Raw genomic sequence first — 230,686 nt, forward strand, 5'->3', positions numbered from 1 at the left:
AAGGCGACATAGATGGGCCGGTTGGCGACCGCGCCGTCGCGGATCTTGACGTGAATGGCGTCGATGAAGACGACCGGATAGACGGTGTCGAGCGGACGGCTCTGCCATTCGGCCATGCCCTCCAAGACCTTGTCGGTGATGGTGGAGATGGTCTGGCGGGAGACCTCGGCTCCATAGACCTCGGCCAGGTGGGCCTGAACCTCGCCGGTGGTCAGGCCCTTCGCGGCGAGTGAGATGACCATCTCGTCGACGCCGCTCAGGCGCTTCTGCCGCTTCTTGACGATCTTCGGTTCGAAGGAGCCGTCGCGGTCGCGGGGCACGGTTATCTCCACCGGGCCCACGTCGGTCAGCACGGTCTTGGAGCGTTTGCCGTTACGGGAGTTGCCGCTGTTCTTGCCGACCGCATCGTGCTTGTCATAGCCGGGGTGGTCGGTGATCTCGCCCTCCAGGGCGGACTCCAGCAGCCGCTTGGTCAGCTGCTGCAGCAGCCCGCCCTCGCCTGTCAGCTGCAGGCCCTCGGCCTGAGCCCGGTGCACCAGCTCGTCGATCAACTGGTTGTCCACTGCCTTCGCCGACACCGTCTCTGCCGACTCGACAGACTTGGGATCGATCACGTTCTCACTGGTCATCGATGCATCTTCCATGATCGGGAGTTACACCGAACGTCTTACAGTCCCGACCTTCTGGAGGCGGCGCGGACGGCGGCCGATCCGCTCTACCCGGCCTACGTACTGATCCTCGTACTCGGCTTCCGTCGGGGCGAAGTACTGGGCCTCACATGGAAGAACGTGGATCTCGACGCGGGTGAGATCACGGTGGAGCACCAGCTACAGCGGACAATCGCCAGTTGGTGCACGCCGAGACCAAGACCGATGCCTCGTCGGCCACTCTTCCCCTCCCCCAGATATGCGTGACCGCGCTGCGGCTCCGCCGAAAGGCTCAGGAGATCGCCCGTAAAGCTGCGGGTGAGCTGTGGACCGGATCTGATTTCGTCTTCACGACGCGGTACGGGACTCCGATCGAGCCCAGGAACTTCAACCGGGAGTTCGCCGCCCGGTCGGCCAGGGCCGGTGTCCGCAGGATCCGGCTGCATGACACCCGGCACACCTGCGGGTCGCTGCTCGCCGCCCTGGACGTGCATCCGCGCGTCGCGATGCAGATTCTCCGGCACAGCAAGATCGCCGTGACGATGGAGGTGTACACCCACATCCCGTCCGAAGGCACCCGCAAGGCGCTGCGAAAGCTCGGCAAGCACCTCGACGCTCAAGATCAGATGTAGTTGCTGTATTTCGCTGCTGTACGGCACCAAAAAGCCCCTACCGGGTTTCCCCGGTAGGGGCTTTGAGCTGCGGTGGACCTGAGGGGATTTGAACCCCTGACCCCCTCGATGCGAACGAGGTGCGCTACCAGTCTGCGCCACAGGCCCTTGCAACGAGTGAAACTTTAGCACCCCCCCGGCCGTGCTCGGAAATCCGTCAGTGGCTGGTCACGGGCGGGCGGGGCCAGCGGCGGGTGTGGGTCACTCGTTGGCGGCGCGGGGGCGGTCGTCCTCTTCGTCGTACTGGTCGAAGAGCGGGGTCCGGCCATGGTCACGGCTCCGGCGCGGGGCGGGGGTGCGCGGGGGTGGTGGCGGGGTGTCGGTGGCCGGCTCGGCGGTGGAGGAGCGGGCCGCGCTCCAGGTCTCCGGGTCTCCGACCTCGACACCGCTGGGCGCGCGAGGGGCGACCGGGGCGGTGACGTAGGTCGGCAGCGGGACCGGGACGGGATCCCAGCTGTCCCCCTGGGCCGGGCCGCGTTCCCGCTGCTGGTCCACCCACTCCGCGTGGTCGGTCTGCTCGACCAGGGCGCGGCGGCCCGCCTCCTGGGGGGAGACGGTGGGGGCCGGCTCCGGTTCGGGGCAGGGTTCGGGCTCCTCGTCGCCCTCGCCGACCGCGGCCGTCGGGGGCTGGTGGCGGCGAGACCGGTTCTCGCGGAGCCACTGCGCCGCCGCCTCCGCCCTGCGCCGGTCCATGGTGAAGGCGAAGCGCCGTCGCTCCTGGCCGCGCAGATGCACGATGTACGTACTGAGGAGGACAGCCGGGACGGCCGGTGCCCAGAGGAAGCCGAGACCGCCGACCGCCGCGACGACCGCGCCGAACGTGAAGGCCAGGAAGAGGATCACGGTGGTGCGCCGTCGGCGCGCGAGGACCTGGTTGCGCTGTGCGCGCCGGGCCCGTTCGGCCGCGGCGCCCGGGGGCGGCGTGGCGCGTTCGGGCGCGGGAGGTTCGGGCGCGGGGCGCGCGGGGGCCGGCCGGGGCGTGGAACGGGACGACAGGGGTCTGGCCGGTGCCGGCACGTCCGCCCGGATCTCCATCCGGGCTTCGGTAAGGGCCGGAGGCGCGGCGAAGGCCCGGACGTCGACGGAGCTCATCGACTCCGTGCGGCTGTCCGGTTCCACGTCGGGCCCCGCCTCCTCCGCGGCGCGTTCCTGAAGCTCCTTGGCGTAACGGCGCTCCATGGCCGCCCTTCCGGACAGCAGCCGGATGGCGGTGCTGAAGCGTTCCGTCGGACGTGCCTCATTGAGCTCGTCCTGCCTGCGGAGCCACATCGGCACCAAGTAGGCGGCCCAGGCCCCGACGATGACTGCGTAGATGAGGCCGCTGCTGCTCACGGTTCACACCGTAGAGGGGTTCGCACGGGGGCATCCGCCAATTGAGCCGGTGTGTCGCACGATCTGGCTGATATCACGGACTTTTTTTGTGATTGTTCAGATCAGGTGATGCTCATACCGCGATCAATATCGAACACTTATTTTATTTTTTTGTCGTTCCGGGTCGCGCCCGGCGCCAGCGGTTGAGCAGTCCCTCCGGCACCTCCTCCGCGGTGAGCACGAACACGAGATGGTCCCGCCAGGCTCCGTCGATGTGGAGATAGCGCGGACGCAGCCCCTCCTCACGGAATCCGAGTTTCTCGACGACCCGGCGGCTGGGCCCGTTCTCCGGGCGGATACAGATCTCGACACGGTGCAGTCCGACCATCCGGAAGCAGTGGTCGACGGCGAGGGCGACCGCGGTCGGCATGACACCGCGGCCCGCGACCGCGCGGTCCACCCAGTAGCCGACATGTCCCGAGCACATCGAGCCCCAGGTGATCCCGGCGACCGTCAACTGGCCCACGAGCTGCCCCTGGTACTCGATGACGAAGGGCAGCATCCGGCCGGAGTTGGCCTCGGCGCGCAGATGGCGGACCATCTGGCGGTAGGTGGGGCGCTGGGCCCCCGGGCCGCCCGGGGGCGGCGGGGGGATCGTCGCCTCCCACGGACGCAGCCAGTCACGGTTACGGCGGTTCACCTCACGCCAGGCGCGCTGGTCCCGCAGCCTTATGGGGCGCAGGACGACATCGCCGTCCACCAGCGTCACCGGCCAGGCGGGGTTCATCCGTGGGTACGGGGGGACGTGCGGGCGTGGTCGCCGCCGCGGATCTGGTCCACCGCGTGGACGAGCAGCCGGTCGAGGACGGCGAGACCATCGCGTACACCGCCGGTCGAGCCCGGCAGGTTCACGATCAGGGTCCGTCCGGCCACCCCCGCCAGGCCCCGGGAGAGCGCGGCGGTGGGCACCTTGCCGGCGCTCTCGGCGCGGATCGCCTCCGGGATGCCCGGGATCTCGTGGTCGAGAAGGCGCCGGGTGGCCTCCGGGGTGCGGTCCGTGGGCGAGATGCCGGTGCCGCCGGTGGTCAGGATGACGTCGTACGCGGCGGCGACGCCCTCGCGCAGGGCCTGTTCGACCGGATCACCGTCGGGGACGACCCTCGGTCCGTCGACGAGGAAGCCGAGCGAGGTCAGGCCCCCGGCGAGGATCGGGCCGCCTCGGTCGGCATAGACACCGGCGGCGGCGCGGTTGGACGCGGTGATCACCAGGGCGCGGTACGGGTACGGGCCGGACTCGCCGTCCCCGGGACCGCGGTCCGTGGAACCGCCCTCCCCGGAACCGCTCGTGGCAGGACGGCCGGCAGCAGGATCGTCGGCGGCGGGACCCGGAGCGCCGGTCCCCGGAGCGCCGTTGCCGGGCCCGGCTCCGTTGCCTCCGGGGTCGTCGGCGTCGGGGCCGCTTCTCGCGGACGGGGTCATGCCGCGCCCCCGTCCGCCTCAGCGGCCCGCGCCTCGGGGGACGACGAGGTGGAAGCGGCGGGCCGTGTCCAGTCGCCCGACTTCCCGCCCGTCTTCTCCTCGACCCGTACGTCCGTGATCACGGCGCCCTTGTCGACCGCCTTCACCATGTCCACGACGGTCAGCGCGGCCACCGAGACGGCGGTCAGAGCCTCCATCTCGACGCCCGTACGGTCCGTGGTTTTCACCGTCGCGAGGATCTCCACGGCGTCGTCCGCCACCGACAGGTCGAGGGTGACGCCCGAGACGGCGAGCGGATGGCAGAGCGGAATCAGCTCGGGGGTCCGCTTGGCGCCCATGATGCCCGCGATACGGGCGGTGGCGAGGGCGTCGCCCTTGGGCACTCCCCCGCCCCTGAGCAGCTCGACGACGCGCGGCGAGACCAGCACCCGGCCACTGGCGCGGGCGACGCGCGCGGTGACCTCCTTCGCCGAGACGTCGACCATGCGGGCCGCACCCGACTCGTCGATATGCGTCAGGCTGCCCTGTTGAGGGGTTCCGGGGGTCTCCCCCCGGGAAAACACGGTCATTGCTGCGGCGCTCCCGGTCCGGGCCCGACAGGGCCTGTGTGGGCAGACACGGTACCGCCACCGCGCGGTGATCAGCCGATCAGGACCACGTCGACCTCCGTGCCGGGCCGGACGGATACGGAGTCCTCCGGGATGACGATCAGCGCGTCGGCGTGGGCGAGAGCGGCGACGAGATGGGAGCCGGCGCCGCCGACCGGGGTGATCGCGGCCGCCTCGGCGTCGTACGTGGCGCGCAGGTACTGGCGGCGTCCCGCCGGGGAGGACAGCGGCTTGTCGGTGGCCAGCGTGGCGCGGACCATCGGGCGGTGCACGTCCTTCAGGCCCATCAGGGCGCGGATCGCGGGTCTGACGAACAGTTCGAAGGAGACGTACGACGACACCGGGTTGCCGGGGAGTGCGAGCAGGGGGGTGTGGTCCCGGCCGATCGAGCCGAAGCCCTGCGGCTTGCCGGGCTGCATCGCGAGCGTACGGAAGTCGATTCCGCTGCCCGCTTCGTCCTCGTCGCCGACGGAGGAGAGCGCCTCCTTGACGACGTCGTACGCCCCGACGCTGACGCCGCCCGTGGTGACGACCATGTCGGCGCGGATCAGCTGGTCCTCGATGGTGGCGCGCAGTGTCTCCGCGTCGTCGGTGACGGCGCCGACCCGGTAGGCGATGGCGCCCGCGTCCCGGGCCGCGGCGGTGAGCGCGAAGCTGTTGGAGTCGTAGATCTGGCCCGCGCCCAGCTGCTCGCCGGGCTGGACGAGCTCGCTGCCGGTGGACAGCACGACCACGCGCGGACGGGGGCGCACCCGGACCCTGTCGCGGCCAATGGCGGCCAGCAGGCCGATCTGCGGCGGGCCGAGGACCGTACCGGCCTCCAGGGCGAGGTCACCGGCCCGCACATCGCTGCCCCGGGAGCGGACATGGGCGCGGGCCTCGGCCGAGCGGTACACCCGCACCTCACCGCTCGCGCCGGACGGACCGTCGCCGGCCGCCGGGCGCATGGAGGTGACCGCGCCGCCGCCCGCGCCGCCGTCGGTCCACTCCACGGGGACGACGGCCTCGGCGCCGGGCGGCAGCGGGGCGCCGGTCATGATCCGGGCGGTCTGCCCGGGGCCGACCCGGGGCAACGAGCCGCTGCCCGCCGCTACATCGCCGATGACGGTCAGCACGGCCGGGAACTCCTCGGTGGCGCCCGAGACATCGGCCGTGCGGACCGCGTATCCGTCCATGGAACTGTTGTCGAACGGCGGCAGCGCCACCGGCACCGTGACGTCCTCCACGAGGACGCAGCCCTGGGCGTCGGGCAGTTGCAGCTCGATGGGGTCGAGCGGGCGGACGGCCGCGAGGATGTCCGCGAGATGGTCGTCCACCGACCAGAGCTGCTTGTGGTGGCCGGGGGCCGGTGCCGGTGCCGCCGTGTCGCTCAAGTGCTACATCTCCTCGCTGACGTAACTGCGCAGCCAGGCACGGAAGTCCGGGCCCAGGTCCTCACGTTCGCACGCGAGTCTGACAATGGCACGCAGGAAGTCGGCGCGGTCGCCGGTGTCATAGCGGCGGCCCTTGAAGACGACGCCGTGGACCGGTCCGCCGACGTCCTCGTTCACCGACAACTGCTGGAGGGCGTCGGTGAGCTGGATCTCACCTCCGCGGCCGGGTGCGGTCTGGCGCAGTATCCCGAAGACGGCGGGGTCGAGGACGTAGCGGCCGATGATCGCGTAGCTGCTGGGGGCGTCGGCGGCATCGGGCTTCTCGACGAGGTCGTGCACCTTGACCACGTCGGCGTCACGGGTGGGCTCCACGGCGGCGCAGCCGTAGAGATGGATCTGCTCCGGGTCGACCTCCATCAGCGCGATGACACTGCCGCCCTCGCGCTCCTGGACCTCGATCATGCGGGCCAGCAGGGGGTCGCGCGGGTCGATCAGGTCGTCGCCCAGCAGGACGGCGAAGGGCTGGTCGCCGACGTGCGGGGCGGCACACAGCACGGCGTGGCCGAGGCCCCTGGGGTCGCCCTGGCGCACGTAGTGCATGGTGGCGAGGTCACTGGATTCCTGGACCTTCGCGAGGCGCTTGGTGTCTCCCTTGCGGGTGAGCGCCTCTTCCAGCTCGTAGTTCCGGTCGAAGTGGTCCTCAAGAGGGCGCTTGTTGCGGCCGGTCACCATGAGGACGTCGGAGAGTCCGGCGGCGACCGCTTCCTCGACCACGTACTGGATCGCGGGCTTGTCGACGACCGGCAGCATTTCCTTGGGAGTGGCCTTGGTGGCGGGCAGGAACCGGGTCCCGAGGCCCGCGGCTGGGATGACAGCCTTGCTGATCCTGGAGGGCGAGTGAGTCATGCGAAGGAGCCTATCCGGTGCTTACAGGCGGAAGATGATGCTTCGGTTAACTTTCGCCTCATACAAATGCTTACGAGAGATTTGCGGTGTCCTGGTGAGTGACGACATGTCCGGAAAGCCCGCCGTACGGCGTGAACTCCTCGCGGCGAGAAAGCTGCTGTCCGGTGAAGACGCGCGCGAAGCCGCGGTGATTCTGGCGCGGCGGGCGCTGGACCTGCCGGAGCTGGCACGTGCCCGTACCGTCGCCGCCTACGTCTCGGTGGGCCGCGAGCCGGGCACGCGCGTGTTGCTCGACACACTGCGCGCGCGGGGGGTACGGGTCCTGCTCCCGGTGCTGATGGCGGACAACGACCTCGACTGGGCGGTGTACGGGGGCGCCGGGCATCTGGTGCGCGCGGGGCGGGGTCTGCTGGAGCCGGACGGCATACGACAGGGGCCGGACGCCGTCCTGGAGGCGGACGTCGTACTGCTGCCCGGACTCGCGGTGGACGGCCGCGGGATGCGGCTGGGGCGGGGCGGCGGCTCGTACGACCGGGTCCTCGCCCGGCTGGCACAGGCGGGCACCGAGCCCGCGCTGGCCGTGCTGCTGTACGACAACGAGGTGGTCGCGCGGGTCCCGGAGGAGCCCCACGACCACCCCGTACAGGCAGTGGTGACGCCGGGGGGCATCAGGCGCTTCGGCGGGGAGGCGCCCGGGGGCCGAGGACACCGGGGCGGACAGCACGGCTCCGGAAGGCGTCAGCACGAGGGCTGACGCCTTTCCGGAGCCGGGGCCTATGGCACGCATGTCCGCGCCCCGCCTACGGCGTCAGCTTCAGCGTGTCGCCCGTACCGCGCTCCACCGCGTCGGCGGAGTACGGCCAGTCGTTCAGCTCTCCCTTGGCCCACTTGTCCGTCTGATCGGTGTAGTGCGCGCTGTACGCGTGCCCCGAGGCGCCCGTCAGGTTGATCCAGCGGGACTTGTCCCAGTCACCGACGTTGACGACCATCCGCATGGACGGGACCCAGGTGACGTCGTAACCGCCCGCCGCGTTCCAGCTCGTCGCGTTGACCGCGGCCTGACCGCCGCCGAGGTTCCACGGGCCGCGGTTGAGCACCTCTTTAAGGAGGCCGGGGCCACTGGTCCCGAGGGTCTGGTTCTTCAGCGTCAGCTGGTGCAGCCGTCCCCAGCTCCAGGAGGAGACGTCCTTGCCGAGCTTGGCGGTCAGCTCCCAGCGGGCGTCCTTCATGGCACGGTCGAGCAACTCGTCACGGGTGTCGGCGGCCTCGTCCTTGCGCTTGGCCGGAGTGCTCCACCAGGCGTTGTCCTCGTCCTTGATGATGCTGCGCACCACCTCGTACCAGCGGTCCCCGCCGTCCGGCTGGGCCGACTCCGGAGCGCGCTGGCCGCACTCCCGTACCAGCTGGTCGAGATCGTCCAACGGTCCCGAGCCCTCGGCGGGACGAACGTTGATGCAGTCGCCCTTGGCACGCACTTCCTTAGGAAGCTTGTTGCCGAAAGCGAGCTTGAGGACATTGCGCCAGACCGCGTTGAAGTAGGCGGCCGCTCCGGAGTCGGGCTCCTGGGTGTAGTCCCATCCTTCGAGGAGCTTCTGCGCCTCACGGACGGACGGGTCCGAGACATCGATCTTGAGCAGGTAGGGCATCAGCACCTTGGCGATCTCGCTGCTGTTGTCCCTCTGCATACTCTGCATGTCTTCGGTCGAGATCTTCCCGCCGTCCTTGATCTTCGACTCGATCAGGTCGTTGATCCGCTGGCTGCGGGCGCCGTAGCCCCAGTCCTCGGTGAGCGCGTACGGGTACTTCTCGGAGTCGACGACGGCCTGGTTGGCGGTGACGATGTAGCCGCGCTCCGGGTTGTACTCGTACGGCAGCTCGTCGTAGGGGATGTACCCCTTCCACCGGTACTTCGGATCCCAGCCGGGGGCCGGCATCCTGCCGTCGAAGCCGTCGGAGCGGAGCGGGATCTTCCCCGGCGCCTGGTAACCGATGTTGCCCTTGGTGTCGGCGTAGATCAGGTTCTGCGAGGGGACCTCGAAGTCCTGGGCGGCCTTGCGGAACTGGCTGAAGTCCTTGGCCTTGTCGAGCGCGAAGACCGCGTCCATGGACTTGCCCGGCTGGAGCGCGGTCCACTGCAGCGAGACCGCGTAGCCGTCGCCGCGGTCGGGGGCGACATCGCCGACCGGGGCCTCCTCGCCGACCTTCGCCAGCTCACTGTTGCGGTCGGAGACCACCGGACCGTGCTCGGTCGAGCGGACGGTGATCTTCCGGCTCGCGCCACCCGCGACCTTGATCGTCTCCTCGCGGGTCCGGAAGGCCTTCTTCTCGTCGCCGTACTGGTACGTGTCGCCGTCGACCTTCTCCAGATAGAGGTCGGTCACATCGGCGCCCAGGTTGGTGAAGCCCCAGGCGACGTTCTGGTTATGGCCGATTATCACTCCGGGCATACCGGCGAAGGTGTACCCGGCGACGTCGTACTGACAGCTCGCGGAAACGGTCCGGCAGTGCAGGCCCATCTGGTACCAGAGCGAGGGCAGCTGAGGTGCGAGGTGCGGGTCGTTGGCGAGCAGGGGCTTGTCGGTGGTCGTGTACCGGCCGGACACGACCCAGGAGTTGGAGCCGATACCGCTGCCGCTCGGGCCGAGCAGCGCGGGGATCTCGTCGAGGGTGCCGGAGAGGGCGCCCAGCTGGGAGCTGAAGCCGTCGGTGGCGTCGGAGGCGCTGTTCACGACGGTGCCCGTTCCCGTGCCCGTTCCCGTGCCTGTACCGGTACCCGTACCGGAGCCTGTTCCCGTGCCGACGCCGGTTCCGGCACCAGTGCCGGTTCCGGTGCCCGTGTTCAGATCCGAGCCCGTGCCGTCCGCTGTGCCGGTTCCCGTACCGCTTCCCGTACCGGTGCTGGGCTCGGCCTCGGGGTCGTACTTCCCGGTGACCGGGTCGATGCCGCCCTCGCTGACGATGGGCTTGTTCCGGTCGGCCGGATACGACGGATACAGCTCGTCGATCTGCTTCTCACTCAGCCGGCTCGTCAGCAGCGAGCGGTCGATCTCGTCCTTCATGTTGCCGCGCAGGTCCCAGGCCATCGCCTTGAGCCAGGCCACCGAGTCGACGGGGGTCCACTTCGCGGGCTTGTAGTCGTTGGTGAGGTTCAACGCGGCGTACTCGACCGAGAGCTCCTTGCCGCCACGGCCCTTGAGATAGGCGTTGACACCGTCCGCGTACGACTGGAGGTTCTTCTTGGTCTCCGCCGACAGCTTGGTGTCGTACTCCCGCTGCGCCACCCCGTGCCAGTCGAGGGTGCGCAGGAAGGTGTCGGTCTTGACCTGCTTCTGACCGAACATCTCGGAGAGCCGTCCGGAGGTCATGTGACGCCGGACGTCCATCTCCCAGAAGCGGTCCTGTGCCTGGACGTATCCCTGGGCACGGAAGAGGTCCTGATCGCTGTCCGCGTAGATCTGCGGGATGCCGTAGCTGTCACGCCTGACGTCCACGGAACCCGAGAGGCCGTCGAGCTTGACCGTCCCCGTGGTCTGGGGAAGGGAGGCGCGGACCGTACTCACGCCCCAGTACGCGCCGTAGCCGACACCCGCGACAAGCGCCAGCACCAGGACGATCACGATCAGACGGGCGCGTCGCCCCTTCTTTTTGACGGAAGGGGGGGCTGTGTTGGCGGGCATCGCTGTCCTTCGAGGGGCAGGGTGGTCCTGGAATGCTGGAGCAACCATAGGCGCAGCGCGTCGCTGTCCCCGACGCGGTGTCATTTAGTGCGACTCATCGGACGGTCACACCGGGACGCACCGAGGGACACACGTCGGTGTCCGCCGCGATTCGCATGGAGTTTCGTACGGGATGTGCACGGGATTTACGCGGGATATACGCCGCGATCGCGACAGACGTCACATCAGCGCTACATCAGCGCTCGCACTGACGATCGAAAGCGTCAAGAAAACGTTAAAGATTAGGTAAGGTAACGAAGTACCGGCAGCCGGAGGAACGATCCGGCATGCGCGAGGGGAAGGATCGGCCGCTGACTGTCCACCAGCTCAATCAACTCCTGCTCATCAGCTCGCTTGTGCTGCTGATCGCGGTCGCGGCCGTCCGGATCTCGTCCCGCAGCGGCCTCCCCAGCCTGCTGCTGTACCTCGGCATCGGTGTCGTCATAGGGCAGGACGGTCTCTTCCACGTCAAGTTCGACAGCGCCGCACTGACACAGGTGATCGGCTATGCCGCGCTCGTGGTGATCCTGGCCGAGGGCGGCCTGGGCACGAAGTGGAAAGAAGTCAAACCGGCGCTGCCCATCGCCGCCGCGCTCTCGACCGTGGGAGTCGCGGTGAGCGTGGGTGTGACGGCGGCCGCCGCGCACTATCTGGTCGGCCTGGAGTGGCGGCAGGCGTTGATCATCGGAGCGGTCGTCTCCTCGACGGACGCCGCGGCGGTCTTCTCCGTACTGCGCAGAGTGCCGCTGCCGTCCCGGGTGACCGGGGCTCTGGAGGCCGAATCGGGCTTCAACGACGCCCCTGTGGTGATCATCGTGGTCGCTCTCTCTGCCACGGGCCCGGTGGAGCACTGGTATCTGCTGGTCGGCGAGATCACGCTGGAACTGGCGATCGGCGCGTGCGTCGGACTCGCGGTGGGCTGGGCCGGCGCCTTCGGGCTGCGGCATGTGGCACTGCCCGCCTCCGGGCTCTATCCGATCGCCGTGATGGCCATCGCGGTCTCGGCGTACGCGATCGGCGCCACGGCGCACGGCAGCGGCTTCCTCGCCGTGTATCTCGCCTCGATGGTCCTCGGGAACTCGAAGCTGCCGCACGCCCCGGCCAACCGCGGCTTCGCGGAAGGACTCGGCTGGATCGCGCAGATCGGCATGTTCGTCCTGCTCGGACTGCTGGTGACACCGCACGAACTGGGCGACGACGTCCTGCCCGCGCTGGTCGTCGGACTGGTGCTGACCGCGGTGGCACGGCCGCTGTCCGTCCTGATCAGCCTGTTGCCGTTCCGTATCCCGTGGCAGGAACAGGCGCTGATGTCCTGGGCGGGGCTGCGCGGCGCGGTGCCCATCATCCTCGCGACCATCCCGATGGTGACGGATATCGAGGGCAGCCTGCGGATCTTCAACATCGTCTTCATCCTGGTCGTCGTCTACACGCTGGTACAGGGGCCGACGCTGCCCTGGCTGGCGAGGGCGCTACGGCTCGACGACTCCTCCGAGGCCGCCGACCTGGGCATCGAATCGGCACCGCTGGAGCGGCTGCGCGGCCATCTCCTCTCGGTGGCGATCCCCGAGCACTCGAAGATGCACGGCGTGGAGGTCGCGGAACTGCGGCTGCCCGCGGGGTCCGCGGTGACGCTGGTCGTACGGGACGACAAGAGCTTCGTACCGCAGCCGGCGACGGTGCTGCGCCGTGGCGACGAGCTGCTGGTGGTGGCGACGGACCCGGTGCGGGACGCGGCTGAACGGCGGCTGCGGGCCGTCGGACAGGGCGGAAAGCTGGCCGGATGGCTGGGCACGGGCAATGGCGCGAGCACGCGCGACGGGGCCGGATCCCGGTCGGAGGGCGGTGTTCGTAAGGGGGCCGGCGGCCGGAAGGGCACGAACCTCGGTAAGACCACGGGCTCGGGAAAGACCACGGGCTCGGGTGCCGGTGGGGGCGCTGGTGCCGGAAAGGGTGCTGGTGCCGGCAGGGGTACGGGTGCCGCCGGAAAGGACGCGGGCGCGAAGGCGGGCCCGAGGTCCGGCTGAACGACTGAACGGGCTGAACGGGCTGAACGGCTTACGACGGGTCCCGTACAGGGCTGCGGGCCGGGCGACCGCCCACGGCTGCGCACTCCTCTCACAATCGCAGGCGTACGGGCGCGGAGCTCGGCCGTTCCCAGGCGGCTGGCGGTTCGTACCTGTACGATGCAGGCACATCTGATCGACCAACTCTGCCTGACGCAGTGCTGGCGCGACCGTATGGCGGCCGTGGCGTTTCCCGTAGTGGGGCCTGGTATCTACCGCAGTTCCGCGCAATGAGGACAGCTCTCGGCCGCGCCCGTACATCCGGGGGCGCGCTACCAGGCGGCGGAAAGGCAAGGGCCGTGTCCGACAACACGGTCGATCCCGTCGAAGGCGCCGCAGGCATCGAACACGTCGCGGGCGTTCCGGGCGTCGAAGGCGTCGGCACCGTCGTCGACACCGTCAAAGGCGCCGAAAGCACTCACGGAATCTCGGGGACCTCGGGGACCTCGGGCGACGAGCGGGGTGCGGCGCCGCCCCGGCCCGGGTACGGGCAACTGCTGCGCACGCCCCGCGCCTGGACGTTCCTGCTCCCCGGCTTCGCGGCACGGCAGCCCTTCGCGATGCTGACGATCGGCATCGTCCTGCTCGTCCAGCACACCACCGGCTCGTACGGGAACGCGGGCGCCGTCGCCGCGGTGACCGGCGTCTCCATGGCGCTCTTCGCGCCACAGGGCGGCAAGCTCGCGGACCGCTTCGGACAGCGTGCGGTGCTGGTACCGGGCGTGCTGGTGCACGCGGCGTCCGTGGCGGTGCTGATCGCGCTCGCTCTGGCTGACGCTCCCCTCTGGGCGCTGTTCGTCGCGGCCGTCCCCACTGGCGCTTCCATTCCACAGATCGGCCCCATGGTGCGCTCGCGCTGGGCCGCCGTGCTGGGAAGCCACGATTCAGGCAAGAGCGCGGGACCCGGCTCCGGCTACGGGTCCGGTGGGGCTTCGTCGCTGCTGCCGACGGCGGCGGCCTTCGAATCCGTGACGGACGAGTTCACCTTCGTCATCGGTCCGGTGCTGGCGACCGCGCTCTGCACGGGTATCCACCCGGCGGCCGGACTGATCGCCGAAGCCGCGCTGACGCTGGCCGGCGGGCTGCTCTTCGCCGCCCAGCGAGCGACACAGCCACGGACCGGCCGGTTCGGTGCGGGTGCCTCGGACGAGCCCCGTACGTCCGCGTTGTCCGTGCCCGGGGTGCGGGTCCTGGCCGTGGCCCTCCTCGGGATCGGTTCGGTCTTCGGTGGAATGCAGGTATCGCTCACCGCGTTCTCCGAGGAGATCGGCGCCCCCGGCGTGAACGGTCTGCTGTACGGGATCTTCGCGGCCGGCAACATGCTCGCCGGGATCGTGTGCGGTGCCGTGGCCTGGAAGATCGGGCCGCGCCGCAGGCTTCTGTTCGGATACGCGGGGCTGACGCTGGGCGCCTCCCTGCTCTGGGCGGTGCACTCCGTGACGCTGCTCGCCGGGCTCGGACTGCTGATCGGCCTCTGCATCGCACCCGCCTTGATCACGGGCTACACCCTGGTCGAGTCGCTGGTGCCCGCTTCGGCCCGTACCGAGGCGTTCACCTGGCTGACCGGTGCGGTCGCGCTCGGGCAGGCCGCCGCGGTCACCGTCGCCGGACAGCTGGCGGACGCGTACGGCGCGAGCGCCGGATTTGTCGTACCGCTCGTGGGTACGGCGCTGGCTCTGGTCACCCTGGTGGCGCTGCGATCGCGGCTGGTCCCGAAGACCTCGGGACACGTCGCCGCGCGTGGGATGAGTCACCGCGTGCCGGTGACAGTGGACTGATCGCGCGGAATACGTCACTATGGAGCGTCGTTAGCACTCATTGAGTGAGAGTGCCAGGAGGAGCAAGTGCCGACCTATCAGTACCAGTGCACCGCGTGCGGCGAGGGCCTTGAGGCGGTGCAGAAATTCACCGATGATGCCCTCACTGAGTGCCCCGATTGCCAGGGACGCCTGAAGAAGGTGTTCTCAGCGGTCGGCATTGTCTTCAAGGGTTCCGGGTTCTACCGCAATGACAGCCGCGGCTCGTCCTCGAGCAGCGCGTCGGCCGCGGCGGGATCTTCGGGCTCCAAGTCGTCGTCGGAGTCCAAGTCGGATTCCAAGACCACGTCGTCGGCTTCGGCCTCTTCGTCGAACTCGGGTTCGGGCTCGGGTTCCAGCTCCGGCTCCGGATCCGGGTCGTCCTCGGGCTCCGGCTCCGGCTCGTCGAGCAGCTCCAGCAGCTCCTCGGCCGCCTGACCACGGCCTGACGCTCCTTCTCCGGTCTTCCCAGGACCCCGCCATTTCGTACGGCGGGGTCCTTCGCATGGGCCCCTACTGTCCGGGCCCATGCGCCCCGCTACTGTGATGAAATGGCGAACGTAGAGATCGGCGTGATCGGTGGCTCGGGCTTCTACTCCTTCCTGGAGGACGTGACCGAGGTTCAGGTGGAGACTCCCTACGGACCACCCAGTGACTCACTCTTCCTCGGCGAAATCGGCGGACGGCAGGTCGCGTTCCTGCCCCGGCACGGACGCTCGCACGACGTCGCGCCGCATCGCATCAACTACCGTGCCAATCTCTGGGCGTTGCGCTCCGTCGGGGTGAAGCAGGTCCTGGGCCCGTGCGCGGTGGGCGGGCTGCGGCCGGAGTACGGGCCCGGCACGCTGCTCGTACCCGATCAGCTGGTGGACCGTACGAAGGCGCGCACGCAGACCTATTACGACGGGGTGCGGCTGCCGGACGGAAGCAAGTCGAAGGTCGTGCACATCTCGCTGGCCGACCCGTACTGCCCCGAGGGCCGCGCGGCGGCGCTCGCGGCGGCACGCGGACACGACTGGGAGCCGGTTGACGGCGGGACGCTCGTCGTCGTCGAAGGGCCTCGCTTCTCGACGCGGGCGGAATCGAAGTGGCATGCGGCGCAGGGCTGGTCGGTGGTCGGGATGACCGGGCACCCCGAGGCCATACTCGCCCGTGAACTGGGGCTCTGCTACACGTCGATGACGCTCGTGACGGACCTGGACGCGGGTGCCGAGACGGGCGAGGGGGTCTCTCACGACGAAGTCCTCAAGGTGTTCTCCTCCAATGTCGACCGGCTGCGCACGGTGCTGTTCGACGCGGTGGCGGGATTGCAGGCGAGCGAGACACGGGACTGCCTGTGCTCACACGCGTTGGACGGGATAGACACCGGACTCGAACTGCCCTGACCACGGGCGGTTGTTCACCGGCAATCGGATACCGGTGGTTGGAACCTGCGATTGGATGCCGGTGGTTGGTCACCGGCGATTGGCCACCGGCGCCCGATCGTCGGTTGCCCCGGTCACGAGCTGCCCACGTCCCCCGTGAACCATGCGCGGGGGCGGCGGGATTGGCCCGGCAGGTGCCGGAACCACTCGTGCGGGTGAGGGAGTTGTCCACAATCGCTCGCTGATCCACAGGCCTCAGCGGGATTTTGACGGACCGTGGATCGTGAGGAGCGATCGCAGAACTCCTCACGTCAGGCGGTGCTCGCCATGTCCGGTTCCTTCACGCATGACCCGTCCCCTTTCTCTCGTCCCCGTCCCCGTCCCCGTCCTTCTCCTTCCCCTCCCTGCACCCGCTTTCCCACGCCGCCACCGGGTTCGCAGACGCCGTCGCTGCGTGGTGTGCCACCGTTCGATCCTCTGCGGGTGCGTGGCTCCCGGCAGCGGCTGCGACGGGCTCTGCTCCGGCACCGACGTGCGACGGCGGCCGGTCTGGCCGTGACGGCGGCCGCGCTGGCCGCCACGGGAGCGGGTGGCGCGCTCGGTGCCGCCGGAGCCGGGACCGTTGCCGACTCCTCTGCCGAGGCTCCGACCGGCGCCAAGGCCGCGCTGTCGTCATCGGGGCGGGACCCCGCTCACCGGCCCGCACGGATGGTGTCCGCGCCGGTGCGTATCGCCGATGCGGCGACGGTCGGACTGCTGCGCCGGGGAGACCGGGTCGATGTGATCGCGGCGGCCCCGTCCCCGCTGGGATCGGCCGGGGTGCCGGAGCGGGAGTCCGAGGCCCGAGTGGTGGCCAGGGGAGCCCGGGTGACGGAGATCCCCGGGGAGCGGGAGACCATGTCGGACGGCGGAGCGCTGGTCGTGCTGTCCGTGCCGCGCGCCACGGCGGCGGCGCTGGCGGGAGCGAGTGCCACGTCACAGTTGGCGGTGACGCTGTGCTGAGACGCGGAGCACTGGGACGCGCAGTGCTGGGACGCGCAGCGCCAGGCCGCGGGATGCCCGACCGTGGGGTACCGAGCCTTGTGCTGCTGGGCCTGACCGGTCCGTGCCGTGTGGCGCGGAGTCGCACGGGCACGCTGTGGGGTCGCCTGATCGCGTGGACGGATTGGACAGTGCGGGCACGCGCTGCCGTAGGTTGCGGAGCAGTTTGTCATCCGTACGGTCCATGTGAAGAAAGGCTCACTCGTGAGCGAGGAGAAGGAGAGCGTGCTGGCGGGCTTCAAGGCCTTCCTGATGCGCGGCAATGTGATCGACCTGGCGGTCGCGGTCGTCATCGGGGCCGCGTTCACCAATGTGGTGAACTCGGTCGTCAAGGGGCTCATCAACCCGGTGGTCGGAGCGTTCGGCACACAGGATCTGAACCAGTACAGCTCGTGCCTCAAGTCTCCGTGCGAGACCAACGCCGCGGGCGAGATCACCTCAGGCATCCCCATCATGTGGGGAACGGTGCTCAGCGCGGTTCTGACCTTCTTGATCACGGCGGCCGTCGTGTACTTCCTGATGGTCCTGCCGATGTCCAAGTACCTCGCCAGGCGGGCCAAGCAGCAGGCCGCCAAGGAAGAGGTCCAGGAGGTCATGGAGGTCAGCGAGCTGGAGGTGCTCAAGGAGATCAGGGACGCCCTGCTGGCGCAGCGCGGCCAGGGTTACAGCCCCGGCTCCGGCTCCGGTCCCGGCCTCGACAAGCCGTAGCGGCGGAGCCGGCCACCGCCGTCGAGGCGCCCCGGACACACCGGAGGGTGCCTCAGATGTGGTGGGGCGGCTTCTCGTCCAGGAAGCGTGCGAGGTCGGCGGCGCTGTCGCCGCTTCCCGCGGGCCGGTCTCCCCAGCCCCGGTCCGTGTCGTCGGAGGACTGCTGGTCCAGCGGGTCGTCGAAGATCAACGCCGGATTCGGGCGCGGTGACCGAGGCGGCCCGGAAGGCCCGGACGGTGCTGTCGGCCCGGACTGCTCCTCGGCACGCGGCTCGGGAGTGGGGGCGGTGCTCATACGTCCAGAGTACGGGGGTGTCCGGGCCGCCCGGGGCCCCTGCGGCACGAGGACGGCCGAGGGGCAGGAGGTCGTCCCTCGTGCGGACACGGTCCCGTGGTCCGTACGGTCCACAGGTCCGCGCGAACGCAGCGCGCGCCTCACCGGCCCGGCACCGGCTCCTCTGCTGTGCTGGCCCCATGACGTCGAGCAGCGCGGCAGGGACCGCGGGGCCCCTGCGCCGCATGACCGCTCGCAGGCGGGACGAGGCACACCGCACCGCGACGCCTCTGGAGCTCTTCTTCGACCTGTGCTTCGTCGTGGCGGTCGCCCAGGCCGGGGCGCAGCTCGTGCATGCGCTGGCCGAGGGGCGTACGGGCGCCGGGATCGTCGGGTACCTGTTCATTTTCTGGGGGGTGTGGTGGGCGTGGATGAATTTCACCTGGTTCGCCTCGGCCTACGACTGCGACGACGTGCCGTACCGGATCGCGACCCTGGTGCAGATCTGCGGGGTGCTGATCTACGCGGCGGGTGTGCCGCGCGCCTTCGCCGACAACGACTGGACCATCGCTGTCACCGGCTATCTCGTGATGCGGGTGGCGCTGACCGCGCAGTGGCTGCGGGCGGGCCTGTCCGAGTCGCGGGGGCCGGCCCGGCGCACCGATCTGCGATATGCCGTCGGTCTGGTGCTCTGCCAGGCCGCGTGGGTGGCGCTGCTGGCCGCGCCGGACCCTGTGAAGCGCCCGCTGTTCCTGGTGGTCGTGGTGGCCGAGTTGCTGGTGCCGCCGGTGGCGGAGCGGGATCACCAGACGGCCTGGCATCCGCATCACATCGTGGAGCGCTACGGGCTGTTCACGCTGATCGTGCTCGGCGAGACGATGTCGGCCGCGACCGTCGCCGTGCAGTCGGCGCTGGACGAACACGAGGCGGTCGGGGAGCTGCTGCCCATCGCGGCCGGCGGCATCCTCCTCGTCTTCGCCGCCTGGTGGATCTATTTCGCGGTCCCCGCGCACCAGCGGCTGGCCGGCAACAGGCAGGCCATCCCGTGGGGTTACGGCCATTTCGTCATCTTCGGGTCGGCCGCCGCGATCGGCTCGGGGCTGGAGGTGGCGGTGGAGCACGCCGTGGGCAAGGCGCATGTCTCGGCGGTCGCCGCCTCCGCCGCCGTCACGGTCCCGGCGGCGCTCTTCTCGCTCACGGTCTGGCTGCTGCACGCGCGCCACTTCAAGACCGGTACGGCACAGCAGCTCGTCCTGCCGGTCTCGGCGGCGGCGGTGGCGGCCTGTACGTTCGCGGGGGCCTGGGCGGTGCTCGCCGCGGGGCTGGTGGCGGCGGTGACCGTGGCGGTCGGAGTGACTCTCTCCGAACGGCCAACCTCCCTCTCCTCTCGTGCGCGTGGTACGGATGGGGGTCATGGCAACCAATGACGCGCTGACCGATGTGGCCGGGCTGCGGGTGGGACATGCGCGGGTCGCCGGGAACCGGGCGCTCACCGGCACCACGGTCGTCCTCGCCCCGGAGGGCGGGGTGGTCGCCGCCGTCGACGTACGGGGCGGCGGGCCGGCCACCCGGGAGACGGACGCCCTGGACCCGCGCAATATCGTCCAGCGCATCGATGCCGTCGTGCTGACGGGCGGCAGTGCGTACGGGCTCGATTCGGCCTCCGGCGTGGTGGCGTGGCTGGAGGAGCACGGTCGCGGCGTCCGCGTCGGCCCCGACCCCGCGCAGGTGGTGCCGGTCGTCCCGGCCGCGGGCATATTCGACCTGGGGCGGGGCGGCGACTGGGGGATCCGGCCGGACGCGGCGACGGGCCGTGCGGCGGTGGAGGCGGCGGCCGGGACGGAGAGCGGGGCACCGGTCGAGGAAGGCGGGGTGGGCGCCGGGACGGGCGCGCTCGTCGGGCAGCTCAAGGGCGGGGTCGGTACGGCGAGCACGGTCCTGGACTCCGGGGTCACCGTGGCCGCCCTGGTCGTGGCCAACGCGGCGGGCTCGGTGGTGGATCCGCTGACGGGCGTGCTGTACGGGCGCTACATCAACGGACGTACGGAATACCCGGCGCCCGAGGTCCATGAGGCGGCGCTGCGACGGCTGGCCGAACTGCGTGAGCAGAACGGTCCGGCGCCGCTCAACACCACACTCGCCGTGGTCGCCACCGATGCCGAACTCTCCCGCGCGCAGGCGCAGAAGCTCGCGGGGACGGCGCACGACGGCATCGCGCGCGCCGTCCGCCCTGTTCATCTGCTCAATGACGGGGATACTGTTTTCGCGCTCGCTTCGGGTGGCCTGGCCCTCCCGGGAGAGGATCCGCTCGCGCTGAACGAGGTACTGGCGGCCGGCGCGGATGTCGTGACCAGGGCAGTCGTGCGGGCCGTAGGCGCGGCGGAGAGTGTGGAGGGACCCGGTGGGACGTTCCCGTCGTACCGGGAGCTGTACGGGCCCGACGGAGGGGCGTGGACAACGAGTTGACGGGGGGCGCGCAGGAACTTCACGTACGCCCCCTGCGTTTTCCCAAACGTGGGACGCGATGTCAGCCCTAGGCGCTACGTTATGCAATCACCAAGTGACATGTGGCAACGGCCTGGAGACCCATCTTGAACGATCCCTACGAGACAACCGAGACGCACCTCGAGCGACTCCTGGGTCGGGCACTCAACTCCTTCGACCTGCCCGACGCATTGGTCGAGCGGCTCGACCGTGCGCTGGCGCACGCCAGTTCGCTGTGCTCCGCGCACCACAGTGCGGGGCTGCACCGCGAGACGTACCGGCACACCTATCTGCTGCCCGACGGCAGCGCGCTCACCCTCTGGGAGCTGGTGCACAACACCGGCCGGGACGGCGCGCGGCTGCACGAGCTGTACGGGGACGAATCCGAGGTGCGGCTCGCCGCCGCCCGGCTGTGCCGGCCCGGCAGTCCCGAGGCGCCTCGGCTCTCCAGCACGGAGCCGGGCGCACCGCCCTCCGCCGACGAGCCGCCCATGGACGATGTCGCGGCCGGACTGCTCGCGGAGCTGGAGTCCGAGCGTACGGCCGAGATCGACGCCCACCTCGCTCTGCTCCGGGGGCTGCGGGCCCTGCCACCGACCCCGCGGCACCGGATGTACTCCTCGGACAACTCCCCCGACCACGCCCGCAGAGTGCTGCGGCGGGCGGAGAACGCCGACCGGCCGGGAGAGGAGACCGCTCAGCTGTTGCGTACGGCGTTCGCGCACCACATCACCCAGGTCTTCGGCCGGCAGTACGAGGTCGAGGGCAAGGACGCGGGCTTCACGCTCTACGAGCACGCGTTCCTGCTGATGGACGGGAGCGAGACGAGCCTCTGGGAGGTGGAGCACACGGCGACACCGGACGGCCGCCACATGTGCGAGGTGTATCCGACGGAACGCACCGCGCGCGAAGCCATGGAGCTTCGCGCACAGGTTAGATGAGCCCAGGTGCGGTGACCTGCGGTGCGGTGGCCTGAGGTGCGATGACCCGAGGTGCGGTGATCGGACGTGAGGTGATCGGACGGCCGGTCAGGGGTGGCCGGGTGTACGGCCGCCCCTGACCGGGGGCACGAGTTCACGCCCGGAGCCGGTGCGGGGTCAGGCGGCGACCGGCACCTTGGCTTCCGTGCCCGCTCCCCCGGCCTCGGCCGGTCCGGCGGTTCCGCCCTGTTCCGCCGCGGGCGTCTTGCGGGCGCTCTTGAGGAGGATGACCAGTCCGGCGCTGACCCCTGTGCCCGCCACGATGGCGAGCAGGTAGAGGAACGGATTGCCGATCAGCGGGATCACGAAGATGCCGCCGTGAGGCGCCCGCAGGGTGCACTCGAAGAGCATGGACAGCGCGCCGGTGACCGCGCCACCCGCCATCGCCGAAGGGATCACCCGCAGCGGGTCGGCGGCGGCGAAGGGGATCGCGCCCTCGGTGATGAAGGAGGCGCCGAGTACCCACGCGGCCTTGCCGTTCTCCCGTTCGGTACGGGTGAACAGCTTGCCCCGTACGGTCGTGGCCAGCGCCATCGCGAGCGGCGGGACCATGCCCGCGGCCATCACGGCGGCCATGACCTTGAGGCTGCCCTCGTTGGGGTTGGCGAGGCCGCCGACCGCGAAGCCGTAGGCGACCTTGTTCAGCGGACCGCCCAGGTCGAAGCACATCATCAGGCCGAGAATGACGCCGAGGATGATCGCGTTGGCGCCGGAGAGGCCGGACAGCCAGTCGGTCAGCGCCTTCTGGAGTTCGGCGATGGGCTTGCCGACCACCAGGAACATCAGGAAGCCGACGATCGCCGAGGAGATCAGCGGGATCACGACGACCGGCATGATGCCGCGCAGTGTGGCGGGCACGTTCACCCGCTGGATGGCCATCACCGTGCCACCGGCGATCAGACCGGCGGCCAGGCCGCCGAGGAAGCCCGCGTTGATGGTGAGGGCGATGGAACCGCCGACGAAGCCGGGCACCAGGCCAGGACGGTCGGCCATTCCGTACGCGATGAAGCCCGCCAGGACGGGCACCAGGAAGCTGAACGCCACGCCGCCGATCTGGAACAGCAGCGCCGCCCAGCTGGTCTGGTCGGTCCAGACGAAGTGCTCGGCGACGGAGGGCGCCTTGTCGACGGTGTAGCCGCCGATGGCGAAGCCGAGGGCGATGAGGAGACCGCCGGCCGCCACGAAGGGGACCATGTAACTCACGCCGGACATCAGCCACTTGCGCAGCTTGGTGCCGTAGCCCTCGCCGGGCTCGCCGGCGGCGTCCACGGGGGTGGCGTGCGCGGCGGCGGTGGCCTCGCCGCGTTCGGCCTTGCCTCGTACCTCGGCGATCAGTTCGGCGGGCCGGTTGATGCCGGCCTTGACGCCGACGTCGACGGTGGGCTTCCCGGCGAACCGTTCCTTCTCCCGTACGGGCACGTCGTGCGCGAAGATCACGCCGTCGGCGGCGGCGATGACGGCGGGGTCGACCCGGTGGAATCCGGAGGAACCCTGCGGCTCGACGACGAGTTCGATGCCCGCGTCCTGCCCGGCCTGTTCCAGGGCTTCGGCGGCCATGTAGGTGTGCGCGATGCCGGTGGGACAGGAGGTGACGGCGACGATCCGGAAGACATGGCCGTCGTCGGCGGAGGAGTCGGGGGAAGAGCTCGTGGGAGCAGGGGTGGTGGGAGCGGGGGTGGTGGGGCTGCTGGTGGCAGCAGCGGCCGGTGCGGAGGCAGCCTCGGGAGTGGCCTCAGAGGCGGCCTCAGGAGTGGCCGGCGTGCTGGGAGCCCCAGCCACAGCCGCGGTCCCGGTCTCCGCCTCGGCTGCCGCCGACTCCTCGCCGCGGATCAGGGACGCGGCGGCGGTCGCGTCCGTCGCCGAGCGCAGGGCCGTCGTGAACTCCTCGTTCATCAGGCGGCGGGCCAGGGCCGAGAGGATCGTCAGGTGGGCGTCGTCCGCACCGGCCGGAGCCGCGATCAGGAAGATCAGGTCCGCCGGCCCGTCCGGGGCTCCGAAGTCGATGCCCTGCGGAGAGCGGCCGAAGGCCAGGGTCGGTTCGCTGACATGCGCGCTGCGGCAGTGCGGGATGCCGATACCGCCGTCGAGGCCGGTCGGCATCTGGGCCTCGCGCGCGGCCACGTCGGCCAGGAAGCCGTCCAGGTCGGTGACCCGGCCCAGGCTCACCATCCGTTCGGCCAGCGAGCGGGCCGCGGCTTCCTTCGTCTCGGCGGCCAGGTCGAGGTCGACCAGGTCCGCGGTGATCATGTCTGTCATCGCGGGCTCCTTTGCTCGCATATCGCGCGGGTCAGGTACGTGGACTGAGGGACGTGCGGGGAATCAGGGGATCCGGCGGGATCGCGGGAGGGAAGACTCATGGGGCGGGCTCCGTAAGGGGACGGTCCAGCGGAATGTCCTCGGTCACCGTGACCGCCGACGGGTCCAGATCCGCCGGTGACGGCATCACGCTGCCCGGCAGCTGAACGGCGGCCGCGCCGTGCGCGACGGCGGAGGCCAGCGCCTCAGGGCCCTCACCGCCCGCCGCGAGGAAGCCGGCCAGCGATGAATCGCCCGCACCGACGTTACTGCGTACGGTGGCGACCGCGGCGAATCCGAAGTACGTTCCGGCTTCCGAGACCAGCAGCTGGCCGTCGGCGCCGAGGCTGGCGAGGACGGCACCGGCGCCGTACGTCCGCAGCTCCTCCGCCGCCTTGACCGCGTCGCCCACCGTGGTGAGGGGGCGGCCGACGGCCTGGGCGAGCTCTTCGGCGTTCGGCTTGACGACGTCCGGCCGCTCCCGGAGGGCGGCCAGGAGCGAGGGCCCCGAGGTGTCCAGCGCGATCCTGGCCCCGGCGTGGTGGGCGCGGGCGACCAGCTCGGCGTACCAGGCGGCGTCGAGCCCGCGCGGGAGACTGCCGCAGCAGGCGATCCAGGAAGCGGAACCGGCGTGTGCGCGGATCGTGGAGAGAAGCGCCTCCGACTCGGCGGCGGTCAGCTCGGGCCCCGGTGCGTTGATCTTCGTCAGGGTGCCGTCGGGTTCGGCGAGCGCGATGTTGGAACGGGTCGCTCCCGCCACCGGCACCGGTGCCACCTCGATGCCCTGGCCCGCGAGCAGCTCGGCGACGAGCGCCCCGGGCGCCCCGCCCAGCGGCAGCACGGCGACCGTACTCCGGCCGTCCGCGGCGACGGCCCGCGAGACGTTGACGCCCTTGCCCCCGGGGTCCATGCGCTCGGCGGTGGCCCGCAGCACTTCGCCTCGGTCGAGGGCCGGGATCTCGTACGTACGGTCCAGACTCGGGTTCGGGGTGACGGTGAGGATCATGCGGAGCTCTCCTAAACACACAGCACTTCGGTGCCCGCGGCCTCGACCGCCGCGACATCCGAAGGGCTGAGCCCGCGGTCGGTGATGAGCAGATCGACATCGGCGAGAGAGCCGAAGCAGGCGAAATGCTCCTGGTCGTGCTTGGCCGAATCGGCGAGCAGCACCACGCGCCGGGCCGCGGCGATGACCGCGCGCTTCACGGCGGCCTCGGCGAGGTCCGGGGTGGTGAGACCGGCGTCCGGCGCGAAACCGTTGGTGCCGAGGAAGACGACATCGGCGCGGATCTCCCCGTACGCGCGCAGCGCCCAGGCATCGACGGCCGCGCGGGTACGGTGCCGTACCCGTCCGCCGACCAGATGGAGGTCGATGCCCGGGTGGTCGGCGAGGCGGGCCGCGACGGGCAGCGCGTGGGTGACGACGGTCAGCTCGCACTCCGGCGGAAGCGACGCCGCGAGCCGGCCGACGGTCGAGCCGGCGTCGAGGATCACGCTGCCGTCCTGCGGCAGCTCGGCGAGGGCCGCGTGCGCGATGCGGTCCTTCTCGTCGGCGGCGGTCGATTCACGCTCGGCGAGGTCGGGCTCGAAGTCGAGCCGCCCGGCCGGTATGGCCCCGCCATGCACACGCCGTACGAGCCCGGCCCTGTCCAGGGCCTTGAGGTCACGCCGTACGGTCTCGGCGGTGACCTGGAACTCCTCGGCCAGCGAGAGCACATCCACACGACCGCCCTCACGGGCGAGGCGCAGAATCTCCTGCTGCCGCTCTGGTGCGTACATGGGGATTTACGTCCGTTCCGTGCCCGAACCTGTGGTTTCGGCGACACGCTACGCCCAGATTTCCGGAAAGTAAACAGATTCGGGCGCGGAACAGACACAGTCGGGCATGCGTCGGCCCGGAAGGGCGCAAGCAGGCGCCGGCGAAGTGAACGGGCGGGTGAGTTTCCGCATCCTTGTTCCCTTCGAGGTCGTTGCGCAGGCCGACGCTTCGGCCCGTCAGGCCGGGCTCGACGAGGGAGTACGGATGCGACGACAGCGGGAACGGGAAGAGATTCGACGGGGCCGGCGGCTCGCTCTCGCGGTACTGGCAGCCGCGGTCGCCTCGGCGGCAGCGGCTCCCGCCATGACAGCGGACGCGAACGCGATCCCGGTGGGCCCCCTGGTGGCGAACGGGCCGAAGGGCAAGAACACCGGCTGGCACTCGTGGCGGCCGGCCGGGCCGGAGCACAACGAGGAGCTGCGGAGCGTCGCGGCCCGGGGGCCGGCCGACGCGTGGGCCGTCGGGTACCGCCAGTCCGCCGAAGCGCCCGGCGTCCGGGCCCCCGTCGCCGAGCACTTCGACGGGAAGGCATGGCGAGCGACGTCCGTGCCCGGTCACGCCGGGTCGGGGCAGCTCGACGCGGTGCTGCCGCTGTCCGCACGGGACGTCTGGGCCGTCGGGTCCTGGAACGATGCCCCGGCCTACAACGACCGTTCGCTCGCCGAGCACTTCGACGGAAAGGCATGGCGGGAAGTCCCGTTGCCGGAGGAGCCGGCGAACAGGTCGGCGTATCCGACCGGGCTCGCCGCCGTACGGCCCCACGACGTGTGGGCCGTCGGTTTCACCGCCGAGGAGCGCGTCGCCTCCCCGCGCCCGCTGGCCTACCGCTGGAACGGCCGCGTGTGGTCGTCCGTAGCCACTCCCGATACGGGAGGCGACGCCCTGTTGCAGAGCGCGGCCGCCGACGGCGCGGGAGGCGTGTGGGCCGTCGGTGTCGCGTACGACGCGGAGGGCGCGGGGCATCCGCTGACCGAACACTGGGACGGCAATGCCTGGAAGATCGTCGACGCGCCGCACACCGCCGGCCGGGGCGAGGAGCTCGAAAGTGTCGCCGTGATCGCCCCGGACGACATCTGGGCGGTCGGGGGCTCCGGCACACCCGACGGTGCCTCGGTCCCACTGGCCTTGCACTGGAACGGGCGTACGTGGACCTCCGTACCCGTACCCGTACCGCGAGTCGCCGCGGTGCTGCATTCGGTGAGCGCGGACAAGGAAGCGGGAACGGGCACTGACAAGGGAGCGGCAGCCGGAGCCGGAGCGAGAGCGGCAGCCGCAGTGGGAGCGGGCAGCGGAGTCTGGGCCGTAGGTGAGCAACAGGGCGTCGGCACACCGGCGTTCACGATGCGCTGGGACGGCAAGGTGTGGCGTACGGTGCCCGCCGCCACCGATCCGGCGGTGCGGGGCGGCTCGCTCTTCGACGTGGCCACGGTCCCGAACGCACGGCCCGGGGGCCCGAAGGCCTGGGCGGTCGGTTCGACACTGCCTCAGCTGAAGCCCTCGTGGCGCCCGGTCATCGAGGGGTACGGCCCGGCGCCCACAGCCTGAGCCGAGGAGCAGTGGGGAACAACGGGGAACAACGGGGAACAACGGGGAACGGCAAAGACCTCCGGCGGGCGGAGTCCGAAACTCCACCCGCCGGAGGTCTTTGCCGTGATCAACGCAATCCAGTGATCAGTGTGATCGCAGTCCGCGTGATCCCGGTCCGTAAGTGCTGACACACCTCACGAGCGACGCACTCAGGACCTGGCGTCAGCGGTTCTCGACGATGCCGCTGCCGTTGCCGTTGCCGTTGTCATTGGCACTGCCGTTGCCGTTGGCGTTGCCGTTCCCGGCAGCGCCTTGGCCGTTGCCGGCGGCTCCGCCGTCAGCTTCTCCGGCGGCTCCGCCGTCGGCACCCGCATCAGCGCCACCGTCGACACCGGCGTCAGCGCCACCATCGGCACCCGCGTCGGCTCCACCGTCAACACCGCCGTCGACACCCGCGTCGGCGCCACCATCGGCACCGGCGTCAGCGCCACCGTCCGCACCCGCGTCAGCCCCGCCGTCGGCGCCCGCGTCAGCGCCACCGTCCGCGCCCGCGTCGGCTCCGCCGTCGGCCGCGCCGCCGCCGGCACCACCGTCACCGATGGTGGCTCCGACCGCCTCCAGCGCGGTTGTCACCGGCTGGAAGAAGGTCTCGCCACCGGCGGTGCAGTCACCGCTGCCACCGGAGGTGAGGCCGATCGCGCTGCCGTCCGCGGTGAAGAGGGGGCCACCGCTGTCGCCCGGCTCCGCGCAGACGTCGGTCTGGATGAGCCCGGTGACCGTGCCTTCCGCGTAGTTGACCGTGGCGTCCAGGCCGGTGACCGCACCGTCGTTCAGTCCGGTGGTGCTGCCCATACGGATGACGTCCTGGCCCACCGTGGCCTCGGCCGCCGCCGTGATCTCCACGACCTGTCCGTCACCGGTGTTGACCGTGCTCGTGGCCTCGGTGGCCGCGTCGTCGTAGGTGGCGAGCGCGAAGTCACCGTCCCCCGGGAACGTCGCGTCCTGCACCGTGGCGATCGGCGCACCGTCCTGGGCGTCCGACCATGCCTCGGCGGCGACACCGCAGTGGCCGGCCGTGAGGAAGCCGGGAGCACCGTCCGCCGTGGTCACGTTGAAGCCGAGTGAACAGCGCGCACCGCCACCGAAGATGGCGTCACCGCCTTCGACGAACGGCTTGAACTCACCGGCGGACTTCTTGATACGGGCCACGTCCGTGCCGAGCGACTTGACGGTGGACTGGATCTGGTCCCAGTTCTCGCCGGTCACCGTGCTGTCCGCCGTGACCTGGATCTGGTTGGTCTTGGGGTCGACGGCCCAGGCGGTACCCGGGATGGTGGCCTGCTGCTTCAACGTCTGCGAAGCCGACTTCAGTTGAGCCGTGCTGTTCTTGACGTTTCTTACGACGGCCCCGGCCTTTTTGACCTCGAGGTTCACATCGCCGCTGTTACCGACAACATTGATAACGAGCTGTTGGTTGCCCTTGTCGTAGTACGAGCCGGCGAATGCCTCGCCCAATTGAGAGGCGAGTTGCGAGGCGAGATCCCCCGCGGATGCCGCGTTCAGCGTTTTGGGCTGTGGATCGGGTGTGTCCTGCGATGCGTTCGCGTTCGGCAGCAGAATCGCTGCCGCCGCGACGGCGGCGGCGCCGCCCCCGGCGAATATGATCTTTCGCTTGGGTATGCGCTTGTGGCTCAACTCAATACCTCCTGTGGGGGACGGAGTCCGCTCGCCGGCAGCAGACGAAAACGCTTCGGCCCTTCATACGCAGGGGGCGTGAGTTGTGTTCAGCATGACTTTCCATCAAAACGCTTTGTGGCGATTCGACTTGTCACGCCGAACCCATGACGGCGGCCTCCACCTCGGCCTCCGGCCCGGCCGCCGCCTCGGTCTCCGCCGCCTGCGGCCTCGGCCGGGCCGGCAGCGCGAACATCACCGCGAAGATCACGACGAGCACCGCGACCACCCACCACAGCGCGTTCTGGAATCCGTCGGCGAAGGCCTCTCCCGCCGCGCCCGCCGCCCCCGGCCCGGCCCCGGCCATCCGGTCGTCGACCACCCCGAAGAACACCACCGACACCAGCCCGAGCCCCAGCGCCGTACCCATCTGCTGCGTGGTGCTGATGAGGCCGGACGCCGAGCCCGAGTGCTCACGCGGGACATCCGACAGCACCGCGTCCGTCAGCGGCGCCACGATCAGGCCCATCCCGAGGCCCATGACCACCAGCGGCAGCGCCATCTGCCACGGCTGGATCTCCAGCCCGTACCGTCCGGCCTCCCAGATGTAGAGCAGCAGCCCCGCGGCCATCGTGAGCGCGCCCGTCTGGAGCACCTTCCGGCCGAAGCGCGGCACCAGCTTCTGTACGGACAGTCCGGCCGCCAGCGACACCGCGATCGAGAACGGCACTCCCGTCAGCCCCGCCCGCAGCGGTTCCCAGCCGAGACCGAGCTGCATGTACAGCGTCCAGACCAGGAAGAAGACGCCCATCGCGACACCGAAGACCAGGTGTACGGCGATGCCCGCCGCGAAGCTCCGTACCTTGAACAGCGACAGCTCGACCAGCGGCGACCCGTCCTTGCGCGTCTTCCTCTTCTCGTACGCCACGAAGCCCGCCAGCACGCCCACGCTGCCGGCCATACACACGCTGCCCCAGACCGGCCAGCCCAGTTCACGGCCGCGCGTGAGCGGATAGATCAGCATCAGCAGCGCCGCCGTCACCAGCACCACGCCCACCAGATCGAGGCGGAGCGCCTTCGGGGCCCTGGACTCGGTGATGAACTTCCGGCCGAGCAGCACACCCGCGAGCCCGACCGGGAGGTTGATCAGGAAGATCGGCCGCCATTCGAGGCCCGCGATGTTCCACTGCGTGAGCAGCGCGCCGAGCAGCGGCCCGGTGACGGCGCCGAGACCGATGATCGCGCCGAACATCCCGAAGACCTTGCCGCGTTCGTGCGCCGGGAAGGTGACATGGATGATCGCCAGCACCTGGGGCACCATCATCGCGGCCATCGCGCCCTGGAGCAGCCGGGATCCGACCAGCATCTCCGGGCTCGCGGCGAAGCCGCAGAGCGCGGAGGCGACCGTAAAACCGGTGATCCCGATCAGGAAGAGCCGCTTGCGGCCGTATATGTCACCGAGCCGGCCACCCGTGATCAGCCCGGCGGCGAAGGCGAGAGCGTATCCGGCGGTGATCCACTGGATCGCTCCGAAGGAGGCCCCCAGGTCCCGCTCGATGCTCGGGATGGCGATGTTGACGATGGTGACGTCGACCAGGTCCATGAACGCGGCGGTCATGACGACGGCCAGCGCCAGCCAGCGCCGACGGTCACCGGAGGCGACGTCGGCGGCCGCCGAGGCCTCGGATGAAGCCTCGGAAGCGGACGGCTCCGGTACGGACCCGGAAGGCGCGGAAGGCAGGGAGGATCCGGCGGAAGACCCGGACGGTACGGCAGCCGAAGTAGCCGTACCCGGTACGGCGGGGGAAGTGCTCATGGGGAACAAGCTAGGAGCCGTCTAGGACAGGACATGTCCTAGTGGGCGCGCACCATGGTCCCCATGACCGATACCCCGGGACGGCTCCTCAGTCTGCTCTCCCTCCTCCAGACCCCGCGCGAGTGGCCGGGCCGCGAGCTGGCCGAGCGGCTCGACGTCAGTCCGCGCACCATCCGCCGCGACATCGACCGGCTACGCGACCTCGGTTACCCCGTGGAGGCCACCATGGGCGCGGTCGGCGGCTACCGTCTGGTCGCCGGAACCGCCATGCCTCCGCTGCTCCTGGACGACGAGGAGGCCGTCGCCATCGCGGTCGGGCTGCGGGCCGGGGCGGGCCATGTCATCGAGGGCGTCGAGGAGGCCTCCGTACGCGCGCTGACCAAGCTGGAGCAGGTGCTGCCGTCCCGGCTGCGGCACCGGGTCGCCACCCTCCAGGCCGCGACCATTCCGCTCACGCGCGGCGACGGCGCGACGGTCGATCCGCGCACCCTGACGGTGATGGCCGCCGCCGTCACGGGCACCGAGCGGCTGCGCTTCGACTACCGCTCCGGCGACGGTACGGAGACGAAGCGGCAGGCCGAGCCGTACCGCCTGGTCTCCACCGGCTGGCGCTGGTACCTGGTGGCGTACGACCTGGGGCGCGAGGACTGGCGTACGTTCCGCGTCGACCGGGTCAGCGAGCCGTTCGCCACCGGCGCCCGGTTCACCCCGCGCGCCCTGCCGACCGGGGACGCGGCGGAGTTCCTGAGCCGGTCCATGTCCCGGATGCAGCCCCGGACGGAGGTGGAGGTGAGCTTCGCGGCCCCCGCCGAGTTCGTGGCGGCGCGGCTGCCCGCCGCGCTCGGAGCGCCGGTCCCGGCCGGGACCCACTCGTGTCGCCTGCGCGCCACGGTGAGTGATTCGCTGGAGTGGGTGGCGCTCCGACTGGCGCTGGTGGACTGCGAGTTCACCGTCCACCAGCCGGTCCAGCTGACGGAGTACCTGCACGACCTGGGGGCCAGACTCACCCGCGCGGCCACCGCCACCGGCCCGGCGCCGACCGACGACGGGCCGACCGACGACGGGCCGACCGACGACGGAGAGAGCGGAACCGGTGCCGGACAGGGGTGAGCCCCGGCACCTGGGGGGGGTTGGTGCCGGGGCTCGTCTTGGGGGCCGACGAATCGGCCGGTTCGCACGAAGAGACAGTACGAGTAAGGGGGACACTACGGCTACCGGACGGCGACGTCACGCCGCCGCGTCGAGAAACGTCACGCGGCCGCGTCGAACCCTGTATCGCGCGCCATCTTCTTCAGCTCCAGGAGAGCGTGCTTCTCGATCTGCCGGATGCGCTCACGCGTGAGGCCGTGCTGCTTGCCGACCTCGGTCAGCGTCCGCTCACGGCCGTCGTCGATGCCGTACCGCATCTTGATGATCGAGGCCGTGCGCTGGTCGAGCTTGCCGATCAGATCCTCCAGCTCCTCGCTGCGCAGCAGCGTGAGGACGGACTGCTCGGGCGACACGGCCGAGGTGTCCTCCAGCAGGTCACCGAACTGCGTGTCTCCGTCATCGTCCACCGACATGTTCAGACTGACCGGGTCACGGGCCCAGTCGAGCACGTCGTTGATCCGCGCCGGATTCGACCCCAGCTCGGCGGCGACCTCGGCGGGCTCGGGGTCACGGCCGTGCTCACGGTTGAACTCGCGCTGCACACGGCGGATCCTGCCCAGCTCCTCCACCAGGTGGACGGGCAGCCGGATCGTACGGGACTGGTCCGCTATGGAGCGCGTGATGGCCTGCCGGATCCACCACGTCGCGTACGTGGAGAACTTGAAGCCCTTGGCGTAGTCGAACTTCTCGACCGCGCGCACCAGGCCGGCGTTGCCCTCCTGTATCAGGTCCAGCAGCGGCAGGCCGCTGCGCGGGTAGCGCCGCGCCACCGCCACCACCAGGCGGAGGTTCGAGCGGATGAAGACGTCCTTCGCGCGCTCGGCCTCGGCGAAGAGCGCTTCGAGCTCCTCCGTCGAAGCCCCGGCGCCCTTGCTCTCCACCCCTCCGTCGAGGATCTGCCGGGCGTACACACCGGCCTCGATGGTCTGGGACAGCTCGACTTCCTTGGCGGCGTCGAGCAGCGGTGTACGCGCGATCTCGTCGAGGTACATGCCGACCAGGTCGCGGTCGGCGATCTCCCCGCCTACGGCGCGAACACTGCTTGCCGCTTTCGTCCCGCCGGAAGCGCCGGGGGCGGTACGACGGGCGACGGCACGGGTTGCCATGCGAGCTCCCTTACTGAACTGAGTAGGTCGCGACACCCTCCCGGGTGCCCTGCATCCGTTGGAAACAACGACTGGAATCCGGACAGAATTCCCATGCCGTACATGGATTTTCTGATCATGCAGTACCCTGTGCCGCCAAACCGGGGAGGACAGATGCCGCAGCAGCAGACAGAAGTGCAGGTCAGGGCGGGGCAGGAGGCCGATCTCGACCGACTCACGGACATCTACAACCACTACATCCATGAGACGGCCATCACGTTCGACACCATCGCCTTCACCCCCGAGGAACGCCTGCCCTGGCTGCGTTCTCATCCTGTAGACGGCCCGCACAGACTTTTGGTTGCTGAGGATGTCCCGTCTGCCCGGATTCTCGGGTACGTAACCAGCAGCCCCTTCCGGCCGAAGCCCGCGTACTCGACGTCGGTCGAGGTGACCGTCTACTGCGCGCCGGACGCCGTGGGGCGCGGCATCGGCACCCTGCTCTACGAGGCACTCTTCGAGGCGCTGAAGAGCGAGGACCTGCACCGCGCGTACGCGGGCATCGCCCAGCCGAACGAGGCCTCGACCCGGCTGCACACCCGTCTGGGCTTCCGCCACATCGGGACGTACGAGGAGGTCGGCCGGAAATTCGGGCGCTACTGGGACGTGGCCTGGTACGAGAGGGAACTGGGCTAGAGGGAGCTGGGCCAGGGGCAGCCGGGCGCGAGAGCCCTTGAGCCGGGAGGGGCCGGGGGAACCGGGAGGAGCCGGCTCAAGAGGCGCTCAGCCGAACTGCACCGACCTCTTCGCCAGCCCCAGCCAGAAGCCGTCGATGACGCTCCGGGCGCTGCCCAGCTCCCCCTCCGAGGCGCCCAGCGTCACGAACAGCGGGGCGAAGTGCTCGGTACGGGGGTGGGCCAGGCGGCCGACCGGGGACTTCTCCTCGAAGTCGAGCAGCGCGTCGATGTCCTGCGCCAGCAGCGCCCGCGCACCCCAGTCGTCGAACTCGGCCGACCAGCCGGGCACGCCACCGCCCGGGTGCCGCAGCGCGGCCAGGTTGTGGGTGAAGAAGCCACTGCCGACGATCAGTACGCCCTCGTCCCGCAGCGGCGCCAGCCTGCGGCCGACCTCCAGCAGCCTCTGCGGTTCGAGCGTGGGCAGGGAGACCTGGAGTACCGGGACATCGGCGTCCGGGAACATCTCCACCAGCGGCACATACGCCCCGTGGTCGAGGCCACGGTCCGGGACGTCCTGCACGGGCATGCCGGGGACCCGCAGCAACTTCCGTACGGATGCGGCGAGTTCCGGCGCGCCCGGGGCGGCGTACCGTACGTCGTAGTAGTGCTCGGGAAAGCCCCAGAAGTCGTACACAAGCGGTACGGTGCGGGTCGCCCCGAGCGCGAGCGGAGCCTCTTCCCAATGCGCGGAGACCACCAGGATCGCCGTGGGGCGCGGCAGCGTCGCCGACCAGGCGGCCAGCTCGCCGGGCCAGACCGGATCGTCGGCCAGCGGCGGGGCACCGTGGGAGAGGTAGAGGGCGGGCATGCGCTCCGCGACGGCATTCATGGCGACTCCCGGTCTGTGCGTACTCGGACGCCCACTCGGCATCCACCCGAGCCTGAACTTGAACCCTCAAGCATTCAGTTGTTACAAGAGTAACCACACCTAGTTTAACTTTCAAGAATGGGTACAGTGGAATACATGAATACGGCATCCACCGGCAGCGACGCCGGTACGGGCGGGGAGCCGCGCTGGCTCAGCAGCGGCGAGCAGGACGTGTGGCAGGCCTATCTTCAGGCCACCACCCTCCTGGAAGACCATCTCGACCGGCAGTTGCAGCGCGACGCCGGGATGCCGCACATCTACTACGCCCTCCTCGTCCACCTCGCACAGGCTCCCCGGCGCCGCCTGCGGATGACTCAGCTGGCCAAGGACGCCAAGATCACCAGATCGAGGCTCTCCCACGCGATCGCCCGGCTCGAACAGCACGGCTGGGTACAGCGCGAGGACTGCCCCTCCGACAAGCGCGGCCAGAACGCGTTCCTGACGGACCTCGGCAACGATGTGCTGAAGCGGTCAGCGCCGGGGCATGTCGCCGCGGTACGTCAGGCGATCTTCGACCGGCTCAGCCCGGAGCAGGTGGACCAGCTCGGGGAGATCATGCGGGTGATGGCCGAGGGGCTCCAGCCGGAGGGTACGGGCGCGGACCTGCCGTGGCGGCGCTGAGGCGTTGTCCGGTCAGGCATCTCCGGCGGTCAGGCGTCCAGTGCCTCCGTCCGGTGTCCAGGGGGCCGGCATCCAGCGGTCCGGCGTCCATCGTCAGGCACCCAGCTGTCCGGCATCCAGCGGGGACAGGGGCCCCAACCCCCCACGGGTTGAAGCCCCCAAGTCCCTGCCACATGGTCAGCCGATCAGCGTGAGCCCATGAGCGTGAGCCGGTGCACGTGAGCCGATGAGCTGAGCGGCGCCCCGTCACCCGGCCACCCGCTCACATGGCCCCCCGGCCACCCGGTCGCCCTCAGTGCATCGCGACCGGCATCCTGACCTCGTTCTCGGCGTCCCCCGCGCCCTCCGTACCGGCACCCGACGAGGCACCGGGACGGCCCGTGTTGATGAAGGTCACCGCGATCGTGGCGGCGACGGCCAGGATGCCGACCGCCCACCAGATGGCGCTGGAGAAACCCGCCACCATCGCCCGCAGCTCCAGCAGCCGGCTGTCGCCGGTGGTCGCCGTGTGCGCCGTGACGTACGCCGTCGTGGCAGAGGCCGCGATGGTGTTCAGCAGCGCCGTACCGATCGCGCCGCCGACCTGCTGCGAGGTGTTCACCATCGCCGAGGCGACGCCCGCGTCCCTCGGTTCGATGCCGTGCGTGGCGAGCGACATGGCCGGCATGAACGCCGTACCCATCCCGAGGCCCAGCAGCAGCTGCCCCGGCAGGATCACGCCCGTGTACGAGGAACCGATCTCCAGCTGCGTCAGCAGCAGCATGCCGACAGCGGCGACCAGGAAGCCGGGGCCCATCAGCAGCCTCGGCGGCACCCGCGTCATCAGCCGGGCGCCGATCTGGGTCGAGCCCGTGATCATGCCCGCGATCATCGGGAGGAAGGCGAAGCCGGTCTTGACCGGCGAGTAGCCCTTCACGACCTGGAGGTAGTACGTCAGGAAGAGGAAGAGACCGAACATCGCGATGATGGCGAGACCCAGGGAGAGGTAGACACCACCGCGGTTCCGGTCGGCCACCACACGCAGCGGCAGCAGCGGGTGCGCGACCCGCGACTCGACGACGACGAACGAGAACAGCAGGAGCGCGGCGCCGACGAAGAGCGAGATCGTCATCGCGTCGGACCAGCCGTCGGTCTCGGCGCGAGTGAAGCCGTACACCAGCGACACCAGACCCAGCGTGGACAGCACGACACCGGGGATGTCCAGCGGGGACCGGTTACGGCCGTCCGCCGGCTCGCTGATCACGGAGTACGCGCCCAGCGCGGCGACGATCGCGAAGGGGATGTTGACGAAGAACGTCCAGCGCCAGTCCAGGTACTCGGTGAGGAACCCGCCGAGGATCAGGCCCACGGCGCCACCGCCACCGGCGATCGCCCCGTAGATGCCGAAGGCCTTGGCCCGCTCCTTGGCGTCGGTGAACATCACCGCGAGCAGCGACAGCGCGGCCGGCGCGAGCAGCGCGCCGAAGGCGCCCTGGAGCGCCCGGGAGCCGAGCAGCATCGCCTCACTGGTGGCGGCGCCACCGACGGCGGAGGCGGCGGCGAAGCCGAGCAGACCGACGACGAAGGTGCGCTTGCGCCCCCAGAGGTCGGCGATACGTCCGCCGAACAGCAGCAGTCCACCGAACGCGAGGGCGTAGGCGGTGATGACCCACTGCTTGTTGCCGTCCGATATGCCCAGGTCGTGCTGGGCGGAGGGCAACGCGATATTCACGATGGTCGCGTCGAGTACGACCATCAGCTGCGCCAGGGCGATGAACACCAGCGCTTTCCAGCGGCTGGGGTCGGCGAGCGCGGCGCCCGCCGGGTCGGGGAGCCGCTTTTCGGCTGTTTTTGACATGGAGGTATCCACCTAGGGGTGCGGAAAGGCTGAAACGGACGTGTATGACGCCCGAAGGGACACGCGACACTGCGCGTCCTGCGAGGTCATGGAGTCGCCGGGGTCACCTGATGACCGAACGGCGAAATGAAAGGAAGTGAAGTAAGCGAAGGAAGCGAGGGAGACGAGGGCGGGGTCGACGGGTTATCGGGGCCGCCCCGGTGGTTCATGGTTCAGGGCGCGTCACGGAGCGGGGCGGCGCAGATCCTCCAGGGTCGCGGCCGAGCCGGTCAGTTCGGACCGGGCCGGAGCCTCCAGGCCGTCCAGGAACAGCTGGAGGTGCCGGTGGATGAACCGGTCCATGTTCACGCAGCCGGTGCCGGGCAGCGGGCGGGTGAGCTGGGACAGCGCGACCATCAGATCGCCGACGGCGACGTCCGTACGCAACCGTCCCGCCTGCCGCGCCCGCTCCATCAGCCTCTCGACGGCCTCTTCGAGGCGGCCTCGTTCGGCGTCCAGGTCGGGGCGGTCCTTGTCGAACGTGCCGGAAAGCAGCGGACAGAGCGCCCCGATCCGCTCGTCCGCCGCCGTGTGGACGAAGCGGCGCAGCGCGTCGAACGCGTCGGACTCCTCGCCCCTTTCGGCTTTTCCGGCTTCCTCGGCGGCGATGCTCTCCGCCGCGTCGGCCGCGCGGACCATGACGGAGAGCACGACGGCGTGGGCGAGGGCGTGCCGGTCGGGGAAGTGCCGGTAGAGCGTGGCGTTGCCGATGCCCGCCCGGCGGGCGATCTCGTCGAGCGGGGCCTCGACCCCGTACTCCACGAACATCTCGCGGGCCGCCGTCACGATCCGCTCCCGGTTGCGCAGAGCGTCCGCGCGCGGGCGGGGCACACGGCGCGCCACGGACGCCACCGATACGGCGGCGGTAGCGGCAATGGCGGCGGTGGCAGCGGCGGTCACGTCAGGCCCTTCCCTCTGTTCGTTCTGCTGGTCCTGCTGATCCTGCTCATCCTGTGTACAAACCGTTCAACCTGTTCGGCCTGTCCGGCCTGTTCAGCGTGTTCAGCGTGTTCGCTCAAGCGGGGATCATCTCCCCGTTTTTCAGCGACACACGTGCAAACGGGGAAGCTGTCCCCGGTTATTTCGCGCGCCTACGTGACCTGGGACACATACACACCGCCGGAGCAGAAACCCACGATCGGCGCACCCAGCGAGCGCCGACACGCCGACCGACGGAGGGTGATCGAACGGAGAGCAGTCCGGACGGCGACTGCCGGTGGACCCTAAGGCGACCGCATGCAGCAGAGGCGTCAGATACGCATATCCGGCGGTGGTGCCGGTGGTGCGGGAAGCAACGAAAGCGACGGAAGCAGCGGAAACGCTGGAAACGCCGAGGTCGGCAAGGGCAGAGGGGAAGCAAGGAGTGGCAAGGTCCGCGGCGACCCCGACCGCCACACCGGTTCCCTGCGGCTCGGCGCGCTCGCCGGTCTCGCGGCGCTCACCCTCGCCGCACTGACCACCGCGAGTTCGACCCTCTCCGCCCCCACCCGTGCCTCCGCCGGGTCGGTGGCCGCCACCGGGGAGTCCTCCCTCGTGCCGTGCCGCATCGCCACCACCTCGGTGGTGCAGATGTCGGAGGGACTGCCCACCCCGTCCGGCTACTCCCGCTCCACGGGCAGGGTCCGCGCCCTCAACCTCATGATCGACTTTCCCGACGCGCCGGGCCCCGGCAAGGCGCTCGACCGGCTCGCGGAGTTCTTCCCGAAGACGTCGGAGTGGTTCAGGACCAGTTCGTACGGACGGCTCGACTACCACCCCGAGGCCCCGCTGACGAACTGGCTGCGGATGCCGCTGCCGTTCAAGGAGTACGGGATAGACCGCGGGGCACCGTACGAACCGGGCTACCGGCAGCTGGTCGAGGACATCGTGACCGCCGCCGACCCGAAGGTGGACTTCAGCGCGTACGACCTGGTCAACATCCTGGTCACGCCGAACGCCGGCCCCTCGGCGCTGGACACCGTTCTGTCCGTCACCTTCTCCGGCAACCCGGACGCCCCGCAGGCGGACGGCGTCCCGCTCGCCAACACGTCCTTCGTCTACAGCCGCCAGGACGACGGCTCGGGATCGTACGCCGACACCGGTTACCGCGTGCTGCCGCACGAGAACGGCCATGTCTTCGGCCTCCCCGACCTCTACACGCCGGAGGGCGGCGGCACGGTCGGACACTGGGACATCATGTCCGAGGACTGGGGCGCCAACAACGATCTGCTGGGCTGGCACAAGTGGAAGCTCGGCTGGCTGGACGACGAGCAGATCAGCTGCGCGTCAGCGCCGGGGGTCAGCGAGTACCTGCTGGGTCCGCTGGCGACGTCGGGCGGGCCGAAGCTGACCTTCGTACCGGTCTCCAAGGAGTCCGGTTACGCGGTGGAGGTCCGGACGCGGGCCGGCAACGACGAGGCGGTGTGCGAGCCGGGCGTCCTCATCTACCGCGTGGACTCCGGCATCGACACCGGGCGCGGCCCGGTCACCGTCTCGGACAGCACGAAGAACAGCGGTGGCTGCTCGCGGCGGGCCAATGTGCACGCGGAGCTGTCGGACGCGCCGTACCTGCCGGGGCAGTCCTTCGTCGACGAGGACAACGACATCCGGATCTCGGTGGTGTCGCGGGAGCCGGACGGGAATTTCAAGGTACGGGTGACGCGGTCCTGAGGGGCTTGTGCTGGAGGGCTCGCACTGGAGGGCTTGCGCTGGCTTGGCTGGAGGGCCTGCGCTGGAGGGCTTGTGCCTCAGGCGTTCTCGTCATGGTCCGCGTGGACGAACTCCCGTACCGGGTCACGCAGTTCACGCTTGAGGATCTTGCCGACCCGGTTACGGGGCAGAGGCTCCTCCCGTACGAGCACATGGGCCGGCACCTTGAACGCGGCCAGACGGCCGGCGACATGCGCGCGCAGTTCCTCGGTGTCCGTCCGGGCCCCCGGCCCGAGCCGCACCACCGCCACGACCTCCTCGCCCAGCACGGGGTGCGGGACACCGAGCACGGCGGCGTCGGTGACGTCGGGATGGTCGTGGAGTACGGCTTCGACCTCCACGCAGTACACGTTCTCGCCGCCGCGGACGATCATGTCCTTGATCCGGTCCACGATGCTGACGCGCCCGTCCTGGACGGTCGCGAGGTCGCCCGTCCTGAACCAGCCGTCGGGTGAGAAGGCCTCGGCGGTGGCCGCTTCGTCCTGCCAGTAGCCGCGTACGAGGGACTGGCCGCGCAGCCACAGTTCGCCGACCCCGTCCTTCTCGCCCGCAACGCCCAACTCACCCGCGACGATCCGTACTTCGGTGGTGGGAGTCGGCCGTCCCACACTGCCGGGGAACCGCCGGTACTCGGCACCGAAGGTGGCGAGCACGCCGCCGGACGTCTCCGTCAGGCCGTAGCCGTTGCGGGGCTCGACGCGGTCGCCGTAGCGGGCGGTGAGCCGGCCGACGAGGTCGGGCGGGGCGGCGGCTCCGCCGGTGTTGAGCTTGGTGAGGGTACGCAGCGGGTCGGCGCCGGGCGTCGCGGCCTCCTCCTCCGCCGCCGCGTCGAGGAACTGGAGCGCGGTGGCCGGGACGCCCGCGTAGTGCGTCACCCGGTGGAGCCGGACCAGTTCCAGGGCCTGTCGCGCGTCCCACTTGTGCATCAGGACGAGGGTGCCGCCGACGGCCATCGTCGCGTAGAGGCTGGTGAAGGCCGCCACATGGAAGAAGGGGAAGGTCATCAGCGTGACGGGCGTGGGCCCCTGGCCGGGGATCTGCCCGAGCCCGAGGGCGGAGGCGGCGGCCTGGAACCGGGGGTTCATCGCCGCCCCGGCCTGGGCGAGGTGCGTGGCGACGGCGCCCTTGGGCCGCCCGGTCGTCCCGGACGTGTAGAAGATGGTGGCGTCGTCCTCGGCCCGTACCTCGACGTCGGGCGGTGCGACGGCCGGGCCGGGCGCGGGCAGGTCCTCGTACCGCTCGGTCCGCTCACCGACCTCGCCGTCGTGATGGAAGACGACGGTCCGCGCCCGCTCGCGCCCGGCCCAGCGCGCGACGCACGGCAGCCGCTCACCGTCCACGAGCAGCACACGCGGGGCGCAATTGTCGAGCGCGTACGTGAACTCGTCCTCGGTCCACCAGGCATTGAGCGGTACGGCGATCAGCCCGGCCAACTGGGCCGCCCAGAAGGCGATCTGCCACTCGGGATGGTTGCGCATGGCGATGACGGCGCGGTCGCCGGGGCGCAGTCCGTACGTGTCGGCGAAGCGGTTGGCGAGGGCGGAGGCGGCGGCGAAGAACTCCCCGTACGTCATGGTCCGCTCCCCGGCGATCAGGAACGGCCGGTCGCCGTACGCCCAGGTGACCTCGACGAACTCGCGCAGGGTGCGTGGGCCGTCGGCGTACATGAGCGAACCGTTCTCGGCCCGTACGACGGCGAAGGGCGCCCCGGGCGCGGTCAGGACCGCCTCGGCGGGATCGGTGTACGACACGGACACGGGCACCTCTCCACGCGCTGGCTCAGTACGCTGCGACGCTACTCCGCCGATGCGGTCCGGTCGACCTCCCCCTCGCCCCGGACCGTGCCCGCGGCCGGGTCGTACCTGAGGAGTACGGCCTGGATCCCGCGCGGGTATGGCCGTACCCCCTCCCGTGTACGGCCGTGACTGGTCCGGCGGGGCCCCGTCACCGTCAGGTTGCCTTCCGGGGCACCGTCAGGTTGCCTTTCCGGGACACCGTCAGGTTGCCTTCCGGCCGTCGAGCGTCTCGCGCAGGATGTCCGCGTGCCCGGCGTGCTGTGCGGTCTCGGCGATGACGTGCATCAGCACCCGGCGCACGCTGTACACCGCTCCCGGCTCGTTCCAGGGCGCCTCCGGCAGCGGGTGTGTCGCCGACAGGTCGGGCACGGCGGCGACGATCTCCTCGCTCCGGGCGGCCACCTCCTCGTAGCGGGCGATGATCCCGGCCGTCGTCTCGCCGGGCTGCATCCGGAAGTTGTTCTGGTGGTCGATCGCCCACTGCGGGAACTCGCGTGCCGTACCGGCCACGACTTCGTCCCAGGTCACACCGTCCGGCAGGGCGAAGCTCATCGCCGAGGGGCCGTCGACCGCGAAGCGCAGCCATCCTTCCTCGACAGCCGTGACGTGCTTGATCAGCCCGCCCAGGCACAGCGCGCTGACCGTCGGAGTCTCACCGACCTGCTCGTCGCTGAGCCCGCGGACCGTGTTGATCAGGGTGGATCGCGTGGTCGCGAGCTGGGCGAGCAGGTCGGCCCGCTCGGCGTCGAGAGGCGAGTGTTGCGTGGTCGAGGGGGGCGTGGTCGAGGAAGGCGTGGTCGAGGGGGTCATGGCGATCGGGCCCTTTCGGTCGTTCTTGCTGTGGTCCGGCAGACGTTGGTGTCCGGCTCGCTGCTGTCCGGCTTGCTGCTGTCCGGCGCAAGTCGACCTTCCCAGAGGAAGCGGTCAGGATGTGGCCGCTTCTCCGGGGCACCATGGAGCCATGCCAAAAACCTCAGCGCGGCTGCTGTCGCTGCTCTCGCTGCTCCAGGCGCGCCGGGACTGGCCCGGGGCACTCCTGGCCGAGCGGCTGGAGATCAGCCCGCGCACCGTGCGCCGTGATGTCGACCGCCTGCGCGAACTCGGCTATCCCATCGTGGCCGTCAAGGGGCCCGACGGTGGGTACCGGCTCGACGCCGGCGCGGAGCTGCCCCCGTTGCTCTTCGACGACGAGCAGGCCGTCGCCCTCGCCGTCGCACTCCAGATCGCCACGACCACGGGCGCCGGCATCGGCATCGAGGAGGCCGCGGCCCGCGCGCTGAACACCATCCGGCAGGTCATGCCCGCACGGCTGCGCCACCGTATCGACACCCTCCAGGTCACCGCCGTCCAGTTGCCCGCGACCCGGCCGAACCCACAGGTCGACAGCAGCGTGCTCATGGCACTCAGCGCCGCCGTCCACGCCCGCGAGGTGCTGCGCTTCGACTACACCCGCGCGTTCCCACCGGCCGCCGCCGACGACGACCGCGCCGAACCCCCTCCCCCTCCCCTTCCGCGCCGGGTGCAGCCGCACCACCTCGTCACCTGGGGTGGGCGCTGGTACCTCGTCGCCTGGGACCTCGACCGCGAGGACTGGCGTATCTTCCGGGCGGACCGGATCACCCCGCGTACGCCCACGGGTCCCCGCTTCACCCCGCGCGACCTGCCCGGAGGTGACGTGGCCACCTTCGTGGCCGCCAAGTTCCGGGGCTCCGACGGCTCCGACAGCTCCGGCGACTGGCCCTGCCGTGGCGAGGTGATCCTCGATCTGCCCGCCGCCGTCGTGTCCCACTACTCCCGCGACGGAGTCGTCGAGGAACTCGGCCCGAATCGCTGCCGGCTCAGCCTGGGCTCCTGGTCATGGCCCGGCCTGGCCGCCGCCCTCGGCAAGTTCGACGCCGACATCGAGGTCGTCGGCCCAGCCGAGCTCAAGGACGCCTTCGCGCACTTGGCCCGCCGCTACGCCAACGCCGCGACCGACGCACCCGACCCATCCGACGCACCCGCTACGGGGGGCACCACGCTCTCCCCCGACGGCCGTTGACAAAGCGGAACACTGTTCCGTACGTTAAACGGAACAAGGATCCGCTTCCGTCTCGGCCGAGACGGACACTCCTGACCGCCTCACCCGCCGCCGACCGAATGAGACCGGCGACAGGGGCCATGGAACGTAAAATCGAACGGACATACGCATCATGAGTGAATCGACATACGCGGCCGACACCTTCGGCTCGCCCACTCCAGTCCTCTCGGTCAGTCCGGTAGTGCTGCCGGCTCCCGGCCGAGCCGTGGACCTGGAGGTACGGGTCTCCGTACCCGTGACCGGGAGCGACCTGCCGGTCATCCTGCTCTCGCACGGCCAGGGCCACTCGAACAACCTCTCCTCGCTGAACGGCTACGCCCCCCTCGCCAACTTCTGGGCCGCGCACGGCTTTGCCGTGATCCAGCCCACCCATCTGAGCTCGACGACGCTGAGCCTGGCCGCCGACACCCCCGGGGCGCCTCTGTTCTGGCGATCGCGGGTCGAGGACATGACCCGCGTCCTCGACCAGCTCGACGTGATCGAGGCCGCCGTACCGCAGCTCCTCGGACGCCTGGACCACAGCAAGGTCGCCGTAGCGGGGCACTCGATGGGCGGGCACACCGCGAGCCTGCTGCTGGGAGCCCGGCTCACCGACCCGGACGACGGGACGGAAGTGAACCTGGCCGAGCCCCGCATCAAGGCGGGTGTACTGCTTGCCGCACCTGGCAGAGGTGGCGATGCCGTCACCGAGTCCGTGGCCGAGAATTGGCCCTTCCTCGCGACCCCGGACTTCTCCGAGATGGCGACGCCGACACTCGTGGTCGCCGGCGACAAGGACGCCTCCGCCCACCTGACGGTTTCGGGCCCGGACTGGCACGCCGATCCGTACGTCCTCTCCCCGGGCCCCAAGTCCCTGCTCACCCTGTTCGACGCGGAACACGGGCTCGGCGGGATCTCCGGCTACGACGTCGCCGAGACCACGGACGAGAGCCCCGCGCGGGTGTCCGTGGTCCAGCGGCTCACCTGGGCCTACCTCCGTACCGCGCTCCACCCCGGGGATTCCGCCTGGCAGGTGGCGCGGGACGCGCTGACGGCCGACCCGGACGCGCTCGGACGAGTCGAGTCCAAGTAAGAGGCCCCGTAGACCAAAGGGCACGGAGGAAGAGCAGCAACTAAGCAGGCAGCGGACGGTCGTCGACGACGTGCTTCATGACGATGGTGGACGTCAGGCGCTGGACGCCCGGCAGGGTGGCCAACCGCTGGTCGTAGAGCTGCTGGAAGGTCGCCAGATCTGCGGCCACGACGCGCAACAGGTAGTCGGGCTCGCCGAACAGGCGCTGGGCCTGCACCACGTCCGGGACCGTGGCCACGGCCTCCTCGAAGGCGGCGACGGTGTCGCGCCCCTCCCAGCGCAGGGTGGCGAACACCAGGGCCTCGAAGTCCAGGCCGACAGCACCCGGGTCCACGACGGCGCGGTAGCCGCGGATCGCACCCGAGCGTTCGAGGTCGCGCACACGCCGGTGACACGGCGACACGCTCAGCTTCACCCGCGCGGCCAGCTCGGTCACCGTCAGACGGCCGTCCCGCTGCAGCTCGGCAAGAATCTTCCGATCCAGGTCATCCATGGAGAAGATTATCCCCCGAAGCTCCAAGATATGGAGAAAACCTGGAAACACTTTCGCCCTCAAAGCGCCTAGCCTTCTTCCTGTAAAGGATGCACGGAAGAGGGATCGATTCAGGATGGACATGCAGCATGAGCGCCCCGTCGCGGTCATCGGTGCGGGCGCGATCGGCCTCTCACTGGCCTCCGCGCTGGCCCGGGCCGGCCGGTCCGTCACGATCTGCGGCGGGCGCGAGCCCGTCGACCGCATTGAGATCACCGAGGACGGCGTACGGGAGACATGGCCCGTCCGTCATGTGACCGACCCCGCCGGCATCGCGGGGCACACCACCGCGATCGTCGCCGTGAAAGCGCATCACACCGCGGCGGTCGCGGACTGGCTGCGCGCGCTCGCCCGCCCCGACGCGACGGTGCTCGTCGCGCAGAACGGCGTCGAGCAGTACGAACGCGTCGCGCCCTACGCCGGACCGGCCCACATCGTGCCGGGCGTCGTCTACCTCAACGTCGAACGCACCGCGCCCGGACACGCGAGTCTCCGGCGGGTCGCCGCACTCGACATCGCGCTGCCCGACGACGCGTCCGGTGCCGCCCTCGCCACCGAGCTGGAGGCCGGCGGGATGCGCGTCTCCACCGAGGCCGACCTGAAAACCGTCGCGTGGACGAAGCTGCTCAGCAACATCACCGCGAATCCCCTGACCGCTCTGACCGGTCGGCGTGCGGACGTCATGCGCGATCCCGGCATCGAACGCATCGCCCGGCGCATCATGGCCGAAGCCGTCGAGGCCGGCCGGGCCGACGGCACGGCGCTGACCGACGAACACGTCGAACGCGCCATGCACTGGCTCCAGCACGTCCCCGAGGGCAGCACCACCTCGATGCGGGAAGACCGCCTCGCCGGCCGCCCTCTCGAATACGACGCCCTCACCGGAGCCGTGGTCCGGGCCGCCGAACGCCACAGCATCGATGTCCCGGTCAACCGGTCCGTCCTCGCACTCCTGGCAGCCATCGAACCGGAGGTCATGGCATGAGGATCTCGCAACGTGCCCAGTCCGTCGCCCCGTTCTACGCGATGGAGTTCGGCAAGCAGGCCGCGGCGCTGGAGGCCCAGGGGCACCACGTCGTCAAACTCAGCATCGGCGAACCGGACTTCGGCGCGCCCCCGGCCGTCCTGAACGCGATGCGCGAGGTCATGGACGGCAGGCCCATGACCTACACGGCGTCGCTCGGACTCCCCGCGTTGAGGCAGGCGATCGCGCGGTTCTACGGGGACCGGCACGGCGTCGAGGTCTCCCCGTCCCGGGTCGTCGTGACGGCGGGAGCCTCGGCCGCTCTGGTGCTGGCCGCCGCGGCACTCGTCGACCCCGGTGACGAGGTCGTCATCGGAGACCCGTCGTATCCCTGCAACCGGCAGATCGTCGAGAGCTTCGGCGCCCGCGTCACTCTCGTACCCACCACTGCCGAGACCCGCTTTCAGCTGGACACGGCGTCGGTACGGTCGAGTTGGACGGACAGCACCCGCGGGATCATGATCGCCACCCCGTCGAACCCGACGGGCACCTCCGTTCCGGCCGACGAGCTGGCAGCGATCTGCCGCCTCGCACGCGAGCGCGGGGCGTGGCGCATCGTCGATGAGATCTACCTCGACCTGAGCGACCATGACGACAGCGACCCCGCCGACAGCGACCGCGACGACTGCGACCATGACAACAGCGACCACCACGGCCAAGGCCGGCCGCCGCGCAGCGCGCTGTCGTTCGACCCCGACGCCATCGTCATCAACAGCTTCTCGAAGTACTTCGGCATGACCGGCTGGCGACTCGGCTGGTGCGTCGTTCCGGAGACCCTCGTGCCGGCGATGGAGCGCCTGGCCCAGAACTACTTCCTCTGCGCCTCCGCTCCCGCGCAGCACGCGGCTCTGTCCTGCTTCACCCCCGAGTCCCTCGCGGTCTGCGAGGACCGCCGCATCGAGTTCGCCCAGCGGCGCGCGCTCGTCCTCGACGGCCTGGACCGGATCGGGCTGCCGGTCCCGGTCCCGCCCGACGGCGCGTTCTACGTCTACTTCGACGTGAGCCGCACCGGCCTCACGTCCTGGGAGTTCTGCGAGCGAGCGCTCCAAGAGGCACACGTAGCCCTCACCCCGGGCAAGGACTTCGGCGACCACACGGCACAGACGCATGTCCGGCTCTCGTACGCCGCGTCGGCGGACGACCTGCGTGAAGGGCTCACGCGGCTCGGCACGTTCGTGGCCACGCTCGGGTGAAGGTGGCCCCGGTACTCCCGAGCTCCTCCCCCGGAGGACAGCCGAGGTTGTATCGCCGCCGTATCGTCCGGGGGACGGCGGCTGCGTCGGGGGTCAGCGATCAGCGATCGATGCTGGCCATGTTCGCCTCGTCGTGACGTTCGCCGGCCGCCGGGGTGAGGTTGTTCAAACGGTCGAGCTGAGCGGCGCTGAGCTCGATGCCGTCGGCGGCGGTGTTCTCCTCGACACGCGAGACCCGCCTGGTCCCGGGGATGGGGGCGATGTCGTTGCCGCGGGTCAGCAGCCATGCCAGCGCGGTCTGGGCCGGGGTCGCTCCGTTCTCCGCGCCGATGGCCCGCACTTCGTCGACGATGCGCAGGTTGCGCTGGAAGTTCTCGCCGGTGAAACGCGGGTTGGTCTTGCGCCAGTCGTCGTCGGCGAAGTCGTCGACGGTACGGATCTGCCCGGTCAGCAGCCCGTGCCCCAGGGGTGAGTACGGTACGAAACCGATACCGAGCTCGCGCAGCAGCGGAAGGATCTCGGCCTCGACGTCGCGGGTCCACAGGGAGTATTCCGTCTGGAGCGCGGCGACCGGGTGCACGGCGTGTGCGCGGCGGATCGTCTCGGGGCCGGCCTCGGACAGGCCGATGTGCCGGACCTTGCCCTCGGCGACCAGCTCGGCCAGCGCCCCGACGGTCTCCTCGATGGGAGTGTTCCGGTCCACGCGGTGCTGGTAGTAGAGGTCGATGTGATCGGTGCCGAGCCGCTTGAGGGAGCCTTCGACCGCGGTCTTCACGTTGTCGGCACCGCTGTCCATGACGCCGGGGCCGCCACCGGAGTGGGAGACCATGCCGAACTTCGTCGCCACGACGACATCGTCGCGCCGGCCCTTGATGGCCTTGCCCACGACCTCCTCGCTGTGGAAGGGGCCGTAGATCTCTGCGGTGTCGATGTGGGTGACCCCGAGGTCCAGCGCCCGGTGAATCGTACGGACCGACTCGTCGTCATCCAGCTCACCGCCCGTCGTGTAGGTGCCGGCCATGGTCATGGCTCCGAGGCCGATGCGCGAGACATCGAGCCCGCCCAGTGATGCGTGCTTCATGGCACTCTCCTTGTCGTGGTGGCCGTCGGGCCTGGACTGGTCGTGGTGGCCGTCAGGCCTGGTCGGTGGGTTGGGCCCGCGATTTCCACCATCGGTGCTGGGTGGCGAACCCGCTGTCCAGGCAACCACCCGACGACCGCCGCCGGGCCCTCGTACGGGGTACCGCTCTTCCGGGGGTCTGCCAGTGCCCCTTTCGCGAACGCGGGCGGGCCGGGGCCAGTCGTACGGTGGACCCATGGACCGCAGTACCGAGATCCGTGAGTTCCTGCGCACCCGCCGGGCCCGGATCACCCCCGAGCAGGCGGGCCTCGCCCCGCACCCGGGCGCCCGCCGGGTACCGGGACTGCGCCGCGAGGAAGTCGCCCAGCTCGCCGGGGTCAGCGTCGACTACTACATCCGCCTGGAGCGGGGTCGTACGCAAGGCGTCTCCGAAACCGTCCTTCAGGCCGTCGCCCGCGCCCTGCGACTGGACGACACCGAACGCGCCCACCTCTTCGATCTCGCCCAGCCCACCGCCGCTCGCGCCCGCGGCAACCGGCCACTCGCCCCGCAGAGGGTCCGCCCGGCCCTGTACCGGGCCCTGGACTCGCTCGGCTCCCCCGCGATCATCCAGGGACGACGCATGGACGTGCTGGCCGCCAACCGGCTCGGCCACGCCCTGTTCGCCGACTTCCAGGCCCGGCCGCACCGCGACCGCAACTTCGCCCGCTTCGTCTTCCTCGACGAAGCCGCTCCCCGCCTCTACGCCGACTGGGAGAAGGCCGCCGCCGAGACCGTGGCCACACTGCGTCTGTACGCCGGACGCCACCCCGACGACCCGCAACTCACCGAGCTGATCGGCGAGTTGTCCCTGCGCAGCGACACCTTCCGCCGCATGTGGGCCGACCACGACGTCCACGCCCACACCACCGGCACCAAACGCCTCCGGCACCCACTCGTCGGCGACCTCACCCTCGACTACATCGCCCTGGCAGCCGAGGACGACCCCGACCAGACCCTCGTCATCCTGACTGCCGAACCCGCTTCCCCCTCCGCCGACGCCCTCGGCATCCTCGCCAGCTGGTCCAGCGCGTCCACCACCGCGCCACAGGCCCCCGGGCAGAACCGCGACCCGACCGTCTGACCTGCGGCAGCAACCCGTACCACCGTGAACTCCGTTGCGGCAAAGCGTCGTTGAGGTACCACCGGCGCGCACGCGCTGGTAGTTTGCGCGCGGCCGGGAGCGGCACCAGGCGGAAGAGGCGGCAGAGGAGATGTCCGTAGGCATGTCGGAGAACATCACGCAGCACCTGGCCGAGCACGCCCGTGACCAGGGGTGGAGCGACCGCGTCGCCTTCCTGGCCGACGACCGCACCTGGACGTTCAACCAGGTGTTCGAGGGTGCGGCGCGGGTCGCGAGCGGGTACCGGGCCGCGGGGTTACGCCATGGTGACCGGGTCCTGCTCGCCCTGCCCGACAGTGTGGAGATGGTCTGGTGCCTGCTCGGGGCCTGGCAGGCAGGTCTTGTCGCCGTGCCGGTCAACGTCCAGATGAGCCGGGAGGACCTGACGCGGGACGTGGCGACGGCGGAGCCCGCGCTGATCGTGGTCGACCCGGACACCGCCGGATGGCTCGACACCGCGGGGCCGGCCCCGACCCCGATCACCGGGATCGAACCCCTGGTCGCGGGAGAGCCGGACACCCGATTCGCCGGCCACGGGGAGGAGCCGGCGCTCGCCTTCTTCACCTCCGGCACCACGGGCGCGCCGAAGCTGTGCTTTTTCCTCCACAACAACTTCGTCGGCGTGCGCGCCCCGTACCGGGTCGCCGAACCCGGGGCTGTCGGGCTGTCGGTGTCCCGGATGTATTTCCTGGGCGGGCTGAGCGCCACGCTGTTCACCACACTCGAAACCGGGCAGATCGCCGTACTCTCGCGTCCGCGTGCGACCCCGGCCACCGCGGTCGAGCTCATGCGCCGTCACCAGGTCACGGCCCTGTTCGCGCAGCCGAGCTTCCTGGCGCGGCTGCTGCTCGAACCCGGTCACGCCGAGGTGCTCGGCCGGCTTCGGCTGGCGACGTGCGCCGGGGAGGTGCTTTCGGCCCGGCTGCGCGAGCAGTTGGTGCCGATCCTCGGGGATCGGCTGGTCAACGGTTACGGCGCGACCGAGATCGGCGGCATAGCCAGCGGCCGGCCGGCCGCGTACAGCCTGCCCTCGGCGGTCGGACCGGCCCTCGCGGACAGGCCGGTGCGCGTTGTCGACGCCGACGGTCACGTACTCCCCGCGGGACGGCGAGGCGAGTTGCACGTACGCGTGCCCTTCGCCGCGCGCGGCGTTGCCCGCGGGAGCAGTGTGGTTCCCCATCAGCTGACCGACACCTGGTGGCCGACCGGGGATCTGGCGTCGGTCGACGAGGACGCCGTCGTGCACGTGCACGGCCGGCTCGACGACGTCGAGGTGATCGGCGGGCAGAACGTGGTGCCGGGCGAGGTCGAGCGGCTCCTCGAAAGTCACCCGCGCGTACTTGAAGCGGCGGTCAGCGCCGTGCGGCGGCCGACCGGGGACACGAGTCTGCGCGCGTATGTGGTGGCTGTGCCCGACACCGGGTCCGGTGAGAACACGGACACCGATGCCCTGGCCGCCGAACTGACCGACCTCGCCCGATCCCGCCTGTCCTGGTACAAGGTCCCGCACGACGTCGTATGGCTGGACGCGTTGCCCCGAAACGGGAACGGCAAGGTCCTGCGCAGGCGACTCCGCGCGGACGGCGACCAGTTCGCCTGAGAGTCGCGAACCAGGACCCAGCCGATCCGGCCCGGACCGCCAGCACACTCCTGGAGCGTCACTTGGCACGGCGGGGCATCCGGAGGGTGACGCAGGCTCCCCCGCCGCGTGTGGAACCAACGCTGAGGTGCCCGTTCAACAGGTGGCCACGCTCACGCATGGCCGGCAGCCCGGTGCCTGTGGAGACCACCGTACGGAGCGCGGTTCGGCCGGCCGGTGCGGAAGGTCGCTGGTCCATCCCGCGGCCGTTGTCCCTGACCGCCACGCTGATCTCGTGGTCGTCGCCGTCGAGTTCCACGAGAAGGTGGCTCGCCTCGGCGTGCTTGACCACGTTGTTCACCGCTTCTTGCACGATGCGGTAGATGTGGGCCTGGGCCTCCGGGGACAGTTCGTCCCCGAGTTTGCTCCACTCCGCTCCACCGCGCAGTTCCACGTCCAGTCCGAAGGTTTCCTCGGTGCGCCGGCACAGCGTCTCAAGAGCGGGGACGAGTCCGAACTGGTCGAGGGCGTAAGGTCGCATTTCCACGATCAGGTACCGCAAGGATGTGATCTGGTTCGCGATCAAGCTCCGCGCCTGGTCGATGGCCTCGTTCACGGTGGCGGACCGGCCGGTGCCGACGGCTGTGGACAGAATGATCTGAACAGCGACCAGTTCTTGAAGGGTCTCGTCGTGCAACTCACGGGCCCACCGCCGACGTTCGCGTTCCTCGCCGTCACTGCGGGCCTGAGCCCGTTCCCGCACGAGACCACGGCGCCGCAATACCGCACTGCGGCCCAGCATGGCGGCGCAGCCGATCAGCAGGAGAGGCACGAAGTTCAGGCCGTTGAGAACCGGCTCCTTGGTCATACGAACCAGTTGTGACACGGCGAGTATGAGTGCGAGCCCGCCCAGGGCCGCCAGCCATGCCCGCCGGACAGCGGTGCTCAAGGCCGCCGCGGTGATGAGGACGACGGCCGCGCCGAGGGAGAACCTCATCCCCCAGCGAGGCTGCTGCTGGAGGACCTCGATCGCGAAGGCGATGACGAGCAGCGCGGCGCCGGTGGCCTCCATGGTCGGGCCGGCCTTGGCTCGCAGCCCGCTGTTCATCCCAGCAGCCCGCGCTCACGAGCCGCGGCGATGAGTTCCGCGCGGGTCTCGGTCCCGAGCTTGTCCCGAACCCTGGCGCGGTGGGTCTCCACTGTCCGAACGGAAACGTGGAGACGTCGTGCGATCTCCTGGTTGGTGTGGCCCGAGGCGAGCAGTGAGAGAACCTGAAGCTCGCGCGCTGTCAGAGAGGCATCCCCACCGGTGCCCGGAGCGCCGGCGTCCGCGATGGCCAGTCGAGCGCCCATGGCGGGCTGGAGGTAGGTGGCTCCCTTCGCGACCTGGCGAGCAGCACCGACCAGCTCTTCCGCCGCCGCTTCCTTGAGCAGATATCCGGCCGCCCCGATCCGCAGGGACGCGCGGGCGAACGCGGGATCCTCCTGCATCGTGAGGATCAGAATCCGGGTACCGGGTGACGCCGCGAGCAGGTCGGGGATCGAGGGCAGGCTGGATTGGCCGGCCATGGTGAGGTCCAGGACCAAAACGGACGGTTGGTGCTCTGCCACGGTTCGCACGGTCTCCGGGACCGTGGAACTCTCGGCGACGATCTCGAAGGACTCGTCCTGGGACAACAGCACTCGCATACCCGCACGGACCACAGGGTGATCGTCAGCGATCACCACGCTGAGGCGTGACACGGCCCCACCCCCTGTTCAGCGCGGTCGGCATCCCTGGGAGCAAAGCGTCCATGCGAGCAAAGGTACTGCGTGAGGCCGGTCGGTCCGGCGCTCAGGGGACCGGCGGAGCGATCGGGCGAGCTCCGAAGCGTCGGACCCCGAAGCGGAGGATCCTGAAGCAGCGGCCCCCGAAGCGACGGCCCTCGAAGCGACGAAGCAGCGAGCACGGAAGGCGGCGAGCGCGGAAGCAGCGAGCGCGGAAGCGGCGAGTCCTGAAGCCGGGTGCGGGAAACCCGAAGAATGCCTGCGGGCGGACACCGAGGCCCCGAAGGCGTCAGAGCACCACTATGGCTGGTCAGAGCCCTCGGCCGGGTGTGAAGCGCCCGGCCGGCCGACACGGACAGAATGGTTCACAGATGATCGACAGGCGCACCTTCGGCAAGGTCACCGGCGCGGGCGCGGCAGGGGCGTCCCTGGCCTCACTGATCGGCCTGAGCCGTCCCTCGGCGGCAGCGGCTTCGCCCTCCGGTCCCAGTGCCGGAAAGGCGGCGACGGCGCCGGCCAAGGCCGACCGGTCCTTCCCGGCACTGAAGCAGGTCAAAGCCGGCGAGCTCACCATCGGCTACGCCGAAGCCGGCCCGGCTCACGGACCGGTCGTCATCCTCCTGCACGGGTGGCCGTACGACATCCACAGCTACGTCGATGTCGCGCCCCTGCTGGCCGCCCGGGGCCACCGAGTGATCGTTCCCTACCTGCGTGGACACGGCACCACGAGCTTTCTCTCCCCCAACACCTTCCGCAACGCGCAGCAGTCGGTGATCGCCCTCGACATCATCGCCCTGATGGACGCCCTGAGGATCGAGAAGGCCGTGCTCGGAGGCTTCGACTGGGGATCGCGGACCGCCGACATCATCGCCGCGCTCTGGCCGGAGCGCTGCAAGGCTCTGGTCTCCGTGTCCGGCTACCTCATCACCAACCGGGACAAGAACAAGCTGCCACTGCCCCCGGCGGCCGAGTGGGCGTGGTGGTACCAGTACTACTTCGCCACCGAAAGGGGGGAGTTGGGCCTCCGGGAATACCGGCACGACTTCGCGAAGCTCATCTGGCACAACGTCTCCCCGACGTGGGCCTTCGACGACGCCACCTTCGACCGCACCGCCGCGGCCTTCGACAACCCGGACTACGTCAGCATCGTGATCCACAACTACCGCTGGCGGCTGGGCCTGGCCGAAGGCGACCCCCGCTACGACAACATCGAAGCCCGGCTCGCCGCCGGGCCCGACATCGCGGTGCCCACCATCACCCTCGACGGGGAGCTGGACCCTTTCACCCCGGCCGGCGACGGCGCGGCCTACCGGGCCAAATTCACCGGCCCCTACGACCACCGGACGTTGCGGGGCATCGGTCACAACGTGCCGCAGGAAGCACCCAAGGCATTCGCCCGAGCCGTCCTCGACGTCGACCGGTTCTGACCGGCGGCGCTCTGCCGCCGTACAGGTCGTCCGGCAACGGAGGGCGAGACCGAGGAGGATGAAATGACACCTGAAAAGACCGGGTCCTCGGATGCCGCAGAGACCGGGCGACGTGCGCGGTTCGGTACGTTGCCGGAGCGCGTTCGCCAGGAGCACATGGTCGAGGAGAAGCCGGCCACGGTGCCGGACCCAGCGAGGGACACGTACAGCTCCGACGAATGGCTCACTCGCACCTGTCTGTGAAGGGGCTCGCTCGGCGGGTGTCGGCACCGGCCTCAACGATGTCGCCCGCCAGGCGCAGTTCGGGGCGAGGGCTCGCTCGCCTGCTCGCCCCGCTGGACGATGACGACGGTGACCGACCTGGACAGGTGCGCCGCCTGTCAGTCCGTGAGTGCCCGCGCCATGCGGTCGAGGTCTTCGAGGAGTCCGGCCAGTCGGCCCTCGGGAATCGTGTGGATCATGCGGGCCTCAATGGCGTAGACGGCCGCCTGCGCCGCGTCCAGGCGGCGCCGGCCCTCATCGGTGAGGGTGGCGGGCCGGGCGCGGCCATGGTCGACGGTAGTGGGACGGGTGAGCAGTCCTTCGTCCTGGAGTCCGCGCAGGACGACGTTCATGGACTGGCGGGTCACGAAGGTGGCGCGGGCGAGTTCGGCGTTGGACAGGCCCGGCCGGGCGGCGAGGACTTCCAGGCAGGCGTACTGCGGAACGGTCAGGTCGTACTCACGTAGCGCCTGGTCCATGGCGCCGCGCAGGGCGGCGTGCGCGCCCTTGAGCCGGTATCCCACGTGATCGAGTACGTCCTCGGCCGGGTGGGGCGGTTCCTCCCGCGAACTATCTTGCATGTCCATATTTTGACACCTCCGAGGAGCGGGACTAACGTCGAGTATGTCAAAGTCCTGACATTGATTCAAGGAGGACACTCATGTCCGTCAGCATCGACGGCCCCGACTTCATCGCTCTCCAGGTGCGCGACCTGGAGGCGGCCGCAACGTTCTGCGAGAAGAACCTGGGCCTGCGCCGAATCCCCACCTCACCCCCCGGCGCGATCGTCTTCGACACCAAGCCGGTCCCCCTGGCCGTGCGCGAGCCGCTGCCCGGCACCGACCTGGACTCCGGACACCCCGGCCTCGGCGTCGCCCTGTGGTTCGCCACCCCCGACACCCAGGCCCTGCACGACCAGCTCACCGCGAACGGCGTCAAGATCCTCACGCCGGTCACGCAGAGCCCGTTCGGCGCGATGTTCTCCTTCGTCGGCCCCGAGGGCTACGTCCTGACTGTGCACCAGCAGGGCCGACCGTGACCACCGCCTCCCTCACCCCCGCCGGCCCGTTCTCGCTGGCCTCCAGGCCGAGTTCCCGGGCCCGCGGCCCGTCCTGTCGAACGCCACCAGCCACGAACGCCACACCGAAAACCCCACCTGCACCGACACCGAATCCGGCGAGGACAACGGCCAAACCCTGGCGAGCTGAGGCAGCCACCGCCGCCCCGCCCACATCCGCTACGCTGTCCTGGGTTGCCCTCACGGGCGACCCGGGCCCTTGTCCCGATACGCACGAATCCTCACTCAGAGCATTCATCCACGTTTCACGCAAGGCCCGCCTTCGTAGCTCAGGGGATAGAGCACCGCTCTCCTAAAGCGGGTGTCGCAGGTTCGAATCCTGCCGGGGGCACCAGCCAAAAGGGCACCTACGGATTTCCGTAGGTGCCCTTTGACATCCACATCTGACATCAACGGCGACGGTCACGCACGGCCCGGCCGCCTCTTGAGTAGCCGGTCCATGTGGCTGATCGCCTCGCGCTGGGTGTCCTGGACGACGTGCGTGTACACGTCCATGGTGATGCTGATCTGGCTGTGACCGAGGATCTCCATCACGGCACGAGGGGCCACCCCGGCAGCGGTCAGGATCGTGGCGCAGCCGTGCCGGGCGTCATGCAGCCGGATGACCCGGAGGCCGGCCGACTCGGCGACGCGGGTGAAGGAGCGGTAGAGGTTGCGCGGCTCGACGGCGTGGCCGGTCCGGGTGGCAAAGACGTAGCCGCCCTCCTGCCGCCTCTCCCTCGCTCGTTTCTTGGCAGCTATCTGCCGCATCCGGTGCCACCGCAGCGGAGCGACACACATCGCGGGCAGAGGGACCGCCCGGCGACGGCGCCCCTTGGAACCCCAGCTATTGAAGATCTCTAGTTGGGAGTTTCTTATTGTATAACGCTGCTCGAGAACTTCGCTAAGCATGTAGCTCCTGCCCTCAGGGGGGAGCCGAACTGGGAAGGACCGGTCGAGGGAATCCGTCCTGACTGATCACATCGAGGCTCGTCGGTGGAGGAAGCTCGACCGAGGCTGCCGAAGGGTAAGTCAGGTTTCCTGACCATTTACTCACGTCGACGGCAACCCAGACGCTACGCTCACTGACAAACACACCGTGATGACGATCAGCGCTCGCGCTGGCTAGGGGGATGAAGTGCACACGCTCACGGGAAAGCGAGTGGCCAAGTTTGCACGAGACTTTGGCTTCGAGGGGGGCGAGGCGAAGCAGTTCGAGCTGTACGTCGCAGCCAACTACCTCTTCCCTTATGTACGGGACGATGTCGAGCAGATTGAGCGCGCTGTTCTCGGCGGTGGGACCGACGAGGGCATAGACATCGCTGTCGTCGTAGTCAACGGACAGATCGTCTTCGAACCCTCAGAAATCGACGACCTTATCTCAGACCAGGCGTCCAATTCAGCGAGGGTACTCTTCATCCAGGCTAAGACAAGCGAGTCCTACGACTCTAAGCTCATCGCGAAGTTCCTCCACGGCGTCGAGGCCGTGACAAAGTACGCGATTAAGGCGAAGAGCGTCAAGCTTCCTCCCGCCCTGGTCGACCTGGCTGCTTTGATCGATCGGATCGCAGAGAGCGGCGACAAGTTTCAAGACACGCGAATCCCGTGCGAACTCTTCTACGTCACCACCAGCGGCAATGATGGGAAGAGCGCACAGCAAGAACTTCAGGTCACAGAAGCGATCGATCGTATTCGATCTCTCGGTATTTATTCAGAACCTTTGCACCTCAACACTCATGGCCATGATGCACTAGCTGCAAAGCTGAAAGAGCGTCACGGACCACAGAACATTCGGTTCAACTTTGAGAAGCGGCAGACCATCCCTGCGACTGAGCGGGTGAGTGAGGCTTACATCGGGCTCTTGTCCGGCACGGAGGTGATGAAGTTGCTGACGGATGAAACTGGCTCCGTACGACCAGGGATCTTCGACGACAACGTGCGTCTCGATCTCGGTAGCCACAACCCAGTGAATACCCGGATCACGAGAACCCTTCAGAGCGACGACCGCGAGCACTTTCCCTTCCTCAACAACGGACTCACGATCATTGCGACATCTCTCCGAGGTTCGGGGGACAGATTCTTCATCTCCGGGTATCAGATCGTAAACGGCGGGCAGACGAGCCACCAGCTCGTTAGGTGGGCGGCAAGCGAAGCAGTTAAGGCCAAGCCGGCCCTCCTCTCTGACCTTTGGATCCCGGTGAAGATCGTCAGCTCAGGCGATGCTGGAGTGCGAACGAGCGTGGCGATCGCTACTAACCTGCAAACTCCCATCGGCTCAACTGACATACAGGCGAGTTCCCAGATGGCGAAAGACGTGGAAGAGTATTTCAACCAGTCAGGCGTAAACGGCCTACGTTATCTGCGGCAGAACCAGCATGCGTCTCTTGATTTCCCGCGGACTCGCGTTGTCACGACTCCCGAACTCAACCGAGCGGTCGCTGCAACACTGTTCGGTGATTCTTTCCGAGCGATCGGTGCTCCGAAGGAGCTAGAGGCTGAGGGTTCGTTCGTTTGGGGTGAATACTCCGTTGAGGCTTACTACTACGCGGCCTGGATCTTGTATCGGGTAGACAGATTCTTCGCCCGAACACCCGACTCGACCACCCTCAAGGCCGCGAAGTATCACATCGCGATGATGGTGTCCGCTCTGATCACGCCGGAACTTGTTCCTATATTCGAAACCTCTGAGATAGAGACAGCAAGACGGCGGCTGAGGGACGCTAAGAAGCTGAAGCTCAAGATTTCGGACTCGGAGAGGATTGAAGTAGCGATCACTACTGCAGTCGAGCTTGCCACCGAGCAGTTTCAGTCTGTCTTGAACGAGGGCAGGAGTTTGCGCAAGGACGATGTGCGCAGCCGTCGCAACCAGGAGGCTCTGCTGCAAAAGGCCAAGGAGTCGAGCGCCGACGTCTGATGCTCGGCCTTCGATACATCAGCCGAAAGTAGTCAGACGAAGAAGGCCGGGGATCGACCCTCATTGAAAATCCCCGGCCTTCTGGTCTCTGTTCTAGAGATCTTCAACGGCTGAGGTTACGGCGGTTGGAGGTCGAGTCCGGTTTTGGCTAGGAGGCGGTTAATGAGGCCGGGGCGGTATTGCATCCGTTTGAGCGGGGTCTTCACCAGGGCCGTGAGTTCGTCGAGGCTGACGCTGAGAGACGAGCGCTGAGTCCCGCTGACATCAACAGCAACAGACGCTGACACCACTGCGCGCCCCGGCACGACCGACGCGGCCAGTCAGATCCGCAACTGAGCCGAGCAATGATCGAACTCCTAAAGCGGGTGTCGCAGGTTCGAATCCTGCCGGGGGCACAAAGAAACACCAGGTCAGAGGCCCTGCCGTCCGAATGAGCGGCAGGGCTTCGATCGTGCGGCACACCTGATGGCTCGCCGTCGGCGGTGGTGGCCGCCTGCCGGTCGACGCCTTAGCCAGGCGTCGCTCCGAATGCCGAGAGGGTCTCGAAGTCCTCCAGGAGGGCAGTGTCGTACACGTACGTGCGCAGACGTACGGGAGTCGCTCATGGTCATGCCCCTTCGGAGTGTGCGGGTGCGGGTGCCGAGGTGACCGATGGGCCTCAGGAGCGGTGGTCGGGGGCGATGCGGTCGGCGAGCCTGCGCAGTGCGGCCCAGGCCAGGGCCCAGTTGTCACTGTTGTCGTGGTCGTCGGCGCCGGACGGATGCTCGTTGTTGAGCTGGCGGGCCGTGTGCTCCGCGATGTCGTGCGACGGAAAGATCAGGTCCTGTCCGGCGGACTGGGCCGCGATCTGGATCTCGCAGGCGCGCTCCAGGTAGAACATCCGCAGGAAGGCACGGCTCGCGCTCTCTCCCACCGTGAGCAGGCCGTGGTTGCGCAGGATCATCGCGTTCTTGTCGCCGAGGTCGGCGACGAGGCGGGCCTTTTCGTCGTCGTTGAGGGCGACGCCCTCGTAGTCGTGGTAGGCGGTCCTGCCGTAGAACTCCATCGACATCTGGTTGACGGGGAGCAGGCCGCCCTTCTGCGCCGCCACCGCGCAGCCGAACCGCGAGTGCGTGTGCAACACGCTGTGTGCGTCCGGCCGGGCCTCGTGGATGGCGCTGTGGATCACGAAGCCCGCGGGGTTGACCCGGTGCTCACCCGGCGAGACCAGTTCGCCGTCGAGGCCGACGACGACCAGATTGGACGCGGTGATCTCCTCGAAGAGGAGGCCGTACGGGTTGATGAGGAATCGCGGTTCGTCTCCGGGGAGCCGCAGGGAGATGTGGCTGAAGATGAGGTCCGTCATCTTGAAGTGAGCGACGAGGCGGTACACCGCCGCGAGTTCGACGCGCAGGTTCCACTCGGTCTCGTCGGGCGAGGCGGCCGGACTCGGCGCGCTGCGCCTGGCGGGGGTGGCCGTGGTCATGACTGACTCCTTCGAGTAGCGGGTGGGCGGATGCGTGCCCTTCAGTGCTTGAGTCCGGCCTCGGGGACGCTGTACCGCGGAGCCAGCAGGCCACCGGCGAGAGCGATGAATCCGATCAGCGTGAGGATGACCGCGCTGGGCCACAGGGTGTCGCCGGTCTTGGTCAGGATCGCCGTCGCGACCAGCGGGACACAGCCGCTGAGGAGGCCGGCGAAGTTGGAGGAGATGGCGACACCGCTGTACCGCACCTGTGCCGGGAAGAGGCTGGTGAGGACCGCTCCGGCGACGGCGTAGGGGTAGGACACGGCGGCGACGCCGATGGTGATGGCTACGACGACGACGACCGGGTTCGCCGTCCCGATCGCCCAGAAGACGGGGAAGGCGAGGACAATGGTGGCCAGCGCACCGCCGATCACGACGCGGCTGGAGCCGTACCGCTGTCCGAGGCGCCCGCCCGAGACGATGACCGGGATCTCGACGACAGCAGCGATGACGGTGGCGAGCAGGAGCAGTGAGGAGCTCAGGCCCAGAACCCGCTGGCCGTAACTGATGACGAAGGTGGTGACGAGGTAGAAGCCGCCGGCTCCGACGAACATCACCGCGGCGCCGATGAGCAGCTGACGCCAGTCACGGCGAAAGACCTGTCGCAGGGGCGCCTCCGCGACCGTCTCCTCCTTCTGGAGGGCCTTGAAGACGGGGGACTCCTCCAGCTGTCGGCGGATCACGACCGAGACGGCGAGCATGGGCAGGGCCAGCAGGAAGGGGACGCGCCATCCCCACGCGTCGAAGTTGTCCTTGGTGAGCAGGACCGAGCAGAGGAAGAAAGCGCCCGAGGAGAGGATCGTGCCGACGGGCGAGCCGAGCTGGGGGACGCTGGCGTAGACGGCACGGGAGGAGGCGGGGGCGTTCTCCGCGGCGATGGTGACCGCCCCGCCCCACTCACCGCCGACGCAGAGCCCTTGCAGGACGCGCAGGACGGCGAGTATGACGGGGGCGGCAAGGCCGATGGAGGCGTAGTTCGGCAGCAGGCCGATGAGCACGGTGGCCACCCCGATGCCGATGATCGTCGTCATCAGCACCGTCTTGCGGCCGACGCGGTCACCGAGCCAGCCGAAGAGCAGCGCGCCCAGCGGGCGGGCCACGAAACCGACGGCGAGGGTGGCGAACGACGCCATGGTCGCGGTGAGGGCGTTGTCCGAGACGAAGTACTGCACGTTGAACACGACCGCCGCGGCCGTCGTGAACAGGAAGAAGTCGTACCACTCCATGGCGGTGCCGACGAATGCCGCAACGGCCACGCGACGCGCGACAGCGCGGTCCGTGGCCGTGATATCTGTCGGCTCGGAGGCGGAAACGGCGGCTGTTGCTGAGTCGCTCACAGTGAACTCCGGGGGAAGGCGGACCGAACGTCGGGGAGATATCCATTCGACCCGAGGGCCGGACCCTCCGAACAGGGCAGTCTGCCTCCGATATCAGCAAGATGCTTGTGCGCATGCACAACCGTCAGGGCATTGCCATGGGAGCTTCCTATGAAGGATCTGGCCGACCGCAAGAGGGAGTCCCTGCCGCGCTGGCGAGAGCTGGTCTCCGCCATGACCCATGAGGTCGACGCCCTGGTGGAGACTTTTCTGGGAAGGGTGGAGGGCATCACCGGGTACCGGGCGGGCCCGGTGAGCGAAGAGCAGCTGCGGGAGTCGGCGCACAGCTCGCTGGCGCTGATTCTCAGCGCGGTCGCGACCGACTCCACGACGACCCAGCTGAGCTCGCTCCCCGGCGAGCTGGGGCGGCTGAGGGCACGCCAGGGGGTGCCCGGGGAGGATCTCGTCGCCGCGGTGCAGCTCGACTTCGGGGTGATCTGGTCGGCGATGCTGGCCCGTGCCCGGGACAGCGACATGGCCGTACTGGCCTTGCACGTCGAGAACCTGTGGTCAGTGGTCGACGACTACGCCCGCGCCGTCCAGCAGAGCTACCTGGAAGAGCGGGCTCTGATGGCCGCCGCTACGCGGGACGAGCAGCTCACCTACCTCGCGGAGCTCCTCGGCCCGGCCGGCCAGTCGCCCCGGAACGTGCGGAACATCGCGCGCGCCCTGGGCGTCGATGCCGATGCCACCTTTCGCGTGGTCGTCGCCGACGCGGCGGCCTCGCATCAGGCTCACCGCGCCGCCGCTCGGATCTCCGCGCTCGGAGAGCAGCTCTTCGTTCTGAACCAGCCCGGACGAGTGGTCGTCATGTGGCCGGCTCCCCGGTCGGGTGAACAGCATGACCGGCAGCTGCGGCAGCTGCAGGGGATGGCCGGTGGCCTGGTGCCGGATGTCGCGGGGCTCGGTGCCGTGCCGGGAGCCGCGGCGACGGCCTTCGAGATCTGCCGGACCCTACGGCCCGGCAAGAACAGTCTGGTCACCCTGGCACAGGCATGGACCCGCGTGACGAAGAGCCGGCTCGACGAACGGCACGGCTTCTCGGACGCGCTGCTGGCCGGCCTCAGCACGGTGCCTCAGCCGGAACGGGAGGTGATCGTGGAGACAGTCCACGCCTACCTGGCGACGGGCAGCCTGTCGGCGAGCGCCGAGCGGCTGTACTGCCACCGCAACACCGTGCTCAACCGGCTCGGACGCTTCCAGAAACTGACCGGCCTCGACGTCACCGTCCCCGATCAGGCCGCTGTGGCGCTGGTGGCATTGGCCTAGGCACCGGGCGTACCGCAACCGGGTGTACCGCAACCTCGGCTCCGAGCCGCTGTATCCCCGACGGATCCATCGGGGGGGCAGGCTACCTGTCGGAGGCCCACGGTCCGGGGCGTCCCGGTGCCCCTTCTCCGACGGGCTACGGACCGCCGCGTCACGTCGGCGGGGGGCGAGGCGGGGCGGGGATGTTCATCGTTCTCGCGGGTGAGGGCCCCGCCCCGTGCGGGTGAGGGCCCCGCCCCGTGCAGGTGAAGCCCTGTCCCACCCGAGCGGGTAGGACCCGCCCGGTCCACCCGGGCGGGCCGGCGGTGCTACGGGGCGAAGTCGCCGGTCACTTCGCTCATGTTGTAGCTGTGCAACTCACGCTTGCAGGCGGAGCACTTACTGCTCGGTGCGTGCTCGCTCAGCGACCACAACTGCGGTGCGAAACCGTCGCCGCGGCCGTGCGCCAGATACAGGTCTTCGGCACCGAAGGAGCTCTGCAGCGCCTTCGCGTTACCGACGAGCTGCGTGGTGCCGTCGACGGCGGTCGGCGTGGCCTGGAGCAGGCGGCCGTTGTCGTAGCCGTTTCTGCGGCTGTGTGATGATGCTCGGATCATGACCGGCCCTGGGGAGGGACCGGGTGCGTGGGATGGGGCGGGAGCGCGTCGTGGGCAAGAGTGGGGCGTCCATACCGGACGAGGAGTGGGAGCGCTTCCTTCGGGAGGCCGAGGCCGGGAGTCAAGGGGCGCCCGAGGAGCCGTCGGCGCGGGCCCGGATGGTGACGCGGCGGTTGCGGGAGGAGACCGGCCCGCCGGAGGGGTGGCGGACTCACCAGCCGGCCCGGCGGCGACGGGGTAAGGGCTGGTACGCGGTCGGTCTGCTGGTCGCGGCCGGCCTGCTGGTCGTGGCACTGGATCCGGGGCGGGTGGCTGGATGGCTCGGAAGCGGCGAGAGTGCGCCCCTCGCCGCGGAGTCGGAACGTCCGGATCAGCCACCGGCAACTGGGGCGGCAGTCCAACTGCCCACAGTGGAGCAGCCGTTCAGGGGGTCGCCCGCGGTGCGGTGGGGTGACGGGACGGCGGGGATCGGTCTGCCTGCGGCACGGGCGACCGGCTGGATGAGCAAGGAACAGGTCGTGCGGGCGCTTGGTCGGACCCGGGACTTCCTTGCCGCGTCCAGCCTGGATCCTGGTGTGCTGCGCGGGGAACGGCCGGAGAAGGCGATCGCGTTGATCAATCCGCATCAGCAGGATGTCCAGGACTACCTGGCGACCGCGTTTCGCGCGCCCAGTCGGGAGAACGATCCTCTGCTGCTGTTCAGCCGGTTCGCCAACACGAAGGTGCGGCCTGTCGGGGACGTGGTCAAGACACGAGGACGGATCACGTACCGGGAGGGCAAGCGTGGTGCGGTCGAGGTGACCGCCGATGTCACGTACGTCTATCCGGTCGTACGCACCGCAGCGGGAAGCGACGAAGTCGCGCGTACCATCGTGCGCCGCGAGACCGTGATGAGCTGGGACGACCCGGCGAAGGTGGTCGTCAAGCCGGGGACGTTCTCCCTTGTCTCCTACAAGGCGGACACCACCAACGGCGGCTGCGACACCTTCACCGGCTACCTCACCCCCGAGTTCAGCGCCGAGCGCGCGGCCGCGGGACCGGGAGACGGCCCCGATGTCGACCCGTACGACCGGAGTACGTCGGTGGACGCGGGCACCGGGGAAGCCGGGGATGCGGGGTGCAGGACCGCCACACGGTCGTGAGCGGCAGCGGCAGCGACGGCGACAGCGACCCAGCCTCGATCCACCGGGGATCGGGGGACTCGCGTCCTGTGGACGAGTCATCAAGGACAGGTACTTGCTGACCCTGCGGTAATGGTGAGGGGGGCTGACGCTTCCCGTACGCGCAAATCGGCACGGCCGCGGGCGCGGACAGTATCGAGGACCCTGGCAGCTTGCGGTGTGCGGCCCGCGGTACCTCTACCGCACACCGCACACCGCACCGCTCAATCCAATCGGAAGATCCTTCGAAACTTTCGATAAGTACGTCCTGAATTTCTGATCTTGCGTTCGGGACTCCTATGGTCAACTCTGATTCTCTCAGCCAGGCATGGCGATTGAACTGGCCTAATCCCTCCCCGAAGGATCCCTCACCGAGGGAATGTTTCGCGGCGATTGCCGAAACTGTTGACAGTGAACGAGGCCAGATCAACACTGTTCGCCGTTGGCAGAGCTCGCGTTGTGCGACGCCCGTATGCGACGCCAATGCACGACGCGCACGCACGACGCCCACGCGCGACGCCGAAGCCGAAGCCGAAGCGCGATCGCGTCTTCGCCTGTTCAGCGACAACCGCGCGGGCTCGTATCTCACTTCCTGCCCCCCACCGGCCTCATGAGGACGAGGAGGAACACAATGACCGACGCACCCGCACACCCGACGAGTCACAGACGCAACCACTTAGGGCTGCTCAGCCGCTTCAGGCTGCTCATCAGCAGCGCCTGCACCATGCTGCTGGTCGCCCTGGCGGCGATGATCCTGCCCGGCACCGCCCACGCCGACACGGTCATCACCACGAACCAGACCGGCACCAACAACGGCTACTACTACTCGTTCTGGACCGACAGGCCCGGCACGGTCTCCATGAACCTGGGCTCCGGCGGCAGTTACGGCACCTCGTGGAGCAACACCGGGAATTTCGTGGCCGGAAAAGGCTGGAGCAACGGGGGACGCAGGAGTGTGACCTACTCCGGCACCTTCAACCCGTCCGGCAACGCCTACCTGGCTCTGTACGGGTGGACGTCGAACCCGCTCGTGGAGTACTACGTCGTCGACAACTGGGGCACCTACCGGCCCACGGGTACGTACAAGGGCACCGTCACCAGCGACGGCGGTACGTACGACATCTACAAGACGACGCGCTACAACGCACCGTCCGTCGAAGGCACTCGCACCTTCGACCAGTACTGGAGCGTCCGGCAGTCGAAGAGGACGGGCGGAACCATCACCACCGGCAACCACTTCGACGCATGGGCCCGCGCCGGAATGCCCCTGGGCAGCTTCAGCTACTACATGATCCTCGCGACCGAGGGATACCAGAGCAGCGGCAACTCCAACATCACGGTGAACGGGGCCGGTTCGGGTGGTGGCGGAGGCGGCGGGAACAGCGGTTGCACCGCGGCCCTGTCCGCCGGAGAGCAGTGGAGCGACCGGTACAACCTCAACGTCGCGGTCTCCGGCTCCAACAACTGGACCGTCACCATGAACGTGCCCTCCCCGGCGAAGATCCTCTCCACCTGGAACACCGCCGCCAGTTATCCCAGTACACAAGTACTGACCGCCAAACCCAACGGCAGCGGCAACACCTGGGGCGCCACCATCCAGCACAACGGCAACTGGACCTGGCCAACGGTCTCCTGCAGTGCGACCTGAACCCTCGATCCCCCAGGCTGGAGGACCACTCTCATGCACGCCAGAGCACCTCTCTCCCTGCGCTCCCTGGTCACGAGAGTCACGAAACTGGCTGTCGTCGCGATGGCCACGATGACCGCGGCGAGCGCCCTCACCCTCAACACCACCGCCCCGGCGCAGGCCGCCGCCTGCAACGGGTATGTCGGGCTCACCTTCGACGACGGCCCGTCCACCAACACGTCGAGCCTGCTCAACGCGCTCAAGCAGAACGGGCTGCGGGCCACGATGTTCAACCAGGGGCAGTACGCCGCCGCCTCCCCGTCCCAGGTCCGGGCCCAGGTCGACGCCGGGATGTGGGTCGCCAACCACAGCTACACCCACCCGCACCTGACCCAGCAGAGCCAGTCGACGATCGACTCGGAGATCTCCCGGACCCAGCAGGCCATCGCCAACGCGGGCGGCGGCACGCCGAAGCTGTTCCGCCCGCCGTACGGGGAGACCAACTCGACGGTGAGGTCGGTCGCGAGTAAGTACGGTCTGACCGAGATCATCTGGGACGTCGACTCGCAGGACTGGAACAGCGCGAGCGTCGACGCGATCGTGCAGGCCAACGCCCGGCTCACCAACGGTCAGATCATTCTCATGCACGACTGGCCCGCCAACACGCTCGCCGCGATCCCGCGCATCGCTCAGGGGCTGGCCAGTCGCGGCCTGTGTGCCGGCATGATCTCCCCGCAGACCGGCCGCGCCGTGGCCCCCGACGGCGGCGGAGGCGGTGGGCCGGGCGGCAGTTGCACCGCGACCCTGTCCGCCGGACAGCAGTGGAGCGACCGCTACAACCTCAACGTCGCGGTCTCCGGCTCCAACAACTGGACCGTCACCATGAACGTGCCGTCCCCCGCGAAGATCCTCTCCACCTGGAACATCACCGCCGGCTACCCCAACGCCCAGACACTCACCGCCAAACCCAACGGCAACGGCAACAACTTCGGCGTCACCATCCAGACCAACGGCAACTGGACCTGGCCAACCGTCTCCTGCAGCCCGAGCTGACCCCTGCAGCCCGAGCTGACCCCTGCGGAAGGGCTTCGCCCGCACGGACTCCATGCCCTGTGGCGATACTCCCGGTCCGCGCAGGACACCTACGGCGGGGCGTGAAGACCCCTGGGTGTCTCTGGCTCCGCCGAGCAACTCAGGGGGCGCCGGAGAACACCCAGGACCGTCCCCGCCCCCGTCCCCAGGACCGTCCCCGCCCCTCACCCCGGTCCCCGCCCCCTCACCTGCAATCGACCTTCATCTGCGCCGCCGCGTGGTGCGCCCCCACCAGGTCCTCGCTCCCCCAGTCCTGGCCCCGGTCGAACATCCGCACCGAGAACGACGTGCCCTTCACCTGGTAGCTGCCCACCTTCACCAGGCTGCCCCGGTGCACGGTCTGCCGTACGCCGAAGGTCGCGTACGCGGTGTCGCCGTCCTTCGGGTCCGCCAGCACACGGTAGACGGAGGGGTTGCCGGCCACGTCGCGGTCCCGGTCGCTGTCCGGTACGAAGATGGCGAGGGCGCACTTCGCGTACCTCTTGCCGAGCTCCCAGGACCAGGTCGCGGTGGAGCCCGTGTCCTTGTCCGGGATGCCCGACATCGGGACCGCGGAGAACCGGCCGTCGCACGAATCGCCCTTGTGGCCACCGGATGTGACGGTGTACCAGGCGGCGTCACCGTTCTCGACGCGGCCCTTCTCGGTGTAGCGGCCGGTCGCACAGCCGGGGCCCGCCCACGCGGAGAATCCGGGACCGGGGTCCAGGTCCCCGTCCCTGCCGCCGCCCGGCGTGCGGCCCGGGTCCGGGTCCGGGTCCGGCGATGCCCCGGGGTTCTTGCCCGACGGGCCCGTCGAAGCACTCGGGCCGTTACTCGGGCCGTCGCTCGCGCCGTTACTCGCGCCGCCGTTCCCGCTCGGTGAGCTTCCCCCGCCGAAGCCCGGCAACTGCGGCGGTCCGACCCCCACCCCGCTCGGCACGGGTCGGGACTCGGCGCCGGTACCGGCCCCGGCGCCTCCGCCACCGGACCCGGCGACCGCGGCCACGGTCGCTCCCACGCAGCCGAGTGCGAGCAGCGCCGCTGTGGCCACCCACCGCTTCCGTGGCCGTAAAACGCCGTCGTTCCGGCCTGAACCACCGTCGTTCTGGCCGGAGGCCGGGCCGGAGCGGTCCCTGGGGCGAACCCAGGTCTGTCCAGCGGCGGCGTCGCACCCAGGACAGTCCATGCCCGGCCGCCAAACGCGCCGGTCACTACCGCACCGTTCGCACCTCATGCCGCCTCACTATGGGGGATCACGCCATCGCCCGGCAGCAGAAGCACTCGATTGGTATGCGACCGCTTCATCAAGTCCCCTCATAGCGCCTGACCTTGACTTACGGTCAGCTCGCGTGACCCGTCCCCGGCCTGAGAGGTCCCTCGCGAACAACCCTCGCGAACAGCCCCGAAAGGCCCTCACGTACAGCTTCGGAAACGGCCTGAGCGCAGCTCCTGGCACAGCTCATGGCACAGCTCCTGGCGGAACTCCTAGCGCAGTTCCTCCGGACACCCCGTCCCACGCGGCAGCTGGTACGGCGCGGCCAGCCGGTACACCCCGGGGCGGGGCGCCAGCAGTTCCGTCCACTCGTCGCCCTCCGCGTTCTCCTCGGCCTTCAGCAGACAGCCGTTGGGGTTCGTGTAGTCCTTGGGGCCGTCCCCGTCGGCCCGGGACTCCACCGTCTCCTGCGGCGGTACGACGCTCCTGCCCTCCTCGTCCACCAGCCCGAGCCATGGTGAGTACGGGATCCGGATCAGCACCCGCCCCGCCCTCTTCACGTGGATCGTCAGCTCGCCCGCGCCCGCCCGGTCCACGGTCGCCGGCGGATCGGCCAGCGGCCGCGGGTCCTTGACCGCGAACAGCTGCCAGTTGGCGTCGCTCCAGAGGCGCTTCAGGTAGGGCTGGCCCTTCTGGACGAGCTCGGTCTCCAGCCCGGCGCCCTGGTCGGGCTGCCCCTTGGGGAGTACGACGTAGTGGACGGCCCAGCGGTCCAGCCAGCCCCGGTAGCTCTCGGACGTCAGGGTGTCGTCGTAGAAGAGGGGGTTGCGCTCCATGTCCGCCTGCCGGTTCCAGCCCCGGGCGAGATTGACGTACGGAGCGAGCGCGGACGCCTCGCGGTGGCTGCTGGCCGGGACCACCTCGACCCGTCCCTTCTCCGCGCCCGCCCGCTGCAACTGGTGCACCAGCGGCGCCAGCTCACGGGCCCAGGACGCGGTGGGTGCCGTACGCACCATGTCGTCCACGCCCTTGAAGCCGATCCAGAAGTTGAGCCCGGCGAAGGCGACCACGAGGGCGTACCAGCGGCGGGTGCGCGGTGCGGTGTACGGCAGGGCGGCGAGCAGCACCACACCCGCGATGATCATGGCGAACCGGGAGACGTTGGACCCGATCTGCGAATCGATCACGTACGTCAGCAGCACCCCGACGCCATAGACGGCCGCGGCGACCCGGACCGTACGCCAGTCCTTGGGTACGAGGACGAACACGAACAGCGCGTACAGGAAAGGCAGCGAGGCCCCGCCCACCGACAGCGGCTGCGTGCCGGAGAAGGGGAACAGCCAGGAGGAGAGCGCCACGACGGCGGCGGGCGCCAGACCGAGCGCATACGCGCCGGGGCGCCGCTTGTTGAGGAAGAGCGCGGCGGCGACGACCCCGAGGAAAAGGCCGGCCACGGGGCTCGCGGCGGTCGCGAGCGCGGCGAGCGGCGCCGCGGCGACGGCCTTGGCCCAGCGTTTCGTACGCCACCGGTACGGCCAGCAGAACACCGCGGCGACGGCGCCGAGCGCGAACATCATGCCGAGGCCGAACGTCACGCGCCCCGACAACGCGTTGCACAGGAACGCGAACACCCCGGCGAGCGAACACGCCACCGGGTTACGGACGGTCCGGACCCGGACCAGGATCAGCGCGGTCAGGGCGGCGGACGCGGTCCCGACGAGCATCATCGTCGTACGGACGCCGAGGACGGACATCAGATACGGCGAGACGACGCTGTACGAGACGGGGTGCATGCCGCCGTACCAGGCGAGGTTGTACGCGGAGTCGGGATGCCGCCCGACGAACTCGGCCCAGGCGTCCTGCGCCGCGATGTCCCCGCCGCTGTTCGCGAAGAGGACGAACCACACGACGTGCACCACGGCGGCGACGGCGGTGGTGAACAGGACGGGGTGACTCCCCACCCAGCTCCGGAAGCGCGACCGGGAGCCGGGACCGGCCTCCGGCCCCTCGCCACGTCGCTGCCCGGGCAGGTCTATTCGCGGCCCGGTGGGGCCCCGCGTCCCGGTGAGGCCCTTCGCGGGGGCCGCGGTGTTCTCGTCCGCGCGTGTCGGCTCAGCGGTGGTCACTACGGCTCTCCACGTCTTCCGTCTCACCGTCCGTCTGCCCGGTGTGCCGACTCCCCCGACATGTTCCAGGACGCCGTCCCCGCGTCCCGCAGTTGCTCCGGACGTCCGCCGGGCGGTTGGGCGAGCTCGGCGGATGTGCGGGCTCGGCAGCCGGCAGGCCCGTCGGATGTCCGTTTCGGGACGCTAGCACGCGACCGCGGCCGGGGAGGGCACCATTGTTCGGTGCCCTCCCCGGCCGCGGTATCGGACGGTCCCGGCTCAGCGGTCAGCCGACGCTGGTCGGCGGTCGGTTGACACTGGTCGGCCGAGGCCCGGTCGGCCGACGCGGGCGGCGGCCGGTCAGCCGACGCGGGTCAGCTTCGCGCCGAAGCCGGGCTCGACCAGGTCCTTTTGGAGGGTGACCGGGGCGGAGACCTTGCCGGTGCCGGTGCCGACGGTCACTTCACCGACCTCACTGCCCGCCGCGGCGGCGTGCGGGATCTGCTCCTTGCCCTCGCCGATGTTGAGCTTCACCTCAAGGCCGCCCCAGCCGATGGCCTTGAGGTCCTCGGTGGAGACCACGGGCGTCTGCCCGCCGAGCCCGTCGTCCACGTAGCCGACGACATCGCCCTTCTTGACGACGGTGGCGGAGCCGACGTCCGCCTGGGCCTTCTGGATCAGCTTGAGGCTGTTCTGGATCGAGCGCTGCAGCTTGCCGTCCAGAGTGCCGTCCACCTGGGCACCCATCACGATGCCGACGATCCGGCGGTCCTTGCCGTCGATGATGGTGTTCGCGGCCCAGAGGAGATTGCCGCCGGCCGGAGTCGAGGAGCCGGTCTTGATCCCGCTCACCCCGGGCTCCAGCAGAATGTTGTTGTTGTTGTAGATCGTCTTGCCGAGGCCCGGGACATCGGCCTGCGGCATGTTCACAACCTCGCGGAAGACGTCGTTCTGCATGACCGCCTTCGCCAACTTGAGCTGGTCGGCCGGAGTGGACACGGTCGAGGGCTCAAGTCCGCTCGGGTCCGTGTACGTCGAGTTCGTCATGCCGAGATCCTTGGCGGCGGCGTTCATCTTCTCGACGAACGCCTTCTCGGTCGTGGCGTCCCAGCGGGCAAGCAGACGAGCCGCGTTGTTCCCGGACGGAATCATCAGCAGCTGAAGCATCTGCTTCTCGGTGTACTGCTGCCCCTCCTCGATGGGCGCTGTCGACTCGTCAGGACGGTCGGCCTCCTCGCCCGCCTTTTTGTCGACCTTGATCTTCGGGCCCACCTGATTCCCGGTGATCGGGTGTTCCTTGAGGATCACGTACGCGGTCATGACCTTCGCGACGCTCGCGAGCGGCGCGGACTTCTGCGCGCCGTACGCGCCGATCGTGCCGACACCCTCGACCTCGACCGCGCCCTGGCCCTCGGCGGGCCACGGCATGTCGATCTTGCCCCCCTCAAAGGTGTACGTGGGGTCGGCGGACAGCGCCAACGTGGGCGCCGGGAGCGGGCGTACGGCCTGGGCGATCGCGAAGATGACCAGCAGGAGCAGGGCGAGCGGCGTCCAGATCTTGACGCGCCGGACGGCTGTACGGACCGGAGTCTCGGGCGGCGCCGGCTTGTTCGTCAGCTCGGCGAGAAGGTCCAGCGGCGGCCGGGGCGGCATCGGCTGCTGCCGGGTCCGCTCGGCCTCGGGGATCGCGGAGGTCTCGGCGACGGCGGGGGTGGCGGCCGGGGGCTGCGGGGTCGACTTCGAGGTGGACGGGGACGCTTCGGGCTGGGGGGACGCCGTCTTGAGAGACATTGTCCTGGGCGACGTCGGCTTGGAGGCCGTGGACGGTACGTCGTCCCTGCGCAGCGGTACGAACGTACTGGTGCGCTCGGCCGGAGCCTCGTCCGTCTTGGCTTTCGCGTCCGACCGGGGCTTGTCTTCCGAGCCGGCCTTCGCGTCCGACCCGGGCTTCTCGTTCGACCCGGCCTTCACACCCTTCTCGGGCGTCTCGCTCTTCGCGCTCTTCTCACCCTCGGACGGTCGGGGCATCTTGAGCGCGGTGGTGGGCGAATCGACGGCGGGCCGGGGCAAGGCCTTGAAGACGGCGGTCGCTCGATCGACGCGCGGCTCCGCGTCATCGTCACTCTCGTCGTCGCCCTTGGCGTCGCTCTTGACGTCGCTCTTGACGTCGCTCTTGACGTCGTCGTCCTTGACGCCGTCCTTCTTGTCCTCGGCCTTGTCCTTGCTCTTGTCCGAGGGAGCGTCCTTGGCGTCCTTGCCGTCCTTCGAAGCGGCGCTGTCGCCGGACCTGGCCCAGGAGGGGGTCGTGCCGCCCTTCCCCGCCTTGCCTTCCTTCCCGTCCTCCCCTGACGTCTCGGCCTTCTCAGCCGCCGGGGGCTCCTCGCTCTCGCGCGTCCTGCCGGAATCAGCGTCGGATGTGGATTCGGAGTCGGCGTCCGTGTTCGTGTTCGTGTCGGAATCCGAGCTCAAGTCGGAACCAGAGTCAGAGTCTGCGTCTGCCTCCGCCTCTGTCTCTGCGGCCAACTCGGAATCCGAGTCGCCCTTCGGGGTGCTCTCGCTCTTCGAGCTCTCCGCACCCGCCGCTATCGGCGGCCCGTCGCCCGACCCCGCGGACTTCTCCGACTTCTCGGCTTTCCCTGAGTCCCCGGCTTCCTCCGAATCCTTCTGCGAGCCCTCCGCACCATCGATGCGATTTGCAGTTGCGACCTTCGTCGCCACCGCCGAGCGGGACTCCGAACCAGACTCAGAACCAGACCCGGAACCGGACCGAGAACCGGATTCCGAACCCGATTCCGGCTCTGCCTCCTCGGCCGCCGATTCACGGAACACCGCGAGCCGCGGGTCCCTTTCGCCCGGAGTCGTCTCCCCCGACGACTTCTGCTGCTCCGACTTGCCGGGGGACTCGCCCGCCACCGTGTCTCCTTCATGTCTCATCCGACGTACCGCACTGTCCGAACCATCTATCAGTGTCCTGCTCTGGGACCTTCACCGGGGTACTAGACGAGAACGACATACATAACGGTTCCCGCACAAAGCACCCAGGCGCTCTCGACAGACCAATGTGAGAGGGGTCACCCTGTCATTCATCCACGCGGGGAGGCATGGATGGGCAGGAGCCGCAGAACAATTCCGGAGGAGCTTCTGTTGCTCGCTCTGGACCCGACCACGGGTACCACAGCGCAGCCGCAGTCGCTCGACCTCGGCCTGGCCGGAGCACAGCTAGTAGAGCTGGCTCTGGCAGGACGGATAGCCCCTGACGGGGATCGTATCGCCGTGGTGATGCCACGGCCGACCGGAGATCCGACTCTGGACTCCGCACTGGAGCTGCTGCGCAGACGCGGCAGCCCGGTTCGGGCCGTCCACTGGATCGGCGGGCCCCGACTGGGGCTGCGCCAGACGTATCTCTCGCATCTGGAGCGATGCGGCATGGTTCATGCCGTCGAGGGCCAGATGTGCGGGGTGCTGCCGACAACGCGCTACCAGGCGACGGAGTCGGCGATCAGCCGGGAAATCAGGTCCCGGCTGGACAGTGCGATCCGCACCGGCGTACCGCCGGACCCGCGGACCGCGGCGCTCGCCGCGCTGGCCCACGCGGTCGGACTCGGCAAGCACCTCTACCCCGGTAACGAGGGGCGTTCATCACGCTCCCGGCTCCGGGACCTGATCAGGCACGACCCGATGGGCGGTCTCGTGGCGCACGCCGTCATGGACGTCCAGAACGGCGTGGGCGCACAACCGCGCCGTAACGCCGCCCAGAGCGCCCCCGGCGCTCCCGCGGGCGGTGGCAGGGCGCCGGGCGTGCCCATGCAGCCGCAGCGCGGCGGCATGGCGCGTGTCGCGGCGCACTGAACAGCCTCATTGGCAGCCTGATTGATCGATCTGAAGGACCTGATGGACCCGCACGGTCCGAACGACTCGGCTCGTGCGGTCCGAGGGAGGCGTGCGGGCCGGAGGCTCACCCGGCCCGAGGAACCCGCGCCACCCGAGGGACTCGCACGACCGGCACGGCCAGCACCGCCCGAGGGACTCGCAACCACCCGAGGAACTCGCACAACCAGCGCGACCTGCACGACCAGTGCCACCAGCACCACCACAGAGATCCGCCGCACCGACGTCCCCAGAGCCGGTCCGGGAGCCGCACAAAGACGCGCGGGGCAGCCAGGGCTTCATCGGCTGCCCCGCGCGCCGTGTGGGCGCCCGGCATCCCGCAAGCCCCGGATCCGTAACGGGAAGGCGCCCGGAAGGCCGCCACGGGTGCCCAGAGCCATGCCACGCCGTCCCCGGGCACCCCGGACGCCCGAACCCCCCGGGCACACCCCGGCGCCCGGCCCGGCGCCCGATCCGGCGCACAGCGCGCGCACCGGCGCGCAGAAGTCCGCGCAGGAGCTGCGGAGGGGCTTACGTACCAGCGCATTCGCTTCTGTCTCCATTTCCCAGCGCAGCCGGGACTTTTGGTGGCAGTCTGCTGAGCAGTAGATACGTACAGCTACGCAGCCGGAGGTGCAGTTTCCGTGGCGTCCAACGTCAACCCCACCGTCAGGCGACGCAGATTGGGCCAGGAGTTGCGCCGGCTTCGCGAACTCAAAGGCATGACGGCGGAGGAGGTGGCCGAACGGCTGCTGGTCTCGCAGTCGAAGATCAGCCGCCTGGAGAACGGCCGCCGCTCCATCAGCCAGCGCGACGTCCGCGACCTCTGCGGGGTGTACGAAGTCGAGGACCAGCGCATCGTCGACTCGCTGATGCAAATGGCCAAGGACTCCCGCCAGCAGGGCTGGTGGCACGCCTTCGGCGACATCCCGTACAGCGTCTACATCGGGCTGGAGACGGACGCGGCCTCACTGCGCGTGTACGAGCCTCAGGTCGTTCCCGGCCTGCTCCAGACCAAGCCGTACGCCGAGGCACTGATCAACGGGGCGCTGCCCGAGTCCTCGGTGCTCGAGGTCGAGAAGCGGGTCGGGGTACGGATGCGCCGCCAGGACCGCATCAACGCCCCCGAGGACCCGCTCCGGCTGTGGGCCGTGGTGGACGAGGCGGCGCTGCGCAGGGTGGTCGGCGACCGGCAGTTGATGCGGGAGCAGCTGGAACACCTCGTCGAACAGTCCCAGCTCCCGCATGTGACCGTGCAGGTGCTGCCCTTCGACATGGGCGCGCATCCCGGGATCACCGGGCACTACGCGGTTCTCGAATTCCCGGACGCCGCGGACTCCAGCGTGGTCTACATCGAGGGCGTGACGAGCGACCTCTATCTGGAGAAGTCCAATGACGTGCAGCGCTACAGCGTGATGTACGAACACCTGCGCGCACAGGCCCTGAACGCCGACCAGACACGGCAGTACATCTCGGACATCGCCAAGGACTACGCCCGTTGAGACTCGCGTCCTGACCGAGGCTGCCCATCGGATCGCGTTGTCGCACGACCCGGTGGGCGGCCCGCATGAATCAACCGTGAACCAGGTCCTGTCCGGCCGGACAGGACCTAACCACAAGGCGCCATGAGCCCCTTGAGGATTTCGCAGACGATCGACTTGAGCGTGTCGTAGTCCGGCGGATCCCCCGGATCCCCCTTGTCTCCCTTCTCGCCTCTCGCCCCCTGCGGTCCCCGTGCGCCGGGCGGGCCCGGCGGGCCCTGCCGGCCGGGCAGCCCGTCCTGGCCGTCTCTGCCGTCCCGGCCGTCCTGGCCGTTCCTGCCGTCCTTGCCCGGAAGGCCGTCCACGCCGTCCTCGCCCGGTTCTCCCTGCGGACCCTCCGCGCCCTCCTGGCCCTGCGCACCCTCCTGGCCCTGGAGTCCCTGGGTGCCCTGGAGGCCTCGCGGGCCGGGCGGGCCTTCCGGCCCCTGTGGTCCCTGCGGAGCCGGCGGCCCCTGCGGGCCTTGCTCGCCAGGGTCGCCCGGCGGGCCCTGGGGGCCGGTTTCGCCGGTAAGGGGCTCCCTGACCGTGATCGGCACGTTCTCGATCACGGCGCTGGGGCCGACGTACTTCGTGACGGTCAGCATGCTCACATCGAGGGGCGCGTCCTCGCTCACCTCGAAATCACCCACCCAGTAGGTGTCGCCGACCTGAGTGAGGGGGTACGTCCGCTCCGCCCCACCGGGGCAGACGACGGAGCTGTATTCCGCGCTCCACGCACACCCGGGGATGGGCCAGTAAACAATCACGGTGGTTTTCATTCCGGGGCCGAGCGGGTGCGCGAAGAAAACGACGAGCGAGCAATTCGATTCAATCGATGTGGCCATAGCGCCTCCCTGGACAAGTTGCTCGGAGGTATGGCAATGGGGCGCCTGTCACACCGTCCGATCTCACGACGGAAAACGGGGAGCAGACACCCGCGACAGCAGCGACAATCGTGAGCCGGCCATCCATCCAGCCCGGCACCAACGAAACCAATCCATTCCGCCGAGAAATACCTAGCATTGAATGAAACGCTGGAGCTCGCGTCGGGCCGGCAAACCAGCGTCGCCTTGCGTTCCGTTCATACCCGAATATTCGTCAGGTACATGACGAGTGGCAGCCTTTACCCGATGGAGTGAATGGTGAGCTGGTGCGATAATCGCTGCACGCCAGACAGTTCCGGACACCGGACAGACGTCACCGCGATACCGCCGCAGGGGCCGAGCTCCCCGCCACAGCCTCGTCTCCCTTGACCGTAAATGTCAGGAATAACTCTGTTCGCCCCTGGAGTGGGGGTGCATTATGCACCCCAAGTGCCTGAACAGAGAAGGGCCTCACGGAATATCTCATCCGAATGAGTGAATGCCCACCCCGCCCATCGAGTGAGGCTAGTAGCGTCGATCATGCCAGCAAAAGAGTTGGCGTGATTTTATCCCTCACTTGCTGAACCGGAGCGAACATGGCAATTCTTCAGGGCGCTACGGACACGTGGACCAAGTCCTCGTACTCCGGCGGAAACGGCGCATGCGTAGAGGTCAAGTCCCCCGTCGTCCAGTCCATTGCCGTTCGGGACTCGAAGGCTCCCGAAGGTCCTTCGATCTCCTTCATTCCCACCTCATGGAATGCCTTCGTGCAGGAAATGAACAAGGGCGCCTTCGACCTCGGCTGAGGTCGACCGACACCCTGCACCCGCACCACACAGAGCCCTCTCGACCGGTTCGCCGCCCTGGCCGAGGGGGCTCGGTCATGCCGGGACACGACCCCACCCACCTCTCGGCCGCCCGGGACCCGCATCCCGCACGACCCGACCGGACCGGACCTGAGCTTGACGAAGCGCTGACTCATCGTGTGGCCGCCGTTACGCGCACGACAACGCTCCGACAGGTCAAGAGCAGGCAAAATGGTTCTGCTTTCTGACCTGGGTTCATACCTATGACCAACGGCCCCCTTGACCCACCTCCACGCCAGGCGGTTCAATCCCCGAAGTCCCCGCTCCCGCACGGGGTACCGCTACCCGGACGTACCGACGAAGAGCCTGACGGAGCACTTCGACGTTCACAAGGCGGACCCCTGGAGGGGGCACATGAACAGCCTCGACTGGATCGTGCTCATCGCGTACTTCGGTGTGATGGTCGGGATCGGCCTCTGGTCGCACAAACGCGTGGACGATGTCAGCGACTTCTTCACCGCCGGCGGCAAGATGCCCTGGTGGCTCTCGGGCATCTCGCACCACATGTCCGGCTACAGCGCGGTGATGTTCACGGGGTACGCGGGCATCGCCTATACGTACGGTGTCACCTCGTTCGTGACCTGGTCCCTCCCGATCGCCATCGGGATCGGGATCGGCTCCAAGCTGTTCGCGCCCCGGCTCAACCGGCTGCGTTCGCGGTTACACGTCGCGTCCCCGCTCGAATACCTCAAGAACCGCTACGACTTGAGGACGCAGCAGGCTCTCGCCTGGTCGGGCCTGCTGCTGAAGATCGTGGACGTGGGCGCCAAGTGGGCCGCCATCGCCACCCTGCTCTCCGTCTTCACCGGTATGTCCCTCAACCAGGGAATCCTCATCACCGGTGTCATCACGGGTATTTACTGCACGGTCGGCGGCCTGTGGGCCGATGCCCTCACAGAGCTGGGGCAGTTCATCATCCAGCTCTTCGCCGGAATCGCGATGCTCGTCGCCGTCATGGGCGAGCTCGGCGGCTTCAGCGCGCTGTGGACGGTCTGGGACAAGCTCCCCAGCGGCCACGCCGACGCGACGGCCGGCCCGTACACGGTGACGTTCCTGCTGGCCTTCCTCTTCATCAAGATGTTCGAGTACAACGGCGGCATGTGGAACCAGGCCCAGCGCTACATGGCGACCGCCAACGCCCGCGAGGCCACCCGCTCGGCCCGGCTCTCCGCCGTCCTCTGGCTCGTCTGGCCGCTGGTCCTGTTCTTCCCGATGTGGTGCGCGCCGCTGCTGGTGAAGGCGCAGAAGCCCGATGCCTCCGACTCGTACGCCCTGATGACCGAACAGCTGCTGCCGCACGGGCTGCTGGGCCTGGTCATCGTCGGCTTCTTCTCGCACACCATGGCGATGTGCTCCTCCGACGCCAACGCCATCGCGGCGGTCTTCACCCGGGACATCGCGCCCACGCTGTCCAAGGCGGCGCGCGGCTGGTCCGAGCGTGCCGGGCTGCTGGCGGCCCGGCTGTCGACGATCTCCTTCCTGGCGCTGTCGATGGCGATCGCCACCCAGGTCAACTCGCCGACGTTCAAGGACATCATCACGGTCGTCATCAAGTGGGTGGCGGGCCTGATGGGACCGATCGCGATCCCGTTCATGCTCGGCCTGCTCAAGCCGTTCCGCAGGTCGGGCCCGACCGCCGCGCTCACCAGCTGGGCGCTGGGGCTGCTGGCCTTCTGGCTGGTCAACTACCCGATCAACTGGAACACCGACGGCGGTGTGCCGCTCCAGTACCAGGTCTCGGTCCCGCTCGCGGTGTCGCTGGTGCTGTACATCGTGATCGGCTTCCTGAAGCCGGAGGACAGCCCGGGGCGCGACGTGCTGCTGGCCCGTATCAACGGGGAGGGTGGCGGGGACGGTTCCGGGCTGACGGCGGAGTCCCTGAAGGTGCCCGCGCAGGCGAAGCCGGGCGGCGACGGAAGGCAGCCGGGCGACCGGGAGGACACGGGGTCCGGCTCGGGACCGGTGTCGGGGTAGGGATAGGGGCGGGGTCGGGTGCACCGTACGGCTCGGGTCACCGTCGTGCCCGTACGGCCGGACCGTGCCGTACCGCGCGGACCGCGCCGTACCCCCTCCGGGCCGTGCGGCCGTACGCCGTACACAGCCGTATGCCGTACACAGCCGTACGCCGTACGCATCGGTCAGCCGCGCGGATAGCGGTCCAGCCAGCCCGATGTGGTGACCGCCGGGCTGTGCAGGGCCGGGCCCTGGGTCATCTCCATCGCGAAGTCGTCTGCGATCTCCAACAGGGTGGGCCGGCCTTCCAGTTCGGCCAGCCAGGCGGGCGGCAGCGCCGTCTCGCCGTACAGCGCGCCGAGCAGTGCCCCGCAGAGCGTTCCCGTGGCCCCCGACGGGCCGTCGTGGTTGACGGCGAGGCTCAGGCCCTGGCGTATGTCCTCGGCGACCAGCGCGCAGTAGACGGCGACGGCGAGCGCGTCCTCCGCCGCGCGTCCGTCGCCCAGCGCCGCGATTCTGTCCGGGCCCGGAATCCCCTGGCGTACGGCGCCGAGCGCCTGTTGGAGGGCGTCCGTCACGGGCTGGTGGCCGGGGCGCGGGGCGAGCAGCGCGAGGGCGCGCTGCACGCCGGCGTCCAGGGGCTCGCCGCGCGCCAGCGCGTGCACGATCACCGCGAACGCGCCCGCCGAGAGATACGCGGTCGGGTGGCCGTGCGTCTGGGTGGCGCACTCCACGGCGAGCTGGCAGACCAACTGCGGCTCCCACCCGACGAGCAGCCCGAACGGCGCGGACCGCACGAGGGCGCCCGCGTCGCGCGCGGTGGGGTTCTTGGGCCTGTCGAGCGTGCCCATGGTCGCGTCGCCGAAGCCGGTGAGCGAGGAGATGGTCGGATCGCGCCGGACGTACAGCCACTCCTCCTGGGCGAGCCAGCCGTTGTCCTTGCGGCGCAGGTCGGGCCCCCAGTCGCGCTGGGTCATGGCCCAGCGCAGATGGGCGCGGTGCACATCGGTGGGCGGATGCCAGGCGCCGGTGTCCCGGCGGACCTGGGCACGGATCAGCCCGTCAACGGTGAACAGGGTCAGCTGGGTTGACGCGGTGACGGCGCCCCGGCGGCCGTACGCGGGTACGTAGTCGTTGACGCCGTCCGCGCCGTGCGCGGCCCGGATGTCGTCGAGCGTGAGCGTGGAGACCCCCGCGCCGAGCGCGTCACCGACGGCACCACCGAGCAGACAGCCCCGCACCCTGCTGCGGAAATCCTGCTGCTCGCTACGGCCCCAGACGGTCCCCGACGGTGTGCTCACGCGTCCCTTCCTCCCCCTGAGCCTCGCAGCTGAACCGCGGCGAAATCGCAGCTGCGCAGCACTGTAATCGAACGGGAACAGGGGGTTGGGAGCGCACTTAGGCAGGCCTAAGAAGCGCGGGGCCGGTATGGGGTCGGCGGGGAGGTCGGTATGGGTGGCCGTCGCCCGGCAGATCGGATTTGAGCGCACGCCGGGCGCATCGCTCCCGGCGCACCACGGGTGTGGCAGCGCGGAGTTGCGGCGCACTACACACAGGGCGGGGTGCCACGTCCCGGCGCACGACGGGCATGGCGGCGCGGAGTTCCGGCGCGGGGTTCCGGCGCACAGCGGGCGCGCCGGGCGCCCGTCTCCCCCGCCGCCACGCCCCCGGCGTACGCCGCCACCCGTACGCAGCCACGCCCCCGGCGTACGCCGCCGCCCCCGTACGCCGGGGGAGAAGCGCGCCGTTACGCCCAGTGCGCGGCGATCTCGTCCCGCGCGGCCACGAGGCGCGCGAGCCGGGGGCGTAGGCGGCCCGTGTCGATTCCCGGCGCCGACAGCAACTCCTCCAGACAGCAGACCAGTTCCGCGATCTCGTCCCAGCGGTACTCCGTCATCAGCACCGCGTCGAGCGCGTCGTCCAGCCGGGACCAGTCGGCCAGGGCGGCGGCGCTCACCACGGTCCGGTAGGTACGTTCGTCGTCCGGCAGCTCCGCGTCCTGTGCCCATCCGCGCTCCAGCCGCCGCCACACCGGCCACCCCGCGTCGGCGCCTTCCGTCAGGGTCACCGTCATCGCCCGCGCGTGGGCGCCTTTCAGCGGATCGGCGGCGCTCAGCCGGTCGGCCGCCGCGCGCGCCGCGTCCCACCGCCCCGTACGGCGCAGCGCGTGGCACCGCATCACGAGGTCGTCGCCCTCGGTGGACGGCAGCGCGTCGAGCGACCGCAGGGCCTCTTCGGGGCGGCCCTGGAGCAGGCGCACCGCCGCGACCGTACGGCGGGCGTGATCCACGTCCCCGCCGTAGGCGAGGCACCGGTCGAGGTCGGCGTGCGCGCGGTCGAGGCGTCCCATGGCAAGCACCGTCAGGGCCCGACAGTAGTGGGCCCAGGCGTACCGCGGTTCAAGCTCCACGGCCCGGTCCAGGTCCGCGAGCGCGTCCCGGAAGCGGTGCAGTCCGTGCGCGGCCATGCCGCGCTGGGCGAGGGCCCAGGCGTCGTCGGGCGTCCCGTCCAGCACGGCGGTGAAGTCGGCGATCGCGTCCTCGTGCCGCCCCGCGAGCAGCCGGGCGGCACCCCGTTCGTCCCTGACCCACGCGTTGTCGGGCAGCAGTTCCACGGCACGGTCCAGATCGGCCATCGCCCCGGGCCCGTCGAACGCCGCCCGCCGCACCGAGGCGCGGTGCACCATCGCCCAGGCGTAGTCGGGCACCAGCTCGATGGCACGGTCGAGGTCGGCCAGCGCCTCGGTGTGCCGCCCCAGTTCGTGGCGGGCCACCCCGCGGCCGGCGAGGGCCGAGGCGTGGTCGGGCTTGAGCGCCAGGGCGCGGCCGAGTTCGCGGTCCGCGTCCTCGTACCGCTCGGCGAGACGGTAGGCGTCGCCCCGCACGGAGGCGATCCAGGCGCTGTCGGGCCCGATCTCCGCGGCCCGGTCCAGATCGGCGAAGGACCGGTCCAGTTCGCCCGTCCCCCGCAGCAGCTCGGACCTGCGGACCAGCGCCCACAGGTACTCTCCGTCCAGCTCCAGGGCCCGGTCGAAGTCGGCGAGTGCCTCCTCGTACCGCCCCAGCCTGTGCCGGGCGACGCCCCGGCTCGCCAGGAAACGCGCCACGGTCGGGTCGAGCGCGACCGCCCGGTCCAGGACGGCGACGGACTCCTCCAGCCGGCCGGTCTGCCGCAGCGCGTCCCCGTACTCGCGCAGCACCCACGGGGTGTCCGGGGCGAGTTCGTCGGCTCGGCTCAGGTCGGCGAGCGCGGCCGTGAGGTCTCCGCTCATCCGGTACGCGATGCCACGCCCGAAGTACGCCCGGTACTGGTCCGGATCGAGCGCGAGGGAGCGGCCGTACTCGGCGAGCGCCCGCTCGTACTCGCCCAGGTTGCGCAACTGCCGCCCCCGCACCTCGTGCGCCAGCGCACGCCCCGGCGTGTCCAGTCCGGTCCGGTCCAGGAGCAGCCCCAGGGCGGTGCGTACACCTCCGTCGTCGTCACCGAGCGCGGCCCCGAGCCGCCGGCCCCAGTCCCTCAACTCCCCCTCGTCGGTGTCCTCTCCCGCCTCGGCCAGCACCAGTGCCGCCCGCCGGGCCGCCGCCGGGCTCTCCTGGCAGCCCTCGGCGACATCCCGGAGCGCCCCGGCGAGCGCGGCGCGCGGACCGGCGCACAGCGCGTGGTACGTCTCCTCGAACCGCAGCGCGCGCCAGTCGGCGCTCGCCCACATCTCGTCGGCGCGCAGGTCGGCCTCCACCTCCGCGCGCCAGTCCGCGAAGCACCGCGCCAGCGCCGCGTGCCGCTCGCTCCAGCCGCGCGGCGAGCGGGTGCGCTGGAGGCGCAGCATCGGGTCGCGCACCACATCGTGATAGCGGACCCCGGCGTCCTTCCGGGTGGCGAAGGGCAGGGCGCACAGCCAGTCGTACAGGCCCCCGGCGCGCGCCGAATCCGCCGGACCGTCCAAACCCGCCGGCGCGCAATCCGGCGCGTCCTCCGGGACGACGGCCGGTACGACTGCGGACACGACGGCCCGGAACACGTCCTCGTCCAGCCGGCGCGGCAGGGCGCAGGCGAGGGCCGTGGCCCGGCGCAGCGGGTCCTGCTCCCACTTGAGGAATCGTTCGACGGCGGTTGCGCTGGGATCGCCGACGTCGTCGGGGTCGGTCGGCTGGTTCTCGGCGAGGGTGGAGACGAGGACGGGCAGCCCGCCGGAGAGCCGCAGCACCTCCTCCACGACGGATTCGTCCATGACGTCCTTCGCCGCGAGCAGCTGCCGCGCCTCCGGTTCCGTGAACGGCTCCAGCCGTACGTCGGCCATGAAGTCCGCGAAGCCGCCCCAGCGCGCCGTGTCGAACGGCCGCTGCCCGGCGAGGGTCACCACGGCCTGAGCGGGCAGCGCTCCGTACCGCTCCGTGGTCATCACGTCGCGCAGCCACGCGTCGAGGAAGGGCCCGGTCCGCTCGTACGTGTCGAAGAAGAGGACGATCCAGGGGACGTCGCGTGCGGCCTCGGCCAGCTCGGTGACGAATACGGGGGTGAGCACCCGGTCCGGCGCCAGGACCAGCTGTACGTCCTCCTGGTTGCGGAACCGCGCGCTCAGCGTGGCCCGCAGCCTGTCGCCGCCCGCCGCGAGCCGCTGCGTGTCGAGCGCTCCGGCGAACGCCCCGACGACGGGGATCATGCCGAGACCGATCACTCCGGCGGTGGCCAGAGCGGTGCTCCCGGCCGACGGCTGCACGGCCAAAGGTTGTTGCCCGGCCGACGGGTGTCCGTACGCGGGTTGCCCGGCAGGCGGGGATCCGTACGACGGTTGTCCGTACGGCAGTTGCTGCCCGGACCCCGGCAGCTGCGCCGACACCAGCTGACCGGAACCCGGATGACCGAACCCCGGAGGCAGGGACCCCGGAGGCAGGGACCCCGGAGGCAGGGACCCCGGAGGCAGGGACCCCGGGGGCCAGGGCCCCTCGATCCCCGGCATCCCTCCGCCCTCCGCCGGATCGGCGAGCGATGCCGACACCGACGCCGACGCGGATTCCGCTTCGTGCCGGCGCTGCCGGTACGTGGCGAGCAGCCGGTCCAGCTGCTTCAGCGGCCGCCCCTGCCGGGCGAACTGCTCACCGATCGCCGCCAGCACCTCGGGGACGCTGCTCACCGACTCGTCGACGTACGCCGTCAGAGCGCCCCGCTCCCGCGCCGCCTGCTCCAGCTCCCGGACGAGGAACGTCTTGCCCACGCCCGCGTTGCCGTGGACATGGAACAGGAAGCGGTGCCGCTCGTCGTCCGGCGGAAAGTCGAAGTTGGCCCGGAACGCGCCGAGTTCATCGCGTCGTCCGATGAATCCCGTCCTCCGGCGCCGCTGGATCAGTTCGGCCATCGACAGTCGTGCGCGCGCCATGAACCCCTCCCCCACGGCGGGACCCGTCCCCTCGTTGGCCCCTTCGCCCGCCTGTTCCCCAGTCTGGCACCTCACCGAACTCGGCGCGAGAGACAGGCCGTTCACCGGCCACGGCAGATGAATGGCCCCACGGCATCAGCGGAATCAGAGATCGACGCCGGTACCCAGGAAGGCGATGTCCCGGTCCGCGACCGCTCCGGCGAACGTCTGCACCTCGTCCACGGCTCCGTGCAGATATTCACCCCAGCCCGCAGCGGTGTGCCCACGTCCCACCTGGAGGTACTTCCGGTACTTCCGCATGGCCATCTGTTCCCTCCCCTGGGCGGCCCGCCGAACGTGGCGGGCCGCAGGAGACTAACAACGGCCACTGACACAACCGACTGATTTTCGGGGACGGTTGACGGAAGGCCCGTCAGCCCTCGCTGCCCAGCACCGGCAGCAGCTCCGGCAGATGCCCGTCGGACGCGGCAGCCGCCCGTACCCGCTCCTCCGGGACGTCCCCGTACAGCGTCGTCCGCGGCTTCGCCGGGCGGCCGGCCGCGTCGGCGATGGCGATGAGGTCCTTGACCGAGCGGTACGAGCCGTAACTCGACCCGGCCATACGGGAGATGGTCTCCTCCATCAGCGTGCCGCCCAGGTCGTTCGCCCCGGAGCGGAGCATCTCCGCCGCGCCCTCCGTGCCCAGCTTCACCCAGCTCGTCTGGATGTTGGGGATGTGGGGGTGCAGGAGCAGCCTGGCCATCGCGATCACCGCGCGGTTGTCGCGGTCCGTCGGGCCGGGGCGGGCGATGCCGGCCAGGTAGACGGGGGCGTTGGTGTGGATGAAGGGGAGCGTGACGAACTCGGTGAAGCCGCCCGTCTCCTGCTGGATCCGGGCCAGCGTACGGAAGTGGCCCAGCCAGTGGCGCGGCTGGTCGACATGGCCGTACATCATCGTGGAGCTGGACCGGATGCCCAGTTCGTGGGCGGTCCTGACGACCTCGATCCAGGTCGCCGTCGGCAGCTTTCCCTTGGTGAGGATCCAGCGCACCTCGTCGTCCAGGATCTCGGCCGCCGTGCCCGGGATCGAGTCGAGTCCGGCCTCCTTGGCCGCCGTCAGCCACTCGCGGATCGACAGGCCGGTGCGCGAGGCGCCGTTGACGACCTCCATCGGGGAGAAGGCGTGGACGTGCATGCCGGGGACGCGTTCCTTCACGGCGCGCGCGATGTCGAAGTACGCGGTGCCGGGCAGGTCCGGGTGGATGCCGCCCTGCATGCAGACCTCGGTGGCCCCGACCTCCCACGCCTGCGCGGCCCGGTCCGCGACCTGGTCCAGGGAGAGGGTGTAGGCGTCGGCGTCCGTACGGCGCTGGGCGAAGGCGCAGAAACGGCAGCCGGTGTAACAGACGTTGGTGAAGTTGATGTTGCGCGTGACGATGTACGTCACGTCGTCGCCGACCACGTCGCGGCGCAGCTCGTCGGCGATCCGGGTCAGCGCGTCCAGCGCGGGCCCGTCGGCGTGGAGGAGGGCGAGGGCCTGGTCGTCGCTGAGCTTCGTCGGGTCGTCGGCGGCCTGCTTGAGGGCCTGCCGTACGTCGGTGTCGATCCGCTCCGCGACCATGCCGGGGGCGGCCGCCTCGCGCAGCGCCTCCCAGTCGCCGTACACCGCGTCGAAGTCGTCGCGCCGGTCCGCCGTGCGCCCCTCGGTGTCGATCGTGCGGTGCAGGTCCGTACGCCCACTGGCGGTGAAGCCCTCGTCCGGTTCCTGCCACGCCAGCCCCACGGGCTTCACGTCCTGGCGCGCGAGGCCCGTCTCCGGGTCGGCCAGCGCCCGTACGTGCGGCAGCAGGCGCGGGTCCAGCCAGGGCTCGCCGCGCTCGATGAACTCCGGGTAGATGGTGAGCCGTTCGCGCAGCTCGAAGCCGGACTCGGCCGTCTTCGCGGCCAGTTCGTCGATGTGCGGCCAGGGCCGCTCGGGGTTCACGTGGTCGGGGGTGAGCGGCGAGACTCCGCCCCAGTCGTCGATGCCCGCGCCGATGAGCAGCGCGTACTCGGCGTCCACGAGGTTGGGCGGGGCCTGGATACGAGCCGACGGGCCGAGGATGTGCCGGGCCACGGCGATGGCCGCCGCCAGCTCCTCCAGCTCGGCGTCCGGCATGCCGCGCATCGCGGTGTCCGGTTTGGCGCGGAAGTTCTGGACGATGACTTCCTGGATGCCGTGGTACGCCCGCTGGATGCGCCGGAGCTCGAAGAGGGCGTCGGCGCGCTCCTCGTACGACTCCCCGATCCCGATCAGTACGCCGGTGGTGAACGGGACGTTGGAGCGCCCCGCGTCCTCCAGCACCCGCAGCCGTACGGCGGGTTCCTTGTCCGGCGAACCGTGGTGCGGGCCGCCGGGCTCGGACCACAGCCGGGTCGCGGTGGTCTCCAGCATCATGCCCATGCTCGGCGCGACCGGCTTGAGCCGCTGGAGGTCGGTCCACGCCATCACCCCGGGGTTGAGATGCGGCAGCAGCCCGGTCTCCTCCAACACCCGGATGGCCATGGCCCGGACGTACGCGAGGGTGTCGTCGTACCCCTCGGCCTCCAGCCACTCCCGGGCCTCGGGCCACCGGTCCTCGGGCCGGTCGCCGAGCGTGAACAGGGCTTCCTTGCAGCCCATCGCCGCGCCCTGCCGCGCGATCTCCAGCACCTCGTCGGGCGACAGGAACATCCCGTGCCCGGCCCGGCGCAGCTTGCCGGGCACGGTCACGAAGGTGCAGTAGTGGCACTTGTCCCGGCACAGCCGCGTCAGCGGGATGAAGACCTTGCGGGAGTACGTGATGACCCCGGGCCGCCCGGCAGCCGCGAGCCCCGCGTCCCGCACCCGGGCGGCGGACGCGGCGAGGTCGGTGAGCTCGTCGCCCCGAGCCTGGAGCAACACGGCGGCCTCGGCGCCGTCGAGGGCGACGCCGTCCCGGGCGCGCTTGAGGGCACGGCGCATGGAATTGGCGGTGGGCCGTCCGGTGCTCGGACCTTGCGGTGCGCTCGTCGTCATGCCTTCGAGCATACGAGCGCCTACCAGCGGGGACGCCCGAACTCAGCCCGGCCATGCACAGATCTCGGCGCACAGATCTCAGCGCCCGCCGCCGGGTCCGTACACGGGCAGCTCGTCCGTGGCCAGATCCAGGGCGAACGGGGCGGGCAGCGGGACCTCCTCGCCGTTCTTTCCGCGTTTCGTGTCCTGGTACCTGCCGTCCCTCGGCGCGGTATGCAGCGCCCAGGTGCCGTGGCGAGGGTCGACGACCAGCAGCACCCCGACTCCCGCAACGGCATACCAGTCGTTCTTCTGCGAGATGTCCCGGGCCTTCTCGGACTGAGAGATGACTTCGACCACGAGCCCGGCGTCCGCGGGGTCCGCGAGCCAGTTGTCGTCGTCGTCCCACGCGTCGGGCAGAACGATCAGATCGGGGGTCGCATAGTCGTCGGCGTCATCGGGCATGGCCACGGAAGAAACCTCGTAGACCGCGAGCCCACTCGGGATAGCGGGCTCCAACTGCGCCCGCAGGCGCCTGATGACGCCGGCGTGCTTCCCGCGCGGAGTCGGGGACATCACGAGACTTCCGCCCAGGATCTGCACCCGCAGACCGGTCGCATCTTCGATCTTCTCGGCGACCTCGCGCAGATTCCCCGGGCGCGGGCGCAGACGCAGCAACGGCACGACGGACATGGCTGACGGCCTCCATCCCTGCGACTCCGGCTCAGCACCCGCACGCACGGGCACGGGGGGAGGCCCCGCTTCCCGTTCTGCGGTGCCTCCACCGTACTGCCACGCATATTCCTGAGCCTCGGACATCAGAGCCCTCCTCACCGATTCCGTCACCACTGATCACCGTATGTCACACCACTGACACGCGGGCCACGGTCGCGCACACTTCACCCACAGCGGCTTCCCGCCGGCATCTCCGCCCCGTCGGCCGGCCAGAACCAGCGCTCTCGCAGCGGTCGAGGCGACAAGCCCCGGTGCTGGTCGGCCGTGCGAGGATGTCGCACCCGTCGTTGCCCACGGCGCCTCGGGTTCGCAGGGGGTTCACGGGGTTCGCAGGGGGTTCACGGGGTTCACGGGGTTCACGGGGTTCACGGGGTTCACGGGGTTCACGGGGTTCAGCGGAGAGGGAAAACGGATGGGTAGCCACAGCTCGGACACTTTGGACACTCTTGGCCGTGGTTACGTGCGTGACGCTCCCGGCTCGCTCGGGAAAGGGTGGCTCGCCGCGCGGTATGTGAATCCTCGGCTGGCGAAGCGTCCGCGACGGCGCGTCGTACAAACCCGGTCCGGCGCGCGGTTCGCCGTCGACACGCAGGACGTCATCCAGCGGTACCTGTACATCTTCGGAATCTGGGAGCCGCACATCACCCGGTGGCTGCGGAACCGGCTCCGGCCCGGGGACACGTTCGTAGACATCGGCGCGAACATCGGCTACTACAGCGTTCTCGCGTCGGGCCTCGTCGGGGGCGAGGGCCGGGTCGTGGCCATCGAGGCGTCGCCGACCTTCCATGAGCGGGTGGCGCAGCATGTACGGCTCAACGGCTGCCGCAACGTACGAGCGGTCAACGCCGCCGTCTCCGACAGCCGGAAGAAGCTGACCTTCGTGCTGGCCAGCTCGGCGAACATGGGGGCGAACAGCATCGTGCCGTACGACGGGCCGGCTGAGTCGTCCTTCGAGATCGAGGCAGTTCCGCTGACAGAACTGCTCGATCCCGACGAGATCGCCGGCGCGCGGGTCATCAAGATCGATGTCGAGGGCGCCGAGGGGTCCGTCGTACGGGGCATGGTGCCGCTGTTCGACAAGCTGCGGCCGGACGTGGAGATCGCGGTCGAGGTGGCCCCCGACCGTATGGCGCAACTCGGCGACTCCATCGAGGAGTTGATGACGACGATGCGCGAGCACGGTTTCCACGCCTACCGGATCGACAACGACTACCGCCCCGACAGCTACCCCCTGGCGATCCGCAGCACGTCGGTCGTTCCCGAACGCTGGCGTGGTTCGGTCTTCGAGCAGTGCGACCTGATCTTTTCTCGGGTCGACGCCGAGACGCTGAGCTGACGCGGTACGGCGGCCCGGGGGCCCGAAGGCCCCCCGTCGTGGTTCTCGTACCGAAACTCCCGTGTCGCGGGAGTTTCGGTACGAGAAGCACGACGGCCTGGAGGCCCGGCGGCGCGGAAGCCCGGTGGCCCCAAGTGGTCATGCCGCGCCGGCCCCGGGAGGCTCCGGCTCTTGCCGCACGCACTCCACCCACAGCAACTTCCCGCCGCCACCGAGGCGATACGCACCCCAGTCGTCCGCGCACAGCCGTACGAGCTGTAACCCGCGCCCACTCTCGGACAGGCCTCCGGTCAGGCCCCCGCTCTCGGCCGGGACGGGCGGCGCGGCGCCGTTGAACGGCGGCGGGATCTCGGGGTTGCCGTCCCAGACCCCGACCCGGAGCCGGTACGGTCCGAACGCGCGGATACGCAGGGTGTACGGCCCGTCGGAGTGCTGATACGCGTTGGTGACCAGCTCGCTCGCCAACAGCTCGGCCGTGTCGGCGAGTTCCTTTATGCGGTGGGCGTCGAGCACATGACGAAGGGTGCTGCGGGCGACTCCGGGGGCGCGGGGATCGCGCGGGAGTTGAAGCGTATAGGCCCAGGGCGGGGATACGGTTGCCACGGAAGTCTCCGATCACGGAGGGGATTTGACCAGACGTGTGTGGTGAGGTGAGCGCCGTGACGGCGCTGTGCCCGGTGACCAGGTCGCTCCGTCGAGCGGGGTGCTTCCAGGCGGTGGCCTGAGTCAGAGATTAGACTGCCCACAAGTATTCCTTGAGAGATTTCCAAGCAATACTCCTAGATCTCACTCGTGTGAGTGACGGCCCGGATCCCCTGTCCCGAAAGGCCAGTTGAGCGATGGTCTCCAAGTCCGCCCCTTCAGCGAGGCGCGTCCGCCTGGGCGCCGAGCTACGGAAACTCCGTGAAGGCTCGCGACTGACCTCAACTGCGGCAGCCCAGATCCTCGGAACGAGGCCCGGTCAGATCAGCAATATCGAGACGGCCCGGTTCGGTGTCAGCGGCGAACGAGTTCGTGCGATGGCGATCGCCTACGGATGCCAGGACGAACCCTTCATCTCGGCCCTGGTGGACATCGCCCAGGACCGCAAACGCGGTTGGTGGGAGGAGTACCTGGAGATTCTGCCCGCCGGGCTTCTCGACCTCGCGGAGTTCGAGCACCACGCGACCGGGTTTCGGACGGTACATACGGCGCACATCCCGGGCCTGCTCCAGACGGCCGAGCACGCACGCGAGATCTACCGCCAGGCCGTACCCACGTTCAGCCCGCCGGACGTGGAGCATCGCGTCTCTCACCGGATCAAACGCCAGGCGATCCTGTACCGGGAGACCTCAGTCCCCTACCGGGCGATCATCCACGAGGCCGCCCTCCGTATGAGGTTCGGCGGCGCCTCCGTGGCACGGACTCAGCTGCGTCACCTGCTGGAGCTGAGCGAGCTGCGGCACGTCACCATCCGAGTGATCCCCTTCCTCATCGGCTCTTTCCCGGGGTCGGGGCAGACCGCCTGTTTCGGATATGGCGCCGTTCCTCGGCTGGACACCGTGCAGCTCGACCAGGCACACGGCGTGACATTCATCGACGCCGAGACCCAGCTCAATCAGTACCGCTTGCTCTTCGAGCGGCTGGAAGCCGTGGCGTTGGAGGAGTCGGCGTCACGCGACTTCATTCACCAGATCACCGAGAGCCTGTGAAAGGACAACAGTGGCCGAGTCCAACTGGCAGAAGTCCTCGTACTGCGCACAAGGCGAGGCATGCCTGCACGTCACCACGACCAGCGAGCGCACGGTCATACTCACCGAAAGCAGCGACCCCACCGGCTCCATACTCTCGACCACACCCGCCACCTGGGCCGCCTTCGTCCGCTCCGTCAAGGAGTCCACGGACCATGGCTGACGTACCGCCTGACGCTTCCACCGGCCTCAACTGGATCCGCGCCGCAGGCGAAGGCGACACCGGCCCCGGGCCCTGGATCGAGGTCGCGGCCGGGACCGGCGACCTCATCCACCTCCGCGAGACCAGCGACCCCGGCACCGTCGTCACGACCACCCAGGTGAAGTGGGACGCGTTCGTGAAGGGCGTCGTGGCAGGCGAGTTCGACCACTTCGCCGAACTCGGCATCAACCGGGGCCCTGCCACCCCCTGACTGTGTACGGGCTGTGGCTGACTCTCGCCACTCACCCTCACCGAGGCCTGGATCGGGGCAGAGTACTGGTGTGCAATGTCACGCAATCGGCTCGACAGGGGAGGACACCATGCAACTGCGGTTCGTCGGTATCGACCCAGAGACAGGCACTTCCAACTCGCCGACCGTGTGGGTGCGGGAGATGGCCCAGGAGTTGGTCTTTCAGGGATGGAAGGCTGACACCGAGTTGGAAGAGGAATGCGCAACATTCCATCTACCTGGCCATGCCTTAGGCATCCCCTCGGATGAGACCGTGGTCCGGATTCCGTTCCGGATGATTCCGATCCTGAGGGAGGCATGTAATGCGGCAGAGCGAGCAGCCCAGCTTCGAGGAGCTGATGACGGCAGCGACGCACACGGCTGTGCACCTGGAGATGCGTGACACCTACGGAGTGAGCGACGAGGCGGACGACTTCCGGCGCTGGAACCGGACTGGCGAGCGTGACACTGACCCGACTTCGCCGTACTGGGGGCCATGGGTAGCTCTGGTTCAGGACGCGGTCGGCCGCGGTGTCAAGGTGCGCCGGGTACGGATCGTCTCCGAGCCCGTTTCCGAGTACATCAAATACGAGCACGCCGGGACCGTGGTCAATGTCGGGGCCGGGGAGAACGTGAGGTGGCTGCCGCGTCGGCAGGCGTCGGGCCTGGCCCTGCCAGGCAACGACTTCTGGCTCTTCGATGAGAAGACAGTCCTCTTCAATCACTTCGCCGGCGACGGAGAAGTCTCCCCGGAAGGACGGGAACTCCGCACGGAACCTGAGGTGGCAGAGCTGGCGGCGCAAGCCTTCGCCGCTGCCTGGAACCTCGCCACTCCCCACGACCAGTACAAGATCTGAGCACAATCGCCGGACAGCCGACTGATGCCTAATCCCGTATCCCTGAACACTGTCGAAGAAGCACGCAAGGCTGTAGCCAGCCGCCTGGGAATCATCCGGAAGGACGCGGGACTCACAGGACTCCAGTTGGCTGTCCTATGCGGCTGGAACCCCTCGAAACGGTCTCGCATCGAGAACGCTCGCACCCGCCCGTCAGAGGCAGACATACGTGCCTGGTGCCGGGCGTGCGGCGCGGAGGACCAGATCCTTGACCTCATCGCGTCCTCTCGTGACGTCGACTCCATGTACCGGGAGTGGAAACGGGTCCACAGCGGTGGTCTCAAGAGGGCACAGGAATCTGTCGTTCCGCTGTATCAGCGCACCCGGCACATGCGCGTGTACTGCTCGAACGTCATCCCCGGCTTGGTGCAGACGGCCGGATACGCCACCGCTCTCCTGAACTCCATCGCCGAGTTCGAGAACGTCATGAACGACGCGGAGGAAGCCGCGATCGCCAGGGTCGCGCGCTCAGAGATCATCTACGACGCGGGCCGACGCTTCGCGATCCTCATTGAGGAAGACGTTCTGTATTACCGTTTCGGAGACGCCGAGGTCATGTCCAGACAGCTCGCTTACCTGCTGTCGATCCTGGCGTTGCCCAACGTCTCCTTCGGGATCATCCCCCGGACCGCAGTTCGGGCGATGTGGACTCTCGAAGGCTTCGTGATCTATGACGAGGCGCAAGTACAGGTCGAGACGCTGTCAGCGGACATGAACATCACGCGCCCCGGTGAGGTCACCGTGTACCTGCGCGCCTTCCGCAAGCTGTCGGAGATGGCCGTCTACGGCAAGGCCGCGAAGACCCTGATCCAAGAGGCGCGGAACACTCTGGACTGAATATTTGCAATCTCGTGCAATCTCATTGCTTGGACAGTGCGCGGCTTCCTACTGTCAAGCAACGCCCCCGGAGAGGACAGGTTCGACCGGGGGGCGGAGTGTCGCGGAGTGTCAAGGTGCACTTCCGTTCAAAGCCCCTGGAGGCATGCATGAGTACAGCAGTCCGGTTGAGGACCCGTGAACCCCGGGCCATTCTCAACGCGTTACGAGAGCACGTTCCGCATCTCGTCACGGATGTCGGAGTGGAGGACCTCTGGGAGCGCGAGGTCCGGCTTCTGCTCCGGGACAGCGTGGCCGTCCGTAGCCTGGCCGAACGCATCCTCGGCCAGGGAGTCGCGTATCTCCTGACCGCCATGGAGAACCCCGGCGTGGACATGGGTGTTGGATACACCGTGGATCTCGGCGTCCATCAGCTCATCCTCGACACGCCCCTCTACTTCGCACTGTGCGAGGAGTACAACCAAGGGCGGTACAAGCACCATGCTCCCCTCATCGAACGGCGCCGCGACGGCACCGTGATGCGAACCGCCGAACTTCTGCGCGCGAACGGATTCGAAGTCGACGAGGAACTGTGGTCGGTCGATGCGTCCGACTGCTCCCCGTGCAACAACAAAGTTCCCGACAGTCACTGACGCGGCGCCACTGGGCTGATCCCCTATCCCTTGGAACGGGTCGGGGATCAGTCGTCGCCATTGCCTGCCTATTCAGAGGAAACACGTTGCCCGTACAGCACAACATCGACCACGAACGCGAGCTCTGGGACACCTACGCCCAAAGCGTCAAGGACAAGGTGTCCGACTCCGAACCCGTCTTCTGCTGGACGCAGTACGCCGGCCACGGACCGGGTCCCGAACTCCTGGGTGCTCCTGGGACCGCGCTGGAGATCGGATGTGGCACCGGTCGTGCGCTCGCCCACCTCGCCCAGCGGGGCGTCAAGACGACCGGCGTCGACCTGTCGCCCGTCATGGTCGAGCAGACCACACGACGATGGGGTCCGGCAGGCGCCCGGTTCGTCTGTGCCGAGGTGATCCAGCACCTGCGGGACAGCCCGGAGACGTACGACGCCATCTACTCCATCTTCGGCGCCGTCTGGTTCACGGACCCGGAGAAGCTGCTTCCGCTGCTCGCTCAACGGCTCAACCCCGGTGGTGTCCTGGCCTTTTCCCACCCCCCGGCCATCCCCGGCGCGTACGGCGCCCAGGGCATGTACAAGGGAGGCTTCGCGGGCAGGGCCATGTACACCTACCGCTACAGCTACCTGCCCTCCGGGTGGGAAGAGCGCTTGCTCGACGCGGGGTTCGCCGAGGCCGAGGCGCGGGTTCTCGGCGCGCCGACACCCGGCCACATCGGCACGCTGATCGTCCGCGCCGTGGTTGCCTGAGCTGACTCTCGTGAGAGCCCTGCCGAAAGATCAGGGCTCCCGTCAGAAGTCACAGATATGGCGCGTACTCGTCCAGCGCCCGCAGCACCTCCGCCTCGCCCGCCGGCGGCAGCGTGACCACGACCTCCTCGATGCCCAGCTCCGCGTAGTACGCCAGCTTGCCGGGGCTCGGCTGGACGGCGTACGGCACGATCTGGAGGGTGTCCGGCTCCCGGCCCGCCGCCTCCCATGCCGTACGGAGCACCGGCAGCGTCTCCGTGAGCCCTCGGCCGCCGATCGGCAGCCAGCCGTCCGCGTATGCGGCGATCTGCGCGAAGAGCTTCGGGCCGGCCGCGCCGCCTACCAGGATGCGCGGCTTGCCCCGTACCGGCTTCGGGTACGCGTGACTGGCCCGTACCGACCCGAACTCGCCCTTGTACGCGGTCGGTTCGTCCGACCACAGCGCCCACATCAGCGCGACCCGGTCCTGGGTCAGCTCGCGCCGTGAGGTCCACTCGACCCCGTGGTCGGCGGCCTCCTCCTTGTTCCAGCCGAAGCCGACGCCGAGCGTGAAACGGCCGCCCGATAGGTGGTCCAGGGTCGCGATCTGCTTGGCGAGATCGATCGGGTCGTGCTGCGCGACGAGGGTGATGCCGGTGCCGAGCGCGAGCCGCTCGGTCACCGCCGCGGCCTGGCCGAGGGCGACGAAGGGGTCGAGCGTACGGCCGTACTCGCGCGGCAGTTCGCCCCCGGCCGGATACGGTGTCGTCCGCTCGGCGGGGACATGGGTGTGTTCGGGCAGGTACAGACCGGCGAAGCCCCGCTGTTCCAGCTCCCGTGCGATGCGTACGGGAGTGACCGTCTCGTCGGTGAGGAAGATCGTGGTCGCGATCCGCATGCGTATGGCCTCCGGGACGGTGGGATGACGGGATGGGTGGGATGACGGGATGACGGACGGTGGGACGGTGGGATGCGGGGCAGCGGCGCGGTAGTGGCGGGGCAGCGGGCCCAAGGTATGCCGTGCGGGACGCGATGTCTTGGACTCTTCTCAGCCACCCGCCACCCCCCTTCCCTTACACCCAGGTTCACGGCTCAATACGAGAGTTCGGATGCACGACGCGTATGACCACTTGTGTCCCCCTCGCCCCCTGGGAGCCGCCGGCATGTGCAAGCAGCACTCGAATCACGCAAACGATCACGCGAACCACGCGGGCCACGGCAACGAAACCGTCCGCGGCGAAGACACCGGGCTCGGCAGGCGGGGCCTACTGATGACGGGAGCCGCCGCCGCCCTTACGTTGACTACCGTGAGCTTCAACAACGCCACACCCGCCGACGCCGCCGACGGCAACAAGGGCCGCACCAGAACCGTCCGCGGCACGCTGCCGCCCGGCTCCCCCGACTTCGTCTATCTGCCCGTCGAGATACCGCGCGGCGTCAACGAGATCCATGTCGCCTACTCGTACGAGCGACCCACCGTCCCGAGCGGCACCCAGGGCAACGCCCTCGACATCGGCATCTTCGACGAACGCGGTACGGAACTGGGCGGCCACGGCTTCCGCGGCTGGTCCGGCGGCGCCCGCACCGAGTTCTTCCTGCGCGCCGACGCGGCCACCCCCGGCTACATCCCGGGCCCCATCCGTCCCGGCACCTGGAACATCGCGCTCGGCCCGTACACCGTCGCCCCGCAGGGCCTGGCGTACGAGGTCACCATCACGCTGCGGTCCGGCGCCCCGGGCACGACCCCCGCGCCCGTATATCCGCCCGAGCGCGCCAAGGGGCGCGGCCGGGCCTGGTACCGGGGCGACTGCCACATCCACTCCGTGCACTCCGACGGCGGGCGCACCCCCGCCGAGATCGCCGCCCTCGCCCGCGCGGCCGGCCTCGACTTCATCAACTCCAGTGACCACAACACGTACTCCGCGCACAGCGCCTGGGACGGGCTGTGGGGTGACGACCTGCTGATCCTCACGGGCGAGGAGGTCACCACCCGTAACGGCCATGTGGTGGCCCTCGGTATGGACGGCGGTACGTTCGTCGACTGGCGCTACCGCGCCCGCGACAACCGCTTCGGCCGCTACGCCCGCGAGGTGAAGCGCGCCGGCGGCCTGGTCGTCCCGGCCCACCCGCACGGCACCTGCATCGGCTGCAACTGGAAGTTCGGCTTCGCGGACGCCGACGCGGTGGAGGTGTGGAACGGCGCGTACACACCGGACGACGAGGTCTCCCTCGCCGAATGGGACAACATCCTGATCTCGTCGACCCGTTCGGACCGGGCGTGGACCCCGGCGATGGGCAACAGCGACTCCCACCGCGCGCCCGACCCCATCGGCACCCCGCAGACGGTGGTCCTGGCGGACGACCTCACCCGCGACGCGATCCTGGCGGGCATCCGCGCGGGCCGCAGTTACGTCGCCGAGTCGGCGAAGGTCTCGCTGACGTTCGGCGCCGCGAGCGGCCGGGGCAGGCACGCGGGCATCGGCGACCGCCTGTCCGCCGCCGCGGACGACCCGGTGACGGTACGCCTGGAAGTCACCGGCGCACCGGGCTGCACGGCCCACTTCGTCACCGACCAGGGCACGCTCCACACCGCCGCGCTCCCGGAGTCGGGCGCGGGCGCGGTGGAATGGCGCACGACGCCCTCGTACGCCGCCTACGTACGCGCGGAGGTACGGCACGCACCGAAGACGACGGGGCTGCCGGGGGCGCTGGCGGCGTTCACGAACCCGGTGTTCCTCGGAGACACGAAGGGGTAGGGCGGTCGCGTCCGGCGATTCCATCGGCCATCCCCCGAACATGTTTCCGCCATAGACAGACAACAGACCGGCGCGAACAAGCCGCGGACAGACCTCAGACAGGCCGCAGACAGACCGTTGTCCCGGTCCCGTTGCCCCCGCCCGTGATTCTCACGCTCCGGCGTGCCGCCCGCACAAGGGGGTACGAGACGGTCCGGGTCCGGTCGGGGCCGCCGGGCGCCCGGCCGGTGGGCGGGTGGCCCCGATCCTGTCGAGGGCTTGTGCAGACCCATACTCACTGCTGACGCACCAGCCCCCGACAAGGCAGACTGTCGACGGCGATACCGGCAGCAGCGGGGGCAGGGGGAGCTATGGACCCAGACGGCGGGCCGCGCGTACCGGAACAGAGGGTTTCGGCCAAGGCGGGCACCGTGCCGGGCACCATGCTGCCCGGCACGCATGACAGCAGAACGGATGGCAGCAGGCCGCACGACAGCATGACCGACGGTGGCACGCACGGCAGCAGGCCGCACAACAGCAGCCCGGACGGCAGCACTCACGACAGCATGGCCGGCATGGCGGACGGCAACATCCCAGGTGCCACCGACGAGTTGCGCTTCAGCGTGCTCGGCCCCGTACGCGCCTGGCGCGGCGGCAAGGCGCTGCCGCCCGGGTCGCCGCAGCAACGCGCCCTGCTGGCCGCCCTGCTGCTGCGCGAGGGCCGTACCGCCACCGCCGGCGAACTCATCGACGCCCTCTGGGGCGACGACCCGCCGTCCCAGGCGCTCGCCGCCGTCCGGACGTACGCCTCCCGCCTGCGCAAGGTGCTCACCGCCGGCGTTCTGGTCAGCGAGTCGGGCGGTTACGCGCTGCGGACCAGGCCGGACGCCCTCGATCTGAGCGTGGCGCAGGAACTGGCCTCCGACGCCGAGAAGTCACGCGCCGCCGGGAACCGCTCACAGGCCCGCTCCCTGATCAACAAGTCGCTGGGCCTGTGGGACGGCGAGGCGCTGGCCTCCGTACCCGGACCGTACGCCGACACCCAGCGCACCCGCCTCGACGAGTGGCGCCTCCAACTCACCGAGACCCGGCTGGATCTGGACCTGGAGCTGGGCTGCCACGCCGAGTCCGTCTCCGAGCTCACCGCCCTGACCGCCGCGCATCCGCTGCGTGAGCGGCTGCGCGAACTGCTGATGCTGGCCCTGTACCGCAGCGGGCGCCAGGCGGAGGCCCTCGCCGTGTACGCCGACACGCGCCGGCTGCTCGCCGAGGAACTGGGCGTCGACCCGCGCCCCGAACTGGCGCAGCTCCAGCAGCGCATCCTCCAGGCGGACGCGGAACTGGCGCGCCCCGTGGAGGATTCGGCCCCCGCCTCCTCCATCAGGCGTCCCGCGCAACTCCCGGCGACCGTTCCGGACTTCACCGGCCGCCTCTCCTTCGTACGGGAACTGGGCTGGCGGCTGGCGGGCGCCAAGGACTCCGTCATGGTGGTCTCCGCGCTCGCCGGGATCGGCGGCGTCGGCAAGACGACGCTCGCGGTGCATGTCGCGCACGAGGCGCGACCGCACTTCCCCGACGGCCAGTTGTACGTGGACCTCCAGGGCACGGGCGGCCGGGCGGCAGAGCCGGAGACGGTGCTGGGCTCGTTCCTGCGGGCGCTCGGCATACCGGACTCCGCGATACCCGACTCGCTGGACGACCGCTCCGCGCTCTACCGCTCGACGCTCGACGGCCGCCGCATCCTCGTACTGCTGGACAACGCGCGTGACGCCGCGCAGATCAGGCCGCTGCTGCCCGGTATGGAGGGGTGCGCGGCGCTGGTCACCAGCCGGGTGCGGATGGTCGATCTGGCGGGCGCGCATCTGATCGACCTCGACGTGATGTCGCCGGAGGAGGCGCTGCGGCTCTTCACCCGTATCGTCGGCGAGGAGCGTGTCACCTCGGAGCGCGAGGCGGCGCTGGACGTCGTCGCGGCGTGCGGTTTCCTGCCGCTGGCGATCCGTATCGCCGCCTCGCGCCTCGCGGCCCGCCCCACCTGGACGGTCTCGGTCCTGGCGGCGAAGCTCGCGGACGAGTGGCGCAGGCTGGACGAACTCCAGGCGGGCGACCTCGCGGTGAAGGCGACCTTCGAACTGGGCTACGGCGCGCTGGAACCGGCCCAGGCCCGCGCGTTCCGCCTGCTGGGCCTGGCCGACGGACCCGACCTGTCCCTGGCGGCAGCCGCCGCGATCCTCGATCTGCCGCTCCACGACACGGAGGACGTGCTGGAGTCGCTGGTCGACACGTCCCTGGTGGAATCGGCGGCACCGGGCCGCTACCGCTACCACGACCTGGTGCGCCTCTACGCGCGTGCGTGCGCGGAACGCGACGAGCCGTTCCCGTCGGAGCGGGCGTCGGCGCTGTCGCGGCTGCTGGACTTCTATCTGGCGACGACGGCCCGGGTGTACGCGATCGAGCGGCCGTGCGACAGCCTGGTGGACCACCTGGAGCCGACGTCGTACGAGGGCCTGTCGTTCACCGACCGGCAGTCGGCCCTGGACTGGCTCTACACCGAGGCGAACTGCCTGCTGGCCTGCGCACAGCAGGCATCGGGCTCCGGGCAGCTCCGCCGCGCCGTGGACCTGCTGTGGGCCGCGAAGGACCTCGCGGAGTCGGGCGCCAACTCCAAGCAGTACGAATCGGCGGCGCTGTCTGCGCTGGAGGCCGCCCGCGCGACAGGTGACCAGCGTGCCGAGGGGCGCGCCCGGACGACGCTCACCAACGTCTATCTGGTGGCGGGCCGTTACGGGGAAGCCGACGAGGAGGCCCGGCAGGCCACGCTGCTGGCACGCGCCGCCGGGGATCCGTCCCCGGTCCCCTGGGCCGACAACGACCGCGGGATCATCGCGTTCATCCAAGGACGGTACGAGGAAGGGGAGTCGTACCTGCTGCGGGCCATCGAGGCCTCGCGCGCGGACGGGAACCGCCCGCGTGAGGCGAGCGCCCTGTGCAACCTCTCGCGTCTCCAGCTCTCCCTCGGCCGTACGGCCGAGGCCATCGCCCTCGCGCAGCAGGGCATCGACATATACGACAACATCGGGCTCACCCTGCGTCTGGCGAACGCCCGGTACGCCCTGGGAGTGGCGCTCACTCAGGCCGGACGGCACGGAGAGGCTCTGGATCAGCTCAGCGAGGCGCTGAGCAGCTTCGGCAAGAACCGGCAGCGCCTCTGGGAGGGGTCGGCCCTCTTCCGGATGGCCGAGGCCCATCTGGCCGCCTGGCGGCCGGCCCACGCCGCTCAGCACGCCGAACAAGCCCTCGTGTACGGATGCATCGGCGGCGACCGTATCCGCGCCAGCGTTCTGACGGTGCTGGGCAGGGCGCTGGAGGCGCTCGGCCAGAGCGACCGTGCCCGCGTCTGCTGGTACGAAGCGCTGGGCCTGTACGAGGAGTGCGGTGCCCCCGAGGCGGCTGACGTGAGGGCGCTCCTCACTCTCAAAGCGGCATGAGAGCCCGCACCGGGGCGTTCATCGATTGTTTATGCCCATCAGACATGCTTAACGCACGATCCGCCGCGTCGGGGGGCAGGCGGATCGACGGGGGATACCTCAGGTGAAGTGAGCCTCCCGATCCCTGCCCGGCGACACCCGGGGGAGCCGCCGGGCGGGGATCCCAGAGCCAGATCGCACGACCAACGGGAGACGAATCATGACCACCGAGCAGAACGAAAAGATCAGCACGATGGACAACCACGCTCCCGCCCCGCCGGCGGAAGGTGCCGTGACCACCATGGACAACCACGCTCCCGCGCCGCCGGTGGACGGAGACGTGAAGACCATGGACAACCACGCCCCGGCCCCGCCCGTGGACGGAGACGTGAAGAGCATGGACAACCACGCCCCGGCCCCGCCGGCGGGCGAGATCCTGACCACCATGGACAACCACGCTCCGGTACCGGCGAAGCCCTGACCTTTCCGGACGGGGGGTACGGCTGCGGTGGCGCGGAGGGGGAGCCGCCGCAGCCGTACGGCTCACGGGGGAGCACGGGGGCACGGGGGAACACCTGGGGACACGGGGAACCCGGGGGAACGCAGTGGGGCCGAGCGATCACCGCTCGGCCCCACTGTGTTGCGTGCTCCCGGCGCGGACCGGGGCCCGGACCGGCCTCGGGCGGACCGGGTCCGGACCGGCCTCGGGCGGACCGGTCCGGGAGGAAAGGTCAGCTCTCGACCGTCGCGCTCGCCACGCACTTGCGCACGCGCGCCACCTGACGCGGGCTGTCCATCGCCACCCGCAGCGTCTTGGTCTCCCCGTCCGTCAGCGAGACCGTCGTGTCACCGGTGTCGACGACCGAGCCCGAGGCGTCCTTGAAGGTCACGTCGACGTCGTAGTAATCGGTCGCCCCGATGCCCGGAGGCACCTCCACCCGTACCGTCGCGTACGTCACGGCCTTGCGCTTGCCCTTCGCCTTGCGGACACAGGTGACGATCTGCGCCTGGACACCGCCGGTGGAGGTCGCCGTGGGAGCCGGGTCCTCGGTGTACGAGTCGCCGGACGAGCTGTAGTCGTCGTCATCGTCATCGTCGTAGCGCGAATGCGAGCCCGAGTACGAGCCGTTGCTCTTGTCCGAACTGGAGCAGCCACCACCGCTGTCGCTCCCGCTCGACCCGCTCCTGCCGCTGCTCCCGCTGCCGCTCCTGCCCTTGCCCTTTGACGACGAGAACCCCGTCAGGGCCATCACCACCACAATCAGTACGGCCGCGAATTTCATACGTCGACGTATCAAGGCCGAGCCTCCCCCGTTTTTCTGTCCGGACCTGCCCTTTTGGACCTGTCCCTGTCAACTGCGGCGATACCCTAACAGCGCCCGCCACCGGGCCCGTCATGGTCCCGACCGCGTGGCGGGGACGGGGCGCCGGGCGTAGCCTCGGCACGGGAGCGGGAGTCCGTGCAGCGGAGGAGGCCGGCGATGATCCGTAACTTCCTCGGTTCGCTCCTCGCCCTCCTCGGAGGGGCCGCAGCCGTCTACAGCCCGTTCCGTGTCTGGTACGACGGCCGTCTCGGCCGCGACTACCGCGTCGCCGATCTGTTCGACGGCATCACCGGCACCGGTGCGGGCGTCTTCACCTCGCTCCTGCTTCCCTTCCTCTTCGCCGGTCTGGTCACCCTCGTCGGGGTGGCCCTGCGCTCACGGCTGCTGGTCGCGCTGGCCGGTGTGGTCGTCCTGGGCCTCACGATCCTGTGGATGGTGCGTCAGGGCCAGGCGGCGGGCGGTCTCAGCATCAGCGGTGACGGTACGGGCCTGAGCGTCGGCGTCGTGTACGCCTTCGGCGGCGGGGCCGTGCTGCTCCTGGCCGCGCTGGTGATGAGGGGCCGTCGTCGGCGTGACCGGCCCGCGCGGCGCGGCTCACAGGACGACTGGCGGGGCGACTGGCGTGACGACACGCAGGGCATGGCCCCCGCCGGGCAGCAGTACGGATACGAGCCGCAGCCGTACCAGCCTCAGCAAGGCCAATACCAGCACCAGAATCAGTATCAGTACGACCCGTACCAGCAAGGCCCCTACCAACAGGGCCCGTACCAGCAGGACCCTTACCGGGCAGACCCGTACCAGCAGGGCCCCTACCAACAGGATCCGTACCAACAAGGCCCGTACCAACAAGACCCGTACCAGCCGCAGCACTACGACGAGCCTGGACCGTACGAGCAGCCCCAGCGCCCCCCGGCCGGGCGGCAGCCGTACCCGCAGACCCCACACGACCCGCAAGCCCCTCAGGACCCCTCGTTCCACGACGGCGACACCCAGTCCTTGAACACCGAGGAACTCTGGGGCGACAACAACCGCCCGCCTGACGGCCGCCCTCGCCGGTGACCGACCGGCTACCGCGAACCGCGCCCCGTCGCCGTCCCCTTCACCGCGTCCAGCGCGTACACGCACCGGTCCTTGCTGCACGCGTACACGACGCCCCGCCGCACCACCGGGGAGCCGGTGATCTCGCCGCCCGTCGCCAGCTTCCAGCGCAGTTGCCCGCCGCTCGCGTCCAGCGTGTACAGCACATGGTCGGCCGAGCCGAAGTGCAGCCGGCCGTCGGCGACCACCGGGGTGCCGATGACCTCACCGCCCGCCGCGAAGCGCCACTTGGGCGTGCCCGTCACCGCGTCCAGCGTGTAGAGCGCGCTGCCGCTGCCGACATGGACGTTGCCGTCGGCGACCAGCACCGGCTCGATCGACTGGCGGGACTCCGTCGCGATGCGCCAGCGGTCCTTGCCGGTCGTCGCGTCCAGGGCGTACACCGTGCCGAGGTAGTCGGCGAGGTAGACACCGCCGCCCGTCACGGCCGGGCCCGGCGCGAAGGCCGGCGGGGAGAGGAAGACCGCGGGCGCCTCGAAATGCCAGCGCACATGGCCGCCGGCGATGTCGATGGACAGCACGCGCGCGCCCGCCGAGACGTACAGCTGGCCGTCGGAGGCGGGCCTCACCCGTACGGGCACGCTCCCGCAGGCCGCGGCGTCACCGATGGGGTACGACCAGAGCTCGATGCCCGTACGCGCGTCCAGCGCCTGGAGCCGCGCGTCCTTCCACACGTACACCGTGCCGTCGAAGATCGCGGGCCCGGCCTCCGGCGTCTCGAAATCCGTCTGGGCGCCGGAGGTCTCCCACAGCCGTTCGCCGTTCGACGCCTCCCACGCCTGGACTCCGCCGCCGCGCGTCCCCGTGACGACCGTGCCCCGGTCGACCTTGAGGGAGTACACCCAGGCGTCGGTCTGGAGGCGCCAGCGCTCGGTGCCGTCAGCGGCGTCCAGGGCGTACAGCGTCGGGCCGTCCGAGGCGTGGATACGGCCCCCGGCGAGGGCCATCGCCCAGGCCACGTCCCGGGTCTTGAACTGGCGGCGTCCGCTGCCCACGTCCAGCGCGTGCACCTCGAAGGAGGTGACGTACAGCAGATCCCCGTCGACGACCGGGGTCCCCCAGACGTCGTTGGACATCCGGAACCGCCAGGGCCGCCAGCGGCTCTGCGCGCCGGCGGCACCGGCCGCGTCGGGCGGGCGCGCGGGCGGCGGCATCGGTGGGACGACGGGGGACGTCACGGCGCTGGTGGGCGCGTCCGCGCCGGTCAGCCCGGCCGGCGGGCGGATCCAGCCGGTCGCCGGGCCGGCGTCGAGCCCGGCCATGGCGCGCGTGTCCGCGGCACGCGGGCCGGGGCCGATCGGCACCGGCGAGCCGGGCAGCCGGACCGAGCCGCCCGGAGTCATCACCGGCGGGGCCGGCGAGGCCAGTGACGAGGCCGGTGACTGGGCGGGCGACGGCGCCTGCGCGGGGGACGGGGACGCCATGTCGGACGGAGCCGACGCAGGGGCCGGTACGGGGGCCGGCTGGTGCGGGGGCGGTGGCGGTACGGCGGGGGACGCGGGCTTCGCCGGACGCGCGGCGGCCGGAGCGGTGCGGCCACCGGCCCGGCGGCGCTCGATCATCGCGGTGGCGGAGTCCGGCAGCCAGGCCGATGCCGTACCGCTGTCGTCGCCGCCCGAGGCGAAGAGATGCGGGGCCAGCTGCGACTGGAGGTCGGCGGGCGTGGGACGCAGTCCGGCGTCCATCTGCATACAGGACTCGATGAGCGGTCGCAGCTCGTCCGGCAGCCCCTCCAGGTCCGGGCCCTCGCGCAGCAGCATGAAGACCGTCTCGACCGGGTTCGCCCCGCGGTAGGGGGCATGGCCGGTGGCGGCGAAGACGAGTGTCGAACCGAGCGAGAAGATGTCGCTGGCCCCCGTCACACTGCGCGAGTCGCGCGCCTGCTCGGGCGACATGTACGCGGGCGTGCCCACCGCGACATTGGTCATGGTCAGCCGGGTGTTGGAGGCGCCGGAGGCGATGCCGAAGTCGATGACCCGCGGCCCGTCCTCCACCACCAGGACGTTCGACGGCTTCATGTCGCGGTGGACGAGACTGGCCCCGTGGATCGACTGGAGCGCCTCGGCGATCCCCGCCGCCAGCCAGCGCACCGCCTGGGCCGGCATCGGACCGCACTCACTCACTATTTCCTCCAGTGAGGGAGCGGGCACATAGGCCGTCGCCAGCCAGGGCACGGCGGCCCGCGGGTCGGCGTCCACCACCGCGGCGGTGTAGAAACCGCTGACGGCGCGCGCCGCCTCCACCTCACGCGTGAACCGGACCCGGAACAGCTGGTCCTCGGCAAGCTCGGTACGCACGGTCTTGATCGCCACCCGCCGGCCCGACGCCGAGCGCGCGAGATAGACCAGCCCCATACCGCCGGCTCCGAGCCGCCCCAGCACCTCGAAAGGGCCGATACGCCTCGGGTCGTGCTGCGTCAGCTGCTCCACTTGCCTGCCACCTCCCCGTACGGGCCACAAGGTACGGCCCCGTGCCCCCTGATTCTTCCTGTCTGAGGCGGCGGTTGCGAACCCGGGGGCGGATCGGGGTGTCTCATCCCGATCCGGACACCTTTCCCTCCTGTGTCCGCTCGCGTGCCGGATGCGCCCGCTTTCCTTACCGGGCCCGGCCCGGTCCCGGCGACGGTTCCGCCTCCGCCCCGCCTTTCCCCCACTCCGCTCTTCACCTTCCCCTACGCCACCTCTTCGCCCTCCCCCTTCACTACCGCATCCCCCTTCGCTTCCGCTTCCCCCGTCACCGCCGCTTCCGCCAGTACCGCGAAGGAAGCGCCCTGGTTGTCCACCAGCACCGCCGTCCGTCCGTAGTCGATACCGAAGGGTGGTGCGGTGACCCGGCCGCCGAGCCGGACGGCCGTGGCCACGGTCGCGTCGCAGTCGGCGACCAGGAAGTAGCTGAGGAAGTGGCTGGGCATCTCCGGCGGAAAGGCGTCCGTGATCACGCTGCGGCCGCCGATCGCGGTGTCCGCGCCCCGTTCCGCTCCGGCTGGGGACCACGTACGGAAGTCGACGGCCCCGCCCACAGAACCACCCTCGGCCCTGCCGGAGCGAGCCGCGCCGGAAAGATCCGTGTCGGACTGGTCCGTATCGGAATGGCCCGTATCGGAATGGCCCGTATCGGAATGGCCAGCGTCGGACAGATCCGCGCCGGAGAGGTCCGTTCCCTGGAAGCCGAAGACCGTCTCGTAGAAGGGGTCGACGCTCTCCTTGTCCCTCGTATAGACCTCTGTCCAGCAGAAGGATCCCGGCAGGCCCTTCTTCTCGAAGCCTTCGTCCTCCCCGGGCTGCCAGAGGCCGAAGACCGCGCCGGCCGGGTCGGCGGCCAGCGCCATCACTCCGTACGGCCCGATGTCCCTCGGCTCCCGCACCAACTGGCCGCCCGCCGCCCTGATCTTCCGGCTGAGCGCGACGGCGTCGGGGGTGGCGAAATAGACGCCCCAGGCCGTGGGCATCCGCCCGTCCCGCTTGGCGATCAGACCGGCGACGCGCTTCCCGTCGCTCCGGGCCTCGGTGTAGTGGTCGTACTCCGCGCCCCTGTCCGGGCCGAAGGTCCAGCCGAACAGCTCTCCGTAGAAGCGCTTGCCCGCTTCGAGATCGGGCAGCGACACATCCACCCAGCACGGGGTGCCTTCCGCGAACGCGGCCATGGCCGGAACCTCCCTGCGTGTCGCCTGTCACAGCAAAGCTAATCGGCCATCCCCAGGGGCGCAGGGGAGGAAAGGGAACAATTGATTCATTATCGCAGCGTGAACCCCTCACCACCCCGAGTTATCCACCGAAGTTGTCCACAGGCTGTTGATAACACTATTCACACCCGAACGTGTGCCGCTCACCTGTCGGACCGCCCGGCCGACCGTCGCGGGACCGTCCGCGGGACCCGGGTCCGCCCTCGCCCGACCCCCGTCCGACCCCTCTCCCGGCTCCGGCCGGACCCCTGTGCGCAGGGGGCCGTTCCCCATTTGCAGTCGGTCAAATCGCGCTCCGATCCCCCCTCGGTAAGCTGACGGCATGACAGGACAAGTGCGCACCGTCGACGGCCGCGTGGCTGGTCGGCGCGGGCAGGCGACGCGGCAGAAGCTGCTCGACTGCCTCGGCGAGATGCTCAGCTCCTCGCCGTATCGGGACGTCAAAGTCATCGACGTGGCCCGGAAGGCGGGCACTTCACCCGCGACCTTCTACCAATACTTCCCGGACGTCGAGGGCGCCGTCCTCGAGATCGCCGAGGAAATGGCCAAGGAGGGCTCCGGGTTGACCGGACTGGCCTCCGGCCGCTCCTGGGTCGGGAAGGCCGGCTGGCAGACGTCGGAGGAACTGGTCGAGGGTTTCCTCGATTTCTGGCGCAAACACGACGCGATCCTCCGGGTGATCGACCTGGGCGCCGCCGAGGGCGACAAGCGGTTCAACAAGATCCGGCTGAAGATCCTCAACTCCGTCACCAACTCCCTTACGGAAGCGGTGAAGGACCTCCAGTCCAAGGGCAAGGTCGACAAGGACATCACCGCGGCGGCGGTGGCCGGCTCGCTGGTCGTGATGCTCGCCTCGGTGGCCTCGCACCAGAAGGCGTTCCAGAGCTGGGGCGTGAAGCAGGCCGAACTGAAGCCGAATCTGGCTCTGTTGGTCCACCTGGGCATCACCGGCAAGAAGCCCACGAGGTAGCCGCGAAGCCAGCCGGCGAACGGCCGGCGGGCGCGGTACGGGCGCGCCCCCTCTCCCCCGTCCTGTCACGCCGGCGGCGGATCACCCAGCTGATCCCCGCCGGCGCACCCGTATCAGGACCCGGCACGCACCCGGCACAGAGGCCCGGCACAGAGAGCTGACGCGAAGACCCGGCACGTACCCGGCGCGGAGACCCGCGTAACGCCTCAGGTCGGCGGCAGCAGGCGTTCCACCAGGCCACTGATCAGGGCGACGGCCTCCTCGGCCTGGAAGACCCCCGGGAGCGTCAGCCGCTCCACCACCAGCCAGTTGGTGGCCAGATAGATCATTTTCACCGCGTCTACGTCACCGGGCAGACCGACGTCCAGGTGGCTCCGGACATTGGCCTCGACGTCCTCGCGGACGCGCTCGGTGAGTACCGCGCGCAGGGCGGGCCTGCGGGTGGCCTCCAGGCGGAGTTCGAGCAGGGCGAGATAGCCCGTACGGAACGCGGTGACGCGCTCCACCACCTCACGCACCAGCTCCACGGTCCGCTCGCGCGTGGTCGGGCCACCGAGCATCGCCTCCATCGTCGCGTCGTCGGGCCGCATCCGCTCGTAGATCCGGCCGCCGGCCTGGGTGAGCAGGTCGTCGCGGTTGGCGAAGTAGTTGGACGCGGTCCCGTTGGGGACCCGCGCCTCGGCGTCCACGGCCCGGAAGGTCAGACCGCGCGCCCCCTCGCGGGCGAGCACCTCGATGGCCGCGTCCACCAGCGCCGCGCGCCGGGCCAGGTTCTGTCGCATGGACCCTCCGTACCTTCCGTTTCTTCCGCTCCACTCCCTCAGACCACTCTAGGTGGAGTACTACGAGGGCTCCTTCGACGGCGATCCCACGGCGATTCCGCAGTGATTCGACGGCGGTTCCGCGGCGATTCGACGGCAGTCCGACAGGTCGACGGGTTCCGTGACCGTATGTTCAATGGCCGTATGAACGACGAACAGCGGGACCGCGCACGGGATCGCGCGCACGACGATCGCCGGCAGGAAGCCTTCCGCACATTCCTGCGCACGCAGCGCGTCTGGGACACCGAACTGCCCGCCTTTGATCCGGCCACCGCGCCCGCCGAGCCGCTGCCGCTGTTCCACCGGTGGTTCATCGAGGCCGTGACCGCCGGCCAGGCCGAGCCGCACACGATGACGCTGGCGACCGCCGATGAGCGGGGCAGGCCGGACGTACGGACCCTGATGCTGCACGACGCCGACGAGCGCGGCTGGCACTTCGCCTCGCACGCGACCAGCCGCAAGGGCCGCCAGCTCGCCGCCCGCCCCGATGGCGCGCTCGGCTTCTACTGGCCGGCGCAGGGACGGGCCGTACGCCTCAGGGGCCGCGTCCTGACCGGCTCCCCCGAGGAGAGCAGCGCCGGCCTGCACGCCCGCTCGACGGGTGCGCTGGCCTCCGCGCTGGTCGGCCGGCAGAGCGATGTCCTGGGCTCGGAGGAGGAGTTGGCGCGCGCGAACCGCGCCGCGTGGGAGCGAGCACGCGACGAGCCGGACGCCGAGGCGGCGACGTGGACGGCGTATGTGCTCGTACCGGACGAGGTGGAGTTCTTCCAGGGGGACGCACACCGGCGCCATGTCCGACTGCGCTACCGGCACGAAGAGGGCGCACGCGCGCGCTGGGTACGGGAGTTGCTCTGGCCTTAGGAACTCTCGTCCGGGGTCTTTCGAACTGTCCGGCGGCGGCCCGGCCCCAAGGCGTGATCGATTCGCAACCGATTTCCACGTTGACCGTGCCCCAACAAGTGAGGTGCCGATTACGCTCAGCTTTCATGGCCGCCGATTCCGCCCTCACCACCGACTTTCCCGTGTACGTCATAGGGGGCGGCCCCGGAGGGCTGGCCGTCGCCGCCGTACTGCGCAAGCAGGACGTACGCGTCATCGTGCTGGAGAAGTCCGATGCCGTCGGCGCCTCCTGGCGCCGCCACTACGACCGGCTGCGGCTGCACACCACCCGCCGCAAGTCCGCCCTGCCCGGTCTCTCGATGCCGCGGTCCTTCGGGCGTTGGACGGCCCGTGCCGATGTGGTGCGGTATCTCGACAAGTACGCGGAGTTCCACCAGCTGGAGGTCGTCACCGGCGTGGAGGTCACGCGTGTCGAGCGCGCCCCCGACGGCACCGGCTGGCTGCTGCACGCCACCGGCGGGCGGAAGTTGACGGCCCGCGCGGTCGTCGTCGCCACCGGCTACAACCACACGCCACGGGTGCCGTCGTGGCCCGGCCTGGACTCGTACGGCGGCGAACTGCTGCACGCGGGCGAGTACCGCAACCCCCAGCCCTACGCCGGCAAGGACGTCCTGGTCGTCGGCGCCGGCAACACGGGCGCGGAGATCGCCGTCGATCTCGTCGAGGGCGGCGCGGCGCGGGTGCGGCTCGCCGTCCGTACCGTCCCGCACATCGTGCGCCGTTCGACGGCGGGCTGGCCGGCGCAGTCCACCGCCATCCTGGTGCGCCGCCTGCCGACCTGGCTGGTCAACCCGGCGGCCGCCCTGCTGTGCCGGATCGCCGTCCCCGACCTGTCGTCCAAGGGCCTCCCCCGCCCGGACACCGGCCTCTACTCCCGGGTCCGCGAGGGTGCGATCCCGGTGCAGGACGTGGGCCTGATCGACGCGGTCCGCGGCGGCCTGGTGGAGCCGGTGGCGGCGGTCGATTCCTTCGAGGCCGACAAGGTCGTACTGGCGGACGGTTCACGGATCTCCCCCGACGTCGTCATCGCCGCGACGGGCTATGTCCGCGCGCTGGAGGGCCTGGTGGGCGACCTGGGCGTACTGGACGCCCGGGGCCGCCCGGTGGTCCACGGCGGCCGGTCCCCGAAACAGGCCCCGGGGCTGTACTTCACCGGCTTCACCAACCCGATCAGCGGGATGCTCCGCGAACTGGCCATCGACGCGCGCCGGATAGGCAACCGGATACGGAAGACGGCGGCGGCGCGCTGAGGCCACACGGGACCGCGGGCCTCGGCGGACGCGGGCCTCAGCGGACGCGGGCCTCAGCGGACCGCAGGCCTCGGCGCCGCGGGGGGCCGTACACCTCCGTACGCACCCGCCCCCGCCCCCCTGCTCAGGCCCCCTGCTCAGGCCCCCGCCGCCGCTTTCACTCCCGTCGGCCGGCGCCGGATCACCAGGGCCATCAGCGCCGCCGCCGCGCACAGCACGCCCGACGCGTACCAGACCACGTCGTACGAGCCGAAGACATCCCGCGCCAGGCCTCCGGCGAACGCGATGACCGCGGCGCCGACCTGGTGGGAGGCGAGGACCCAGCCGAAGACGATCGCGCTGTCGTCGCCGTAGTGCTCACGGCACAGGGCGATCGTCGGCGGGACCGTGGCGACCCAGTCCAGCCCGTAGAAGACGATGAAGAACAGCATCGGCGGCTGGACGGACGGCGCCAGGAGCATCGGCAGGAAGAGCAGGGAGACGCCGCGCAGCGCGTAGTAGACGGCCAGCAGGCGCCGCGCGTCGAAGCGGTCGGTGAACCAGCCCGAGGCGATCGTGCCGACCACGTCGAAAACACCGATCACCGCGAGCAGCGAGGCTGCGGCCGTGATCGGCATGCCGTGGTCGTGTGCGGCCGGTACGAAGTGGGTCTTGACCAGACCGTTCGTCGAGGCGCCACAGATCGCGAACGTCCCGGCCAGCAGCCAGAACGGTCCCGTACGCGCCGCCGACAGGAGCACCGAGACCGCCCGCCGCGCGGCCCCCGTCACCGGCGCGGGCTTGGGAACGAACTCCTCGGCGCCGTACGGCGGCAGGCCCACGTCCGCCGGGTGGTCCCGCAGCAGCAGCCAGACGAACGGGACCACCGCCAGCGCGGCCAGCGAGACCGTGATCGCGGCCGGGCGCCAGCCGTGGTTCTCCACCAGCCAGGACAGCAGCGGCAGGAACACCAACTGCCCGGAGGCGCCCGCCGCGGTGAGGATGCCGGTGACCAGACCGCGCCGCGCCACGAACCAGCGGTTGGTCACGGTCGCGGCGAAGGCGAGCGCCATCGATCCGCTGCCGAGACCGACCAGAATGCCCCAGTACAGGACCAGTTGCCAGGGTGCGGTCATCCATACCGTCAGCACCGATCCGGCCGATATGACCGTGAGCGCCACGGCGACGACCCGGCGGATGCCGAACCGGTCCATCAGCGCCGCGGCGAACGGCGCGGTCAGCCCGTACAGCGCCAGATTGACCGAGACGGCGAAGCCGATCGTGCCGCGTGACCAGTCGAACTCGGTGTGCAGCGGCTCGATCAGCAGACCGGGGAGCGAGGCGAAGGCCGCGGCACCGATGATCGTCACGAAGGTGACGACGGCGACGGACCACGCCCGGTGGATACGGGGCCGTTGATCACGGGGCCGGGGCCCGGGACCGGGCCCGAGGCGTTGCGCGGGAGCCGGATCGCCGTCTGCGGGGAGGTCGGTTGTCTGTGTCACGTCACTCAGCATCGGAGAGCGGTGGAGTCCGTACGAGCAGCCCGGGGGACAGTGTTCACTATGATCGGGCCATCGGGCCATCACGTCAGCAGCTCACCAACTCAATGGCTCACCAGCTCACCAACTCGACAGCTCCGTGGCCCACCAGGGGAGAACCGGCATGCCACGCCCCCACCGTGTCGTCGTACTCGCCATGGCAGGGCTCATCCCCCTCGAACTCGGCATCCCCCAAAGGATCTTCGGCCGCGCCCGCAACGCCGCGCACGAGCCGCTGTACTCCGTCGTGACCTGCTCCGTCGGGCCGCCGGGCCCGGTCCGTACCGACGCCGACTTCTCGGTCCTCGTCGAGAACGGCCCCGAGGCGCTCGCCACCGCCGACACGGTCGTCGTGCCCGCGTCCTACGAACTCGGACCGGTCTACGAGGACGGCGTGCTCACCGAGGAACTGGCCGCCGCCTTCGCCCACCTGCGGCCCGGCACCCGGATGGTGTCCATCTGCATCGGCGGTTACGTCCTGGCCGCCGCCGGGTTCCTGGACGGCCGGCCCGCCACCACTCACTGGACCTCCACCGCCCGCTTCCAGCGGATGTTCCCGCGCGTCAGGGTCGACGCGGACGTGCTGTTCGTCGACGACGGCGATGTGCTGACCTCGGCCGGGGTCGCCGCCGGAATCGATCTGTGCCTGCACATCGTGCGGCGCGACCACGGGACGGCGGTCGCCAACGAGGTCGCACGCCGTACGGTCGCACCACCGCACCGGGACGGCGGACAGGCGCAGTACGTCCGGCGCCCGCTCCCCGACCCCAAACTGGCGAGCACGTCAGCCGCCAGGGCCTGGGCGCTGGAACGCCTCCACGAGCCGATCCGGCTGCGCGACATGGCGGAGGTGGAGTCGATATCGGTGCGGACGTTCACGCGCCGCTTCCGCGAGGAGTCCGGGATCAGCCCCGGGCAGTGGCTGGTGCTGCAACGGGTCGAACGGGCACGGCAGTTGCTGGAGTCGACGGATCTGTCGGTCGACCAGGTGGCGCGGGACGCGGGCTTCGGTACGGCGCAGTCGATGCGCCAGCATCTCCAGTCGGCGCTGGGCGTTCCGCCGACGGTCTACCGGCGCACCTTTCGCGCCGGAGCGAGCTAGGGCTTTTCGTTTGGATCAGGCCGGGTTGCTGAGAGCCGGGTAGTTGAGAGCCGGGTGGCGGCACGACCGCCGCCACCCGGCTCACCACGACGTCCAGGTCCCGTGCCCCACTGCCCCCGGGGAGCCCCGAGGAGTTCCCGGGAAGCCGTGAAGCTGACGCCGCACCACGATCCGCACGCGCCAAGGACGGAGCCCTGGACCTCGGGCCCGCTCGCGGCCCTTGACGTCCCCTCGCGGCGCATCGCTCGTCCCAGGGTGTTCGGACCGGCGTACCCCGTCAACATCGATTCGGGGAATCCCCTGTCACGCGGGACGCGGGATCGCGCACGGCGACTCGCGGCCGGCCGACTCGTAACCGGCCGGTTCGAAGTCGGCCGGGTCAAAGGCGGCCGGCTCGTAGGCAACCGGTTCGCGGGCGGCCGGTTCGTACGCACCCGCCGCGGCCCCCGGCGCACTTCTGTCGACCTCGCACCAGATGCGCTTGCCCGCGCCCTCCGGCTGCCAGCCCCACCGGTCGGCGAGCCCGTCGACCAGCTCCAGCCCGCGGCCGTTGGTGTCGTCGCCCTCCGCGTGGCGCGGACGTGGCGGGCAGGCGCTCGTGTCCGCGACCTCGACCCGTACGGTCCCGGCCTCGGCCACGCCCAGCCCGAAGAGCATCCGCAGCACGGCCGGACAACCGGTGTGCACCACCGCGTTGGTGACCAGCTCGGAAATGAGCAGGATCAGGGTCTCGGCGACCGGCTCGTCGTCCTCTATCCCGGAACCGGCGAGCCTGGACCGGGCCCACCTACGGGCTCGTCCCACCTCCGCGGGATCGGGGCCGACCTCCAACTGAACCTGAAGCACCTGCACCGCTCACACCATCCGAACCGGCGGACACATCGCCTCGCGCCTCGACAGGGTCCTCGACAGGGTCACGGAACGTGATTCCCTTGCGAGAGAGCATGGTTGACGTACAGTCACCGCAACAAGCGCTTCGGGCATATTCCAGCGCGAAGGAGTACGCGTGGTGCATACTGTGCGACGCGCGCTGCGGGGAGTCGAACACGGGCGCGCACGGCGCCCTCGTACCGCGCGAGCGGCGCACATTCGAGGTCCCGGCGCCGCCGTACCGGCAACACCACGAACGTCGCGCCTCAGAACCTCTCGCACCTCACGGAGGCTACCGGAGGCATCACGCGACTCCGGCCCGTGACGGACCGGCGTAAGGACACAACCCGGTATCGACCGTGGGCGGCGCGTCCGCCACACACGGTGACACAACAGAGCGCTGTGGCCAGAGCCTTCGGAAACACCGAGGCCAGGGCCCGACCGCTCCGGCGACCGCGCGTCACCGCACGCACCACGGGCGGGACCGGACCGTCCGGTCGACGATCCCGGCCCCGCCCGCGCGTACGACGTTGGCTGTGGCTATGGCTATGGCTATGGCAGTTGTGCGGCCGCGATCGCCGACCGTACGTCAGGCCGCGATCGCGTCTGCGGCTGTCGTCGGTCCGATCAGGGTTCCGGGGTCACGTAATACGCGGCGAAACTCGTCAGGATCTCCTTCTCGTGGATCCTGCCGTCGCCGTCCGCGTCCAGTTCGGTGGCGGCCCGTGCCGCCTCCTCGGCCCCGACGCCCAGCACCCGCAGCGCGCGCTCGGCCGCCCCGGGGGTCACCCCCTCGCCGTCCTCGTCGGCGACGGCGATCGCGGCGTGCAGGAACGGCCTGGCGATCTCCGCGAACCGCTGGGGGTTGTCGCGCAGCCACTTGACCGCGCCGGTGACGAACTCCTGTCGGCTGACCCGCTGGTCGCCGTCCACATCCGCGATCCCGGCCATGCCCTGCCAGAATGCCTCGGCCCCGTTGTAAAGCGCCTGTCCCTTGTCGGAACGGGCTGTCGTACTGAACTCGGCGAGAAGTGCCGCTGCCGCCCCGCTGAAGTCCTCGCGGTCGATGTAGCCGCTGCCGTCCTGGTCAAAGGCTGCGAACCTGGAGGCGATCTTGCCTTCATACTCTGCGCTGTCCATGCCCGGAGCGTACGACGACGAGAGGCCGCCGTGTGTTCCGTTACGCCGAGAGCGGTTGTGCTCCGTCGTCAACAGCCGTACGTACGTCCGGAAAAACCTCGAACAGACGGCGGACCCCGAGCGCCGCGAGAACGCGGTTGACGTGTGAACCTTCCTCGACGCCCCGGGCGGGCAGGATGAGGCGGAGCCGGCCCCGGCAGGAGTGCATCAGCCGACGGGAGGCGATGAGCACGCCGACCCCGCTGGAATCGCAGAAGAACACCTGGGAGAGGTCGAGCACCACTTCATGACGGCCGTCCGCGACGGCGTCATGGACCCGCTGCCGGACTTCGGGCGAGGTCATGAGGTCCAGTTCGCCTGTGATGTGCAGCACGGTCCACGGGCCCTGCTCGGACTCGTCCACCTTGAGCGTCACTCGCTGGACCTTTCCTCGGGCTGATCCGGAAGAGGCTGATGAAGCAGCCGATCCGGAAGTCGTCCTTCCTCATCTGGCCCCCTGCCCCCTTGTCCCCCCACGAAACTAATCGAGCGACGAGCGCAATGGCAGAGGGCCTCACAGGCCGGTACGGCCGGCGCCGTGTCGCACATCGAGGCCCCTTACCCTGCCGGACGGCTCCCAGGGGCGCACTTGCGGCAAAGGGGCGTGCGTTGTCACAGCCGCCCACTACATTCGATGGAACGGTGGGCTTCGACATGATGGCAGGCAGGGCGGACAGGCGGACAGAGACGGAACAGGGCCGCAGGGCTACAGGGCCGGAACAGGGCTGGGGGCCAGATGGCGAAGGACACACCACCCCGCTGGGACCGCAGAATGCAACAGCGGCTGGCGCGGGGCGAGGCGGCCGCGCTCGGTGAGCTGTACGACCGGTTCGCGTCGCTGGTGCACAGCCTCGCCCACCGCGTGCTGGACGACGACGACGCGGCGGACCGGGTCACCCGCGAGGTGTTCGGTCATCTCTGGGAGAACCCGGACATGTACGACCCCAAGCAGGGCTCCATGAGGTCCTGGGTGGCGAAAGTCACACGCGAACTGGCCGTGCGGCGACTCCGGCAGACGGAGGCCGAGGCGTACGAGGCGAGCGGCGACGGCTCGGCCGAGGAGGCCGAGGAGCTGGAGCAGAAGATACGCAGGGCCTCGACAGCCGCCCGCGCCGACTACATAGTGCGGTCGATGCCGGCGCCCCTGTGGAACGCGCTGGAGCTGGCCTACTTCCAGCGCCGGGACTACCGCCAGACCGCGGCGGATCTCGGCGTCACGGAGGACGAGGCACGCCGCCGCCTGCGGCTGGGCCTGCAACTCCTCTCCACGGCCAACACCCAAGCGCCGGACGGCTCCTCGCCGCCGGGAAACGGACGCCTGCTGTGACCGGCCCGTTGGACGGCGGTTCCAGCGAGGGCCACGACCCGGAGGACTTCCCGGCGTTCCCGCGGATACCGGGCCCGAGGTCGGCGCCGGACGATCTGTCAGCCGCTGCCCTGATGCCGGAAACGGAGCCCGAGCCGGAAACGGAACGTGAGTCAGAGCCGGAACACGGGATTCCGGAGGCCGAGAGCTCCGAGGCCCCCGAAACCTCTGAGAGTTCCGATGCTCCTGAGAGTTCCGATACTCCTGAGAGTTCCGATACTCCTGAGGCGGACGACACCGTGCTGACGCACAAGGTACTCACGTCACTTCTGGGTGCCTGGGCGCTCTCCGCGTGCTCGGCCGAGGAGACCGAGCGCGTCGAGGAACACCTCACCGAGTGCGCTCCCTGCGCCGACGAGGCGCTCCGGCTGCGCGACGCCGTAGGTCTGCTGCATGCCGAGCGGACCCTGGACCTCGATCCGATGCTGCGCGCCCGCGTCCTGGAGAACTGCCTCGGCCGCCGGGCCGCCCGCGTCCCCGTGCCCGACTGGGCCGCTCCGTACGACGCCGAGGCCGCGCGCCTCGACGCGCTGCTGCGGGACATCGGCGACGCGGAGTGGCACGCGCCCGTACGGCTCAGGTGGTTCGAGGACGAGCGGACCACCACCCGCAAGACGACCGTGGCCGGAGTCATCGGCCATCTGATGTCCGTCGACGGCCTGGTCGCGGGCGCCCTCGGCCTCGACGACCCGCTCGGCCCGTCCGCCCCGGCCGACCCCACCGGCCGTACGGAGAGCTTCTGGCAGTCCGCGACGGCCCCGCCCACCCGCACCATCCACGAGCCCTGGCGTGAACAGAGTCACACCCTCATCCGCACGGTGTCCTTCGCCGGCCGGGGCGTCGCCGAACTCTCCGTGTCGTACGGGGACTACTTCGCCCTGCCCCTGCGTGACGCGCTGCTCGACCGCGCCTTCGAGTGCTGGGTGCACGGCGCGGACATCGCGGAGGCGGTGGCCTATCCGTACGAGCCGCCCTGCGGCGCCCATCTGCACCGGATGATCGACCTGGCGGCCCGGCTGCTCCCGTCCGCGCTCGCCACCCGCCGCCGGGGCGGTCTCGCCGGCCCGGCGAAGGATCTGGTGACGGCGGGCTCACCCGGCCGCTCGCTGCATCTGGAGGTCGAGGGGCCGGGTGGCGGCGACTGGTTCATCGCGTTGGACTCCCCGGCGGCCCTAGGCTGCCGCGAGCGTTCCGTGGCCCAGGTCGCGCTCGACGGGGTGGAGTTCTGCCAGCTGGTGGCCGGTCATGTCTCCCCGGAGGAAGCGGCGGCCGGACAGGACGGTGACCGCGAGGCGATCCGGGATGTCCTGTACGCGGCGGCCGCGATGAGCCGCCTCTGAGGCGTATCCCCCACACACGCCCTGGGCCTGTCAGTCCTACGCGAAGACCACCGTGCGGTGCCCGTTGAGCAGGATCCGGTGCTCCGCGTGCCACTTCACCGCACGCGCCAGCGCCTGGCACTCCACGTCCCGGCCCACCGCCACCAGCTGCTCCGGCGTGACCTGGTGGCCGACGCGCTCGACCTCCTGCTCGATGATCGGGCCCTCGTCGAGATCCGCCGTCACGTAGTGCGCCGTCGCACCGATCAGCTTCACGCCCCGCGCGTGCGCCTGGTGGTACGGCTTCGCGCCCTTGAAGCTCGGCAGGAAGGAGTGGTGGATGTTGATGATCCGGCCGTTCAGCTGCTTGCACAGGTCGTCGGAGATCACCTGCATGTAGCGGGCCAGCACCACCAGTTCCACCCGCTCCGCGCGGACCAGCTCCAGCAGCTCCGCCTCCGCTGCCGCCTTGGTGTCCCGGGTCACCGGGATGTGGTGGAAGGGGATGTCGTACGAGGCGGCCAGCTCGGCGTGGTCCGTGTGGTTCGAGACGACGGCCACGATGTCCACCGGCAGCGCGCCGATACCGGCCCGGAACAGCAGATCGTTCAGGCAGTGGCCGAACTTGCTGACCAGCAGCACGATCCGCATCCGCTCCTCCGCGCGGTGGATCGCCCAGTCCATCCGGAAGGAGTCACCGATGGCGGTGAAGCTCGCCCGCAGCTTCTCCACGCTCACCGGGGCGTCCGCCGAGAAGTGCACCCGCATGAAGAAGAGACCCGTGTCGTGGTCCCCGAACTGCTGGCTGTCCTCGATGTTGCAGCCGGTCATGAAGAGATAACTCGACACGGCGTGCACGATCCCCTGCTTGTCCGGGCAGGACAGCGTCAGAACGTACTGGTCGGACTGGTCGGACTGGCGGCCGGACGAGCCGGACGGACCGGAAGAGACGGACTGACCGGAAGGGGCGGCGACGGGCGGCGGCGAGGTCGGCTGCGGGGCGGTGCTCATGACCCCAAAGGATTCCACATCCCCGGAGCGCGACGCTCCGGCGAGATCCCGGTCACGGGCAGGGCGCCCCGATGAGATCCCCGTCACGGACCGGGCTCGGACGGGGCTGGGACGAGATCCCCGTCACGCCGCACGCGTCATGATCCGCAGCGCGTCCAGCGACGTCGGCACCACGTCCGGGTCGTCCCCGTCGCTCACCGCCAGCCGTATGTGCGCCTCGCGGGCCGCGCGGACCGCCTCCGGCCAGCCATGATGCTCAAGGTAGGCGGACACGGGCGCGTCCGCCCCGACCTGGTGCATGATGCGCAGCACCCGCAGCACGGCGAGATCGACGAGCGAGGCCTCCGTCGAGTCGCGGAATATCGTGCCGACGTATTTCTCGGCGGACCAGTTGTCGAGCCAGGTGTCCTCGACCAGCCGGTACACGGCGTCGGTCACGTCGCCGTACCCCTCGCGGCCGGCCAGCCAGTACTCCTGGTGGAAGACGGGATCGGAAAGCATGTGCAGCGCCGAACGCACATTGCTGCGCCAGCGCCACCACGGCATGTCATTGAGCGGCATGCCGCCCATGGTGGGGGAGCGACGGCCGCGACGGGAAGAGTTCTCGGAACCTTGCTGCACAGTCCTGACTTTACGGTCCGTACGGACGCGCCCCCGCAGGCCCCCTCAGACTTCCTCCGACCCCCGCAATTCACCTCTACGCCACCACGCGTCAAAGCGCGCTCACTCCCGCGTTACCCGGAAGGCGGAAGCCTGCGTACCTATGACCGGTTGGCGACGCTTCTCCTCCATCCGCCCCTTCGAGGCGCGTACGGCACGGACCCTCTGTACAGCGGTGGCCGGAGCTTCGCTCCTCGTCGGCTGCGGAGTCCTCCCCGGCACCTCGGGAGGCTCCAAGGACCCCGTCACCGTCATGACCTGGGCGCCGGTGGGCAGCAATGCCACGAACCTGCCCGGCATGCCCGCCATGGCCAAGGCGTACGCGCGCTGGGCCAACGCGTCCGGCGGGATCAACGGGCACGATTTGCGCGTCCTCACCTGCAACGAGCGCAACAGCAGCGCCGGCGCCGCCGACTGCGCGCGCCGCGCGGTCAAGGAGAAGGCCGTCGCGGTCGTCGGCTCGTACAGCCAGCACGGCCGTGAGTTCATGGCGCCGCTGGAGGCCGCGTCGATCCCGTACCTGGGCGGATACGGCATCACCGAGGAGGAGTTCAACAGCTACCTCTCCTACCCCGTCAACGGCGGGCAGGCCACGCTCCTCGCGGGCAACGGCCGGCAGCTGGCGCGCAACTGCGACAGGACCGCGATGGTCCGGCCCGACACCATCACCGGCGACGACTTCCCCGACCTGCTCGACTCCGGCCTGGCCCAGGGGCGCCGAGGACCGGCCGTGGACATCCGCGCGGCGGAGGACGCCTCCGACTACACCCGCACGGCCACACGGGCCCGCGAGCAGGCCCGGAGCGGCGGCTGTGTCACGGCGGTGCTGGGCGACCGCACGGAGACCTTCTTCGACTCCTACCGGCGGCTCCCCGACGACGGCCGGGACATCCGGGTCTCCTCGGTCCTCGGCAACATCGGCCAGGCGCTGGTGAACCGTACGGGCGGCAGGAGCGGCCCCTTCGAGGGGGCGTACCTCACCGGCTGGTACCCGGTGGCGAGCGATCCGGCGTGGCAGCCGATGCGGAAGGTGATCGACACGTACGCCTTCGGGGACAACGACATCGACGCGACCGACCCGGGAACACAGACGACCTGGATCGCATACACGGCCCTCCGGGCGGTCATCGGCGCGATCGACGACGGCGAGATCACGCCGGGGAAGATCACGGACACGCTGGACCGGGGTGTGAAGGTGGACACGGGGGGCCTGACGCCAACGCTGCGGTGGCGGTACGAGGACATGCCGGGGGTACCGGGGTTCCCGCGGATCGTGAACGGGGACGTGACGTTTCAGGTCGTGCGGGAGGGCCGGCTGGTGGCGGAGAAGAAGGGGTTCGTGGACGTCGGCCACACGCTGAGCTGAACGCTGTCCGGCGTCCGGCGCGCATGGCGGCGTACGGGGTAACGGGTCACGGGGTCGCAGGGGTCCGGATCCGGCGGGCACCCGGGCGTACGGGGTGCGGGTCACGGGGTCGCAGGGGTCCGGATCCGGCGCGCATGCGGGCGTACGGGGTGCGGGTCCGCCGTCCGGCGACCCGCACCCGCCGCTGCCGCCGTCTACAGCTGCGTCGGCGTCCGCGAGGTCAACCCGTACTTCGTCGCGAGCGCGTTCCACAGCCCCGACGCCTTCTGCTTCGCCGCCGTGGCCTCGCCACTCGCCTTGTTCCCCTGCTGCGCCTGCGGCGTCGCGCGTGCGTGTCCGCCCTTGCAGACCTTCTTGTTCTTGGCCTGGCCGGCCCACGTCGCGTAGTGGTCGTCCGCCGAGGCCGACGCCTGCCATGCCGTGGTGAGGGAGGCCGTCAACTCGCTGTGGTCGGGCAGCTTGTCGAGGGTCAGGCCCTCCAGCCGGGTCACCAGGTCCCGGCGCTGTTCGGCCGCGCCGTGCAGGTCCGTGGCCGCTTGGTCCAGGTTCTTGCAGGACTTGATGTTCTCGACGGCGCGAATCACCGCCGAGCGGCTGTTGTTGCTGTCCGCGAGCAGCTTGTCCAGCGATTCGGCCTGCGGCTTCGCCGGATCGGTCTCCGCCTGGGTGGAGGGCTCCGTCGTGGCCGAACTCTCCGACGCCACGGTCTTGCTGTCGTCCGACGACGAGTCGCCGCCGCTCATCAGCGCGCCTGCGCCCAGGCCGAGGACCGCGCAGCCGATGACGACGGCCGCGACGAGCGGGACCTTCGACGACGGGCGGCGGTTGTCGGAACGGCCCCGGGACTCACCCGGGGCCCGGCCCGGCCGGGGCTGGTCGTACGCGGGGGGCTGCTGCGATCCGTAGGGCACGGCGGCGGGCTGCGGCCGGCCGTGACCGTTCGACGCGGAGGCCGCGCCGAACTGCGGCGGCTGCGGCGACGCTCCCGTACCCGTACCCGCTCCCTGACCGGCTCCGGCGCGGGAACCGGCGCCGTCCGTACGGAAGAGGTTGTCGAACTCCGCGGGCGGCGGGCGGTCGCCGGGGGCGCCGGGCCGGACGCCGTACGGGGCGGCGCCGGGCGCGGCCTGGGGCGGCTGCGCGGCGACGGGCGGGAGGTACTGCGTGGCCTCCGATCCCGAATCCTGCGGGGGCAGCGGGGCCGACGGGGGCGCCGCCTGTGCCGGAGGCTGCTGCGGGAGGTACTGCGTGGCCTCCGAGGAGCTCTCCGGCGGCAGCATGCCGGGGCCGGGGCTCTGCGGGACCGGCGCGATGAACTGGGTGGCGTCCGAGTCCGCCGTGGTGGGCACGGGCGGCAGGTACTGCGTGGCGTCCTCGATGCCCGGCATGGGCGCCTCATCGGGCAGCGGCAGCGGCATCGACTGCGCGGGCGCCGGGGCGGGCGGGAACTGCCGGCCGTGAGCCGGCTGCTGAGCCTGCGGGAGCGGCTGGCCCTGCGGCATCTGCTGGTCCTGCGGAAGCGGCTGCCCCTGCGGGAGCGGCCGACCGTACGACTGCTGCTGGCCCTGCGCGAACTGCTGACCCGACGGAAGGGGCTGGCCGTACGACGGCTGCTGCCCCTGCGCGAACTGCTGGTCCTGCGGCACCTGCTGAGCCGGCGGGTACTGCTGGTCCTGCGGCATCTGCTGAGCCGGCGGGTACTGCTGGTCCTGCGGCATCTGCTGACTCTGCGGGTACTGCTGATCCGAAGGAAGCGCCTGCCCCTGCGAGTACTGCTGACCCGGCGGAAGCGCCTGACCGTACGACGGCTGCTGGTCCTGCGGAAACGACTGCTGCTGCCCCTGCGGCGGCTGCTGGTCGTGCGAAAACGACTGCTGGTCCTGCGGCGGCTGCTGCCCCTGCGGCAACGGCGGAAGCGGCTGGCCCGGCGGAAGCGGCTGGCCGTACGACGGCTGGAGCGGAGCACCGTACGAGGCGGCTTCGGGCTGCCCGTACGGCTGGGCGCCCGGCTGAGAGCCGTACGGCTGCGGATCGGCGCCGGGGGCGGGTCCGTACCCGGGCTGCTCCTGGTGGCCGCTCTGCGGGCCCCAGGGCTGCCCCCATGGCTGGCCGCCGGCCGGCACGGGCTGAGGCTGGTCCTGGTCCGGGGTCGAGCCGGGGATCCAGGGCCCGCTGCCGTCGCTGGGCAGCACAATGCCTTCATGCGCGTGCCGAGCGGCGGGGTGCTGCGGCTCATCCCCTTGTCCGCTGTGCGTCACCGGGACTCCTACGTCTGGAACGTGTGGACTAACCGAATCGTCGGCTCACGCTACCGGGTGAATCGAGGCCTCGGCCACGCGTGTCCGTCCGGTAACGAATCGACCCCTCACGACGCCGTTATAAGGAGTCGAATTCGCCCACACCGTCCAGCACTTGATCAAAATCACACCGTCAGCACGCCCCCCTCACAGACACCGCACGCCGGAGTACGCCCCCGACGCACCGCACCCCCTCGTGCCGCTTCACGCCGCCTGGATCTCCAGCCGCGCGCCGAACTCGCGCACCGCGGGCTCGTTGCCGTACGGCTCCAGGCGCTGCTGGAGATCGTCCAGATACTCCGCCCCCCGGCTGGACCGCAGCGTGCCCAGCAGTTCCACCGCGCGCGTGCCGGTGTGGCAGGCCTGCTCCACCTCCCGTTGCTGGACCTGGGCCGTGGCCAGCAGGACCATGCCGATCGCCCGCCGCCGTGCCCGGGACTCCGGGTGGCCCTCCAGCGATTCCGCGGCGTACCGGCCCGCCTCGTCCGGGCGGCCCAGATCGCGGTAGCAGTGCGCCAGTTCGTCGGCGAGATAGGCGTGATCGAAATGCGCGATCCACTCGGGGTCGTCGTCGGGGTCGTCACCCGCGTGTTCCAGCGCGGTGATCGCCCGCTTCGCGACCTCGTCGCAGGTCCGGGCGTCGCCCATCAGTGCGTGCCCCCGGGCCTCGGCCGCGAAGAACATGGACTGCGCGCGCGGCGGCACATGCCCGCGCGCCCCTTCCTGCGCCGCCCGCGCCAGCTGCGCGATCTCGCGCGGGTTGCCGAGCTGGGCCGCGAGATGGCTCATGGACGCGGCCAGCACGTAACCGCCGTAACCGCGGTCCCCCGCAGCCTGGGCCAGTCGCAGCGCCTGGATGTAGTAGCGCTGGGCGAGGCCCGGCTGGCCGGTGTCGACCGCCATGTAGCCGGCCAGCTCGGTCAGCCGGGACACGGCGGCGAAGAGCCCGCGGCCGACGGATTCGCGGTACGAACCGGAGAGCAGGCCCGACACCACGCTGTTCAGGTAGTGCACGACGACCGGCCGGACATGACCGCTGCCGAAGCGGTGGTCCAGCTCGATGAGCGCCCGGGTCATGGCCCGTACGGCATCGACGTCCGAATCCCCCACCCGCGCGCCGGTGTTCCGCGCGACGGCGGTGTCGGCGCCCGTGATCAGCCAGTCGCGGCTGGGCTCGACGAGGGCCGAGGACGCCACGGCCGAGCCGGAGAGGAAGTCGCGGCGCCCCACATCGCTGCGCCATAACTCACAGACCTGCTCGATCGCGCCGAGGACGGTCGGCGAGAACTGCAGCCCGACGCCCGACGCCAGGTTCTTGCCGTTGGCCATACCGATCTCGTCGATCGTGACCGTACGGCCCAGCTTCCGGCCCAGCGCCTCGGCGATGATGCCCGGGGCGCGGCCGCGCGGCTGCTGCCCTCGCAGCCAGCGCGCGACCGATGTCTTGTCGTAGCGCAGGTCCAACCCGCGCTCCGCTCCCACCATGTTGACGCGCCGGGCGAGCCCGGCGTTGGAGCACCCGGCTTCCTGGATGAGCGCCTGCAGCCGTTCGTTCGGCTGACGCGCGACGAGAGGCCTGGCTGCCAATGGATACCCCCTGTGACCGCAGTGATCAACTCAGTGATCACTGCCCGGCAGATGTGCGAAGAATGCACATGTTCGGCGATAACGGAAATATTCGAGGTATTGCGTGAACCTTCAGGAAACACGACCAGGTTCGGCCGTGTGCTGCCCATATGTTGTCGGACCCCCGAGGGTGGCTACCCCCTTACCGCTCCACCCCTTCCCGCGCGCCCCCGTACATGCATCCATGCGCCCCGTATGCAGGATCGATGCTCCTCGGCGCGTCGCCGTGCGCCCGTAACCCGTGGTGGTAGCGGCAGTTGTGTGTTCCGTGGAAGAGACCATCGGAGTCGAAGAGACCAGCGGAGCCACGGGCACCGGACAGCTCGCCCGGCAGCTCGGCGGCGAGATCCCCCGGCAGCGGGGCGGTCAACTGCTGGACAGCGCGGTGCGGTACGCGGAGGAGCGGCACTGGGACGTGTTCCCCGGCACCTGGCTGGAGGCGGTGGGCGGCGCGGAGAAATGCTCCTGCGAGCGCCTCGACTGCGCGGCACCGGGGGCGCACGCGACCGGGCCCGACTGGGCGGCACAGGCGACGGGCAGCGCCGTCGAGGCGCGCGGACTGTGGTCGAAACAGCCCACGGCATCGGTCCTGTTGCCGACGGGACGCACCTTCGACGCGCTGGACGTACCGGAGTCGGCGGGCTGTCTGGCACTGGCCCGGATGGAGCGGATGAAGGTGACGCTCGGCCCGGTGACCTGCACTCCGGACCGGCGGATGCTGTTCTTCGTCCTGCCCGGCGCCGCGCTGAAGACGGACGGTCTCGTACGGAGTCTGGGCTGGGCGCCGGGCGCGATCGACCTGGTCGCGCGGGGTGAGGGGCACTATGTGGCGGCCCCGCCGACCCGCGTCGGCGGCCGGGGCGCGGTGCTGTGGGCCCGCCGCCCCACGGCCGCCAACCGCTGGCTGCCGGACGTGGAGGAGCTGATCAGTCCGCTGACGTACGCGTGCGGGCGGGAGGCCGCGACGGAGCGGGCACGCCGTACGTAGAGGGCAGCGGCGTATGTAGAGGGCGGGGGCGTACCTGGAGGGCAGGGGCATACGTCGAGGGCAGGGGCGTACGTAGGGTGGACGGGACATCAGGACGGGACATCAGGACGGGACACCGAAAGGCAGTGCGCCATGCCGGACCAGGCACGGGATCGGACACCGGACCAGGCACCGGCCGGGGCCCCGGAAGCGGAGCCGGCCGGGGAGGCCGGGGCCGGTGGAGCGGGAGCGCGGACCGCGCCGCCCGCCGTGCGCGTCGAGGGGCTGTGGAAACGCTTCGGCGGGCAGATCGCGGTGGCGGGAATCGATCTTGAGCTGCCCGCCGGCCGGTTCGTCGGCCTGGTCGGGCCGAACGGCGCCGGGAAAACGACCACCCTGTCCATGGTGACCGGCCTGCTCCGGCCCGACCAGGGGCGGGTGCTGGTCGCGGGACACGACGTATGGCGCGATCCCGTCGAGGTCAAGGCGCGGATCGGCGTCCTGCCGGAAGGGCTGCGGCTCTTCGAGCGGCTCTCCGGCCGGGAACTCCTCGGCTACACCGGGCGGTTGCGCGGACTGCCCGGCGCCGAGGTCGACAAACGGGCCACCCAGCTCCTGGACGTACTGGACCTGGCGGGCGCCCAGCACAAACTCGTCGTGGACTACTCGACGGGCATGCGGAAGAAGATCGGCCTGGCCGCCGCGCTGCTCCACAACCCCGAAGTGCTCTTCCTGGACGAGCCGTTCGAGGGCGTCGACCCGGTCTCGGCGCAGACCATCAGGGGCGTCCTGGAGCGCATCACGGCCTCGGGCGCGACCGTTGTCTTCTCCAGCCACGTGATGGAGCTGGTCGAGTCGCTGTGCGACTGGGTCGCGGTGATGGTGGCGGGCCGGATCCGCGCGCAGGGCACGCTCGCCGAGGTACGGGGCGACGCGCCGTCCCTCCAGAGCTCCTTCCTGGAACTGGTGGGCGCGCGGGGGCTCGACGACGGCGAGTCCCTGGACTGGCTGGGCGGTGCCCGGTGAATCCCGGACCGGATACGGCGGTTCCCGGACCGGGTACGGCGGTCGAGGCCCTGGGAGCGCCGCCGGACGCCCCGGCGGCTCCCCTCTCCGGCACCGTCTCGCTCACGCCCGTCTTCGTACGGCTGAAGCTCTCCCTCCTGCGCAACGGGCTGCGGCAGTCGTCGGGCCGGACGGTCGCGTACGTCGCGTCCGCGGTCCTCGCGCTGCTCGTGGCGGCGGCCCAGTTGTCCGGTCTGATCCTGCTGCGCGGGAACGCGCACGCCGGCACGCTGGTCGTGCTGCTGACCGCCGTACTGGCCCTGGGCTGGGCCGTGATGCCGCTGTTCTTCCCCAGCGGCGACGAGACGCTGGACCCGACCCGGCTGGTGATGCTTCCGCTGCGGCCACGCCCGTTGACCGGCGCGCTGCTCGCGGCGTCGCTGGTGGGCATCGGGCCGCTGTTCACGCTCTGTCTGGTGGTCGGCTCGGCGGTGGCGACGGCGCACGGCGCGGCGGCCGTGGCCGTCTCGGTCGTCGCCGTACCGCTGGTGGTGCTGACGTGCGTGGCGCTGGCGCGTGCGGTCGCCACGGCCAACATCCGGCTGCTGACCTCGCGCAAGGGCCGCGATCTGGCGGTGCTGAGCGGCCTGGTGGTCGCGGTGGGCGCCCAGGTCGTCAACTTCGGCGCGCAGCGGCTCGGGGACGCGGGCGGTCTCTCGGCGCTGGCCCCGGTGGGCCGGGTCGTACGGTGGCTGCCGCCGGCGTCGGCGATCGGCTCGGTCGACTCGGTGAGCGAGGGCGCGTACGGGCGGGCCGTGGCGCAACTGCTGCTGACGGCGGTCGCGGCGACGGCGCTGCTCTACGGGTGGCGGCGGTCGCTGGTGAAGCTGATGACGGCCCCGGACGGCTCGACGCTCGCGGCGGCGGAGCCGTCCCGCAAGGAGCCACGGCCGGGACGGCTGCCGGGATCGGGACGACTGCCGCGGCCGTCACGGCTGTTGCTCCCGTCGCGGCTGTCGCGGTCGTTGTCGGAGGGGCGTACAGGCCCGGTGATGCGGCGCAGTCTGCGTTACGTGTGGCGGGACCCGAAGACGAAGGCGGCCTGGGTGACGTCGCTGGCCATCGGCATGATCGTGCCGCTGTTCAACGCGCTCCAGGGCACGGGCACCATCTACTTCGCGTGCTTCGCGTCCGGGATGCTCGGCATCCAGATGTACAACCAGTTCGGCCAGGACACGTCCGCGTTCTGGATGGTGGCGATGACGATCACCTCGTCCCGGGACGCCTACCTCGAACTGCGGGCGCGGGCACTGGCGCTGCTGGTGATCACGCTGCCGTACGCGACGCTGGTCACCGCGGCGACGGCGGCCCTGCTGGGCGACTGGCGCACGCTGCCGGAAGCGCTCGGCCTGTCCTTCGCGCTGCTCGGCGCGATGCTGGCGACGGGCGCGGTGGCCTCGGCGCGCTTCCCGTACTCGATACCGCAGGGCAGCGGATACAAGAACGTCGCCCCGGGCCAGGCCTCTCTCGCCTGGATCTCCATCTTCGGCGGCATGCTGGGCGCGGCCCTGCTGTGCGCGCCGGTGATCGCGCTGACGGTCTGGCTCCATCTCACGGGCGCCGACGACCGGTCCTGGATCCTGCTCCCGCTGGGCACGGCGTACGGCGCGCTCGTCGCGGCCGGAGGCCTGCGCCTGGCGGCCCCTCAGACGGCGACGCGCCTGCCGGAGATCCTGGCGGCGGTCAGCAAGGGCTGAGGGCCGGTCGGCCGAGTCGCCGTCGGGTGAGGCCTGTCGGCTGAGGGGGCCGGCGGGTGAGGGGCCGCTGCGGGCCGAAGGAGGGACGGTAGTCCCTGGATTGGCCCGCAGCGAACGGGATCTCAAGGCGTCAGGACACCGTCCAGGAACGGTTCGATCGCCGCCCTCAAGGCGTCCGGCCGGTCGTAGTGGACCAGGTGCCCCGCGTCCGTCACCTCCGCGTACTGCCCTCGCGGGAGCACCCTGACCATCTCCTGGGCCTCCGCGCGGCCCAGTTCGCCGTCCAGCCCCCGGACCACCAGGGTGGGGCACTGGACCTGGGCCAGCTCCTCCCAGTGCGCGTCGTAGACCCAGGTCGCCCGCGACGTCAGCATCTGTCGGCGCGAGAAGACGGGCCGCCAGCCGTCCGCGCGCTCCGCCATGACCTCGGCGAAGAACTCGCCGCGCACGGGAGTGGGGCGCTCCACCCAGGGATCGTCCTCGCCGAACCATTTCCGTACGTCGGCGAGCGTCGGGAACGGGACGGGCCACGTGCGGAACCAGTCCTCCCACTCCCGCTGGGACGCCGCGCCCAGGGCCGAGGCGCGCATGTCGCAGATGATCAGGGCCCGGACCAGATCGGGGCGCCGCGCGGCGAGCTGCCAGGCGGTGAGCGCGCCCATCGAGTGGCCGATGAGCGTCACGGGCGCCAGCCCGAGCTGTTCGATCGTGGTCTCCGCGTCGGCCACGTACGACTCACGCGTGAACGGCCCCTCCGGGGGCTTGGCACTGTGGCCGTGGCCCCGCTGGTCGAGCGCGATCGCCCGATGCCGCTCGGAGAGCCAGCGCGCCGTGGAGGCCCAGTGCGAGGCGCGGCCCATCAGCCCATGGAGCAGTAACACGCCGGAGGCCCGCTCGGTCTCCCCCGCCTCCCCGGTCTCCTCCAGCTGCCCCCGCCGCGCGGGCGGATCGGCAAACTCCCAGGCGGCGAGGCGTACGCCGTCCGCCCCGGTCACATCGATGCGCTGCCCCATGTGTCCGGCACCCCCTTCGGTCCTGAGTGGTCGATCGGATTCCGCAGTGGCCTGGTTCCGGTACGCCCGGCCACGCCAGACTATCGAACCCCTGTTCGAAAATGTGTTTCCGGCCTACAACACCGCTCGTTCGAGTGACCACGCCCAAGGATTGCCGGGCGCGGCCAGGGGGAGATCTTCTCCGGGAGGCGGGCCGCTCGGGGATGACGGTCCGTAGGGAATGACCCTGGGAGCTCGGGGCTCCGGGTCAGTACGGGGGAGGACAGGCTCCGGCGCCGGAAGGTGCCGGAGCCTTCCCCGCTCCCGGGACCTTCCCCGCTCAGGGCATACCGGCCGCGCGTCGGGGCATACCGGCCGTCCGTCGGGCACCGACACCTGGAGCACACACCGGCACAGGCGCACAACCCTGCTCCCTCCCCGACCGGCGGGACCGGGCCCCCGGCCGACACCCTCAGGTCATATGCCTCGGCGACAGCCTTGCATGTGATCCACCCCACCGCTCCTGTTACGGCCGGAAATAGTTCTCGCCGGCCATGAGCGCGCGGGCCCGGGGACATACGAGGTGCGGGGGCGCCGGGGCTCCCCCGGCGCCCCCGCACCCTTGAATCAACCGCACCCTTGAATCAACCGTGCCGCCGCATCACCGCGCCACGGAATCGCGGTGCCGCCGGATCGCGGTGCCGCCGGATCATCCCGGCGCCGGCACCTTCGTACGCGTCAGTGCCCACACCCCCGGTGCCCGGCTTTCGGCGTCTTCGATCCTCCGGCTCTTCCCCCGCGACCTCAGCGCTTGGCCACGAAGACGTGCGACGCGACCTCGGACTGCAACTCCGCCGCCTCGCCGCTGCTTCCGACCAGCACCCCGCCGGGAGACTCCGTCACACTCACCACGGACCCGGGCTGCACGCCCGCGCGCCGCAGCGTGTACATCAGCTGGGCGTCGGTCTGGATCGGCTCGCCGATCCGCCGGACCACCACGGTCTTGCCCTCCGCGCCCGGATCCAGCTCGGCCAGGCTCACCATCCCCGCGTCGAGGAACGGGTCGGCCTCCGCCTTCTCGCCCAGCTCCTCCAGACCCGGGATCGGGTTTCCGTACGGCGACTCCGTCGGGTGGCGCAGGAGCTCAAGAACCCGCCGCTCCACGGCCTCGCTCATCACGTGCTCCCAGCGGCACGCCTCCGCGTGCACCTGCTCCCACTCCAGGCCGATCACATCGACCAGGAGACACTCGGCGAGCCGGTGCTTGCGCATCACGCGTGTCGCCAGTCGGCGCCCTTCCTCCGTCAGCTCCAGATGCCGGTCGCCCGCGACCTGGACCAGGCCGTCCCGCTCCATCCGGGCCACGGTCTGGCTGACCGTCGGACCGCTCTGGTCGAGCCGCTCCGCGATCCGGGCGCGCATCGGGACCACACCTTCCTCTTCGAGCTCAAGGATGGTGCGGAGATACATCTCCGTCGTGTCGATCAGTCCGGACATTCGTGCCCCTCGATAAATCGTGCGCTGGCCCTGATTCAATTCTGACGCATACCAGTGACAACCGTGCCGTGCCGGAGGCAGTCGAAGCGACGCGGCCGGGGGAGCGGCCGGGAAAGCGGCCGGGCGACGGTATTGACAGAGCAATGGTCCAGACCTCAACGTGATCCGCGGCGCGGTCATTCCCCACCCGTCCGCCACCGCTCGCCACGCCGCGCACCACCCCCGGATCCCCCTGCCCCCTGTCTCCCCGCCTCCCTGGAAGGGCCCTCCTCGATGAGCGAGAGCAAGCTGGCCGGTCAGTTCCTCGACGCCGCGATCGGCTTGCTCCAGCGCGTACGTGACGAGGAGGCCGCGAACGTGGCGGCGGCCGGTACGGCGGTCGCCGACGCCGTCGCCGCCGGCGGCCGGCTCTTCGCCTTCGGCGCCGGGCACTCCTCACTGGCCGCCCAGGACGTCGTCTACCGGGCCGGCGGATTCGCCGTGATGAACCTGCTCTCCGTGCCCGGGGCGGTGGGCGTCGACGTCATACCCGCGCCCCTCGGCTCCGCGCTGGAGCGGATCGACGGACTGGCGAGCGCCGTGCTCGACTCCAGCCCCGCCGCCGCGGGGGACGTGCTGGTGATCATCTCCCTCTCCGGGCGCAACGCGCTGCCCGTCGAGATGGCGATGCACGCCCGGGAGCTGGGCCTGAAGGTCATCGGCGTGACATCGGTGGCGTACGCGACGGAGACCGGCTCCCGCCACCGCACCGGGACGTACCTGAAGGACCACTGCGACATCGTGCTCGACAGCGGGATCGCGGTCGGAGACGCGGAGTTGACGGCCGACGGCATCGAGGCCCCGTTCGCGCCCGCCTCCACGGTCGTCACCAGCGCCCTGATGCAGGCGATGATGGCCGCCGCCGCGGGTGAACTCGCCGAGCGCGGCATCGAGCCCCCGTTGCTGCGGTCCGGCAATGTCGACGGCGGGCCCGAGTGGAACAACCGGGTGATGACCGAGAACGGCGACCGGATCTTCTACCGCCACCGCTGAGGGCGTGAGTACCGCCACATTCACGAGTACCACCCGCTTGTTGAGGGCACTAGCCGCTGCGGACTCAGCTCGCGTTGAGGGAACAAGCAGCCTGCGGACTCAGCTTCACACCCGGCCCCAGGGTCGATTTTGCGCCCAGCGGGGATCGATTTCGGGCCTGCTTTCGACTCGCCCCGATCTTCAGGTTCGGACCAAACCCCGGAACTCGACCTCGCGAGTAAGGACGAGGTAAAGGGAATATCATTTCGATCGTGTTAACTGAAGTAACGGGTCACACCTGAAGCGACTGTCGGTGACCGGAACCTCAGAAGCAACACCCCAGGCCGCGAAACCGCCCCCTGCGCGCCCCAGGACGTGCCCGCCTCTGCCACCCGCTACTTTGCGTCACGAAAGACCCCCTTGGCGAGATTTTGATCTTTCATGGGAAGGTAATGTTGAGGCAAAGTAGATGAGGCTGCGTTGGGGCATCATCGAAGCAAGCGGCTTGCCGCGCCCGCAACGGCGCTGCAAGGCGTGATGAACGGTGATGAACACTGGCCGGTCCGTGCCGAGAGGCATGACCAGCGGACGGCCGGGCACAGCAAGACAACGGAAAGGGCGAGCAGTGAAGATCCGATCGGACCGCGAGTCCACCGTCAGACGCGGAACACCCGCCGTCTGACCCGGACCTCCCGGGCCATCGCACGGCCTGCCGACCGGCGGTCGTACAGGGACTCCCTCGACTGCCGCGACCCGGCAGGAAGTGACGCCCGCTCAGCGCCCGGACATCTCCGATGTCCCGCCCTCTCCCACCTCTTCTACTTCCGCACCATCGCAGCACAGCAACACCGGCATCACAGCAGGACGAAACACAGCAAGACAGCAAGACAGCAAGACCGACCACAGCAACATCTGTCATAACTCCCCCACTGACCCGACCACACCGCGCCTCGGCCAGACCGAGAGTGCAGGAGGCAGGCCATCATGAAGTCACTCATCGACAACGCACGTTCCTTCTCCGCCCAGGTGGCGGAGCGCCACGAGGAGTTCCGCGAGCTGGCAGCAGGCCAGGCGCCCGAGGTGCTGTTCATCACCTGCTCGGACTCCCGGGTCATCCCGTCTCTGATCACCGGCGCACGCCCGGGTGAGCTGTTCGAACTCCGTACGGCGGGCAACATCGTTCCCCGGTACGACGAGGACCGCCCCTGCGGCGAGACCGCCACCATCGAGTACGCGCTGCGCGTGCTGGGCATCCGCGACATCATCGTCTGCGGACACTCGCACTGCGGCGCCGTCGGCGCCCTCGTGCACGGCACCGATCTGTCCGCACTGCCCGCCGTCCGCGGCTGGCTCGACTTCGGAGTCTCGGGGCTGCCGTCAGACAACGGCCTCGCCCACGCGGTACGCCACCACGCGGCGACGCAGCTCGACACCCTGCGCGAGTACCCGGCGGTCCAGGAGCGCCTCGCCGAGGGGACCCTTTCCCTGCACGCCTGGTACTACGAAGTGGACACCGGCTCCATCAGCACCCACCAACCCGAGCTGGACGGAGAGTTCAGACCGCTCTGAGACCACCTCAGCAGCGCGTCCTCCCCGTCGGCCGTCCGTTCGCGGACCGCACAGCTAGGAACACCAACCCTCATGTTCACCTTGTTGAAGGACAAGACGGTCGTGAGGCGCGACATACTCGCGTCACTCGTCGTCTTTCTCGTAGCGCTGCCACTCTGTGTCGGAGTGGCGGTCGCCTCCGGTGTACCCGCCGAACTCGGCCTGGTCACCGGCATCGTCGGCGGACTCGTCGTGGGCTTCCTGCCTGGTAGTGCGCTCCAGGTCAGTGGCCCCGCGGCCGGTCTGACCGTGCTCGTGTACGAAGCGGTCCAGGAGTTCGGCCTCGGCGTACTCGGCGCCATCGTCCTCGTCTCGGGCCTGCTCCAACTCGCGCTCGGCGCCTTCGGCTTCGGCCGCTGGTTCCGTGCCATCTCGGTCGCCGTGGTCCAGGGCATGCTGGCGGGCATCGGCCTGGTGCTCGTCCTCGGCCAGGTGTACGCCATGGCCGACACCGCGCAGCCGTCCGGCGGCCCCGGCAAGATCGCCGGACTGCCCGGACTCGTCGGCGACATCTTCACGAACGGCACGGCGCTGACCGCGTTCGCCATCGGCGCCGGGACCATCGCCGTCCTCGTGCTGTGGCCGAAGCTTCCGGCCCGGGTGCGCGTCGTACCCGGTCCGCTGGCCGCGGTGGCCCTCGCCACCGGTGTGACCTTGCTGCTGGACCTGTCCATCGCCAAGGTCGAGGTGAAGGGGCTGCTGGAATCGATCAGCCCGCCCGGCCTCGGTGAATTCGGCGAGCTGGCGAGCGTGGCCGCGATCGGCAGCGTGCTCGCCTTCACCCTGATCGCCTCGGCGGAGAGCCTGTTCAGCGCGGCGGCGGTGGACCGTATGCACGACGGTCCGCGCACCGACTACAACAAGGAACTGATGGCGCAGGGCGTGGGCAACACGATCTGCGGGGCGCTCGGCGCGCTGCCGATGACCGCCGTCATCGTGCGCAGTGCCGCCAATGTGCAGGCGGGAGCCCGGACTCCGCTCTCCCGGATCCTGCACGGCCTGTGGCTGCTGCTGTTCGCCGCGCTGCTGCCCGCCGCGATCGGGATCATCCCGCTGGCGGCGCTCGCCGGTGTCCTGGTGCACGCCGGCTGCAAGCTGGTGCCCTTCAAGGACATCGTGCCGCTGTGGCGTGAGCACCGCGGTGAGGCGATCATCCTCGGCATCACGGCGGTGGCCGTCCTGGTCACGAACCTCTTCGAGGGTGTGATCCTCGGACTGCTGCTCGCGGTGGTCAAGACGGCGTGGGAGATCTCCCACCTGCACGTCGACGTACACGAACTGACCGGCGGCCGGATGGTGGTGTCCGTCACGGGCAACGCGACGTTCCTGCGGCTGCCCCGGATAATGGAGCAGTTGGAGGAGCTGCCGAAGGACCGCCCCATCGAGCTGGATCTGTCCGGTGTCCGCCACCTCGACCACGCGTGCCGCATCTCCCTGGAGAACTGGGCGCTGCGCCACAACGACGCGGAGACCGAACCGGTCAAGATGCTGCCGCCGCTCGCGGCTTCGGTCCCGGAAACCGCGGCTGCGGGCTCGGAGAACGACTCCAGGGCCGGGGCTTCCTGACGGTACCGAGAGGTACGGAGCGGTACGGAGCGGTACCGCGAGGTACGGCAGCGGTACGGCTCCGTACAGAGCAACGCAACACGACGCCCGGCGGCATCAAGTCGCCGGGCGTCGTGTTGCGTCGCGACGCACATCCCGTACCCCGTGCATCCCGTTCAGCCGGACATCGCCCGGGCGAGATCCAGCGCCGCCGCGATACGGCCCGTGACCTCCTCCGCGTACACCGCGTCCGGCCGCTCGAACGGGCCCCGGCTCGCTCCGCGCAGGAAGGTCACCACGCCCAGCGACCGGCCCCGGCTGCGCAGCACCGTGCACAGGGCGTGCACCGAGTCCGGCGGCCACTGGCGCGAGGCGGCCCACGCCGAGGACGGAAGGGAACCGGCCCGGGGAGATCCGTTCGGAGCGCTGCCCGACGGGACGGACCCGGGCGGGGCGGCAGCCGCCGCGGGGGCGCTCGCGCGCACGGAGCCGATCCGGTCCATGGCCTGGAACGCGGGATGCCCGGCCGCGTACCGCACCGGAATACCGCCCGCCTCGACCGGCGCGCTCGGCCCCGATTCCCCGCCCGTGGGGGTCGCCACCGTACGTATCAGCCGTACCGGAGCGTCCGGCCCCGAGGGGACCGCGGAACCGGCCGCACCCGCGGAACCCGCCGCCGGCCGTCCCCGCTCCTCCAGCACCAGATCGATCAGGGCGTGATCGGCGAATCCGGCCAGCGCGAAGTCCAGCTGGACCGTCGCCGCCTCCATCGGGTCCTCGCACTCCGCAGCGGCCCGCCCCGCCCGGTGCAGCTGGCCGGAGCGGAACCGCAGCCGGTCCGCCCCTTGCACGGCCAGCTTCGCGTCCGTCACGTCCTGGAACATCCAGCCCACACCCAGCGGCACGGGCTCCTCCGCCAGCGGGGACGCCAGCCGCAGGAAGCCGCTCCGCCAGCAGCGTCGCTCCTCCCCCTCGGCCGTGCGCACCGTCACCCACAGCTCGGCGGGCGACCTGGGCGCCCCTTCGGCGAGCACGTGGTGGAGTGCGGCCTCCAGCTCCTCGACGCCGTGGACGAGCAGCTCGGCCAGCGGCCGGCCCAGTACCGACGTACGTCCGGAGCCGAACGCCTTCGCCGCCTGCCCGTTGATCACGGTCGGCCGCAGATCGACATCGACCAGGACGACGCCCCAGGACGCCTCCTCGAAGAGCGCCTCACTGAGCGCGATGGTCCGTTCCAGATCGATCTGCGCATGGACCTCGCTGAAGGCGGAATACACCCCGGCGGGCTTGCCGTCCGACCCGCGCACCCTGGCGGTCTGCGTGCGCAGGAGCACCCGGCCGCCGTCCTTGCGCAGCAGCGCGAACTCGTCCACCTGCCGCCCCGGGGCGCCCATCACGGCCATCAGCCGTCCCTGCACCTCGTCCGCGTCGGCGGTCCGTACCGCCCACCCGGCGAAGCCCTGCCGTCCGACGGCTTCCTCGGCAGACCAGCCGAGTATGCGCTCCGCCTCGCGGTTCCAGTGCGTGATCACCCCGCCCGCGTCGAAGGCGAACAGGGCGGCGTCCATGCCGTCGAGCAGCGCCGCGAGCAGATCCGCCCCGGGCCCGTCCCGCCCCGCGCCGGGCACACCGTCTCCACCGGCCCCGGGCGCGGTCTTCGCCTCGGGATCGGGCTCCGGTCCGTCCGGTCCGGGCACATCGGTGGTCTCGCTCCGAGAAGCACTCATCCTGGCACCCCCTGAAGGGCGTCTCCGCCTGGTGCAGACACACGTCCGACCATTCAACTCGAACGTGACTCAGCACGGTCAACGTTCCCCGAAATCGTTACGTCCAACAGTTCTCCGGCAGGCTCTCCGCCGTTCCTCTCCCGGCTCCCTGCCCGGCACGTTCAATTGTCGGCCCCTACCGGTTCGGCCGCACGAGCGGGTGTGCGGGCGGGGCGTACGCGAACGACCGGGCGCGATCCCCACCGCCCCGATCCGACCGGCGTCAAAATCCTCGTAAATCACTTGTGACGCTCCCGACCGGTTCCTAATGTGTGGTGCACACAAGAAGGGAGGTGGTTCGGCAGATGTATGCAATCCGGACGCGTGAGGTGACTGCGGGCTAGCGCCCGTTCGTCGCACTCTGTGCGGTGCCGGCTCCGCCGGCCGAAATCCCAAGCAGTCACCGCCCCGCAGGTTCGCCGGTACGTCCGGCCGGCTCCTCCCCGGAGGATCCCGAGCCTGCGGGGTTCTGCTTTTCCCGCGCCGCCTGCGCCGCGCCGCCCCTTACGGCCCTGTCGCCCTGTCGCCCTACGGGCAGAGCCGCTCCACCCGCCATGCGCTCGCGTCGCCGCTCCCCTCACTCACGTACCGCAGCCGGTCGTGCAGCCGGTTCGCGTTGCCCTGCCAGAACTCGACCGTCCGCGGGGTGACGCGGTAGCCGCCCCACTGCGGGGGCACCGGCACCTGCTCGCCCTCCGGATAGCGGGCCGCCAGCTCCTCGTAGCGCTGGAGCAGCGCCTCGCGGGAGTCGATCGGGGTGGACTGGTCGCTGGCCCAGGCGCCGAGCTGCGAGCCGTGCGGGCGGGTGCGGAAGTACGCGGCTGTCTCGTCGCGGCCGATACGGGCCGCCGTGCCCGTGACGATGACCTGGCGGGCCAGCGGGTGCCAGGGGAAGAGCAGCGAGACGAAGGGGTTCGCGTCGATCTCGGTGCCCTTGCGGGACGTGTAGTTCGTGAAGAAGACGAAGCCGCGGTCGTCGTGCTGCTTCAGCAGCACCGTGCGGGAGGACGGGCGGCCGTCGGGGGTGGCCGTCGAGACCACCATCGCGTTCGGCTCGTGGAGACCGGAGGCCGCGATGTCCTTGAACCAGTGGGCGAACTGATCCATGGGAGCGGGGGCAAGGTCCGTCTCCAGAAGCGGAGTACTGCGGTACTGCTCGCGCATGGCTGCGGGATCCAGAGTCTGCTGAAGGGGGGCGTACGGCGGCTCGTGCCGCGGCTCGTACGGCGACTGCTGCGACGTCTCGTGCGGGGTCTCGTGAGGCACGGGATCATCCTGCCGCAGGGCCGAGTTTGCCCGGCACCGAGCGCCATTAATCCCTCGCGCGGAAAGTCTGGAAGTGTGCCGGTTATCACGCTTCCCCGCACCGGGGGAACTCGCGAAAATCTTGGAGCGGGCCGCTGTGGCCCCCGTACATCGGGGCTATCGTTCCTCCCTTCCGGATCCAGCCCCGCCCCGACGAACCACGCCCCCGCACGCCGAAGCACGTCGCCGAAGCACGCAGCCGCCATCATGAGGAGCCGCCTGATGTCCGACTTCGACACCTCCTTTGTCCCCGGACTCGAAGGAGTCGTCGCGTTCGAGACGGAGATCGCCGAACCGGACAAGGAGGGCGGCTCGCTCCGCTACCGGGGCGTCGACATCGAGGACCTGGTGGGGCAGGTGTCCTTCGGGAAGGTGTGGGGGCTGCTGGTCGACGGGGCGTTCGAACCCGGTCTGCCACCCGCCGAGCCCTTCCCCCTCCCGGTCCACTCCGGTGACATCCGGGTCGATGTGCAGTCCGCGCTGGCGATGCTGGCGCCCGTCTGGGGCCTGAAGCCGCTCCTCGACATCGATGAGCGCACGGCCCGGGACAATCTGGCGCGGGCCGCGGTGATGGCCCTGTCGTACGTCGCCCAGTCGGCCCGCGGGCAGGGCCGGCCGATGGTCCCGCAGCGCGAGATCGACAAAGCGGACTCGGTGGTCGAGCGCTTCATGACCCGCTGGCGCGGGGAGCCGGACCCGAAACACGTGCGGGCCGTCGACGCGTACTGGACCTCGGCCGCCGAGCATGGCATGAACGCGTCCACGTTCGCGGCCCGGGTCATCGCCTCCACCGGCGCGGACGTGGCGGCCGCCCTGTCCGGCGCGGTCGGCGCGATGTCGGGACCGCTGCACGGCGGCGCGCCCTCGCGGGTCCTCGGCATGATCAAGGAGATCGAGCGCACGGGCGACGCGTCCGGGTACGTCAAGCGGGCCCTGGACAAGGGCGAACGGCTGATGGGCTTCGGCCACCGCGTCTACCGGGCCGAGGACCCGCGGGCGCGGGTGCTGCGGCGTACGGCGAAGGAGCTGGCCGCGCCCCGGTTCGAGGTGGCGGAGGCCCTGGAGAAGGCCGCGCTGGCGGAACTGCACGCGCGCCGGCCCGACCGGGTACTGGCGACGAACGTGGAGTTCTGGGCGGCGATCGTGCTGGACTTCGCGGAGGTCCCGGCGCACATGTTCACGTCGATGTTCACCTGTGCCCGTACGGCCGGCTGGTCGGCGCACATCCTGGAGCAGAAGCGGACGGGCCGGCTGGTGCGTCCTTCGGCGCGCTATGTGGGGCCGGGGGCGCGGGAGCCGCGTGAGATCGAGGGATTCGGCGAGGGGTAGGGCGGGGGCCCGGGGCGTGGGCGTGGGCGTGTCGCGGTGTCGTACGTCCGGGTCAGCCCAGCACCCGGTCCAGGATCAGCGACCACTGCGCCACCACCCGGTCCCGCCGCGCCCTGTCGTCCGTCAGCAGCGTCGCCAGACCCAGACCCCGGGCCATGTCGAGCAGCCCCTGGACGGTTTCGCGTACGCCCGGTACGGATTCGTCCGCGCCCAGCAGTTCCACCGCGATCCGGTGGGACTCACGGCCGACGCGGGCCTCCAACTCGGTTACCCGGGGGCGTAGTTGATCCTCGTCGGAGGCCGCCACCCACAGGTGCAGCGCGGCGCGGAACAGCGGGCCGGTGAAGAGGTCCACGATCCCCTCCACCGCCTCGCGGCGGTGCGCGGGGCCGGCCGGGACCAGGGCGCGCAGCGCGGAGGTCCGTTCCTCGGCGACGTATTCGACGGCGGCGGTGAACAGGTCCTCGCGGGTCGGGAAGTGGTGCTGGGCCGCGCCGCGCGAGACACCGGCCCGCTCGGCGACGACGGAGACCGTGGAGCCCGCCCAGCCGTACTCGGCGAGGCAGGCCACGGCGGCCTCCAGCAGCCGCCGGCGGGTGGCGCGGCTGCGGTCCTGTTGGGGCGCGGCGCCGCGCGCGGGCACCGGGTTCAGAGAACCCATGAGGCGTCCCGTCGTTCGAGGAACGCCGTGATGCCCTCGCGGGCCTCCGCCGACACGAAGAGCGACGCGGAGCGCTGGACCGCGTCCTCGGCATACCGGTCGAAGGCGTCCAGCACCCCGACCGTCAGCAGCTTCTTGGATTCCGCGAGCCCCTGGGGCGAGGCTCCGCGCAGCCCCTCCAGTACGGGCGCGAGCGCGGCGTCCACGTCGTCGGCGGCCTCGGTGATCAGCCCGGCGTCGGCCGCGCGCCCCGCGTCGAAGAGCTCTCCGGTGAGGAAGTAACGGGCCGCCGCGCGCGGTTCGACGCGGGGCAGGAGCGGCAGCGCGATCACGGCCGGGGCGACTCCGATCCGTACCTCTGTGAACGCGAAGTCGGACGTACGGTCCGCGATCGCGATGTCGCAGGCGCCGAGCAACCCGAGCCCGCCCGCCCGGACATGGCCGCTGACGCGTGCGACGACGGGCTTGGGCAGCTCGACGATCTGACGCATCAGGGCGACGAAGGTGTACGGGCTCGCGGGTGCCTTGAGGTCGGCGCCCGCGCTGAAGGTGGTGCCGGTGTGGGTGAGGACGACGGCGCGTACGGAGGGGTCCTCGGCGCACGCGGTGAGGGCGTCGCGCAGGGTGCCGACGAGCCGCGCCGACAGGGCGTTGCGGTTGGCCGGCGAGTCCAGGGTCAGGGTGGCGATGCCCCGCTCGTGCGCGGTCGTGACCAGCGTCGGCGGAGGCGGAGGCGTCACCCGGTCCTTCGCTGGGTCGCTCGCGGGGCCGCTCACGGGGTGCGTCACGTCTTCTTCTGCCTTTCGCGGTACCGCTCGCCGTTTATGGCCGCGCTCAGGGGGTTCTGTCCGTTCCCATGGCTACGCGGCGGCCACCAGCTCGCGGGCCCGTTCGTTGAAGTCCGCGACCAGCCGGTGCCGGCCGAACGGCTGCATACGGCGCTGTAGATCCTGCACCGCCTCGACGGCCCGCGACGACTTGACCTGTCCGGACAGCTTGAGCGTACGCATGCCCGCCGAGTACGCGGCCTCAAGATCGCGCCGTTGCAGGTGGGATACGGCAAGCGCGGCTTGCGACATCGCTCCGCGCCGCGCCCTTTTCTGCATGTGCGCGTGTCCGATGGACCGGCGGGCGTGTTCCTCGGCCGACTCGGCGTCGCCCAGGTCGCGGAAGGTGTTCGCGTGCTCTCCGTGCAAGTACGCGGGGTCGATGAATTCCGCCCAGTCCGGCTCGGCGTCGAGGTCGACCCGTTCGTACGCCCGTTCCGACTGGGTGACGGCGTGCGCTGCTGCCGCCTTCTCGCCGAGCAGCGCGAGCGCGCGCGCCTCAAGGCACCACAGATCAGCCATGCACGCCGACGACGTGGACCTCGACAGTCCCTGACGGCCGGCCTGCGTCAGTCGACGCCCCTCGGCCGGGTTCCCGAGCAGCGTCGCCTGATCGGCCATCCCCGCGAGCACGTGCGCGCCGAGCGCCGGATTGCGCGACTCCTCGGCGAGACGTAGCGACTGGATCAAGTAGCGCTGCGCGATGCTGTGTTCGCCGTTGTCGTAGGCCATCCAGCCCAGTAGGTACGTCTGTTCCGCCGCCGCCTCGCACAGCGCGTGCCGCACGTCTTCGGCGTGGGCGCGGCGCAAGAGCGGGTAGACGTGGGCATTCATGTAGTCGGCCAGAACCAGCCGACCCGACCCGCCGCCCTGGAAGATGTCCATGCGCTGAAAGGTCGAGAACATGTTCTTCACCGCGGATACGTCCTCAAGGCGTACGCGCGGGCCCGGTTCGGGTTCCTGATCAAGGGTGTTCAACAGCCAGTCCCGCGAGGGGCCGACCCCCGCGACGGCCGCGAACGGCGCGGCTGCAAGGAACTTGCGTCGGTCCACGTCAGCTCTCCCCAGGTCTGCGACGACTTCCACCGTAGCCGCGTAGGAGGAGTTGTACACGAGCGCGGCATCGGCGCCGCCGCTGTCGCCGAGCCCGAGATCGTACGTGGTGACCTGAAACCCGAAGTGGTCCGAGAACACCGCGGCGAGGATGTCCGGGAGCGGAGCCCGCGGCATCTCACCTGTCGCACTCGACTACGGCCACGATCAGTACGTGATGACGATCCCCTCGCCACAACAGGACTGGGTGGCACTGGTGAGACACGGCGCGCTGTGCCGTATCTGCCTGCTGATCGCTCCCCTCGCACGGACCACCACCACGGCCGAGACCTATGCGTGCCTGTACGACGGGGCCAAGACCGGCAAGGTCATGTGGGGGACGGCGTTCGCCCGCCGACGTTCCTGAACCGGCCATGACGAACGGGCCGCCCCGAGGGGGATTGGCCCCCGGGACGACCCGCTGAGGCCGAGTAGGCGCTCGTTGACTTCCCCTACCGGGAGGCCAACGCCTTGACCGGACACAGGCCCTGGCCCTGGCCCCGGCCCTGCTGCGAAACGTCGCAGGGCATCGGTTCGGACCAGGGCGGGGCTTCTCGTCTACTTGTAGTGGACGTCCAGGGCCCAACCGCGCCCTTCGGGGTAGCACTCGGCCCCGTCGACAGCCGCCGTGGGCATGAGTTCCCCGAGCTTGCTCATGCACTCGCCCTCGGTGGAGTACACGCCGTACCGGTCCCAGCCCGGGGCGATCTCGGCGGCCTGCGCGGCACTGGCCCCGCCCATGGCCAGAGCGGTTGCGGCGAGCAGCGTGTAAGCGATCTTGCGAAGCTTCATGTGGCTCCATTCCTCGGAATCCGGCCTTGCCGGTGCAACGGCGAACCGTGCACCGGGCCCTTCAATGGATCAAGACGCCCATCTGTTCGGGTTCAGTTCCATAGGTTTGCAGTTTGCAGTCGAATTCAGCCCGACCCGCGACCAGGGCAGGCCATGAGGAACAAACTGACGGAGATGGAGCGGTGCGACTGCGTGTCAGTACGACTTGGGGAGGCCCAGGGACTGGTGGGACACGTAGTTGAGGATCATCTCCCGGCTGACGGGCGCGATCCGGGCCACGCGGGCGGCGGTGATGAGGGACGCCAGGCCGTACTCCCGGGTGAGGCCGTTGCCGCCGAGCGTGTGTACGGCCTGGTCGACGGCCTTGACGCAGGCCTCAGCGGCCGCGTATTTGGCCATATTGGCCGCCTCGCCCGCGCCGGTGTCGTCGCCCGTGTCGTAGAGATGGGCGGCCTTGCGCATCATCAGGCGCGCGAGTTCGAGTTCGATGTGGGCCTGGGCGAGGGGGTGGGCGATGGCCTGGTGGGCGCCGATCGGCTCCTTCCAGACCTGCCGGGTCCTGGCGTACTCGACGGCCTTGCCCAGGGCGTAGCGGCCCATGCCGAGGGCGAAGGCGGCGGTCATGACACGTTCGGGGTTGAGGCCCGCGAAGAGCTGGCGGAGTCCGGCGTCCTCGTCACCGACGAGGGCGTCGGCGGGCAGCCGTACGTCGTCCAGTACCAGCTCGAACTGCTGCTCCACGGCGTGCAGTTCCATGTCGATCCGCGAGCGCCGGAACCCTTCGGCGTCGCGCGGGACGATGAAGAGGCAGGGCTTGAGCGTGCCGGTCCTGGCGTCCTCGGTGCGGCCGACGATGAGCGTCGCGTCGGCGAGGTCGACGCCGGAGACGAAGACCTTCCGGCCGTTCAGTACCCAGTCCGTGCCGTCCTTGCGCGCCGTCGTGGTGATCCGGTGGGAGTTGGAGCCGGCGTCGGGCTCGGTGATGCCGAAGGCCATGATGCGGGAACCGTCCGCGAGGCCCGGCAGCCACTGCCGCTTCTGGGCGTCCGTGCCGAAGCGGGCGATCACGGTGCCGCAGATGGCCGGCGAGACGACCATCAGGAGGAGAGGGCAGCCCGCCGCCCCCAACTCCTCCAATATGAGCGAGAGTTCGGCGATGCCGCCGCCTCCGCCGCCGTACTCCTCGGGCAGGTTCGCACCGAGGTGGCCGAGCTTGCCCGCCTCGCGCCAGAGGGTCTCGTGGTCGTAACCGCGTCCGTGCCGGCGGCCGAGAGCGGCGACGGCCGCACGCAGTGCCTGGTGTTCCTCGCTCTCGACGAGGCCGCCGGTGACGGTGTGAGTGTCGGTGGCAGTGTGAGTGGCGGTGTCAGTGGCGGTGTCGTTCACGCTGTGGCTGCTGCTCATGAAGACGGTTCCTCCGGTACGTCGCTGACGACAGCGAGCAGGGCACCGACCTCGACCTTGCGGCCGGGGACGGCATGGAGCGCGGTGAGCGTGCCGGAGGCGGGGGCGGTGACGGGGTGGTTCATCTTCATGGCCTCCAGCCAGACGAGCGGCTGCCCGGCGGTGACGGCGACGCCCTCCGCCAGTCCGTCCGCGAGTCGTACGACGGTCCCGGGCATGGGCGCGAGCAGCGATCCGGGCTCGGCCCGCCGGCCGCTGTCGGGGAACCGGGGGCGGGCGACGAGGCGGTACGAACCGATGGCGCTGTCCACATGGACCTCATGGATCTCGTCGCCGTACGTGCGCACCGCGAAGTGCCGTACGACTCCGTCGAGTTCGCCGACTTCGAGTCGGACGCTGCCGGGCGTGACGGCGACGACTCGTACGTCCTCGGCCTCGACTTCGAAGCCGTCCCGGGTCGCCCGGTAGCGGACCTCGTGTTCCCCGTACGTCTTGCTCTGCGCCGGGGCCCCCACGTTCCGCCACCCGCCGATGCGCGCCGGGACAGCGTCCCGGGTGGAGCGGGAGGCGGCGTCCGCGAGCGCGGCGGCGACGGCCGCGTACCACTCGCCGGGCGCGGGCACGGTCAGCGCGTCCAGATGCCGCTCGTAGAACCCGGTGTCGAACCGCCCGGCCACGAAGTCGGGGTGCCCCAACGACCGTACGAGCAGCTCCCGGTTGGTGACCGGCCCGTGCACCCGGGCGCGCCGGAGCGCGTGCCGGAGCTTGCGCAGGGCCCCGGCGCGGGTGGGAGCCCAGACGACGACTTTGGCGAGGAGGGGGTCGTAGTGCACCCCGACCGTGTCACCATCCGCGTAACCGGTGTCGACGCGCAGCCGGGGCGCGGCGGAGACGGCGGCTTCCGGACCGGGGACGACGCCCGGGAACTCCAGCGCGTGCAGCGTGCCCGCCTGCGGGGTCCAGCCGTTCGACGGGTCTTCCGCGTAGAGACGCGCCTCCACCGCGTGCCCCAGCGCGGGCGGGGGGTCCGGCGGCAGTGCGGCGCCCTCCGCGATGTCGAGTTGCAGCGCGACCAGGTCCAGGCCGAACACCTCCTCCGTCACCGGGTGTTCGACCTGGAGGCGGGTGTTCATCTCCAGGAAGTACGGGCGGCCCGCCGCCGAGATCAGGAACTCGACCGTGCCCGCGCCCCGGTAGCCGACGGTCCGGGCGGCGGCCACGGCCGCCTCGCGCAGTACGGCACGCAGCTCGTCCGACAGGCCCGGCGCCGGGGACTCCTCGATCACCTTCTGGTGCCGGCGTTGCAGCGAGCAGTCGCGCGTGCCCAGCGCCCACACCGTGCCGTGCGCGTCCGCCAGGATCTGCACCTCGACATGCCGGCCGCGCTCCACGTACGGCTCCGCGAAGACCTCCCCGTCCCCGAAGGCCGACCGCGCCTCCTCGGCCGCCACCTTCAACTCGCTTGGCAGTTCGGGCAGTTCACGGACGACGCGCATGCCCCGTCCGCCACCGCCCGCTGCCGCCTTCAGCAGTAGCGGCAGGTCCGACTCGGTCGCGGCGTCCGGGTCCACCGGCGCCAGCAGCGGTACGCCCGCCGCGCCCATCAGTTCCTTCGCCCGCGTCTTCGACGCCATCGCCTCGATCGCGGCAGGCGGCGGGCCGATCCACACCAGGCCCGCGTCCAGCACGGCACGCGCGAACTCCGCGTTCTCGGAGAGGAAGCCGTACCCGGGATGCACGGCGTCCGCGCCCGCCGCCAACGCGGCCTTCACGATCAGATCGGACCGCAGATACGTCTCGGCGGGCGCCGCCCCCGGCAGCCGTACCGCCGCGTCCGCCTCCCGTACGTGCAGCGCGCCCGCGTCGGCGTCGGAGTACACCGCGACCGTCCCGATGCCCCGCTCACGGCAGGTACGGAAGACGCGGCAGGCGATTTCGCCTCTGTTGGCGACCAGGACAGTGCTGATCAGGGCAGTGCTGGTGTCGGTGCTGATCATGTCTCGCCTCACATCCGGAAGACGCCGAAGCCACCCCGCACGCCCTCCACCGGAGCGGTGTGGACGGCGGACAGGCACAGGCCGAGGACCGTGCGGGTGTCGCGCGGGTCGATGACCCCGTCGTCGTACAGCCGCCCGGACAGGAACACCGGCAGCGACTCGGACTCGATCTGCCCCTCCACCATCGCGCGCAGCGCCGCGTCCCCCTCGTCGTCGTACGGCTGTCCCTTCGCCGCCGCCGACGCCCGCGCCACGATCGACAGGACGCCCGCGAGCTGCTGCGGCCCCATCACCGCCGACTTGGCGCTCGGCCAGGCGAAGAGGAAGCGCGGATCGTAGGCACGGCCGCACATGCCGTAGTGCCCGGCACCGTACGACGCGCCCATCAGGACGGACAGATGGGGGACCGTGGAATTCGACACGGCGTTGATCATCATCGCGCCGTGTTTGATGATGCCGCCCTGCTCGTACTCCTTGCCGACCATGTAGCCGGTGGTGTTGTGCAGGAAGACCAGCGGGATGTCGCGCTGGTTGGCCAGCTGGATGAACTGAGCGGCCTTCTGCGACTCGGCGGAGAACAGCACCCCCCGCGCATTGGCCAGCACCCCGACCGGATAGCCGTGCAGCCGGGCCCACCCGGTCACCAGGCTCGGGCCGTACAACGGCTTGAACTCGTCGAAGTCCGAGCCGTCCACGATCCGCGCGATGACCTCGCGGGGGTCGAAGGGGATCCTCAGATCGCCGGGGACGATCCCGAGCAGCTCGTCCTCGTCGTACTTCGGCGGCTCGGCCGGGCCCGGATCGGGTTGTGCCTTGCGCCAGTTGAGACGGGCGACGATCCGCCGCGCCTGCCGGAGGGCGTCCGGCTCGTCCAGCGCGTAGTGGTCCGCGAGGCCCGACGTACGGGCGTGCATCTCGGCGCCGCCGAGCGATTCGTCGTCGCTCTCCTCGCCCGTGGCCATCTTCACCAGGGGCGGTCCGCCGAGGAAGACCTTCGACCGGTCCTTGATCATGACGGTGTGGTCGGACATCCCGGGGACGTACGCCCCACCCGCCGTGGAGTTGCCGAAGACGACCGCGACGGTCGGGACACCGGCGGCGGAGAGCCGGGTGAGGTCACGGAACAGGGCCCCGCCGGGTATGAAGATCTCCTTCTGGGAGGGGAGATCGGCGCCGCCGGACTCGACCAGGCTGATGACCGGCAGGCGGTTGGCGTACGCGATCTCATGCGCGCGCAGGGCCTTCTTCAACGTCCAGGGATTGGACGAACCACCGCGTACGGTCGGGTCGTTGGCGGTGATCAGGCACTCGACGCCCTCGACCACTCCGATGCCGGTGACCATGGAGGCGCCGACGGGATACTCGCTGCCCCAGGCGGCGAGCGGGGACAGTTCGAGGAACGGGGTGTCGGGGTCGAGGAGCAGTTCGATCCGCTCGCGGGCGAGGAGCTTGCCGCGTTTCCGGTGCCGGGCTACGTACTTGTCACCGCCGCCGGCGAGTGCTTGGGCGTGTTCGGTGTCGAGTTGCGCGAGCTTGTCGAGCATGGCCTGGCGGTGGGCGGCGTAATCGGGGGACGCGGGGTCGAGGGCCGAGGGGAGCACGGTCACAGCGGTACCTCCGGGATCAGGCCTTGCTCAGTGGGGCCTTCCGGGATCAGGGCCTCGGGGGGCTGAGCTTCCGGGATCAGGGCCTCGGGGATGTCCACGTATCGGGCGCGCAGCCACTCGCCGAGGGCCTTGGCCTGCGGGTCGAACCGGGCCTGCGCGGCGACGCCTTCGCCGAGAAGGCCTTCCACGGTGAAGTTGAGGGCGCGGAGGTTGGGCAGGACGTGGCGGACGACGGTCAGCTCCCGGCTCTCGGGGATCAGCCGCCGGAACCGGTCGACGTCGAGCTCATGAGCCAGCCACCGCCAGGCGTCCTCGCTCCTCACCCAGACACCGACATTGGCGTCCCCGCCCTTGTCGCCGCTGCGGGCGCCCGCGATCAGGCCGAGGGGCGCGCGACGGGTGGGCAGTCCGGCGGGCAGCGGCTCGGGCAACGCCGCCCCGACGGTCCCGTCAAGTGGCTTCGTACGTAAGGGAGGTGGCACCGGGACCCGGCTCCCGTCCGGCAGCACCGCCGTGTGCGGGACCTCCGCCGCGTCCACGTACACCGCTTCGAAGACTCCGTACGGCGTGCCCCTTCCGGGCGGGGCCGTCACATGGAAACCCGGGTAACTGCCCAGCGCCAGCTCGACCGCCGCGCCGCTGACCGCCCGCCCCACCGCCTCCGGATCGCTGTCGCGCACGACGAGCCGGAGCAGGGCGCTGGCGGTCTCCTCGGTGTCCGCGTCGGGCCGGTCGGTGCGGGCCAGCTCCCAACGGACCTCCGCCGGGCGCCGGTTGCCCGTACCGAGCGCGTCTTCCACCTGTTCGCGTACGAGCCGGGCCTTGGCGTCGATGTCGAGCCCGGTGAGGACGAAGACGACCTCGTTGCGCCAGCCGCCGATCCGGTTGAGCCCGGCCTTGAGGGCCGGGGGCGGCGGCTCGCCGCGTACGCCCGAGATCCTGACCCGGTCGGGGCCCTCCGGCGTCAGCCGTACGGTGTCGAGGCGGGCGGTCACGTCGGGTCCGGCGTACCGGGCGCCCTGGGTCTCGTACAGCAGTTGCGCGGTGACGGTGCCGAGATCGACGACGCCGCCCGTACCGTCGTGCTTGGTGATGACCGCCGAACCGTCGGCGTGGATCTCGGCGAGGGGGAAACCGGGCCTGCGCATACGGCGTGCGGCGTGCTCGGTGAAGCCCTCCGCGAGGTGCGTGGCGTGCTCGGTGAAGAACGCGTAGTTCCCGCCGGTCGCCTGCGTCCCGCACTCCAGCACATGCCCGGCGACGACCGCGCCCGCGAGCGCGTCGAGATCGAGACCCTCTTGCACGTCACCGTCCCGCGCGTCCAGGTCCCAGCCGAAGTGGGCGGCGGCGGGGCCGGTCACCAGCGCCGCGTCGGTGACACGTCCGGTGACGACGACATCGGCGCCCGCGCGCAGGCAGGCGGCGATCCCGGCGCCGCCGAGGTAGGCGTTGGCGGTGAGGATGCCGTCGCCCCAACTGCCCCGCGATAACCGGCCTCCGAGGGCTCCGAGAGCCCCGGGCCCCCCGGGACCCCCGGGCGCCAGCAGGTCGTCACCCTCGACATGGGCGACGCGTACGGGAACACCCACCCGTTCGGCCAACTCCCTTACTGCGGTGGCGAGTCCGGCCGGGTTCAGTCCGCCCGCGTTGGCGACGATCCGCACGCCCCGCTCGTGGGCGAGCCCCAGTCCCTCCTCCAGTTGCCGCAGGAAGGTCTTCGCGTAACCGGCGTCCGGGTTCTTCATCCGGTCCCGGCCGAGGATGAGCATGGTCAGCTCGGCGAGGTAGTCACCGGTCAGAACGTCGAGCGGGCCGCCGGTGAGCATCTCGCGCAGCGCGTCGAAGCGGTCGCCGTAGAAGCCGGAGGCGTTCCCGATCCGCAGTACGTCGGCGGAGCCGAGACCGGAACCGGAACCGAGGCCGGGATCGAGGGCGGAACAGGCGACAGCGTCGGACACAGGTGCGCTCCCCTCGGGACACAGCGGTGTGCGTGCCCGGAGCATGCCAGCGCCCGGAGAAACAAGCAAGCGTGATTGCTTTGGAGGCGGCGCGGACAGATGGAACGGCGTCCTACTTCGTGCGGGCCCGTCGCCCGATCTGTGTACGTACCGCGCCCATGCTCGCCACGACGACCAGCGCGATCGCCAGCGCGTCCGTGGCGGAGAGCGCCTGGTTCAGGAGCAGGAATCCGGCGGTCGCCGCTATCGCCGGTTCGAGGCTCATCAGCACGGCGAAGGTCGAGGAGGGCAGCCTGCGCAGGGCGAGCAGTTCGAGGGTGTAGGGGAGGACGGAGGACATCAGCGCCACCACCACGGCGAGCCCCAGCGTCGACGGCACCAGCAGCTTCGACCCGGACTCCACGATCCCCAGCGGCAGGACGAGCAGCGCGCCGACCGCCATCGCCAGCGCCAGCCCGTCGGCCTGCGGAAAACGGCGGCCGGTGCGCGCGCTGAAGACGATGTACGTCGCCCACATGGCACCCGCCGCCAGCGCGAACGCCGCGCCCACCGGGTCGAGCCGGTCGAAGCCGCCACCGCTGAGCAGGACCACACCACCGAGCGCCAGCCCCGCCCACAGGACGTTGACCAGCCGACGCGAGACGATCACGGACAGCGCGAGCGGACCGAGGACTTCCAGAGTGACGGCCGCCCCCAGCGGGATACGGTCGACCGCCTGGTAGAAGAATCCGTTCATGGCGGCGAGGGCGACACCGAAGGCGACGACCGTACCCCAGTCGGCGCGCGAATGCCCGCGCAGGGCGGGCCGGCACACGAGAAGCATCACGATCGCGGCGAGCCCGAGCCGCAGCGTGACCACACCGAGGGCTCCGGCCCGTGGCATCAGCATGACCGCGACGGCGGCCCCGAACTGTACGGAGAGCCCGCCGGCGATGACGAGGGCGACGGGCCCGAGGGCGCGCTTGGGAGCGGCGCCCGGGGCGGCGGCACCCGCACCCCCCGTACCACTGACACCTTCGACACCTTCGGCGGTACCCGCGGCTTCCGGCAGCGAGACGGCTGCGGCGGCGGTCACGGTACGCGGCTCGTCTTCCACCGGGTTCCTCCCCTGAGTCCTTTGCTTCCTTCGATTCCCTCAGCAGCACCTTAGTCCATCTTGCTGAACCAGGAGATGCAACATACTGAACCCCAACCGTCCGCTCTCCCGGCTCACGCTACGACTCCCCTCTTCCTCCGTAAAATGCTAATTGGGCTGCCGTTATGCTCCACAGGCATGACCATCGAGCTGCGCCATCTCCGCTGCTTCCTCGCCATCGCCGAAGAGTCCAGCGTGACCAGGGCGGCGGCCCGGCTGCACCTCACCCAGCCCGCCGTCTCCCGCACTCTCGCCACGCTGGAGAAACATCTCGGCGTACGGCTCGCGGAGCGCTCCACCCACCACCTCGCCCTGACCACCGAGGGCCGCGCCTTCCGGGACAAGGCGGCCGTGGCGGTCGCCGCCTTCGACGAGGCCCTCGACGTGGGGCGGCTGCGCCGCCGGCCGCTGCGGCTCGGGCACGCGTGGTCGGCCTTCGGCCCGTACACCACTCCCCTGCTGCGGCGCTGGCAGCGGGAGCATCCGGAGACCCCGCTCGAACTGCTCAGGATCGACGACCGTACGGCGGGACTCGCCCGTGGCCAGGTCGACGCGGCGCTGCTGCGCGGCCCGGTGGAGACACCGGGCCTGGTCACGGAGCTGCTGTTCACGGAGGCCCGGTTCGCGGCGGTACCGGCCGACGGGCCGCTGGCCGCCCGTACGTCGCTGACGCTGGCGGACCTGGCGTCCGAACGGGTGATCGTGAACACGGTCTCGGGCACGACGACCCCGGCCCTGTGGCCACCGGAGGGCGGCCCGGCGTCGACGCTCACGGTCGCCAACACGGACGAGTGGCTGACGGCGATCGCCGCAGCGCGGGGCATCGGCGTCACCGGCAGCTCGACGGTGGCCGTGCACCCCCACCCCGGCGTCGTCTACCGCCTCCTGCCGGATGCCCCGGCGCTCGAAGTCTTCCTGGCCTGGCGCGAGGGTACGGCTCACCCGGCGATCCCCCATCTGGCCGCGCTGGCACACGAGTTGGTGTCAGGAGCCTGAGCGACCGCCCGCGCGGCCGGATCCGGCACACAGCCCCGCCGGGATCCGGCCCGTACGACCGTCGAGGAGTCCGAGGACTTCAAGGAATTCGGGAGTTCTACGCTCGCTGTGTGCAACAGATGGTGGAACAGGCCTATCGCCGTGGTGCCGGACGACACCCCGTCCGGCGCCACGGCACCCCCACCGTGCGGCCCACCGAACGCCCTGACCGAAGGACGACCTTCTCGTGCGCGGAGTCAGCCTCGCCCTGTCCGAATCCGTTCCGCAGCCGGGGCGCGAACCGGCCACGCCCCCAGAACCCCCGAAGCCCCAAGAGTCCGAGGGGACAGAGAAGACAGGAGAGACAGAGGAGACAGAGGAGAACGGGGAGATAGAGGAGAACGGGGAGAACGAGCAGGACGAGCAGGACGAGCAGGACGGGGAGAACGAGCAGAACGGGATACGGACCGGAAGAAGCGGATGGCCACGATGGCCACGGCCACGGGCCGCGATATGCGCTCGCCGCCTCGACCCGTACGTCCTGGCAGTGCTCCTGTTCGGCGCCTACGCCACCCTCTCCGTGGCTCGCTTCCAGAACCTGGCGACGATGTCCTGGGACCTGGGCATCTTCGAACAGGCGATACGCGCCTACGCCCACCTGCGGGCGCCCGTGGCCGATCTCAAGGGGCCCGGGACGAACATCCTCGGCGACCACTTCAGTCCCGTGACCGCGCTGCTCGCTCCCGTCTACCGGGTCTTCCCCTCCCCCATCACCCTGCTGGTCGCCCAGGCCGCGCTGTTCGCGCTCTCCGCCGTCCCCGTCACGCGGGTCGCCGCGCGCTTCCTCGGCCGGACCGGCGGTCTCGCGGTGGGCGTCGCGTACGGCCTGTCCTGGGGGATCCAGCGGGCCGTCAACTTCGACTTCCACGAGATCGCCTTCGCCGTCCCGCTGATCGCCTTCGCCCTGGAGGCCCTGCTGACGCGCCGCTGGCGGGCCGCCCTGCTCTGGGCCGTCCCGCTCATATTCGTGAAGGAGGACCTGGGACTGACCGCCGCCGCGATCGCTGTGGTCGTGGCGCTACGGGCCCGGCGCGCCGCGCCGCGTACCGCCGTGGTGGCCCTCGTGGTCGCGGCCCTCATGGCGGTCGCCGCGCTGCTCACCTTCACCGTCGTCATACCGGCCTTCAACACCGGCGATACGTACGACTACTGGGACAAGGTCAACAACGAGTACGGCCCTCTCGACGGGGCCGGAGACAAGATCCGTACCCTCCTCTGGCTGCTGCTGCCGACCACCGGGCTGCTCGCCCTGCGCTCCCCGCTGCTGCTGGTCGCGCTGCCCACCCTCGGCTGGCGTTTTCTGTCCGGTGAACCTCACTACTGGGGCACGGACTGGCACTACAGCGCCGTACTGATGCCCGTCGTGACGTTGGCGCTGGTGGACACCCTGGAGCGGGCCCGCCGCAGCCCTCGCCCCTGGCTGCGCGCGTACGCCCACCGCCTCCCGGCGGCCGTCGCGTCCGCCGCTCTCGCCCTGACCACGTCCCTGCCGCTGTCCGTCCTGACCGAGCCCGCCGCGTACCGGACGAACCCCCGGACGACCGCCGTGGAGGAGATGCTGCGGCGCATACCCGACGGTGCGACGGTCGAGGCCGGCATAGTGCCGGGCAGCCGTCTCACCTCACGCTGCCGGGTGTTCTGGCTGGGCGACACCGAGGGCAGGAACCCGGACTACATCGCGCTGCGCAGCACCAACGACCGCGACCCCGTCGTCTACGCGCGGCAGCTGCACCCACGGGCCACCTACTCCCTCACGGCCGAGACCGGCGGCTACGCGCTGCTGACACGCGTCTCGCCGCCGCCGCCGGGCGTAGGCGGCTGAACCGGCCTCCCCACGTCCCCTGTCACTCCCGCCTGTGCTCCGGCCCTTCCTCCAAGATCTGCGCCTCCTCCAGTCCCTCTTCCTCCAGTCCCTCTTCCGCCAGTCCCTCGGCCAGAACCTCCGCCAGGTGCCGGGACCGGTGGCCGCCCAGCTGCTCCAGTTGGGTACGGCAGGAGAAGCCGTCCGCCAGGATCTCCGTGCCTTGCCCGGACCTGTCCCCAGGCCGCGCCCCCGCCTTCTCCGCCGCCCGCACCGACGGCAGCAGCTGGTCCTCCGCACACGCCACGGAGACCTCGTAGTGGCCGCGCTCGAAGCCGAAGTTGCCCGCCAGCCCGCAGCAGCCCCCGCTCAATTCGCCGGTCAGGCCCGCCCGTTCGCGCAGCCTGCGGTCCGCCTCGTCGCCCAGCACGGCGTGCTGGTGGCAGTGCGTCTGGCCCACGACCCGGCGGTCCAGCCTGGGCGGCCGCCAGTTGGGGGCGCACTCCTCCAGGGCCTGCGCGAACGTCCGTACCGACGCGGCCAGCCGCGCCGCGCGCGGATCGTCGCCCAGCAGTTCCGGCAGGTCGGTGGTGAGCGCGGCGGCGCAGCTCGGTTCCAGGACGACCACCGGCAGGCCCGCGTCCAGCAGCGGTTCCATCAGGTCCAGCGTCCGGCGCATGACCGTACGGGCCCGGTCGAGCTGGCCCGTCGAGACATACGTCAGCCCGCAGCACACCCGGCCGCCCTGCGGCGGCGGCACGATGCCGACACCGGCCGCCTCCATCACCCGTACCGCCGCCCGGCCGACCGACGGCGAGAGGTGTTCCGTGAAGGTGTCGGGCCACAGGACCGCCGTACGGCCGGTCGCGAAGACCTCCGTCCGGTCCTTCATATGGCGCCGCAGCCACCGCCCGAACGTCTCCGGCGCCAGGGTCGGGATCGTACGTTCCGGAGCGATGCCGCCGAGCCGCTTGGCGAGGTCCGCCAGCGGGCGTACCCGCGCCGCCGCGTTCAGTACGCGCGCGAAGGGCGCCGCCAGGCGCAGCCACTGCGGCAGCCGGCCCATCGCGTAGTGCGCGGCGGGCCGGAGCCGGCCCGCGTAGTGGTGGTGCAGGAACTCCGCCTTGTACGTGGCCATGTCCACGCCCACCGGGCAGTCGCTGCGGCAGCCCTTGCAGGACAGGCACAGGTCCAGGGCGTCCCGTACCTCCGTGGAGCGCCAGCCGTCCGTCACCACCTCTCCGGCGAGCATTTCGTGCAGCAGCCGGGCGCGTCCGCGGGTGGAGTGCTGTTCGTCGCCCGTCGCACGGAACGACGGGCACATGACACCCGGACCCGAACTCGGCTCCGCGCCGGGCCCGCCGACCCGGCATTTGGCGACGCCCACACACCGGCGTACGGCCGCCGAGAAGTCCCCGCCGCCCGGCCCGTCGTGCGGATAGCCGAAGGCGACCTCGACGCGTTCGCGCGGCAGTACGGCGAAGCGCAGATTCTCGTCGAGCCGGGCCGGGCGGGCCAGGACACCGGGGTTCATGCCGCCCGCCGGGTCCCACACGTCCTTGAACCGGCCGAAGAGCCCGACCAGTTCGTCCCCGTACATCTTCGGCAGCAGTTCCGCGCGCGCCAGCCCGTCGCCGTGTTCGCCGGAGAGCGAGCCGCCGTGCGCGACGACCAGCGACGCCACCTCCTCCGAGAAACGCCGGAAGCGCCGTACGCCGTCCTCGCTCAACAGGTCGAAGTCGATACGGACATGGATGCAGCCGTCCCCGAAGTGCCCGTACGGCGTGCCGCGCAGGCCGTGGTCCGCCAGCAGGGCCCGGAAGTCGCGCAGATACGCGCCGAGCCGGGCGGGCGGCACCGCGCAGTCCTCCCAGCCGGGCCACGCCTCGGAGCCGTCGGGCATCCGGGTCGCGGTGCCGGCCGCGTCCTCCCGTACCCGCCACAGCGCCCGCTGCCCGGCCGGGTCGTCCACCACCGCCCCGTCCAGGGCGTCGGCCGCGCGCAGGATCGCCGAGGCGGCGGCCCGCGCCCCGGCGGGCGTCTCGCCGCCGGTCTCCACGAAGAGCCAGGCGCCGCCACGCGGCAGGTCGTGACCGCCGCGTACGAGGTCCTCGGCCATGCCCTCGACCGTCAGCGGGCCGTACGGCAGCAGCCCGGCCGCGGCTTCGGCGGCGGCGCTCTCGTCCGCGTAACCAAGGATGGCGAGGGCGCGCGCCGGGGGCGCCTCCACGAGCCGTACGGTCGCCTCCGTGACGACGCCGAGCGTGCCCTCGCTGCCGCAGAAGGCGCGGGCCAGATCGACACCGGCCTCGGGGAGCAGCGCGCCCAGCGCGTATCCGGAGATCAGACGCGGCAGCCCGGCGGGGAAACCGGTGCGCAGGAGCGCGAGATTCCGGTCGGTCAGGTCACGCAGCCCCGCGCGCAACGGGTCGGGCAGGCCGTCCCAGCCCCGGCCGAGGCGCGCGGCTTCGCCGCCGTACGTCGTGACGGACAGCGCGTGGACGTTGTCGGCGGTCGTCCCCCAGGCCACCGAATGCGAGCCGCACGAGTTGTTGCCGATCATCCCGCCGAGCGTGCAGCGGCTGTGCGTGGACGGATCGGGACCGAAGGTCAGCCCGTGGGGGCGTACGGCGGTGCGCAGATCGTCCAGTACGACGCCGGGCTGGACCACCGCCGTACGGGCCGCCGGGTCGACGGACACGATCGAGCGCAGATGGCGGGTGAGGTCGAGTACGACGCCCACACCCGTGGCCTGCCCGGCGATGGAGGTCCCGGCGCCGCGTGGCAGTACCGGCACGCCGTGTTCCCGGCACACCGCGAGCGTCGCCGCCACGTCCGCCGCGTCGTGTGGTGCGACGACGCCGACCGGTACTCGCCGGTAGTTGGACGCGTCCATGGTCATCAGTGCCCGCGCGGCGGCGCCGAAGTCCACTTCGCCGCGCACGGCTGCTCGCAGCTCCCGGGCGAGTGCCGTCGCCGCCGACGCGGACGTCGAAGCGGAAGGTGATGTCTGTGCCGAAGCCGACGCCGAAGCTGTCGCCGGAACCGCCGCTGCCGTTTCTCGATGCTCAGCCATGGCCCCAGGATGCCTCTGCCACACCCTTACAGCCTGTTCTTACCGCTTTGTCACGACTGGAACAGCGAAGAAAAGGAGCGCGAGGGCCCCAATTTGATCGCCAATTCTCATATAGTGGCCACCGTTTGAGCATTATTCAACAGTGCCCGTGAGTGAACAGTGTTCATGATTGAGCAGTGCCCGTGTCTTCCCTGATAGTGCCCGTGTCTTCCCTGAACTTGTCTCTCCCGTCTACGAGGTAGCCGACTTGCGCCCCTCACTCCGGTCGACCGCACCGGCCCTACTGATATCGGCCGCTACCGGCGGCCTGCTGTGCTGGTGGGCTGTGTCCGTCGCACCCGCCTCGGTACAGACTCCGCTGGCCTGGGGCGCGGGAGCCGCCGCCGTGGCGCTGACCGCGGCCGTCACCGCCGCCGCTCACGCCCGCTGGACCGGAAGACAGCTCCGCGTACAGAACGCCGCCCTCTCGCTGCGGGCCGACCAGCTCACCGCGGATGTCCGGCGGGCCGCGGAAGACGTACGGCGTACGGCCGAGGACGCGCGGCGCGCCACCGAGGAGGCCGCCCGCAGCGAGGCCAACCGTGCCGCCGCCGTCTCCATCGGCGCCAATGCCGCCGGACGGATGCAGGCACTCTCGACGAGCATGCTGGCCGACCTCCGCGAGATGGAGAACCGGCACGGCGACGAGGCCGTGCTCGGCGACCTGCTCCACCTCGACCACCGCACCGCCCAGGCGGGCCGGCTCGCCGACTCCGTCGCCGTACTGACCGGTGCGCGCTCCGGCCGGCGCTGGGCGAAGCCGATCGTGATGGAGTCCATCCTGCGCGGCGCGATGGGCCGGATCAGCGGCTACCAGCGCGTACGGCTCCACTCGACCAGTGAGGTCGCGGTCGCGGGCCACGCGGCCGAGGGCGTCATGCACGCCCTCGCCGAACTCCTCGACAACGCCGCCAACTTCTCGCCGCCGACCGCCGAAGTCCATGTGTACGTGGAGGAGGTCCCGGCCGGAATCGTCATCACGGTCGAGGACAGCGGACTGGTGATGAGCAACGTCCAGTTGCGCCGCGCCGAACGGGCCGTCGCCACCACACAGGACGAGTCGACCGGACAGACCGGACAGTCGGACCTCAGTGGCCTGTCCGGCACCCGGCTCGGCCTCGCGGTGGTCGGCCGGCTGGCCCGCAAGCACGGACTGACGGTCTCCTTCCGGCCGTCCGCCCGGGGCGGCACGGGCGCGCTGATGATGCTGCCGCAGGAGCTGATCACGCACCTGCACGGGGACACCCCGGGGCAGGCGCTCGTCCTGGCGACGGCGCCGGAACTCTCCCTCTCCGCCACCCCGGCGACGCCCCCGGCACGGACGTCGGCTCCGATTCTGGCGGCGAGCCCGGCGCCCGCTCCCTCCTCGGCTGCGGCACCCGCCCTGGCTGCGGCACCCGCCCCGGCCGCGGCTTCGACACCTGCCTCCGCCGAATCCGCGGGCGACGCGCCCCCCGGCCCGTCGGTGGACTCGGAGTCCGAGTCCACCTCCGAGATCCCCGAGCTGGGCGAGAGCGGCCTTCCCAAGCGCCGCCGCGGCCGTACCCTCGCCGCCTCCCTGCGCCGTACCGGCGAGAGCAAGTCCCGCCCACGGTCCACCCGGACCGCGGCGGGAACCGCCGATGCGTCGTCCGACAGCTCCACCACGCCCGACGGCGCCACCGCGCCCGACACTGCCACTACGGCCGCCGCGACCCCCGCCGCGCGGGCAGCCAGGTTCAGCAGCTTCCGCAAGGCCGTACAAACCGCCCCACCGCACTCGCCAGCCCCCTCGCCACCTCACTCGCCATCGCACTCGGCCAACCCCACGCATCCGGAAGGCGATCCCCGATGACCGGCACCACCACCGACGAGAAGCTCAACTGGCTCCTGGAGAGCCTGCTTCAGCGCACTCCGGGCACGCGCCACGCGCTCGTCCTGTCCCGGGACGGCCTCAAGCTCTGCCGTACGCCCGAGCTCTCCGTCGACCAGGCCGACCAGCTCGCCGCCATCGCGGCCGGCATCCAGAGCCTGTCGCACGGCGCGTCCGTCGAGTTCGGCAACGGCGAGGGCGGCGTACGGTCCGCCATGACCGAGTTCTACGGCGGCCTCCTGCTGATCGTGGAGGCCGGGGACGGCGCCCATCTCGCCGTCGTCGCCGCCGAGGACTCCGACGTCGGTCTGGTCGGCCACAACATGAGCGAACTCGTCGAGCAGCTCGGAGAGCACCTGAGCGCGCCGCCGCGTACACCGTCCGGACAACAAGAAGGCCAAGGCAGCGTGCGGGTATGAGCCGGCCCGGCCGGGACGACTCCCCCGACCGGCTGTACACCCTCACCGGAGGGCGCAGCCGGTCCGACACGGGCACATTCGACCTGGTGACGCTGGTGGTCGCGGAGTGCGATCCGACGCCCGGCATGCAGTCGGAGCACGCGGCGATCCTGCGTCTGTGCCAACGCCCGACGGCCGTCGTGGAGGTCGCCGCCGAGCTGGGGCTGCCCGGCAGCATCGTCCGGATCATGCTGGCCGACCTGCTCGACACCGGCCGGATCAGCGCCCGTCACCCCCGAACGGCCAGGGCGGCCGACCGACTTCCCGACCCCACCATTCTGGAGCAGGTGCTCGTTGGACTCCGTAACCTCTGAACGGCCCACCGGCCCGTCCACGGCCGGGCCGTCCCTGGCCAGTACCGCCGACAACGGCCTGAAGATCGTCATCGTCGGCGGCTTCGGTGTCGGCAAGACCACCATGGTCCGTTCCGTCAGTGAGATCCGTCCCCTCAACACCGAGGAGACGATGACCCGCGCGGGCGAGGGCATCGACGTACTCGCCGATCTCGAAGGGCTCCAGCGGAAGACCACGACCACCGTCGCGTTCGACTTCGGCCGGATCTCCCTCGACGCGCGCTCGGTGCTCTACCTGTTCGGCGCCCCGGGCCAGGAACGCTTCTGGTACCTCTGGGACCGGCTCTTCTCCGGGACCCTCGGCGCGGTCGTCCTCGCCGACACCCGGCGCCTCTCCGACTCCTGGTACGCCATCGACCGCCTGGAGCACCACGGCACGCCCTTCATCGTGGCGTGCAACGACTTCGGCGGTCCGGTCCACACCGAGGAGCAGATCCGCGAGGCGCTCGACCTGTCGCCCGACGTGCCGCTGGTGGAATGCGACGCGCGGGACCGGTCGTCCAGCAAGTACGTACTGATCACGCTGGTCGAGTACCTCCACGACCTGGCCTCGAAGCGAGCGGCGGACCTGGCCGTGGACCCGGCCCTGAACCCGGCTGTGGATTCCGCCCTGGAACCGACCGCGGCCCCGACCCCGGAGACCACACCGTGACCACGCCGACCGACCTCGACGGCCCGGAGCCCGAGACCCCGGAACCCGACCCCTCCGAGGCCGGGGCATCCGATCCCGGACCGCCTCCCGGCTGCCCCGCCCACGGGGGTTCCGGGATCCCCCTGAGCGGTACCCGCTTCCAGACCGAACCCACCAGCCTCTACCGGGAGATGAGGCGCGACCACGGAGCCGTCGCCCCCATCGTCCTCGACGGCGACATCCCGGCCTGGCTGGTCCTCGGCTACCGCGAGGTGCACCAACTCACCAGCGACCCGGTGCTCTTCACCCGCGACTCCGAGGTCTGGAACCAGTGGGACCGCATACCCGAGGACTGGCCGCTGCGGCCGATGATCGGCCGTAATCAGCCGTCGATCCTCTACACGGTCGGCGAACGGCACCGCGAACGCGCCGAGATGATCAGCGACGCGCTCGAAGAGGTCGACCCGTTCCTGCTCCGGCAGCACGCGGAGCGGTTCGCCGACGAGCTGATCGACGGCTTCTGCACCGAGGGCCGTACGGACATCATCGGCCGGTACGCGATGCTCCTCCCGGTCCGTATCCTCGCGAAGATCTTCGGCTTCCGCGACGAACAGGGCCCCGGCCTGGTCACCGCCCTCAACGACATGGTCGACGGCCGCGAGAGGGCGCTGGCCGGCCAACGCCATCTCGGCGAGTCGATGACGGGGCTGCTCGCCGAGAAGCGCGCCGTCCCCGGCACCGACGTCACGTCCCTGATGCTGGACAACACCGTCGGCTTCACGGACGAGGAGGTCGCCGAGGATCTGGTGGTGATGATCACCTCGGCCCATCAGCCCACCGCCGACTGGATCGGCAACTCGCTGCGGCTGATGCTCACGGACGACCGGTTCGCCGCGTCGCTCTCCGGCGGCCGGCACAGCGTCGCCGAGGCCATGAACGAGGTCCTCTGGGAAGACACCCCCGTCCAGAACGCCATCGGCCGCTGGGCCACCCGCGACACCAGTCTCGGCGGCTGCCTCATCAGGGCCGGCGACCTGGTGCTCCTGGGGATCGCCGGCGCCAACTACGACCCTCAGATCCGTACGGACAGCTCCGCGCTCACCGGCGGCAACAACGCCTTCTTCTCCTTCGGGCACGGTGAGCACCGCTGCCCGTTCCCCGCGCAGGAGATCGCCGAGGTCATCGCCCGTACGGCCATCGAGGTACTGCTCGACCGGCTCCCCGACATCGATCTCGCGGTCTCCCCGGACGACGGTCTCTCCTGGCGGCCGTCGCCCTGGCTGCGCGGTCTCGCGGAGCTGCCGGTGCGCTTCACCGCCACTCCCGTCGTCGGAGGTACGACATGACCTGCCCCCACGCGAACCACGCGGCCGAGGCCGCCGCGCGCGCGGGCGGCCCGTTACCCCCGGGCCCGTCAGTCCCCGACCCGCCGGTCCCCGACCCGTCAGTCCCTGCCCCCATCGTCCTGGACCCCATCGTCCTGGACCCGTTCGTCACCGACCTGGACGCCGAGAGAGCCGCGCTGCGCGCGGCGGGTCCGCTCGCCCGGGTCGAACTGCCGGGCGGGGTGGCCTGTTACGCGGTCACCCACTACGCCGAGGCCCGTCAACTCCTCACGGACCCCCGGCTGGTGAAGGACATCGATGCCTGGGACGCGTGGCAGCGCGGCGAGATCCCGTCGGACTGGCCACTGATCGGGCTGGCCAACCCCGGCCGGTCCATGCTGACGGTGGACGGCGCGGAGCACCGGCGGCTGCGCACCCCGGTCGCGCAGGAGCTGACGGCACGCCGGGTGGAGCGGCTGCGGGCAGGCATCGAACGGCTGACGGACGGCCTGCTTGACCGCCTCGCCGCGCACGACGCCCACGCCCCGGCCGAACCCGTCGATCTGAAGGCGGAGTTCGCTTACCCGCTGCCCATGAGCGTCGTCAGCGAACTGATGGGGCTGGACGCGGCCGACCACCCCCGGTTGAAGGCGCTCTTCCGGAAGTTCTTCTCCACCCTGACCCCGCCGGAGGAGGTCCCGCCGGTGATGGCGGACCTCGGCGCGCTCTTCGCCCGGATCGTCGAGTCCAAGCGGGCCGACCCGGGCGACGACCTGACCAGCGCGCTGATCGAGGCGTCGGAGAACGGTGACCTGCTGACCGGCGAGGAGATCGTCAACACCCTCCAGCTGATGGTCGCGGCCGGTCACGAGACGACGATCAGCCTGATCGTCAACGCCGTGGTGGCCCTCAGCACCCACCCCGAACAGCGCGCACTCGTCCTCGCGGGCGAGATCCCGTGGGAGAACGTGATCGAGGAGACGATGCGCTGGTCGTCACCGTCCTCACACGTCCTGTTCCGGTTCGCGACGGAGGACATGGAGGTCGGTGACGCCGTCCTCCCCAAGGGTGAAGCGCTGATCGTGTCCTTCGGCGCGATCGGCCGCGACGAGGTGCAGTACGGTCCGACGGCCGGCGCTTTCGACGCGACCCGCACCCCCAACCGCCATATCTCCTTCGGCCACGGCCCGCACGCCTGTCCGGGCGCGGCGCTGTCCCGGCTGGAGGCCGGAGTGGCGCTCCCGGCCCTGTACGCGCGCTTCCCCGAACTGGACCTGGCGGTCCCGGTGACGGAGCTGCGCAACATGCCCGTGGTCACCCAGAACGACCTGTTCGACCTGCCCGTACGGCTACGGGCCTGACCGGACCGACGGCGCGCCGCCGGCCCTGAGCACCGTCCACGGGCCGGCGCCGTGCCGTCTCCCCCTGGGGCACGTCTCCCCCGAGGGGGACGGGTGCCGCGCGCGCTGGGGAGCGACCGCCGCCTCCCCGCGCCGTCAACGTCTCACCTGGCGGTCTCCTCCTGTCTCACTCGGCGTCCTTCTCCCGTCTCATTCCGCCTCCCGCGATGTCTCACCCGACGGACACGGTTATCGGCCGTGCGGCGGAAGGGGCTACGCTCCGGCCCGTGGCCGATATCGAGATTCCCGCTGACATCAAGCCCGCCGACGGCCGTTTCGGCGCAGGCCCCTCCAAGGTCCGGACGGAGGCCGTGGACGCCCTGGCCGCGACCGGTACGTCCCTCCTCGGCACGTCCCACCGCCAGGCCCCGGTCAAGAACCTGGTCGGCGCGGTGCGCGACGGTGTACGGAGCCTCTTCGAGCTCCCCGAGGGCTACGAGGTGATCCTGGGCAACGGCGGCTCCACCGCCTTCTGGGACGTAGCGACGCACGGACTGATCGAGAACAAGTCTCAGCACCTCACCTTCGGTGAGTTCTCCTCCAAGTTCGCCAAGGCGGCGAAGCTCGCGCCGTGGCTGGCCGACCCGACCGTCATCTCCACCGACCCCGGCTCGCACCCGGAGCCGGAGGCCGAGGCGGGGGTCGACACCTACGCCCTCACCCACAACGAGACCTCCACGGGTGTCGCGGCCCCCGTCAAGCGCGTCGCTGGCGCCGACGAGGGCTCGCTCGTCCTGGTCGACGCGACCTCCGGCGCGGGCGGTCTGCCGGTCGACATCGCCGAGACGGACGTCTACTACTTCGCCCCGCAGAAGTCCTTCGCCTCCGACGGCGGCCTGTGGATCGGCGTCTTCTCGCCCGCCGCGCTGGAGCGCGCCGCGCGCGTCCACGCGTCCGGCCGCCATGTCCCGGAGTTCTTCTCGCTCCCGACGGCGATCGACAACTCGCTGAAGAACCAGACGTACAACACCCCCGCGCTCGCGACGCTGTTCCTGCTCAACGAGCAGCTGAACTGGCTCAACTCCCAGGGCGGCCTGGACTGGTCGGTCCGCCGTACGGCCACCTCGGCCCGCAACCTGTACGGCTGGGCCGAGGCTTCCAAGTACGCCTCCCCGTTCGTGGTCGACCCGGCGAAGCGCTCGCAGGTCATCGGCACGATCGACTTCGCCGACGAGGTCGACGCGGCGGCCGTCTCCAAGGCCCTGCGTGCCAACGGCATCGTCGACACGGAGCCCTACCGCAAGCTGGGCCGCAACCAGCTGCGCGTGGCGATGTTCCCGGCCATCGACCCGGCGGACGTCACAGCCCTGACGGCCTGCATCGACTACGTGATCGAGCGTCTCTGACCTCACCTCTGCCGCCGCACGACGGCCCCGCACGCAGATCCGGCGTGCGGGGCCGTCAGCCTTTCCGGCGCAGCTTCCTGAAGCCGAGGAACAGCACCGCCAGGCCCGCGAGAACGATCGCGCCGAGCGTGGCGTTGCCCTGCCCCTCGCCGCCGCCCGAGCCGTTTCCGCTGCTCCCGCCGATCAGGGAGCTGCCGTTGCCCGAAGGGGAGTCACCGCCGGAGTCCTTGTCCAGGTCCACCCGCTCCACCCCGCTCTGCTCGCCCTCGGAGCCGAACATCAACGCGCTGCCGTCCGCCGTGTACGTCACCGACTCGGCCTGTCCCTGGATGGGCGCCCGTACCCGGTGGTCCACGCCCAGCCGGCCGTTCTTCCAGGCATAGCCGCGAGCGCTGAAGTACGAGCGCAGCACCAGCTCCTTACCGTCCGGCGAGAACGCCCCGTCCGTCACCCACGGCACCCCGCCGATCCGCCGGAAGGTATTCGACCCGGACGAGGTCAGCTCCGCCGGACCCTCGTACAGCCCGCCGCCGTCCTCGTTCTTCGAGGCGATGTAGACCCGCCCGGTCTTCGGATGCACCATCATCGCCTCGGCGTCGCGCGGCCCGTCGGCGTACCGCACGGTGAACTGTGTCGCGCGCACCGTCGCGTCCTTGAGCCGCTCGGGCTCGGGGAAGCGGTAGATCCACACATGGTCCCAGCTGCCGTTGAGGTTGTCGCCGATGTCGCCGACGTACACATTCCCGTCGGAACCCACGGAAATGGCCTCCACGTCCCGGGGGTCGCCGACGCCCTTCATGGTGATCGTCGCGACCGTCTCGCCGGTCCTGGAGTCCACGGCGTAGATGTACGGTCCGTCGTCGCTGTCGTTGTGTGTCCAGTAGACGCCGGGGTGGCTGCGGCTCGCGGCCAGTCCGCTGGACTCCGTGATCCGCGAGTCCTTGATCGTGAAGCTCTGGTCGGACGCCCCGTCGTCGGCCACGGCGGCGGGCGCGCCCATCAGCACGGCGACGACGGCGGCGAGAGCGGGACCAGGGTGGCGCGGAAGCGAACGCATGCCGACAGCCTGCCACCCCGCCCGCCCCCACCGACCACCCGTCCGGAAACGAGCGCGGTCACGAGTGCGGTCACGAGTGCGGTCACAGGCATGGCCGTGGGTCCGGACACCTGACAGCGACGCTGTTGGCAGGCGCCCGGACCCACGACCGAAGTCGCCCTGCCCCAATGAGATCAGGGGGCGTCGAGCTGGATCAGGGAGCATCGATGAGGTCGTGCGGCGGCGCGGTCACCTTACGGGCGTTGGGCTCCCCGCTCAGGATCACCTTGCGCAGCGCGACGTTGTTGCTCAGATCCGTCTCGTGCAGCCGGTGCTCGGGGTTGGCGATCACCTGGATGTAGTAGGTGCCGTTCGGGAGGTCGGTGACGTCGAACGACTGGCCCGGACGGTACTGCGTGTACGTGTCGCCGGAGCCGACGTCGAGCACCTCACGCACGGAGATCGAGCTCTGCACACCGCAGGCGGTCGACAAGTCGGTGTTGTTCGGGTGCCAGTTGGCGTTCTTCACCGTGTAGTCGACGGCGTCGGTGTTGGCCAGGCAGAAGGCCTCCTTGCCGCTGCGCACGATCTCGGCCTGGTCCGCGCTCAGCAGCCGGTAGCTGGCGAAGTCGGTGAAGTGCCAGTGCTCGTGGCCCTTGCGCGCGTCCCACTCCATGGTGCCCGAGGGGGCGTATCCGACCTGCTTGCCGTCGGCGTCGTAGAAGTACTGGTACGCGTCCATCAGGTCCTTGCCGGGGCTGCGGAACCCGTCCACGACCAGTGGCGCGGGGCCCGCGTTCCAGACGTTGGCGCTGAAGACCATGTAGTCCTTGCCCGGGACGTCCCCGTCCTCGCCGTCCGAGATGCCGATGTCGTACGCCGGCAGGGAGCGGAGGTCGGGCTTGGGCACGTCGGGCACGCTCGCGCGGCCCGTCGGGCGCTTGGAGTTGGGCTTCAGCGCGGGCGCGATCCGCGAACCGTCGGTGTGACCGGCCCCGTCACCGAGGTGCCGCACCTTCTTGCCACCGGCCAGGAACGCGTGCGGCAGCGCGGGCGGAGTGGGGGCGTCCGCCCCACGGCCCTCGTGGTTCATGTGGCCGCCGGCCGCCATGGCCTGCGGGGGTGTGGCAGCGCCGTGACCCGACATACCGGCGTGACCCGACGTACCCGACGTACCCGACGTACCCGAGTGGCCGGAGTGGCCGGACGGCGCGGACTTGGCCCGGGCCGAGCCGGAACCGGAGGCCGCCGCCCCGGCGCCCCCCTCTTCCCCCGTGATCTCCCGTACGGTCACCTTGAGCGTCTTCGGCTCGTCAGGCATGCCGAACAGTTCGCGGTACTTCTCCGTCACGGAGATCGTGGCGGTGTACTCGCCGGCCGGCAGATCGACCGGCTCGCCGGACCAGGCCTGGCTCGTGTTGCTCGCCCAGCCGTTCTCGACGCCCCACACCGATCCGAGGGTGAAGGGGTTCGTGGGGCAGCTCTCGGGATACTTCGAGGTCGCCGGGGCGTCATGACGGATCCGGCCGGACGCGTTGTTCGGGCAGAACGTCTGCTTGGTGCTCAGCACCTCGGCGCCCGACGCGTCGTCGAACGTCACCTGCAGGAAGTCCGGCAGCCCGGAGAAGTCCTTGACCAGCCCCTCGGGGAGGGTCCTGGTCCGGGTCTCCGTCCCGTCCCGGATGACCTGCTCGGCGACGACCGGCTCCTTGTACGACGCGCGCTTCACGCGGAACTCAAGGGGCCCGCCGTCGGAGGAGACGTACGTACCGAGGTCCAGGTAGACGCCCGGTTCGCCTTCCCAGCGGTCGAGCGTGACCGAGTTGGAGGCGGCGATCAGGTTGAGCTCGGGGGCGGACGGCTCCGTCGCCGTGGCGACGGGCGCGGCTCCGGCCACGCCGGCGACCACGGAGAGCGTGGCGGCGGTGGCGACCGCCGAACGCCGTATTCGGCTGTGGTGATGAGATCTGTTCATCGAATCCTCGTCTGCGAGTGCTGCGAGTGCTGCGAGTGCCTCGCGGGCACAGGGACATCGGGAGGGACAGGCAACTCATGGCCGGTCAACTCCCCTGCGTCCCGACGGGGTTCGACCGCCCTGTGAGTCACCTGTGAGATCCGGGGCTCGCCACTTCGGGTTGTCTGCCACCCGCGAAGTCCCGGATCGTTGGCCGAAAACATGCCTTTTGATCGCCGATCAGGCCATCGTCGTGCAGCCCTCTCCCGCGAATCCCTCGGGTGCGCTAGAGCCCCGCCCGCCCCTCGCCTGAAAACAAATGTAACAGCGCTGTCGTATCTATAGGCTCGGCACCGAACCCACACCACGCACCAGGGAGCCGCCATGCCCCAAAACCAAGCCCAAGCCGAAACCCAAGCCCAAGCCCAAGCCCAAACTCAACCCCCCGGCCCTCTGTACCCGTCCATCGAGCCGTACGACCACGGCATGCTCGACGTCGGCGACGGCAACCTCATCCACTGGGAGGTCTGCGGCAATCCCCAGGGCAAGCCCGCGCTCGTCGTCCACGGCGGTCCGGGCTCCGGCTGCGGCCCGCGCACCCGGCGGTTCTTCGACCCCGAGCGCTACCGCGTCGTCCTCTTCGACCAGCGCAACTGCGGACGCAGCACCCCGCACGCGAGCGACCCCACCACCGACCTGCGCCACAACACCACCAGCCATCTCATCGCGGACATGGAGCGGTTGCGCACCCGTCTCGGGATCGAACGCTGGCTCCTGTACGGCGGTTCCTGGGGCTCGACGCTCATCCTCGCGTACGCCGAGACCCATCCGGAGCGTGTCTCGGAGATCGTCATCGCGGGGGTCACGACGACCCGGCGCACGGAGACCGACTGGCTGTACCGGGGCTCCGGGCAGCTCTTCCCCGAGGAATGGGAGCGCTTCCGCGCGGGCGTCCCGGCGAGCGAACCCGACGTCGATCCGAACGACCCCTGCGCCCTCCCGGCCGCCTACTCCCGCCTCATGGAGAGCCCCGACCCCGCCGTACGGGAGCGGGCCACGGCCGACTGGTGCGCCTGGGAGGACGCCGTACTGTCCATGGAACCGAACGGCTCCCCGCACCCGTTCGGCGAGCGCCCGCCCGCCGACCAGCAGGCCGTGGTCCGGATCTGCGCGCACTACTTCTCGCACGGCGCCTGGCTCGAAGAGGGCGCCCTGCTGCGCGACGCGGGCCGGCTGACCGGGATCCCGGGCGTACTGATCCACGGCCGGTTCGACCTGTCCACCCCCCTCGGCACGGCGTGGGAGCTGGCGCGCGCCTGGCCGGACGCGCGGCTGGTCGTGATCGAGGACGCGGGGCACAAGGGCAGCGACACCCAACAGCGCGAAGTGCGCGCCGCGCTCGACGCGTTCGGCGGCTGATGCCCATGACCGGCCGATGCCCATGACTGGCTGATGCCCATGACCGGCTGATGCTCATGACCGGCTGAGGACGGTGGCCGTCGGCGGACGCACCCGACGGCCACGAGCAGCGCCCGGATCACGCCAACGACACGGACCACACGGGCCACACGGGCCACACACGGTTGCCTGGAGTGCGCTCCAACGCGTTGGCTAGGAAGCATGGAGTACACGCAGCTCGGACGCACTGGACTCAAGGTAAGCCGACTCGTTCTCGGGACGATGAACTTCGGACCGCTCACCAACGAAGCCGACAGCCACACCATCATGGACGCCGCGCTCGACGCCGGCGTCAACTTCTTCGACACGGCCAACGTCTACGGCTGGGGCGAGAACAAGGGCCGTACGGAGGAGATCCTCGGCACCTGGTTCGCCAAGGGCGGCGACCGCCGCGACAAGGTCGTGCTCGCCACCAAGGTCTACGGGAACATGGCCCCGGAGGGCGATGCCTGGCCCAACCACGACAAGCTCTCCGCCCTCAACATCCGCCGCGCGGTCGACGCCAGCCTCAAGCGGCTCCAGACCGACCACATCGACCTCTACCAGTTCCACCACATCGACCGCACCACCCCGGTCGAGGAGATCTGGCAGGCCGTCGACACCCTGATCCGGCAGGGCAAGATCCTCTACGCGGGCTCGTCCAACTTCGCCGGCTGGAAGATCGCCCAGACCAACGAGACCGCCCGCCGCCTCGGCTCGTACGGCCTGGTCAGCGAGCAGTGCCTGTACAACCTGGTCGAGCGTCGCGCCGAGATGGAGGTCATCCCGGCCGCGCAGGAGTACGGCCTCGGTGTCATCCCGTGGTCGCCGCTGGGCGGAGGCCTGCTGGGCGGCGCGATCCGCAAGGAACGCGAGGGCACCGGAGCCGGCACCCGGACCACCTCCAGGCTCGCCGATTCGCCCCTGCGCGCGCAGATCGAGTCGTACGAGAACCTGCTCGACAAGCACGGCATCGACCCCGGCGAGGCGGCACTGGCCTGGCTGCTCAGCCGCCCCGGGGTGACGGGTCCGATCGTCGGCCCGCGCACGCTCGAACAGCTGGAGTCCGCCCTGCGGGCGGTCGAGGTGGAGCTCTCGGCGGAGGTCCTGTCCTCGCTGGACGAGATCTTCCCGGGTCCGGGCCCCTCGCCGGAGGCCTTCGCCTGGTAGCCCGTACTCGGCTCGTCCAGGGCCGGGTACGTACGATCCGTGGCGGCCGTGGCCGGTGTCTAACCGAACGCGGCCGCCACGGCGATGGTCGCGAACATCAGCACAAGCACGAAGGCCATGATCCGGTTACGGGTTTTGGGGTCCACGGGTCGAGGTTAACGGCCGCGTGCGGCGGAGCCGTCGCCCGGGTCAGTTGTACGGGCCCGGCCCAGCGGGCAGCGGAGGACCGTCTCGTACCGCGGCTGCTCCCCCGGCACCCCGCTCACCGGCAGAACGCTGCGCACGAGCGCCAGCTCGGCCACGACCCACGGCGCACCCTCGAAGCCGCTCAGCTCGTCGGCGTACGCCCGCAGGCCGGCGTCCGCGCCTCGGTTGCGCGCGAGTGTGAGATGAGGCCGGTAGTGGGGGTGCTCCTCCTCCATCGGCACCCCGGCCCGGCGCGCGGCGGCATCGGCCCGTGCGGCGAGGAGCCGCAGCCCGTCGACCCCGGCATCGCCTTCGCCCGCGCCTGGGACAGGACCGAGGGCCCCGTCGGCGGCCCCGGCCCACAGCGCGCGCTCGCCGAAGTGCCCGCCGCCCCGGATCCGCAGGGAGAACGGCTCGGTACGGTGCGCGGCCCGCCCGAGCCGCTCGGCCAGCTCCGGTATCAGGCCTTCCTCGACCTCCCCCATGAAGGCGATCGTGAAGTGCCAGCCGGTCCGCTCGGTCCATCGCAGCTCGTCGGCACCGGGCAGTTCACGGAGTCGCCCGACGGCCCGGGCCAGTTCCTGAACGGCTTCAACGGGCGGCAGCACGGCGGCGAACAGTCTCATGCGCCAAGTCTCCCAGCCGTACGGCGCGTGCCCCCGTCACCGTGTTTCTCGTTGTACCGCGCGGCTGTCTCTCATCCCCACGGCGGTGGAGGGAAGCGCCACGATGGCCGTCATTGAGACCGACAGGATCGCCATGGCCGACGAGAGCGACGAGAGCGACGAGAGCGACGAGCTGACTCTGGACAAGATGTTCGAGGCGCTGGAAAAGATGCCCGTCCCCGGGGGAATCAAGGTCGAGATCGTCGGGGAAACATCTTCATGTCGCCGCAACGGGACACCCATTGGGAGATCACCCTGGCGGTCGTCGAGCAGCTTCGGGCCCGGTATCCGCGCAGGCGGGTCATGTCGGATGTCCGCATCGACTTTCCTGGCCATCTCAACGGCTTCGCCTGCGACGTGGTGGCCCTGTCGGAAGCAGCGGCCAAGGACCCGAGGGGCCACTGCGACTACAAGGACGTCGAGTTCGTCACCGAAGTGATCTCAAGGAGCACTTCGGGCAACGATTACGGTCCCAAGAAGACCGCCTACGCCACAGCCGGCGTCCCCGTCTACCTCATCGCCGACCCCTGCACCGGCAGGTGCCACGTCTGCACGGAGCCGAAGGAAGGCGAGTACACCGTCGAGCTGACCACTCCCTTCGGCGCGGAAATCGACCTCACCGCCACGGCCGTGGGCCTGACTCTGCACACGGACGAGTTCCCCCGCGGCTGACCCCGCCCCGCGCACACCTGTGGCCTTGACCCGCACTCACCGGTCAAGGCCACACACATGGGCGCTCAGCCGCGCCCTACGCGGCCGTCGCCAGTTGTTCCTTCTTCGGTACGAACTCCATGAGCGGGCGTCCCTTACGCAGGTCGATCTTGAGGCGCACCCCGATCACCCGGGTCAGGACCAGCCCGATCGCCGCCGCCGCGAGGAGGGAGACCACTCCGCCCGTGGCGAAGCCGATGCGGGCGCCGTAGGTGTCGGTGACCCAGCCGAGGAGCGGGCCGCCGATGGGCGTACCGCCGACGAAGACCATCATGTACAGGCTCATCACGCGGCCCCGCATCTCCGGGTCCGAGGCCATCTGGACGCTCGTGTTGGCGCTGACGTTGGTCGTCAGGCCGAGCATGCCGATCGGCAGGAGCAACAGGGAGAAGAGCCAGACGGTCGGCGAGAAGGAGACCACGATCTCCAGCAGGCCGAAGGCCATCGCCGCGAGGACGAGCAGCCGCAGCCGGCTGGAGCGGCGGCGGGCGGCGAGCAGAGCGCCCACGAGGGAACCGGCCGCCATCAGGATGTTGAAGAAGGCGTACATGCCTGCGCCGCCGTCGTAGACGTCATTGGCGAAGGCCGTCAGCCAGATCGGGAAGTTGAAGCCGAAGGTGCCGATGAAGCCGACGAGGACGATCGGCCAGATCAGTTCGGGCTTGCCACGCACATAGCGCAGCCCCTCCCTCAGCTGGCCCTTTCCGCGCGGTATTCGTACGGACGCGTGCAGCTCGTGCGCGCGCATCAGCGTCAGGCCGATGAGCGGTGCGATGAACGACAGGCCGTTCAGCATGAAGGCCCAGCCACTGCCGACCGTGGTGATGAGTACACCGGCGATGGCGGGGCCGAGGAGCCGGGCGGACTGGAAGTTGGCGGAGTTGAGGCTGACGGCGTTGCGCAGCTGGTCCGGGCCGACCATTTCGGAGACGAAGGACTGGCGGGTCGGGTTGTCGACCACGGTCACCACGCCGAGCAGGAAGGCGATCAGGTAGACGTGCCAGACCTGGACGTTGCCCGAGAGGGTCAGGACCGCGAGGGAGATCCCGCACAGGCCGAGCGCGCCCTGGGTGAAGATCAGAAGCCGGCGCTTCGGGTAGCGGTCGGCGATGACACCGCCGTAGAGGCCGAAGAGCAGCATCGGCAGGAACTGGAGCGCCGTCGTGATGCCGACGGCCGCCGAGGAGCCGGTGAGGCTGAGGACCAGCCAGTCCTGGGTGACGCGGGACATCCACGTACCTATGTTGGAGACGACGGCACCCGTCGCGAACAAGCGGTAGTTGCGGATCTTCAGCGACGAGAAGGTCCCGCCGCCGGTCTTGCCTGCCTTGCCGGTCCTGCCACTGGTCTTGGTGTCCGGCTCGGTGCCGGACGGGCTGTCGGCCTTGCTGCCGGACGGGCTGTCGGCCTTGCTGTCCGCCGTACAGCCTTGGGCCGTCTCGTCTCGGGCTCGGGCCGTATCGTCTTGGCCTTGGGCCGTATCGTCTTGGCCTTGGGTCGTGCTGTCGTGGGTGGAATTCGGTGCGGGGGCGGAGTCTGCTCCGGATCCCGTACTCAAAGTGGGTTCGCCTCCTTGGAGCGCGCGGGTTACAGGTGGGCGAGCTTCTCCAGGACGGGAGCGGCAGCGCGCAGCTTCGCCCATTCGTCCTCGTCCAGGCCTTCAGCGAGGGACGCCAGCCAGACATTGCGCTTACGGCGGCTCTCTTCGAGCATCGCCTCGGCCTCTTCGGTCTGGCTGACCACCTTCTGCCGACGGTCGTCGGGGTGCGGCTCGAGCCTGACAAGACCCTTCGCTTCGAGCAGCGCCACGATGCGGGTCATCGACGGCGGCTGGACATGCTCCTTGCGGGCCAGTTCACCTGGGGTGGCGGAACCACAGCGGGCGAGGGTGCCCAGGACCGACATTTCGGTGGGGCTCAGCGACTCATCCACACGTTGGTGCTTCAGGCGCCGGCCCAGCCGCATGACGGCGGAGCGAAGAGCGTTCACGGCGGAGTCGTTCTCATTCTCGAACTCGTCACCGTGGGACAGGTCAGGCATGTTTGTTAGCGTAACTCATTACCCATGCTAAATACCACCGGGAGGCCCTCCCGGTGGCGGATCACCTGTACGAGTGAGGCCGCTCCGCACGGTGACGAAGAGGAAGAGGGCGGCGGGCCGTGGGGCGCGTGACGAGCCCACCGCCTCACCAATTGCCGGTGGGTCTTACGTCAGCCCCAGCGCCGGCATCGCGTAGTAGAAGACGAAGACCGCCGACACGACGTACATCGCCACCGGCACCTCACGGCCCCGCCCGGTCGCCAGGCGCAGCACGCTGAAGGCGATGAAACCGATGCCGATGCCGTTGGTGATCGAGTACGTGAACGGCATCATCACCATCGCCAGGAAGGCCGGGACGGCGATCGTGAAGTCGTTCCAGTCGATGTCCCGTACCGAACCGGCCAGGATCAGGAAGCCGACCGCCAGCAGCGCGGGCGTCGCGGCCTGGGACGGGACCATCGTCGCCAGCGGGGTGAGGAAGAGCGCCACCGTGAAGAGCGCGCCGGTCACGACGGACGCGAGCCCCGTCCTGGCGCCCTCGCCGACTCCGGCCGTGGACTCCACGAAGCAGGTGTTCGCCGAGGCCGAGCCCGCGCCACCGGCCGCCACCGCGATGCCGTCGACGAAGAGGACCTTGTTGATCCCGGGGAGGTTGCCGTCCTTGTCCATCAGCTTGGCCTCGTCACCGACGCCGAGGATCGTGCCCATCGCGTCGAAGAAGCAGGACAGCAGCACGGTGAAGACGAAGAGGGCCCCGGTGAGGATGCCGACCTTCTCGAAGCCGCCGAAGGGGCTGACATTGAAGATCAGCCCGAAGTCCGGGGAGGCGACCGGGTTGCCCGGCCACTTCGGGGCCGTCAGGCCCCAGCTCGGCACCTTCGCGACCGCGTCGATGACCATCGCCACGACCGTCATCGTGACGATGGAGATCAGGATCGCGCCCCGCACCTTGCGGATGATCAGCACGAGCGTGAGCAGCGCGCCGATGGCGAAGACCAGCACCGGGAAGCCGTGCAGATGACCGTCGGAACCGAGCTGGAGCGGCACCGTGGTGTGCGCCTCGTTCGGGATACGGGAGACGAACCCCGAGTCGACCAGGCCGATCAGCATGATGAAGAGGCCGATACCGATGGCGATGCCCTTGCGCAGCCCGAGCGGCACGGCGCTCATCACGCGCTCCCGCAGCCCCGTCGCCACCAGCAGCATCACGATGATGCCCGCGAGGAGCACCATGCCCATCGCGTCCGGCCAGCTCATCCTGGGGGCCAGCTGGAGGGCGACGACGGTGTTGACGCCGAGACCGGCCGCCAGGGCGATCGGCACATTGCCGATGACGCCCATCAGCAGCGTGGAGAAGGCGGCGGTCAGGACGGTCGCGGTGACCAGTTGGCCGTTGTCGAGCTGGTGGCCGTACATGTCCGTCGCGCTGCCGAGAATGATCGGGTTCAGCACGATGATGTAGGCCATCGCGAAGAAGGTGGCGAAGCCGCCACGTATCTCACGGCCGACCGTGGAGCCGCGCTCCGAGATCTTGAAGAAGCGGTCCAGCCCGCCGGACGGCTGCCCGGGGGTGGGCGGCTGGGCGTCGGAACCGACGGGCGCGGTGGCCGGGGAAGGCATGCGGAACCTCAGTCGTCGAACGAGAGTGAGAGAACGTGCAGCGTGCGGCGTGCAGGGGCTGTGAAAGGACTACGGCAGTACATGGTCAGATTCAGATGTCCAACCGATGCACATTGGGTTTCCGTACGAACAAAACGAATCGGCCAGAAACCGTTTCAGTATGAACAGATCGAACGAAGATCGCTATCTTCGCGCGTAGACCCATGTGCCGGCTGGCCTGTCGACACCCGGCAGGCGGCCCGCATCGGCCCGCACCGGCCCACCTAGACTGACTCCATGACCGGTTCTTGGATGGGAACTCCCCACCGTGAGGCACCCGAGCCCCTGGAGGGGCCGGTCGTCGGCACCGTCCTGGGCGGCACGATCATCTGGTTCGTCCTCTTCCTCCTGCAACTGCCGTTCTACGGCTGGTACAGCGATCACGGGTACGCATGGTGGATCTGGACCTGTCTGGCCGGTTCCGGGCTCGGGCTCATCGGCCTCTGGTACGTACGGGGGCGGGACGCGGCGATCAAGCGCGCGGCCGCCGCAGCCAGGGCAGGAACAGAGGCAGAGACAGAGGAAACGGAAGGCGGCCCTTCCGTCTGACCGGGCCCCGCTCCCGCGCCGCTCGGCGGGTGAACCCGCCCCACCGGCCGTACCGTCGAAACCATGACGCAGCGGGCGAAGATCGACAGCGACGGCCCCGAGCCGCACGACCGTGGATCTCATGGCCCCGCCCCCCGCGTCAGCCCGGCACCGCACACCAGCCCCGCCCCGCACAGCGGCCCCGCCATCGACGCGGGCTCCGAGCTGGACCCCGTACACCCCATGAAGCCCCCGGCGTCCGCCCGCCGTCAGACCGGCCTGACCTCCGCCGAGGTGGCGGAGCGCGTCGCCCGTGGCGAGGTCAACGACGTTCCCGTACGCAGCAGCCGCTCCACCCGCGAGATCGCCCGCGCCAATGTCTTCACCCGGTTCAACGCGATCATCGGCGTGCTCTGGGTGGTCATGTTCTTCGTCGCGCCGATCCAGGACACCCTCTTCGGCTTCATCATCATCGTCAACACCGGTATCGGGATCGTCCAGGAACTGCGCGCCAAGCGGACCCTCGACAGCCTCGCGGTGATCGGCGAGGCGAAGCCGGTCGTACGGCGTGACGGTGTCGCCGCCGCGATCTCCACACCCGGGATCGTCCTCGGTGACCTGATCGAGCTGGGCCCCGGCGACAAGATCGTCGTCGACGGCGAGACGGTCGAGGCCGAAAGCCTCGAAGTGGACGAGTCGCTGCTCACCGGCGAGGCCGAACCGGTCCCCAAGCGCCCCGGTGACCCCGTGATGTCGGGGAGCTTCGTGGTCGTGGGCGGCGGCGCGTTCCGGGCCACCAGGGTCGGGCGGAACGCCTACGCCGCCCAGCTCGCCGAGGAGGCGTCCCGCTTCACCCTGGTCGACTCCGAGCTGCGCAACGGCATCAGCACGATCCTCAAGTACGTGACCTGGATGATGATCCCGACCGCGATCGGCCTGATCCTGAGCCAACTGGTCGTCAAACAGGCCGACTTCAAGAACTCGATCGCGCGCACCGTCGGCGGCATCGTCCCGATGATCCCCGAAGGCCTGGTCCTGCTGACCTCCGTGGCCTTCGCGATCGGCGTCATCCGGCTCGGCCGCCGGCAGTGCCTGGTCCAGGAACTGCCCGCCATCGAAGGGCTCGCGCGCGTCGATGTCGTCTGTCTCGACAAGACGGGCACCCTCACCGAGGGCGGCATGAGCGTCCGGGAGCTGCGACCGCTCGACGGCGCGGACGAGTCGTACGTACGGAGCGTCCTCGGCGCGATCGGAGCCTCCGACCCGCGTCCCAACGCCAGCCTCCAGGCGATCATCGACGCCTACGGCGAGGGCCGCCCGCCCTGGCCCGTCACGGCGGCGCTGCCCTTCTCCTCCGTACGGAAGTACAGCGGCGCGGCCTTCCGGGAGAGCGAGAGCAGGCCTGCGCCTCCCTCGCCCTCGGAGGGCGCGCACCCCACCGGCTGGCTGCTCGGGGCGCCCGATGTCCTGCTGCCGGACGGCGATCCGGTGCTCAAGGAGATCGACCACCTGAACGCGGAGGGTCTGCGCGTCCTGCTGCTCGCCCGTACGGCCGGTGAGCTGGACGCCCCCGACGCTGCGGCCGGCGCGCGGCCGACCGCGCTCGTCGTCCTGGAGCAGCGGCTGCGTCCCGAAGCGTCCGACACCCTCGCGTACTTCGCCGACCAGGGCGTCGCCGCCAAGGTCGTCTCCGGCGACAACGCCGTCTCGGTCGGCGCGGTGGCCGGCAAGCTCGGCCTCCCGGACGCGGAGCACACGGTCGACGCCCGGCGCCTGCCCGCCGAACCGGAGGAGATGGCCGAGGTCATCGAGTCCCACGGGGTCTTCGGCCGGGTCACCCCGCGCCAGAAGCGCGACATGGTCGGCGCGTTGCGCTCACGCGGGCACACGGTCGCGATGACCGGGGACGGCGTGAACGACGTACTGGCGCTGAAGGACGCGGACATCGGCGTCTCGATGGGCTCGGGCTCCGAGGCGACCCGGGCCGTCGCCCAGATCGTGCTGCTGAACAACAGCTTCGCGACGCTGCCGTCGGTGGTGGCGGAGGGCCGCCGGGTCATCGGCAACATCACGCGGGTGGCGACCCTCTTCCTGACGAAGACGGTCTACTCGGTGCTGCTGGCGATCCTGGTGGCCTGCTTCCAGGTGGAGTATCCCTTCCTGCCGCGCCACTTGACGCTGCTGTCCACGCTGACGATCGGCATCCCGGCGTTCTTCCTGGCGCTGGCCCCCAACAAGGAGCGCGCCCAGCCGCACTTCGTGCGCCGGGTGATGCGGTACGCGATCCCCTCGGGCGTCATCGCGGGGATCGCCACCTTCGCCACGTACCTGCTGGCCCGGAGCCACTACACCGGGGCGAACTCCCTGAACGCGGAGACGAGCGCGGCCACGCTCACCCTGTTCCTGGTCTCCATGTGGGTCCTGGCGATCGTCGCCCGCCCGTACACCTGGTGGCGGGTCTGCCTGGTGATGTCGATGGGGGCGGCGTTCCTGGTGGTGCTCGGGGTGCCCACGCTCCAGCACTTCTTCGCGCTGCGGCTGGTGGGTACGACGATGCCCTGGACGGCGGTGGCGATCGCGGTGGTGGCATCGGTGACGCTGGAGTTCTGCTGGCGGTGGGTGGGACGGCGGGTCCCGGCGTCCGGCGCGTACACCGGATCCGGCGGCGCGTCCGGCGCATCCGGCGGCGGGAACGCGAAAGGGCCCGGCCGGCTGCCGGGCCCTTCCTGAGCGAGAGCCGCGAAAGCGGCCCCCGACTACTTCACATCGACGAAGTCGCCGGTGGCGTTGACCGCCGGGGTCGTGGCCGTACCGGCGAAGCTCCAGCGCCAGTAACCGTCCTGCGCCGCCTTGACGGTGGTCTTCAGGGCGCCGGTGTTGGTGCCCTTCACCGTCTTGACGGTGGTGTAGGTGTTGCTGTTCTTCTTACGGAACTGAAGCTTCACGGGCTGGCTCGCGTAGCCCGCGTACTTGTTGGTGTCCCAGTTGGCACGGTCCAGCTTGCCGGTGACCGTGATGGTCTTGCCCTTCTTCACGGGCTCCGGGGCGGCGTTGACCGTCAGCCGCGAGAGGCGCTGGAACTTGACCGTGGCGGCACTCTGCTTCTCGACGACCTCCACGTCCTTGCTCAGCGCGGCGGAGTAGACCTTCCAGGTCTTGGCGTCCGTGTTCCACAGGAGCAGCGGGTCGATGACGAAGGTGAGCGTGCAGGTCGAGGTGGTGGCGCTCGCGGCCTTGCACGTGGCCGCTTCCTCCTCCGGGACGAACCCGTAGGAGTTTTCGTCGTTGATGTCCGACCCGCCGGTCCAGATGAGCGCGAAGGCGTCCTCGATGCCCGAGTCGTCGGACGCCGTGATGGAGACCGACACCTTCTTGGCGACGGTCGTGCCGACCACGATGGGCTTGCCGCCGTTCACGACGGTCTTGCTGATCACGGGCGCGGCCTGCGCCGCCCGCGCCGAGCGGTTGTCCGCCTTCGGAGCGCCGGAGGCGCCCTGCGCCCACGAAGCTGTGGGGAGCTTCAGCGCGGGCCGGTCGTCATGTGTCTGAGCCGCCTGGGACGCCGGTACGGCGAGGGCGGTCAGGGCCAGGGCGCCGGAGACAGCGGCAACAGTGGCACGAATACGCATGTATTCCCCAAGTGGAAAAGGGGTCTCGCGGTGCGGTCGTCCACCACGGCGGGACCCGTCTGGTCTGTGAGCCTCATGACTCGACAGACCAGACTCGGGCCGCATGTGAATGGTTGTACGCAAAGATGAAGTATCTGCGAAGATCACCCATTCCGACCGTCGAACTCGCCTGAAAAGGCGGCCGGTCGAGCCGAAGGCCGGGCCGACGGTCGGCCCGACCCACCCGTACCGACGATCAGTCGAACCAGCGGTTACGCGCCAGCTCCCGCGTCCGCGACGGATCCTCCAGCAGCGCCGCCACCTCGAACCGCCGGGGCCACTGCCCCGCCGCCCAGGCGAGCCCCGCCGCCACGCCCTCCAGCGTCGCCGCGTGCAGCACACCGTCCGGCGTACGGCGCCAGTCCAGTTCGACGCCGCCCACGAGCAGTTCGTCGTGCTCGACGTACGTCTCGGGGGTGCCCGCGCCCAGCAGGACATGGACCGAGTCCGGGACCGTGTGCTCCTCGCCCTCCGTGGTCACCTCCGCGACGACGCTCTCGCTCAGCCGCCGCACCTGAAGCAGCTCCGCCAGCTCGGCCACCCGCGTCGGCGACACCGGCAGCAGCGCCAACTCCCCAGCCAGCGGCAGCAGATCGGGGGCGTCCGCGATCACCGCGTCCGCCGCGTCGACCACCTGCGGCTCGCCGTCCACGACCGCGCGCAGCTCGTACGGCAGGGTCACCTGCTCCGGATCGAGGTCGGCGAGCGCCGTGTAGAGCGCGTGCAGCTGCTGCGGGCTCACCTCACGCGACGGATCGGCGAGCCGGCCGAGCAGTTCGGCCGCCCCGCCCGGCTCGTCGAGCAGCGCGGCGACCGACGTCCGTACGCCCAGTGCCCGCAGCACCTGCGCGTCGTCGAAGCCCGTCGCGTCCACGGAGTCGTACAGCCCAGCCAGCAGCGGGTCCCCGCCCTCCGCCCGCAGTCCGGCCGGGCGCCGCCCGTCGAGTACGGGATGGTCGCGCAGCCACCACGCGGTGTACGAACGCACCGTCTCCGTCGTGCCGTCCGGCAGCAGGATCCGTACGGGCTGGGTCAGCGCGTCCCGCAACGGCGGCCGCGCCAGCAACGCCAGCGCCTGCGGCCACGCGTCGTCGTCCACCAGATCCAGGTCCCGTACGGCCACGATCTCCGTGGCGACCGGCGGCACCGGCGTCTCGGGCAGCCGGTCGAGCACGTCCTCGCACCAGACGTCGACCGCGTCCAGCAGCCCGGCGTCGTCGGGCTCGGCGAAGTCCCCGTCGCGGGGCTCCAGTTCGTCCGGGTCCAGGACGATGTCCGTGGCCCGTACGAGCGCGAAGTTCGCCAGCACCCCGCACGCGGCGAGCGGCTGTTCGCCCCAACGCTCGGCCAGCTCGGCGTCGCAGAAGGCGAGTTCACCGTCGCGCAGGACGGAGGCGAACGGACTGCCGGGCAGCACGAGTTCACCGGCCGGGGCCATCTCACCGTCCTCGTCGGTCAGCGCGAGCGCGCCCAGCCACGGCTCGTCCCCCGCCTCAAGACCGGCGTCCCGTACGAGCCCGAGCACGGTCTCGGCCAGTTCCTCGGCGTCGGGCGCGTCAGCATCCTCGTCCCACACTTCCCCCACATCGAGCGAGGCCGCGACCGCCGCCCGTACCTGAGGGGTCGTCAGTACGGCGCGCGGTGTGGCGGGCAGCGCGCCCAGTTTCTCCAGCAGCGGGTGGGCGGCCTCGGGATGCGCGACCTTCAGCCCCAGCCGGGCGAGGTCCGTGGCCCCCTCGGAGTCGGGCAGCGGCAGCAGGACCTGGCGCGGCCCGATGGTCGTACGCCCGTCGGCCAGCGGCACCGGCAGCCCGGACAGCCGGTCGGGATCGACGCCCGCGAGCGACTCGTACAGCCGCCGCCACCAGGCGGGCGGCCGCTCCGCGCCCGCGATCCGCTCGATGGCCTCACCGAGCGGCAGCCGCCCGACACCGAGCGTACGCAGCTCGGCCCGCCGCTCGAACCCGGCGGGCAGCAGCGTCGGCAGCACCTCCGCCAGCACGCGTACGGTGTCGGCTCCCGCGCCCTCCACGACCTCCGCCTCGAAGGGCCGCAGCGCGGTCAACTCCTCGCTCGGCCCGGCCGGGGCGAGGAACGCGACCCGGGGCAGCCGCTCCAGGATCGCCGCCCGCAGCCGGCCGTCCAGCTCGCCCTTGCCCAGCGGGCCCGGCACGAGGTCGATGGTGCCGGTCGTCACGGGCTCCCAGCCGCCGAGCAGTTCGGCGTACGCCTCGGCGGCCTGCCCGACCAGGAAATCGGTCAGCGGTCCGGGCGCGGGATGGCGCCGGGTGGTGTCCAGCGGCAGCGAGGCGATCAGCAACGCGGGCACGCCGAGGGGCTCGTCGGTGGGCGTCGGCGCGTGCACGACCGGCGCGGTACGGGGCCGGGCCGGGGCGCCCTCGCCGTCCACGGGCACGGCCCACGTGACGGACCAGTGCGGCCGCAGCCGCTCCTCGACGGGGCGCCCTTCGAGCAGGGCGGGATCGGTCGCCCCGTGCCGGCTGACGACACGCCAACGGTGGGTGGCGCCGCTCGCGCTGTCGGCGACATCGACGTACGGGCCGTCCTGCGACCGGCGCAGAACCCGCTCCCCGTCGGGGGTCTCGATCGCGACCTCGGCGAGCCCGGTGAGCGTCAGCAGCAGGGCGTCGTCGACCCCGGCGAGCAGCCGCTCGACCAGATCGGCCGCCGTACCGTCGCGCAACGGCAGGATGACGACGGTGTCGTACCCCTCGGGCGCGGTGCCCTCAGCGGGCAACGGCAGCCTCAGCAGCGGTACGTGCCCTTCGCGGCGCCGCAGTTCGTTCCCGAGTCCGGGACTCACCTGGGCGACCTGCCCGGTCAGCTCCCGGGCCTCGGCGAGCGACCAGCGGACTCCGCCGTGCCGCCCGACGAGCGCGGGCTCGTCACTGACGGCGAGTACGGCGGCGAACCCGACACCGAACCGCCCGACAGCACTCTCGTGCCCCTCCCGCTTGGCGGAGGCACGCAGCGTACTGAGCGACTCGACACCGGCCGCGTCGAGGGGGGCGCCGGTGTTGGCGGCCACCAGTACGGCGGGGCTGTCGGCCGTACCCGGCCGCAGGGTCAGCCTGAGCCGCCCCGGCACCCCGGCGCGGGCGGCGGCGTCGGCGGCGTTCTGGGCGAGCTCGACCACGAGCCGGTCGCGATAACCGCCGAGCGCGAGGTCTTCCTCGGCGTTGGCGTCCTCCCGGAACCGCGCGGGACTGGCCCCCCACGCATCGAGCACCCCACGCCGCAGCCGCGCCGTTCCGAACGGGTCGGCCCCCTCGGTCGTCCTGACGCTCACGCTGTGACTCCGCTCTTTCGCTACCGCTTTGTGTGTGCGGCCGAAGGTACCGTGCGGTGCGCGGTCCGGCGGGGGTGGGGACGGGGCGGGGCGCCGTCCGGCGGGGGTGCGGGGTCGCCGTCCGGCGGGGGTGGGGACGGGGCGGGGCGCCGTCCGGCGGGGGTGCGGGGTCGCCGTCCGGCGGGGGCGGGGTGCGGGTACGGCCCGGTGGTGGGTGCGGGTGCCGGGGCCTCCGGAGGCGCATGTCCGGACTGCATGATTTACGCCGCGTGCGAGTTTCGTCGTCGGGTGCGGGCCGGTGTGCGGCACAAATCACGCTCTACGTCCGGACACGTCACCTCCTGCGACCCCGACCCCCTCCCGCCGGTGGGCACCTGCGGCCACGCGGCGCCACACGCCGAGCGCGGTACGGAACGGAGGCGGTCCCCGGGTGGTGCGTCGAATCCAACGCCAAACCTTGGAACCGAAGTTGCTGAGACAGAACCCGGACATTCACAGGATCATTTGATGATCGACCCGGCCCTAGTGTCATCGGTGTCAGCAGGAAACACCGCAACCGACAGCCGCTGGAGTTCAAGATGCGTTCGCGTCTCGCCGCCCGTTCCGCCCGCCTCGTCCTGGCCGCCGCAGCCGTGACGGCCCTCGCCGCCACCACCACCGCCTGCGGCCCCGAAGAGAACGGCGCCGCAGCCACCGCGACCTCCTCCACCACCGAATCCACCGACACCGCCGGCAGCTCCACCACGGACGGCTCCGACTCCAGCACCAACGACTCGGGCTCCGGCTCCGGCAACTCGAAGAGCTCCGGCTCCAGCGGTTCCTCCGGCACGGCTGCCGGCACCGACGACGCCAAGAAGGACGGCTACGGGCAGTCCTGCGGCACCAACGACCTGGACTTCACGGTCACCTCGAAGTCCCAGGCCGGCGGCTACTACCTCGTCACCGCCAAGGCCAAGTCCGGCATCACCTGCTACCTGGACGAGAACACCCCCAGCGTCTCCTTCGGGTCCGGCGCCGACGGCGTCGCCTCCCCCGTCGGGCAGGGTGGCGAAGACCCCATCAAGCTGACCGGCTCCACCGCCGCCTACGCCGGCATCAGCCCCAAGACCACCAACACCGATTTCGGCAAGGAGTTCGAGAACGTCATCATCGCCGTGAGCGAAGAGGACCCCAACCCCGCCGAGCTCAAGCTCCCCGACACCGCCACCGTCGACAAGCCCATCACCACCGGCTGGGCCGCCAACCCCGCCAACTCCGTGCCGGTCATCGTCTGACCGTCTCGCAGGAGCAGAAGGGGCAGAACCCGGTCGGCCGGGCCGAACACGGCAGTTGGCCACCGAACGGCTGCCCCGGGCGTGGCTCCGCGCCTACTGAAAGCCGAGGTACGGATCGGTGCCGACCAGCTCACCGCCGGCGTCCCACAGGCGAGCGGCGACGGCCTGGTCGGCCATGTGCGGAGGGACGGGCTCACGCCGTGGTCTGCCACGCAGCCCGAAGGCCTTCGGCCCCCACAGCTGCCCTCCCCGCACCTCCGGGTCGAGAACGGCACGGACGACGGGCCAAGCTCCGGCGTCCTTGCCCTGTACCAAGAGCCCGGCGGGCAGGGCCCGCAGCCGCTCGGCGGGGGTTGTCCTGTGTACCGGCGGGCGGGACGGGGTGAGGGAGTCCAGTGCGCCGCCGGGGTGGGCCACCACACTGAGCACCGTGCTGCCGACGGCACGCAGGCGGCGATCGAGTTCGAAGCCGAAGGACATCTGCGCCAGCTTCGACCGGCCGTAGGTGCGCTTGGGCAGGTAGTCCCGGGCCGACTGCAGATCGTCCAGGTCCAGTCGCTCGGACCGCGCCGCGAAGCTTCCCACCGTCACGATGCGGCCCGCCGACGCCGCGGACAGCAGGGGGGCCAGCCACTGGGTGAGCGCGAAGTGGCCGAGGTGGTTGGTGCCGAACATCAGCTCATGGCCGTCCTCGGTCTTCCGACGCGGCGGGTCGTCGAGCGCGACTCCCGCGTTGTAGACCACCGCGTCGAGTCGATCGAGGTCCAGCCTGTCCACGGCGGACTTCAGGGACGACAGGTCGGCAAGGTCCATGTGAAGGTGCCGCACACGCGCACCAGGAACGTGCGAGCGGATCGAGACCATGGCGGCATCGGCCTTCGCGGCGTCCCGGCTGCCGAGAACGACGACGGCGCCGGTGGCGGCGAGCTGCTCCGCGGCGAAGTAGCCGATCCCGGCGTTCCCCCCGGTCACCAGGAAGATCCTGCCGTCGGCGGACGGCAGTCGGTGAACGTCCCACGGTCGGCTCTGGGATGCGGAAGACACGATGACAGGCTCCTTGCGCTCTGGGCCCCATGCTCATGGGGAACACCCAACCCGCCCAAGATCGCAACCTCCACCGACAGACCGCCGACAGACTTCCGACCTGTTGTCACATGGCGGGCGGACCTCAGCTCCTGACGGCCTCTGCGATCCGCAGGGCGGCCTGTGCGGGCGTGAGGTGCGTGGTGTCGACGACCTCGGCCTCGCCATGCAGCCACGTGCGGGCCGCCTCGGCATAGGGCTCAAGGTACTTGAGCCGGAATGGGGAGGGGCCGAGATCAGTGTCCCCCTCAATGCGCCCGCGAAGGGTGTCCTGGTCGGCGTGGAGGACGAAGTGCCGTACCGGAATGGCGTGGTGGGCGAGGCCCGTGCTGATCTCGCGCCAGTACTGCTCGACCAGAACGGTCATGGGCATCACCAGAGTGCCGCCGGTGTAGTCGAGTACGCGACGGGCGGTCTCGACGACGAGCGGCCGCCACGGCGGCCAGTCCTGGAAGTTGCCCGTCCAGGGCAGCCCCGGCGTGATGTCCATGAGCGTCTCGCCGACCTTCTCGGCATCGAACACCCGTGAATCCGGAATCAGCTGCTGCACGAGCGCGCTGGTCGTCGTCTTGCCCGCGCCGTGAGTGCCGTTGAGCCATACGATCATGGGGCCCCACGCTAGCGCCGTACGGGCCGCGGGAGCCCAGCTCCTAATGCTGCGGGCGCCGCTTGCCGAGCGCGTCGTCGAGATACGTCTGAACCGGCTCGAAGAGTCCGTACGGGACGAACCCGGGGATATCGGCGAGCGCCACCCAGGCCAGTTCGGCCAGTTCATTGGCGTCGGCCACATAGGCGGTCCCGGACACCACCGTGCAGGCGGCGTACGACATGCGCCGCCCCGTCTTGGGGTGCACCCGCGCACCGAGAGACCCGACCACCTCCACCGTCAGGCCGACCTCTTCCCGCGTCTCACGTACAGCCGCCTGTTCGGGGGTCTCACCCACCTCGATCTCACCGGCGGGGAACTGCCAGGAGAGCTGCCCCTCTTTCACCCTGCGCCGCACCAACAGGACACGGTTCTCGTGGACCACGATCGCAGCGGCGATACCCGGCCGTTCCGCTGCCGTCGGCTCGGTCATACGTCTTCCTCCAGCGCTGCCAGAATCGGCGGATAGATCTTTTCGGTGGTGATGAAGCGAGCCACCGCGCTCTTCGGTGCCCACGTCACATCAACGTTCTCCACGATGTCCTTGTTCACCGCCTCCCCGGCCAGGTACTGACACAGAAAGTACACACACTGCACCCAGGTCACCGGGTGGAGACGCTCGCCGAGGCCCCGTCGGACGCCACAGTGCACGCCGGTCTCGTCCAGGGTCTCCCTGACCACCGTGCTCTCGGGTCTGACACCGGGCTTGATGACGCCTGCGGGGAACTGCCAGGTGATCCCGGACTCGTCGTCGCGGCGGCAGACCAGAAGCACGTTGTCGTCATGGACGACAACAGCAATTGCGACGCGTAAGGCCTGAGGAAGCGGGACCGAGACTGCTGCGCTCTCCCGGCCTGCTTCGGCAGTCATCATCGCGAAGCGTTGACGAACGGCAGTCGGAGCGTCCTCGTATAAGGAGTCGAGGAGTTGTTGCATCTCACTGCGGGGTACGACGTCAGGAGCTGAGTGCCAAGTGGCGACCGTGCGGGACGAGATACCCAGCCGGTCGGCGAAGGACTCGTTGGTCATCCGGAGAGCAGCTTGGAGTTTGCACGCGCGGTGACCGGTCCAGACGTCGACTACTTCCATCACAGCCCTCACGTGTGGCGACGAGAACACGCACGATCGATGTCTCTCATCCGCAAGCTTGTTGCACCGTCACTTCATGGCCAGGAACGCCGAAGGCCAGTTCACTCTTAGATGTGCAACCCGAGCATGTTAGCTCATACCCCTTTAAAATCAGGCAAGTTGCATGATCCCTCCCTGGTCGACGACGGGACATGGGGGGGCGACGCCACTGCTGGGACCGTCGCCGTGCTGAGCACATCCGAGCACAGCGTTATGAGGAAGGGCATCATGGCCAGCCAAATCCACATCGCTTCTGTCCAGGAACTGGAGTCGGGCTTCCAACAGGTACTGGCGACCAACCGGTGGGCAGCGGCAGAGAGCGCCTACGCACTGGCTGCCCGGTACCGGGACGTCGGCGCTTGGGAGAAGTCTCGTGAATGGGTGCGACAGTGCCTCCTGCTCCTCGAAGGCTTCCCCTCGGAAACCGAGGGCCAGGTGGCCACCATTCATACCTCCCTCGGCGGCGTCGACCTGCCGAACTACCTCCATGAGGGCATCGTGCGCGCCCGCTTCGGCGAACTCGCCTGACACCAAGATTCCGCAGCGGCGAGGCCTTACCGGGATGCGGGTAGCCATCCCGGCCGATCGCCCAGCCGACGGCGGAGCCCGATCCGTGACGACGGACGGGCAGCTACCGTGCCCAGCCGGGCCGGGACCGACAAGAGAAAGGGGGCTCGGCATGGCCGCGGCCACCGAGACCGCCACGTCCGCTACGCGCCTCACTGCCCGCCCTTGGGGAGCCACCCGACTCGCGCCGTATCCGACCACTGTCCGGCGCCCGCACTCGACGGTAACCGTTGATCCTGTCACGCAGGTCGGCGTGTTCCGCGACCGGTACGGCCAGGTGGTCGAGATGGGCAAGCACGGCACCAGCTCCGGCACTGAGACCTCCACAACCACGAATTCGGACTCGCAGAACGACCAGGGCCACGACCAGGACAGCCAGCGGGACTGATGTCGGCGACCGAGGAACGACCGGTATTGGTGGCCACCGAGGCGGACGATGTCACCGCCGACATGGTGATCACCGAACTCAACCGGCGAAACGTGCCGGTGGTCAGACTCAACCCCGCCGACATCGGTGCGGGACTGACCGTCTCGGCTCGGTTCGGCACCTGCCCGGCCCCGGTGGCCGGGCAGGTACGTACGCTGTCGAGAACTGTCGACCTGGCCCAACTGCGCGCGGTGTACTGGCGCCGCCCCACCTGGCCCGCCTTCCAAAACTTGGGCGATGACGATGCACGCTTCGCTGCCGCGCAGGTCCGTTACGGGCTTGGGGGCACTCTTTACGCCCTCGACAGTCCACTGTGGGTCAATCACCCACTCCGCAACGCAGCCGCCGATTACAAGCCTGCTCAACTCGCCCTCGCCCAACGGCTCGGCCTCACCGTGCCGCCAACGCTCGTGACCAACGATCCGGGTGAGGCGCGCGAATTCATCACCGTCCACGGTCAGGTGATCTACAAGACGCTGCGGTGGACCCCGTACGAACGAAACGGAATTCCGGTTACGGGGTGGGCGGACCCGGTCACTGCCGCGGAGATTGATGACAGCGTGCGCGTGACACCGCACCTGTTTCAGGCTCGTGTGGACAAGGTCGCCGACGTGCGGGTGCTGGTGGTCGGCCGGCGAACGTTCACCGTACGGATCGACTCCGGGTTGCTGGACTGGCGCAAGGACTACTCCGCCCTCTCCTACGCCGTAGTAGATCTGCCCGACCACATGGACAAGGCGCTCCTTGCCTACCTGGGCCACTTTGGGCTGGTGTCCGGGAGCTTTGATCTCTCCGTGGACCAGGCGGGGGACTACTGGTGGCTGGAGCTGAACCCGAACGGCCAATGGGGGTGGCTGGAGGAGAAGACCGGACTGAAGATGTCCGCCGCATTTGCTGACCTGCTGACGCAAGGAGACACCCCATGATCGATACCGCGCCCGAGCGGCGTGCCCTCGCCGACCGGCTCGAGAAAGCCGGCGCCCTCACCACTCCCCAGTGGCGTGCCGCGGTGGAGGCCGTTCCGCGCGAGCTGTTCCTGAACCCCGGTGTGTTCCTGCCCACGGACGGCGGCCGGTGGCAGCCGGTCACGGCAGTCGGAGCCGACCCGGCCGAATGGGCACGGATCGCTTACAGCGACCGGTCTCTGACCACTCAGCTCGACGGACACCTGACCGCCGATCAAGCCGACGGTCTCGTGACAGGCGTGCCCACGTCGTCGTCCACTACTCCGGTCACCGTGGTCGGCATGCTCGAGAATCTGGATCTGGAAGACGGGCACCGGTTGCTGGAGATCGGCACGGGCACCGGTTACTCCTCGGCACTGATGTGCCACCGCCTCGGCGAAGACAACGTGACAACGGTCGAGGTCGACCCGGAGGTGGCGGCACGCGCGGACGCCGCGCTGGAAACGGCCGGTTTCTCGACGTGGACCGTGACTGGGGACGGGCTCCTCGGTCACCCGCCCCGCGCCCTGTACGACCGGGTGATCGCCACCTGTGCCGTCCGCCGCATCCCCCACGCCTGGATTCGGCAGACGAAGCCGGGCGGCATCATCCTGGCCACCATCGGCTCCTGGCCCTACGGCACCGGCCTCGCGAAGGTTACCGTCGGCGAGGACGGTACTGCCGAGGGCCGGATCATCGGTCGCTCCTCGTTCATGCAGGCGCGATCTCAGACCGCGGTACCAGTATCCGGGGATCTGTCCGCCCGCACGGCCTACGCCGACAGCGAGCGGGCAACGAAGGTGCCGCCCACGATTCTGAAGGAGTGGATGCCCGCCTTCCTCTCCCAGCTCGCCGCACCCGGCGCGCAGTTCGTCCGCGCCACGACGAGCGACGGCAGTCAACTCCTGTACGTCTTCGACTCCGACCGCGAATCCTTCGCCGAATTCACCGCTGCCGGCGCTGACTGGACCGTCCGCCAAGGCGGCCCGGCAGCCCTGTGGGACGACATCGAGCAGGCTCTCATCGCATGGCAAGACGCGGGAAGCCTCGATATCAGCGCCGTGCGGCTCCATATCACCAACGAGTCCCACGCCTATTGGATCGAGGGCAACCCGTCACTGCGCTGGGAACACCGTCTCACCTGAACGCCATCATCAGCAGTCTCCCCTGAGGGAGACGGAGGGGGGAAGGATTCAATGGAGTCGCAGGGCCGGTCTCATCAACGACACGAGCGGATCGACATCATTGCCGCCTGGAGCCAGTCCGGGATCTTGGAGGAGCGCCGACGTCTGCCCATCGAGGAGCAGTTCGCCGAGCGGGTGGCGCGCACGCAATCTCGGTTCTTCGTCCCCCTTCCGATGAATTACTCGGACGACCTCTGGTACAACACTCAGGTTTCCTTTCTCATGGAAGCCTTCGACGCTTTGCCTCGACGGCCTGATATCGCCTTCGATTCGGTATGGAAAGTGCTCGAAAAGTCCTCAGGCGCATGGTTGCCCGCCCGTGCGAACGGACGGGTCAATATCACGGAAGCGCTAGGTAACTTGAGTGCCGAACCGCTGCTGTCCGGCCCCATCGCGGAAACGGTGCTCGGTAACGTTCCCAGTCAGACCTGTGCGTTCCTCTTCAAGCGTCTCGTCACCCGGGAGCCGGCCGCGAGTAGCGACAAGGCCCGTCAGAGATTGCTGCAAGGTTACGGCGCCGGAGATCCTTTACCCGCCGAGCTCAAGGGCTTCCTCACTCTTGTCGAGGGAAAATATGCCGACCCGGCCCCCGAGACGGCTCGCCGCGGAGCCATGCTGCTCCGTCGGGCACTGTCCGGGGACACTCTGGATATCGCAGGGACTCTGGTTACTCTCTCCTTCCCTGCCCGGCTGCGAATCCTGCTGTGCGGCCTCCTTTACACTGCCCGGAACGAGCGATTTCACGGAGAGTCCTTCTCCCCCTTCTACAGCAGTGCGGCCACCATCAAGACTTACACACACCCGCATTACCTGTTCCTGGCGGCTTACGCTCTGATGCATCTCACCTGGGTGCACAGCGGTCGCTCTCACGCTCTGGCGTTGGACGCCATCGAGGAGAACACTGTCACCAATTTCCTCGAAGCCCGAAAGGTCTATGCCCACCATTGGACCGGCTGACATGCCGTGATCCTTGCCCGAGGATCAAACCGCCCGGAAGCCACCGGCACCGACCACCGTGACGAACGTCTGCCACGCTGCCGGTTCGAAGCGCAGCCGGGGGCCCACCTGGTTCTTGGAGTCTCGGACTGTGCCGGGGTTCGCGTCATCCACCTCGACACACAGTCCACCGTCGTTGTTGCTGTAGGAGCTCTTACGCCACCGGGCTGTCTGCTGTGGGTCCGGATACATCCCGCTCGTACTCCTTCATCACCGCTCTGATCATCCCCCGGGAGTCCTCGGGTGACAGGGCGCACGCCCTGAGCAGATCGTACGACTCGCGCCGCTCGGCTACCGCGTCCGGATCGTCAATAAGCGTTCCATTACGGCTGCCTTCCAGCCACACCATCGTCGGAGTGTCCGGGATGGTGAAGAGCATCAAGGTGCCGCCCATCTCCGCGTGGTCGCCCGACGCGAACGGCAGTACCTGCACGGTGATGTGTGACTGCGTGGACTGCTCGATGATCGAGGCGAGTTGAGTGCGCATCATGCGGTGGTCGCCGACCCGGCGGCGCAGCACGGCTTCGTCCAGGATGAACCAGTAACGGGCCGGAGTTTCACTCCGTAGCTTCTTCTGTCGCTCCAACCGACCCTGGAGCATCCGCTCGATCTCGCCTTCCGGCGTGTGCGGGTGTCCCGTTCGCAGGGAGCGCAGGGCGAATTCGGTGGTCTGGAGCAGGCCCGGCACGGTCGCGCACGCGTATTCCTCGTACACCCTTGCCTGCGCTTCGAGTTCGGTTGCCCGGCGGTACTTACCCGGGAAGGACTCGCGCCTGGCCACCTCGTACAACCGCGCGAAATGACGGTCCGTCTCGAAGAGCAGATCAAGCTTCGGCGGCAGGTCCGGGTACGGCAGGAACTCCGCCGTCTCGATCCGCGCCAAGTGGCTCTTGCTGTACTTCAGTACGGCGGCCAGCCGGACGAGAGACAGGCCCGAAGCCTCCCGGTACCGGCGAACGTCCGCGCCGAAAAGATCACGGACAGATCGCTCCGGGTGGAGTTCATGCGGCTGGAATTTCATCGGCGAGCTCCTCCGCGTCCCCATCGAACTCGCGGGACGGCACTCGGCTTCAAACCGCCTCTCCGCAGAGCGACGATGACGTCACGGGGAGTGAAATCTAGCGAAAGCCGAAGAGGATGGGAACCCAATGGCGCCAACTCGCCACAAACCTGGGCGAATTGAGCGGAACCGTCGACTGCCGGATGGCGCCCGCCGGCGGGAGGGGGTCGGGGTCGCAGGAGGTGCGTGTCCGGAACGTAAAGCGTGATTTGTGGCGCACACCGACCCGCACCCAGGCACGAAACCCGCACGCGCCGTAAATCATGCAGTGCAGGACATGTACCTCCGGAGGCCCCGGGCCCCGCACCCACCACCGGGCCGTACCCGCACCCCGAACCCCCGCCGGACGGCGCACCGCACGGCACAACCGCCCCCGCCACACGGCGCACCGCACCCCCCGCCGGACGGCGACCCGGCCCGAGCCCAAAACGGCCCAAGACCATGGCCCCCAGCCGGGAGGCTACGAGTGGCCCAGGTCCTCCGACTCGTCCGCCGCCCCCGTCAGCACCGACCCGCTGTCCCGCGGCGGTCGCAGCGGGAACGCGTCCGTCGCCATCGAGTCGTGCACCGGCTGCGCCGGGCGCGGAGGCTTCGGCATGACCGCCGCCTCCGAGTGGCCCCCGCAGCCGTACGCCAGCGAGACGACGTGACCGTCCGCCGGGGAGAACTCGTTCGCGCAGACGCCGAAGGCCTGCCGCAGCGAGCCCGCCAGGGGCATCAGGAAGCCGCAGGAGACGCAGGGGGCGGGCGCCGCCTGTGCCATCGGGGTCTTCGGGCCGAAGGACTCTTCCCAGCGGTCGGCCGCCGCGTGCAGGCCGTACCGCGACAGGACCCGCGCCCGGCGCATGCCGAGTTCTTCCGCGACCGACGTGATCGTGCCGCGTGCGACCGTGATGTCCGCCGAGGTGTCCGCACCGTCCAGCAGCTCGTCGGCGACCACGTCCACCGGCGACTCCGCGAGAGCCGCCGCGGCCACTCCCGGCTCGCCCGGCTCCTCGTCCAGCCCGGCCTCCACCAGCGCCGAGTCCGGCGGCGGCTCGTCCTCGCCGGTGTAGCCGGGCTCCAGGCGCAGATCCTCCGCCTCGGTGGGCAGCAGGTCGCCGGGCCCCATGTCTCCGGGCCGCAGCCGCTCGCTCCAGGGCACCCATTCGGGGGCCTGCAGCGCGTCCGGGCCGGGCAGCAGGACGGTCTCGTCCAGCGTGACGTTCTTCGCGCGGGATGCCCGCGCGACCGTCACCGCCCAGCGCCAGCCCCGGTAGCCGGGCTCTTTGCACTCGAAGAAGTGGGTGACGACCCGGTCCCCGTCAGCCACCGCCGAGACATGTTCCCCGACGACCCCGGGGGCGGCCGCCTCTTCGGCGGCCGACCTGGCGAGGTCTACCGCCTCGGCGCACAGGCGGTCAGGGATTCGGCTTCGCGTCGTCGCAGCACTCACAGGTCTCGCTTCTCTCCTACGCCGTCTCACGGGTGCGCCGGCCGATTCGCGATGTACGAGCCGAGGGCGGAGCGGACCTGAGGGCCGCATCGACGTCCACGCCCGATCTCTCCTCGGGCACACCCAACCGTTATCCATTCTGCGGGATCACGAAGAGGCGCGCGGCCGAGAACAACCGCCGGTGGCGCGCTACGCACGCTACCCTCTCTGCCGCCCCCCGCCCACCTGCACGTCGCCTTTCCGGTACTTCGGGCCACACCGCAACAAGGCCGTAACCCTGTGAGGGGCGGCCAGGACCCGGTGCGGGGCGGTCAGGATCCGGCGGTGAGGGGCCAAGGTCACATTCGGGCCTCCGGGAAGACTTCCGGGCGCGTCCGGAAATTCAACGGCGCCGACGGACCGGCGCACGCCGGGGCGGCCACGTACCGGTCGACCGCACGAGGCCGCACCCCGCCGCACCAGGCCACGTCACGCCGCACCGGGCCACGCCCCGCCGCACCCGGCCACGCCGCACCCGGCCACGCCCCGCCGCCGCTGACCGGTTCGTACTCCCCCTGGCCCTTCTCGTGGTCCCCTTCCGGCCCCATTTCCCCGTCCTTTTCCCGGTAGCGCCCGCAGCTTCCCGGTGAACGGCTCCCGCCCGGCCCGCGCCCCGCCCCGGGCCTCCCCGTGCCCCGCCCCGGGGCCTCCGTCGTGGCACCGGCACGGCCCTGTCATCCGACTGATCGGTTCGCGGCGCCGCTCCCTGGGGCACTATGACGAGGTGGCAGCCGCAAGGTCGTCCGACCCCGCCGGCCCGCTCCGCAGGACCGGGCGGGCCATCCGTCATGTGCTGAGCCTCCCGTTCACGGGCACCGCGAAGGGCATCCGCAAGGCCACCCACGCGCACGGCGCGGGCGAGTCGGGGCTCGGCAAGCTGATCGAGCTGCACGCCGTGAACGGCGCGGGCGACGTCATGATCACCGTCGCGCTCGCCTCGACCGTGTTCTTCTCCGTACCGACGGACGAGGCACGCGGCCGCGTCGCGCTCTACCTCGCCGTCACGATGGCCCCCTTCGCCCTGCTCGCGCCCGTCATCGGCCCGCTGCTCGACCGTCTGCCGCACGGCCGCCGCGCGGCCATGGCCGGTGCCATGCTGGTCCGCGCGGTACTCGCGCTCGCGATCTCGGGCGCGGTGTCCACCGGCGGCCTGGAGCTCTATCCGGCGGCGCTCGGCGTGCTCGTCGCGTCGAAGGCGTACGGCGTGGTCCGCAGCGCGGTCGTGCCGCGTCTGCTGCCGCCCCGCTTCTCTCTCGTACGGGCCAACTCCCGCGTCACGCTCGCCGGACTGGTCGCCACGGGCGTCGCGGCCCCGGTCGGCGCGGGGCTGCACCAGATCGGCCCCCAGTGGCCGCTGTACGGGGCGTGCGTGATCTTCCTCGCCGGTACGTTCCTGGCCTTCACGCTGCCGCCCACGGTGGATTCGGCCAAGGGCGAGCGCAAGGCGCACCTGGTCACGCACGGGGAGAAGCGGCCCAGTCTGCGTACGGTCGGCCCGTCGGTCCTGCACGGCCTCCAGGCGAACGCGGCGCATCGCGCGCTCTCCGGCTTCCTGATCTTCTTCCTCGCCTTCCTGCTGCGCGAGCATCCGCTCGCCGGCCAGAACGCGGCCTTCTCGCTCGGCATCGTGGCCGTCGCGGCCGGTACGGGCAACGCGCTGGGCACCGCCGTCGGTGCCTGGCTCAAGGCCCGGGGCCCCGAACTGATCATCGTCACCGTGCTGGCCATCGCGCTCGGCACCGCGGTCTTCGCCGCGCTGTTCTTCGGCGGCGTGATGATGGCCGCGCTGTGCGCGGTCGCCGGACTCACGCAGGCGCTGTCGAAGCTGTCCCTGGACGCGGTGATCCAGCGGGACGTACCGGAGCAGGTACGGACGTCGGCCTTCGCGCGCTCCGAGACGCTGCTCCAGATGTCGTGGGTGGTGGGCGGCGCGATCGGGATCGCGCTGCCGCTCAACGGCGTGCTGGGCATGTCCACCGCCGCGTGCATCCTCGCGCTCGGCGGACTGGTGTCAGGACGAGGCCTGCTGAGCGCGGCCCGACGCGGCACGGCGCACGCCCGCGTGGCGTAGGGGCCGTACGGAAGTGCCCGCGCATGCCCACGAGTGCGGTACGGAAGTGCCCGCGTGTGCCCACGAGTCCGGCAGCCGTCCGCGGCCTCGCGAACCGCCCTCCGCCCGCCCCTCGTCGCGGGCGTGCCCGCGGCTCGCCGTACCCCCTCGTGGCGTGAGCGCGGGCGACCGATAGCCTTCGCCCCATGACCGTTGCGTTCTTCTCTGGTAGGGCCCGTCGGGTCGGCGCCGTCCTCGGTGCCACGTCCGCCGGACTCCTCGTCCTCGCCGCTTGTGACAAGCCGACGCCGCTCGCGACCGTGACGGTCGGCGACAAGTCGGTGAACACGCAGGCCACCTGCTACAACGACGGTAAGGCGATCAAGGAAGCCGATTACCAGCCCTGCCTGAACAAGAAGGCGGAGAAGAAGATCGAGATCTCCATGGACGACAAGGTCCGCTTCGGCGTGGACCCGGAGATCGCCGAGAAGGGCTGGACCCTCTTCATCAACGGCCAGCAGGCCGAGCAGGAGCCGTACAAGAAGACGTACCGGACCATCCCGGGCAGCGCCTTCTTCACCAGCCAGACCGGCCAGAGCACGAACGACACCCAGGTCAGCCTCGTCGAGGCCAACGGCAAGAAGCTCACCGGCATCTGGCACTTCGAGTTCAAGAAGACTTCCTGACCGAACCACACGCGAAGATCCGCACCGGACCTTCGCACAGCGAACTGAACCAACCCGGCCCGGTGACCGCGTCACCGAGCGATCCGAGTGATCCGAACGATCCGAATGGCCGGGCGCCCCTGGGAGGCTCTCCGCCATGCGTGTGCTCGTAGTGACAGCGGTGGCAGCGGAGGCGAAGGCCGTCACCGCGGGCATCACCCGGTACGCCGCCAGCGGTACCCGGGAGCTGACCGGCGGGTACGAGGTGGCGGGCTTCGCGCAGTTCGTGCCCCGGCCCGGTTCCGTGCAGATACCGGTACTGGACGTCCTGGCGGGCGGGGTCGGCCCGACGGCGGCCGCGGTCGCCACGGCCACCGCGCTGGCGGCCTCTCCGTACGACCCTCCGTACCACCTGGTCGTCTCGGCCGGTATCGCCGGCGGCTTCCCGCCCCACGCCCCGCTCGGCTCGCTCGTCGTGTCGGACGCGATCATCGCCGCCGACCTGGGCGCCGAGACTCCCGACGGTCATCTGCCGGTCGAGGAACTGGGTTTCGGCCGCAGCGTCCACCATCCGCCGGCGCGGCTGACGGCCCGTATGGCGGAGGTCCTGAACGCCGACCCGCTCACCTCGGCGGTCCTCGCGCCCGTCCTCACCCTCTCCACCGTGACCGGCACCGCAACCCGCGCCGCCGCGCTGGCCGCGCGCCATCCGCGTGCCGCCGCCGAGGCGATGGAGGGATTCGGTGTCGCGGAGGCGGCCGCCGCCCACTCCGTACCGTGCGTCGAGATCCGGGCGATCTCCAACGCCGTCGGCCCGCGTGACCGTGGCTCGTGGCAGATCGGCCCGGCGCTGGACTCGCTGCGGCACGCGTTCACGCTGCTCACCCCAGTCTTCGAGGAGCCGTCATGACCCCGCAGCCGCTTCAGATCGCCTTCTCGCCCTGCCCGAACGACACGTTCGTCTTCGACGCCTGGGTGCACGGCCGGGTCACCGGCGCGCCCGATCTCGATGTCACCTTCGCGGACATCGACATCACCAACGGCATGGCGGAACGCGGTGAGTTCGACGTACTGAAGGTCTCGTACGCCGTGCTGCCCTGGGTCCTCGACGAGTACACCCTGCTGCCGTGCGGCGGCGCGCTCGGCCGCAGCTGCGGCCCGCTCGTACTGTCGAAGGAGCCGGGCGCGGACCTGACCGGGAAGACCGTCGCCGTACCGAGCGAACGTTCCACGGCGTATCTGCTCTTCCGGCTGTGGGCGGCGGACGTCGTCCCCGGCGGGGTGGGCGAGGTCGTCGTGCTGCCGTTCCACGAGATCATGCCCGCGGTACGGGACGGCAAGGTGGACGCCGGACTCGTCATCCACGAGGCGCGCTTCACCTATCAGAATTACGGGCTGCACTGCCTCGCCGACATGGGTGAGCACTGGGAGGCCACGACGGGCCTGCCGATCCCGCTGGGCGCGATCATCGCGAAGCGCTCGCTGGGCACCGAGAAGCTCCAGCTGCTGGCCGAGTCGATCCGCAGGTCGGTCCGGATGGCCTGGGACGATCCGGAAACATCACGCCCGTACGTCCTGGCGCACTCGCAGGAGATGGACCCGGCGGTGGCGGACCAGCACATCGGCCTGTACGTCAACGAGTTCACGGCGGACCTGGGCGACGACGGCTACGCGGCGGTCCGCGGGCTCCTCACGCGCGCGGCGGCCGAGGGGCTCGTACCGCCCCTCGGCCACGACGCGCTGCGTTTCGTCTGAGCGGAGCGCCTGTCACACGTCCGGGGAGTGCGCCTCACACGTCCGGAGAGCGCGCCTCACACGTCCAGGGAGTGCGCTCACACGTCCAGTTGGTCCGCGACCGCCCGCAACAGGCCCGCGATCTTCGCGCCGTGCACCTTGTCGGGGTACCGTCCGCGCTCCAGCATCGGGGTGATGTTCTCCAGCAGCGTCGTCAAGTCCTGGACGATCGAGGCCAGTTCGTCGGGCTTACGGCGCTGGGACGCCGCGACCGAGGGCGTCGGGTCGAGGACCGTCACCGAGAGCGCCTGGTCGCCGCGTTGACCCGCGACGACGCCGAACTCCACGCGCTGGCCTGGCTTGAGCGCGTCGACTCCGGACGGGAGGACCGACGAGTGCACGAAGACGTCGCCGCCGTCGTCACGGGAGAGAAAGCCGAAGCCCTTCTCGCTGTTGAACCACTTGACCTTGCCGGTAGGCACGTCTGTCCTCGTCCTCGTACTCGTTGGGGCGCCGACGCTCGTTGGGGCGACCGGCGCGCACAGAAAACGGCTCTGGATAGCACTACAGCGGGTCGATCGACCCGCCATCTCCAAGGCTAATGGTCCAGGGGCTGGTGACAAGACGTTGCCGTACGGTTCCTGTCTGCTGCTGTCCGCAGGGAACTACCCTGGTGAGGTGACTGCTACTCCTGCACCCCGTGCGACGGACCGAGCGAACGACCCAGTGACCGACCCCGTGACCGGCCGGGCGGCGGACCGCGCGCCCGGCCGCGCGAACGGCCGGGCGGCCGATGAGGGCGGGCCCGGCGACGGGTTGGTCCGTATCGGCGCGATCGTCTTCATCGTCGGCGCCGTGGCCACTCTGGTCACTGTCGCCCCGCTGTTCCTGGGCACGGAACCGTTCCCCACGCTCGCGTACGCCGTCTCCATGCTGATGGGAGTGGGGTTCCTGATCGCGGGCGCGGGTGTCCTGCGGTCGATCGCCGCGCAGCGCAGGCAGGCCAAGTCGGGGGCTGCCACGGCTGCTTAGGGCTGCCACGGCCGCTTGGGCCGACAGGCCCATCGTGCCGGCGAACCCGTCACGCCAACGCGTCCCGGCGGCCCGCCGCATAGCTCTCCAGCCAGGCCGGGAACGCCGTCAGGTCCGGCAGGATCACATTCGCCCCGGCCGCGCGCAGTTCCTCCTCGTCGCACGGCCCCGTCGGTACGGCGACGGAGAGCGCCTGAGCCGTGTGCGCCCCGCGCACATCGCCGACGTGGTCGCCCACGTACACCGAAGCGCCGTACTCGCGCAGCGCCTCGCCCTTCGCCTCGGCCCACAGCGAGCCGACGACCACGTCCGGCTCCATACCGAGGTGGCTCAGGTGGAGCTTGGCGTTCGGCTCGTGCTTGGCGGTGACCACCAGCGCCCGGCCACCGAGCCTCTGGACGGCGGCGACGGCCTCGCGGGCGCCGGGCAGGGGGTGCGTCGGGATGATCGCGAATGTGGGATATATCTCCCGGTAACGCTCGGCCATGTCCGCGATCCGGTCCTCGGGGAACCAGTGCGCCAGCTCCTGTTCGAGCGGCGGGCCCAGCCGGCCGACCGCGAGATCGGCATCGATGGGGACGCCTGTCTCGGCGGAGAGCGCCCGGTAGGCGGCCTGAACCCCGGGCCGTGAGTCGATCAGGGTCATGTCGAGGTCGAAGCCGACCGTGGGCGCGGAGCGATCCGTAGGAGAAACCATGGGGCCATTGTGGCTGGGCCATTGCGGCTACTGATGTCCGGAACCAGGCGCTTAAACTTAGCCAATCCTAACCGCCCACGATCTCCCGCCTGATTGGTGCCGATGCCAGCCGCCGCCCCCACGACCCGTAGCGCGAGAAGCACCAGAGGCCCGGGAAGCACCGGAAGTACGAGAAGCCCCAAGGGCGTCCTGGTGGCCCGTCGTGTCGGCTGGGTGGTGGCCGGTGTCGTCGCCGTACTGCTCGCGGTGCTGCTGAGCCTCGCGGTCGGGGCGCGCGCCGTCGCTCCGTCCGCCGTCGTGGACGCCCTGCTGCACGGCGGGCACAGCGACGACGCCGAGGTCGTCCGCGACCTGCGCGTGCCGCGCACGCTGATCGGTCTGATGGTCGGTGCCGCGCTCGCCCTCGCGGGCACCGCGCTCCAGGGCATCACCCGTAATCCGATCGCCGACCCCGGCATCCTCGGCATCAGCCAGGGCGCCTCCGTCGGTGTCGTCCTGTCCATCGCCTTCGCCGGGGTGCACACCCTCACCGGGTACGTCTGGTACGCGTTCGCCGGCGCGGGTCTCGCCTCGGTGGCGGTGTACGCGATCGCCGCGCGCGGGCGCGGCGGCGCGACCCCCGTCAAACTCGCCCTCGGCGGCGCCGCGATCAACGCGCTGCTGGTGTCGGTGACGATGGCGGTGCTGACGACGGACGCGGCGACCATGGACGAGTTCCGCTTCTGGCAGGTCGGTTCGATCGCGGGCCGGGATGGCCAAGTGGCCGGTCAGGTCTGGCCGTTCCTGCTGGTCGGCACCGTGCTGGTGGTCTCCGTCGCCCGGGGTCTGGACGCGCTGGCGCTCGGCGAGGACGTGGCGAAGGGGCTGGGCCAGAACATCGCGGCCGTACGGATCCTGGGCGGCCTCGGCGCGACCGTACTGACCGGGGTGGGTGTCGCTGCGGCCGGTCCGATCGCCTTCGTCGGCCTGGCCGTTCCGCACATCGCCCGCGCGATCGTCGGCTCCGACCACCGCTGGGTGCTGCCGATGGCCGCGCTGATCGGGCCGGTCATGCTGCTCGTCTCCGATGTCGTCGGCCGGATCGTCTTTCCGCCCGGCGAGGTTCCGGCGGGTGTGATGACGGCGCTGATCGGGGTGCCGTTCCTGGTCACCCTCGTACGCCGGAAGGCGGTACCGGCATGACGACGGTCTCCGAGGCTCCCGTGTCCCGGCGGCCCGAGCGCGTGAGGCCCGCGGGGTACGCGCGCGTACGGCTGGGGCGCGGCTCCTTCCTGCTGCACCGGCGGGCGGCCGTCGTGGCGGTCGCGCTCACCGTCCTGCTGGCCGGGGTGAGCGTGGCGTATCTGAGCGTGGGCGAGAGTTTCATACCACCGTCCGAGGTCGTGAGGGTCCTGAGCGGGCAGCCGTCGCCGGACGAACTCGTCGTCGGCACACTGCGGTTGCCGCGCATGGTGGTCGGGCTGCTGGTGGGTCTGGCGTTCGGTGTCGCGGGCGCGCTGATCCAGACGGTCGCCCGTAACCCGCTCGCCAGCCCGGACATCATCGGCATCAGCCAGGGCGCGGGCGCGCTCACGGTCGGTGCGATGACGTTCGGCGTCACCTCGTTCGCCGTACTGCCGTACCTGTCCGTCGCCGGCGGTGTGCTGGCGGCGGCGCTGGTGTACGTCTTCGCCTGGCGCGGCGGGCTGCACGCCACCCGCTTCGTCCTCATCGGTATCGGGTTCGCGATCGCGCTGCGGTCCGTCACCACGCTGTTCCTGACGAAGGGCGACTATCTGGTCGCGCAGCAGGCGCAGGTGTGGATGACGGGCTCGCTCAACGGCCGCGGCTGGGACGAGGCCGCCCCGCTCGGCTGGCTGCTGGTGGCGCTGCTGCCCGCGGCACTGTGGGCGGCGTACGCGCAGCGGACGGTCTCGATGGACGACGACACGGCGACCGCGCTGGGGGTACCGCTCGGGCGCGTACGGCTCGGTCTGGTGCTGCTCGGCGTGGTGCTGGCCTCCGTCGCGACGGGCGCGGCCGGGCCGGTGGACTTCGTGGCGCTGCTGGCGCCGCAGATCGCGCGGCGGATGACCCGTACCGCGCAGATCCCGCTGCTGTGCTCGGCGTTGCTGGGCGCGGTGATCGTCGTGTTCGCCGATCTGCTGGCGCGCAGGCTGCTGTCGCCGACGGAGCTGCCGGTGGGGGTGCTGACGGCGGCGGTGGGCGCCCCGTATCTGATCTGGCTGATCGTCCGCGGCCGTACGGGCCGTCCGGGACGTACCGCAGGAGGCAACGCATGAGCAGGCTCACCGCGCGGGAACTGACGCTCGCGTACGACGACCACACGGTCGTCCACGAACTGGACCTGGCCGTCCCCGACGGGCGGGTGACCGTGATCGTCGGCCCGAACGCCTGCGGCAAGTCGACGACCCTGCGCGCGCTGGGCCGGCTGCTCAGGCCGAAGGGCGGGTCGGTGCTGCTGGACGGCGCCGAGCTGGCGAGGATCCCGACGAAGCGGATCGCGCGGTCGATCGGCCTGCTGCCGCAGTCACCGGCCGCCCCGGAGGCGATCACGGTCGCGGACCTCGTCTCGCGTGGCCGCCAGCCGCACCAGCGCTGGTGGCAGCAGTGGTCGGACGAGGACGAGCGCGCGGTGACGGACGCGATGACCCGTACGGACGTGACCGAGCTCGCCGACCGGCCGGTGGACGAACTGTCCGGCGGCCAGCGCCAGCGCGTCTGGATCGCGATGGCACTGGCGCAGGAGACCGACCTGCTGCTCCTGGACGAACCGACGACCTTCCTGGACATCGCCCACCAGGTGGAGGTCCTGGACCTGGTCCGCCGCCTCAACCACGAACAGGGCCGTACGGTCGTGATCGTCCTCCACGACCTGAACCAGGCGGCGCGTTACGCGGACCACCTGGTGGCGATGAAGGCGGGCCGCATCGTGGCGGAGGGACATCCGTCGGAGGTGGTGACGGCGGAGCTGGTACGTGAGGTGTTCGGCCTGGAGTCGGTGGTGGTCCCGGACCCGGTGACGGGATCGCCGCTGGTGGTGCCGGGGGCGCCGTACCGGCCGGGGGCGTTGGAGGCGGGGACATCGGCGGCGGGGACATCGGCGGCGGGGGCCGAGGACCGACGGGTCGAGCCGTAGCCGGGGCCCATCGATCCCTCGCGCGGGCCATACCGCGTAGCCCCTCTCTCGTACCGGCAGTCCCGTGACGCGGGCATTCCGGTACGAGAGACGGGCTCCCGTCCCGTTACCCCGCTCGTCTGCGGCGCGAGCGCCACACCAGGTAGAGCGCCGAGGTCACCGCCGCCGTGCGGAGCACCACCGGCCAGAGACCCGACAGGGCGTCCGCCATGCCGTCCTTGGGGATGGCCTCGCCCCAACGGCCGTCCAGACGGCCCCACAACCAGACCAGGCCACCGGCGGCCGAGACCCCGGGCAGCCCGAAGACCGCCCATTTCGACTCGGCCGCGGAGAGGGTGCGGGAGGCGTACGCGAGGAGCCAGCCGCCGCCCAGGGCCAGCCAGGAGCCGATGACGGCACCGACGACGAGCAGCGCGGCGGCCAGCAGTAGGAATGGGTTGGCCAGGCCGCCCGGCGCGGCCTTCTCTTTCTCTTTCTCCTTCGCAGCGCTACGGCGTGCGAGAGCGCGGCGCCACAGGGCGCGTCGCTTCTCGCTGTCCTTCGGGGCCCCTTCCACGACGGCCTCGGCCGCCTCCGGCATCTTCTCGGCGCCCTCCGGATCGTCCTCCGGCGGCGGTTTGAGTATCGCGGGGATCTCCACCCCGCCCACGAACCCCCGGGCGCCCGTGGCCGTGTCGGTCGGCATGCCGAGTGGGCCCGGTTCGATCCGCCACCAGTCGGGCTGGCCGCCGGAGCCGGTGGACGGGCCCAGTTCGTCCATCCCGGCCAGGTGGGGCGGCGAGGCGGCGGGCAGGGACGGGAACGACGGCGGCGCCGACGCCTGCTCCGGGATCAGAGACCCGTTGGATCCGCCGGACCCGCCGGACCCCCTGGCCGACTTGGGTTCCTTGGCCGCCTTGGGTTCCTTGGCCGCCTTGGGCCGCTTGGGCTCCCTGGGGCCCTTCATCCACCGCGTCCGCTGTGCCGGTACGCCCGGCCCCGGGGGCTCCGGAGCCGCGGGGGCCTGCGGCGACGCCGCACCCGTACCTCTGTCCGCGACCGCACCGGCGTCCGCGCCCGCACCCGTATCGCCGTCACTCCGGGGCGAAGCCGCCTGGACCACCTCGTCCGGCGACCCCAGCTGTCCCAGAATGCGGCGCACGGACGCCGGGTCGTCGCCGCCGGACTTCCCGCGTTGTCTGTCGATCTCGTTCCGCAGCGTCGAGACCAGCCGCATCCGGTCCCCGGACGGCAGATGTTGCTGCTGGGCCACGTCACCGACACGGCTCAGATAGTCGTAAACGAGCTGGTCGCTCTCGATCCCCACACGGTCCTCCGCACCCACGCGTACTACGGCACCCGCAGGCGATGGTGTCGGAGTCATCCCCCTACGTCCAGTACGAAGAGGCTGTTGGAGAAGGCCGCCGCCGACCCCAGGGCCGAGGAGCGCGGGCAGAGCGCCCCTCAGGGGCTAACGTGGAACGGATGGGGACCCGCGAAGCCTGAGCAGGAGGCGCACGTGCCAGAAGGAACCGGCGGTACGCCACCGCGCACGCTTGCGGAGGCGCTGCGCACCCAGGGGGACGAGTCACTCGCCGCCCTGCTGCGCGCCCGCCCCGATCTGCTCAACCCCGTACCGGGTGACCTCTCCCAGCTCGCGACCCGCGCGGGCACCCGCGCGTCGGTCGTGCGGGCGCTGGAGCGGCTCGACCGGTTCACGCTCCAGACGGCGGAGGCGCTGGCCGTCGCGCCGGAGCCCGCGCCGTACGACACGCTCCGCGCGCTGCTGACCGGCGACGAGGGCGACGCGCGGATCGAGGCGGCGCTGCCCGGCGCGGTCCGTACGCTCCGCGACCAGGCGCTGATCTGGGGCGGCGACGACCGGCTGCGGCTGGTCCGTACCGCCCGTGAGCTCCTCGCCCCCTCCGCCACCCACCCCTCGCCGACCGGCCTCGGGCCGACCGTCGCCGAGGCCACCTCCGGCATGTCGCCGGGCCGCCTCCAGGAGATCCTGACGGCGGCCTGGCTGCCCTCCACCCACGATCCGGTCTCCGCCGTCGCCTCGCTGACCGCGCTCTTCACCGACCGCACGCGCATGGCGGCTCTGCTCGACACCGCTCCGATGGACGCGCTGGCGGTCCTGGACCGGCTGGTGTGGGGGCCGCCGTACGGAGAGGTCACGTCCAGTCCCACGCCGCCCGTGCAGTGGCTGCGCGACCGGGGGCTGCTGCTGCCCGCGACGACCCGGACGGTCGTGCTGCCGCGCGAGGCCGCTCTGCATCTGCGCGCCGGGCGCGCGCACCGTACGCCGGAGCCTGTGGCCCCCGCGGTCGCGCCCCGCGCGGACGGCGCGGGCTCGGCGTCCGGCTCCGGGGCTGCGGGCCGTCCACAGGTTGTGGACAGTGCGGCCGCGGGCCAGGCGTACACCGCGCTCGCCACCATCGAGGAGCTGGCCAAGGACTGGAACGAGGGCGGCCCGAACGTCCTGCGCGCCGGCGGTCTGTCCGTCCGCGATCTCAAGCGCACCGCCACCGCCCTGGAGGTCACCGAGCCGGTGGCCGCCTTCTGGGTCGAACTGGCCTATGCGGCAGGCCTGTTGGCGGCGGACGGCGAGGCGGACGAGCGGTACGCGCCGACGCCCGCGTACGACGACTGGCAGGAGCTCCCGCCCCCGGAGCGCTGGGCCCGCCTCGCCACGGCATGGCTGACGGCGACGCGTACGGCGGGCCTGGTCGGCAGCCAGGACAGCAAGGGCCGGACACTCGCCGTGCTCGGCCCCGACCTGGACCGCGGCCAGGCGCCCGAAGTACGGCGCCGGATCCTCGACCTGCTCGCCACCCTCCCCGAGGGCACGGCCCCCGACCCCGAGTCGCTGCTGGCCCGGCTGCGCTGGGAACGCCCGATGCGCGGCGCGTCGGCCGCCGGCCGCTCCGACGACCTGCGCGCGCGGCTCGCGGCCTGGACCCTGAACGAGGCGGAGATGCTGGGCATCACGGGCCGGGGCGCACTCGCGTCGCACGCCCGCGCACTGCTGGCACCGGCCTCGGGCGCGGCAGCGTCCTCGGACGCGCCCGACGACGGCATGCACGCCGGTACGCACTCCCTCGCGCCGCCCGCGCCCCCCACCACCGCGGCCGAACTCGCCGCCGCGGGCCGACGCGCCGCCCACGCGCTCGCGCCGTTCCTCCCCGAACCTCTCGACCACGTCCTCCTCCAGGCCGACCTGACGGCCGTGGCACCCGGTCCGCTGCTGCGGCACCTCGCCGAGCTGCTGTCCATCGCCGCCGAGGTCGAGTCGAAGGGCGGGGCGACCGTCTACCGCTTCACTCCCGCGTCGGTACGCCGTGCCCTGGACGCCGGGCAATCGGCGTCCGACCTGCACGACTTCCTCAAGAACCACAGCCGTACGCCCGTGCCCCAGCCGCTCGCCTACCTCATCGACGACGTGGCCCGTAAGCACGGCCACCTCAGGGTCGGCTCCGCCTCGGCGTACGTACGCTGCGACGACGAGGCCGTACTGGACGAGATCCTCGCCGACAAGCGGTCCCAGGGCATGCGCATGCGCCGCCTCGCCCCGACCGTCCTGGCCGCCCACGCCGACCCGGCGGCGCTGCTGGAAGGGTTGCGCGGCATGGGATTCGCACCGGCGGCCGAGTCCGCCGAGGGCGACGTCCTGATCACCCGCGCCCACGCCCACCGCACACCGCCCCGGACCGCGCCGGCCCCCGTTCCGGACGGGCCGCCCGTGCCCGACGGGACGCTGCTCGGCGCGGCGGTACGGGCGATCCGGGCGGGAGACATGGCCGCCACGGCCGTCCGCAAACCGGTCCCCGAGCCGTCCTCCCCCTCATCCCGCTCAGCCGCACACCGCCGCGCCTCGGCAGCGGAGTCCGCCACGGCAGCGGCTTCCAGGGACGGCTCCCTGCCCCGTACAACCTCCGCAGAGACCCTCGCGACGGTCCAGGCCGCCGCCATGACCGGCTCCGCGGTCTGGATCGGCTACGTCAACGCGGACGGCGCGGCCAGCCAGCGCGTCATCGCACCGGTCCGGGTCGAGGGCGGCTTCGTCACGGCGTACGACCACACGGCGGACGAAGTCCGTACGTACCCCTTGCACCGCATCACGGGGGTGGCCGAACTGGCCGACGACCCGGCGTAGCGCCTCCCGGCGGGGGCCCGTAGTTGTGCGCCGTTGTTGGCGGGGGCCGGTTTTTCGCGTGCGGGCTGTTGCCGGGTGCCGTGTGCCGTCCGACGGGGACGTGGTCCGGGTGCGTTGTTGGCAGGGCCGGTTTTTCGCGTGCGAGTTGTTGCCGGGTGCCGTGTGCCGTCCGGCGGGGCGTGGTCCGGGTGCGTTGTTGGCAGGGCCGGTTTTTCGCGTGCGGGTTGTTGCCGGGTGCCGCTCCGGGGTCATGTCCTGCACTGCATGATTTACGCCGCGTGCGGCTCAGTTCTTCGTGTGACGGCTCGTGAGCGGCACAAATCACGCTTTACGTTCCGGACACGACCCCTGCGCGACCCCCTTCACCGCCCGCCACAGACCACCCCACCGGGCGGCAGGCGAGGATCCGGCGGGAGGGGGTCGGGGTCGCAGGAGGTGACGTGTCCGGACGTAAAGCGTGATTTGTGCCGCACGACAACCCGCACCCGAAAAACAACCCGCACGCGGCGTAAATCATGCAGTCCGGACATGCGCCTCCGGAGGCCCCGGCACCCGCACCCCACACCCCCGCCGGACGGCGACACGCACCGTCAAGGGTCAGGGATTCAGCGGCGCAGCCAAGCCGGCCGGTACTCCCGCCCCAGCCGCGCGAAACGGCCCGCGGCCTTCGGCTTCGGCTTGGCCGTCGGCGTCCCCTTCGACAGCCGCGTGGGCTTGGCCACCGGCTTCGGCTTCGACGTCCGCTTCGGCTGCGTACGCGATACCGGCTTCGGCTGAGCCTTGGGCTGCGCCTTCGGCTTCGGCACAGTCGCCGCAGGCTTCCGCGCCGCCGATTCCCGCGCCGCCAGCGCGTGGAAGCGCCGCCCGATGATCCGCCCCAGCAGCGCGTACGCGATCAGCGCGCCACTCGTGTTCAGGATCACGTCGTCCACGTCGAAGGCACGCCCCTCGACCATCGCGCCCTGAGCCAGTTCCACCAGCGCCATCACCAGCGCGGTCAGCAGCACCACCCGCACCATGCGCATCCTGCGCGGTACGAGCACCGGCAGGATCAGCCCGAAGGGCGCGCCCATCAGCAGGTTGCCGCCGGCCTGCTTGCACGCGCCGAGGAAGCTGTAGTTCTCCACGTACTGCCGCAGCGAACGTCCCGGCGTGAGGTTGGCCCCCGCGATCCCCTCGGAGGCCGGGGACGGTGTCAGGGTCAGTCCGGCCAGCACCGTCGAGAAGGCCACCAGGGCGACGAAAGCCGCCGTCATGATGAGGATCCGTAGGAGGGTCCGGCGCCATGAGGCACCTGCCGGGGCGTGTTCGACCCGCTGGGAGCTTTCCGTTTCAGCCGTCATAGGACCCGGGTGCCCCGGCCCGACTCGGATACGCCGCCGAAGACTACGCGCGATAGGCGACCATAGAAGGCGGCGCGCGTCCCCGGCGTGCCTGCCGGGACACCCTTCCGGCGTCGAGCGCGGGCCTGACCCGTGCCGTGACAGGTGATGTTCCTGTCCCGCGACGACCCTATTCCTGGAGGAATGTGTGTCCTGCTTGATCGTCCAGAGCGACAAGACGTTGCTGCTCGAAGTCGACCACGAGCAGGCCGACGCCTGCCGTCGCGCCATCGCGCCGTTCGCCGAGCTGGAGCGCGCCCCCGAGCACATCCACACCTACCGGCTCACCCCGCTCGGCCTGTGGAACGCCCGCGCCGCCGGGCACGACGCCGAGCAGGTGGTCGACGCGCTCGTGGAGTTCTCGCGGTATCCCGTGCCGCACGCCCTGCTCGTGGATGTCGCCGAGACGATGGCCCGTTACGGCCGGCTCACCCTCTCCAAGCACCCTGTCCACGGGCTCGTGCTGACCTGCACCGACCGGCCGGTCCTGGAGGAGATCCTCCGTTCCAAGAAGGTCCAGCCGCTGGTCGGGGCGCGGATCGACCCGGACACCGTCGCCGTGCACCCGTCCGAGCGGGGCCAGATCAAGCAGACGCTCCTCAAGCTGGGCTGGCCCGCCGAGGACCTCGCGGGTTACGTGGACGGCGAGGCGCACGCCATCGAGCTGGACGAGGCGGAGTGGTCGCTGCGCCCGTACCAGAAGCAGGCCGTCGAGGGGTTCTGGCACGGCGGGTCGGGCGTGGTCGTGCTGCCCTGTGGAGCGGGAAAGACGCTGGTCGGGGCCGGTGCGATGGCGCAGGCCAAGGCGACGACGCTGATCCTGGTGACCAATACGGTCTCGGCCAGGCAGTGGAAGCACGAGCTGGTGAAGCGTACGTCGCTGACCGAGGAGGAGATCGGCGAGTACAGCGGTACGCGCAAGGAGATCCGCCCGGTCACCATCGCCACGTACCAGGTGCTGACGACTCGGCGTAAGGGCATCTATCCGCACCTTGAGCTGTTCGACTCCCGCGACTGGGGCCTGGTCATCTACGACGAGGTGCATCTGCTGCCCGCGCCGGTCTTCAAGTTCACCGCCGACCTCCAGGCCCGGCGGCGGCTCGGGCTGACCGCGACGCTCGTACGGGAGGACGGCCGTGAGTCGGACGTCTTCTCGCTGATCGGACCGAAGCGGTTCGACGCGCCGTGGAAGGAGATCGAGGCGCAGGGCTACATCGCCCCGGCGGACTGTGTCGAGGTACGGGTCAACCTCACCGACAGCGAGCGCCTCGCGTACGCGACGGCCGAGGCGGAGGAGAAGTACCGCTTCTGCGCGACGACGGCGACCAAGCGGAAGGTGACGGAGGCGCTGGTACGGAAGCACAAGGGCCAGCAGACCCTGGTCATCGGCCAGTACATCGACCAGCTCGACGAACTGGGCGAGCACCTGGACGCCCCGGTCATCAAGGGCGAGACCAGCAACGCACAGCGCGAGAAGCTCTTCGACGCGTTCCGGCAGGGCGAGATCTCGGTGCTGGTCGTGTCGAAGGTCGCGAACTTCTCGATCGACCTGCCCGAGGCGACGGTCGCGATCCAGGTCTCGGGTACGTTCGGCTCCCGCCAGGAGGAGGCCCAGCGGCTGGGCCGGGTGCTGCGCCCGAAGGCGGACGGCCACGAGGCGCGGTTCTACTCGGTCGTCGCCCGCGACACCATCGACCAGGACTTCGCGGCGCACCGGCAGCGGTTCCTGGCGGAGCAGGGGTACGCGTACCGGATCGTGGACGCGGACGAACTGCTGGCGGACAGCTCCGACAGCTGACGCGTCGGTCGGCGCGGCACCGGCTGCTCCGGCAGCACCGGCAGCTTCCGACAGCTGGCCCGTCACCTGCCGAAGCCGACGGGCAGCTCCGGCAGTTGGCGCTGAGCCGGTGGGCGGTTCCCGCCCGTCCCCGTCCCGCCCGTCCCCGTTCCGGCGGTCGCTCCCGCGCGCGTCCGCCACGCGGTGACGGCCAGCAGCCCCACCGCGACCAGCGCGTACGGAGACGCCAACGGCTGCTGCCACCAGGCGAGTCGTAGCTCCAGCGCGCCCCCGTGCGGTACGGCCCAGAAGCTGCGCGCCGTCCAGACCGCCCCGGCCGTGACGGCCGTACGGAGCCTGCCTTCCGCGATCAGTACCGCCAGCAGCGGTACGCACCACACCCAGTGGTGCGACCAGCTGACCGGCGAGACGAGCAGCGCGGTCAGCGCGGCGGCCAGTACGCCCCAGGGCTCCGACCCGGCCCGTACGAAGGCCCTGCGGGCGGTCCACAGCCCGCAGACGGCCGTGAGTACGGCGGCGATTGCCCATATCGTGCCCGGGTCCGGGGTGTGCAGGACGCGCGCGAACAGCCCCCGCAGCGACTGGTTGTCGACGATCCACGTCTCACCGGCCCGGCCGGTGTCGAGGACGCGCCGCGTCCAGAACTCGCCGCTGGCCGCCGGGAGTACGAGCACCCCGAGCAGCACGGTGCCGGTGAGGGAGGCGAGGGCGGTCAGCCCGGACCGTACGCGGCCGGTCAGCAGCAGGTACCCGATGAAGACGGCCGGGGTCAGCGTGACGCCCGCCGCGATACCGAGGGCGAAGCCCTTGCCGAGCGCGTGCTCGGGGCGCGACAGGTCCCACAGGACGAGGCAGGCGAGGGCGAGGGTGACCTGCCCGAAGAGGACGGTCTGGAAGACGGGTTCGAGCCAGAGCCCGAAGGCCACCGCGACGGCGGCCAGGAGCGGCACGGACCGCCCGGCGAACCGTCCAGCGGGCCGTCCAGCGGGACTTTCGGCGGGACTTTCGGCCGGCCGTTCGGCGAGCAGCCACCCGGGCCGTTCGGCGGGCAGCCCGGCGAACCGCCGTGAGAGCCGTACGAACAGGGCCAGCAGCGCGACGTTCCCGGCGACGAGGACCACCTTGAGAGCGCCGACGGGCAGCCAGGTGGCCGGGACGAAGAGGATGGCGGCGAAGGGCGGGTGGGCGGCGGGCAGTTGGCGCCCGGTGACGGTGAATCCGTAGACGTCGGTCCCGTCGACGACGGCCGCGCCTTCCGCCCGGTAGACGAGCGCGTCGGCCGCCGGGATGCCCCGGGCGACGCAGAGGGTGGCGAGGGCGGCGAGCGACAGGGCGAGTACGACCGCTGCGGTGAGTGAGCGGGGAGTCACGGTCCGGTAGGTCACGGCCGCGACCCTAGTGGATCGGGAAATCGGCGGATGAGGGGTGTGGCTCGGTGTGGCTGGGATGGACCGGCCCGAAGGGCCGAAGGGACGTCCTGAGAGCAGAGGTCCAGAGGTTCAGTGGCGCTTGATGCCCGCCTCCTCGCCGTACTCCCCGAGGACGGCGACGCTGAACGCGGTCGTGAAGAACACCGTGACCGCGCGCAGCGCGTTGCCGACGGAGTGACCGGAGGCGGAGTGGGACGCGGAGCCCATCGCGGACGCGCCCGTACGGTGCGCGTCGTGCGGGGCGTGGGCCGGGGGGAAGGTCGCTGTGGTCATGTATCCAGGATCGTTTCCGCACCTTGTGGGCACATCGCCCTCCGGTGTGAACCCGCTGTGAGCCGTCGTACATCTCGCGGCTCATGGCCGTCCCCTGGAAGGAGGAGGGGGCAGGGGAAGCAGGGACGGAGGAGGGACGACGGCGAGGACGGCGAGGACGGCGAAACTCATTCGCCTGTTCATCACCTACCGGCTACAATCTCCCACCTTGCCCGCCTCCCTGGACGAGTCATTCCGAAGTCCTGCGGAGCGCCGCCGTCCGGACGGAAACCGGACGGCCGACCGTCATGACCTGATCCACGCCGCCCGGACCCCGCCGCCCGTCGCCCGACGGGGTGCGGCCCGTCGGCCTGCGTACAGCCAGTCCCGGAGGCAACACCGTGCCCGCGCACGCCCCTGAACCCGACACGACGACCGCCCCGACCACCACGGCCGACGGCACCGACCCCGATCCGCTCGCGCGCGAGCGCGCCCACCTCGGCGCTTCCCGCTCCGCCCTGCGCGCCATGCGCGAGGACGTCCAGGCGCTCGACATCCGCGATGTCACCGCGAACTGGGTCAACGCCGCCGTACTGGAGTCCCAGATCGAGGAGCGCGTCAAGGCGCTCGCCGATCTCTCCCACACCCCGCTCTTCTTCGGCCGCCTCGACTACCTGCACCGCGTGGGCGGCGCGGAGGCCGAGGGCGCCGAGGGCGAGCGCTTCTACATCGGCCGGCGCCATGTCCATGACGCCGACGGCGATCCCATGGTCATCGACTGGCGCGCGCCCGTCTCGCAGCCGTTCTACCGGGCCTCGAAGTCGGATCCGCTGGACGTCGGTCTGCGCAGGCGCTTCGGTTACACCGCCGGTGACCTGACCGCGTACGAGGACGAGCACCTCTCCGACCCCACCGAGGCCGAGCAGTCCAGCAAGCTGCTCCAGGCCGAGATCGAACGCCCGCGCGTCGGCCCCATGCGGGACATCGTCGCGACGATCCAGCCCGAGCAGGACGAGATCGTACGGAGCGGCCTCGGCGGGACGGTGTGCGTGCAGGGCGGTCCGGGCACCGGTAAGACCGCCGTCGGCCTGCACCGGGTCGCGTATCTGCTGTACGCGCACCGTGACCGGCTGGCCCGTACCGGCACCCTGGTCATCGGACCGAACGCGTCCTTCCTCCACTACATCGAACAAGTCCTCCCGACCCTGGGCGAGTTGGAGGTCAAGCAGTCCACGGTGGACGACCTCGTCGCCTCGGTGGAGGTACGGGGGACGGACCCCGCGCCCGCCGCCGTCATCAAGGGCGACGCCCGTATGGCGGAGGTGCTGCGGCGGGCCGTGCGGTCGCATGTGACGCTGCCGGCCGAGCCGGTGGTGGTCGTACGGGGCTCACGCCGGTGGCGGGTACCGGCGTACGAACTCGAAGAGATGGTCCAGCAGTTGCTGGCGCGGGACATGCGGTACGGCGCCGCGCGCGAGGCCCTGCCGCAGCGCATCGCGCACGCCGTCCTCGTACGGATGGAGGAGGCCGGTGAGGCGCCCGACGACCGGGTGCAGGACGCGGTGGCGCGCAACGCGGCGGTGAAGGCGGCCGTGAAGTCGGTCTGGCCGCCCGTCGATCCGGCGAAACTGGTGCTGCGGCTGCTCTCCGACGCGGAGTTCCTGGCCACGCACGCGGAGGGCCTGCTGACGCCCGACGAGCAGGCGACGATCCTGTGGGCGAAGCCGGCCCGGAGCGTGCGATCGGTGAAATGGTCACCGGCGGACGCGGTTCTGATCGACGAGGCGGGTGATCTGGTCGCCCGTACGCACTCCCTGGGGCATGTGGTGCTCGATGAGGCCCAGGACCTGTCCCCCATGCAGTACCGCGCGGTCGGCCGCCGCTGTTCGACCGGCTCGGCGACGGTCCTGGGCGACCTGGCGCAGGGGACGACGCCCTGGGCGACGTCGAGTTGGGCGGAGGCGCTGCGGCACCTGGGCAAGTCGGACGCGCTGGTGGAGGAGTTGACGGCGGGTTTCCGCGTACCGCGCGAGGTGATCGCGTACGCGTCGAGGCTGCTGCCGTCGATCTCTCCGGGGCTGGCGGAGGTGGCGTCGGTACGGGAGTCGCCCGGCTCGCTGGAGGTACGTGAAGTAGGGGGAGCGGGGGAAGCGGGAGAAGTGAGGGAAGCGGGAGAAGGAGGGGAAGCCGGGGAGCGGACCGCCGCCCCGGACGCAACCGCCGCGCTGGACCGGGCGGTGGTGGCGGCGTGCGTGGAGTCCCTGGCGCACGAGGGCTCGATCGGCCTGATCGCGGCGGACGCCCGCGTCCCGGCCCTGGCGCAGGCGCTGACGGCGGCGGACATGCCGTACCTCTCCCCCGGCCAGGAGACGACGGCCGCCTCCCGGCTGACGCTGGTCCCCGCGTCGCTGGCGAAGGGCTTGGAGTACGACTACGTGGTCCTGGACGAACCAGCGGCGGTCGTGTCCGGCGAACCGGACGAACGGACCGGCCTTCGGCGCTTGTACGTGGCCCTCACCCGGGCGGTCTCGGGTCTGATCGTGCTGCACACGGCGCCGCTGCCGGGGGCGTTGAGGGACGGCGCCACTGCGGACCCGCTCAGCTGAATCGTCTGAATCGTCTGAACAGCTGAATCGTCTGAACACTCCTACGACGCATCCGTCCGCGTGCGGGTTGGTGCCGGTGAAGTTCTGCGGCAGCCCGTACCAAGCAGGCCACTACACGTGGTGGCACGGCACCCTGCGGGACACACTGAGCCGGGTACCGGGCCTGACCGACGGCGACTTCACCGCGCACTCCCAGCTGGCCGCCACCCGCGCGGACCTCGTGGAGCACCTCACCGACCCCGGCCTCGGGGGCATGACCCCCGAGGACATGAGGGCGCGGCTGGCGGCCTTCGCGGCCAGGGTCCTGGGTCCTGGGTCAGGAAAAGAACCTGGCCTGACTCAGGCGTCGAGCGCTCACGCGTCGAGCGCCTCGCGCCACTCCCGTACCGCCCCCGCCGACACCGCCCCTTCCCAGCCCTTCACCCTGGCCGCGCCCCCGATGTGGAACCCGTCGACCCTCGCCGCCAGCAGCCTCGGCAGGTGGTCCAGCCGGAGTCCGCCGCCGACGAGCATCTGCGGCCCGTAGCCCGGTTCGCCCTGGTCAGCAGCCGCCGCTTCCCTCAGCAGCGTCGGCATGCCGTCGTCCACACCCGCCGCCGATCCCGCCGTGAGGTACGTGTCCAGCCCCGGCAGGTCCGCGAGCCGCTTGCGCAGTGCGTCCCGGTCGGCCGCGCGGTCGATCGCCCGGTGGAAGGTCCACCGGCAGCCGTCCAGCTCCGCGATCAGCCGTTCCACCGTCACCAGGTCCGGCGTCCCGTCCGCGTCGAGGAAGCCGAACACGAACTCGTCCGCGCCCTCCGCCCGCATCCCCCGCGCCGCGCCCACCAGGGCATCCACCCCGCCGGACCCGCCTTCCCCCGCTGCCCCACCCACCGCGAACCCGTCCGACAGCCGAAGCATCACCCGCAGCGGAAGGTCCACGGCGGCGCGGATCTTCGCGAAGGTCTCGCGGGACGGGGTCAGCCCGTCCGCCGCCATGTCGGTGACCAGCTCAAGACGGTCAGCGCCACCGCTCCGGGCGGCGATCGCGTCCTCCGTGTCGAGAGCGATCACCTCCAGGACTGCACGCTTGCTCATGGGACCTCATTCATCGGGTACAGGTCTAGTCCAATATTCAAGCCTACGGGGACACCGCGAGCCCGGCAATGACGCACCACGCCGCCCCCCTCCCCCACCCCTTCAGGAGCCACGGTCACCCTTGCCATAGATACCCATGGGGGGTATACATGAAGTCCAGACAATACCCCTAGGGGGTAGGATGATGTATAGATCGACACCCTCGATCACGTCGACACCCTCGATGACGATGACAAGGAGCCGTCAGCCATGAGCCCCTCCGGAACCACCGGCGCTCACGCCGACACTCACGCCGACACCCGCACCGGCGCGCACACCGGCTCACCAGCCGCCGAAGTCGAGCTCGTCATCGGCGGTATGACCTGCGCCTCCTGCGCGGCCCGCATCGAGAAGAAGCTCAACCGCATGGACGGGGTCGAGGCCACCGTCAACTACGCCACCGAGAAGGCCAAGGTCAGCTATCGCGGCGAGGACGTCGCCGTACAGGACCTGATCGCCACCGTCGAAGCCACCGGCTACACCGCCCAGGAGCCCGCTCCCCGGCACCCGGAACCCGACGACCGGGACGCGGGAGAATCGACGGACGCCAAGGCCGCGGAAGACGCGGAGGACGCCGAACTCCGGCCTCTGCGCCAGCGGCTCACCACCGCCGTCATCCTCTCCGTACCGGTCATCGCGATGGCCATGATCCCGGCCCTCCAGTTCGACAACTGGCAGTGGCTGTCCCTGACCCTCGCCGCGCCCGTCGTCACGTACGCCGGCTGGCCGTTCCACCGCGCCGCCTGGGTCAACGCCCGCCACGGCGCGGCGACGATGGACACCCTGATCTCGGTCGGCACGTCGGCCGCGTTCCTCTGGTCGCTCTGGGCGCTGTTCTTCGGTACGGCGGGCATGAGCGGCATGGTCCACCCGTTCGAGCTGACCATCGCGCGCACCGACGGCGCCGGGAACATCTACCTCGAAGCCGCCGCCGGAGTCACGGCCTTCATCCTGGCCGGCCGCTACTTCGAGGTCCGTTCCAAGCGCAAGGCCGGAGCCGCCCTCCGTACGCTGCTGGAACTGGGCGCCAAGCACGTCACCGTCCTGCGCGACGGCCGTGAAGTCACCGTGCCCACCTCGCGGTTGCGGGTCGGGGACACCTTCCTCGTACGGCCCGGCGAGAAGATCGCCACCGACGGCACCGTCGTCGAGGGCTCCTCCGCCATCGACGCCTCGATGCTCACCGGCGAGTCCGTCCCGGTGGAGGTCTCGGTCGGTGACCCCGTCACCGGTGCCACGCTCAACGCGGGCGGCCGGATCGTCGTCGAAGCCACCCGTATCGGCTCCGACACCCAACTCGCCCGCATGGCCCGCATGGTCGAGGACGCCCAGAACGGAAAGGCCGCCGCGCAGCGCCTCGCCGACCGGATCTCCGCCGTGTTCGTCCCGGTGGTGATCGTCCTCGCGCTCGGCACGCTCGGCGTCTGGCTCGCCCTCGGCGCGGGCCTGACCGCCGCCTTCACCGCCGCCGTGGCCGTGCTGATCATCGCCTGCCCCTGCGCCCTCGGCCTGGCCACCCCGACCGCCCTCATGGTCGGCACCGGACGCGGCGCCCAACTCGGCATCCTGATCAAGGGACCCGAGGTGCTGGAGTCCACCCGCCGTGCCGACACGATCGTCCTCGACAAGACCGGCACGGTCACCACCGGCCGGATGACGCTCCTCGCCACGCACAGCTCTGCGGGCACGGACGAGACCGAAGTACTGCGGCTGGCGGGCGCCCTGGAACACGCCTCCGAGCACCCCATCGCCCGCGCCGTCGCGGAAGGCGCCGCCGAGCGCGTCGGTACGCTGCCCGTCCCCGCGGACTTCGCGAACGTCCCCGGCCTCGGGGTCCAGGGCGTGGTCGAGGGCCACGCCGTCCTCGTGGGCCGGGCCAAGCTGCTCGCGCAGTGGGAGATCCACCTCCCGGAGGCACTGGAGCGCAGGAAGACGGACGCCGAGGCGGCAGGCCGTACGGCCATCGCCGTGGCCTGGGACGGCGAGGCACGGGCCGTCCTCGAAGTCGCCGACGCGGTGAAGGAGACCAGCCCGGAGGCCATCCGGCGGCTGCGCGCCCTCGGGATGACCCCGATCCTGCTCACCGGCGACAACAGGACCGTCGCCGAAGCCGTCGCCGCCGAGGTCGGGATCGATGCCGGCCAGGTCATCGCGGAGGTCATGCCCCAGGACAAGGTCGACGTCATCAAGAAGCTCCAGGCCGAGGGCCGGTCCGTCGCCATGGTCGGCGACGGCGTCAACGACGCCGCCGCCCTCGCCCAGGCCGACCTGGGTCTCGCCATGGGCACCGGCACCGACGCCGCCATCGAGGCGGGTGACCTGACACTCGTACGGGGCGACCTGCGCGCCGCCGCCGACGCCATCCGCCTGGCCCGCCGCACCCTCGGCACGATCAAGGGCAACCTCTTCTGGGCCTTCGGCTACAACGTCGCCGCCCTGCCCCTCGCGGCGGCCGGTTTCCTCAGCCCGATGATCGCGGGCGCGGCTATGGCGTTCTCGTCGGTCTTCGTCGTCGGCAACTCGCTGCGGCTGCGGAGCTTCAAGGCTTCTTAGACGCCCAGGGGGCCTAGGGCCTCTCGTTTGGATCTTGCCGGGCTCGCGTGCCCTGGCACCGCGCCTCGCCGCGTTGTCGTCACTCCACGACGCTCCGCGTCGCCTCCCTCCTCCGCCTTGCGATCCACGGCACCAGACCCCGCTCCCTGATCCGGCCTGATCCAAACGAAAGACCCTAGCCTCGGGCTTTCACGAGCGGGCTTGTGCGATCTTGAACAAATAGCCGGAGCACGCTGCTGAGCAGCAACGGTGGGACTTGCCAGGGGTTCTGTCCGCTGCAAGGAAAGACGCCACGAAATTTGCCCTGGCCCAGCTACCGAAGACCTACCGGCGCGGACGGCAGGCTCTGATCCGCACCGGCTCCGCCGGGGTACCCACGCGTTCCTGAACTGGCTGACGGTGCGCGGCCGGTGGCTGTCCTGCTCGGTCGGGATGAAGATCACCGGCGCTGTACACCATGCGCCCTCGACCTGATTGCCGACTCGCTGGTCCTGTCCCGTGCCATCACCGTTCTCCTGCACACAGAATCACTAACAAAATCACCAGAGAATTGAAGAGGGGGTCTGGACTTACCTTTCAGGACCTCTCCGGCGAGTGGTCGGATTTGCGATCCGATTCTTTGCTCGTAGGCGGTGAACACGAGCAAGGGCGACCAGCGATACGGCGTGAATGTCACGCTATTTACATGAACCTCCCCAGGGAAATGCCCCTTTTGGGACCGCGCGGCGGTCGACGCACGCCATGGGCATGACTCTCTTGACAGCCTTTGAATCGCAAGCGAAACTTTGAAGAACTCGCCTCGGGCGCTATTTCGCCACTCCTGCTCCACGCACAGTTTTCGCTCGCTGCTACGTGCACTGGCCCCATTTACCTTTACCGAGACGGCTCTCATGCGCCCAGGTTTACTCCGTTGATTTCGGCAGGAATAAGGGTTTCCAATGAAATTAGCTCTGATTTCAGGGGACGGGCTCCCGGTGAGTGGCCTGCTCACCATCTTCAGGAACGTGTTGGAGGCAGAGTTCCCGAACAACACTCTGGCACTTCCGGTCGTCGCGGACCTCGGCTTCTCCTGGCGGCCCGACAAGAAGAACTTCTTCCCTCGGGGATGTGAAGACGGCGGGTATCCCGAATGGATGTCCGTCAGTACTGCTGTTCCCCTGGACTTGGCGAGGGACGAACTTGAGGACGCGCTCACCACGCTACGCAGTGCCGTGGCTCGCGCGGACAGCCTGGACGAAAGTGAATCCGCGGATGTCTGGCGCCTCGTGGAGTCGATCGCCAAGCCCTACGAGGACTACTTCAGCGGATGGTTCGAGGAGCATGACGTCGACTGGGTCTGCGCCGTCAACATGACGCTCTCCGACGCCGTTCCGGTGACGCTGGCTCTGCACAGGGCAGCGGCCCGGCGGTGGCCGGCCGGTGCCCGGGGCGGTGTGCTCTTCTGGGACCACGATCTCTTCGGCAGCTATGCGGTCTTCGAAGAGGGGGCCCGCGTGTACCCGCCAGAACCGAATCAGTTCACCCCGCTACCTGGATCCGGCCCTTGCCACCGATGGGCGGTCGTGTCACCGGGACTGGCGCTGGAAGCCGCCGACTATCCGACCGAGCTCAGCGCCATGACAGTGCCGAACGTGCTTCCGACATTGGGCTCCTGGGAGCTGGAAGGACGACATGAAGCCTTCTGTGAACAACGAGGGCTGTCCTCGAACAGACCGCTGCTACTCGTTCCCGTGCGCGTCTTTCAGGTCAAAGGCGTCGAGATATCCGTCCGGGTGTTCGCGGAGATCAAGAGGATCTGCGAGAAACGGAGTCTTCCCGTTCCGCAGCTACTCGTCTTCGGCAGCCTGGACGAGGATCCGCCGTATGCCGAAAAGGTTGTCTCTGCCGCCCGGCAGATGAACGTGCAGGACGATGTCGTCTTTCTGGACGGGGTACCTCTGTCGAGTCATCAGGATGCAGCGCTCCGATGGCACCTCGACGAGGTCGATCTGCTGCGGCTGTGCCGGGCCGGCGGGGGAGCCGTGCTCTTCACCCCGAACACAGCCGATGTCGAGAGCGTCGGCCTCGGGCCGGCCCTCGCGGCCATTTCGGAAGTTCCTTGTGCCGTCACCGACTACGCGTGCTTCGAGGACATCTATGGCGCCCAGAGCGGCTGCGTCAGGATCACGGACACCGAGGAACTGACAACCGCGGCCGAAAGGCTGGTGGATCTGATGGTTCGTAATTCCGAGGGTGACCCTCTGGTGCGGGAAATCATGAGGCGGGACAAGGAACAGGTCCTGCGCTCATTCGACCCGCAGCCATGGAGGCAGCTCCTGCGGGAGATCGTCCACACCGCAGCACCGCATTGAAGGTCACTGCGAACCGCCAAAAGGACAGTACGACACAGGAGACGAGAGTGGAAAACGTCAGGGGAGTTCAAAAGCCGCACAGCGGATTGCTGGAGATGACACTCACCGAGCAGGCGGCCCTGGAATGCGGGACGCTGCTGGACGATCTGTCCGGGAAGTTCGAGACGGCTGATGATCCGGTGTTTCTGAGGCAGGCCGCCCGCCACGCCTCGAATCTCCCCGTCGAAGTGCTCGACGCTCTGGACGGCTTGAAGTACTCCGAGTCGGTCGCGGCTCTGGTGATCCGCAACGGCCCAGTGGGGGAGGCAGAACTCCCGACCCCCCGCCACTGGAAGGAGCGTGATCCGAGGGCGACCGTTCGCCAGGACATATGGCTGGCGTTGACCACTTCCCGACTGGGCGACCCCATAGCCTGGTCCAGCCTCCAGGACGGACGGCTGTTCAACGACGTGTTACCGATGCCCGGACAGGAGCACCAGCAGACAGGCCACAGCAGTGAAGCAGACCTGGAACTGCATGTCGAAGACTGCTTCAGCGACGATCGGTGCGATGCACTGGCCCTGCTCTGTCTGAGGAACCACGACAAGGTCACCAACACGATCGTGACGGCTACAGACCTGGACTTCTCGCGTCTGGATCTCGATGTGCTCTTCTCACCCCGCTTCCTGATCAAGCCCGACTCCGAGCATCTACGGAGGACGGGCAGTGGGTCGAAGGTGGCGAGTGAGGCGAGTCCCCTGCTCTTCGGATCACGCCAATCGCCCTATCTGCGCATCGACGTCCCCTACACCGAGGCTTTGCCCGGAGATGTACAGGCCAAGGCGGAACTCGATGCGCTCTGCGCACAACTCGCCGAGCGGGCCACCGTCTTGTGCCTCGCGGAAGGCGATCTGCTGCTGGTGGACAACTTCCGCGCACTGCACGGTCGCGGGACGTTCCAGGCCCGCTACGACGGGACGGACCGCTGGATGCGCAAGCTGACGGTCGTGCGAGATCTACGTCGCAGCCGCCGCTTCCGCAGTGGTGCGGAAGGCCGAGTAATCAGCCTCTTCGACGAATCGACGCCGCAGACAGCTACATCGCACTGATGCCGGACGCACGGCAAACAGCTCGCTCGCTATCGTCGGTCGTATGACCGCCCCCGACCTGCGTAGCCGGTTCGCCGCGACGCTGCACGCCCTCCTCCGCGACGCCGGTGCCGACACCGAAACCGGTGTCGGCACCGGCACCAGCTCAGGCGCCGACCCGTCCCCGTACGCCGACAACCTCCTCGCCCGCTGGGCAGAGCCGCAGCGGCGCTACCACACCACCGATCACCTGACCGCCGTCCTGGACCACATCGACACGCTCGCCGAGTACGCCGACGACCCCGATCTCGTACGCCTCGCCGCCTGGTTCCACGACGCCGTCTACCGCCCCGACCGCTCCGAGAACGAGGAACGCTCCGCCCGCCTCGCCGAACGCGCCCTGCCCGAGGCGGGTTTGAGCGACGACGGTACGAGCGAGGTCGCCCGGCTCGTCCGTCTCACCACCACCCACGCCGCCGAGCCCGGCGACCGCAACGGCGCCGTGCTCTGCGACGCCGACCTGGCGATCCTGGCCTCGGGCCCCGACGCGTACGCCGCCTACACGGCCGCCGTACGGGAGGAGTACGGCTTCGTCCCCGACGACGCCTTCCGCGCGGGCCGGGCGGCCGTGCTGGAACAACTGCTGGCCTTGCCGCGCCTGTTCCGTACCCCGTACGGCACCGAGCGGTGGGAGGCCCCCGCCCGCCGGAACCTTGCATCCGAACTCGCCTCGCTCACCGGCTGATCGCCGCGCCGACGAGTCCGTGCACCGGGAATTCGGCCGTCGGCACCGGCGTTGGCCCCTGATATGCCCGACTCCGCCGATCGACGCCCAGCCGCGCCCACCGACGTCGTCCCCGCACCCGCACCACCCGTACGCGCGTCCGCGCCCGTACCCGCGTCCGCGCCCGTACCCGCCCGCATGCCGGTGGCCGTGTACGTCCTGGGCCTCTCGGTCTTCGCGCTCGGTACGAGTGAGTTCATGCTCTCCGGCCTGCTGCCGCCCCTCGCCGACGACATGAACGTGTCCATCCCCACCGCCGGGCTCCTCATCTCCGCCTTCGCGATCGGCATGGTGATCGGCGCCCCGCTGCTCGCCGTGGCGACCCTGCGTCTCCCCCGCCGTACCACCCTGACCGCCCTGATCACGGTCTTCGGCCTGGGCCAGGTCGCGGGCGCGCTCGCCCCGACGTACGAGGTGCTCTTCGCTTCCCGTGTGATCAGCGCGCTCGCGTGCGCCGGTTTCTGGGCGATCGGCGCGGCCGTCGCGATGGCGATGGTTCCGCTGGGCACCCGTGCCCGTGCCATGGCGGTGATGCTCGGCGGGCTCTCCATCGCGAACGTACTCGGCGTCCCGGCCGGTGCCTTCCTCGGCGAACACTTCGGCTGGCGCTCCGCCTTCTGGGCCGTCGCCGTGGCCTCCGCCATCGCGCTGGCCGGCGTACTGACACTGATCCCGCGCATCCCGCTGCCCGACGAGAAGCCGCGCCTCAAGCGGGAGTTGGCCATCTACCGCGACCGTCAGGTCTGGCTCGCCGTCGCCGTCACCGCACTGGCCGCGGGCGGTGTCTTCTGCGCGTTCTCGTATCTCGCCCCGCTGCTCACGGACGTGGCCGGGCTGGACGACGGCTGGGTCCCGACCGTGCTCGGACTGTTCGGCCTGGGCGCGCTGATCGGTACGGCGATCGGCGGCCGGTACGCGGACGCGCACCTCTTCGGCGTCCTGATCAGTGGCATCACCGCGTCGACGGTCCTGCTGGTCGTCCTGGCGCTCACCGCGTCGAACCAGGTCGCCGTCGTCACAGTGACGTTCCTGCTCGGCGTCTCCGCCTTCTATACGGGCCCGGCCCTCAACGCCCGTATCTTCAACATCGCCTCCGCCGCCCCCACCCTCGCCGGCGCCACCACCACCGCCGCCTTCAACCTGGGCAACACGGGCGGCCCCTGGCTCGGCGGTGTCGTGATCGACGCGGGCTTCGGCTTCGCGTCGACGGCCTGGGCGGGGGCGGCGATGACGGCGCTCGCGATCGCCCTGACGACGCTGTCGCTACGCTTCCACCGCAAGGCGGCGGCCAGCAAGATCGTCACGAGCTCGGGCCCGGCGCCGACGTCGGCATCGGCATCGGCATCGGCATCGGCATCGACGCCATCCAAGCGCCCCGAATGCCCGATGCCCAACGCCTGAAGGCTGTCCCGAGACTGAGACCTCAAGGAGACCTTCGCGGCCAGGACAGTGATCGACCTCGACGAGACCATGGTGGCCGAGGCCATGCGCATCTTCGGCACCAAGACAAAGGCCCAGGCCGTACGGCTCGCCATGGAGGACGCCGTCGAGCGGCACCTGCGGCAGGAGGGCTTCGACGCCATGGACGCCGGCGAGTTCGACTTCAGCGAGATCATCGAGAGCACCGGCCCCCGGAACTACCCGATCACTTCGGGTCCGTAGGACGCTCAGGGCGGTCAGGGCGGTCAGGCCGTACGGAGAAGGCCGTGTCGCCCGCCACCGCCACGATCGCGTCCTTGACCAGCATCACGCTCGGTGTGTTTCCCGCTATGTCCCGCACGCCGTTCGGCGCGGCCGTGTGCCACCGCTCCGCCCCGGTCTCGCGGTTCAGCGCCAGCAGGCGGCCGAAGCGGTTGGTGAGGTAGACGCTGTTGTACTTCGCCGACACCACCGGTGGCGACAGGCTCTCCGTTTCCGTCGCCTTCTGCCACAGCTGCTCGCCGTCGTCCGGCGCCACCGCGGTGACCGTTCCGTTCTCCGCCCCGAAGTAGACGACGCCGTGCGCAAGTGTGGCCGTACCGCTCGGCGTTCCCGCCAGCGGCACCCGCTTGACGGCGCCGCTCCTCGGATTCACCCGCAGCAACTCCGTGTACGGCGGCGTGCCCGAGGTTCCCGCCGCTTGCTCCTGGTCCTGCGGAACGGCGAAGAGAAGTTGGCCGTCCACGACACCGAGTGGTTCCGCCATCGAGGGCAGCTTCGCGAGGTCGCGCCGTGTGCCGTCGGACGGGTCGAGCCTCAGCAGGGTGAGCGAGCCCGTACCGGTTCCGTCCCCCGACTCGCACAGTCCGTACGGCACATCGCCCAGCGCTCTCGGGAGGCAGGAACTTCCGTCCGACGCCGTCGCCGGGGCCCTCCACAGTTCCTCGCCCGACGTTCCGTAGGCCACGAACTCGCTCTGGGAGGCAGACAGCGTCAGCACGCCACCGCTGAACAGGTGCGCGGGAGCGTCGTCCTCGCTGATGCTGTGCCTCCACCGTTCCTTCCTGGTGTCGGCGTCCAGAGCCACGATCTGGTTGTTCCTGTTGCCGGCGACCGCGTCGTCCGGCTGCTCGTAGACGTAGACGAGCCCGTCCCGGACGCCGAGAGGCCGCACCTCCTGCGGGTTGGTGCCTGCCCGCCACCGGACGCGGCCGGAGGCGGCGTCGATCTTGGCGACGGTGAAGCCCGTACCGCCGCAGTACAGGGCGCCTCCCTCCGAGAGGCACCCGGACTCCGTGTAGAAGAGCGGGTCGATGTCCGCGGTGCGGTGGGTCAGGCTCGTTCGCCAGGGCTGCCAGTCGGCCGGCAGCGCCGCGGGGCGCGCGTCGCCGGCGGTCCCGGACGCGGCGGGCTGCTCCGGGGTGGCGCCCCAGTAGGACGCGAGGTTCACGGCCGTGACGCTCAGCCCTGTGACGGCCAGGGCCGCGGTGACGCTGATGAGGATCCGCCGCGCCCGACGTCCGCGACCGGTCCGGGCCTCGGCCTTCCCGTCGTCCGTTCCCCGGGTGGCTGTCCCGTCCCGGGTGGCTGTCCCGTCGTTCGTTCCCCGGGAGTCCTGGGCGTGGGGGCCGCCCTGCATGTGGGGCCCGCCCTGCGTGTGGGGGCCGTCCCAGGGACCGGGCCGGGGCCGGGGCCGGGGCCGGGGACCCTGGCGTCGGGACTCCGCGAGTGCCGCCGCCCCCGGCGGGAGCGGCTCGGCGGTGTCCGGCAGCGTACGGAGCAGGTCCCGTAGCTCCGCGAGGTCGGGCCGGGCGTCCGGTTCCTTCTCCAGACAGCGTTCGGCGATGCTCCGGAGCGGCTGCGGGACGTCGTCCAGGACCGGGGGCTCGTACATCACCTGATAGCCCGTCAGATACGGACTGGCCCCGTCGAACGGCCGGTTGCCCGTCGCCGCGTACACCAGTAGCGAGCCGAGCGAGAACACGTCCGAGGCAGCGGTGACGTCCCTCGGCGCGGTGAACTGCTCCGGCGACATGAACGGCGGGGTGCCGATCACCCGTCCGGTGATGGTGAGGGTCTGGTTGTCGGTGGCGCGCGAGATTCCGAAGTCGATGACGCGCGGCCCGTCCTCGGCCAGCAGTACGTTGCTGGGTTTCAGGTCCCGGTGCACGACGCCCGCCTGGTGGATGTCCCGCAGCGCCTCGACCAGCCCCAGCCCCAGCGTGCGCAGCTCCGGACCGGCCAGCGGGCCGTCACCCTTGACGACTTCGGTCAGGGTGCGGCCGGGCACGTACAGCGTCGCCATCCACGGCTGCTCGGCCTCCGTGTCGGCGTCCACCACGGGGGCGGTGAACGCCCCGCTCACCCTGCGGGCCGCCGCGACCTCCTGCCGGAAGCGCGTACGGAACTCCTCGTCCATCGCGAACTGCGGGTGCACGACCTTCACCGCGACCTGCCGCCCGGAGGCGGATCGGGCCAGGTGGACGACTCCCATGCCGCCACTGCCCAGCCGGTCGACCAGTTCGTAGCCGCCGATGGATGCCGACGACGTGGACGTGGACTCCGGATCGCCGGACTGCGACATCGCCGGTCACCCTCCCCAATTCCCTCGCGCCTGGCACGGCCGTTTCCGGCAATCAGACTAGCCCGGCGTCGAACGGGGGATCGAACAGTGTCCCGTAGGTGGCGTGGCTCGGGGCCCGTAGGTGATGAGGCCCCGGGCCTCGTAGGTGATGAGGCCCCGGCGGCCGGCCGATGGCCGGCCGCCGGGGCCTCCGCCTATGCCTATGCCCCTATGCCTATGCCTCGGGCGCGTAGAACACGTACGTGGCGGAGTACCCCACGCTCACCTGCCCCGCATCCGTGGCGCACGCCCCGGCGGGCGCGAGTCCGCCCCGCGTCTCCAGGCGCTGGATGTACGACACGTCCGCGAAGAGACCGGTGCCCCGGTGGGTGGTGGCCTTCAGGAGCAGCTGCGGGATCGCGCCGTCACGCGGCACGTTCGCGACGGCGGCGGCGTTGACGGCGCTGCCGTCGTCCGTGGACACCCACACCGGCCCGCGCGAGTGGAGCGCGACAGCACGACGTGTCGGGTCGCCCTGCTTCCAGAGCGTGGCCGCCGGCTCCAGCAGCGTCCAGGCGCCGTCCGTGCACGTGTAGGTCTGCACCCCTCGCGCGTCGAGCACGGAGGTGCGCACGTTGCCGGCCGGAACCGCCAGCTCCGTCGGTACGTCACGAACCTTCGCGGGCTTGCCCGGTATCGCGGCGTGCGCGGACGCGGCGGCCGTTCCCTCGCTCGCTCCCGCTCCGCCCGCACCCGCCAGCAGAGTCGCGCCGGTCAGGGCGAGACAACCGGCGGCAACGGTCACGCGCTTGGCAAATCTCTTCACCGAGGTCTCCAAATGCCTTGCTGGAACGCGGAGTTCAGAACGAATCCGCTGGCATGACCATACGATCAGGAGCTCGCGGGGCGGTCACCGTCCGTGGCCATGAGGGGTACGTCACACGGCACGGAGCCCCGAGCGCGGGCCACACAGAGAAGCACCGGCCAAGCAATGAAGCACGGGTGAACAACGGGCTACGCAAAGACGCGAGTCTCACGCCGAAGCAGGAGCCTCACGCCACGGGCCGCCCCTTCGGCCGGCGCAGCCCCGCGCCCGTAAGCCTCCGTACGAGCTCCTTGGAGCCGATCTCCAGCGCGCCCGCGCGCACCGCGTCCTCGTAACGGTGCTCCGGTATGTCGTAGTGGTCCCGCTCGAACGCCTTCGGCGGGCAGCCGATGGACGCGGCGAAGGCGTGGAGCTCGCTGAACGAGACATCGCTGACCAGGTGCGACCACATACGGCCGTGGCCCGGCCAGGTCGGCGGGTCGATGTAGACCGTCACTGTGCGTCCGCCCCGCCCTTCGGCGCCAGCTCGCCCACCGCCGCGACCACCACGCCCGCCTTACCGCAGACCCAGTGCGGATCGGGCCCCAGCTCCGGTTCCACATCCAGTGCGTGCGGCTCGCCCTCGGCGCAGACCGGGCAGAGCGGCCAGCGCCCGTACCGCTCCAGCAGCGCGTCCTGGACGTCCTGCGCGACCAGCCCCGCCACATACGCGGCGCCTTCGGGCCACTGCTCGACCCACCAGCGCCGGTGCGTCACCGACTCCTCGACCAGGGACACGACCTCCGGGTCGGCCACATCGCCCGCGATCAGGTCGGTGAGGACCAGCGCACGGGCGGCGTGCAGCACCTGCTCCAAGGGGTTCACATCCACGTTGTCGGGGTCCATGTCGGGGTCCATGCCAGGGTCCGTATCGGGGGCACGTCGGGGTCCATGCCCGGGTCCATATGGGGGTCCATGCCGGTGTCCATCACTCAATTGTCCCAGGGTATTGACGAGTCCCGAATCCTGAAAATATCTTTCAGAGGTGACCCAAGACGTGAAGGAAAGTTTCAGCGAGGGCGCCCCGCCCGCCCCCGCCGCCCTCTCGGCCAAGGTGCGGACGCTCGCCCCGACCATGACCCGTTCCATGCAGCTCGTCGCCGAGGCCGTAGCCTCGGACCCGGCCGGCTGCGCCGCCCTCACCGTCACCGGTCTCGCCGAGCTGACCGGCACGAGCGAGGCCACCGTGGTCCGCACCGCCCGCCTCCTCGGCTACCCCGGCTACCGCGACCTGCGCCTCGCCCTCGCCGGCCTCGCGGCACAGCAGCAGTCCGGCCGCGCGCCCGCCGTCACGGCCGACATAGCGGTGGACGACCCCATCGCGGACGTCGTGGCGAAGCTCGCGTACGACGAACAGCAGACCCTCTCCGACACCGCCGCCGCTCTCGACACCGTCCAGCTCGGCGCCGTCGTCACGGCCGCCGCCGGTGCCCGCCGCATCGACATCTACGGCGTCGGCGCATCCTCCCTCGTCGGAATGGACCTCGCCCAGAAGCTGCTGCGCATCGGCCTGATCGCGCACGCCCACACCGACCCGCATCTGGCCGTCACCAACGCCGTCCAGCTCCGCCCCGGCGACCTCGCCATCGCGATCACCCACTCCGGCTCCACCGGCGATGTCATCGAACCGCTCAGGGTCGCCTTCGATCGCGGCGCGACGACGGTCGCGATCACCGGCCGGCCGGACGGTCCCGTATCGCAGTACGCCGACCACGTGCTGACGACCTCCACCGCCCGGGAGAGCGAGCTGCGCCCGGCCGCCATGTCCAGCCGTACGAGTCAACTCCTCGTCGTGGACTGCCTGTTCATAGGCGTGGCGCAGCGTACGTACGAGACGGCCGCCCCGGCCCTCTCCGCGTCGTACGAGGCACTCGCGCACCGCCACAGCCCGCGCCACACGCGCTGATCCGGTAGCCGGTCCTCCCGTACCGATACCGGGACCGGGACCGGGACACCACCGGCACCACGGACCGGCCGTAACGGCACCGCCAGCACCACCGGCACCCGCACCCGCACCCGCTCACCGGAAGAAAGAGCCGCTTCCTCATGACCTCCGCCTCCGATGCCCACTCCGCCTCCGACGTTCCCTCGCCCTCCCAGTACGGCGACTCCTCCCAGTACGGCAACTCCTCTCAGCGCGGCGACTCCCCGTACGGCGAACTCCGCGCCCAGCTCGACACCCTCACCACCGAGGCCTTCCGCCCCGAGCTCGCCGAGATCGACCAGCTGCCCACCCTGGACATCGCCCGGATCATGAACGGCGAGGACAGCACCGTTCCCGCCGCCGTGGCCACCCAGCTCCCCCGCATCGCCGCCGCCATCGACGCCACCGCCGAACGCACGGCCCGTGGCGGCCGGCTGATCTACGCGGGCGCCGGTACGGCCGGACGGCTCGGCGTCCTCGACGCCAGCGAGTGCCCGCCCACCTTCAATACCGACCCCGCCCAGGTCGTCGGGCTGATCGCGGGCGGCCCCGGCGCCATGGTGACCTCCGTCGAAGGCGCCGAGGACTCCAAGGAACTGGCCGCCGCCGACCTGCACGCCATAAAACTCAC

The 230,686-nt window shown here is 70.3% G+C and carries 190 protein-coding genes, 2 tRNA genes and 4 pseudogenes (1 of these 196 cut by a window edge); 103 read left to right on the forward strand and 93 right to left on the reverse strand.

Annotated features, from left to right (window positions below; genetic code table 11):
• Positions 1–629: transposase (locus ACIQD6_RS20635; RefSeq protein WP_401884461.1), on the reverse strand; the 629-nt coding region annotated here is incomplete at its 3' end.
• A 221-nt stretch (positions 630–850) separates the two neighbouring features.
• On the opposite strand from ACIQD6_RS20635, the gene xerC reads away from it, so the two are divergent.
• Positions 851–1,279, forward strand: coding sequence for a tyrosine recombinase XerC (gene xerC, locus ACIQD6_RS20640; RefSeq protein ID WP_401884961.1), 429 nt, complete (start codon positions 851–853; stop codon positions 1,277–1,279).
• Positions 1,280–1,352: 73 nt separating this feature from the next.
• Here the strand turns inward: xerC and ACIQD6_RS20645 are convergent.
• The 7 genes from ACIQD6_RS20645 to galU form a co-directional block, all read right to left on the reverse strand.
• Positions 1,353–1,426, reverse strand: a tRNA-Ala gene (locus tag ACIQD6_RS20645).
• A 93-nt stretch (positions 1,427–1,519) separates the two neighbouring features.
• Complete coding sequence (glpR, locus tag ACIQD6_RS20650; RefSeq protein WP_401884463.1) at positions 1,520–2,650, reverse strand: gephyrin-like molybdotransferase receptor GlpR; 1,131 nt, start codon at positions 2,648–2,650, stop codon at positions 1,520–1,522.
• A 142-nt stretch (positions 2,651–2,792) separates the two neighbouring features.
• Positions 2,793–3,416, reverse strand: coding sequence for a GNAT family N-acetyltransferase (locus tag ACIQD6_RS20655; protein ID WP_401884464.1), 624 nt, complete (start codon positions 3,414–3,416; stop codon positions 2,793–2,795).
• Positions 3,413–3,898, reverse strand: coding sequence for a molybdenum cofactor biosynthesis protein B (locus tag ACIQD6_RS20660; RefSeq protein ID WP_401884963.1), 486 nt, complete (start codon positions 3,896–3,898; stop codon positions 3,413–3,415). Before ACIQD6_RS20660 ends, ACIQD6_RS20655 begins: the two co-directional genes overlap by 4 nt.
• 206 nt (positions 3,899–4,104) lie before the next feature.
• Positions 4,105–4,677 (reverse strand): cyclic pyranopterin monophosphate synthase MoaC, encoded by a 573-nt coding sequence (moaC, locus tag ACIQD6_RS20665; protein ID WP_401884465.1) that lies wholly within the window; start codon positions 4,675–4,677, stop codon positions 4,105–4,107.
• 71 nt (positions 4,678–4,748) lie between these two features.
• Entirely contained in the window at positions 4,749–6,089 is a 1,341-nt protein-coding gene (gene glp / locus ACIQD6_RS20670) for a gephyrin-like molybdotransferase Glp (protein ID WP_401884467.1), read from the reverse strand.
• 3 nt (positions 6,090–6,092) lie between these two features.
• Positions 6,093–6,995, reverse strand: a complete 903-nt coding sequence (galU, locus tag ACIQD6_RS20675) for a UTP--glucose-1-phosphate uridylyltransferase GalU (RefSeq protein WP_401884468.1) — start codon at positions 6,993–6,995, stop codon at positions 6,093–6,095.
• Between the two features lie 94 nt (positions 6,996–7,089).
• Here galU and ACIQD6_RS20680 point away from each other — a divergent pair, with 94 nt between their 5' ends.
• Positions 7,090–7,749 (forward strand): 5-formyltetrahydrofolate cyclo-ligase, encoded by a 660-nt coding sequence (locus ACIQD6_RS20680; protein WP_401884470.1) that lies wholly within the window; start codon positions 7,090–7,092, stop codon positions 7,747–7,749.
• A 46-nt stretch (positions 7,750–7,795) separates the two neighbouring features.
• On the opposite strand, the gene ACIQD6_RS20685 is transcribed toward ACIQD6_RS20680, so the two are convergent.
• Entirely contained in the window at positions 7,796–10,672 is a 2,877-nt protein-coding gene (locus ACIQD6_RS20685; RefSeq protein WP_401884472.1) for a penicillin acylase family protein, read from the reverse strand.
• A gap of 326 nt (positions 10,673–10,998) precedes the next feature.
• Between ACIQD6_RS20685 and ACIQD6_RS20690 the strand changes: the two genes are divergently transcribed.
• The 6 genes from ACIQD6_RS20690 to mscL all read left to right on the forward strand — a co-directional run bounded on the left by ACIQD6_RS20690 (position 10,999) and on the right by mscL (position 17,683).
• Entirely contained in the window at positions 10,999–12,735 is a 1,737-nt protein-coding gene (locus ACIQD6_RS20690) for a potassium/proton antiporter (RefSeq protein ID WP_401884474.1), read from the forward strand.
• A gap of 269 nt (positions 12,736–13,004) precedes the next feature.
• Positions 13,005–14,552: an MFS transporter gene (locus ACIQD6_RS20695; protein ID WP_401884475.1), complete on the forward strand. Its 1,548-nt coding sequence runs from the start codon at positions 13,005–13,007 to the stop codon at positions 14,550–14,552.
• A 66-nt stretch (positions 14,553–14,618) separates the two neighbouring features.
• Positions 14,619–15,008 carry an FmdB family zinc ribbon protein gene (locus tag ACIQD6_RS20700; protein ID WP_401884477.1) on the forward strand — a complete coding sequence of 130 codons (390 nt, stop codon included), beginning with the start codon at positions 14,619–14,621 and terminating at the stop codon, positions 15,006–15,008.
• Positions 15,009–15,121: 113 nt separating this feature from the next.
• Entirely contained in the window at positions 15,122–15,955 is an 834-nt protein-coding gene (locus ACIQD6_RS20705) for an S-methyl-5'-thioadenosine phosphorylase (protein WP_401884478.1), read from the forward strand.
• Positions 15,956–16,417: 462 nt separating this feature from the next.
• Positions 16,418–16,936, forward strand: coding sequence for an RcpC/CpaB family pilus assembly protein (locus ACIQD6_RS20710; protein ID WP_401884479.1), 519 nt, complete (start codon positions 16,418–16,420; stop codon positions 16,934–16,936).
• A 243-nt stretch (positions 16,937–17,179) separates the two neighbouring features.
• Positions 17,180–17,683 carry a large conductance mechanosensitive channel protein MscL gene (gene mscL / locus ACIQD6_RS20715; RefSeq protein WP_401884481.1) on the forward strand — a complete coding sequence of 168 codons (504 nt, stop codon included), beginning with the start codon at positions 17,180–17,182 and terminating at the stop codon, positions 17,681–17,683.
• A gap of 52 nt (positions 17,684–17,735) precedes the next feature.
• Here mscL and ACIQD6_RS20720 read toward each other — a convergent pair whose 3' ends face one another.
• Positions 17,736–17,978 (reverse strand): hypothetical protein, encoded by a 243-nt coding sequence (locus ACIQD6_RS20720; protein WP_401884482.1) that lies wholly within the window; start codon positions 17,976–17,978, stop codon positions 17,736–17,738.
• 179 nt (positions 17,979–18,157) lie between these two features.
• Here ACIQD6_RS20720 and ACIQD6_RS20725 point away from each other — a divergent pair, with 179 nt between their 5' ends.
• The 3 genes from ACIQD6_RS20725 (at position 18,158) to ACIQD6_RS20735 (ending at position 21,382) form a co-directional block, all read left to right on the forward strand.
• Positions 18,158–19,384, forward strand: a complete 1,227-nt coding sequence (locus ACIQD6_RS20725; RefSeq protein ID WP_401884483.1) for a low temperature requirement protein A — start codon at positions 18,158–18,160, stop codon at positions 19,382–19,384.
• On the forward strand, positions 19,371–20,423 hold the full coding sequence (locus ACIQD6_RS20730; protein ID WP_401884485.1) for a P1 family peptidase: 1,053 nt from the start codon (positions 19,371–19,373) through the stop codon (positions 20,421–20,423). The genes ACIQD6_RS20725 and ACIQD6_RS20730 overlap by 14 nt, the downstream gene beginning before the upstream one ends.
• Before the next feature lie 125 nt (positions 20,424–20,548).
• Positions 20,549–21,382, forward strand: a complete 834-nt coding sequence (locus ACIQD6_RS20735; RefSeq protein ID WP_401884487.1) for a DUF6227 family protein — start codon at positions 20,549–20,551, stop codon at positions 21,380–21,382.
• Positions 21,383–21,538: 156 nt separating this feature from the next.
• On the opposite strand, the gene ACIQD6_RS20740 is transcribed toward ACIQD6_RS20735, so the two are convergent.
• From ACIQD6_RS20740 to ACIQD6_RS20750, 3 genes are all read right to left on the reverse strand, one after another.
• Positions 21,539–23,677, reverse strand: a complete 2,139-nt coding sequence (locus ACIQD6_RS20740) for a fructose-specific PTS transporter subunit EIIC (RefSeq protein WP_401884488.1) — start codon at positions 23,675–23,677, stop codon at positions 21,539–21,541.
• Positions 23,678–23,774: 97 nt separating this feature from the next.
• Positions 23,775–24,722: a 1-phosphofructokinase gene (gene pfkB / locus ACIQD6_RS20745; protein WP_401884490.1), complete on the reverse strand. Its 948-nt coding sequence runs from the start codon at positions 24,720–24,722 to the stop codon at positions 23,775–23,777.
• Positions 24,723–24,733: 11 nt separating this feature from the next.
• Positions 24,734–25,495 (reverse strand): DeoR/GlpR family DNA-binding transcription regulator, encoded by a 762-nt coding sequence (locus ACIQD6_RS20750; RefSeq protein ID WP_401884492.1) that lies wholly within the window; start codon positions 25,493–25,495, stop codon positions 24,734–24,736.
• 157 nt (positions 25,496–25,652) lie between these two features.
• On the opposite strand from ACIQD6_RS20750, the gene ACIQD6_RS20755 reads away from it, so the two are divergent.
• Positions 25,653–27,080, forward strand: a complete 1,428-nt coding sequence (locus ACIQD6_RS20755) for a hypothetical protein (protein WP_401884494.1) — start codon at positions 25,653–25,655, stop codon at positions 27,078–27,080.
• 204 nt (positions 27,081–27,284) lie between these two features.
• Here the strand turns inward: ACIQD6_RS20755 and ACIQD6_RS20760 are convergent, their stop codons facing one another.
• Positions 27,285–28,757, reverse strand: coding sequence for a S1 family peptidase (locus ACIQD6_RS20760; protein ID WP_401884496.1), 1,473 nt, complete (start codon positions 28,755–28,757; stop codon positions 27,285–27,287).
• Positions 28,758–28,890: 133 nt separating this feature from the next.
• The gene (locus ACIQD6_RS20765) at positions 28,891–30,552 is read right to left on the reverse strand and encodes an MFS transporter (protein ID WP_401884498.1); all 1,662 of its coding nucleotides are present in this window, start codon (positions 30,550–30,552) and stop codon (positions 28,891–28,893) included.
• Positions 30,553–30,615: 63 nt separating this feature from the next.
• Here ACIQD6_RS20765 and ACIQD6_RS20770 point away from each other — a divergent pair, with 63 nt between their 5' ends.
• Positions 30,616–31,662, forward strand: coding sequence for a helix-turn-helix transcriptional regulator (locus ACIQD6_RS20770; RefSeq protein ID WP_401884500.1), 1,047 nt, complete (start codon positions 30,616–30,618; stop codon positions 31,660–31,662).
• Positions 31,663–31,802: 140 nt separating this feature from the next.
• Here the strand turns inward: ACIQD6_RS20770 and ACIQD6_RS20775 are convergent, their stop codons facing one another.
• Positions 31,803–32,807, reverse strand: coding sequence for an RNA polymerase sigma factor RpoD/SigA (locus ACIQD6_RS20775; protein ID WP_401884502.1), 1,005 nt, complete (start codon positions 32,805–32,807; stop codon positions 31,803–31,805).
• A gap of 153 nt (positions 32,808–32,960) precedes the next feature.
• On the opposite strand from ACIQD6_RS20775, the gene ACIQD6_RS20780 reads away from it, so the two are divergent.
• Positions 32,961–33,482 (forward strand): GNAT family N-acetyltransferase, encoded by a 522-nt coding sequence (locus ACIQD6_RS20780; protein WP_401884504.1) that lies wholly within the window; start codon positions 32,961–32,963, stop codon positions 33,480–33,482.
• An 87-nt stretch (positions 33,483–33,569) separates the two neighbouring features.
• On the opposite strand, the gene ACIQD6_RS20785 is transcribed toward ACIQD6_RS20780, so the two are convergent.
• Entirely contained in the window at positions 33,570–34,352 is a 783-nt protein-coding gene (locus ACIQD6_RS20785) for a dioxygenase (protein ID WP_401884506.1), read from the reverse strand.
• Positions 34,353–34,478: 126 nt separating this feature from the next.
• On the opposite strand from ACIQD6_RS20785, the gene ACIQD6_RS20790 reads away from it, so the two are divergent.
• Positions 34,479–35,012, forward strand: coding sequence for a MarR family winged helix-turn-helix transcriptional regulator (locus ACIQD6_RS20790; RefSeq protein WP_401884965.1), 534 nt, complete (start codon positions 34,479–34,481; stop codon positions 35,010–35,012).
• Between the two features lie 292 nt (positions 35,013–35,304).
• Here the strand turns inward: ACIQD6_RS20790 and ACIQD6_RS20795 are convergent, their stop codons facing one another.
• Both ACIQD6_RS20795 and ACIQD6_RS20800 read right to left on the reverse strand, forming a co-directional pair.
• Entirely contained in the window at positions 35,305–36,849 is a 1,545-nt protein-coding gene (locus ACIQD6_RS20795) for an MFS transporter (RefSeq protein WP_401884508.1), read from the reverse strand.
• 222 nt (positions 36,850–37,071) lie between these two features.
• Positions 37,072–37,764: a TetR/AcrR family transcriptional regulator gene (locus tag ACIQD6_RS20800; RefSeq protein ID WP_401884966.1), complete on the reverse strand. Its 693-nt coding sequence runs from the start codon at positions 37,762–37,764 to the stop codon at positions 37,072–37,074.
• Positions 37,765–38,124: 360 nt separating this feature from the next.
• Between ACIQD6_RS20800 and ACIQD6_RS20805 the strand changes: the two genes are divergently transcribed.
• A complete protein-coding gene (locus ACIQD6_RS20805) occupies positions 38,125–39,537 on the forward strand; it encodes a M6 family metalloprotease domain-containing protein (RefSeq protein ID WP_401884510.1) in 1,413 nt (470 codons plus the stop codon).
• A gap of 77 nt (positions 39,538–39,614) precedes the next feature.
• Here ACIQD6_RS20805 and ACIQD6_RS20810 read toward each other — a convergent pair whose 3' ends face one another.
• The gene (locus tag ACIQD6_RS20810) at positions 39,615–41,327 is read right to left on the reverse strand and encodes a class I adenylate-forming enzyme family protein (RefSeq protein ID WP_401884968.1); all 1,713 of its coding nucleotides are present in this window, start codon (positions 41,325–41,327) and stop codon (positions 39,615–39,617) included.
• Positions 41,328–41,573: 246 nt separating this feature from the next.
• Positions 41,574–42,182 (reverse strand): DinB family protein, encoded by a 609-nt coding sequence (locus ACIQD6_RS20815; protein ID WP_401884512.1) that lies wholly within the window; start codon positions 42,180–42,182, stop codon positions 41,574–41,576.
• Between the two features lie 151 nt (positions 42,183–42,333).
• On the opposite strand from ACIQD6_RS20815, the gene ACIQD6_RS20820 reads away from it, so the two are divergent.
• On the forward strand, positions 42,334–43,413 hold the full coding sequence (locus ACIQD6_RS20820; RefSeq protein WP_401884513.1) for a helix-turn-helix transcriptional regulator: 1,080 nt from the start codon (positions 42,334–42,336) through the stop codon (positions 43,411–43,413).
• A 151-nt stretch (positions 43,414–43,564) separates the two neighbouring features.
• Positions 43,565–44,524, forward strand: coding sequence for an alpha/beta hydrolase family protein (locus ACIQD6_RS20825; RefSeq protein WP_401884514.1), 960 nt, complete (start codon positions 43,565–43,567; stop codon positions 44,522–44,524).
• Positions 44,525–44,564: 40 nt separating this feature from the next.
• On the opposite strand, the gene ACIQD6_RS20830 is transcribed toward ACIQD6_RS20825, so the two are convergent.
• Positions 44,565–45,017 (reverse strand): Lrp/AsnC family transcriptional regulator, encoded by a 453-nt coding sequence (locus tag ACIQD6_RS20830; RefSeq protein ID WP_401884515.1) that lies wholly within the window; start codon positions 45,015–45,017, stop codon positions 44,565–44,567.
• A 115-nt stretch (positions 45,018–45,132) separates the two neighbouring features.
• Here ACIQD6_RS20830 and ACIQD6_RS20835 point away from each other — a divergent pair, with 115 nt between their 5' ends.
• Together ACIQD6_RS20835 and ACIQD6_RS20840 are read left to right on the forward strand one after the other, a co-directional pair.
• Positions 45,133–46,041: a 2-dehydropantoate 2-reductase gene (locus tag ACIQD6_RS20835; protein ID WP_401884517.1), complete on the forward strand. Its 909-nt coding sequence runs from the start codon at positions 45,133–45,135 to the stop codon at positions 46,039–46,041.
• Positions 46,038–47,273 carry an aminotransferase class I/II-fold pyridoxal phosphate-dependent enzyme gene (locus tag ACIQD6_RS20840; RefSeq protein WP_401884518.1) on the forward strand — a complete coding sequence of 412 codons (1,236 nt, stop codon included), beginning with the start codon at positions 46,038–46,040 and terminating at the stop codon, positions 47,271–47,273. Before ACIQD6_RS20835 ends, ACIQD6_RS20840 begins: the two co-directional genes overlap by 4 nt.
• Positions 47,274–47,373: 100 nt before the next feature.
• On the opposite strand, the gene ACIQD6_RS20845 is transcribed toward ACIQD6_RS20840, so the two are convergent.
• A complete protein-coding gene (locus ACIQD6_RS20845) occupies positions 47,374–48,354 on the reverse strand; it encodes an aldo/keto reductase (protein ID WP_401884520.1) in 981 nt (326 codons plus the stop codon).
• A gap of 235 nt (positions 48,355–48,589) precedes the next feature.
• Here ACIQD6_RS20845 and ACIQD6_RS20850 point away from each other — a divergent pair, with 235 nt between their 5' ends.
• Positions 48,590–49,477 (forward strand): helix-turn-helix transcriptional regulator, encoded by an 888-nt coding sequence (locus tag ACIQD6_RS20850; RefSeq protein ID WP_401884521.1) that lies wholly within the window; start codon positions 48,590–48,592, stop codon positions 49,475–49,477.
• A 142-nt stretch (positions 49,478–49,619) separates the two neighbouring features.
• Positions 49,620–51,116, forward strand: coding sequence for a class I adenylate-forming enzyme family protein (locus ACIQD6_RS20855; protein ID WP_401884523.1), 1,497 nt, complete (start codon positions 49,620–49,622; stop codon positions 51,114–51,116).
• 58 nt (positions 51,117–51,174) lie between these two features.
• Here ACIQD6_RS20855 and ACIQD6_RS20860 read toward each other — a convergent pair whose 3' ends face one another.
• Positions 51,175–52,203, reverse strand: coding sequence for a sensor histidine kinase (locus ACIQD6_RS20860; RefSeq protein ID WP_401884524.1), 1,029 nt, complete (start codon positions 52,201–52,203; stop codon positions 51,175–51,177).
• A complete protein-coding gene (locus ACIQD6_RS20865) occupies positions 52,200–52,838 on the reverse strand; it encodes a LuxR C-terminal-related transcriptional regulator (protein ID WP_401884526.1) in 639 nt (212 codons plus the stop codon). The genes ACIQD6_RS20860 and ACIQD6_RS20865 overlap by 4 nt, the downstream gene beginning before the upstream one ends.
• A gap of 395 nt (positions 52,839–53,233) precedes the next feature.
• Between ACIQD6_RS20865 and ACIQD6_RS20870 the strand changes: the two genes are divergently transcribed.
• On the forward strand, positions 53,234–54,289 hold the full coding sequence (locus tag ACIQD6_RS20870) for an alpha/beta fold hydrolase (RefSeq protein WP_401884528.1): 1,056 nt from the start codon (positions 53,234–53,236) through the stop codon (positions 54,287–54,289).
• Between the two features lie 63 nt (positions 54,290–54,352).
• On the forward strand, positions 54,353–54,532 hold the full coding sequence (locus ACIQD6_RS20875) for a hypothetical protein (RefSeq protein WP_401884530.1): 180 nt from the start codon (positions 54,353–54,355) through the stop codon (positions 54,530–54,532).
• A 137-nt stretch (positions 54,533–54,669) separates the two neighbouring features.
• On the opposite strand, the gene ACIQD6_RS20880 is transcribed toward ACIQD6_RS20875, so the two are convergent.
• On the reverse strand, positions 54,670–55,131 hold the full coding sequence (locus ACIQD6_RS20880) for a MarR family winged helix-turn-helix transcriptional regulator (RefSeq protein WP_401884970.1): 462 nt from the start codon (positions 55,129–55,131) through the stop codon (positions 54,670–54,672).
• 80 nt (positions 55,132–55,211) lie between these two features.
• Between ACIQD6_RS20880 and ACIQD6_RS20885 the strand changes: the two genes are divergently transcribed.
• Positions 55,212–55,589, forward strand: a complete 378-nt coding sequence (locus ACIQD6_RS20885; protein ID WP_401884531.1) for a VOC family protein — start codon at positions 55,212–55,214, stop codon at positions 55,587–55,589.
• A gap of 297 nt (positions 55,590–55,886) precedes the next feature.
• A tRNA-Arg gene (locus tag ACIQD6_RS20890) sits at positions 55,887–55,962 on the forward strand.
• Positions 55,963–56,030: 68 nt separating this feature from the next.
• Here ACIQD6_RS20890 and ACIQD6_RS20895 read toward each other — a convergent pair.
• Positions 56,031–56,444, reverse strand: a pseudogene (locus ACIQD6_RS20895) (tyrosine-type recombinase/integrase); the annotation flags it as partial.
• Positions 56,445–56,769: 325 nt separating this feature from the next.
• Between ACIQD6_RS20895 and ACIQD6_RS20900 the strand changes: the two are divergent.
• Positions 56,770–58,521 (forward strand): AIPR family protein, encoded by a 1,752-nt coding sequence (locus ACIQD6_RS20900; protein WP_401884533.1) that lies wholly within the window; start codon positions 56,770–56,772, stop codon positions 58,519–58,521.
• Positions 58,522–59,179: 658 nt separating this feature from the next.
• Here ACIQD6_RS20900 and ACIQD6_RS20905 read toward each other — a convergent pair.
• Positions 59,180–59,986 carry a class II aldolase/adducin family protein gene (locus ACIQD6_RS20905; protein ID WP_401884535.1) on the reverse strand — a complete coding sequence of 269 codons (807 nt, stop codon included), beginning with the start codon at positions 59,984–59,986 and terminating at the stop codon, positions 59,180–59,182.
• 41 nt (positions 59,987–60,027) lie between these two features.
• Entirely contained in the window at positions 60,028–61,365 is a 1,338-nt protein-coding gene (locus ACIQD6_RS20910; RefSeq protein ID WP_401884536.1) for an MFS transporter, read from the reverse strand.
• A 150-nt stretch (positions 61,366–61,515) separates the two neighbouring features.
• Here ACIQD6_RS20910 and ACIQD6_RS20915 point away from each other — a divergent pair, with 150 nt between their 5' ends.
• Entirely contained in the window at positions 61,516–62,673 is a 1,158-nt protein-coding gene (locus ACIQD6_RS20915; RefSeq protein WP_401884538.1) for a PucR family transcriptional regulator, read from the forward strand.
• Positions 62,674–62,981: 308 nt separating this feature from the next.
• Here ACIQD6_RS20915 and ACIQD6_RS20920 read toward each other — a convergent pair whose 3' ends face one another.
• On the reverse strand, positions 62,982–63,269 hold the full coding sequence (locus ACIQD6_RS20920; RefSeq protein WP_401884540.1) for a hypothetical protein: 288 nt from the start codon (positions 63,267–63,269) through the stop codon (positions 62,982–62,984).
• Positions 63,270–63,319: 50 nt separating this feature from the next.
• On the opposite strand from ACIQD6_RS20920, the gene ACIQD6_RS20925 reads away from it, so the two are divergent.
• The 3 genes from ACIQD6_RS20925 (at position 63,320) to ACIQD6_RS20935 (ending at position 67,109) form a co-directional block, all read left to right on the forward strand.
• Positions 63,320–64,411 carry a hypothetical protein gene (locus ACIQD6_RS20925; protein ID WP_401884541.1) on the forward strand — a complete coding sequence of 364 codons (1,092 nt, stop codon included), beginning with the start codon at positions 63,320–63,322 and terminating at the stop codon, positions 64,409–64,411.
• 742 nt (positions 64,412–65,153) lie between these two features.
• Positions 65,154–66,077: a glycoside hydrolase family 11 protein gene (locus ACIQD6_RS20930; RefSeq protein ID WP_401884971.1), complete on the forward strand. Its 924-nt coding sequence runs from the start codon at positions 65,154–65,156 to the stop codon at positions 66,075–66,077.
• A gap of 33 nt (positions 66,078–66,110) precedes the next feature.
• Entirely contained in the window at positions 66,111–67,109 is a 999-nt protein-coding gene (locus tag ACIQD6_RS20935; RefSeq protein ID WP_401884543.1) for a polysaccharide deacetylase family protein, read from the forward strand.
• A gap of 223 nt (positions 67,110–67,332) precedes the next feature.
• Here ACIQD6_RS20935 and ACIQD6_RS20940 read toward each other — a convergent pair whose 3' ends face one another.
• From ACIQD6_RS20940 to ACIQD6_RS20950, 3 genes are all read right to left on the reverse strand, one after another.
• Positions 67,333–68,178 (reverse strand): adhesin, encoded by an 846-nt coding sequence (locus tag ACIQD6_RS20940; RefSeq protein ID WP_401884544.1) that lies wholly within the window; start codon positions 68,176–68,178, stop codon positions 67,333–67,335.
• 434 nt (positions 68,179–68,612) lie between these two features.
• Entirely contained in the window at positions 68,613–70,466 is a 1,854-nt protein-coding gene (locus ACIQD6_RS20945; RefSeq protein ID WP_401884545.1) for an MFS transporter, read from the reverse strand.
• Positions 70,467–70,805: 339 nt separating this feature from the next.
• Positions 70,806–72,914: a serine hydrolase gene (locus ACIQD6_RS20950; RefSeq protein ID WP_401884546.1), complete on the reverse strand. Its 2,109-nt coding sequence runs from the start codon at positions 72,912–72,914 to the stop codon at positions 70,806–70,808.
• A 636-nt stretch (positions 72,915–73,550) separates the two neighbouring features.
• Between ACIQD6_RS20950 and ACIQD6_RS20955 the strand changes: the two genes are divergently transcribed.
• A complete protein-coding gene (locus tag ACIQD6_RS20955) occupies positions 73,551–74,294 on the forward strand; it encodes a GPP34 family phosphoprotein (protein WP_401884548.1) in 744 nt (247 codons plus the stop codon).
• Between the two features lie 662 nt (positions 74,295–74,956).
• The gene (locus tag ACIQD6_RS20960; RefSeq protein ID WP_401884549.1) at positions 74,957–75,814 is read left to right on the forward strand and encodes a helix-turn-helix domain-containing protein; all 858 of its coding nucleotides are present in this window, start codon (positions 74,957–74,959) and stop codon (positions 75,812–75,814) included.
• Between the two features lie 107 nt (positions 75,815–75,921).
• On the opposite strand, the gene ACIQD6_RS20965 is transcribed toward ACIQD6_RS20960, so the two are convergent.
• Positions 75,922–76,599 (reverse strand): hypothetical protein, encoded by a 678-nt coding sequence (locus ACIQD6_RS20965; protein ID WP_401884550.1) that lies wholly within the window; start codon positions 76,597–76,599, stop codon positions 75,922–75,924.
• A 692-nt stretch (positions 76,600–77,291) separates the two neighbouring features.
• Between ACIQD6_RS20965 and ACIQD6_RS20970 the strand changes: the two genes are divergently transcribed.
• The gene (locus ACIQD6_RS20970; protein WP_401884551.1) at positions 77,292–77,501 is read left to right on the forward strand and encodes a DUF397 domain-containing protein; all 210 of its coding nucleotides are present in this window, start codon (positions 77,292–77,294) and stop codon (positions 77,499–77,501) included.
• A 414-nt stretch (positions 77,502–77,915) separates the two neighbouring features.
• Positions 77,916–79,535: a sodium:solute symporter family protein gene (locus tag ACIQD6_RS20975; RefSeq protein WP_401884553.1), complete on the forward strand. Its 1,620-nt coding sequence runs from the start codon at positions 77,916–77,918 to the stop codon at positions 79,533–79,535.
• A 164-nt stretch (positions 79,536–79,699) separates the two neighbouring features.
• Here ACIQD6_RS20975 and ACIQD6_RS20980 read toward each other — a convergent pair whose 3' ends face one another.
• The 5 genes from ACIQD6_RS20980 to ACIQD6_RS21000 form a co-directional block, all read right to left on the reverse strand.
• The gene (locus ACIQD6_RS20980) at positions 79,700–80,815 is read right to left on the reverse strand and encodes an ADP-ribosylglycohydrolase family protein (protein ID WP_401884554.1); all 1,116 of its coding nucleotides are present in this window, start codon (positions 80,813–80,815) and stop codon (positions 79,700–79,702) included.
• Positions 80,816–81,261: 446 nt separating this feature from the next.
• The gene (locus ACIQD6_RS20985; RefSeq protein ID WP_401884555.1) at positions 81,262–84,888 is read right to left on the reverse strand and encodes a tetratricopeptide repeat protein; all 3,627 of its coding nucleotides are present in this window, start codon (positions 84,886–84,888) and stop codon (positions 81,262–81,264) included.
• 144 nt (positions 84,889–85,032) lie between these two features.
• Positions 85,033–85,194 carry a hypothetical protein gene (locus tag ACIQD6_RS20990; protein ID WP_401884557.1) on the reverse strand — a complete coding sequence of 54 codons (162 nt, stop codon included), beginning with the start codon at positions 85,192–85,194 and terminating at the stop codon, positions 85,033–85,035.
• Positions 85,195–85,300: 106 nt separating this feature from the next.
• Positions 85,301–87,904 (reverse strand): bifunctional FO biosynthesis protein CofGH, encoded by a 2,604-nt coding sequence (locus ACIQD6_RS20995; protein ID WP_401884558.1) that lies wholly within the window; start codon positions 87,902–87,904, stop codon positions 85,301–85,303.
• A 78-nt stretch (positions 87,905–87,982) separates the two neighbouring features.
• Positions 87,983–88,576 (reverse strand): Uma2 family endonuclease, encoded by a 594-nt coding sequence (locus ACIQD6_RS21000; RefSeq protein WP_401884559.1) that lies wholly within the window; start codon positions 88,574–88,576, stop codon positions 87,983–87,985.
• Between the two features lie 454 nt (positions 88,577–89,030).
• Here ACIQD6_RS21000 and ACIQD6_RS21005 point away from each other — a divergent pair, with 454 nt between their 5' ends.
• Positions 89,031–89,954 (forward strand): FkbM family methyltransferase, encoded by a 924-nt coding sequence (locus ACIQD6_RS21005; RefSeq protein ID WP_401884561.1) that lies wholly within the window; start codon positions 89,031–89,033, stop codon positions 89,952–89,954.
• 138 nt (positions 89,955–90,092) lie between these two features.
• Here the strand turns inward: ACIQD6_RS21005 and ACIQD6_RS21010 are convergent, their stop codons facing one another.
• Complete coding sequence (locus ACIQD6_RS21010) at positions 90,093–90,557, reverse strand: ATP-binding protein (RefSeq protein ID WP_401884562.1); 465 nt, start codon at positions 90,555–90,557, stop codon at positions 90,093–90,095.
• A 236-nt stretch (positions 90,558–90,793) separates the two neighbouring features.
• On the opposite strand from ACIQD6_RS21010, the gene ACIQD6_RS21015 reads away from it, so the two are divergent.
• From ACIQD6_RS21015 to ACIQD6_RS21050, 8 genes are all read left to right on the forward strand, one after another.
• Entirely contained in the window at positions 90,794–91,645 is an 852-nt protein-coding gene (locus ACIQD6_RS21015; protein WP_401884563.1) for a Scr1 family TA system antitoxin-like transcriptional regulator, read from the forward strand.
• 10 nt (positions 91,646–91,655) lie between these two features.
• Positions 91,656–91,847, forward strand: a complete 192-nt coding sequence (locus ACIQD6_RS21020) for a DUF397 domain-containing protein (protein WP_401884564.1) — start codon at positions 91,656–91,658, stop codon at positions 91,845–91,847.
• On the forward strand, positions 91,840–92,097 hold the full coding sequence (locus ACIQD6_RS21025) for a DUF397 domain-containing protein (RefSeq protein WP_401884566.1): 258 nt from the start codon (positions 91,840–91,842) through the stop codon (positions 92,095–92,097). Before ACIQD6_RS21020 ends, ACIQD6_RS21025 begins: the two co-directional genes overlap by 8 nt.
• A gap of 109 nt (positions 92,098–92,206) precedes the next feature.
• Positions 92,207–92,518, forward strand: a complete 312-nt coding sequence (locus ACIQD6_RS21030; protein WP_401884567.1) for a hypothetical protein — start codon at positions 92,207–92,209, stop codon at positions 92,516–92,518.
• Positions 92,439–92,972 (forward strand): DUF6879 family protein, encoded by a 534-nt coding sequence (locus tag ACIQD6_RS21035; protein ID WP_401884568.1) that lies wholly within the window; start codon positions 92,439–92,441, stop codon positions 92,970–92,972. Before ACIQD6_RS21030 ends, ACIQD6_RS21035 begins: the two co-directional genes overlap by 80 nt.
• A gap of 24 nt (positions 92,973–92,996) precedes the next feature.
• Positions 92,997–93,848 carry a helix-turn-helix domain-containing protein gene (locus ACIQD6_RS21040; RefSeq protein ID WP_401884570.1) on the forward strand — a complete coding sequence of 284 codons (852 nt, stop codon included), beginning with the start codon at positions 92,997–92,999 and terminating at the stop codon, positions 93,846–93,848.
• Between the two features lie 149 nt (positions 93,849–93,997).
• On the forward strand, positions 93,998–94,480 hold the full coding sequence (locus ACIQD6_RS21045; RefSeq protein WP_401884571.1) for a hypothetical protein: 483 nt from the start codon (positions 93,998–94,000) through the stop codon (positions 94,478–94,480).
• Between the two features lie 86 nt (positions 94,481–94,566).
• Positions 94,567–95,229, forward strand: a complete 663-nt coding sequence (locus tag ACIQD6_RS21050; RefSeq protein WP_401884573.1) for a class I SAM-dependent methyltransferase — start codon at positions 94,567–94,569, stop codon at positions 95,227–95,229.
• 49 nt (positions 95,230–95,278) lie between these two features.
• Here ACIQD6_RS21050 and ACIQD6_RS21055 read toward each other — a convergent pair whose 3' ends face one another.
• The gene (locus tag ACIQD6_RS21055) at positions 95,279–96,106 is read right to left on the reverse strand and encodes an LLM class F420-dependent oxidoreductase (RefSeq protein ID WP_401884574.1); all 828 of its coding nucleotides are present in this window, start codon (positions 96,104–96,106) and stop codon (positions 95,279–95,281) included.
• Between the two features lie 265 nt (positions 96,107–96,371).
• Between ACIQD6_RS21055 and ACIQD6_RS21060 the strand changes: the two genes are divergently transcribed.
• The 3 genes from ACIQD6_RS21060 to ACIQD6_RS21070 all read left to right on the forward strand — a co-directional run bounded on the left by ACIQD6_RS21060 (position 96,372) and on the right by ACIQD6_RS21070 (position 101,891).
• Complete coding sequence (locus ACIQD6_RS21060) at positions 96,372–97,964, forward strand: CehA/McbA family metallohydrolase (protein ID WP_401884575.1); 1,593 nt, start codon at positions 96,372–96,374, stop codon at positions 97,962–97,964.
• Between the two features lie 545 nt (positions 97,965–98,509).
• A complete protein-coding gene (locus tag ACIQD6_RS21065) occupies positions 98,510–101,431 on the forward strand; it encodes an AfsR/SARP family transcriptional regulator (protein ID WP_401884973.1) in 2,922 nt (973 codons plus the stop codon).
• 199 nt (positions 101,432–101,630) lie between these two features.
• Positions 101,631–101,891, forward strand: coding sequence for a hypothetical protein (locus ACIQD6_RS21070; protein ID WP_401884577.1), 261 nt, complete (start codon positions 101,631–101,633; stop codon positions 101,889–101,891).
• A 250-nt stretch (positions 101,892–102,141) separates the two neighbouring features.
• On the opposite strand, the gene ACIQD6_RS21075 is transcribed toward ACIQD6_RS21070, so the two are convergent.
• Positions 102,142–102,708 (reverse strand): hypothetical protein, encoded by a 567-nt coding sequence (locus ACIQD6_RS21075; RefSeq protein WP_401884579.1) that lies wholly within the window; start codon positions 102,706–102,708, stop codon positions 102,142–102,144.
• A 183-nt stretch (positions 102,709–102,891) separates the two neighbouring features.
• Between ACIQD6_RS21075 and ACIQD6_RS21080 the strand changes: the two genes are divergently transcribed.
• On the forward strand, positions 102,892–103,794 hold the full coding sequence (locus ACIQD6_RS21080; protein ID WP_401884580.1) for a hypothetical protein: 903 nt from the start codon (positions 102,892–102,894) through the stop codon (positions 103,792–103,794).
• An 8-nt stretch (positions 103,795–103,802) separates the two neighbouring features.
• Here ACIQD6_RS21080 and ACIQD6_RS21085 read toward each other — a convergent pair whose 3' ends face one another.
• A complete protein-coding gene (locus ACIQD6_RS21085) occupies positions 103,803–106,262 on the reverse strand; it encodes a PQQ-binding-like beta-propeller repeat protein (protein ID WP_401884581.1) in 2,460 nt (819 codons plus the stop codon).
• Positions 106,263–106,504: 242 nt separating this feature from the next.
• Positions 106,505–107,476, reverse strand: coding sequence for a VOC family protein (locus tag ACIQD6_RS21090; protein WP_401884583.1), 972 nt, complete (start codon positions 107,474–107,476; stop codon positions 106,505–106,507).
• A gap of 361 nt (positions 107,477–107,837) precedes the next feature.
• On the opposite strand from ACIQD6_RS21090, the gene ACIQD6_RS21095 reads away from it, so the two are divergent.
• The gene (locus ACIQD6_RS21095; RefSeq protein ID WP_401884584.1) at positions 107,838–108,485 is read left to right on the forward strand and encodes a TetR family transcriptional regulator; all 648 of its coding nucleotides are present in this window, start codon (positions 107,838–107,840) and stop codon (positions 108,483–108,485) included.
• Positions 108,486–108,691: 206 nt separating this feature from the next.
• On the opposite strand, the gene ACIQD6_RS21100 is transcribed toward ACIQD6_RS21095, so the two are convergent.
• Positions 108,692–109,267, reverse strand: a complete 576-nt coding sequence (locus tag ACIQD6_RS21100; protein ID WP_401884585.1) for a TetR/AcrR family transcriptional regulator — start codon at positions 109,265–109,267, stop codon at positions 108,692–108,694.
• A 183-nt stretch (positions 109,268–109,450) separates the two neighbouring features.
• Here ACIQD6_RS21100 and ACIQD6_RS21105 point away from each other — a divergent pair, with 183 nt between their 5' ends.
• Positions 109,451–110,167, forward strand: a complete 717-nt coding sequence (locus ACIQD6_RS21105) for a pyridoxal 5'-phosphate synthase (RefSeq protein WP_401884587.1) — start codon at positions 109,451–109,453, stop codon at positions 110,165–110,167.
• A 125-nt stretch (positions 110,168–110,292) separates the two neighbouring features.
• The gene (locus ACIQD6_RS21110) at positions 110,293–111,456 is read left to right on the forward strand and encodes a flavin-containing monooxygenase (protein ID WP_401884588.1); all 1,164 of its coding nucleotides are present in this window, start codon (positions 110,293–110,295) and stop codon (positions 111,454–111,456) included.
• Positions 111,457–111,593: 137 nt separating this feature from the next.
• Here ACIQD6_RS21110 and ACIQD6_RS21115 read toward each other — a convergent pair whose 3' ends face one another.
• Positions 111,594–112,952, reverse strand: coding sequence for an MFS transporter (locus ACIQD6_RS21115; protein WP_401884589.1), 1,359 nt, complete (start codon positions 112,950–112,952; stop codon positions 111,594–111,596).
• 148 nt (positions 112,953–113,100) lie between these two features.
• Between ACIQD6_RS21115 and ACIQD6_RS21120 the strand changes: the two genes are divergently transcribed.
• Entirely contained in the window at positions 113,101–114,078 is a 978-nt protein-coding gene (locus tag ACIQD6_RS21120) for a GlxA family transcriptional regulator (protein WP_401884591.1), read from the forward strand.
• Positions 114,079–114,381: 303 nt separating this feature from the next.
• On the opposite strand, the gene ACIQD6_RS21125 is transcribed toward ACIQD6_RS21120, so the two are convergent.
• The 3 genes from ACIQD6_RS21125 to ACIQD6_RS21135 form a co-directional block, all read right to left on the reverse strand.
• Positions 114,382–114,930 (reverse strand): ATP-binding protein, encoded by a 549-nt coding sequence (locus tag ACIQD6_RS21125; RefSeq protein ID WP_401884593.1) that lies wholly within the window; start codon positions 114,928–114,930, stop codon positions 114,382–114,384.
• A 645-nt stretch (positions 114,931–115,575) separates the two neighbouring features.
• On the reverse strand, positions 115,576–116,088 hold the full coding sequence (locus ACIQD6_RS21130; protein ID WP_401884594.1) for an EF-hand domain-containing protein: 513 nt from the start codon (positions 116,086–116,088) through the stop codon (positions 115,576–115,578).
• Between the two features lie 40 nt (positions 116,089–116,128).
• Positions 116,129–116,503, reverse strand: a complete 375-nt coding sequence (locus ACIQD6_RS21135; protein ID WP_401884596.1) for an STAS domain-containing protein — start codon at positions 116,501–116,503, stop codon at positions 116,129–116,131.
• 360 nt (positions 116,504–116,863) lie between these two features.
• Here ACIQD6_RS21135 and ACIQD6_RS21140 point away from each other — a divergent pair, with 360 nt between their 5' ends.
• The gene (locus ACIQD6_RS21140) at positions 116,864–117,454 is read left to right on the forward strand and encodes an RNA polymerase sigma factor (protein WP_401884598.1); all 591 of its coding nucleotides are present in this window, start codon (positions 116,864–116,866) and stop codon (positions 117,452–117,454) included.
• A gap of 8 nt (positions 117,455–117,462) precedes the next feature.
• Positions 117,463–118,833, forward strand: a complete 1,371-nt coding sequence (locus tag ACIQD6_RS21145; RefSeq protein WP_401884975.1) for a zf-HC2 domain-containing protein — start codon at positions 117,463–117,465, stop codon at positions 118,831–118,833.
• A 36-nt stretch (positions 118,834–118,869) separates the two neighbouring features.
• On the opposite strand, the gene purU is transcribed toward ACIQD6_RS21145, so the two are convergent.
• Both purU and ACIQD6_RS21155 read right to left on the reverse strand, forming a co-directional pair.
• Entirely contained in the window at positions 118,870–119,823 is a 954-nt protein-coding gene (gene purU, locus ACIQD6_RS21150) for a formyltetrahydrofolate deformylase (protein ID WP_401884599.1), read from the reverse strand.
• Between the two features lie 123 nt (positions 119,824–119,946).
• Positions 119,947–120,393 (reverse strand): hypothetical protein, encoded by a 447-nt coding sequence (locus ACIQD6_RS21155; protein ID WP_401884977.1) that lies wholly within the window; start codon positions 120,391–120,393, stop codon positions 119,947–119,949.
• Between the two features lie 193 nt (positions 120,394–120,586).
• Between ACIQD6_RS21155 and ACIQD6_RS21160 the strand changes: the two genes are divergently transcribed.
• The gene (locus ACIQD6_RS21160; RefSeq protein ID WP_401884601.1) at positions 120,587–121,849 is read left to right on the forward strand and encodes an ABC transporter substrate-binding protein; all 1,263 of its coding nucleotides are present in this window, start codon (positions 120,587–120,589) and stop codon (positions 121,847–121,849) included.
• Between the two features lie 194 nt (positions 121,850–122,043).
• Here the strand turns inward: ACIQD6_RS21160 and ACIQD6_RS21165 are convergent, their stop codons facing one another.
• Positions 122,044–124,107: a hypothetical protein gene (locus tag ACIQD6_RS21165; RefSeq protein ID WP_401884603.1), complete on the reverse strand. Its 2,064-nt coding sequence runs from the start codon at positions 124,105–124,107 to the stop codon at positions 122,044–122,046.
• Positions 124,108–124,350: 243 nt separating this feature from the next.
• A complete protein-coding gene (locus ACIQD6_RS21170; protein ID WP_401884604.1) occupies positions 124,351–125,733 on the reverse strand; it encodes a transcriptional regulator in 1,383 nt (460 codons plus the stop codon).
• Positions 125,734–126,040: 307 nt separating this feature from the next.
• Here ACIQD6_RS21170 and ACIQD6_RS21175 point away from each other — a divergent pair, with 307 nt between their 5' ends.
• From ACIQD6_RS21175 to ACIQD6_RS21185, 3 genes are all read left to right on the forward strand, one after another.
• Positions 126,041–126,760, forward strand: coding sequence for a bifunctional DNA primase/polymerase (locus ACIQD6_RS21175; protein ID WP_401884605.1), 720 nt, complete (start codon positions 126,041–126,043; stop codon positions 126,758–126,760).
• Between the two features lie 132 nt (positions 126,761–126,892).
• The gene (locus ACIQD6_RS21180; protein ID WP_401884607.1) at positions 126,893–127,765 is read left to right on the forward strand and encodes an ABC transporter ATP-binding protein; all 873 of its coding nucleotides are present in this window, start codon (positions 126,893–126,895) and stop codon (positions 127,763–127,765) included.
• Between the two features lie 50 nt (positions 127,766–127,815).
• Complete coding sequence (locus ACIQD6_RS21185) at positions 127,816–129,501, forward strand: transporter (protein WP_401884978.1); 1,686 nt, start codon at positions 127,816–127,818, stop codon at positions 129,499–129,501.
• Between the two features lie 122 nt (positions 129,502–129,623).
• Here the strand turns inward: ACIQD6_RS21185 and ACIQD6_RS21190 are convergent, their stop codons facing one another.
• A complete protein-coding gene (locus ACIQD6_RS21190) occupies positions 129,624–130,514 on the reverse strand; it encodes an alpha/beta fold hydrolase (protein WP_401884608.1) in 891 nt (296 codons plus the stop codon).
• A gap of 783 nt (positions 130,515–131,297) precedes the next feature.
• Positions 131,298–131,990, reverse strand: a complete 693-nt coding sequence (locus ACIQD6_RS21195; RefSeq protein WP_401884609.1) for a metal-dependent transcriptional regulator — start codon at positions 131,988–131,990, stop codon at positions 131,298–131,300.
• Between the two features lie 273 nt (positions 131,991–132,263).
• Here ACIQD6_RS21195 and ACIQD6_RS21200 point away from each other — a divergent pair, with 273 nt between their 5' ends.
• From ACIQD6_RS21200 to ACIQD6_RS21210, 3 genes are all read left to right on the forward strand, one after another.
• Positions 132,264–133,022 carry an SIS domain-containing protein gene (locus ACIQD6_RS21200; protein WP_401884611.1) on the forward strand — a complete coding sequence of 253 codons (759 nt, stop codon included), beginning with the start codon at positions 132,264–132,266 and terminating at the stop codon, positions 133,020–133,022.
• A gap of 963 nt (positions 133,023–133,985) precedes the next feature.
• On the forward strand, positions 133,986–134,570 hold the full coding sequence (locus tag ACIQD6_RS21205) for a carbonic anhydrase (protein ID WP_401884613.1): 585 nt from the start codon (positions 133,986–133,988) through the stop codon (positions 134,568–134,570).
• Between the two features lie 72 nt (positions 134,571–134,642).
• Positions 134,643–136,175: a SulP family inorganic anion transporter gene (locus ACIQD6_RS21210; RefSeq protein WP_401884615.1), complete on the forward strand. Its 1,533-nt coding sequence runs from the start codon at positions 134,643–134,645 to the stop codon at positions 136,173–136,175.
• Between the two features lie 155 nt (positions 136,176–136,330).
• On the opposite strand, the gene ACIQD6_RS21215 is transcribed toward ACIQD6_RS21210, so the two are convergent.
• Both ACIQD6_RS21215 and pdxH read right to left on the reverse strand, forming a co-directional pair.
• Positions 136,331–137,881 carry a PAS domain-containing protein gene (locus ACIQD6_RS21215; RefSeq protein WP_401884617.1) on the reverse strand — a complete coding sequence of 517 codons (1,551 nt, stop codon included), beginning with the start codon at positions 137,879–137,881 and terminating at the stop codon, positions 136,331–136,333.
• A 567-nt stretch (positions 137,882–138,448) separates the two neighbouring features.
• Positions 138,449–139,084 carry a pyridoxamine 5'-phosphate oxidase gene (gene pdxH / locus ACIQD6_RS21220; protein WP_401884980.1) on the reverse strand — a complete coding sequence of 212 codons (636 nt, stop codon included), beginning with the start codon at positions 139,082–139,084 and terminating at the stop codon, positions 138,449–138,451.
• Between the two features lie 363 nt (positions 139,085–139,447).
• Here pdxH and ACIQD6_RS21225 point away from each other — a divergent pair, with 363 nt between their 5' ends.
• A complete protein-coding gene (locus tag ACIQD6_RS21225) occupies positions 139,448–140,554 on the forward strand; it encodes a citrate synthase 2 (RefSeq protein ID WP_401884619.1) in 1,107 nt (368 codons plus the stop codon).
• Between the two features lie 52 nt (positions 140,555–140,606).
• On the opposite strand, the gene ACIQD6_RS21230 is transcribed toward ACIQD6_RS21225, so the two are convergent.
• The 3 genes and pseudogenes from ACIQD6_RS21230 to ACIQD6_RS21240 all read right to left on the reverse strand — a co-directional run.
• Entirely contained in the window at positions 140,607–141,215 is a 609-nt protein-coding gene (locus ACIQD6_RS21230) for a TetR/AcrR family transcriptional regulator (protein WP_401884620.1), read from the reverse strand.
• The gene (locus ACIQD6_RS21235) at positions 141,203–141,931 is read right to left on the reverse strand and encodes an enoyl-CoA hydratase family protein (protein WP_401884982.1); all 729 of its coding nucleotides are present in this window, start codon (positions 141,929–141,931) and stop codon (positions 141,203–141,205) included. The genes ACIQD6_RS21230 and ACIQD6_RS21235 overlap by 13 nt, the downstream gene beginning before the upstream one ends.
• Positions 141,932–142,075: 144 nt before the next feature.
• A pseudogene (locus ACIQD6_RS21240) lies at positions 142,076–143,278 on the reverse strand (transcriptional regulator); the annotation flags it as partial.
• A gap of 31 nt (positions 143,279–143,309) precedes the next feature.
• Between ACIQD6_RS21240 and ACIQD6_RS21245 the strand changes: the two are divergent.
• On the forward strand, positions 143,310–143,501 hold the full coding sequence (locus ACIQD6_RS21245; protein ID WP_401884621.1) for a hypothetical protein: 192 nt from the start codon (positions 143,310–143,312) through the stop codon (positions 143,499–143,501).
• A gap of 191 nt (positions 143,502–143,692) precedes the next feature.
• Here the strand turns inward: ACIQD6_RS21245 and ACIQD6_RS21250 are convergent, their stop codons facing one another.
• The 6 genes from ACIQD6_RS21250 to ACIQD6_RS21275 all read right to left on the reverse strand — a co-directional run bounded on the left by ACIQD6_RS21250 (position 143,693) and on the right by ACIQD6_RS21275 (position 151,988).
• On the reverse strand, positions 143,693–143,926 hold the full coding sequence (locus tag ACIQD6_RS21250) for a hypothetical protein (RefSeq protein ID WP_401884622.1): 234 nt from the start codon (positions 143,924–143,926) through the stop codon (positions 143,693–143,695).
• A gap of 195 nt (positions 143,927–144,121) precedes the next feature.
• On the reverse strand, positions 144,122–145,330 hold the full coding sequence (locus tag ACIQD6_RS21255; protein WP_401884624.1) for an acyl-CoA dehydrogenase family protein: 1,209 nt from the start codon (positions 145,328–145,330) through the stop codon (positions 144,122–144,124).
• Entirely contained in the window at positions 145,327–147,327 is a 2,001-nt protein-coding gene (locus tag ACIQD6_RS21260; protein ID WP_401884625.1) for a biotin carboxylase N-terminal domain-containing protein, read from the reverse strand. Before ACIQD6_RS21260 ends, ACIQD6_RS21255 begins: the two co-directional genes overlap by 4 nt.
• A gap of 8 nt (positions 147,328–147,335) precedes the next feature.
• Entirely contained in the window at positions 147,336–148,934 is a 1,599-nt protein-coding gene (locus tag ACIQD6_RS21265) for an acyl-CoA carboxylase subunit beta (protein ID WP_401884626.1), read from the reverse strand.
• Positions 148,931–150,817, reverse strand: coding sequence for an acyclic terpene utilization AtuA family protein (locus ACIQD6_RS21270; protein WP_401884983.1), 1,887 nt, complete (start codon positions 150,815–150,817; stop codon positions 148,931–148,933). The genes ACIQD6_RS21265 and ACIQD6_RS21270 overlap by 4 nt, the downstream gene beginning before the upstream one ends.
• Before the next feature lie 187 nt (positions 150,818–151,004).
• The gene (locus ACIQD6_RS21275) at positions 151,005–151,988 is read right to left on the reverse strand and encodes an EamA family transporter (RefSeq protein WP_401884628.1); all 984 of its coding nucleotides are present in this window, start codon (positions 151,986–151,988) and stop codon (positions 151,005–151,007) included.
• Between the two features lie 177 nt (positions 151,989–152,165).
• Here ACIQD6_RS21275 and ACIQD6_RS21280 point away from each other — a divergent pair, with 177 nt between their 5' ends.
• Together ACIQD6_RS21280 and ACIQD6_RS21285 are read left to right on the forward strand one after the other, a co-directional pair.
• Positions 152,166–153,023 (forward strand): LysR family transcriptional regulator, encoded by an 858-nt coding sequence (locus ACIQD6_RS21280; protein WP_401884629.1) that lies wholly within the window; start codon positions 152,166–152,168, stop codon positions 153,021–153,023.
• Positions 153,024–153,513: 490 nt separating this feature from the next.
• Positions 153,514–154,884, forward strand: coding sequence for a DUF2079 domain-containing protein (locus ACIQD6_RS21285; RefSeq protein WP_401884984.1), 1,371 nt, complete (start codon positions 153,514–153,516; stop codon positions 154,882–154,884).
• 22 nt (positions 154,885–154,906) lie between these two features.
• Here ACIQD6_RS21285 and ACIQD6_RS21290 read toward each other — a convergent pair whose 3' ends face one another.
• A complete protein-coding gene (locus tag ACIQD6_RS21290) occupies positions 154,907–157,939 on the reverse strand; it encodes an FAD-binding and (Fe-S)-binding domain-containing protein (RefSeq protein ID WP_401884631.1) in 3,033 nt (1,010 codons plus the stop codon).
• Positions 157,940–158,186: 247 nt separating this feature from the next.
• Here ACIQD6_RS21290 and ACIQD6_RS21295 point away from each other — a divergent pair, with 247 nt between their 5' ends.
• From ACIQD6_RS21295 to serC, 7 genes are all read left to right on the forward strand, one after another.
• Positions 158,187–159,812, forward strand: coding sequence for an ATP-binding protein (locus ACIQD6_RS21295; protein WP_401884632.1), 1,626 nt, complete (start codon positions 158,187–158,189; stop codon positions 159,810–159,812).
• Complete coding sequence (locus ACIQD6_RS21300) at positions 159,809–160,249, forward strand: roadblock/LC7 domain-containing protein (RefSeq protein WP_401884633.1); 441 nt, start codon at positions 159,809–159,811, stop codon at positions 160,247–160,249. The genes ACIQD6_RS21295 and ACIQD6_RS21300 overlap by 4 nt, the downstream gene beginning before the upstream one ends.
• Positions 160,246–160,602 carry a DUF742 domain-containing protein gene (locus ACIQD6_RS21305; protein ID WP_401884634.1) on the forward strand — a complete coding sequence of 119 codons (357 nt, stop codon included), beginning with the start codon at positions 160,246–160,248 and terminating at the stop codon, positions 160,600–160,602. The genes ACIQD6_RS21300 and ACIQD6_RS21305 overlap by 4 nt, the downstream gene beginning before the upstream one ends.
• Positions 160,583–161,293 carry a GTP-binding protein gene (locus ACIQD6_RS21310; protein WP_401884636.1) on the forward strand — a complete coding sequence of 237 codons (711 nt, stop codon included), beginning with the start codon at positions 160,583–160,585 and terminating at the stop codon, positions 161,291–161,293. The genes ACIQD6_RS21305 and ACIQD6_RS21310 overlap by 20 nt, the downstream gene beginning before the upstream one ends.
• Positions 161,294–161,409: 116 nt before the next feature.
• Positions 161,410–162,618 carry a cytochrome P450 gene (locus ACIQD6_RS21315; RefSeq protein WP_401884986.1) on the forward strand — a complete coding sequence of 403 codons (1,209 nt, stop codon included), beginning with the start codon at positions 161,410–161,412 and terminating at the stop codon, positions 162,616–162,618.
• A gap of 119 nt (positions 162,619–162,737) precedes the next feature.
• Positions 162,738–163,958 (forward strand): cytochrome P450, encoded by a 1,221-nt coding sequence (locus ACIQD6_RS21320; RefSeq protein ID WP_401884987.1) that lies wholly within the window; start codon positions 162,738–162,740, stop codon positions 163,956–163,958.
• A gap of 266 nt (positions 163,959–164,224) precedes the next feature.
• A complete protein-coding gene (gene serC, locus ACIQD6_RS21325; protein WP_401884637.1) occupies positions 164,225–165,343 on the forward strand; it encodes a phosphoserine transaminase in 1,119 nt (372 codons plus the stop codon).
• Positions 165,344–165,398: 55 nt separating this feature from the next.
• On the opposite strand, the gene ACIQD6_RS21330 is transcribed toward serC, so the two are convergent.
• Positions 165,399–166,400, reverse strand: coding sequence for a WD40 repeat domain-containing protein (locus ACIQD6_RS21330; protein WP_401884639.1), 1,002 nt, complete (start codon positions 166,398–166,400; stop codon positions 165,399–165,401).
• A gap of 193 nt (positions 166,401–166,593) precedes the next feature.
• Entirely contained in the window at positions 166,594–168,354 is a 1,761-nt protein-coding gene (locus ACIQD6_RS21335) for a lysyl oxidase family protein (protein ID WP_401884640.1), read from the reverse strand.
• Positions 168,355–168,717: 363 nt separating this feature from the next.
• On the opposite strand from ACIQD6_RS21335, the gene pip reads away from it, so the two are divergent.
• Together pip and ACIQD6_RS21345 are read left to right on the forward strand one after the other, a co-directional pair.
• Positions 168,718–169,752 (forward strand): prolyl aminopeptidase, encoded by a 1,035-nt coding sequence (gene pip, locus ACIQD6_RS21340; protein ID WP_401884641.1) that lies wholly within the window; start codon positions 168,718–168,720, stop codon positions 169,750–169,752.
• Between the two features lie 201 nt (positions 169,753–169,953).
• Positions 169,954–170,940, forward strand: a complete 987-nt coding sequence (locus tag ACIQD6_RS21345; protein ID WP_401884643.1) for an aldo/keto reductase — start codon at positions 169,954–169,956, stop codon at positions 170,938–170,940.
• 155 nt (positions 170,941–171,095) lie between these two features.
• On the opposite strand, the gene ACIQD6_RS21350 is transcribed toward ACIQD6_RS21345, so the two are convergent.
• Positions 171,096–171,752, reverse strand: a complete 657-nt coding sequence (locus ACIQD6_RS21350) for a 2'-5' RNA ligase family protein (protein WP_401884644.1) — start codon at positions 171,750–171,752, stop codon at positions 171,096–171,098.
• Positions 171,753–171,855: 103 nt separating this feature from the next.
• Between ACIQD6_RS21350 and ACIQD6_RS21355 the strand changes: the two are divergent.
• Positions 171,856–172,463, forward strand: a pseudogene (locus tag ACIQD6_RS21355) (Uma2 family endonuclease).
• Positions 172,464–172,539: 76 nt separating this feature from the next.
• Here ACIQD6_RS21355 and ACIQD6_RS21360 read toward each other — a convergent pair.
• The 3 genes from ACIQD6_RS21360 to ACIQD6_RS21370 form a co-directional block, all read right to left on the reverse strand.
• Complete coding sequence (locus ACIQD6_RS21360) at positions 172,540–174,060, reverse strand: MFS transporter (RefSeq protein WP_401884645.1); 1,521 nt, start codon at positions 174,058–174,060, stop codon at positions 172,540–172,542.
• Between the two features lie 29 nt (positions 174,061–174,089).
• Positions 174,090–174,542 carry a MarR family winged helix-turn-helix transcriptional regulator gene (locus tag ACIQD6_RS21365; RefSeq protein WP_401884647.1) on the reverse strand — a complete coding sequence of 151 codons (453 nt, stop codon included), beginning with the start codon at positions 174,540–174,542 and terminating at the stop codon, positions 174,090–174,092.
• A gap of 165 nt (positions 174,543–174,707) precedes the next feature.
• On the reverse strand, positions 174,708–176,162 hold the full coding sequence (locus ACIQD6_RS21370; RefSeq protein WP_401884648.1) for an NCS2 family permease: 1,455 nt from the start codon (positions 176,160–176,162) through the stop codon (positions 174,708–174,710).
• 276 nt (positions 176,163–176,438) lie between these two features.
• Here ACIQD6_RS21370 and ACIQD6_RS21375 point away from each other — a divergent pair, with 276 nt between their 5' ends.
• Together ACIQD6_RS21375 and ACIQD6_RS21380 are read left to right on the forward strand one after the other, a co-directional pair.
• Positions 176,439–176,750, forward strand: a complete 312-nt coding sequence (locus tag ACIQD6_RS21375) for a DUF2530 domain-containing protein (RefSeq protein WP_401884649.1) — start codon at positions 176,439–176,441, stop codon at positions 176,748–176,750.
• Between the two features lie 63 nt (positions 176,751–176,813).
• Positions 176,814–179,459 carry an HAD-IC family P-type ATPase gene (locus ACIQD6_RS21380; RefSeq protein ID WP_401884651.1) on the forward strand — a complete coding sequence of 882 codons (2,646 nt, stop codon included), beginning with the start codon at positions 176,814–176,816 and terminating at the stop codon, positions 179,457–179,459.
• A gap of 26 nt (positions 179,460–179,485) precedes the next feature.
• Here ACIQD6_RS21380 and ACIQD6_RS21385 read toward each other — a convergent pair whose 3' ends face one another.
• Positions 179,486–180,358 (reverse strand): DUF5707 domain-containing protein, encoded by an 873-nt coding sequence (locus ACIQD6_RS21385; protein ID WP_401884652.1) that lies wholly within the window; start codon positions 180,356–180,358, stop codon positions 179,486–179,488.
• 235 nt (positions 180,359–180,593) lie between these two features.
• Positions 180,594–183,707, reverse strand: coding sequence for a sacsin N-terminal ATP-binding-like domain-containing protein (locus tag ACIQD6_RS21390; protein ID WP_401884653.1), 3,114 nt, complete (start codon positions 183,705–183,707; stop codon positions 180,594–180,596).
• A 578-nt stretch (positions 183,708–184,285) separates the two neighbouring features.
• On the opposite strand from ACIQD6_RS21390, the gene ACIQD6_RS21395 reads away from it, so the two are divergent.
• Positions 184,286–184,981 carry a hypothetical protein gene (locus tag ACIQD6_RS21395; RefSeq protein ID WP_401884654.1) on the forward strand — a complete coding sequence of 232 codons (696 nt, stop codon included), beginning with the start codon at positions 184,286–184,288 and terminating at the stop codon, positions 184,979–184,981.
• A gap of 93 nt (positions 184,982–185,074) precedes the next feature.
• Here the strand turns inward: ACIQD6_RS21395 and ACIQD6_RS21400 are convergent, their stop codons facing one another.
• From ACIQD6_RS21400 to ACIQD6_RS21415, 4 genes are all read right to left on the reverse strand, one after another.
• The gene (locus ACIQD6_RS21400) at positions 185,075–186,025 is read right to left on the reverse strand and encodes an SDR family NAD(P)-dependent oxidoreductase (RefSeq protein WP_401884655.1); all 951 of its coding nucleotides are present in this window, start codon (positions 186,023–186,025) and stop codon (positions 185,075–185,077) included.
• A gap of 124 nt (positions 186,026–186,149) precedes the next feature.
• Positions 186,150–186,671 (reverse strand): ATP-binding protein, encoded by a 522-nt coding sequence (locus ACIQD6_RS21405; protein ID WP_401884657.1) that lies wholly within the window; start codon positions 186,669–186,671, stop codon positions 186,150–186,152.
• Between the two features lie 43 nt (positions 186,672–186,714).
• Positions 186,715–187,143, reverse strand: coding sequence for an NUDIX hydrolase (locus ACIQD6_RS21410; RefSeq protein ID WP_401884658.1), 429 nt, complete (start codon positions 187,141–187,143; stop codon positions 186,715–186,717).
• Complete coding sequence (locus tag ACIQD6_RS21415; protein WP_401884659.1) at positions 187,140–187,799, reverse strand: NUDIX hydrolase; 660 nt, start codon at positions 187,797–187,799, stop codon at positions 187,140–187,142. The genes ACIQD6_RS21410 and ACIQD6_RS21415 overlap by 4 nt, the downstream gene beginning before the upstream one ends.
• Positions 187,800–188,066: 267 nt before the next feature.
• Between ACIQD6_RS21415 and ACIQD6_RS21420 the strand changes: the two genes are divergently transcribed.
• The 5 genes from ACIQD6_RS21420 to ACIQD6_RS21440 all read left to right on the forward strand — a co-directional run bounded on the left by ACIQD6_RS21420 (position 188,067) and on the right by ACIQD6_RS21440 (position 191,917).
• Entirely contained in the window at positions 188,067–188,366 is a 300-nt protein-coding gene (locus ACIQD6_RS21420) for a hypothetical protein (protein WP_401884661.1), read from the forward strand.
• A gap of 151 nt (positions 188,367–188,517) precedes the next feature.
• On the forward strand, positions 188,518–188,793 hold the full coding sequence (tgmA, locus tag ACIQD6_RS21425) for a putative ATP-grasp-modified RiPP (protein WP_401884662.1): 276 nt from the start codon (positions 188,518–188,520) through the stop codon (positions 188,791–188,793).
• Positions 188,793–189,758 carry an ATP-grasp ribosomal peptide maturase gene (gene tgmB, locus ACIQD6_RS21430; RefSeq protein WP_401884663.1) on the forward strand — a complete coding sequence of 322 codons (966 nt, stop codon included), beginning with the start codon at positions 188,793–188,795 and terminating at the stop codon, positions 189,756–189,758. The genes tgmA and tgmB overlap by 1 nt, the downstream gene beginning before the upstream one ends.
• Positions 189,755–190,921, forward strand: coding sequence for an ATP-grasp peptide maturase system methyltransferase (gene tgmC / locus ACIQD6_RS21435; RefSeq protein WP_401884664.1), 1,167 nt, complete (start codon positions 189,755–189,757; stop codon positions 190,919–190,921). The genes tgmB and tgmC overlap by 4 nt, the downstream gene beginning before the upstream one ends.
• Before the next feature lie 51 nt (positions 190,922–190,972).
• Positions 190,973–191,917, forward strand: a complete 945-nt coding sequence (locus ACIQD6_RS21440) for a hypothetical protein (protein ID WP_401884665.1) — start codon at positions 190,973–190,975, stop codon at positions 191,915–191,917.
• 24 nt (positions 191,918–191,941) lie between these two features.
• On the opposite strand, the gene ACIQD6_RS21445 is transcribed toward ACIQD6_RS21440, so the two are convergent.
• The 3 genes from ACIQD6_RS21445 to ACIQD6_RS21455 form a co-directional block, all read right to left on the reverse strand.
• Positions 191,942–192,148, reverse strand: coding sequence for a DUF397 domain-containing protein (locus ACIQD6_RS21445; RefSeq protein WP_401884666.1), 207 nt, complete (start codon positions 192,146–192,148; stop codon positions 191,942–191,944).
• On the reverse strand, positions 192,111–192,977 hold the full coding sequence (locus ACIQD6_RS21450) for a Scr1 family TA system antitoxin-like transcriptional regulator (protein WP_401884668.1): 867 nt from the start codon (positions 192,975–192,977) through the stop codon (positions 192,111–192,113). The genes ACIQD6_RS21445 and ACIQD6_RS21450 overlap by 38 nt, the downstream gene beginning before the upstream one ends.
• A gap of 499 nt (positions 192,978–193,476) precedes the next feature.
• A complete protein-coding gene (locus tag ACIQD6_RS21455; RefSeq protein WP_401884669.1) occupies positions 193,477–194,451 on the reverse strand; it encodes a DUF3027 domain-containing protein in 975 nt (324 codons plus the stop codon).
• A gap of 763 nt (positions 194,452–195,214) precedes the next feature.
• On the opposite strand from ACIQD6_RS21455, the gene ACIQD6_RS21460 reads away from it, so the two are divergent.
• The 4 genes from ACIQD6_RS21460 to ACIQD6_RS21475 all read left to right on the forward strand — a co-directional run bounded on the left by ACIQD6_RS21460 (position 195,215) and on the right by ACIQD6_RS21475 (position 198,960).
• Positions 195,215–196,561 (forward strand): MFS transporter, encoded by a 1,347-nt coding sequence (locus ACIQD6_RS21460; RefSeq protein WP_401884671.1) that lies wholly within the window; start codon positions 195,215–195,217, stop codon positions 196,559–196,561.
• A gap of 185 nt (positions 196,562–196,746) precedes the next feature.
• The gene (locus ACIQD6_RS21465) at positions 196,747–197,226 is read left to right on the forward strand and encodes a DUF2771 domain-containing protein (protein WP_401884672.1); all 480 of its coding nucleotides are present in this window, start codon (positions 196,747–196,749) and stop codon (positions 197,224–197,226) included.
• 136 nt (positions 197,227–197,362) lie between these two features.
• Positions 197,363–198,115 carry a futalosine hydrolase gene (locus tag ACIQD6_RS21470; protein WP_401884673.1) on the forward strand — a complete coding sequence of 251 codons (753 nt, stop codon included), beginning with the start codon at positions 197,363–197,365 and terminating at the stop codon, positions 198,113–198,115.
• Complete coding sequence (locus tag ACIQD6_RS21475; protein WP_401884675.1) at positions 198,112–198,960, forward strand: 1,4-dihydroxy-6-naphthoate synthase; 849 nt, start codon at positions 198,112–198,114, stop codon at positions 198,958–198,960. Before ACIQD6_RS21470 ends, ACIQD6_RS21475 begins: the two co-directional genes overlap by 4 nt.
• A 77-nt stretch (positions 198,961–199,037) precedes the next feature.
• On the opposite strand, the gene ACIQD6_RS21480 is transcribed toward ACIQD6_RS21475, so the two are convergent.
• Positions 199,038–199,421 (reverse strand): cold-shock protein, encoded by a 384-nt coding sequence (locus tag ACIQD6_RS21480; protein ID WP_401884676.1) that lies wholly within the window; start codon positions 199,419–199,421, stop codon positions 199,038–199,040.
• 334 nt (positions 199,422–199,755) lie between these two features.
• On the opposite strand from ACIQD6_RS21480, the gene ACIQD6_RS21485 reads away from it, so the two are divergent.
• A complete protein-coding gene (locus tag ACIQD6_RS21485) occupies positions 199,756–199,971 on the forward strand; it encodes a hypothetical protein (protein WP_401884989.1) in 216 nt (71 codons plus the stop codon).
• A 49-nt stretch (positions 199,972–200,020) separates the two neighbouring features.
• On the opposite strand, the gene ACIQD6_RS21490 is transcribed toward ACIQD6_RS21485, so the two are convergent.
• Positions 200,021–200,668, reverse strand: coding sequence for an HAD family hydrolase (locus ACIQD6_RS21490; protein ID WP_401884678.1), 648 nt, complete (start codon positions 200,666–200,668; stop codon positions 200,021–200,023).
• A 192-nt stretch (positions 200,669–200,860) separates the two neighbouring features.
• Between ACIQD6_RS21490 and ACIQD6_RS21495 the strand changes: the two genes are divergently transcribed.
• From ACIQD6_RS21495 to ACIQD6_RS21505, 3 genes are read left to right on the forward strand one after another with little or no spacing between them, the layout of a single operon-like run.
• On the forward strand, positions 200,861–201,850 hold the full coding sequence (locus ACIQD6_RS21495) for a FecCD family ABC transporter permease (protein WP_401884680.1): 990 nt from the start codon (positions 200,861–200,863) through the stop codon (positions 201,848–201,850).
• Entirely contained in the window at positions 201,847–202,950 is a 1,104-nt protein-coding gene (locus ACIQD6_RS21500) for a FecCD family ABC transporter permease (protein WP_401884681.1), read from the forward strand. The genes ACIQD6_RS21495 and ACIQD6_RS21500 overlap by 4 nt, the downstream gene beginning before the upstream one ends.
• On the forward strand, positions 202,947–203,807 hold the full coding sequence (locus ACIQD6_RS21505; protein ID WP_401884683.1) for an ABC transporter ATP-binding protein: 861 nt from the start codon (positions 202,947–202,949) through the stop codon (positions 203,805–203,807). The genes ACIQD6_RS21500 and ACIQD6_RS21505 overlap by 4 nt, the downstream gene beginning before the upstream one ends.
• 106 nt (positions 203,808–203,913) lie before the next feature.
• Here the strand turns inward: ACIQD6_RS21505 and ACIQD6_RS21510 are convergent, their stop codons facing one another.
• Positions 203,914–205,113 carry a hypothetical protein gene (locus ACIQD6_RS21510; protein WP_401884684.1) on the reverse strand — a complete coding sequence of 400 codons (1,200 nt, stop codon included), beginning with the start codon at positions 205,111–205,113 and terminating at the stop codon, positions 203,914–203,916.
• A gap of 192 nt (positions 205,114–205,305) precedes the next feature.
• Here ACIQD6_RS21510 and ACIQD6_RS21515 point away from each other — a divergent pair, with 192 nt between their 5' ends.
• A complete protein-coding gene (locus tag ACIQD6_RS21515; protein ID WP_401884685.1) occupies positions 205,306–207,945 on the forward strand; it encodes a helicase C-terminal domain-containing protein in 2,640 nt (879 codons plus the stop codon).
• A 605-nt stretch (positions 207,946–208,550) separates the two neighbouring features.
• Here ACIQD6_RS21515 and ACIQD6_RS21520 read toward each other — a convergent pair.
• Positions 208,551–209,201: a VanZ family protein gene (locus ACIQD6_RS21520; RefSeq protein WP_401884686.1), complete on the reverse strand. Its 651-nt coding sequence runs from the start codon at positions 209,199–209,201 to the stop codon at positions 208,551–208,553.
• Between the two features lie 274 nt (positions 209,202–209,475).
• On the opposite strand from ACIQD6_RS21520, the gene ACIQD6_RS21525 reads away from it, so the two are divergent.
• Positions 209,476–211,125 carry a DNA repair helicase XPB gene (locus tag ACIQD6_RS21525; RefSeq protein ID WP_401884688.1) on the forward strand — a complete coding sequence of 550 codons (1,650 nt, stop codon included), beginning with the start codon at positions 209,476–209,478 and terminating at the stop codon, positions 211,123–211,125.
• Between the two features lie 62 nt (positions 211,126–211,187).
• Here ACIQD6_RS21525 and ACIQD6_RS21530 read toward each other — a convergent pair whose 3' ends face one another.
• Both ACIQD6_RS21530 and ACIQD6_RS21535 read right to left on the reverse strand, forming a co-directional pair.
• Positions 211,188–212,510 carry a glycosyltransferase 87 family protein gene (locus tag ACIQD6_RS21530; RefSeq protein ID WP_401884689.1) on the reverse strand — a complete coding sequence of 441 codons (1,323 nt, stop codon included), beginning with the start codon at positions 212,508–212,510 and terminating at the stop codon, positions 211,188–211,190.
• A gap of 114 nt (positions 212,511–212,624) precedes the next feature.
• Entirely contained in the window at positions 212,625–212,828 is a 204-nt protein-coding gene (locus ACIQD6_RS21535; RefSeq protein ID WP_401884691.1) for a hypothetical protein, read from the reverse strand.
• Positions 212,829–213,208: 380 nt separating this feature from the next.
• Between ACIQD6_RS21535 and ACIQD6_RS21540 the strand changes: the two genes are divergently transcribed.
• Complete coding sequence (locus ACIQD6_RS21540; RefSeq protein WP_401884692.1) at positions 213,209–215,413, forward strand: HelD family protein; 2,205 nt, start codon at positions 213,209–213,211, stop codon at positions 215,411–215,413.
• A 354-nt stretch (positions 215,414–215,767) separates the two neighbouring features.
• Here the strand turns inward: ACIQD6_RS21540 and ACIQD6_RS21545 are convergent, their stop codons facing one another.
• On the reverse strand, positions 215,768–216,490 hold the full coding sequence (locus ACIQD6_RS21545; RefSeq protein WP_401884693.1) for a copper homeostasis protein CutC: 723 nt from the start codon (positions 216,488–216,490) through the stop codon (positions 215,768–215,770).
• 357 nt (positions 216,491–216,847) lie between these two features.
• Here ACIQD6_RS21545 and ACIQD6_RS21550 point away from each other — a divergent pair, with 357 nt between their 5' ends.
• The 7 genes and pseudogenes from ACIQD6_RS21550 (at position 216,848) to ACIQD6_RS21580 (ending at position 224,946) form a co-directional block, all read left to right on the forward strand.
• Positions 216,848–219,082 (forward strand): heavy metal translocating P-type ATPase, encoded by a 2,235-nt coding sequence (locus ACIQD6_RS21550; protein ID WP_401884990.1) that lies wholly within the window; start codon positions 216,848–216,850, stop codon positions 219,080–219,082.
• A gap of 295 nt (positions 219,083–219,377) precedes the next feature.
• Positions 219,378–219,538 (forward strand): annotated as a pseudogene (locus ACIQD6_RS21555) (IS1380 family transposase); the annotation flags it as partial.
• Between the two features lie 482 nt (positions 219,539–220,020).
• Positions 220,021–221,433, forward strand: coding sequence for a hypothetical protein (locus tag ACIQD6_RS21560; protein WP_401884694.1), 1,413 nt, complete (start codon positions 220,021–220,023; stop codon positions 221,431–221,433).
• A gap of 47 nt (positions 221,434–221,480) precedes the next feature.
• Positions 221,481–222,521 (forward strand): hypothetical protein, encoded by a 1,041-nt coding sequence (locus ACIQD6_RS21565; protein WP_401884696.1) that lies wholly within the window; start codon positions 221,481–221,483, stop codon positions 222,519–222,521.
• 43 nt (positions 222,522–222,564) lie between these two features.
• Positions 222,565–223,245, forward strand: a complete 681-nt coding sequence (locus tag ACIQD6_RS21570; RefSeq protein WP_401884697.1) for a hypothetical protein — start codon at positions 222,565–222,567, stop codon at positions 223,243–223,245.
• A gap of 177 nt (positions 223,246–223,422) precedes the next feature.
• Entirely contained in the window at positions 223,423–224,685 is a 1,263-nt protein-coding gene (locus tag ACIQD6_RS21575) for a Cmx/CmrA family chloramphenicol efflux MFS transporter (protein ID WP_401884992.1), read from the forward strand.
• Between the two features lie 48 nt (positions 224,686–224,733).
• The gene (locus tag ACIQD6_RS21580; protein ID WP_401884698.1) at positions 224,734–224,946 is read left to right on the forward strand and encodes a type II toxin-antitoxin system VapB family antitoxin; all 213 of its coding nucleotides are present in this window, start codon (positions 224,734–224,736) and stop codon (positions 224,944–224,946) included.
• Here ACIQD6_RS21580 and ACIQD6_RS21585 read toward each other — a convergent pair.
• From ACIQD6_RS21585 to ACIQD6_RS21600, 4 genes are all read right to left on the reverse strand, one after another.
• Complete coding sequence (locus tag ACIQD6_RS21585) at positions 224,930–227,287, reverse strand: PQQ-binding-like beta-propeller repeat protein (protein WP_401884699.1); 2,358 nt, start codon at positions 227,285–227,287, stop codon at positions 224,930–224,932. The two genes, ACIQD6_RS21580 and ACIQD6_RS21585, sit on opposite strands and share 17 nt — an antisense overlap.
• Before the next feature lie 214 nt (positions 227,288–227,501).
• Positions 227,502–228,092, reverse strand: coding sequence for a DUF3455 domain-containing protein (locus ACIQD6_RS21590; protein ID WP_401884700.1), 591 nt, complete (start codon positions 228,090–228,092; stop codon positions 227,502–227,504).
• Positions 228,093–228,318: 226 nt separating this feature from the next.
• Positions 228,319–228,588, reverse strand: coding sequence for a DUF4031 domain-containing protein (locus tag ACIQD6_RS21595; RefSeq protein WP_401884701.1), 270 nt, complete (start codon positions 228,586–228,588; stop codon positions 228,319–228,321).
• Entirely contained in the window at positions 228,585–228,989 is a 405-nt protein-coding gene (locus tag ACIQD6_RS21600) for a hypothetical protein (RefSeq protein ID WP_401884702.1), read from the reverse strand. The genes ACIQD6_RS21595 and ACIQD6_RS21600 overlap by 4 nt, the downstream gene beginning before the upstream one ends.
• Positions 228,990–229,116: 127 nt before the next feature.
• Here ACIQD6_RS21600 and ACIQD6_RS21605 point away from each other — a divergent pair, with 127 nt between their 5' ends.
• Both ACIQD6_RS21605 and murQ read left to right on the forward strand, forming a co-directional pair.
• On the forward strand, positions 229,117–230,037 hold the full coding sequence (locus tag ACIQD6_RS21605; RefSeq protein WP_401884703.1) for a MurR/RpiR family transcriptional regulator: 921 nt from the start codon (positions 229,117–229,119) through the stop codon (positions 230,035–230,037).
• A 140-nt stretch (positions 230,038–230,177) separates the two neighbouring features.
• Positions 230,178–230,686: the 5' end (the start) of an N-acetylmuramic acid 6-phosphate etherase gene (murQ, locus tag ACIQD6_RS21610; protein WP_401884705.1), read on the forward strand. It continues 535 nt past the right edge of the window; only the first 509 of its 1,044 coding nucleotides appear in the window; it begins with the start codon at positions 230,178–230,180; its stop codon lies beyond the right edge, outside the window.

This window comes from Streptomyces sp. NPDC088400 (assembly GCF_044753355.1).
Classification (GTDB): Bacteria; Actinomycetota; Actinomycetes; order Streptomycetales; family Streptomycetaceae; genus Streptomyces.

What these genes read in the sequence shown, in the direction of transcription:
- ACIQD6_RS21550 (WP_401884990.1), top strand. Translation starts at nt 216,848, where the DNA reads ATGACCTGCGCCTCCTGCGCGGCCCGCATCGAGAAGAAGCTCAACCGC.
- ACIQD6_RS21000 (WP_401884559.1), bottom strand. Translation starts at nt 88,576, where the DNA reads ATGTCCGTCGTGCCGTTGCTGCGTCTGCGCCCGCGCCCGGGGAATCTG.
- ACIQD6_RS20975 (WP_401884553.1), top strand. Translation starts at nt 77,916, where the DNA reads ATGAACAGCCTCGACTGGATCGTGCTCATCGCGTACTTCGGTGTGATG.
- ACIQD6_RS21090 (WP_401884583.1), bottom strand. Translation starts at nt 107,476, where the DNA reads ATGGCCGCGTTCGCGGAAGGCACCCCGTGCTGGGTGGATGTGTCGCTG.
- ACIQD6_RS21505 (WP_401884683.1), top strand. Translation starts at nt 202,947, where the DNA reads ATGAGCAGGCTCACCGCGCGGGAACTGACGCTCGCGTACGACGACCAC.
- ACIQD6_RS20920 (WP_401884540.1), bottom strand. Translation starts at nt 63,269, where the DNA reads ATGATCCGAGCATCATCACACAGCCGCAGAAACGGCTACGACAACGGC.
- ACIQD6_RS21120 (WP_401884591.1), top strand. Translation starts at nt 113,101, where the DNA reads ATGCCACGCCCCCACCGTGTCGTCGTACTCGCCATGGCAGGGCTCATC.
- ACIQD6_RS20740 (WP_401884488.1), bottom strand. Translation starts at nt 23,677, where the DNA reads ATGACAGACATGATCACCGCGGACCTGGTCGACCTCGACCTGGCCGCC.
- ACIQD6_RS21415 (WP_401884659.1), bottom strand. Translation starts at nt 187,799, where the DNA reads ATGGAAGTAGTCGACGTCTGGACCGGTCACCGCGCGTGCAAACTCCAA.
- ACIQD6_RS21035 (WP_401884568.1), top strand. Translation starts at nt 92,439, where the DNA reads ATGCGGCAGAGCGAGCAGCCCAGCTTCGAGGAGCTGATGACGGCAGCG.
- ACIQD6_RS20730 (WP_401884485.1), top strand. Translation starts at nt 19,371, where the DNA reads ATGGCAACCAATGACGCGCTGACCGATGTGGCCGGGCTGCGGGTGGGA.
- ACIQD6_RS20870 (WP_401884528.1), top strand. Translation starts at nt 53,234, where the DNA reads ATGATCGACAGGCGCACCTTCGGCAAGGTCACCGGCGCGGGCGCGGCA.
- ACIQD6_RS20880 (WP_401884970.1), bottom strand. Translation starts at nt 55,131, where the DNA reads ATGCAAGATAGTTCGCGGGAGGAACCGCCCCACCCGGCCGAGGACGTA.
- ACIQD6_RS21080 (WP_401884580.1), top strand. Translation starts at nt 102,892, where the DNA reads ATGATCCGTAACTTCCTCGGTTCGCTCCTCGCCCTCCTCGGAGGGGCC.
- ACIQD6_RS21045 (WP_401884571.1), top strand. Translation starts at nt 93,998, where the DNA reads ATGAGTACAGCAGTCCGGTTGAGGACCCGTGAACCCCGGGCCATTCTC.
- ACIQD6_RS20765 (WP_401884498.1), bottom strand. Translation starts at nt 30,552, where the DNA reads ATGAGCACTTCCCCCGCCGTACCGGGTACGGCTACTTCGGCTGCCGTA.
- pfkB (WP_401884490.1), bottom strand. Translation starts at nt 24,722, where the DNA reads ATGATCCTCACCGTCACCCCGAACCCGAGTCTGGACCGTACGTACGAG.
- ACIQD6_RS20985 (WP_401884555.1), bottom strand. Translation starts at nt 84,888, where the DNA reads ATGGCGCGCGCACGACTGTCGATGGCCGAACTGATCCAGCGGCGCCGG.
- tgmA (WP_401884662.1), top strand. Translation starts at nt 188,518, where the DNA reads ATGGCCGCGGCCACCGAGACCGCCACGTCCGCTACGCGCCTCACTGCC.
- ACIQD6_RS21205 (WP_401884613.1), top strand. Translation starts at nt 133,986, where the DNA reads ATGAAGTCACTCATCGACAACGCACGTTCCTTCTCCGCCCAGGTGGCG.
- ACIQD6_RS21200 (WP_401884611.1), top strand. Translation starts at nt 132,264, where the DNA reads ATGAGCGAGAGCAAGCTGGCCGGTCAGTTCCTCGACGCCGCGATCGGC.
- ACIQD6_RS21230 (WP_401884620.1), bottom strand. Translation starts at nt 141,215, where the DNA reads ATGGGTTCTCTGAACCCGGTGCCCGCGCGCGGCGCCGCGCCCCAACAG.
- ACIQD6_RS20915 (WP_401884538.1), top strand. Translation starts at nt 61,516, where the DNA reads ATGAAGGATCTGGCCGACCGCAAGAGGGAGTCCCTGCCGCGCTGGCGA.
- ACIQD6_RS21250 (WP_401884622.1), bottom strand. Translation starts at nt 143,926, where the DNA reads ATGAAGCTTCGCAAGATCGCTTACACGCTGCTCGCCGCAACCGCTCTG.
- ACIQD6_RS21160 (WP_401884601.1), top strand. Translation starts at nt 120,587, where the DNA reads ATGACCGGTTGGCGACGCTTCTCCTCCATCCGCCCCTTCGAGGCGCGT.
- ACIQD6_RS21040 (WP_401884570.1), top strand. Translation starts at nt 92,997, where the DNA reads ATGCCTAATCCCGTATCCCTGAACACTGTCGAAGAAGCACGCAAGGCT.
- purU (WP_401884599.1), bottom strand. Translation starts at nt 119,823, where the DNA reads ATGAGCACCGCCCCGCAGCCGACCTCGCCGCCGCCCGTCGCCGCCCCT.
- ACIQD6_RS20845 (WP_401884520.1), bottom strand. Translation starts at nt 48,354, where the DNA reads ATGAAGCACGCATCACTGGGCGGGCTCGATGTCTCGCGCATCGGCCTC.
- ACIQD6_RS20955 (WP_401884548.1), top strand. Translation starts at nt 73,551, where the DNA reads ATGGGCAGGAGCCGCAGAACAATTCCGGAGGAGCTTCTGTTGCTCGCT.
- ACIQD6_RS21410 (WP_401884658.1), bottom strand. Translation starts at nt 187,143, where the DNA reads ATGACCGAGCCGACGGCAGCGGAACGGCCGGGTATCGCCGCTGCGATC.
- tgmC (WP_401884664.1), top strand. Translation starts at nt 189,755, where the DNA reads ATGATCGATACCGCGCCCGAGCGGCGTGCCCTCGCCGACCGGCTCGAG.
- moaC (WP_401884465.1), bottom strand. Translation starts at nt 4,677, where the DNA reads ATGACCGTGTTTTCCCGGGGGGAGACCCCCGGAACCCCTCAACAGGGC.
- ACIQD6_RS21065 (WP_401884973.1), top strand. Translation starts at nt 98,510, where the DNA reads ATGGCCGGCATGGCGGACGGCAACATCCCAGGTGCCACCGACGAGTTG.
- ACIQD6_RS21025 (WP_401884566.1), top strand. Translation starts at nt 91,840, where the DNA reads ATGGCTGACGTACCGCCTGACGCTTCCACCGGCCTCAACTGGATCCGC.
- ACIQD6_RS20725 (WP_401884483.1), top strand. Translation starts at nt 18,158, where the DNA reads ATGACGTCGAGCAGCGCGGCAGGGACCGCGGGGCCCCTGCGCCGCATG.
- ACIQD6_RS20835 (WP_401884517.1), top strand. Translation starts at nt 45,133, where the DNA reads ATGGACATGCAGCATGAGCGCCCCGTCGCGGTCATCGGTGCGGGCGCG.
- ACIQD6_RS21545 (WP_401884693.1), bottom strand. Translation starts at nt 216,490, where the DNA reads ATGAGCAAGCGTGCAGTCCTGGAGGTGATCGCTCTCGACACGGAGGAC.
- ACIQD6_RS21380 (WP_401884651.1), top strand. Translation starts at nt 176,814, where the DNA reads ATGACGCAGCGGGCGAAGATCGACAGCGACGGCCCCGAGCCGCACGAC.
- ACIQD6_RS21350 (WP_401884644.1), bottom strand. Translation starts at nt 171,752, where the DNA reads ATGAGACTGTTCGCCGCCGTGCTGCCGCCCGTTGAAGCCGTTCAGGAA.
- ACIQD6_RS21110 (WP_401884588.1), top strand. Translation starts at nt 110,293, where the DNA reads ATGGCCGCCGATTCCGCCCTCACCACCGACTTTCCCGTGTACGTCATA.
- ACIQD6_RS20690 (WP_401884474.1), top strand. Translation starts at nt 10,999, where the DNA reads ATGCGCGAGGGGAAGGATCGGCCGCTGACTGTCCACCAGCTCAATCAA.
- ACIQD6_RS21470 (WP_401884673.1), top strand. Translation starts at nt 197,363, where the DNA reads ATGCGTGTGCTCGTAGTGACAGCGGTGGCAGCGGAGGCGAAGGCCGTC.
- ACIQD6_RS21300 (WP_401884633.1), top strand. Translation starts at nt 159,809, where the DNA reads ATGACCGGCACCACCACCGACGAGAAGCTCAACTGGCTCCTGGAGAGC.
- ACIQD6_RS20840 (WP_401884518.1), top strand. Translation starts at nt 46,038, where the DNA reads ATGAGGATCTCGCAACGTGCCCAGTCCGTCGCCCCGTTCTACGCGATG.
- ACIQD6_RS20820 (WP_401884513.1), top strand. Translation starts at nt 42,334, where the DNA reads ATGCCAAAAACCTCAGCGCGGCTGCTGTCGCTGCTCTCGCTGCTCCAG.
- ACIQD6_RS21260 (WP_401884625.1), bottom strand. Translation starts at nt 147,327, where the DNA reads ATGATCAGCACCGACACCAGCACTGCCCTGATCAGCACTGTCCTGGTC.
- ACIQD6_RS21305 (WP_401884634.1), top strand. Translation starts at nt 160,246, where the DNA reads ATGAGCCGGCCCGGCCGGGACGACTCCCCCGACCGGCTGTACACCCTC.
- ACIQD6_RS20855 (WP_401884523.1), top strand. Translation starts at nt 49,620, where the DNA reads ATGTCGGAGAACATCACGCAGCACCTGGCCGAGCACGCCCGTGACCAG.
- ACIQD6_RS21520 (WP_401884686.1), bottom strand. Translation starts at nt 209,201, where the DNA reads ATGACGGCGGCTTTCGTCGCCCTGGTGGCCTTCTCGACGGTGCTGGCC.
- ACIQD6_RS21395 (WP_401884654.1), top strand. Translation starts at nt 184,286, where the DNA reads ATGCGTTCGCGTCTCGCCGCCCGTTCCGCCCGCCTCGTCCTGGCCGCC.
- ACIQD6_RS21115 (WP_401884589.1), bottom strand. Translation starts at nt 112,952, where the DNA reads ATGCTGAGTGACGTGACACAGACAACCGACCTCCCCGCAGACGGCGAT.
- ACIQD6_RS20815 (WP_401884512.1), bottom strand. Translation starts at nt 42,182, where the DNA reads ATGACCCCCTCGACCACGCCTTCCTCGACCACGCCCCCCTCGACCACG.
- ACIQD6_RS21005 (WP_401884561.1), top strand. Translation starts at nt 89,031, where the DNA reads ATGGGTAGCCACAGCTCGGACACTTTGGACACTCTTGGCCGTGGTTAC.
- ACIQD6_RS21180 (WP_401884607.1), top strand. Translation starts at nt 126,893, where the DNA reads ATGCCGGACCAGGCACGGGATCGGACACCGGACCAGGCACCGGCCGGG.
- ACIQD6_RS21255 (WP_401884624.1), bottom strand. Translation starts at nt 145,330, where the DNA reads ATGAGCAGCAGCCACAGCGTGAACGACACCGCCACTGACACCGCCACT.
- ACIQD6_RS20850 (WP_401884521.1), top strand. Translation starts at nt 48,590, where the DNA reads ATGGACCGCAGTACCGAGATCCGTGAGTTCCTGCGCACCCGCCGGGCC.
- ACIQD6_RS21280 (WP_401884629.1), top strand. Translation starts at nt 152,166, where the DNA reads ATGACCATCGAGCTGCGCCATCTCCGCTGCTTCCTCGCCATCGCCGAA.
- ACIQD6_RS21370 (WP_401884648.1), bottom strand. Translation starts at nt 176,162, where the DNA reads ATGCCTTCCCCGGCCACCGCGCCCGTCGGTTCCGACGCCCAGCCGCCC.
- ACIQD6_RS21450 (WP_401884668.1), bottom strand. Translation starts at nt 192,977, where the DNA reads ATGAAATTCCAGCCGCATGAACTCCACCCGGAGCGATCTGTCCGTGAT.
- ACIQD6_RS20830 (WP_401884515.1), bottom strand. Translation starts at nt 45,017, where the DNA reads ATGGATGACCTGGATCGGAAGATTCTTGCCGAGCTGCAGCGGGACGGC.
- ACIQD6_RS21195 (WP_401884609.1), bottom strand. Translation starts at nt 131,990, where the DNA reads ATGTCCGGACTGATCGACACGACGGAGATGTATCTCCGCACCATCCTT.
- ACIQD6_RS21405 (WP_401884657.1), bottom strand. Translation starts at nt 186,671, where the DNA reads ATGATCGTATGGCTCAACGGCACTCACGGCGCGGGCAAGACGACGACC.
- ACIQD6_RS20995 (WP_401884558.1), bottom strand. Translation starts at nt 87,904, where the DNA reads ATGACGACGAGCGCACCGCAAGGTCCGAGCACCGGACGGCCCACCGCC.
- ACIQD6_RS20825 (WP_401884514.1), top strand. Translation starts at nt 43,565, where the DNA reads ATGAGTGAATCGACATACGCGGCCGACACCTTCGGCTCGCCCACTCCA.
- ACIQD6_RS20990 (WP_401884557.1), bottom strand. Translation starts at nt 85,194, where the DNA reads ATGGCCATGCGGAAGTACCGGAAGTACCTCCAGGTGGGACGTGGGCAC.
- ACIQD6_RS20750 (WP_401884492.1), bottom strand. Translation starts at nt 25,495, where the DNA reads ATGTACGCACCAGAGCGGCAGCAGGAGATTCTGCGCCTCGCCCGTGAG.
- ACIQD6_RS21465 (WP_401884672.1), top strand. Translation starts at nt 196,747, where the DNA reads ATGACCGTTGCGTTCTTCTCTGGTAGGGCCCGTCGGGTCGGCGCCGTC.
- ACIQD6_RS21105 (WP_401884587.1), top strand. Translation starts at nt 109,451, where the DNA reads ATGAACGACGAACAGCGGGACCGCGCACGGGATCGCGCGCACGACGAT.
- galU (WP_401884468.1), bottom strand. Translation starts at nt 6,995, where the DNA reads ATGACTCACTCGCCCTCCAGGATCAGCAAGGCTGTCATCCCAGCCGCG.
- ACIQD6_RS21345 (WP_401884643.1), top strand. Translation starts at nt 169,954, where the DNA reads ATGGAGTACACGCAGCTCGGACGCACTGGACTCAAGGTAAGCCGACTC.
- ACIQD6_RS20935 (WP_401884543.1), top strand. Translation starts at nt 66,111, where the DNA reads ATGCACGCCAGAGCACCTCTCTCCCTGCGCTCCCTGGTCACGAGAGTC.
- ACIQD6_RS21190 (WP_401884608.1), bottom strand. Translation starts at nt 130,514, where the DNA reads ATGGGGCAGCGCATCGATGTGACCGGGGCGGACGGCGTACGCCTCGCC.
- ACIQD6_RS21215 (WP_401884617.1), bottom strand. Translation starts at nt 137,881, where the DNA reads ATGAGTGCTTCTCGGAGCGAGACCACCGATGTGCCCGGACCGGACGGA.
- ACIQD6_RS21095 (WP_401884584.1), top strand. Translation starts at nt 107,838, where the DNA reads ATGACAGGACAAGTGCGCACCGTCGACGGCCGCGTGGCTGGTCGGCGC.
- ACIQD6_RS21475 (WP_401884675.1), top strand. Translation starts at nt 198,112, where the DNA reads ATGACCCCGCAGCCGCTTCAGATCGCCTTCTCGCCCTGCCCGAACGAC.
- ACIQD6_RS20930 (WP_401884971.1), top strand. Translation starts at nt 65,154, where the DNA reads ATGCTGCTGGTCGCCCTGGCGGCGATGATCCTGCCCGGCACCGCCCAC.
- ACIQD6_RS20720 (WP_401884482.1), bottom strand. Translation starts at nt 17,978, where the DNA reads ATGAGCACCGCCCCCACTCCCGAGCCGCGTGCCGAGGAGCAGTCCGGG.
- ACIQD6_RS21140 (WP_401884598.1), top strand. Translation starts at nt 116,864, where the DNA reads ATGGCGAAGGACACACCACCCCGCTGGGACCGCAGAATGCAACAGCGG.
- ACIQD6_RS21385 (WP_401884652.1), bottom strand. Translation starts at nt 180,358, where the DNA reads ATGCGTATTCGTGCCACTGTTGCCGCTGTCTCCGGCGCCCTGGCCCTG.
- ACIQD6_RS21100 (WP_401884585.1), bottom strand. Translation starts at nt 109,267, where the DNA reads ATGCGACAGAACCTGGCCCGGCGCGCGGCGCTGGTGGACGCGGCCATC.
- ACIQD6_RS21375 (WP_401884649.1), top strand. Translation starts at nt 176,439, where the DNA reads ATGACCGGTTCTTGGATGGGAACTCCCCACCGTGAGGCACCCGAGCCC.
- ACIQD6_RS21560 (WP_401884694.1), top strand. Translation starts at nt 220,021, where the DNA reads ATGAAATTAGCTCTGATTTCAGGGGACGGGCTCCCGGTGAGTGGCCTG.
- ACIQD6_RS20885 (WP_401884531.1), top strand. Translation starts at nt 55,212, where the DNA reads ATGTCCGTCAGCATCGACGGCCCCGACTTCATCGCTCTCCAGGTGCGC.
- ACIQD6_RS21060 (WP_401884575.1), top strand. Translation starts at nt 96,372, where the DNA reads ATGTGCAAGCAGCACTCGAATCACGCAAACGATCACGCGAACCACGCG.
- ACIQD6_RS21030 (WP_401884567.1), top strand. Translation starts at nt 92,207, where the DNA reads ATGCAACTGCGGTTCGTCGGTATCGACCCAGAGACAGGCACTTCCAAC.
- ACIQD6_RS21445 (WP_401884666.1), bottom strand. Translation starts at nt 192,148, where the DNA reads ATGTATCCGGACCCACAGCAGACAGCCCGGTGGCGTAAGAGCTCCTAC.
- ACIQD6_RS21575 (WP_401884992.1), top strand. Translation starts at nt 223,423, where the DNA reads ATGCCGGTGGCCGTGTACGTCCTGGGCCTCTCGGTCTTCGCGCTCGGT.
- ACIQD6_RS21130 (WP_401884594.1), bottom strand. Translation starts at nt 116,088, where the DNA reads ATGGACAGCGCAGAGTATGAAGGCAAGATCGCCTCCAGGTTCGCAGCC.
- ACIQD6_RS21570 (WP_401884697.1), top strand. Translation starts at nt 222,565, where the DNA reads ATGACCGCCCCCGACCTGCGTAGCCGGTTCGCCGCGACGCTGCACGCC.
- ACIQD6_RS20685 (WP_401884472.1), bottom strand. Translation starts at nt 10,672, where the DNA reads ATGCCCGCCAACACAGCCCCCCCTTCCGTCAAAAAGAAGGGGCGACGC.
- ACIQD6_RS21290 (WP_401884631.1), bottom strand. Translation starts at nt 157,939, where the DNA reads ATGGCTGAGCATCGAGAAACGGCAGCGGCGGTTCCGGCGACAGCTTCG.
- ACIQD6_RS20705 (WP_401884478.1), top strand. Translation starts at nt 15,122, where the DNA reads ATGGCGAACGTAGAGATCGGCGTGATCGGTGGCTCGGGCTTCTACTCC.
- ACIQD6_RS21500 (WP_401884681.1), top strand. Translation starts at nt 201,847, where the DNA reads ATGACGACGGTCTCCGAGGCTCCCGTGTCCCGGCGGCCCGAGCGCGTG.
- ACIQD6_RS20860 (WP_401884524.1), bottom strand. Translation starts at nt 52,203, where the DNA reads ATGAACAGCGGGCTGCGAGCCAAGGCCGGCCCGACCATGGAGGCCACC.
- ACIQD6_RS20655 (WP_401884464.1), bottom strand. Translation starts at nt 3,416, where the DNA reads ATGAACCCCGCCTGGCCGGTGACGCTGGTGGACGGCGATGTCGTCCTG.
- tgmB (WP_401884663.1), top strand. Translation starts at nt 188,793, where the DNA reads ATGTCGGCGACCGAGGAACGACCGGTATTGGTGGCCACCGAGGCGGAC.
- ACIQD6_RS21440 (WP_401884665.1), top strand. Translation starts at nt 190,973, where the DNA reads ATGGAGTCGCAGGGCCGGTCTCATCAACGACACGAGCGGATCGACATC.
- ACIQD6_RS21335 (WP_401884640.1), bottom strand. Translation starts at nt 168,354, where the DNA reads ATGAACAGATCTCATCACCACAGCCGAATACGGCGTTCGGCGGTCGCC.
- ACIQD6_RS21365 (WP_401884647.1), bottom strand. Translation starts at nt 174,542, where the DNA reads ATGCCTGACCTGTCCCACGGTGACGAGTTCGAGAATGAGAACGACTCC.
- ACIQD6_RS21070 (WP_401884577.1), top strand. Translation starts at nt 101,631, where the DNA reads ATGACCACCGAGCAGAACGAAAAGATCAGCACGATGGACAACCACGCT.
- ACIQD6_RS20905 (WP_401884535.1), bottom strand. Translation starts at nt 59,986, where the DNA reads ATGACCACGGCCACCCCCGCCAGGCGCAGCGCGCCGAGTCCGGCCGCC.
- ACIQD6_RS21490 (WP_401884678.1), bottom strand. Translation starts at nt 200,668, where the DNA reads ATGGTTTCTCCTACGGATCGCTCCGCGCCCACGGTCGGCTTCGACCTC.
- ACIQD6_RS21225 (WP_401884619.1), top strand. Translation starts at nt 139,448, where the DNA reads ATGTCCGACTTCGACACCTCCTTTGTCCCCGGACTCGAAGGAGTCGTC.
- pip (WP_401884641.1), top strand. Translation starts at nt 168,718, where the DNA reads ATGCCCCAAAACCAAGCCCAAGCCGAAACCCAAGCCCAAGCCCAAGCC.
- ACIQD6_RS21015 (WP_401884563.1), top strand. Translation starts at nt 90,794, where the DNA reads ATGGTCTCCAAGTCCGCCCCTTCAGCGAGGCGCGTCCGCCTGGGCGCC.
- ACIQD6_RS20770 (WP_401884500.1), top strand. Translation starts at nt 30,616, where the DNA reads ATGACCGATACCCCGGGACGGCTCCTCAGTCTGCTCTCCCTCCTCCAG.
- ACIQD6_RS20805 (WP_401884510.1), top strand. Translation starts at nt 38,125, where the DNA reads ATGCAGCAGAGGCGTCAGATACGCATATCCGGCGGTGGTGCCGGTGGT.
- ACIQD6_RS21535 (WP_401884691.1), bottom strand. Translation starts at nt 212,828, where the DNA reads ATGACCACAGCGACCTTCCCCCCGGCCCACGCCCCGCACGACGCGCAC.
- ACIQD6_RS20785 (WP_401884506.1), bottom strand. Translation starts at nt 34,352, where the DNA reads ATGAATGCCGTCGCGGAGCGCATGCCCGCCCTCTACCTCTCCCACGGT.
- ACIQD6_RS20775 (WP_401884502.1), bottom strand. Translation starts at nt 32,807, where the DNA reads ATGGCAACCCGTGCCGTCGCCCGTCGTACCGCCCCCGGCGCTTCCGGC.
- ACIQD6_RS21330 (WP_401884639.1), bottom strand. Translation starts at nt 166,400, where the DNA reads ATGCGTTCGCTTCCGCGCCACCCTGGTCCCGCTCTCGCCGCCGTCGTC.
- ACIQD6_RS21600 (WP_401884702.1), bottom strand. Translation starts at nt 228,989, where the DNA reads ATGGACCCCGACATGGACCCCGACAACGTGGATGTGAACCCCTTGGAG.
- ACIQD6_RS20970 (WP_401884551.1), top strand. Translation starts at nt 77,292, where the DNA reads ATGGCAATTCTTCAGGGCGCTACGGACACGTGGACCAAGTCCTCGTAC.
- ACIQD6_RS20695 (WP_401884475.1), top strand. Translation starts at nt 13,005, where the DNA reads ATGAGGACAGCTCTCGGCCGCGCCCGTACATCCGGGGGCGCGCTACCA.
- ACIQD6_RS21055 (WP_401884574.1), bottom strand. Translation starts at nt 96,106, where the DNA reads ATGCGGATCGCGACCACGATCTTCCTCACCGACGAGACGGTCACTCCC.
- ACIQD6_RS21210 (WP_401884615.1), top strand. Translation starts at nt 134,643, where the DNA reads ATGTTCACCTTGTTGAAGGACAAGACGGTCGTGAGGCGCGACATACTC.
- pdxH (WP_401884980.1), bottom strand. Translation starts at nt 139,084, where the DNA reads ATGCGCGAGCAGTACCGCAGTACTCCGCTTCTGGAGACGGACCTTGCC.
- ACIQD6_RS20795 (WP_401884508.1), bottom strand. Translation starts at nt 36,849, where the DNA reads ATGTCAAAAACAGCCGAAAAGCGGCTCCCCGACCCGGCGGGCGCCGCG.
- ACIQD6_RS20780 (WP_401884504.1), top strand. Translation starts at nt 32,961, where the DNA reads ATGCCGCAGCAGCAGACAGAAGTGCAGGTCAGGGCGGGGCAGGAGGCC.
- ACIQD6_RS20875 (WP_401884530.1), top strand. Translation starts at nt 54,353, where the DNA reads ATGACACCTGAAAAGACCGGGTCCTCGGATGCCGCAGAGACCGGGCGA.
- ACIQD6_RS21585 (WP_401884699.1), bottom strand. Translation starts at nt 227,287, where the DNA reads ATGTCGCAGTCCGGCGATCCGGAGTCCACGTCCACGTCGTCGGCATCC.
- ACIQD6_RS21420 (WP_401884661.1), top strand. Translation starts at nt 188,067, where the DNA reads ATGGCCAGCCAAATCCACATCGCTTCTGTCCAGGAACTGGAGTCGGGC.
- ACIQD6_RS21155 (WP_401884977.1), bottom strand. Translation starts at nt 120,393, where the DNA reads ATGGGCGGCATGCCGCTCAATGACATGCCGTGGTGGCGCTGGCGCAGC.